Annotated in this window: 228 protein-coding genes, 10 pseudogenes and 1 other annotated feature (1 of these 239 cut by a window edge); of the genes and pseudogenes, 66 read left to right on the top strand and 172 right to left on the bottom strand. The window is 38.6% G+C overall.

The window, feature by feature from the left end; translation table 11 throughout:
• On the bottom strand, nt 1-494 hold the 5' portion of the coding sequence (gene fdhD, locus J2S74_RS01180) for a formate dehydrogenase accessory sulfurtransferase FdhD (protein ID WP_307320792.1). The gene continues 247 nt to the left of window position 1, outside the view; only the first 494 of its 741 coding nucleotides appear in the window; the start codon lies at nt 492-494; its stop codon lies off the left edge, out of view.
• Nucleotides 495-785: 291 nt separating this feature from the next.
• Between fdhD and J2S74_RS01175 the strand changes: the two genes are divergently transcribed.
• From J2S74_RS01175 to salA, 3 genes are read left to right on the top strand one after another with little or no spacing between them, the layout of a single operon-like run.
• Nucleotides 786-998, top strand: coding sequence for a twin-arginine translocase TatA/TatE family subunit (locus tag J2S74_RS01175; RefSeq protein WP_307320789.1), 213 nt, complete (start codon nt 786-788; stop codon nt 996-998).
• 31 nt (nt 999-1,029) lie between these two features.
• The gene (locus J2S74_RS01170; protein ID WP_307320787.1) at nt 1,030-1,599 is read left to right on the top strand and encodes a hypothetical protein; all 570 of its coding nucleotides are present in this window, start codon (nt 1,030-1,032) and stop codon (nt 1,597-1,599) included.
• 37 nt (nt 1,600-1,636) lie between these two features.
• Nucleotides 1,637-2,683 carry an iron-sulfur carrier protein/transcriptional regulator SalA gene (gene salA / locus J2S74_RS01165; protein ID WP_307320784.1) on the top strand — a complete coding sequence of 349 codons (1,047 nt, stop codon included), beginning with the start codon at nt 1,637-1,639 and terminating at the stop codon, nt 2,681-2,683.
• 359 nt (nt 2,684-3,042) lie between these two features.
• Here salA and J2S74_RS01160 read toward each other — a convergent pair whose 3' ends face one another.
• Nucleotides 3,043-3,879, bottom strand: coding sequence for an aldo/keto reductase (locus J2S74_RS01160; RefSeq protein ID WP_307320781.1), 837 nt, complete (start codon nt 3,877-3,879; stop codon nt 3,043-3,045).
• A 41-nt stretch (nt 3,880-3,920) separates the two neighbouring features.
• Nucleotides 3,921-4,769 carry an NAD-dependent epimerase/dehydratase family protein gene (locus tag J2S74_RS01155; RefSeq protein ID WP_307320778.1) on the bottom strand — a complete coding sequence of 283 codons (849 nt, stop codon included), beginning with the start codon at nt 4,767-4,769 and terminating at the stop codon, nt 3,921-3,923.
• Nucleotides 4,770-5,033: 264 nt separating this feature from the next.
• Between J2S74_RS01155 and J2S74_RS01150 the strand changes: the two genes are divergently transcribed.
• The 3 genes from J2S74_RS01150 (at nt 5,034) to J2S74_RS01140 (ending at nt 9,153) form a co-directional block, all read left to right on the top strand.
• Nucleotides 5,034-5,864, top strand: coding sequence for a zinc-binding metallopeptidase family protein (locus J2S74_RS01150; RefSeq protein WP_307320776.1), 831 nt, complete (start codon nt 5,034-5,036; stop codon nt 5,862-5,864).
• Nucleotides 5,865-6,570: 706 nt separating this feature from the next.
• On the top strand, nt 6,571-7,779 hold the full coding sequence (locus tag J2S74_RS01145) for a threonine synthase (RefSeq protein WP_307320774.1): 1,209 nt from the start codon (nt 6,571-6,573) through the stop codon (nt 7,777-7,779).
• Nucleotides 7,780-7,935: 156 nt separating this feature from the next.
• A complete protein-coding gene (locus J2S74_RS01140) occupies nt 7,936-9,153 on the top strand; it encodes a dicarboxylate/amino acid:cation symporter (protein WP_370875915.1) in 1,218 nt (405 codons plus the stop codon).
• 241 nt (nt 9,154-9,394) lie between these two features.
• Here J2S74_RS01140 and J2S74_RS01135 read toward each other — a convergent pair whose 3' ends face one another.
• The 9 genes from J2S74_RS01135 to J2S74_RS01095 all read right to left on the bottom strand — a co-directional run bounded on the left by J2S74_RS01135 (nt 9,395) and on the right by J2S74_RS01095 (nt 18,884).
• Nucleotides 9,395-11,134: a CocE/NonD family hydrolase gene (locus J2S74_RS01135; protein ID WP_307320768.1), complete on the bottom strand. Its 1,740-nt coding sequence runs from the start codon at nt 11,132-11,134 to the stop codon at nt 9,395-9,397.
• A gap of 73 nt (nt 11,135-11,207) precedes the next feature.
• Entirely contained in the window at nt 11,208-12,092 is an 885-nt protein-coding gene (locus J2S74_RS01130; RefSeq protein WP_307320765.1) for a glycine betaine ABC transporter substrate-binding protein, read from the bottom strand.
• A gap of 21 nt (nt 12,093-12,113) precedes the next feature.
• Complete coding sequence (locus J2S74_RS01125) at nt 12,114-12,944, bottom strand: ABC transporter permease (protein WP_307320761.1); 831 nt, start codon at nt 12,942-12,944, stop codon at nt 12,114-12,116.
• Nucleotides 12,941-14,140 (bottom strand): quaternary amine ABC transporter ATP-binding protein, encoded by a 1,200-nt coding sequence (locus J2S74_RS01120; RefSeq protein WP_307320760.1) that lies wholly within the window; start codon nt 14,138-14,140, stop codon nt 12,941-12,943. The genes J2S74_RS01125 and J2S74_RS01120 overlap by 4 nt, the downstream gene beginning before the upstream one ends.
• 36 nt (nt 14,141-14,176) lie before the next feature.
• Nucleotides 14,177-14,641, bottom strand: a complete 465-nt coding sequence (locus J2S74_RS01115; RefSeq protein ID WP_307320758.1) for a thioesterase family protein — start codon at nt 14,639-14,641, stop codon at nt 14,177-14,179.
• Nucleotides 14,642-14,659: 18 nt separating this feature from the next.
• A complete protein-coding gene (locus J2S74_RS01110) occupies nt 14,660-15,628 on the bottom strand; it encodes an L-carnitine dehydrogenase (protein WP_307320756.1) in 969 nt (322 codons plus the stop codon).
• The gene (locus J2S74_RS01105; RefSeq protein WP_307320754.1) at nt 15,625-16,521 is read right to left on the bottom strand and encodes a beta-keto acid cleavage family enzyme; all 897 of its coding nucleotides are present in this window, start codon (nt 16,519-16,521) and stop codon (nt 15,625-15,627) included. Before J2S74_RS01105 ends, J2S74_RS01110 begins: the two co-directional genes overlap by 4 nt.
• A gap of 259 nt (nt 16,522-16,780) precedes the next feature.
• Nucleotides 16,781-17,317, bottom strand: coding sequence for a TetR/AcrR family transcriptional regulator (locus J2S74_RS01100; protein WP_307320753.1), 537 nt, complete (start codon nt 17,315-17,317; stop codon nt 16,781-16,783).
• A gap of 394 nt (nt 17,318-17,711) precedes the next feature.
• Nucleotides 17,712-18,884, bottom strand: a complete 1,173-nt coding sequence (locus tag J2S74_RS01095; protein ID WP_307320751.1) for an ROK family protein — start codon at nt 18,882-18,884, stop codon at nt 17,712-17,714.
• A 329-nt stretch (nt 18,885-19,213) separates the two neighbouring features.
• Between J2S74_RS01095 and J2S74_RS01090 the strand changes: the two genes are divergently transcribed.
• The gene (locus J2S74_RS01090; protein ID WP_307320749.1) at nt 19,214-20,902 is read left to right on the top strand and encodes a SulP family inorganic anion transporter; all 1,689 of its coding nucleotides are present in this window, start codon (nt 19,214-19,216) and stop codon (nt 20,900-20,902) included.
• Between the two features lie 314 nt (nt 20,903-21,216).
• On the opposite strand, the gene J2S74_RS01085 is transcribed toward J2S74_RS01090, so the two are convergent.
• The 3 genes from J2S74_RS01085 to J2S74_RS01075 all read right to left on the bottom strand — a co-directional run bounded on the left by J2S74_RS01085 (nt 21,217) and on the right by J2S74_RS01075 (nt 24,989).
• Nucleotides 21,217-23,397 (bottom strand): TRAP transporter permease, encoded by a 2,181-nt coding sequence (locus J2S74_RS01085; RefSeq protein WP_307320746.1) that lies wholly within the window; start codon nt 23,395-23,397, stop codon nt 21,217-21,219.
• A 22-nt stretch (nt 23,398-23,419) separates the two neighbouring features.
• Nucleotides 23,420-23,953 (bottom strand): DUF1850 domain-containing protein, encoded by a 534-nt coding sequence (locus J2S74_RS01080; RefSeq protein WP_307320744.1) that lies wholly within the window; start codon nt 23,951-23,953, stop codon nt 23,420-23,422.
• Between the two features lie 67 nt (nt 23,954-24,020).
• Nucleotides 24,021-24,989 (bottom strand): TAXI family TRAP transporter solute-binding subunit, encoded by a 969-nt coding sequence (locus J2S74_RS01075; RefSeq protein ID WP_307320741.1) that lies wholly within the window; start codon nt 24,987-24,989, stop codon nt 24,021-24,023.
• A gap of 247 nt (nt 24,990-25,236) precedes the next feature.
• Here J2S74_RS01075 and J2S74_RS01070 point away from each other — a divergent pair, with 247 nt between their 5' ends.
• On the top strand, nt 25,237-26,499 hold the full coding sequence (locus J2S74_RS01070) for a sensor histidine kinase (RefSeq protein WP_307320739.1): 1,263 nt from the start codon (nt 25,237-25,239) through the stop codon (nt 26,497-26,499).
• A 969-nt stretch (nt 26,500-27,468) separates the two neighbouring features.
• Here the strand turns inward: J2S74_RS01070 and J2S74_RS01065 are convergent.
• Nucleotides 27,469-28,071, bottom strand: coding sequence for a DNA-binding response regulator (locus J2S74_RS01065; RefSeq protein WP_307320737.1), 603 nt, complete (start codon nt 28,069-28,071; stop codon nt 27,469-27,471).
• A 264-nt stretch (nt 28,072-28,335) separates the two neighbouring features.
• Nucleotides 28,336-32,859: a gamma-glutamyltransferase gene (locus tag J2S74_RS01060; RefSeq protein ID WP_307320735.1), complete on the bottom strand. Its 4,524-nt coding sequence runs from the start codon at nt 32,857-32,859 to the stop codon at nt 28,336-28,338.
• A gap of 264 nt (nt 32,860-33,123) precedes the next feature.
• On the opposite strand from J2S74_RS01060, the gene J2S74_RS01055 reads away from it, so the two are divergent.
• Nucleotides 33,124-34,092, top strand: coding sequence for a hypothetical protein (locus J2S74_RS01055; protein WP_307320733.1), 969 nt, complete (start codon nt 33,124-33,126; stop codon nt 34,090-34,092).
• Nucleotides 34,093-35,355: 1,263 nt separating this feature from the next.
• Here J2S74_RS01055 and J2S74_RS01050 read toward each other — a convergent pair.
• The 3 genes from J2S74_RS01050 to J2S74_RS01040 all read right to left on the bottom strand — a co-directional run bounded on the left by J2S74_RS01050 (nt 35,356) and on the right by J2S74_RS01040 (nt 37,546).
• A complete protein-coding gene (locus J2S74_RS01050; RefSeq protein WP_307320732.1) occupies nt 35,356-35,826 on the bottom strand; it encodes a hypothetical protein in 471 nt (156 codons plus the stop codon).
• Nucleotides 35,827-35,830: 4 nt separating this feature from the next.
• Complete coding sequence (locus J2S74_RS01045; RefSeq protein WP_307320730.1) at nt 35,831-36,901, bottom strand: DUF3231 family protein; 1,071 nt, start codon at nt 36,899-36,901, stop codon at nt 35,831-35,833.
• 204 nt (nt 36,902-37,105) lie between these two features.
• On the bottom strand, nt 37,106-37,546 hold the full coding sequence (locus J2S74_RS01040) for an NUDIX domain-containing protein (RefSeq protein ID WP_307320726.1): 441 nt from the start codon (nt 37,544-37,546) through the stop codon (nt 37,106-37,108).
• A gap of 814 nt (nt 37,547-38,360) precedes the next feature.
• Between J2S74_RS01040 and pxpB the strand changes: the two genes are divergently transcribed.
• The 4 genes and pseudogenes from pxpB to J2S74_RS01020 all read left to right on the top strand — a co-directional run.
• Nucleotides 38,361-39,116 (top strand): 5-oxoprolinase subunit PxpB, encoded by a 756-nt coding sequence (gene pxpB, locus J2S74_RS01035; RefSeq protein ID WP_307320723.1) that lies wholly within the window; start codon nt 38,361-38,363, stop codon nt 39,114-39,116.
• Nucleotides 39,113-40,108 carry a 5-oxoprolinase subunit C family protein gene (locus J2S74_RS01030; protein ID WP_307320720.1) on the top strand — a complete coding sequence of 332 codons (996 nt, stop codon included), beginning with the start codon at nt 39,113-39,115 and terminating at the stop codon, nt 40,106-40,108. The genes pxpB and J2S74_RS01030 overlap by 4 nt, the downstream gene beginning before the upstream one ends.
• A gap of 343 nt (nt 40,109-40,451) precedes the next feature.
• Complete coding sequence (locus tag J2S74_RS01025; RefSeq protein ID WP_370875928.1) at nt 40,452-41,639, top strand: NRAMP family divalent metal transporter; 1,188 nt, start codon at nt 40,452-40,454, stop codon at nt 41,637-41,639.
• A gap of 22 nt (nt 41,640-41,661) precedes the next feature.
• Nucleotides 41,662-42,066: pseudogene (locus J2S74_RS01020) on the top strand (LamB/YcsF family protein); the annotation flags it as partial.
• Nucleotides 42,067-42,154: 88 nt separating this feature from the next.
• On the opposite strand, the gene J2S74_RS01015 reads toward J2S74_RS01020, so the two are convergent.
• Entirely contained in the window at nt 42,155-43,687 is a 1,533-nt protein-coding gene (locus J2S74_RS01015; protein ID WP_307320716.1) for an MGH1-like glycoside hydrolase domain-containing protein, read from the bottom strand.
• A 233-nt stretch (nt 43,688-43,920) separates the two neighbouring features.
• Between J2S74_RS01015 and J2S74_RS01010 the strand changes: the two genes are divergently transcribed.
• Nucleotides 43,921-44,724 carry an AraC family transcriptional regulator gene (locus J2S74_RS01010; protein WP_307320714.1) on the top strand — a complete coding sequence of 268 codons (804 nt, stop codon included), beginning with the start codon at nt 43,921-43,923 and terminating at the stop codon, nt 44,722-44,724.
• A gap of 405 nt (nt 44,725-45,129) precedes the next feature.
• Here the strand turns inward: J2S74_RS01010 and J2S74_RS01005 are convergent, their stop codons facing one another.
• The 14 genes from J2S74_RS01005 to J2S74_RS00940 form a co-directional block, all read right to left on the bottom strand.
• Nucleotides 45,130-45,240: a DUF433 domain-containing protein gene (locus J2S74_RS01005; RefSeq protein WP_307321415.1), complete on the bottom strand. Its 111-nt coding sequence runs from the start codon at nt 45,238-45,240 to the stop codon at nt 45,130-45,132.
• Between the two features lie 522 nt (nt 45,241-45,762).
• Nucleotides 45,763-46,524: a transposase gene (locus J2S74_RS01000; protein ID WP_307320713.1), complete on the bottom strand. Its 762-nt coding sequence runs from the start codon at nt 46,522-46,524 to the stop codon at nt 45,763-45,765.
• Nucleotides 46,525-46,733: 209 nt separating this feature from the next.
• Nucleotides 46,734-46,985 carry a magnesium chelatase subunit ChlI family protein gene (locus J2S74_RS00995; RefSeq protein ID WP_307320712.1) on the bottom strand — a complete coding sequence of 84 codons (252 nt, stop codon included), beginning with the start codon at nt 46,983-46,985 and terminating at the stop codon, nt 46,734-46,736.
• Nucleotides 46,986-47,507: 522 nt separating this feature from the next.
• Nucleotides 47,508-48,290, bottom strand: a complete 783-nt coding sequence (locus J2S74_RS00990; RefSeq protein ID WP_307320710.1) for a Cof-type HAD-IIB family hydrolase — start codon at nt 48,288-48,290, stop codon at nt 47,508-47,510.
• A 216-nt stretch (nt 48,291-48,506) separates the two neighbouring features.
• The gene (locus J2S74_RS00985; RefSeq protein WP_307320708.1) at nt 48,507-49,583 is read right to left on the bottom strand and encodes an alcohol dehydrogenase catalytic domain-containing protein; all 1,077 of its coding nucleotides are present in this window, start codon (nt 49,581-49,583) and stop codon (nt 48,507-48,509) included.
• Nucleotides 49,584-49,648: 65 nt separating this feature from the next.
• Complete coding sequence (locus J2S74_RS00980) at nt 49,649-50,593, bottom strand: ABC transporter permease (RefSeq protein WP_307321411.1); 945 nt, start codon at nt 50,591-50,593, stop codon at nt 49,649-49,651.
• Nucleotides 50,594-50,637: 44 nt separating this feature from the next.
• Nucleotides 50,638-52,140 carry a sugar ABC transporter ATP-binding protein gene (locus J2S74_RS00975; RefSeq protein ID WP_370875914.1) on the bottom strand — a complete coding sequence of 501 codons (1,503 nt, stop codon included), beginning with the start codon at nt 52,138-52,140 and terminating at the stop codon, nt 50,638-50,640.
• A 76-nt stretch (nt 52,141-52,216) separates the two neighbouring features.
• Nucleotides 52,217-53,161 carry an ABC transporter substrate-binding protein gene (locus tag J2S74_RS00970; protein ID WP_307320703.1) on the bottom strand — a complete coding sequence of 315 codons (945 nt, stop codon included), beginning with the start codon at nt 53,159-53,161 and terminating at the stop codon, nt 52,217-52,219.
• Nucleotides 53,162-53,806: 645 nt separating this feature from the next.
• Complete coding sequence (locus tag J2S74_RS00965; RefSeq protein ID WP_307320700.1) at nt 53,807-54,394, bottom strand: ANTAR domain-containing response regulator; 588 nt, start codon at nt 54,392-54,394, stop codon at nt 53,807-53,809.
• Between the two features lie 62 nt (nt 54,395-54,456).
• Nucleotides 54,457-56,307, bottom strand: a complete 1,851-nt coding sequence (locus tag J2S74_RS00960; RefSeq protein WP_307320697.1) for a histidine kinase dimerization/phosphoacceptor domain -containing protein — start codon at nt 56,305-56,307, stop codon at nt 54,457-54,459.
• Nucleotides 56,308-56,761: 454 nt separating this feature from the next.
• Nucleotides 56,762-58,216, bottom strand: coding sequence for a hypothetical protein (locus tag J2S74_RS00955; RefSeq protein ID WP_307320694.1), 1,455 nt, complete (start codon nt 58,214-58,216; stop codon nt 56,762-56,764).
• A 38-nt stretch (nt 58,217-58,254) separates the two neighbouring features.
• A complete protein-coding gene (locus tag J2S74_RS00950; protein WP_307320691.1) occupies nt 58,255-59,370 on the bottom strand; it encodes a redoxin domain-containing protein in 1,116 nt (371 codons plus the stop codon).
• Between the two features lie 578 nt (nt 59,371-59,948).
• Entirely contained in the window at nt 59,949-60,491 is a 543-nt protein-coding gene (locus J2S74_RS00945; RefSeq protein WP_307320689.1) for a GNAT family N-acetyltransferase, read from the bottom strand.
• On the bottom strand, nt 60,475-60,825 hold the full coding sequence (locus J2S74_RS00940; protein WP_307320686.1) for a hypothetical protein: 351 nt from the start codon (nt 60,823-60,825) through the stop codon (nt 60,475-60,477). Before J2S74_RS00940 ends, J2S74_RS00945 begins: the two co-directional genes overlap by 17 nt.
• Before the next feature lie 306 nt (nt 60,826-61,131).
• Here J2S74_RS00940 and J2S74_RS00935 point away from each other — a divergent pair, with 306 nt between their 5' ends.
• Complete coding sequence (locus J2S74_RS00935) at nt 61,132-62,115, top strand: aldo/keto reductase (RefSeq protein WP_307320683.1); 984 nt, start codon at nt 61,132-61,134, stop codon at nt 62,113-62,115.
• Nucleotides 62,116-62,216: 101 nt separating this feature from the next.
• Here the strand turns inward: J2S74_RS00935 and J2S74_RS00930 are convergent, their stop codons facing one another.
• Nucleotides 62,217-62,588, bottom strand: a complete 372-nt coding sequence (locus J2S74_RS00930; protein ID WP_307320680.1) for a hypothetical protein — start codon at nt 62,586-62,588, stop codon at nt 62,217-62,219.
• A gap of 553 nt (nt 62,589-63,141) precedes the next feature.
• Entirely contained in the window at nt 63,142-63,333 is a 192-nt protein-coding gene (locus J2S74_RS00925) for a hypothetical protein (RefSeq protein WP_307320677.1), read from the bottom strand.
• Nucleotides 63,334-64,374: 1,041 nt separating this feature from the next.
• Here J2S74_RS00925 and J2S74_RS00920 point away from each other — a divergent pair.
• A complete protein-coding gene (locus J2S74_RS00920; RefSeq protein WP_307320674.1) occupies nt 64,375-66,177 on the top strand; it encodes an endo-1,4-beta-xylanase in 1,803 nt (600 codons plus the stop codon).
• Nucleotides 66,178-66,549: 372 nt separating this feature from the next.
• Here the strand turns inward: J2S74_RS00920 and J2S74_RS00915 are convergent, their stop codons facing one another.
• From J2S74_RS00915 to J2S74_RS00880, 8 genes are all read right to left on the bottom strand, one after another.
• The gene (locus J2S74_RS00915; protein WP_307320671.1) at nt 66,550-67,971 is read right to left on the bottom strand and encodes a sodium:solute symporter family protein; all 1,422 of its coding nucleotides are present in this window, start codon (nt 67,969-67,971) and stop codon (nt 66,550-66,552) included.
• A gap of 27 nt (nt 67,972-67,998) precedes the next feature.
• On the bottom strand, nt 67,999-68,205 hold the full coding sequence (locus tag J2S74_RS00910; protein WP_307320669.1) for a hypothetical protein: 207 nt from the start codon (nt 68,203-68,205) through the stop codon (nt 67,999-68,001).
• 217 nt (nt 68,206-68,422) lie between these two features.
• The gene (locus tag J2S74_RS00905) at nt 68,423-69,664 is read right to left on the bottom strand and encodes a Zn-dependent hydrolase (protein WP_307320667.1); all 1,242 of its coding nucleotides are present in this window, start codon (nt 69,662-69,664) and stop codon (nt 68,423-68,425) included.
• Between the two features lie 41 nt (nt 69,665-69,705).
• The gene (locus J2S74_RS00900) at nt 69,706-70,395 is read right to left on the bottom strand and encodes a DUF1028 domain-containing protein (protein WP_307320664.1); all 690 of its coding nucleotides are present in this window, start codon (nt 70,393-70,395) and stop codon (nt 69,706-69,708) included.
• An 81-nt stretch (nt 70,396-70,476) separates the two neighbouring features.
• Nucleotides 70,477-70,908 (bottom strand): RidA family protein, encoded by a 432-nt coding sequence (locus tag J2S74_RS00895; RefSeq protein WP_307320661.1) that lies wholly within the window; start codon nt 70,906-70,908, stop codon nt 70,477-70,479.
• Between the two features lie 69 nt (nt 70,909-70,977).
• Nucleotides 70,978-71,514 carry an FAD synthetase family protein gene (locus J2S74_RS00890; protein ID WP_307320659.1) on the bottom strand — a complete coding sequence of 179 codons (537 nt, stop codon included), beginning with the start codon at nt 71,512-71,514 and terminating at the stop codon, nt 70,978-70,980.
• Between the two features lie 20 nt (nt 71,515-71,534).
• Nucleotides 71,535-72,995 (bottom strand): 4-hydroxyphenylacetate 3-hydroxylase family protein, encoded by a 1,461-nt coding sequence (locus tag J2S74_RS00885; protein WP_307320657.1) that lies wholly within the window; start codon nt 72,993-72,995, stop codon nt 71,535-71,537.
• A gap of 48 nt (nt 72,996-73,043) precedes the next feature.
• Nucleotides 73,044-73,556: a flavin reductase family protein gene (locus J2S74_RS00880; protein WP_307320654.1), complete on the bottom strand. Its 513-nt coding sequence runs from the start codon at nt 73,554-73,556 to the stop codon at nt 73,044-73,046.
• A 232-nt stretch (nt 73,557-73,788) separates the two neighbouring features.
• Between J2S74_RS00880 and J2S74_RS00875 the strand changes: the two genes are divergently transcribed.
• On the top strand, nt 73,789-75,099 hold the full coding sequence (locus J2S74_RS00875; RefSeq protein ID WP_307320652.1) for a helix-turn-helix domain-containing protein: 1,311 nt from the start codon (nt 73,789-73,791) through the stop codon (nt 75,097-75,099).
• Between the two features lie 145 nt (nt 75,100-75,244).
• On the opposite strand, the gene J2S74_RS00870 is transcribed toward J2S74_RS00875, so the two are convergent.
• The 12 genes from J2S74_RS00870 to J2S74_RS00815 all read right to left on the bottom strand — a co-directional run bounded on the left by J2S74_RS00870 (nt 75,245) and on the right by J2S74_RS00815 (nt 86,385).
• Nucleotides 75,245-75,580, bottom strand: a complete 336-nt coding sequence (locus tag J2S74_RS00870; RefSeq protein WP_307320650.1) for a hypothetical protein — start codon at nt 75,578-75,580, stop codon at nt 75,245-75,247.
• A 485-nt stretch (nt 75,581-76,065) separates the two neighbouring features.
• Nucleotides 76,066-76,386, bottom strand: coding sequence for a DUF6092 family protein (locus J2S74_RS00865; protein ID WP_307320648.1), 321 nt, complete (start codon nt 76,384-76,386; stop codon nt 76,066-76,068).
• Nucleotides 76,358-76,879 (bottom strand): nitroreductase family protein, encoded by a 522-nt coding sequence (locus tag J2S74_RS00860; protein ID WP_307320646.1) that lies wholly within the window; start codon nt 76,877-76,879, stop codon nt 76,358-76,360. Before J2S74_RS00860 ends, J2S74_RS00865 begins: the two co-directional genes overlap by 29 nt.
• Nucleotides 76,880-76,971: 92 nt before the next feature.
• A complete protein-coding gene (locus J2S74_RS00855; RefSeq protein ID WP_307320644.1) occupies nt 76,972-77,745 on the bottom strand; it encodes an NADPH-dependent oxidoreductase in 774 nt (257 codons plus the stop codon).
• A 19-nt stretch (nt 77,746-77,764) separates the two neighbouring features.
• On the bottom strand, nt 77,765-78,721 hold the full coding sequence (locus J2S74_RS00850) for an aminopeptidase (protein WP_307320642.1): 957 nt from the start codon (nt 78,719-78,721) through the stop codon (nt 77,765-77,767).
• Nucleotides 78,708-79,571 (bottom strand): DMT family transporter, encoded by an 864-nt coding sequence (locus J2S74_RS00845; protein WP_307321408.1) that lies wholly within the window; start codon nt 79,569-79,571, stop codon nt 78,708-78,710. The genes J2S74_RS00850 and J2S74_RS00845 overlap by 14 nt, the downstream gene beginning before the upstream one ends.
• Nucleotides 79,572-79,656: 85 nt before the next feature.
• Nucleotides 79,657-80,313 (bottom strand): AroM family protein, encoded by a 657-nt coding sequence (locus J2S74_RS00840; RefSeq protein WP_307320640.1) that lies wholly within the window; start codon nt 80,311-80,313, stop codon nt 79,657-79,659.
• Nucleotides 80,303-81,253: a DUF1177 domain-containing protein gene (locus J2S74_RS00835; RefSeq protein ID WP_307320638.1), complete on the bottom strand. Its 951-nt coding sequence runs from the start codon at nt 81,251-81,253 to the stop codon at nt 80,303-80,305. Before J2S74_RS00835 ends, J2S74_RS00840 begins: the two co-directional genes overlap by 11 nt.
• 20 nt (nt 81,254-81,273) lie before the next feature.
• On the bottom strand, nt 81,274-82,329 hold the full coding sequence (locus tag J2S74_RS00830) for an S-methyl thiohydantoin desulfurase family protein (RefSeq protein WP_307320635.1): 1,056 nt from the start codon (nt 82,327-82,329) through the stop codon (nt 81,274-81,276).
• A gap of 50 nt (nt 82,330-82,379) precedes the next feature.
• Entirely contained in the window at nt 82,380-83,957 is a 1,578-nt protein-coding gene (locus tag J2S74_RS00825) for an OPT/YSL family transporter (RefSeq protein WP_307320633.1), read from the bottom strand.
• 15 nt (nt 83,958-83,972) lie between these two features.
• The gene (locus J2S74_RS00820) at nt 83,973-84,608 is read right to left on the bottom strand and encodes an aspartate/glutamate racemase family protein (RefSeq protein WP_307320630.1); all 636 of its coding nucleotides are present in this window, start codon (nt 84,606-84,608) and stop codon (nt 83,973-83,975) included.
• 166 nt (nt 84,609-84,774) lie between these two features.
• On the bottom strand, nt 84,775-86,385 hold the full coding sequence (locus J2S74_RS00815; RefSeq protein WP_307320629.1) for a PucR family transcriptional regulator: 1,611 nt from the start codon (nt 86,383-86,385) through the stop codon (nt 84,775-84,777).
• A 297-nt stretch (nt 86,386-86,682) separates the two neighbouring features.
• Between J2S74_RS00815 and J2S74_RS00810 the strand changes: the two genes are divergently transcribed.
• Genes J2S74_RS00810 through J2S74_RS00795 form a run of 4 tightly spaced genes read left to right on the top strand, consistent with a single transcriptional unit; the run spans nt 86,683 to nt 91,305 of the window.
• A complete protein-coding gene (locus J2S74_RS00810) occupies nt 86,683-87,264 on the top strand; it encodes a TetR/AcrR family transcriptional regulator (protein WP_307320626.1) in 582 nt (193 codons plus the stop codon).
• Nucleotides 87,265-87,314: 50 nt separating this feature from the next.
• A complete protein-coding gene (locus tag J2S74_RS00805; RefSeq protein WP_307320624.1) occupies nt 87,315-88,634 on the top strand; it encodes a cytosine permease in 1,320 nt (439 codons plus the stop codon).
• A 19-nt stretch (nt 88,635-88,653) separates the two neighbouring features.
• Nucleotides 88,654-89,745: an S-methyl thiohydantoin desulfurase family protein gene (locus J2S74_RS00800; protein WP_307320621.1), complete on the top strand. Its 1,092-nt coding sequence runs from the start codon at nt 88,654-88,656 to the stop codon at nt 89,743-89,745.
• Nucleotides 89,746-91,305 carry a hydantoinase/oxoprolinase N-terminal domain-containing protein gene (locus tag J2S74_RS00795; protein ID WP_307320618.1) on the top strand — a complete coding sequence of 520 codons (1,560 nt, stop codon included), beginning with the start codon at nt 89,746-89,748 and terminating at the stop codon, nt 91,303-91,305.
• Between the two features lie 58 nt (nt 91,306-91,363).
• Here the strand turns inward: J2S74_RS00795 and J2S74_RS00790 are convergent.
• The 10 genes and pseudogenes from J2S74_RS00790 to J2S74_RS00745 all read right to left on the bottom strand — a co-directional run.
• Nucleotides 91,364-91,617 (bottom strand): annotated as a pseudogene (locus tag J2S74_RS00790) (phosphocarrier protein HPr); the annotation flags it as partial.
• Nucleotides 91,618-91,773: 156 nt separating this feature from the next.
• Nucleotides 91,774-92,520: an SIS domain-containing protein gene (locus J2S74_RS00785; RefSeq protein WP_307320615.1), complete on the bottom strand. Its 747-nt coding sequence runs from the start codon at nt 92,518-92,520 to the stop codon at nt 91,774-91,776.
• Nucleotides 92,521-92,598: 78 nt separating this feature from the next.
• Complete coding sequence (locus tag J2S74_RS00780; RefSeq protein WP_307320612.1) at nt 92,599-93,330, bottom strand: creatininase family protein; 732 nt, start codon at nt 93,328-93,330, stop codon at nt 92,599-92,601.
• 18 nt (nt 93,331-93,348) lie between these two features.
• Nucleotides 93,349-94,341, bottom strand: a complete 993-nt coding sequence (locus J2S74_RS00775; RefSeq protein WP_307320609.1) for a phosphotriesterase family protein — start codon at nt 94,339-94,341, stop codon at nt 93,349-93,351.
• A 135-nt stretch (nt 94,342-94,476) separates the two neighbouring features.
• Complete coding sequence (gene ulaA / locus J2S74_RS00770; RefSeq protein ID WP_307320607.1) at nt 94,477-95,772, bottom strand: PTS ascorbate transporter subunit IIC; 1,296 nt, start codon at nt 95,770-95,772, stop codon at nt 94,477-94,479.
• A gap of 24 nt (nt 95,773-95,796) precedes the next feature.
• Nucleotides 95,797-96,066: a PTS sugar transporter subunit IIB gene (locus J2S74_RS00765; RefSeq protein ID WP_307320605.1), complete on the bottom strand. Its 270-nt coding sequence runs from the start codon at nt 96,064-96,066 to the stop codon at nt 95,797-95,799.
• Entirely contained in the window at nt 96,066-96,506 is a 441-nt protein-coding gene (locus J2S74_RS00760; protein ID WP_307320602.1) for a PTS sugar transporter subunit IIA, read from the bottom strand. The genes J2S74_RS00765 and J2S74_RS00760 overlap by 1 nt, the downstream gene beginning before the upstream one ends.
• 26 nt (nt 96,507-96,532) lie before the next feature.
• The gene (locus tag J2S74_RS00755; RefSeq protein WP_307320599.1) at nt 96,533-98,632 is read right to left on the bottom strand and encodes a BglG family transcription antiterminator; all 2,100 of its coding nucleotides are present in this window, start codon (nt 98,630-98,632) and stop codon (nt 96,533-96,535) included.
• A 360-nt stretch (nt 98,633-98,992) separates the two neighbouring features.
• A pseudogene (locus tag J2S74_RS27355) lies at nt 98,993-99,103 on the bottom strand (glucosamine-6-phosphate deaminase); the annotation flags it as partial.
• Between the two features lie 470 nt (nt 99,104-99,573).
• Nucleotides 99,574-99,845 (bottom strand): annotated as a pseudogene (locus tag J2S74_RS00745) (FAD-dependent oxidoreductase).
• Nucleotides 99,846-99,997: 152 nt separating this feature from the next.
• On the opposite strand from J2S74_RS00745, the gene J2S74_RS00740 reads away from it, so the two are divergent.
• Both J2S74_RS00740 and J2S74_RS00735 read left to right on the top strand, forming a co-directional pair.
• Complete coding sequence (locus J2S74_RS00740) at nt 99,998-100,939, top strand: LCP family glycopolymer transferase (protein ID WP_503128579.1); 942 nt, start codon at nt 99,998-100,000, stop codon at nt 100,937-100,939.
• 883 nt (nt 100,940-101,822) lie between these two features.
• The gene (locus J2S74_RS00735) at nt 101,823-102,389 is read left to right on the top strand and encodes a hypothetical protein (protein WP_307320593.1); all 567 of its coding nucleotides are present in this window, start codon (nt 101,823-101,825) and stop codon (nt 102,387-102,389) included.
• A 61-nt stretch (nt 102,390-102,450) separates the two neighbouring features.
• On the opposite strand, the gene J2S74_RS00730 is transcribed toward J2S74_RS00735, so the two are convergent.
• On the bottom strand, nt 102,451-102,633 hold the full coding sequence (locus J2S74_RS00730) for a hypothetical protein (protein ID WP_307320590.1): 183 nt from the start codon (nt 102,631-102,633) through the stop codon (nt 102,451-102,453).
• 469 nt (nt 102,634-103,102) lie between these two features.
• Here J2S74_RS00730 and J2S74_RS00725 point away from each other — a divergent pair, with 469 nt between their 5' ends.
• Both J2S74_RS00725 and J2S74_RS00720 read left to right on the top strand, forming a co-directional pair.
• Entirely contained in the window at nt 103,103-104,101 is a 999-nt protein-coding gene (locus J2S74_RS00725; RefSeq protein WP_307320587.1) for a C40 family peptidase, read from the top strand.
• Between the two features lie 447 nt (nt 104,102-104,548).
• Nucleotides 104,549-104,767 carry a hypothetical protein gene (locus J2S74_RS00720; RefSeq protein ID WP_307320584.1) on the top strand — a complete coding sequence of 73 codons (219 nt, stop codon included), beginning with the start codon at nt 104,549-104,551 and terminating at the stop codon, nt 104,765-104,767.
• A gap of 237 nt (nt 104,768-105,004) precedes the next feature.
• On the opposite strand, the gene J2S74_RS00715 is transcribed toward J2S74_RS00720, so the two are convergent.
• The 8 genes from J2S74_RS00715 to J2S74_RS00685 all read right to left on the bottom strand — a co-directional run bounded on the left by J2S74_RS00715 (nt 105,005) and on the right by J2S74_RS00685 (nt 108,607).
• Nucleotides 105,005-105,361 carry a DUF3231 family protein gene (locus J2S74_RS00715; RefSeq protein ID WP_307320581.1) on the bottom strand — a complete coding sequence of 119 codons (357 nt, stop codon included), beginning with the start codon at nt 105,359-105,361 and terminating at the stop codon, nt 105,005-105,007.
• Complete coding sequence (locus J2S74_RS00710; RefSeq protein WP_307320579.1) at nt 105,304-105,729, bottom strand: DUF3231 family protein; 426 nt, start codon at nt 105,727-105,729, stop codon at nt 105,304-105,306. Before J2S74_RS00710 ends, J2S74_RS00715 begins: the two co-directional genes overlap by 58 nt.
• Nucleotides 105,699-105,902 carry a DUF3231 family protein gene (locus J2S74_RS27350; RefSeq protein ID WP_370875926.1) on the bottom strand — a complete coding sequence of 68 codons (204 nt, stop codon included), beginning with the start codon at nt 105,900-105,902 and terminating at the stop codon, nt 105,699-105,701. Before J2S74_RS27350 ends, J2S74_RS00710 begins: the two co-directional genes overlap by 31 nt.
• A 120-nt stretch (nt 105,903-106,022) precedes the next feature.
• Nucleotides 106,023-106,502, bottom strand: coding sequence for a hypothetical protein (locus J2S74_RS00705; protein WP_307320577.1), 480 nt, complete (start codon nt 106,500-106,502; stop codon nt 106,023-106,025).
• Between the two features lie 166 nt (nt 106,503-106,668).
• The gene (locus J2S74_RS00700) at nt 106,669-106,860 is read right to left on the bottom strand and encodes a GNAT family N-acetyltransferase (RefSeq protein ID WP_307320574.1); all 192 of its coding nucleotides are present in this window, start codon (nt 106,858-106,860) and stop codon (nt 106,669-106,671) included.
• Between the two features lie 5 nt (nt 106,861-106,865).
• Nucleotides 106,866-107,255 (bottom strand): DUF418 domain-containing protein, encoded by a 390-nt coding sequence (locus tag J2S74_RS00695; RefSeq protein ID WP_307321405.1) that lies wholly within the window; start codon nt 107,253-107,255, stop codon nt 106,866-106,868.
• Nucleotides 107,245-108,000: a DUF418 domain-containing protein gene (locus J2S74_RS00690; protein WP_307320571.1), complete on the bottom strand. Its 756-nt coding sequence runs from the start codon at nt 107,998-108,000 to the stop codon at nt 107,245-107,247. Before J2S74_RS00690 ends, J2S74_RS00695 begins: the two co-directional genes overlap by 11 nt.
• A 178-nt stretch (nt 108,001-108,178) precedes the next feature.
• Nucleotides 108,179-108,607, bottom strand: coding sequence for an AhpC/TSA family protein (locus J2S74_RS00685; RefSeq protein WP_307320568.1), 429 nt, complete (start codon nt 108,605-108,607; stop codon nt 108,179-108,181).
• A 424-nt stretch (nt 108,608-109,031) separates the two neighbouring features.
• On the opposite strand from J2S74_RS00685, the gene J2S74_RS00680 reads away from it, so the two are divergent.
• Complete coding sequence (locus tag J2S74_RS00680) at nt 109,032-111,935, top strand: UvrD-helicase domain-containing protein (RefSeq protein WP_307320565.1); 2,904 nt, start codon at nt 109,032-109,034, stop codon at nt 111,933-111,935.
• Between the two features lie 260 nt (nt 111,936-112,195).
• Here J2S74_RS00680 and J2S74_RS00675 read toward each other — a convergent pair whose 3' ends face one another.
• On the bottom strand, nt 112,196-112,690 hold the full coding sequence (locus tag J2S74_RS00675; RefSeq protein ID WP_307320562.1) for a hypothetical protein: 495 nt from the start codon (nt 112,688-112,690) through the stop codon (nt 112,196-112,198).
• 940 nt (nt 112,691-113,630) lie between these two features.
• Between J2S74_RS00675 and J2S74_RS00670 the strand changes: the two genes are divergently transcribed.
• Entirely contained in the window at nt 113,631-114,584 is a 954-nt protein-coding gene (locus tag J2S74_RS00670; protein ID WP_307320559.1) for a DMT family transporter, read from the top strand.
• Between the two features lie 55 nt (nt 114,585-114,639).
• On the opposite strand, the gene J2S74_RS00665 is transcribed toward J2S74_RS00670, so the two are convergent.
• The 4 genes from J2S74_RS00665 to J2S74_RS00650 all read right to left on the bottom strand — a co-directional run bounded on the left by J2S74_RS00665 (nt 114,640) and on the right by J2S74_RS00650 (nt 118,048).
• Nucleotides 114,640-115,350 carry a class I SAM-dependent methyltransferase gene (locus J2S74_RS00665; protein WP_307320556.1) on the bottom strand — a complete coding sequence of 237 codons (711 nt, stop codon included), beginning with the start codon at nt 115,348-115,350 and terminating at the stop codon, nt 114,640-114,642.
• A gap of 56 nt (nt 115,351-115,406) precedes the next feature.
• Complete coding sequence (locus J2S74_RS00660) at nt 115,407-115,778, bottom strand: permease (protein ID WP_307320553.1); 372 nt, start codon at nt 115,776-115,778, stop codon at nt 115,407-115,409.
• Nucleotides 115,779-115,941: 163 nt separating this feature from the next.
• A complete protein-coding gene (locus J2S74_RS00655) occupies nt 115,942-116,472 on the bottom strand; it encodes a SurA N-terminal domain-containing protein (RefSeq protein WP_307320550.1) in 531 nt (176 codons plus the stop codon).
• Nucleotides 116,473-116,920: 448 nt separating this feature from the next.
• Nucleotides 116,921-118,048 (bottom strand): Fe(3+) ABC transporter substrate-binding protein, encoded by a 1,128-nt coding sequence (locus J2S74_RS00650; RefSeq protein WP_307320547.1) that lies wholly within the window; start codon nt 118,046-118,048, stop codon nt 116,921-116,923.
• A 274-nt stretch (nt 118,049-118,322) separates the two neighbouring features.
• Here J2S74_RS00650 and J2S74_RS00645 point away from each other — a divergent pair, with 274 nt between their 5' ends.
• Entirely contained in the window at nt 118,323-118,466 is a 144-nt protein-coding gene (locus J2S74_RS00645; protein WP_307320544.1) for a DUF1540 domain-containing protein, read from the top strand.
• A 4-nt stretch (nt 118,467-118,470) separates the two neighbouring features.
• Here the strand turns inward: J2S74_RS00645 and J2S74_RS00640 are convergent, their stop codons facing one another.
• The 3 genes from J2S74_RS00640 to J2S74_RS00630 form a co-directional block, all read right to left on the bottom strand.
• The gene (locus J2S74_RS00640) at nt 118,471-118,878 is read right to left on the bottom strand and encodes a hypothetical protein (RefSeq protein ID WP_307320541.1); all 408 of its coding nucleotides are present in this window, start codon (nt 118,876-118,878) and stop codon (nt 118,471-118,473) included.
• A gap of 571 nt (nt 118,879-119,449) precedes the next feature.
• A complete protein-coding gene (locus J2S74_RS00635) occupies nt 119,450-121,408 on the bottom strand; it encodes an iron ABC transporter permease (RefSeq protein ID WP_307320538.1) in 1,959 nt (652 codons plus the stop codon).
• Nucleotides 121,408-122,385, bottom strand: a complete 978-nt coding sequence (locus J2S74_RS00630) for an ABC transporter substrate-binding protein (RefSeq protein WP_307320535.1) — start codon at nt 122,383-122,385, stop codon at nt 121,408-121,410. The genes J2S74_RS00635 and J2S74_RS00630 overlap by 1 nt, the downstream gene beginning before the upstream one ends.
• A gap of 220 nt (nt 122,386-122,605) precedes the next feature.
• On the opposite strand from J2S74_RS00630, the gene J2S74_RS00625 reads away from it, so the two are divergent.
• On the top strand, nt 122,606-123,433 hold the full coding sequence (locus J2S74_RS00625; protein ID WP_307320533.1) for an ABC transporter ATP-binding protein: 828 nt from the start codon (nt 122,606-122,608) through the stop codon (nt 123,431-123,433).
• Nucleotides 123,426-124,082, top strand: coding sequence for a hypothetical protein (locus tag J2S74_RS00620; protein WP_307320531.1), 657 nt, complete (start codon nt 123,426-123,428; stop codon nt 124,080-124,082). Before J2S74_RS00625 ends, J2S74_RS00620 begins: the two co-directional genes overlap by 8 nt.
• 373 nt (nt 124,083-124,455) lie before the next feature.
• Here the strand turns inward: J2S74_RS00620 and J2S74_RS00615 are convergent, their stop codons facing one another.
• From J2S74_RS00615 to sufU, 9 genes and pseudogenes are all read right to left on the bottom strand, one after another.
• The gene (locus J2S74_RS00615) at nt 124,456-125,796 is read right to left on the bottom strand and encodes an MATE family efflux transporter (protein WP_307320528.1); all 1,341 of its coding nucleotides are present in this window, start codon (nt 125,794-125,796) and stop codon (nt 124,456-124,458) included.
• A gap of 35 nt (nt 125,797-125,831) precedes the next feature.
• On the bottom strand, nt 125,832-126,602 hold the full coding sequence (locus J2S74_RS00610; RefSeq protein ID WP_307320524.1) for an ABC transporter ATP-binding protein: 771 nt from the start codon (nt 126,600-126,602) through the stop codon (nt 125,832-125,834).
• Nucleotides 126,599-127,420, bottom strand: coding sequence for an ATP-binding cassette domain-containing protein (locus tag J2S74_RS00605; protein ID WP_307320521.1), 822 nt, complete (start codon nt 127,418-127,420; stop codon nt 126,599-126,601). The genes J2S74_RS00610 and J2S74_RS00605 overlap by 4 nt, the downstream gene beginning before the upstream one ends.
• Entirely contained in the window at nt 127,417-128,265 is an 849-nt protein-coding gene (gene nikC, locus J2S74_RS00600) for a nickel transporter permease (RefSeq protein WP_307320518.1), read from the bottom strand. The genes J2S74_RS00605 and nikC overlap by 4 nt, the downstream gene beginning before the upstream one ends.
• Entirely contained in the window at nt 128,265-129,197 is a 933-nt protein-coding gene (nikB, locus tag J2S74_RS00595) for a nickel ABC transporter permease (protein ID WP_307320515.1), read from the bottom strand. The genes nikC and nikB overlap by 1 nt, the downstream gene beginning before the upstream one ends.
• A 337-nt stretch (nt 129,198-129,534) precedes the next feature.
• Nucleotides 129,535-130,899: pseudogene (gene nikA, locus J2S74_RS00590) on the bottom strand (nickel ABC transporter substrate-binding protein).
• Between the two features lie 506 nt (nt 130,900-131,405).
• Entirely contained in the window at nt 131,406-131,798 is a 393-nt protein-coding gene (locus J2S74_RS00585) for a (2Fe-2S) ferredoxin domain-containing protein (protein WP_307320511.1), read from the bottom strand.
• Nucleotides 131,799-131,813: 15 nt separating this feature from the next.
• Nucleotides 131,814-132,809, bottom strand: coding sequence for a CobW family GTP-binding protein (locus J2S74_RS00580; RefSeq protein ID WP_307320508.1), 996 nt, complete (start codon nt 132,807-132,809; stop codon nt 131,814-131,816).
• A gap of 115 nt (nt 132,810-132,924) precedes the next feature.
• Nucleotides 132,925-133,374, bottom strand: coding sequence for a Fe-S cluster assembly sulfur transfer protein SufU (gene sufU / locus J2S74_RS00575; RefSeq protein ID WP_307320505.1), 450 nt, complete (start codon nt 133,372-133,374; stop codon nt 132,925-132,927).
• A gap of 248 nt (nt 133,375-133,622) precedes the next feature.
• Between sufU and J2S74_RS00570 the strand changes: the two genes are divergently transcribed.
• From J2S74_RS00570 to J2S74_RS00560, 3 genes are read left to right on the top strand one after another with little or no spacing between them, the layout of a single operon-like run.
• On the top strand, nt 133,623-133,856 hold the full coding sequence (locus J2S74_RS00570; protein WP_307320501.1) for a spore coat associated protein CotJA: 234 nt from the start codon (nt 133,623-133,625) through the stop codon (nt 133,854-133,856).
• A complete protein-coding gene (locus J2S74_RS00565; protein WP_307320499.1) occupies nt 133,849-134,115 on the top strand; it encodes a spore coat protein CotJB in 267 nt (88 codons plus the stop codon). Before J2S74_RS00570 ends, J2S74_RS00565 begins: the two co-directional genes overlap by 8 nt.
• 19 nt (nt 134,116-134,134) lie before the next feature.
• Nucleotides 134,135-134,704: a manganese catalase family protein gene (locus tag J2S74_RS00560; RefSeq protein ID WP_307320495.1), complete on the top strand. Its 570-nt coding sequence runs from the start codon at nt 134,135-134,137 to the stop codon at nt 134,702-134,704.
• A gap of 8 nt (nt 134,705-134,712) precedes the next feature.
• Here the strand turns inward: J2S74_RS00560 and J2S74_RS00555 are convergent, their stop codons facing one another.
• The gene (locus J2S74_RS00555) at nt 134,713-134,835 is read right to left on the bottom strand and encodes a hypothetical protein (protein WP_307320492.1); all 123 of its coding nucleotides are present in this window, start codon (nt 134,833-134,835) and stop codon (nt 134,713-134,715) included.
• 69 nt (nt 134,836-134,904) lie between these two features.
• Here J2S74_RS00555 and J2S74_RS00550 point away from each other — a divergent pair, with 69 nt between their 5' ends.
• Nucleotides 134,905-136,464, top strand: a complete 1,560-nt coding sequence (locus J2S74_RS00550) for a catalase (RefSeq protein ID WP_307320489.1) — start codon at nt 134,905-134,907, stop codon at nt 136,462-136,464.
• A 217-nt stretch (nt 136,465-136,681) separates the two neighbouring features.
• Here the strand turns inward: J2S74_RS00550 and J2S74_RS00545 are convergent, their stop codons facing one another.
• The 8 genes from J2S74_RS00545 to J2S74_RS00510 all read right to left on the bottom strand — a co-directional run bounded on the left by J2S74_RS00545 (nt 136,682) and on the right by J2S74_RS00510 (nt 147,778).
• Entirely contained in the window at nt 136,682-137,137 is a 456-nt protein-coding gene (locus J2S74_RS00545; RefSeq protein ID WP_307320486.1) for a hypothetical protein, read from the bottom strand.
• Nucleotides 137,138-137,221: 84 nt separating this feature from the next.
• Nucleotides 137,222-140,965, bottom strand: a complete 3,744-nt coding sequence (gene bchH, locus J2S74_RS00540; protein ID WP_307320484.1) for a magnesium chelatase subunit H — start codon at nt 140,963-140,965, stop codon at nt 137,222-137,224.
• Between the two features lie 21 nt (nt 140,966-140,986).
• Nucleotides 140,987-142,924, bottom strand: a complete 1,938-nt coding sequence (locus J2S74_RS00535; RefSeq protein ID WP_307320481.1) for an AAA family ATPase — start codon at nt 142,922-142,924, stop codon at nt 140,987-140,989.
• Nucleotides 142,925-142,941: 17 nt separating this feature from the next.
• Nucleotides 142,942-143,865, bottom strand: coding sequence for a magnesium chelatase ATPase subunit I (locus J2S74_RS00530; protein WP_307320478.1), 924 nt, complete (start codon nt 143,863-143,865; stop codon nt 142,942-142,944).
• Nucleotides 143,866-143,873: 8 nt separating this feature from the next.
• The gene (locus J2S74_RS00525) at nt 143,874-144,704 is read right to left on the bottom strand and encodes an ABC transporter ATP-binding protein (RefSeq protein WP_307320475.1); all 831 of its coding nucleotides are present in this window, start codon (nt 144,702-144,704) and stop codon (nt 143,874-143,876) included.
• On the bottom strand, nt 144,704-145,732 hold the full coding sequence (locus tag J2S74_RS00520) for a FecCD family ABC transporter permease (protein WP_307320472.1): 1,029 nt from the start codon (nt 145,730-145,732) through the stop codon (nt 144,704-144,706). Before J2S74_RS00520 ends, J2S74_RS00525 begins: the two co-directional genes overlap by 1 nt.
• The gene (locus J2S74_RS00515; RefSeq protein WP_307320470.1) at nt 145,722-146,756 is read right to left on the bottom strand and encodes an ABC transporter substrate-binding protein; all 1,035 of its coding nucleotides are present in this window, start codon (nt 146,754-146,756) and stop codon (nt 145,722-145,724) included. Before J2S74_RS00515 ends, J2S74_RS00520 begins: the two co-directional genes overlap by 11 nt.
• Nucleotides 146,757-146,941: 185 nt before the next feature.
• Nucleotides 146,942-147,778, bottom strand: coding sequence for a YitT family protein (locus J2S74_RS00510; protein WP_307320468.1), 837 nt, complete (start codon nt 147,776-147,778; stop codon nt 146,942-146,944).
• 287 nt (nt 147,779-148,065) lie between these two features.
• On the opposite strand from J2S74_RS00510, the gene J2S74_RS00505 reads away from it, so the two are divergent.
• A complete protein-coding gene (locus tag J2S74_RS00505; protein ID WP_307320466.1) occupies nt 148,066-148,224 on the top strand; it encodes a hypothetical protein in 159 nt (52 codons plus the stop codon).
• Between the two features lie 585 nt (nt 148,225-148,809).
• On the opposite strand, the gene J2S74_RS00500 is transcribed toward J2S74_RS00505, so the two are convergent.
• The 7 genes from J2S74_RS00500 to J2S74_RS00470 all read right to left on the bottom strand — a co-directional run bounded on the left by J2S74_RS00500 (nt 148,810) and on the right by J2S74_RS00470 (nt 156,503).
• Entirely contained in the window at nt 148,810-149,670 is an 861-nt protein-coding gene (locus J2S74_RS00500) for an EamA family transporter (RefSeq protein WP_307320464.1), read from the bottom strand.
• A 32-nt stretch (nt 149,671-149,702) separates the two neighbouring features.
• A complete protein-coding gene (locus J2S74_RS00495) occupies nt 149,703-150,668 on the bottom strand; it encodes a formylglycine-generating enzyme family protein (RefSeq protein ID WP_370875925.1) in 966 nt (321 codons plus the stop codon).
• Between the two features lie 214 nt (nt 150,669-150,882).
• Complete coding sequence (gene nagA, locus J2S74_RS00490; RefSeq protein ID WP_307320462.1) at nt 150,883-152,037, bottom strand: N-acetylglucosamine-6-phosphate deacetylase; 1,155 nt, start codon at nt 152,035-152,037, stop codon at nt 150,883-150,885.
• A gap of 51 nt (nt 152,038-152,088) precedes the next feature.
• Nucleotides 152,089-153,267, bottom strand: coding sequence for an SIS domain-containing protein (locus tag J2S74_RS00485; RefSeq protein ID WP_307320461.1), 1,179 nt, complete (start codon nt 153,265-153,267; stop codon nt 152,089-152,091).
• Nucleotides 153,268-153,475: 208 nt separating this feature from the next.
• Nucleotides 153,476-154,411 carry a 1-phosphofructokinase gene (gene pfkB, locus J2S74_RS00480; RefSeq protein ID WP_307320459.1) on the bottom strand — a complete coding sequence of 312 codons (936 nt, stop codon included), beginning with the start codon at nt 154,409-154,411 and terminating at the stop codon, nt 153,476-153,478.
• Complete coding sequence (locus tag J2S74_RS00475; RefSeq protein ID WP_307320457.1) at nt 154,408-155,265, bottom strand: class II fructose-bisphosphate aldolase; 858 nt, start codon at nt 155,263-155,265, stop codon at nt 154,408-154,410. The genes pfkB and J2S74_RS00475 overlap by 4 nt, the downstream gene beginning before the upstream one ends.
• Before the next feature lie 503 nt (nt 155,266-155,768).
• Nucleotides 155,769-156,503: a GntR family transcriptional regulator gene (locus J2S74_RS00470; protein WP_307320455.1), complete on the bottom strand. Its 735-nt coding sequence runs from the start codon at nt 156,501-156,503 to the stop codon at nt 155,769-155,771.
• Between the two features lie 167 nt (nt 156,504-156,670).
• On the opposite strand from J2S74_RS00470, the pseudogene J2S74_RS00465 reads away from it, so the two are divergent.
• Nucleotides 156,671-157,156: pseudogene (locus tag J2S74_RS00465) on the top strand (DDE-type integrase/transposase/recombinase); the annotation flags it as partial.
• A 635-nt stretch (nt 157,157-157,791) separates the two neighbouring features.
• Here the strand turns inward: J2S74_RS00465 and J2S74_RS00460 are convergent.
• From J2S74_RS00460 to J2S74_RS00450, 3 genes and pseudogenes are all read right to left on the bottom strand, one after another.
• Nucleotides 157,792-158,529 carry a YhcN/YlaJ family sporulation lipoprotein gene (locus J2S74_RS00460; RefSeq protein ID WP_307320451.1) on the bottom strand — a complete coding sequence of 246 codons (738 nt, stop codon included), beginning with the start codon at nt 158,527-158,529 and terminating at the stop codon, nt 157,792-157,794.
• 314 nt (nt 158,530-158,843) lie between these two features.
• Nucleotides 158,844-158,998 (bottom strand): annotated as a pseudogene (locus tag J2S74_RS00455) (type Z 30S ribosomal protein S14).
• A 458-nt stretch (nt 158,999-159,456) separates the two neighbouring features.
• Nucleotides 159,457-160,194 (bottom strand): SDR family NAD(P)-dependent oxidoreductase, encoded by a 738-nt coding sequence (locus J2S74_RS00450; RefSeq protein ID WP_307320448.1) that lies wholly within the window; start codon nt 160,192-160,194, stop codon nt 159,457-159,459.
• A gap of 192 nt (nt 160,195-160,386) precedes the next feature.
• Between J2S74_RS00450 and J2S74_RS00445 the strand changes: the two genes are divergently transcribed.
• Nucleotides 160,387-160,992, top strand: coding sequence for a TetR/AcrR family transcriptional regulator (locus J2S74_RS00445; RefSeq protein ID WP_307320445.1), 606 nt, complete (start codon nt 160,387-160,389; stop codon nt 160,990-160,992).
• Between the two features lie 94 nt (nt 160,993-161,086).
• On the opposite strand, the gene J2S74_RS00440 is transcribed toward J2S74_RS00445, so the two are convergent.
• From J2S74_RS00440 to J2S74_RS00405, 8 genes and pseudogenes are all read right to left on the bottom strand, one after another.
• Nucleotides 161,087-161,641 carry a DUF3231 family protein gene (locus J2S74_RS00440; RefSeq protein WP_307320442.1) on the bottom strand — a complete coding sequence of 185 codons (555 nt, stop codon included), beginning with the start codon at nt 161,639-161,641 and terminating at the stop codon, nt 161,087-161,089.
• Nucleotides 161,642-161,831: 190 nt separating this feature from the next.
• Nucleotides 161,832-162,445 (bottom strand): annotated as a pseudogene (locus tag J2S74_RS00435) (FMN-binding negative transcriptional regulator).
• A 133-nt stretch (nt 162,446-162,578) separates the two neighbouring features.
• A complete protein-coding gene (locus J2S74_RS00430; RefSeq protein ID WP_307321402.1) occupies nt 162,579-162,803 on the bottom strand; it encodes a DUF3953 domain-containing protein in 225 nt (74 codons plus the stop codon).
• Nucleotides 162,804-162,828: 25 nt separating this feature from the next.
• Nucleotides 162,829-163,029, bottom strand: coding sequence for a hypothetical protein (locus J2S74_RS00425; protein WP_307320439.1), 201 nt, complete (start codon nt 163,027-163,029; stop codon nt 162,829-162,831).
• Nucleotides 163,030-163,236: 207 nt separating this feature from the next.
• Complete coding sequence (locus tag J2S74_RS00420) at nt 163,237-163,749, bottom strand: GrpB family protein (RefSeq protein ID WP_307320437.1); 513 nt, start codon at nt 163,747-163,749, stop codon at nt 163,237-163,239.
• A 533-nt stretch (nt 163,750-164,282) separates the two neighbouring features.
• On the bottom strand, nt 164,283-165,146 hold the full coding sequence (locus tag J2S74_RS00415) for an SDR family oxidoreductase (protein ID WP_307320434.1): 864 nt from the start codon (nt 165,144-165,146) through the stop codon (nt 164,283-164,285).
• 66 nt (nt 165,147-165,212) lie between these two features.
• The gene (locus J2S74_RS00410) at nt 165,213-166,286 is read right to left on the bottom strand and encodes an LLM class flavin-dependent oxidoreductase (protein ID WP_307320431.1); all 1,074 of its coding nucleotides are present in this window, start codon (nt 166,284-166,286) and stop codon (nt 165,213-165,215) included.
• Nucleotides 166,287-166,309: 23 nt separating this feature from the next.
• Complete coding sequence (locus J2S74_RS00405) at nt 166,310-167,158, bottom strand: VOC family protein (RefSeq protein WP_307320429.1); 849 nt, start codon at nt 167,156-167,158, stop codon at nt 166,310-166,312.
• Between the two features lie 169 nt (nt 167,159-167,327).
• On the opposite strand from J2S74_RS00405, the gene J2S74_RS00400 reads away from it, so the two are divergent.
• On the top strand, nt 167,328-167,636 hold the full coding sequence (locus J2S74_RS00400) for a winged helix-turn-helix transcriptional regulator (RefSeq protein WP_307320426.1): 309 nt from the start codon (nt 167,328-167,330) through the stop codon (nt 167,634-167,636).
• Nucleotides 167,637-167,769: 133 nt separating this feature from the next.
• Here the strand turns inward: J2S74_RS00400 and J2S74_RS00395 are convergent, their stop codons facing one another.
• Nucleotides 167,770-168,066, bottom strand: a complete 297-nt coding sequence (locus J2S74_RS00395) for a hypothetical protein (RefSeq protein WP_307320423.1) — start codon at nt 168,064-168,066, stop codon at nt 167,770-167,772.
• Nucleotides 168,067-168,085: 19 nt separating this feature from the next.
• Nucleotides 168,086-168,655, bottom strand: a complete 570-nt coding sequence (locus J2S74_RS00390) for a DUF4367 domain-containing protein (RefSeq protein WP_307320420.1) — start codon at nt 168,653-168,655, stop codon at nt 168,086-168,088.
• 724 nt (nt 168,656-169,379) lie between these two features.
• Between J2S74_RS00390 and J2S74_RS00385 the strand changes: the two genes are divergently transcribed.
• Complete coding sequence (locus J2S74_RS00385) at nt 169,380-170,510, top strand: M20 peptidase aminoacylase family protein (protein WP_307320418.1); 1,131 nt, start codon at nt 169,380-169,382, stop codon at nt 170,508-170,510.
• A gap of 238 nt (nt 170,511-170,748) precedes the next feature.
• Here J2S74_RS00385 and yjcZ read toward each other — a convergent pair whose 3' ends face one another.
• Entirely contained in the window at nt 170,749-170,874 is a 126-nt protein-coding gene (yjcZ, locus tag J2S74_RS00380; protein WP_307320416.1) for a sporulation protein YjcZ, read from the bottom strand.
• Nucleotides 170,875-171,166: 292 nt separating this feature from the next.
• On the opposite strand from yjcZ, the gene J2S74_RS00375 reads away from it, so the two are divergent.
• The gene (locus J2S74_RS00375; RefSeq protein ID WP_307320413.1) at nt 171,167-171,634 is read left to right on the top strand and encodes a superoxide dismutase family protein; all 468 of its coding nucleotides are present in this window, start codon (nt 171,167-171,169) and stop codon (nt 171,632-171,634) included.
• Between the two features lie 355 nt (nt 171,635-171,989).
• Nucleotides 171,990-172,454, top strand: coding sequence for a hypothetical protein (locus tag J2S74_RS00370; RefSeq protein ID WP_307320411.1), 465 nt, complete (start codon nt 171,990-171,992; stop codon nt 172,452-172,454).
• 194 nt (nt 172,455-172,648) lie between these two features.
• Here J2S74_RS00370 and pdxR read toward each other — a convergent pair whose 3' ends face one another.
• On the bottom strand, nt 172,649-174,055 hold the full coding sequence (gene pdxR / locus J2S74_RS00365) for a MocR-like pyridoxine biosynthesis transcription factor PdxR (protein WP_307320410.1): 1,407 nt from the start codon (nt 174,053-174,055) through the stop codon (nt 172,649-172,651).
• Nucleotides 174,056-174,167: 112 nt separating this feature from the next.
• Between pdxR and J2S74_RS00360 the strand changes: the two genes are divergently transcribed.
• The 5 genes from J2S74_RS00360 (at nt 174,168) to J2S74_RS00340 (ending at nt 178,477) form a co-directional block, all read left to right on the top strand.
• The gene (locus tag J2S74_RS00360; protein WP_307320408.1) at nt 174,168-174,569 is read left to right on the top strand and encodes a GNAT family N-acetyltransferase; all 402 of its coding nucleotides are present in this window, start codon (nt 174,168-174,170) and stop codon (nt 174,567-174,569) included.
• A 226-nt stretch (nt 174,570-174,795) separates the two neighbouring features.
• The gene (locus J2S74_RS00355; protein WP_307320406.1) at nt 174,796-174,933 is read left to right on the top strand and encodes a hypothetical protein; all 138 of its coding nucleotides are present in this window, start codon (nt 174,796-174,798) and stop codon (nt 174,931-174,933) included.
• Between the two features lie 514 nt (nt 174,934-175,447).
• Nucleotides 175,448-176,182 (top strand): gluconate 2-dehydrogenase subunit 3 family protein, encoded by a 735-nt coding sequence (locus tag J2S74_RS00350; RefSeq protein WP_307320405.1) that lies wholly within the window; start codon nt 175,448-175,450, stop codon nt 176,180-176,182.
• Nucleotides 176,183-176,197: 15 nt separating this feature from the next.
• Nucleotides 176,198-177,907, top strand: a complete 1,710-nt coding sequence (locus tag J2S74_RS00345) for a GMC family oxidoreductase N-terminal domain-containing protein (RefSeq protein WP_307320404.1) — start codon at nt 176,198-176,200, stop codon at nt 177,905-177,907.
• Between the two features lie 42 nt (nt 177,908-177,949).
• Nucleotides 177,950-178,477: a CBO0543 family protein gene (locus J2S74_RS00340; RefSeq protein ID WP_307320402.1), complete on the top strand. Its 528-nt coding sequence runs from the start codon at nt 177,950-177,952 to the stop codon at nt 178,475-178,477.
• Between the two features lie 171 nt (nt 178,478-178,648).
• On the opposite strand, the gene J2S74_RS00335 is transcribed toward J2S74_RS00340, so the two are convergent.
• Nucleotides 178,649-179,302 carry an MIP/aquaporin family protein gene (locus J2S74_RS00335; RefSeq protein ID WP_307320400.1) on the bottom strand — a complete coding sequence of 218 codons (654 nt, stop codon included), beginning with the start codon at nt 179,300-179,302 and terminating at the stop codon, nt 178,649-178,651.
• 291 nt (nt 179,303-179,593) lie between these two features.
• On the opposite strand from J2S74_RS00335, the gene J2S74_RS00330 reads away from it, so the two are divergent.
• Entirely contained in the window at nt 179,594-179,935 is a 342-nt protein-coding gene (locus tag J2S74_RS00330) for an ArsR/SmtB family transcription factor (protein ID WP_307320398.1), read from the top strand.
• Nucleotides 179,936-179,963: 28 nt separating this feature from the next.
• Nucleotides 179,964-180,383, top strand: a complete 420-nt coding sequence (arsC, locus tag J2S74_RS00325) for an arsenate reductase (thioredoxin) (protein WP_307320397.1) — start codon at nt 179,964-179,966, stop codon at nt 180,381-180,383.
• A gap of 487 nt (nt 180,384-180,870) precedes the next feature.
• Here the strand turns inward: arsC and wrbA are convergent, their stop codons facing one another.
• From wrbA to J2S74_RS00295, 6 genes are all read right to left on the bottom strand, one after another.
• Nucleotides 180,871-181,482, bottom strand: a complete 612-nt coding sequence (gene wrbA / locus J2S74_RS00320) for an NAD(P)H:quinone oxidoreductase (protein WP_307320396.1) — start codon at nt 181,480-181,482, stop codon at nt 180,871-180,873.
• Between the two features lie 197 nt (nt 181,483-181,679).
• Nucleotides 181,680-182,096 carry a DoxX family protein gene (locus tag J2S74_RS00315; protein WP_307320393.1) on the bottom strand — a complete coding sequence of 139 codons (417 nt, stop codon included), beginning with the start codon at nt 182,094-182,096 and terminating at the stop codon, nt 181,680-181,682.
• A gap of 226 nt (nt 182,097-182,322) precedes the next feature.
• Nucleotides 182,323-182,784 (bottom strand): MarR family winged helix-turn-helix transcriptional regulator, encoded by a 462-nt coding sequence (locus J2S74_RS00310; protein ID WP_307320391.1) that lies wholly within the window; start codon nt 182,782-182,784, stop codon nt 182,323-182,325.
• 213 nt (nt 182,785-182,997) lie between these two features.
• Nucleotides 182,998-183,357: an ArsR/SmtB family transcription factor gene (locus J2S74_RS00305; RefSeq protein WP_307320389.1), complete on the bottom strand. Its 360-nt coding sequence runs from the start codon at nt 183,355-183,357 to the stop codon at nt 182,998-183,000.
• The gene (locus tag J2S74_RS00300) at nt 183,358-183,774 is read right to left on the bottom strand and encodes an SRPBCC family protein (RefSeq protein WP_307320387.1); all 417 of its coding nucleotides are present in this window, start codon (nt 183,772-183,774) and stop codon (nt 183,358-183,360) included.
• A gap of 163 nt (nt 183,775-183,937) precedes the next feature.
• The gene (locus J2S74_RS00295; RefSeq protein ID WP_307321400.1) at nt 183,938-184,342 is read right to left on the bottom strand and encodes a GNAT family N-acetyltransferase; all 405 of its coding nucleotides are present in this window, start codon (nt 184,340-184,342) and stop codon (nt 183,938-183,940) included.
• 203 nt (nt 184,343-184,545) lie between these two features.
• Here J2S74_RS00295 and J2S74_RS00290 point away from each other — a divergent pair, with 203 nt between their 5' ends.
• Nucleotides 184,546-184,989: a CHRD domain-containing protein gene (locus J2S74_RS00290; protein ID WP_307320385.1), complete on the top strand. Its 444-nt coding sequence runs from the start codon at nt 184,546-184,548 to the stop codon at nt 184,987-184,989.
• A gap of 115 nt (nt 184,990-185,104) precedes the next feature.
• Here J2S74_RS00290 and J2S74_RS00285 read toward each other — a convergent pair whose 3' ends face one another.
• Nucleotides 185,105-186,814 carry a DUF6612 family protein gene (locus J2S74_RS00285; RefSeq protein ID WP_307320380.1) on the bottom strand — a complete coding sequence of 570 codons (1,710 nt, stop codon included), beginning with the start codon at nt 186,812-186,814 and terminating at the stop codon, nt 185,105-185,107.
• Nucleotides 186,815-186,986: 172 nt separating this feature from the next.
• Between J2S74_RS00285 and J2S74_RS00280 the strand changes: the two genes are divergently transcribed.
• Nucleotides 186,987-187,184 carry a hypothetical protein gene (locus tag J2S74_RS00280; protein WP_307320377.1) on the top strand — a complete coding sequence of 66 codons (198 nt, stop codon included), beginning with the start codon at nt 186,987-186,989 and terminating at the stop codon, nt 187,182-187,184.
• A gap of 456 nt (nt 187,185-187,640) precedes the next feature.
• On the opposite strand, the gene J2S74_RS00275 is transcribed toward J2S74_RS00280, so the two are convergent.
• From J2S74_RS00275 to J2S74_RS00230, 10 genes are all read right to left on the bottom strand, one after another.
• Entirely contained in the window at nt 187,641-187,847 is a 207-nt protein-coding gene (locus J2S74_RS00275; protein WP_307320375.1) for a hypothetical protein, read from the bottom strand.
• A 143-nt stretch (nt 187,848-187,990) separates the two neighbouring features.
• Complete coding sequence (locus tag J2S74_RS00270; protein WP_307320372.1) at nt 187,991-188,191, bottom strand: hypothetical protein; 201 nt, start codon at nt 188,189-188,191, stop codon at nt 187,991-187,993.
• A gap of 24 nt (nt 188,192-188,215) precedes the next feature.
• Nucleotides 188,216-188,443 (bottom strand): DUF6199 family natural product biosynthesis protein, encoded by a 228-nt coding sequence (locus J2S74_RS00265; RefSeq protein WP_307320369.1) that lies wholly within the window; start codon nt 188,441-188,443, stop codon nt 188,216-188,218.
• A 96-nt stretch (nt 188,444-188,539) separates the two neighbouring features.
• Nucleotides 188,540-189,214, bottom strand: coding sequence for a hypothetical protein (locus J2S74_RS00260; RefSeq protein WP_307320365.1), 675 nt, complete (start codon nt 189,212-189,214; stop codon nt 188,540-188,542).
• A 4-nt stretch (nt 189,215-189,218) separates the two neighbouring features.
• Nucleotides 189,219-189,935: a hypothetical protein gene (locus tag J2S74_RS00255; RefSeq protein ID WP_307320362.1), complete on the bottom strand. Its 717-nt coding sequence runs from the start codon at nt 189,933-189,935 to the stop codon at nt 189,219-189,221.
• Between the two features lie 112 nt (nt 189,936-190,047).
• Nucleotides 190,048-190,254, bottom strand: coding sequence for a hypothetical protein (locus J2S74_RS00250; RefSeq protein ID WP_307320360.1), 207 nt, complete (start codon nt 190,252-190,254; stop codon nt 190,048-190,050).
• A 158-nt stretch (nt 190,255-190,412) separates the two neighbouring features.
• Nucleotides 190,413-190,673, bottom strand: a complete 261-nt coding sequence (locus J2S74_RS00245; protein ID WP_307320358.1) for a hypothetical protein — start codon at nt 190,671-190,673, stop codon at nt 190,413-190,415.
• 57 nt (nt 190,674-190,730) lie between these two features.
• Nucleotides 190,731-191,102: an iron chaperone gene (locus J2S74_RS00240; protein ID WP_307320355.1), complete on the bottom strand. Its 372-nt coding sequence runs from the start codon at nt 191,100-191,102 to the stop codon at nt 190,731-190,733.
• A gap of 65 nt (nt 191,103-191,167) precedes the next feature.
• Nucleotides 191,168-192,913, bottom strand: a complete 1,746-nt coding sequence (locus J2S74_RS00235; RefSeq protein ID WP_307320353.1) for a glutamine--tRNA ligase/YqeY domain fusion protein — start codon at nt 192,911-192,913, stop codon at nt 191,168-191,170.
• 318 nt (nt 192,914-193,231) lie between these two features.
• Nucleotides 193,232-193,490 (bottom strand) — a binding site (T-box leader).
• 102 nt (nt 193,491-193,592) lie between these two features.
• Nucleotides 193,593-194,033 (bottom strand): pyridoxamine 5'-phosphate oxidase family protein, encoded by a 441-nt coding sequence (locus J2S74_RS00230; protein WP_307320350.1) that lies wholly within the window; start codon nt 194,031-194,033, stop codon nt 193,593-193,595.
• Nucleotides 194,034-194,174: 141 nt separating this feature from the next.
• On the opposite strand from J2S74_RS00230, the gene J2S74_RS00225 reads away from it, so the two are divergent.
• Entirely contained in the window at nt 194,175-194,696 is a 522-nt protein-coding gene (locus J2S74_RS00225; protein WP_307320347.1) for a DinB family protein, read from the top strand.
• A gap of 212 nt (nt 194,697-194,908) precedes the next feature.
• Here the strand turns inward: J2S74_RS00225 and J2S74_RS00220 are convergent, their stop codons facing one another.
• Nucleotides 194,909-195,598 carry an ABC transporter ATP-binding protein gene (locus J2S74_RS00220; protein ID WP_307320344.1) on the bottom strand — a complete coding sequence of 230 codons (690 nt, stop codon included), beginning with the start codon at nt 195,596-195,598 and terminating at the stop codon, nt 194,909-194,911.
• Between J2S74_RS00220 and J2S74_RS27345 the strand changes: the two genes are divergently transcribed.
• Nucleotides 195,594-195,758 carry a sigma-70 factor domain-containing protein gene (locus J2S74_RS27345; protein ID WP_370875924.1) on the top strand — a complete coding sequence of 55 codons (165 nt, stop codon included), beginning with the start codon at nt 195,594-195,596 and terminating at the stop codon, nt 195,756-195,758. The genes J2S74_RS00220 and J2S74_RS27345 overlap by 5 nt on opposite strands.
• Before the next feature lie 10 nt (nt 195,759-195,768).
• Here the strand turns inward: J2S74_RS27345 and J2S74_RS27340 are convergent.
• The 7 genes and pseudogenes from J2S74_RS27340 to J2S74_RS00185 all read right to left on the bottom strand — a co-directional run.
• A pseudogene (locus J2S74_RS27340) lies at nt 195,769-195,978 on the bottom strand (GntR family transcriptional regulator); the annotation flags it as partial.
• A 3-nt stretch (nt 195,979-195,981) separates the two neighbouring features.
• Entirely contained in the window at nt 195,982-196,776 is a 795-nt protein-coding gene (locus tag J2S74_RS00210) for a hypothetical protein (protein WP_307320338.1), read from the bottom strand.
• Nucleotides 196,777-196,976: 200 nt separating this feature from the next.
• Nucleotides 196,977-198,758, bottom strand: coding sequence for a DUF2207 domain-containing protein (locus J2S74_RS00205; protein ID WP_307320335.1), 1,782 nt, complete (start codon nt 198,756-198,758; stop codon nt 196,977-196,979).
• A gap of 70 nt (nt 198,759-198,828) precedes the next feature.
• A complete protein-coding gene (locus J2S74_RS00200; RefSeq protein WP_307320332.1) occupies nt 198,829-199,056 on the bottom strand; it encodes a hypothetical protein in 228 nt (75 codons plus the stop codon).
• A 47-nt stretch (nt 199,057-199,103) separates the two neighbouring features.
• Entirely contained in the window at nt 199,104-199,970 is an 867-nt protein-coding gene (locus J2S74_RS00195; protein ID WP_307320330.1) for a hypothetical protein, read from the bottom strand.
• A 66-nt stretch (nt 199,971-200,036) separates the two neighbouring features.
• Complete coding sequence (locus J2S74_RS00190) at nt 200,037-200,504, bottom strand: hypothetical protein (RefSeq protein WP_307320328.1); 468 nt, start codon at nt 200,502-200,504, stop codon at nt 200,037-200,039.
• Between the two features lies 1 nt (nt 200,505).
• On the bottom strand, nt 200,506-201,294 hold the full coding sequence (locus J2S74_RS00185; protein ID WP_307320326.1) for a hypothetical protein: 789 nt from the start codon (nt 201,292-201,294) through the stop codon (nt 200,506-200,508).
• A 241-nt stretch (nt 201,295-201,535) separates the two neighbouring features.
• Here J2S74_RS00185 and J2S74_RS00180 point away from each other — a divergent pair, with 241 nt between their 5' ends.
• The 4 genes and pseudogenes from J2S74_RS00180 to J2S74_RS00165 all read left to right on the top strand — a co-directional run bounded on the left by J2S74_RS00180 (nt 201,536) and on the right by J2S74_RS00165 (nt 206,093).
• The gene (locus J2S74_RS00180) at nt 201,536-202,822 is read left to right on the top strand and encodes a Gfo/Idh/MocA family protein (protein ID WP_307320323.1); all 1,287 of its coding nucleotides are present in this window, start codon (nt 201,536-201,538) and stop codon (nt 202,820-202,822) included.
• Nucleotides 202,823-202,857: 35 nt separating this feature from the next.
• A pseudogene (locus J2S74_RS00175) lies at nt 202,858-204,153 on the top strand (ABC transporter substrate-binding protein).
• A 246-nt stretch (nt 204,154-204,399) separates the two neighbouring features.
• A complete protein-coding gene (locus J2S74_RS00170; RefSeq protein WP_307320321.1) occupies nt 204,400-205,278 on the top strand; it encodes a carbohydrate ABC transporter permease in 879 nt (292 codons plus the stop codon).
• Nucleotides 205,278-206,093 (top strand): carbohydrate ABC transporter permease, encoded by an 816-nt coding sequence (locus J2S74_RS00165; RefSeq protein ID WP_307320319.1) that lies wholly within the window; start codon nt 205,278-205,280, stop codon nt 206,091-206,093. Before J2S74_RS00170 ends, J2S74_RS00165 begins: the two co-directional genes overlap by 1 nt.
• 110 nt (nt 206,094-206,203) lie before the next feature.
• Here the strand turns inward: J2S74_RS00165 and J2S74_RS00160 are convergent, their stop codons facing one another.
• The 3 genes from J2S74_RS00160 to J2S74_RS00150 are packed head-to-tail and all read right to left on the bottom strand — an operon-like array spanning nt 206,204 to nt 207,306.
• The gene (locus J2S74_RS00160; RefSeq protein WP_307320316.1) at nt 206,204-206,494 is read right to left on the bottom strand and encodes a YkvA family protein; all 291 of its coding nucleotides are present in this window, start codon (nt 206,492-206,494) and stop codon (nt 206,204-206,206) included.
• Between the two features lie 40 nt (nt 206,495-206,534).
• Nucleotides 206,535-206,882, bottom strand: coding sequence for a hypothetical protein (locus J2S74_RS00155; protein ID WP_307320314.1), 348 nt, complete (start codon nt 206,880-206,882; stop codon nt 206,535-206,537).
• Nucleotides 206,869-207,306 (bottom strand): DUF6241 domain-containing protein, encoded by a 438-nt coding sequence (locus tag J2S74_RS00150; protein ID WP_307320310.1) that lies wholly within the window; start codon nt 207,304-207,306, stop codon nt 206,869-206,871. The genes J2S74_RS00155 and J2S74_RS00150 overlap by 14 nt, the downstream gene beginning before the upstream one ends.
• Nucleotides 207,307-207,678: 372 nt before the next feature.
• Here J2S74_RS00150 and J2S74_RS00145 point away from each other — a divergent pair, with 372 nt between their 5' ends.
• Nucleotides 207,679-208,767 carry a sensor domain-containing diguanylate cyclase gene (locus J2S74_RS00145; protein ID WP_307320307.1) on the top strand — a complete coding sequence of 363 codons (1,089 nt, stop codon included), beginning with the start codon at nt 207,679-207,681 and terminating at the stop codon, nt 208,765-208,767.
• A 411-nt stretch (nt 208,768-209,178) separates the two neighbouring features.
• Here J2S74_RS00145 and J2S74_RS00140 read toward each other — a convergent pair whose 3' ends face one another.
• The 3 genes from J2S74_RS00140 to J2S74_RS00130 all read right to left on the bottom strand — a co-directional run bounded on the left by J2S74_RS00140 (nt 209,179) and on the right by J2S74_RS00130 (nt 212,013).
• Complete coding sequence (locus J2S74_RS00140; protein WP_307320304.1) at nt 209,179-209,595, bottom strand: hypothetical protein; 417 nt, start codon at nt 209,593-209,595, stop codon at nt 209,179-209,181.
• Between the two features lie 191 nt (nt 209,596-209,786).
• On the bottom strand, nt 209,787-210,323 hold the full coding sequence (locus J2S74_RS00135) for a GNAT family N-acetyltransferase (protein WP_307320301.1): 537 nt from the start codon (nt 210,321-210,323) through the stop codon (nt 209,787-209,789).
• 118 nt (nt 210,324-210,441) lie between these two features.
• Nucleotides 210,442-212,013 carry a DHA2 family efflux MFS transporter permease subunit gene (locus tag J2S74_RS00130; protein ID WP_307320300.1) on the bottom strand — a complete coding sequence of 524 codons (1,572 nt, stop codon included), beginning with the start codon at nt 212,011-212,013 and terminating at the stop codon, nt 210,442-210,444.
• 438 nt (nt 212,014-212,451) lie between these two features.
• Between J2S74_RS00130 and J2S74_RS00125 the strand changes: the two genes are divergently transcribed.
• Nucleotides 212,452-213,357, top strand: a complete 906-nt coding sequence (locus J2S74_RS00125; RefSeq protein WP_307320298.1) for a TetR/AcrR family transcriptional regulator — start codon at nt 212,452-212,454, stop codon at nt 213,355-213,357.
• A gap of 59 nt (nt 213,358-213,416) precedes the next feature.
• Here J2S74_RS00125 and J2S74_RS00120 read toward each other — a convergent pair whose 3' ends face one another.
• The 3 genes from J2S74_RS00120 to J2S74_RS00110 all read right to left on the bottom strand — a co-directional run bounded on the left by J2S74_RS00120 (nt 213,417) and on the right by J2S74_RS00110 (nt 214,661).
• Nucleotides 213,417-213,605 (bottom strand): hypothetical protein, encoded by a 189-nt coding sequence (locus tag J2S74_RS00120; RefSeq protein WP_307320294.1) that lies wholly within the window; start codon nt 213,603-213,605, stop codon nt 213,417-213,419.
• Nucleotides 213,606-213,984: 379 nt separating this feature from the next.
• Entirely contained in the window at nt 213,985-214,446 is a 462-nt protein-coding gene (locus J2S74_RS00115; protein WP_307320291.1) for a hypothetical protein, read from the bottom strand.
• Nucleotides 214,446-214,661, bottom strand: coding sequence for a helix-turn-helix transcriptional regulator (locus J2S74_RS00110; protein WP_307320289.1), 216 nt, complete (start codon nt 214,659-214,661; stop codon nt 214,446-214,448). The genes J2S74_RS00115 and J2S74_RS00110 overlap by 1 nt, the downstream gene beginning before the upstream one ends.
• A 252-nt stretch (nt 214,662-214,913) precedes the next feature.
• Here J2S74_RS00110 and J2S74_RS00105 point away from each other — a divergent pair, with 252 nt between their 5' ends.
• Both J2S74_RS00105 and J2S74_RS00100 read left to right on the top strand, forming a co-directional pair.
• Complete coding sequence (locus tag J2S74_RS00105) at nt 214,914-215,153, top strand: hypothetical protein (protein ID WP_307320287.1); 240 nt, start codon at nt 214,914-214,916, stop codon at nt 215,151-215,153.
• Between the two features lie 40 nt (nt 215,154-215,193).
• Entirely contained in the window at nt 215,194-215,613 is a 420-nt protein-coding gene (locus J2S74_RS00100) for an RDD family protein (RefSeq protein ID WP_307320285.1), read from the top strand.
• A gap of 201 nt (nt 215,614-215,814) precedes the next feature.
• Here the strand turns inward: J2S74_RS00100 and J2S74_RS00095 are convergent, their stop codons facing one another.
• From J2S74_RS00095 to J2S74_RS00080, 4 genes are all read right to left on the bottom strand, one after another.
• Nucleotides 215,815-216,030 (bottom strand): hypothetical protein, encoded by a 216-nt coding sequence (locus tag J2S74_RS00095; RefSeq protein ID WP_307320282.1) that lies wholly within the window; start codon nt 216,028-216,030, stop codon nt 215,815-215,817.
• Nucleotides 216,031-216,225: 195 nt separating this feature from the next.
• Nucleotides 216,226-216,381 (bottom strand): aspartyl-phosphate phosphatase Spo0E family protein, encoded by a 156-nt coding sequence (locus tag J2S74_RS00090; protein ID WP_307320279.1) that lies wholly within the window; start codon nt 216,379-216,381, stop codon nt 216,226-216,228.
• A 181-nt stretch (nt 216,382-216,562) separates the two neighbouring features.
• Nucleotides 216,563-216,826 (bottom strand): DUF4871 domain-containing protein, encoded by a 264-nt coding sequence (locus tag J2S74_RS00085; protein ID WP_307320276.1) that lies wholly within the window; start codon nt 216,824-216,826, stop codon nt 216,563-216,565.
• Between the two features lie 221 nt (nt 216,827-217,047).
• On the bottom strand, nt 217,048-217,440 hold the full coding sequence (locus tag J2S74_RS00080; RefSeq protein WP_307320274.1) for a hypothetical protein: 393 nt from the start codon (nt 217,438-217,440) through the stop codon (nt 217,048-217,050).
• A 147-nt stretch (nt 217,441-217,587) separates the two neighbouring features.
• Here J2S74_RS00080 and J2S74_RS00075 point away from each other — a divergent pair, with 147 nt between their 5' ends.
• Nucleotides 217,588-217,971, top strand: coding sequence for a DUF1761 domain-containing protein (locus J2S74_RS00075; protein ID WP_307320272.1), 384 nt, complete (start codon nt 217,588-217,590; stop codon nt 217,969-217,971).
• A 214-nt stretch (nt 217,972-218,185) separates the two neighbouring features.
• Here J2S74_RS00075 and J2S74_RS00070 read toward each other — a convergent pair whose 3' ends face one another.
• The 8 genes from J2S74_RS00070 to J2S74_RS00035 all read right to left on the bottom strand — a co-directional run bounded on the left by J2S74_RS00070 (nt 218,186) and on the right by J2S74_RS00035 (nt 223,033).
• Complete coding sequence (locus J2S74_RS00070; RefSeq protein WP_307320271.1) at nt 218,186-218,602, bottom strand: GNAT family N-acetyltransferase; 417 nt, start codon at nt 218,600-218,602, stop codon at nt 218,186-218,188.
• A 17-nt stretch (nt 218,603-218,619) separates the two neighbouring features.
• Nucleotides 218,620-219,240, bottom strand: a complete 621-nt coding sequence (lepB, locus tag J2S74_RS00065) for a signal peptidase I (protein WP_307320268.1) — start codon at nt 219,238-219,240, stop codon at nt 218,620-218,622.
• Between the two features lie 33 nt (nt 219,241-219,273).
• Nucleotides 219,274-219,453 (bottom strand): hypothetical protein, encoded by a 180-nt coding sequence (locus tag J2S74_RS00060; protein ID WP_307320266.1) that lies wholly within the window; start codon nt 219,451-219,453, stop codon nt 219,274-219,276.
• 303 nt (nt 219,454-219,756) lie between these two features.
• Nucleotides 219,757-220,176, bottom strand: coding sequence for a hypothetical protein (locus tag J2S74_RS00055; protein WP_307320264.1), 420 nt, complete (start codon nt 220,174-220,176; stop codon nt 219,757-219,759).
• 306 nt (nt 220,177-220,482) lie between these two features.
• Complete coding sequence (locus tag J2S74_RS00050) at nt 220,483-220,656, bottom strand: hypothetical protein (protein ID WP_307320262.1); 174 nt, start codon at nt 220,654-220,656, stop codon at nt 220,483-220,485.
• Between the two features lie 174 nt (nt 220,657-220,830).
• The gene (locus tag J2S74_RS00045) at nt 220,831-221,292 is read right to left on the bottom strand and encodes an SMI1/KNR4 family protein (protein WP_307320259.1); all 462 of its coding nucleotides are present in this window, start codon (nt 221,290-221,292) and stop codon (nt 220,831-220,833) included.
• A gap of 109 nt (nt 221,293-221,401) precedes the next feature.
• A complete protein-coding gene (locus tag J2S74_RS00040; protein ID WP_307320256.1) occupies nt 221,402-222,217 on the bottom strand; it encodes a M55 family metallopeptidase in 816 nt (271 codons plus the stop codon).
• A gap of 246 nt (nt 222,218-222,463) precedes the next feature.
• Complete coding sequence (locus J2S74_RS00035; protein WP_307320253.1) at nt 222,464-223,033, bottom strand: hypothetical protein; 570 nt, start codon at nt 223,031-223,033, stop codon at nt 222,464-222,466.
• Between the two features lie 217 nt (nt 223,034-223,250).
• Between J2S74_RS00035 and J2S74_RS00030 the strand changes: the two genes are divergently transcribed.
• Both J2S74_RS00030 and J2S74_RS00025 read left to right on the top strand, forming a co-directional pair.
• Nucleotides 223,251-224,525: an ATP-binding protein gene (locus J2S74_RS00030; RefSeq protein ID WP_307320251.1), complete on the top strand. Its 1,275-nt coding sequence runs from the start codon at nt 223,251-223,253 to the stop codon at nt 224,523-224,525.
• A gap of 415 nt (nt 224,526-224,940) precedes the next feature.
• Entirely contained in the window at nt 224,941-226,146 is a 1,206-nt protein-coding gene (locus tag J2S74_RS00025) for an ATP-binding protein (RefSeq protein WP_307321398.1), read from the top strand.
• A 251-nt stretch (nt 226,147-226,397) separates the two neighbouring features.
• On the opposite strand, the gene J2S74_RS00020 is transcribed toward J2S74_RS00025, so the two are convergent.
• Nucleotides 226,398-227,279: a selenium metabolism-associated LysR family transcriptional regulator gene (locus tag J2S74_RS00020; protein WP_307320249.1), complete on the bottom strand. Its 882-nt coding sequence runs from the start codon at nt 227,277-227,279 to the stop codon at nt 226,398-226,400.
• A 200-nt stretch (nt 227,280-227,479) separates the two neighbouring features.
• Here J2S74_RS00020 and phnD point away from each other — a divergent pair, with 200 nt between their 5' ends.
• The 3 genes from phnD to phnC all read left to right on the top strand — a co-directional run bounded on the left by phnD (nt 227,480) and on the right by phnC (nt 230,096).
• Entirely contained in the window at nt 227,480-228,385 is a 906-nt protein-coding gene (gene phnD / locus J2S74_RS00015; RefSeq protein ID WP_307320246.1) for a phosphate/phosphite/phosphonate ABC transporter substrate-binding protein, read from the top strand.
• A gap of 180 nt (nt 228,386-228,565) precedes the next feature.
• On the top strand, nt 228,566-229,327 hold the full coding sequence (gene phnE / locus J2S74_RS00010; RefSeq protein WP_307320243.1) for a phosphonate ABC transporter, permease protein PhnE: 762 nt from the start codon (nt 228,566-228,568) through the stop codon (nt 229,325-229,327).
• 13 nt (nt 229,328-229,340) lie between these two features.
• On the top strand, nt 229,341-230,096 hold the full coding sequence (gene phnC / locus J2S74_RS00005; RefSeq protein ID WP_307320241.1) for a phosphonate ABC transporter ATP-binding protein: 756 nt from the start codon (nt 229,341-229,343) through the stop codon (nt 230,094-230,096).
• Nucleotides 230,097-230,686 lie beyond the last annotated feature (590 nt).

Here is a 230,686-nt window from a genome sequence, read left to right as displayed (position 1 = left end):
CCAATGGCTTTGTCAACAGCGTTATGTCTGCCAATATCTTCTCTGACAATCATTTCGCCTTGCTCATCAATAATACAGGCAGCATGCATTCCTCCTGTTTTATGATAAAGGGGTGTCAACTTATACATTTCTTTCATCTTCTGTCTTAAAAATACAGTGGAGATGCTTCTAGCTTCTTTTACTCTTTTAAAATTGCTCATTTCTTTCATAGAGCGGAATGTGGCACCTTTTCCACAACCAGCAGTAATCGTTTTCTTTTTTTGCAAAAACGTATCCATGTCGATCTTATTATCTAGATTGACGTGAATATTACCGCGGTATGGATCAATGGAAATAGACTTCACCTCATTTGGTGATTCTATTATTCCTTCCGCATACATATAACCAATAGCCCAATCTTCTAGATCAACTTCCGTTAATTGACTAGTTAATAGATTGCGAGAATTAATATACAAATTTATCGGATACTCTTCTGGGCACGTCTTATTAAACATAGTTCCCCCCATACTGTATGACATGTTTTTGCTTGGATCCACCACAGGCTATAAGCAACAAAATTTCGCGAAAACAACTTTATTAAAAAAACATTTTTATTAAGCGCTTTCAAAAAAATGTGTCTAAATTGTGAAAAATCATATATAATAAACTATATATCACTTACAAAAAGTATATTACCACCATCTTTATATTTAGTAAACCAAAATTTTGTAACTTTCTGAATAGGGTCTCGTTGGAAATTCAAGGTTTTATTTGTTTATCATACATAAATTAGGGGGTAGAGAAATATGTTGTCTAATATCGGTGTGCCAGGCCTTATTTTAATCATTGTAATAGCGTTAATTATTTTCGGCCCAAAGAAATTACCTGAACTAGGAAAGGCTGCTGGAACGACGTTAAGAGAGTTTAAGTCATCTGTAAATGGAATTATGGATGAGAAAGAAGAAGTAGAAAAAAAGCATAGTCAGGAAGAGTCACAATCAGATAAGAAAGATCTGTAATTGGAAGATATAGAAAAGGATGTGGTTATAGATGAATTATTATCATGAAAGAAATATACGACCGCCAAAGTACATGAAATTGGTTCATTTTGCTGATTATTATGGGAACAGCATTGCGTTATATACGTTACTATTGCTAATTGCCATTGGCGTCTGGTTAACATCGCCAATCCCTAGTCCGAGCTGGACGGTTGATGGAAAAATGATGGGATGGGCATCCGTCATCTTCATAAGTATTACGACACTTCACGGCATTTTATGGTTTGTTATTACAAGACAGTCGCTTCACTTAAGTTCCAATGTTAAGCAGTTCCTTTCCAATTCAATCAAAGTGGTTAAACCACTCCATATGATGACAGGTATGATTGGTTTAGGGTTAGCCTTTATTCATGGTTTTGCCTACATGCCTTATATGACTTTTGGTGTTTTTAATTCCGCATTAATTGTTTCTGGTTTTGTTGCTTTAGTTACATTACTTATTTTAGCGATTGATGGAATTGGTTTAATGGTTACACCATTTTTAAGTAGAAAAGTACATCGTTGGATTGCTGTTACTTTCCTACTCTCGTTAGCTATCCACTTAGTAATTATTTTCATATAATAATAGAAATGTAGATAACGTAAAAGGCGGTGTTTTAATGATTACAGAAGAACAAGTACTAAATGCCCTTAAGAGCGTAAATGAGCCTCACTTAAAGAAAAACCTTGTGGACTTAGATGCCATTGAAGAACTTAAGATTAAGGAGAATATGGTTAGTCTTAAGCTGACAATTGCACAGCCAGGGTCAGGAGAGCAAATGGCCCTTCAGCAACAAGTAGTAAATGCAATAAAGGGAGCAGGTGCTGAATCTGTAGGACTTCGTTTTGAAAAAATGTCTGATGAAGAATTAAAGAAACATGGCGGACAAGCTACAGAAGAGAAAAAATCTCTTTTAGAAAAAACAGATCAGACCACATTTATCGCTGTTACAAGTGGAAAAGGTGGAGTAGGAAAATCCACTGTATCCGTAAACCTTGCGACTGCGTTGTCCCGTAAAGGGAAGAAAGTAGGAATCATTGATGCCGATATTTACGGCTTCAGTGTGCCTGATATGATGGGAATTCAAGAATCGTTAAAGGTTTCTGGACAGCGGATTTATCCTGTCAAAAGGTTTGGTGTACAAGTCATTTCTATGGGCTTCTTTGTACACGATAATTCTCCAATTATTTGGCGTGGACCTATGCTTGGAAAAATGCTGAATAACTTCTTCTCAGAGGTGGAGTGGGATGATCTAGATTACCTCATCCTTGACTTGCCACCAGGAACAGGAGATGTGGCACTTGACGTTCACGACATGTTGCCAACGTCGAAAGAAATTGTTGTTACGACACCTCATCCTACTGCAGCATTTGTCGCTGCTCGTGCAGGTGCCATGGCAATTAGAACCGAACATGAAATACTTGGGGTCGTAGAAAATATGGCTTATTTTGAAAATAAGATTAGCGGCGAAAAGGAGTATATCTTTGGAAAAGGTGGCGGACATAAGCTGGCTCAAGATTTAAACAGTGAAGTATTAGCCCAAATCCCACTAGGACAACCAGAAATAGATGAAGATAACTTCGCCCCATCCATCTATGACGAAAATCATCCAATCGGAAGGATATACCTGGAATTGGCTGATAAGGTTATTGGGAAAACAGAGTAACGGTGCCACCACCGGAAAATTCTTGTTACACGAAATGTTTCACGGTAGCAGGAAAAGCGAAAGGCGCCTGGAAAATCGAGAGGCGATTCTATAAAGGCCAATCGGAAGTTTTACGCGAAAGAAGGCACAACTAGCGGATTTTCACTGCTTGTTGTGCCTTTATCTATTCTTGTATATTATGTTCACACGTAAAATTGATTCCCCCAGCAGAATGAAGTCACGATACTCCTCACCTCATCCCTGGGGAATTCAATGGCGGTACATTTCAGTGACCGTAATCACCGTTACCCCTTGATACGAGTTAGCTAAAAAGAGATGACTTGGGACTATGTGGGAATATTTAAGGAAATATACTAAACCTATACTCTATCAAAATCATCTGGATCCGCAAACATACGTTGGTCCTTATTCAAAGCATTAATTTTGTCCATATCCTCCTGTGAAATTTCAAAATCAAATACATCTGCATTTTCAGCAATACGGTGAGGTTTTACTGACTTCGGAATCGTCACTACTCCCGTTTGTATATCCCAGCGGATAATGATTTGGGCAGTTGATTTATTGTATTTTTTTGCAATTTCAATCAAGGTTGGTTCATTAAGCATTCCTCCTTGCATTAATGGAGACCATGCTTCAAGCTGGATGGCGTGCTTTTTGCAAAAATCATGTAATTCTCGTTGATTAAATCGCGGATGATATTCAACCTGATTGACCATCGGGGTAATTTCACAGTTTGCGATGATCTCTTCAAGGTGATGAATTTTAAAATTACTTACACCAATGGCGCGAACACGTCCATCCTTATACAGCTTCTCAAGCGCTTTCCATGTTTCTATATATTTGCCTTGAGAAGGAAGGGGCCAGTGAATTAAATATAGGTCTAAATAGTCTAAACCCAGCTTCTCCATACTCACATCAAAAGCTGCAAGAGTAGCTTCATAGCCATGATTTGCGTTCCAAACTTTTGTGGTGATAAATAGTTCTTCTCTAGGAACATTGGATTCAGTAATCGCTTTGCCGACGCCTTCTTCATTTCCATAAATGGCGGCAGTATCAATGCTTCTGTAGCCAACTTCAAGAGCCGTCTTTACTGAATTCACAACTTCCTCTCCATCTTTAACCTTAAAAACACCAAAGCCCAGCCATGGCATTTTTACACCATTATGTAATGTGGTTGTATCTTGTATATTAGCCATTTTGTTTGTCTCTCCTTTTATTAAAATTTATCAAAATAGAATTATAGATTTACATAATTTCTCCATTTGTGAATAGGCTTCCAATTTAAGAGCTTCTTAGCCTTTTCATTGTTTAACAGAGGGTCGAAGCCTGATAAATCTTTTCTAAAGTCTTTTACATCAAGGAAGCATGTTTCCATTAATTGTTTACTCTCAATATCCATACTTGTTTCATCCGCCCCAATATTAAGGGCAACAGAACCAAGTCCGTCTGCCTCAACGGCTAATCGATAAGCAGTCGCTGCATCTCGTGTATCAATATAACTCCACAAAATGGTTTTTCGCTGTTCAGGATCATGGATAAATCCAGGAAAATTCTTATACATTTCAGGAGATATGACATTTCCCAATCGGAATGATACTACCTGCATCCCCGTTCTGCGATGGATCATATCAGCTGTTTTTTCATTTACAATCTTAGATAAACCATAACTTTCTTCCGGCAATTGCGGGTGATCCTCATCTATTGGTACATATTGAGGATTTAAATTTTGCTTTGAAAAACAAATACCATAGGAAGACTCACTTGAAGATATTACCGCTTTTTTAATCCCTAAATTACCTGCAGCTTCTAAAATGTTATAAGTGGACATGACATTATTTTGAAAGGTTACTTCATTAGGATGTGAGTATGCTACCGGAATAGCTGCAAGATGAACAACTGCATCAGCACCTGCTAATACCCCATATACTTCACCCAGATTCGTTAAGTCTGTTATGACTGTCCTGCAAAGTGCTTCTTTTGGATACTTAATATCTGCGTTAATGACTTCATAACCATGTTCTAAAAATTCTTTTATAACCGCTGGACCAAGCAAACCACTTCCACCTGTTACTACAACCTTTTGCATTTTTTCAACCCTCCATATTCTAACTAATCATGACAAGAAGCCCTGCGATCCCTAAATTATGGGAATCAATTTTTTCATTCCACTTTGTTCGTTCAATGCCTAAACTAAGTATATGTAAATAATTTTTAATTTTCAAGTAATTCCTATTTGGCTTTGCCTAATAATTCATAGGTGGAAAAGTCCATCTATTCTTTAAACTCATAGAGACAGTCACCATGGGCCGTAGTTTAGGAACATATGCTTTCAAATAATATGGGTTGGTCCATGAATGAAACAATTTTAAACACCGGGCAAGCTACTGCAGATAATATTCCTTCCCAAATGTCTCAGATTTATTATTTTCTTCGTGTCCCTACTATTGAAATGGCAGAACAGGTTTTACATGTTCTTGATCAAAATGCGGAAAGTGCAGCAAGATCGGCTCATTGTAGTTGGAAACGTGACTGGATTACAAAATCAAGGATGGGATTAGCTAACCATACAATGGCTGAACTTACCTACGAAAACTTAAAAGAAGTTGGAGCTCCGAAGTTTAATGAGGAAGCTATCAAGGTTGCACAGAAGATACAAAAAAATCTAGGTTTAGAACCTATGAAAGAACCATTTTTGGAGGAGATTGAATCAGTAATCCATCCACAAGAAGCTGAAGCTAAGTTAAGAACTACTCTTCCTTCCTGGCAACAGCACTTTACCTCAGATGACTATACAGAGTACTGCTGGCACGCTCCAACTGTTAGGTTATATGTCGGAAGGCCTGCATTAAAGGCTCCGGAAGGTTTCCATTATCCAACATGGGTAATGAATACTTTAGGAGGAATACGAGAATGTATAGATCCAATGATAGTTAGTGCTTCTAGTACAGTTGGACTTACAATTATTGATCTATTAACAAAAAAGGATGTGTTAGAAAAAGCAAAACAGGAATTTATAGAAAGGACAGGAGGGGGAATTAACGGATCAAAATGGATTGATCCATTATGTGAATATGAGCCTCCAATCCACTTCCGTTGGCCAGAATATATTACAACAGAAAGACAAAAGTATGAATGGGTCATTCCAGCTTCCCCCAGGGAAAATCTGTTGATACCAAAGTAGTCTTTTTGTTATTACATCTATTACTATTTTGGTGCAATTGCTCCTTCGTTTGAAGGAGCAATTTTTTTCATTGTTTAAGAAACTATATTTTTTTTGAAAGTGGATAGCTGTGGCTGGAAAATCGCCTAGTTTCAGCGACGAGCAAAACTTCACTGAGTAAACTGCAAGTTGTCTTGCTTCAAGCTTCATTGGCCGAGTCAAATGTGCCTGTGGTTACTCGGCACAGGTAAAGAGTGCTCCAGCGTTTACTCGTCGCACATAAGAGTGTCGTTGATGGCGGGCGCCTTGCTCTTTTGTTCCGCTATTAAATGTTAGAATATAAGACAGCTATCTCCAAAAATCCCCTACCTTCCATACCGGAGTTGGAGCCCTTACTTCCACCTTCCATTTCACCGCTGCCCTGAAGGAATCCATACTCTCCCCATGTCGCATAAACCAATGCATCACATCGGCTTGGTTACTGGCAATCCCAATAGGAGCATTACTCGAGTAGTAACTGTCTCTTAATTCTTCTTGACAAACTATAATTTTCCATATAAATTTAAACCAAGTAAACTGATATGATTTATTATATTATAGGGAAGCGGATTAGCTTGGACATATGGTTGACACATGGGGACGGTTATTCTCTTATATTAGTGAAGCCCCCATGCAACGATTTCGAAAAAACCTGAGTGGTGACAGGCGCCAAGAAAGGATGTTGGTTATGAAGTACAGTTATATTGATCATCTTTATTGTCCTAAGTGTGAGAATACGTATTCTCATGAGGAGAAGAATAATTTGTGTGAGTGTGGCTCCCCTCTTCTAGTGAACTATGATTTGGACGACCTGAAAAACAACCTGAAAAAAGAAGATTTGATTGGTAGAGCCCCTACCCTTTGGCGTTATCATGAGCTTCTTCCGGTAACAAAGGAAGAGAATGTCGTTTCTTTAGGTGAGGGAATGACTCCACTTTTACATATGCCAGTATTGGAAAAGGAATATGATGTGACAACGGTTTGGATGAAGGATGAGGGGCTCCTTCCAACTGGTTCCTTTAAGGCTCGCGGTTCCGCTGTTGGTGTTTCGAAGGCAAAGGAAGTTGGCATTAAGGAGATAGCGATGCCAACGAATGGAAATGCAGGTGCTGCTTGGGCCCTTTACGCTACACGAGCAGGAATGAAGTCTCATATTATCATGCCGATCGATGCACCACTTATTACGAGAAAAGAAGTCTATATATCTGGTGCAGACCTTCATCTTGTGGATGGAGTAATCAGTGATGCTGGGAAAATCGTTGGACAGTCTGCCCATAAGCATGGATGGTTCGAGGCATCCACGTTAAAGGAGCCGTATCGAATTGAAGGAAAGAAAACGATGGGCTTAGAAATTTGTGAACAGTTAAATTGGGAGGTTCCCGATGTGATCCTCTACCCTACTGGTGGTGGCGTTGGAATTATCGGAATCTTCAAAGCTTTGAAAGAGTTAATGGCCCTCGGTTGGATTGAAAAAGGCAAATTGCCGAAACTCGTTGCTGTTCAAGCAGAGGAATGCGCACCCATTGTGAAAGCGTTCCAAGAGAAAAAAGCAGCTTCTGATTTTTGGCCAGATTCAAAAACGAAAGCATTTGGCATTAACGTACCGAAAGCCCTTGGTGATTTCCTAGTATTAGAGGCAATCTATGAAACAGAAGGCTACGCGATTGCCATTAGTGACGAGGATCTTCTTAAAGAGCAACAGCTTGTTGCGCAAAAGGAAGGTGCATTTATTTGTCCAGAAGGTGCCGCTACCTTTGCAGCCGTTCGCAAGTTAAAGGAACAAGGCTGGCTCAAGTCAGAAGACCGCGTCCTTTGCCTAAACACAGGAATGGGAATTAAATATCCCGAAACCGTACAAGAAGAAGCACCAATCCTTCCAAAGGATGCCACTATATAACCATTTGCTGTTTTCATAAACTTTGTTGTTTTTTCGCGATAGGCTTGGAGCAGCGGAAAGCGTCCGCCTGTAGTGTATCCAAGCCATATCATAATAGTTTAAAAACAACATTATTTAGAAAACAGACTAACTATTAAAACAGTGAGGATGATTTGCTTGAAAAAATTAAGTTTGCTGAATCAAATTTTGATCGCATTCGCTTTAGCTATTGTACTTGGTCTTCTTTTTCCAAACGCCATATCAGCAGTAAAGCCTTTAGGGGACTTATTCCTACGACTCATTCAGTTCATTATCGGGCCATTAATCGTAGCGACACTTATTGCTGGGGTTTCCAGCCTTGGGAATCCGAAAAAACTAGCGAAATTAGGATCGAAATCCATTCTTTATTTTTTAGGAACGACATTTTTCGCAGTAACCCTTGGATTACTAGCTGGATTTATTTTTTCACCAGGAGTGGGCTTAAATGTTGCTGTTCCTGAAGCAGGTTCTGTGGAAGTTCGGGAAACAGATGGCGTGATCGCCACATTACTGAACATTATTCCAACCAACCCATTCGCCGCTCTTGCGGAGCAAAACATTTTACAAATCATCTTTTTCGCCGTAGCCGTTGGGATTGCCATTACGGTTGTGGGGGAAAAAGCGAAGCCAGTTCAAGCCTTTTTTGACGGGTTCTCCACGATTATGTTCACCATCACGGGAGCCATCATGAAATTAGCTCCAATCGGGGTATTCGGGATCATGGCTCCGATCGTTGGTGATTACGGTTTAGCCATCTTAATGCCTTTAATGAAGGTTATTTTAGCAGTAGCGCTCGCATGTATTCTTCATGTTGCGGTGATTTACAGCTTGGCTGTGAAGACACTTGGAAAAATCAGTCCTTTGCAGTTTTTCAAAGGAATGGCGCCTGCAGCGGCGGTTGCCTTCTCCACATCCAGTAGTGCGGCAACCTTACCACTCACGATGAAAAATGCGACAGAAAACGTAGGGGTTTCTAAAGAAACGAGCAGCTTTGTTCTACCATTAGGTGCAACGATCAACATGGATGGTGGCGCGATCTACCAAGGGGTTGCAGTTATCTTCATCGCCCAATTCTTTGGACACAGCCTATCGTTCTTAGACATTGGTATTGTAATGCTAACGGCAACGCTCGCCTCCATTGGGGCTGCCGGTGTTCCAGGAGCTGGGTTGATTATGTTAACGATGGTGTTAACTTCCGTCGGATTGCCAATTGAAGGTGTTGCCCTCGTAGCAGCCATCGACCGTATTTTAGACATGTTCCGAACGGCAACGAACGTACTAGGGGACGCAACAGGCTCTGTCGTGGTGGAACGATCAGAAAATAAAGAAAAAGCATTTGTTGGGAAAACAGCTTAATATAGTTCGATGGGTATCGCTTCAGGGAATGGAGCGATGCCTTTTTTATTTTGAGCTGTGAAATAGGAGCAACTTTTAATTGTACCAATCCGTTACTTGACTACCGAACATCGGTACAGTTTGCTAATCCGACTTTAGATTATTCATTTTTTTTTACTTCTCATCTAACAACAGAACTTTACCATCACTTGTGATACGGTTCACCGAAGTTATTTAAGACCTCCTCTATCATAGAAATGGGCTATCGAATTACTGGAAGTAATAGATAAGAAGGATAATCCACTTGATGATAAATGGTCTGAGTAGCTTTTTTCGATTCTGTTGTTTCTATAAGGCTTTGGCCAGTATTGGGATTAACATCATACCGAGGAAAATTGCTGGAAGACACTTCGATTCTTATGGAATGCCCAGGTAAAAAGACATTGCTCGTCGCCCAAAGATCAATTTCATATTTCACGACTTCACCAGCTAACTCAGGTTTCACCTCATAACCATCGCGGTACTTCGCTCGAACAATTCCATCGGTCAAAATGTACGCTCTTCCATCAGGAAATACATCAACTAGTTTTACCGTAAAATCTGTATCAGGTGCGTCAGTCGCTGCCCAAAGAACCATTTTCACTCGACCCGTTACCTCTAGTTGCTGTTCCATTGGAGCTGAAGTATAGACAAGTACATCCTCTCTACTTTCAATCTCTCTTTGATCAAGTGGACCACTGTTTAACCCTAGATAGAATAATGGATTTCCTCCTTTAGTCGGAACCGGTTTTTTCGGGTCAAATATAAACTGATCCGTTGGCTCTTCCTTAGTAGGAGTCTCATCTAACCCTCCGGATGCTATGCCCTTCGCTGCATCTCCATTACTATGTAAGTAATAAGGGATATACTCTGTTCGTTGTATTGGCCATTCTTTTTCAAATCGCCACTCATTGATTCCCATCACAAAGATTTTGACTGGATCTTCTTCCATCACGGACGTGGGCTTTTCTTTTAACCATTCGTCAAACCATTTAAGATGAAGCAATGTGAGATCATTTTTTCCTTCAATGGAATGTCCTGAGCTATTGACCCCAAAAAAGCGTTCTCCATTCACAGATTCAAACATTCCATGTCCCCAAGGACCAATGATCAATTTTTGCTTTCTTTTCCCCTTCTCGTTCTTGCTCATTTCTTCGTAGTTCGTTAACGTAGGTCCTAAAAAGCAATCATACCAACCGGCTAAATGAAACGCCGGAAGATCTAATTTTTTTAAATCCTCTTTAAAGCTAGTTCTCTCAAAAAGGTCATTCGATAATTCTTGGTTTGTATATTGAGTAAACAGATCACCTATATCAGGATGCTTCGTTAATGGCGGCCAGTCTTTGATTGGAACATACTTGTACCATTCATCAATATGATTTAGATCATGATTGAGCTGTTTCATCGTTTCTTCATTATCTATGCCTTGCTTTCGTTTCAAATAATCAGGTGCTACCGAATCAAGCATCCACGTTTCAAATAATCCTAACTCAAATACGCCACTCCGATACAAAAGACCATCGCGCAGGTCATTCCCGGTCATCGCTGGAAAAATCGCTTTCAATGATGGTGGTTGTTCGATTGCGGCATACAACTGGGTGAAGCCATAATAAGAAAGACCAAACATGCCAACCTTTCCATTCGAATACGGCAACCTAGCTGCCCATTCAACCGTGTCGTACCCGTCTTCTGCCTCTTGAACAAAAGGCTCAAAGTTGCCTTCCGATGCAAAGCGCCCCCGGACATCTTGAATGATAACAACATAATCTGCTAGAACCGCTCGAATTGGATCAATGTAACGATGGGAAAAATCTGGGAGGTTTTTGTTGTATGGCAAACGAGTTAGCAACACAGGATACGTTCCAGCCTTATTAGGTCGATATATATTCGCATATAACTTCACGCCGTCTCTAACTGTACAAGGAACATCCCTCTCAATTAGAACTTCCGTATTTTCATTCATTTTTAGCACCTCACAATAGATAGTAAAAGGGTCTGTGCCTGACCGTTTATACAGCTAGACACAGACCTCTTTATTAGTTACCGATCATTTCATTGACTTTATCTTGGTTGTTATCGATCCACTCACGAGCAACTTCCTCTGGATCTTGTCCTTCTTCTTCAATCTTTACAATCAATTCTTCAACATCATCAATGGAGATATTCCAGTTGCTTAGAAATTCAAAAGCATCTGGTGCTCTATCTTGCAATTCATGGTTCGTAATGACATGAACAGATGAAGTCTCAAAGAAACCTGCATCGTTACTTAACACTTTGATGTCAAATTTGTTGAACATCGTATGTGGTCTCCAACCGAAGAAGATCACTGGTTCTTCTTGTTGCATCAGACGTTGAGCTTGAGCTAACATACCGCCTTCAGATGAGTTGATTTGTGTAATATCTAGACCTAACTCCTCAATCATTTCGTTAATTTCACCTTGAGCGCTTGTCCCTTCTTCTATTCCAAACATTTCATTATTGAACAAGTGTTCATTGCCAATGATATCTTCAACTGTATTAATATCTTCCATGTAATTAGGTACCACCCATCCCGTTTCCGCTTCAGGATAACTAACAGCTGTATCAACAAGAGTATCCCCGTAACGTTCCATATGAACATGGTGCATTGGGAACCATGCATCCATGAATACATCTAAGTCACCACGAGATAGCCCCATGAAAACACTACCAACATCCGCATTAGTTTCTTGGACTTCATATCCCATATCTTGTAAAATAAGACTAACAATTTGAGTTGGTGGAACTGTACTTGTCCATGGTGTTACACCAAATGTGATCGTTTCTCCATTTTCATTTCCACTTTCTTCTGCCGCTTCACTACTTGCTTGTTCTTCAGATGAACACCCAATGGATGCCGCTACTAACATAGCCATCATTGAACCTAGTAAAAACTTTTTCATTGATATTCTCTCCTTTTTCTTTTACGCTTTTTTCGCTAAACCTTGTGTAATACGATCTAAAATAATAGCTAACACAACAATCGCCAAACCACCTGTTAATCCAAGACCGACATTGACCCTTGAAATTCCTGATAAAACGGTTGAACCTAGTCCAGGTGCTCCAATCATCGAGGCGATAACAGCCATCGATAAAGCTAACATCATCGTTTGATTCACTCCTGCCATGATTGTTGGTAAAGCCAATGGCAGCTGGACTTTAAGCAGTAATTGACGAGAAGTTGAACCAAATGCTCTTGAAGCCTCTACTACATCACTTGGTACTTGTCGAATCCCCAAATTCGTCATGCGTACAGCTGGTGGTGTCGCAAACACAAATGTCGCAATGACAGCTGGTACCCCACCTAGACCAAATAACAAAATTGCAGGGATTAAATAAACAAAACTAGGCAATGTTTGCATAAAATCCAATATTGGTCGCATCATTCTTTCAATTACCTTATTCGTCGCACTAAGAATCCCTAGTGGTACTCCAATCAGAATTGATAAAAACGTTGACACAAGAACAATTGAAACAGTTTGCATGGCAGCTTCCCACAAGTTAACGGAACCAATAAAAATACAACCAATTAACGTGAACAAAGCTAGTCCTTTTCCTGCTATTTTCCAAGAAAGTAAGACTAATAGAATCATAATAATTTCTGGGGGGACGACGACTAATAGATTCGTTACTCCCTCAATAAACGCACGAAGCACTGTACTAATACTATTAAAGAACCCACTCATGACTGGGAGCAGCCATTCATTAACAAAGTGGTTCGTCCAATCCTCTAACGGGAAATAGAAGTAATTCATGATGATACCACCTCATCTTTTTCTTTACCAAGAACCAATCCTGATAGGATCGATACACGTGAAATAATACCTTTTAGCTTTCCATCCTCAACCACAACAATTGGATATTTTGTTTCAGCAGCAATACCAATTAAGTCATTCAGTGGTGTCGTCGGACTAGCGAAGTGCACCGTATCAAGAAGTACATCTTCCATCGGGATGTTCTCTTTATAAGCCTTAATCGCATCATCAATGGTTAACAAACCTTTGAAATTATTCTCTTTGTCAACAACGAAAATGCTAGATACTCCAGCTTCTTCCATTTTACGAACGGCCATTCGAGGACCATCTTTATAACTTAGTAGCACTCCTGGTTTTTTCATGACATGCGAAGCTTCTAAAACTTTTGAACGATCGACGTCTTTGACGAAGTTCGATACATATTCATTTGCTGGATTTTCTAAAATTTCTTCTGCTGTTCCAACTTGGACAATCTCGCCGTCTTTCATGATTGCAATTCGATCACCAAGTTTTAATGCTTCATCTAAATCATGGGTAATAAATAGAATCGTTTTCCCAAGCTTATTTTGAAGATCAAGAAGTTCATCTTGCATTTCCTTTCGAATAAGTGGGTCAAGCGCACTAAACGCTTCATCCATCAATAAAATATCAGAATCATTTGCTAAGGCCCGAGCTAGTCCTACCCTTTGCTGCATTCCACCACTTAATTGGTTTGGGTAACTTGCTTCATATCCTTTTAAGCCAACATCTTCAATTGATTTTAAAGCCTTTTTCTCTCGTTCGGCTTTATCAACCCCTTGAATTTCTAACCCATAGGCAACATTCGTTAATACTGTCCGATGGGGTAACAATCCAAATTGCTGGAATACCATGGCTAATTTTTTACGCCTCGTTTCAATGAGCGTATTTTTATCCATCTTCGTGATATCTTCTCCATCAATAAGAATCTCTCCATCCGTAGGTTCAATGAGACGATTGACTAGACGAATTAAAGTTGATTTTCCACTTCCAGAGAGACCCATGATTACGAAAATTTCACCAGCTTGTACTGAAAATGACGTTTGATTAACCCCAACAGTCATCCCAGTTTTTTTCAGAATATCAGCTTTTTGTTCACCATTCTTTAAACTTTTTAACCCTTGCTTTGGATGAGAACCAAAGATTTTCGTTAAATCAGTTACTTCAATCTTATTCATAAACATTCTCCTCTTTTATACGCACAAGTAACAGCCTTATCGCTTTTTGATTCCGATCTGTCTACCTACTTGTTTTGGGGGATCTAAATGTTCATGTGCGTTTCGTAACGTTTCAATATTGGCTGCCACTGATTCAGGGAAAGGAGCGGGTCTGCCCTCCGCAGTATCCATTCCCATTAACATTTGTTCACTAGTGGCAATTTCTATACCAGCACTATTTTTCATAACGAAGAATACATGCAAGCGCTTTGCATCATCATCAAGTAATTGCAACTCAACCGTTAACTCTTCCCCAACGTGTGCTTCTTGTAAGTAGCAAAGATGTGTTTCTAATGTAAAAATTGTATAGTTAAGACTATTGCGGCTCTTTTCATCTAAGCCGATATCATCCATAAATGAATCAACAGCTAGACTAAACACTTTTGCATATTCTGCATCATTCATATGACCGTTGTAGTCTACCCACTCAGGGCGTACGCGCTCTTGATATCGAAAAGACATCTAATCCCTCCCAACCTCTTATTTCGTAACTAGATTGTTAGATTCTGGCCAATATTTTTCGACTAGATCAAGTAATTCAACTAAAAATTCATTACGTTTCTGTTCAAGTTCTGCAATCGACACATCACCAGCATGACTTTCACAGCCTTCAATGACCTTTTCTTTTAACTCGTCTGTTAACTCAGGTGCATCTAATTTCGTCCATGGAAGTTTAAGGGCTGGACCAAATTGATCTAGCATGTGACGCATACCTTTTTCTCCGCCAGCTAAGTGGAACGTTAAAAATGGCCCCATTTGTGCCCAACGCAGTCCTGCACCATAAATAATAGCCGCATCAACTTCTTCTGTTGTAGCTACACCATCATTAACAAGATGTAAGGCTTCGCGCCACAGCGCCTCCATTAATCGATCTGCTAAGTGTCCTTCAATTTCCTTGTTAATAACTAACGGTTTCATCTGAATCGATTGATAGAAGTCGCTCGCTCTTTCAATCACATCCGCTTTCGTTGATTCTCCGCCAACAAGTTCAACAAGTGGTAAAATGTAGACCGGATTAAATGGGTGAGCAACGATAAACCGTTCTGGATGTTGCAAACCTTCCTGTAATACACTTGGCATTATTCCTGAAGTACTAGATCCAATTATTGCTTCTGACTTTGCGAATTGATCAATGCTTGCTAATACATTTTTCTTTAACTCTTCACGTTCAGGAACATTTTCTTGAATTAAATCCGCATTTGCTACTGCCTCTTCTATTGTTGAAGCAAAGCGTATACGATCTTGGGAAGCCCCTTCTGCCAAGCCTAACTTTTCTAATGATGGCCATGCATGGGATACTGCCTTACGCGTTCTCTCTTCCGCTCCATCTACTGGATCAAATGCAAGGACCTTGTACCCTTGAGCTAAAAAGCGCGCAATCCAACCGTTTCCGATTACACCTGTACCGATAACAGCAAGTTGTTTTACTCCATGACTTTTGTTATTCACTTGTTACCACCTCCGTGTGGATTTCTTAATCCAAATTGTTCACGTGCTTCTTTTGGAGTCATGACCCCAATTCCGTTGTTTTGCATGAGGCTCACTGCCTTTTCAACCAATTGGTCATTGCGAGCAAATACACCCTTATCAAGATATAAATTATCTTCTAAACCAACTCGTACGTTTCCACCTAACATGGCCGTTTGCAACATGATTGGCATTTGCATCCGACCAATCCCAAATGCGGACCAGTGCGCATTTTTTGGAAGTCGACTCTTCATATATAACATTGTCTCCACGTCTGCATCTGCTCCCCACGGAATACCGAGACAAAACTGGAACATTGGATCGCCATCAACCAAGCCTTCATCAATTAGTTGTTTAGCAAAACGAATGTGCCCTGTATCAAAACATTCCAACTCCGGCTTAACGCCACATTCTTGGACTAATTTCGCTTGTTGGCGCAGCCAATCCGTCGGACTTAGATAAACCATATCCCCAAAATTCACACTTCCGCAGTCAAGTGTACACATTTCAGGAAGTAATTCTCCAACAGGTTCATGACGCTCTTCTGGGGTTTGAATATCTGTTCCGTTCCCTCCAGCTGCTGGTGTAGCTAAACTTGGGATAAAGTCACCACCACCACCAGATGTAATATTAATAATGACATCTGTTTCCGATTCACGAATTCGATCAACGATTTCGCGATAATGATCAACGTTATGACTGATCCCTCCCGTTTTCGGGTCTCTCGCATGAACGTGAGCAACTGTTGCTCCAGCTTTTGCAGATTCAATCGCAGCTTCTGCTATTTCTTTTGGTGTAACAGGGACATGTGGGCTTTTCTTCGTTGTATCTCCTGCACCTGTCACTGCCGCTGTTAGTAAAACTTTTTGCATCATGTCTCCTCCTCTATCTTTACCTTACGTTTTCTTATACATAACACCGTTACTAAACCATCCAGACGGTTCACTAAATCACAAACGTAACTATACCATCCGGACGGTAATGTGTGCAAGTCGATTGCATACAAGAAAAAAACTTCATATCCCTAGTTGTACTTTTCTATTGCCTTTAACGTTTATGACATCAAGGTTTTTTGTTTAATCAAAAAAAATAAAAAAAAAATTAGTCACCCAGTTGGATGACTAATTTTCATATCTATTCATCTACCCATTCTTTTAACGTTTTATAAACCATGTCCTTCTTTTCGTCCCCTATATGATAGATATCAAAAAGCTCAGCCAGCCAAATCCCGTCAGTTGCTAGACGAATGATTGTCGCTTTAACTGGATCGATTCCATCATCTTCAATCGAGCTTTGCCATTCAGTATATAACTCACGAATCGGATCGAGCAAGTCAGAATTCACTGCTTTTGCAGCTAACAACCCAGAATGCATATCCTTATTTGCATATACTTGATTAAATGTTACATCAACATAAGCACGGATCCATTTACCTTTTTCAACTGGATCCATGCTTGCATTACCTGCTATCTTTTCCCTATAATTATTTGCTAAATGCTCAACCATTCCTTTAACCAATTCTTCTTTTGAAGGGAAATGATACAATAAACCACCCTTACTAATCCCCGCTTCTAAGGCAACAGCCTCTAAAGTTAAATTGAATATACCTTTTTGACTAACAATTTTAGATGCTGCATGAAGTATTTCGACTTTTCTAGAAGTTCTACTCACTCTATTCTCCTTTCAAAAAAATTCCGTCTTAACTATACCATCTGGACGGTATATTTTTCAATTGCATAGTATTAGTTTTAAAATATAAAAATAAGTGTATACATATTGGTATAGTTTTATAAGTTTAATTACCATTCAAGGATATATGTTATTTTAGCGAGTTACTGTTATTATAATTTAATAGCCTAATTGGTACTCTTTTACTTATTTAGTTTACTATTTATTTAGACTTAAATTATGCTTCCCCATTCAATTTGGCTTGAGTAGTGGTCGCAGACATTAATGATATAGTGGTGTTTACCTTTAACTACAAGGAACTTAATACTTACTCCATTTTATTATGATACTGTTTTGATCATAAATAATCTTGTAAATACTATTTTTTATCGGGTGATTAATTTTTAAATAAACTGAGAAATGCATGCATTGCAGCTCCGATAGCAGTAGAGTCCTCTCCCAGGCTTCCCTTCTTAATCATGATTTGGTTTCTCTTTGTGGAATAAATATGTTCTTTGGCAACACGAATAACTTCATTATAATATTCATTGGATTGATAAATTAATTTTCCATGTAAGACAACGGTAGTTGGATGTAATATATTAACCATATTGGCAATTGCAATCCCATAGTAATAAGCCGATTCTAACAATTTTTTTAAAATATAATCGTTGTTTAAAAGCCCCAACAGTTCATCAATCATATTAATTTTTAAAGGAGGCGAGATATTGGTTTCTTCTATAGCTTTAAAAATTGCATCAAATGATACATAAGCATTTAAACACCCTTTTCTACCGCAAATACATTTCCTTCCGTTTGGTTCAATAATGATGTGACCATAGGAACTTGTATCTCCTTCGCGAAGATTTAGAAAAGCTCCCTTACTAATAAAACCACAGCGAATGCCAAAACCACTTATACAATACAGAATATCTTCCTCCTCTAATCCCTGTATTTCATATTCTGCTAAAGCGGCCGTGTTTGCTCCATTATTTAAGAATATTGGAACTGAAAATTCCGACTGTAGCATAGAAACTATTTGAACATTTTCCCAACCATCTGCGAGAAATCCCTCTGGATTTAAGATAATGCCTTTTTCCCTATCCAACGGTCCAACAGCTCCAACTCCAATACCTAATAATAAATCAATTTTTATGGAATGCTCCTCTAATAAAGCGTTTATTTTATGTATTATTTTTTCAATAGTTATCTTAGGTGTATGGTCCTTTGTCAGTGTAAAACGTATCTGACCAAGTACATCAAACATAATATTTAGTAAAGTAATACTGACATGGGTTCTAGATATTTCAATACCTATAACATAACCGGTATCCGGCACAACTTCATATAGCACAGGCGGCCTTCCCCCACTTGATTCCCCATACCCTCTCGACCGGATTAGTCCCCTTTCCTCAAGTTCACTTACCATACGAGTTAATGTTGTTTGAGGTACATTGATTTCATTTAAAAAATCAATTTTCGATGTAATTCCTTTTTTGTGTATTAATTTATACAAGGATTTTTTTAGTTTATTTTTAGCATTTTGATCTTCAAGAAACTCCTTTAACACCTCACCGACACCTTCCTTTCCCCTTAAATTGAAAGCTAGATAAATTATGATGTAACTTTTAGTATTAATACAATTATATCTTCATTCCTTATATAAAACTTTATGAGAGTGTTCAAAAAGTGTCTTGCATTCAAGTCTGTTCAAACGGGGAAAAACAGCCCCTTCTTGAACAGACTCTTTAAACGTTTCCTAGTTAATTAAAATCTCATGGTGCCCTTATTTTTTAACATTTTATCTAAAGTCTAATAAAATAACAACACACTTTTAACCAAAATGGATAAAAGTGTGTTATGATGTGATTACTATTATTAGAAAGGGCGAAATTATCCATGTTAAATAGAATACTTCCCGCTGCAAACTGGATAAAGGATTATCAACGGAGGGATCTATATGACGACTTAAATGCAGGGATAATCGTTTTTATTATGTATGTTCCTCAAGGGATGGCCTATGCAATGTTAGCTGGTCTCCCTCCAGTTATGGGATTATACGCAGCAACTATACCAGTGATCATCTATACACTCTTTGCTTCTTCTAAGCACCTTGCAGTCGGTCCTGTAGCATTAATATCATTATTAGTTTTATCTGGGGTTTCCACAATAGCGGAACCAGGATCACCTGAATATGTTTCTTATGTCCTATTACTTTCCTTTATGATTGGGGTAATCCATTTTTTATTAGGAATTCTAAAGATGGGAGTACTACTTAATTTCCTTTCCCATGCTGTGATTAGTGGTTTTATCTCTGCTGCAGCCATTATTATCGCCTTTAGTCAGTTAAAAAATGTTTTAGGTATTGATTTACAATCTAGTATGTATTTTTATCTAGTTGCTTTTGAAGCAGCTCAAAATATAAATAATACAAATCTTTATACCCTTTCCTTAGCATTGGGAAGTATTTTCGCTTTAGTAATATTAAAAAAGTACTTTCCAAAATTTCCAACATCCATTATTGTTGTCGTTGTTTCCATGCTAACCGTTTATTGGTTTAACCTAGATCAACAAGGTGTAAAAATTGTTGGGTCCGTCCCTAGTGGTTTGCCTGGATTCTCAGCACCAGTCTTTACCTTAGAATCTATTAGATTACTCTTACCTACAGCTCTAACCATTGCATTTATTGCATTTATGGAATCCGTTGCCATAGCTAAATCTATCGCTGCTAAAGAGAATTATCGAATCTATGTAAATCAAGAGTTAAAAGGTATTGGCTTGGCTAATATCATTGGTTCATTCTTTTCTAGTTATCCAATTACAGGAAGCTTTACTCGTTCAGCTGTCAACTATCAATCAGGAGCTAAAACTCCGTTAGCTTCTATTTTTACTGTTGTATTCTTAATTATTACTTTATTATTTTTCACTCAATTCTTTTATTATCTACCTCACGCAACTTTATCAGCCATTATACTAGTTGCAGTCTATAAGCTTGTGGATTTTAAGGAAGCAAAGCACCTTTTTAAAATGAAAAAGACCGATGGGTGGATGTTAGTTGTCACTTTTATTTCCACCTTAATCATCGGCTTAGAGCTTGGTATCTTAGTTGGGATAATCTTTTCTTTAATAACAGTCCTTCACCGCACTGCGAATCCTGATCCTTTTATTGTGGAGTTGGGATACATAGAACAGAAGGATGCGTTTCAAAATATCCATCGAATTCCTAATGGAAAAACATATTCTGGAACTGTAATTTTGCGTATCGATTCGTCTTTATATTTCGCCAACATTTCACACTTTGAAAAAAAGTTGGAAGAAGTAATACAACAAAGGACGAACATTAAATCCATTATTTTTGATATGTCCGGCGTCAATTCTATCGATTCAGAAGCAGTTCATCGCTTTGAAGAAATTTTAAAAGATTTAAGTGATAAAAAAGGAATTCAGTTTGAATTTACCCATATGAAATATTCCGTAAGAGAAATTGTCACAAAATCACAGTGGGATACGAAATTCGGCTTAACCATTTCACATCAGTCTCTCAAAGCAGTTTTAACGAGACAAGGCCTCATGAAAAATACTGGATAAATCAATATATATTAAAGAGATCGTCATTATTTATTGACGATCTCTTTTTTATCAAGGGATATCATTACTCCAATAAAATATTGCAAAGTTATATGACCACTTTCTCCTTCTTCAATCCCCCTTTAGTTTTCCGTAAGCAGATATAACGTTATCGTTTGGTGCATATTTTTGCTGTAAATTCGCTGCTGCTTAACGTATTTCCAAGGACCCGTCTTCACAACCTTCTAACACTGTTTTCCACATAACCCAATGTAGCCGTGATCATCTGTAATACTGCAAGTACTCATCTAATAACTCGGGCGGTGACAGGCATCTCAAAGTGCGATTTGTGATTGTTGTTTGTTTTGTTTAGAGCTTAGGTATTGTGTTGTGATGATGACTGCGAATATGGTTATTCCGATGATATCCGTTATCCAGTGGAAGTGTACGAGCATGAGTGCCGTGATGAGTGCTCCGATTCGTTCTACTTTTGTGTAGTCTCGTAATAACCAGTTTTGGATAAAGGATGAGAATGCGATAATTCCCAGTAACGCTGTGATGATGCTTTTTACGACCATAAACCATGGGTCATCTGTTAAGAGTAAGATGGTTGGGTTCATGGCGAATGCAAATGGTAAAAGTAGTGCTCCGGAATCGTATTTGAAGCCTTGGATACCTGTTCGGACAGGTCCAGCTTTGGCAATCCCCGCGGTAGCATAGGCCGGCAAGTTTATTGGCGGTGTATCATCTGCCAACACTCCGTAATAGAGCACGAATAAGTGTGCTGCTAAAACGGGTAATCCTAACTGAACTAACACTGGTGCTACGATTGCAGCTAAAATAATGTACGTAGCTGTTGTCGGTAGTCCTAGACCTAATAACAAACATGCAAACAATGATAGGATTAACGCAAAGTATAATTGTGTATTATCTGTAACCAAGAATGATGGCATTAACGCCGTTAAATCCGCGGAAAAACCAGTTACGATACGTACGAACTTCGTTGATAAACCAGATAATTGAAGGACCCCGATTAAAATTCCCGCTGTGGCACAGGCAACGATTACCGATAAGGAATTACGTGCTGCTAATTCAAAGCCTTCCAGCAATTGTTTTATCCCAAACCGTACTGGCGCTGCCTCAATATTATATTTTTTCTGCATTAATGCAAAAACGAGAGCTAACACTGTTCCTAGTACTACCATCATCGCAATTTCCGAATGCCAACGAATAAAGTTTTGATCCATGCTTCCTAAAATAAACTCCATTCCAAATGCGATAGCAAAGAGCACTCCTGCGTAAATCAAGCTGCGGCCAATTCGCTCTTTAAATTTATGAGCGAAGAAGGCTAATACTAACAATAACATGATCGCGAAGAAGGCTGCGAAAAACACGGATCTTCCTTGGAAAACTAAAAAATAAATTAACACGAGGACTGGAACAATTAAGTAACCTTGCTGAACGAGTAGCTTCTTTCCAGAAACTAGCTCGCTTTTGTCCATCCCACGAATATTGTTTTTCGATGCTTCAAAATGCACCATAAATAAAATCGCTACATAACAGAGTATCGCTGGTATTAACGCACTTTTGATAATATCAACATACGGGATCCCCGTCATCTCTACCATGATAAAGGCTGCAGCCCCCATGATTGGCGGGAGGAACTGTCCACTGGAGGAAGCTGCCACCTCTACTCCACCGGCAACATGTGGCTTAAACCCAACCCGTTTCATTAATGGGATCGTAAATGTTCCTGTTGTAACCGCATTTGCCGTGGAGCTCCCCGAAATACTTCCGAGCATACCACTGGCAACAACACTGGCTTTCGCAGGGCCACCTTTGTACCGGCCGAATCCCCGTAGCGCGAGGTCAATGAACATTTTTCCCGCACCAGTCGATTCAAGTACTGCACCGAACAAGATAAAAATGAAAACATATAATGCAGACGCATAAATAGGTGTTCCAAAAATACCTGTTCGAGTATAGCCCATTTCGTGTAAAAATCTCGTTAGATCCCCACGACTATGATAAAACTGTCCTGGCATATATTCACCGAGGAAGAAATATAAAATAAAAATACCTGCAATGATTACTAATGGCTTCCCTACTACACGCCTCGTTGCTTCTAGTACTAATACGATAAGGGAAAAAGAAATAAATAAGTCAAAGTCGGTTGGATTTCTGTTTAAAATATGGGTTGCTGTTTGATTCGTCATAATATGGAACCCTATATAAACAGCGTACAAAGCAATCAAACAGTCATACCAAGGAATGGTAACTTGACCTAGCCCTCTTTTTATGGGAAAAATAAGAAAAACTAATACTAAACCTAATGTTAAATGGAGTACGAGAAACTCTCTTGACCCCATTCCTGGGAGGAAACCAAATCCTGCAATATAAAGGTGAAAGGATGCCATCAATACACTTACTACTAAAACAATTCCAGCCCAGCCTTTTCTAAGGTGTCGATCGCTTCCTTCAAGCTCTAATAGTGCTTTTTTTTGTTTGTCTTCCACCTTCCAATCACTCCCTTCAAAATTATTGCCTACCTATCATTAAGGATTTGAATCCACTACCTTCCATGAATGGATGTGAAACCACTTCAAACCATGTCATTGGAATTACTTTAATTTTTAGCCGTTTCCCTTTAAACGGGGCTTCGGATAAAAGTAGTTCCTCGTCCCGAAACTGAAATGTGTGAGGATACAAGGAAGATGGCTTCATTTGTAATAATCCACCATGTATCGGTCTATTTAAATCTTTTAATATATAAAACCCATCTTTCATTTCCACCGTTCCTTGTTGTTCGAACGGCATTCCTGCACCAAATGACTTCGTCCAGCTTTCCATTGTGACGATCTCCCCAGCTTCATTCACCTTAAATTTTTCAATTACCGGTGATTTTTCAACAGAGTGAGTGTATTGATGAGAAAACCATTCCTCTCGTTGAATATCTGTTTTCCATAAAACTTCTTCCCCTTGACCTGCGATAACTAAGGAAAGATAAGGGCTTGATACATGAAAAGAAGCAAATAATACAAGAAGGAAAAGTGTGATAGTAAGATATAACATAGCAACCCTTTTTCTTTTGAAAAGGACACTGCTTCGCAGCAATGTCCTTTTCGGATAAAACGTTGATTTATTGCTCATCATAGAAACGCTTAGCACCTGGGTGTAGCTCAATGGACATACCATCTTGAGCAGTTTCTACCGTAATATCATGACCTCTGTCATGTGTATCTTGTAGAACATTTAGGTTTTCAAAGATTGCTTTTGTCATTTCGTATACTTGATCTTCTGGTAAGTCGCTGCGTACGATTAACATCGCTTGAACCGCAACCGTTGTTACATCTGTAGGAAGATCATACGTGTCTGCACTAATTGTTACACCAGTATAGTAAGGATATTGACTAACAATCTCGTCAATCACACTTTGCTCGATACTAACGATACGTACATCTACCGTTGCACCTAATTGCTGAATGGAACCAGTTGGTGTACCCGCTGTTACGAATGCAGCATCGATGTTTCCATCTTGAAGTGCAGTAGAAGCGTCACCGAAGCCCATATATTCGACTGTAATATCGTCGTAAGAAATTCCGTGAGCTGCTAAAATTTGGTTTGCGTTCGCTTCTGTACCAGAACCAACGTCACCAATCGCAACACGTTTTCCTACTAAGTCTGCAACTGTTTCAATTCCAGTGTCAGCAGTCGTTACAATTTGTACTGTTTCAGGATAAAGAGTAGCTACTCCTTGGAAACCGGATAATGGACCATCTTCTTCAAACATTTGAGTACCTTCTATTGCAAAATACGCAATATCATTTTGAACTAATGCCATTTCTCCTTCGCCTTTGTTTAGCTCAGCTACGTTTACAAGAGAGGCACCACTTACAATACCGGAAGCACTAACTCCATCCACGTTTGCGTCAATAATATCTCCCATTGCAACACCTAGTGGGAAATATACACCCGCTTCTCCACCAGTTAAGATTGTAACATCACTTACCCAGTCATCTCCGCCACCAGTCGATTCGTCCGAACCACATGCAGCAAGAACCATAGCGAATGCAAATAAAACTCCTAATAAGAAACCAAACTTTTTCAAAATAATCCCCCCATATTTTTTTATTCTTAATAATAACGAAGGTTTAACCTTCGAAATGACCAAAATATAAAATATTACGAATATTGAAATACATTTACAGTTTTAATGATACAGAAGTCTCTTCTAGAGAGTAAGTCCAAAATATTTATAGTACCTTTCGTCAAAATACGACAAAATTCATTTCGTTTCTTTGCTATCTTAGTAATATAGTAACAATAGACTCTAATAGAAATGGGCATGATTCTCTATGAAACAACAAGTTCGTTTTCTTCTCATTGTTATGGTAGCTGTCGCAATATTAGGAGAATGGAGAATATTTTTGTTTGACCACGCTTTTCGTTTTAGTCTAGCGGTGATCTTTTTTGCCTTTATTTTACTTTGGAGAAAGGATATATCCCCTCTCCTAGTAGGTGTTTGTGTTGGGTCCTTTGTTGTATTTTTCCGGATTGGCTTGGATGTACTTGTGGGAAAAAATATGCTAGATTCCTTTTGTATCCATTTCCCAGCATTTTTCTTTTATATTACTTATTCCTTGTTATTTGTTATCTGTAAAGTAAGAAAGCATCGCAATTCCGTTTTTCTCGCTGCTGGTTTACTTATCATCATCGAAATTCTCTCCAATGTCGTTGAACTACAAGTAAGAGCAACGATCACTGACTTCTCTGTCCAATTTTCCGATTTACATATGATCATGTTTATTGCTTTCATTCGAAGCTCTGCTGCTGTTGGCTTTTTTACCTTTTTATTATTTCGCGAAGCAAAAGTGAATGAAGAAGCGACGAGAGCAAAGAATGAAAAAATGTTAGCTATCTTATCTGATTTATACGGTGAAACCATTCAATTGCAAAATTCCATAAAAGACATTGAGAAACTAACCATTTTTTGCAAGGAAACGGTTAGAAGGCTTGAGAACTCTCGTTTTCCAGAAAATCAAAAAATAGCTGGTGATGTTTTATGGATTACTTGTGAAGTTCATGAATTGCAGAAAAACTACCATCGCATCAATGCAGGCTTACAGCAAATAATTACGAATAAAATAGCTCATGATACGATGAATATCCAAGAATTAGTTCAATATGTTATCAATTCGAATAAAAAGTATAGTCTTCATTTACAAAAGGACATTGAGTTTACGAAGTATATTGAGCCAAATGACTATGATGTCCAAATTCTGAAGCTATTGCCAATTTTTCAAAACCTGCTTGTGAATGCTGTGGAAGCGATTGATTCTACAGGTAAAATTGAAGTGGAAGTATATCGAGTGGACGATACATTTTCGATTCATATGAAGGATAACGGCCCTGGAATCCCTGATCAGGAAAAGCCCTATATTTTCCAATTAGGGTATTCTACGAAATTTAAATCTGATGGAACGATGTCTACTGGGATTGGGCTATATTATGTTCATGAAATTGTGACAAAGCTAGGTGGAAGTATTCAAGTGAAGGATGGTGCCAAGGGTACTTATATGTATGTTCAATTGCCTTTTGAAAAAATAAAGGTAGAGTAGGAAATCATTGTGAAAATTTAAAGGTAGACCTCTATGCAAGTGAAAATTTGCACCATGGAGTATGAAAATTTTATTACTCAATCTAACATTCCAGTTTTATCGAAAAAGTTTCGCGGAAAGTATTATGTACTATTTGAATGAATTTCATAAATTTATGCCCTTATATACCAAGGCTTTTTAAGCATGAAAAAGGAGTACCTCCCAAAATGTCTATTTTACTCTTCTTCTATTTTGAAAAGAAAATGGAAGACTAGTTAGAAGTTTACTTGTCTCATAAACAAATTCATGGTACATGTATCGTACCAGAAGCATAGTTACCTGTCTCATAAAGCTTTCATGAAACGTGTAACGTAAAGGAAACGTACTTACCTGTCTCATAAAGCTTTCATAAAACGCGTAACGTAATGGAATCGTGACTTTCCTGTCTCATTAAAGCCTCCATGAAACGCGTAACGTAATGGAAACGCCACTTACCTGTCTCATAAAGCTTTCATGAAACGCGTAACGTAATGGAAGCGTTACTTACCTGTCTCATAAAGCTTTCATGAAACGCGTAACGTAATGGAAGCGTTACTTACCTGTCTCATAAAGCTTTCATGGAACGCGTAACGTAATGGTAACGCCACTTACCTGTCTCATAAAGCATTCATGAAACGCGATTCTTAATCCACACAATTTTGTGAAAACACGGAAAATATCATATGTAATATTAACAATAGTGGCTACCCTTGTTCCCCCGCCAGACTTTATTTCTGCGATCATTGTCATTGCACCGCTAATCCTATTATACGAACTAAGCATTACGTTGTCGAAAGTAGTTTATAAGAAAAAGCAACAAACCGTACTTAAACAAGCAAGCTAGTGGATGTTAATTAGGGACGGTTCTCATTCTCCCTAATTAGAATTACTACTAAATAAGGCGAATGAGAACCGTCCCTTTACGATCACTAATCGGAGTGTGATATTGTTTTAGATCAACTGCATTTCCTTCGCCTTTCGAGCTGCGTCTTTGCTATTAAACGAAGACGTTTTCTTAAGTATGTTTGTGATATGATTTTTTACAGTTTGAAGGGTGATGCAAAGCTGCTCTGCAATTTCTGTTTGAGTTAATCTTAGACTAATTAGTTTGAGGATTTTTAATTCCGTAGCTGTGAGAAGTGATTTAAATTTCTCCCTTTCATACTTTTCTACGAGTTGTTGGAGAGTTAGCTTTTCCCTCACTTTATTGAAAACGCTTACAACTTCAATTATGTTTATTGGTTTGTTAATAAAATAATCGATACCAAGAGTATATGCTTCTCCGATAAATTGTTTGTCTTTCACTTGAGAAAGCATGATAATACTGCCCTTATAGTCTTTCTTGTGTAAGTCCTTTATGCCATCAATCCCACTTTTTACTGGCATAATAAGATCGGTCATTATCACATTTATTTCTTTCTTATAAAATTCTACATCATCAACATAGGATCCATCTTCATATTCAAAAATAACCTTGCCAATCCCATTATCTTCCACAATGTTTTTTAATATTTTTCTAACAGCAGGATCGTCATCTATTATAGCAATATTCAACTACTCCACCCCCTATAACAATCGTATTTAGTATTCGATACAAACGACACTTTACGGATCGGACAATTATTTCCTATTACAGACATTATAAAAGAATGAATCAAATTTTATCAAGAATATTTGTAATATTATTGAAAGTTGTTTGTAATATAACGTAACAAAACCCATTCACTATAAAAGAAGCTAGGACAAAACGATGTCCCAGCCTCTCGTTGATTCTGTTAGAACCGTCCGTCTATTACATTTTTAATCTACTATTTGGTGCTAGTCTTGCCCTATTCTTTTCCCATTGTTCGTATTATTGTTGCGGTTTTCGTTATCTCTTCGGTTCTCGTCGTCTCTACGCTTTTCCCCATCCCTGCGATGCTCTCCATCCTTACGTTTGTCTTCTCCTGGAGGTCGGTGTTCTTCCGGGTCTGCGTCAAAGGCCATTGCACTTCCTCCACCTCGGCGTACCGCTTCGGCTACTGCTTGTTTTTCACCGTCCTCCGTGAAGGCAATACCATTGAAAGAGCCAATTCCTTGGACAAGGTTAGAGATTTCAAATTTATGTCCTAATGCTTTCAACTCTTTGTATTCTTGTGTTTCTGTAAAAAATCGTTCGATGACTGTTTCTCCAGAAATTTTGTTTTCTTGAGAAATTCGTGCTGATTCCACCGCATCTGGTAAGGACATGCCTCGATCAAGGTATTGTAGCAATATTTTTGACACGGTATTTGGAATGGTTAAGCCACCTGGGGCTCCTCCTGCAAAAACAGGCTTGCCGTCTTTAATTATAATCGTTGGAGACATGGTACTTAATGGTCTCATCCGAGGTGCTGCCGCATTTGGCTCGCCCTCTTCTGCAGAAATTGGTGTACGATTTCCAATTGCATTGTTTAATAGGAATCCGTAACGGGGAACAACAATTCCTGTTCCACCAATGTTCACAATCGTCGAAGTATGAACAACTACGTTTCCGTATTTATCGGCAACAGTAAGGTTGATCGTTTCCCCCTCTTCAGAAGTTCCCTCGGTTATTTCCATCGTAATCCCTGAATCGTCTACCTCAACAACCTGAATTTCACCTAAGCGAACTTCTGCACCAGTACTTCCGAATTCATAAGCACCAAAGAACAATGTTCCAGCATCACTCACAATGTTTTCCTCTGTCACATATGTCCACTCACTTGGCTCCGCTTCAGACGCGTTCCATATTTTCACAAAAAGTTGGTTGTCCACGATTCGGAGACGGAGCATTTGCTCTTCTTCGGTTCCAGCATTGGAAATATTATGGAACCATGTGTTACTTCCATTCACCGCTCGAATCAATCTTATGCGGTTTTCACTAGGACGAATGTCCACTCCTACACCATTCGATGGAGAAACCGTTGGGCTAGGATTTCCATCAGAGCGAAGCCAGATTCGTAGATGAGGATTGGAATTCTCCCCTAAATGGCTAAAGCGAAATGGTACGAGTAACTCTTTATTTCTCGCTGGCAACATGTTAGCCGCCCCGTTGGCATAAGAAGCGTTTCTCGGTAAATTCATAATACCGTAACCATCACCAGAAAGGGTTTGTGATGCATCCCTTGTTGTTAACGTGAAAAACTTGCTCGCATCCCATGGATCACCGGCATTCCCTGCAAAATCATAGGTAAAACCAGGCTCAAGCTCGCCAACAACGGTACGCTCGTTCGTTTCCATGATGTCGATCTTACCAATTCTGATGTCTGCACCAGCATTTCCAAATTCATAGGCACCAATCATAAAGCTTCCCAATCGATCCACAGACGGTTCTTCTGTTACAAATGTCCACTCATTCGGTTCCCCTTCCGATGCATTCCAAACCTTCACCGAAATTTGCTCATCTACCACCTTAAAGCGAAGCATTTGCTTTTCATCACCACCATCAAAGGAAATATCCTGGAACCATGTATTACTTCCATTTACCGCTCTAACAAGACGAATTCGGTTCTGATTCGGACGAATATCAACGCCAATCCCATTTCTTGGGGAAATGGTCGGACTCGGTTCATCCGCACGTAACCATAAACGTAAATGTGGATCTGAATCGGCAGCTAAATCATTGAATTGGAACGGAAGCACGACCTCTTTATTTTTTGCGAGCTTCATATTCGCAATCGCATTCCCATAAGAGGTATTGCCAAACAGATGTATCCTCCCATTCCCGTCTCCAGTAAGTGTCTGACTCGCATCCCTTGTCGTTAAGGTACTGAATTTCTCCCCTGACCACGAATCCCCTTCATTTCCTGCAAAGTCATAGGAAAAACCTGGCTCGGTTAACGTCAGCTTGTCTGTTTCCTCTACATGGATATCACCGATTGTAAAGGAACCTCCAGCTCCATTTGTAAACTCATAGGCACTGACTTTAAACGTTCCTTCTCCTAAAACTGGGTTGTCTTCGTCCACATACACGAAGTTCCAATCCCTTGGTTCAGGTTCAGAAGCATCCCAAACTTTCACAGAAATTTGGTTATCTACGAGCTTAAAGCGAAGCATTTGTTCTTCGGTTGATCGATCATAATGGAATCTAGCAATCTCCCCTTGGCTACCGTTTTGTGCCTTGTGGATACGGATATTGTTAAAACCAGATTTTATTTCCACACTATAGCCGTTTTCAGGGAAAGTGTTCGATGCCCAATCATCGGCACGTAGCCAAAAACGGAGTGTCCGACTGCTTCCAAGATCGTTAATTTTATACGGAACAGTGAGCTCCATATTTTTTGCCGGAAGCATCTTCGGCGCCGCTCTACCATAATCATGCTGAGAGTCTCCAAGTGTAATCCTTCCATAACCATCACCTGTTTGCTCGATGACGGTAGGTTCTCTTACCTCCACTGTGAAGACAGCTTCATCCCACGGATCACCGGCATTACCAGTAAATTGGTGGAAAAACCCTGGTGCCATGCTTAATTCATCTGTTTCTTCTAGTACAATCGGTCCTACCGTAAACGCGCCACCTTCCGTCGTATTGGCAAGCTCTACTGTACTAATTAGTAGACGCCCTGGTTCGGTGAGAGAGTTATCCTCGTGGACGAAATTCCATCTACTAGGCTCCTCTTCCCCATCATTCCATAGTTTTACAGACAATTGATTATCTACCACTTTAAAACGTAACCACTGTATATCTGTCGTACGTTCATGATCAAATCTAGCAATTGTTCCACCAGAACCATTGACTCGATCTAATAGGTGAATTTCATCACTGCCAGAGCGAATTTCCACTGCATAGCCATTATGTGGACTGGAGCTTAAATTCCACCCATCTGCTCTTAGCCAAAAACGGAGTCGGCGGTCTCCACCGAAATCATTGATTCGGAAAGGAACGAGAATCTCCATATCCTCTGTCCAAATCATATTCGATGCCGCTCTACCAGCAGAGTTCCTTCTCGCACCAATTTCCATACGGCCAAAACCATTTCCATCTAATTCATAGGTTGTATCATAAGATGTATCTACGTAAAACTTTGTTTTCTCCCAATCCTCCCCCGCCGCTCCTGCAAAGTCGTAGGAGAAGCCTGGCTCTAACTTAGGTAAAGGAATGGCAGGTCGATTAGGATCCTCGTCATACGGCCACACATTCCCTGGTGCTACTTGTCCAACTTTCGCTGTATCACCGATTTTTTGGCGAAGATACTCTGCGTAGGATTTGGACATCATTCCATCTACAGGTACATGGACGTGGTCCGGATCCCCGTGATAGTTTCGATAATCGGCAAAAACAAGTCGGGAAGCTTCTATATAATAATGTAAAAATTCTGTTTCGGACATGCTCGATAGATCATAACCTTCAAGAATATTAAGTAATCCACCAATAATCAATCCGCCACTTGACACAGGTGGCATTCCATAGACGTCATAGCCACGATAGGTTGTATGAATCGGACTACTATGGACCGTTGTATAGGATGCAAGATCCTCCATCGTCATGACACCAGGGATCGGCAACGGGAGATCTTGTCTCCATTGTGATTCTGGGTTGTCTACATATGGTGGGTTTGTCACAGCTTCTACAATCGCTTCCCCTATTTCGCCATAATAAAAAACAGTACTCCCATGCTCCGCAATTAGTTCAAAGGCATTAGCCAAATCAGGGTTTTTCATGATTGTACCTGGCTCTGGCACCTGCCCATCCTCCGTTAAAAATAATTCACGAGTCGGCTCATAGAGACGGAACCTGGAAGCATTTTCCCTAATCTCTCGAATTAAATTGTCATCTGCAGCAAAGCCTTCTCTTGCATAACGAATGGCAGGAGCTAACACCTCTGCAAACGTCATTGTTCCGTATTGTTCTAACGCTTCTTCCCACGCCTTCACTGCACCTGGAACCCCAACTGCCATCCCGCTGCTCATTCTTGATTCAGATGGTAGGATGTTTCCATCTTCATCAATGAAGGAGTCAATGTTGAACGCTTCTGGAGACATGGAGCGATGACCAATCGTCACGACCTCATCCAACTCCGCCAAGTAAATGTTCATCATACCTCCCCCACCAATTCCACCAGAGAAGGGGCGAGTTAAATTGTGAACCGCATGAGCTGCAATGGCGGCATCAATCGCATTTCCCCCTGCTTCCATGATGTCCATGGCCGCTTGAGACGCTAACGGATGCTCGGAAGCCACCGCTCCCCCCGTCCCCGTAGCAACAGGCTGCTGCTCAAAATATGGATTAGAGAATGTTTCATCATAGTCGAATCCTTGAGCAAATCCTACTACATTCACAGGGAGAAGTAACAATAAAACTAGAAATACACAAAATAACCGTCTACACTTTTTCCTACTCATGACATTCCTCCTAGTAAAAATAGTATTCTATTTAATAGTAAGATAATTAAGAATATTGAATAAGTCCTAAATTAGTATAGTACCTTTCGACAAAAGTCGAGGGGATTTGAGGATTGGTTGGGAGTTGGGTTGGGGAATCTCACATGGTTGGGTAGCTAAAAAAGGGAAATACACCCTTTTCAGCAGTCTCGAATCGTCCCCATATGTTCATCATGTGTTACACTCTAGGTATCACTCATGTATTCGCAATTCGGGAGGTTATCCATGTACCTTTTACTAGGAATCTTATCAAGCTTATTCATCGTTGTTACGATAATAGGTCTATTCCAACCTAACTGGGTTTTTCCATGGGGAGAAAGAACAAGAAAACAAGCTCTATTTACTTATTTGCCATTAACACTAATGACCCTCATACTATTTGGGATGATCGGTAAAGCAGAAGCAGAGATTGATATGGAGGCAAAAATACGTCATTTGCAAGGGGAATCACTACAGGGTATCGAATTAACACTAGAACAATTAGATACCAATTTCGCGTATTATGAAGAAACTTCCAAACTATTAAACGATCAATTTGATTGGTTACGTGAAACCGTTCTTCCTTATTATGAAACTGTGGAAGGGATTGTAGATATTACAGACTATACGAGGCACCTAAACAAATTCCAATGGTTACAAAGTATCCATGAAGCCAGCCAATTCGGTAACTTTACAAGCACAATCGGAATTAGTTCTAGAATCCTATCCGCAACACTCGGTGAAGTCGCTATTCATATGAGGAACCTAAATACTTTTACGGATTTGGATGAGGAGATTTCTACTTCCATAAGCAAGCTGAAGGCATTGCACGAAGAATATAAAGAAACAAAGGAATTAGACGTTCTAGTACAAATCGATAGAGAGTTAAATACGACCTATTTTCCGTTAATCAAAGAGCTAGAATCCTTCATTCAAGAATCAATAATTACATTCCATACGCTCGCAACATTTTTTTACCAACAACAAAATATAAAAATGTTCGCCTCCGATGCACTTGATGCATTCATGTTCTGGAAGGAACAAGAAGACGACATCGACGCTGATCAACGATTAACGGAATTAGCAGAAAACCTAGCCCTCATCGAAAATGCACCAGAAGAATTCCGATCAAGAATTCAATTAGACACGGAATCTATCATGAGTATTCATTCACACTTAGCAGTCATACAGGCATTGGAGGAACTGAACCACTAAATCCTCCCCTTCCTTATCCTCTTCGCGAGGTGCCTGGCATGAAATTCCATCGCTAATGAACATAGATGGGTTAGGAATCACTAAAACAGAAAGTGTTGAAACGTGGGTGATAACGACAAAACCCGAGCAGTGGCAGGCTCTTAATTTTAACGATCTTTTGTGCCACCTATTTTCACGGTAGACCCCAAAAAAATGAATAATTAAAAAAAGACACTCCCATACTATCCAATTCACAATTTTTAGCCAATTCGATTGCGTTTAAACCCATAGAATAATCTGATGTTAAGCAATTGGTGTCCAAATTATACCAAGGTTGTATTTAAAAAGTCACATGAGTTATAAATCTATCAAATATATTATTAGCCTTATCATAAAAAGGACATACACTAATCTCATTTCTCTTTAAATGTTTAATAAAGTTTGGAATTATAAGTTTTATAAACCCACGTCTAGTCCTCGGAAGGGTACTACCTCTACTATGTGTAAACCTCAAAGAGCAGCCCACGTCCTATGGGCATCGGCGTAATGTTACCGTCCTGGTTTCCGGACAATGCCTCAGTCTCCTCGGGATAAACCGACCTCCAGGGTCTTCATCTATTGCTTTTCCCGCTGGAGTCTCCGCCTTTCGCTACTCCAAGCTTTTTAAAAAACAACAAAGTTTACGAAAAGAGCCATTTTATAAGACAGGTAAGTGGCGTTTCCCTTTCGTTACGTGTTTCATAAACGCTTTATGAGACAGGTAAGCCGCGCTTCCAATACATTACGCGTTACATAATCGCTTTTTAAGAAAAAGTGGAGTTCCGTCGAGACAACTCGAAGCGTATTTGTTTAGTAACGCTCGTCCCTGGGGTGTCTTCAGCTGCTCCTGCGATTACTCGTCGCAAGAAAAGAATGTTGCTTTTCCTTGTGGAATAAATGTGATCTTACTTGCTATTATCATTACGGTAATCATGGATGTTACTAAAAGTCTTTAAGTGTATGTAGAGGTTAAGTTAGATAAAAATTGATGAAATCATATTTTTATTAAAAGGTGCTTGAGGCCAGTGCTTTAAAACGTTGGCTGCAGGTAACGGGTTCCGTATCCTATCGCAAAATTGTAAATTACAATTGAAAATGTAAGGCTAATTTGTATCTGTATTAGCAGTTTAATTTGTGGTAATTCAATTTAATAAAGGATTGGTTTTCAGATGTAAACCGATCCTTTTTACCAGGTTTTTCTAATTCACTTCTATAACTATCGCTTTCCCGTTTGTTAAAGAAGACTTACTCTTCATTTATAAAGGTAGTTGCAATGGATTTAATTATATAGCCAATCAGTAGTCCTGGAATTAAAAAAGTCATCGGTAGAAAAACTGGACCCAGCTTAATGCCAAACAATGTTAATTTGGTGGAGTATATTAAGCCAATTGTAATAAAAAATGCCCCAAATACAAATGGCAGATATGCCAATGCTGAAGTATCTCCTTCAGCGTCTCGGTAGGCATCCCAAATACTAAACATATATAAACAAGGATAAAACATTAGCCATTGATAATTAGGTGTCTCAATTGCTTTGTTTATTTCTCCCATAAAAGAAAGCATTATAGTCAAGTTAAAATTACTTTGGATGTTTACGATAAACTCTAAAAGGATGAGGACAATCCCCTTCACTATTTTACCGTTTAAAAACTGACCAAAACCAGGTAATGCTATACTCCATAATAAAGCCTCGTGTTTTTTAGGCTTCCTTTTCATAGCTTCATTCCGCCGATTGGTTTCCTGTTGAGTTCTTTGATAGCTTTTCTCTGTCAGCTGCTGTTGGCGGCTCTTCTAACCAACCTTTTTCAATCATCATATTCAATCCATCATTACCATACTTCCCAATGCTTGCTGTAAGCGTACCAAATTGAATATGTATATCGTGCCTCATTATTTTTGAAATTGCTGTTCCATAATTTTGTATTCCTATCCCATTAGAAAGAATACCGTGATAAAGCAATAGTTTATCCGAGAATGGAGAAACAGTTGAATCAGTAATATGTGCATCCATAAGCTTTGGAGTAGGAAGATTATCATTTATAAGAAGTTTTCCTAATTCAATAATTTGCTCCTCTGCTAGTTGAGCACCTCTTCGAAAATAACCCCTTAATTCTTCGGATGATGCAATCTGACTGAATGCTAGCATCATCGCTTTGCCTAACGTATTTGTATTAATATTGATTTGTAGGTGCTTAATTTCCAATGCGGTTAATGGTCTCGTTTTACCTGCTAAAACTGAAATAAAAGAATCCTTTTCCACAAAATCCACATTCTTAGGATAAGGAATTGTAGGTGGTGCAATATCCATCCCCTTCGATAATAACAAATGAATTCCTTTATTATAGGTTATTCTCGTATCTTCAAGACACATAGAAAAATAATCAATGATGTCTTGCCTGAAGGATGAGGTTAAAGTATTAGCGTAAGTTTGAAGACCAGCCCTCGCCATTTCCGTTATATAAAAAACCATAAAGATATCACTAAATAAGCGAGGGGCATCCTTTCTAATATCTTGCTCACCAAACCCAACTGGAATTGGTATATTTTCTTTTTCATATATTTCTTGGATTACTTGAATGTGTTTCTTTCCAGTATGTAATGCAAATTCCATAAATTCTTTTACTTCATTATCTTCCACCACTTGGAGATGATGTTCAAACACACAGCTAAATAAAGAGTCCCCTAAATAATTGGCAAATAAATCCCCTATTTCAGAAGCAACAAGCTTTTTGTTTTGTTGATGCTCTTTCATTTCTTCGAGTTGTATTTTACCTAATGGATTGTTTTCCACAAATATATTTCCCCCTCAAATATATACAATCTAAGTGGTATTATATGTAAAAAAGAAAAGACTATACAACTAGAATACATTTTTAATATGTATTGTTGTATAGCCTCTTTTTTATTTGAGAATTCTCCCCTTTTCTTGAACAAGGGAAGCGACAGCCTCTTGTACGATCGCTTTCCCGTTAGCTTAACAAGAATTTTACGTTGCTTAGCGAATAAAAGCTAAGTCCCTATTGGCAAGGGCATCATTTAACCATTGAGGGTGCATTTTCAACAAGTCTTTTGGTAAGTTCTGTTGTTTAAAAAAATGAATTTCCAGTGACTCAGGAGAATTACATCTTAATTCACCTCCAATAATTTCAGCTAAAAAGCAAGTTGTTATAAAGTGTACTGCTTTTCCATTTGGATAAGTAAATACTTGAGAATTAGGTTCAGAGTACACACCAATAAGCTTTTTAATTCTTATTTCTAAATTGGTTTCCTCTTTAACTTCTCTGATAGCTGCTTCAGAAACTGTTTCTCCTTTTTCTATGTGTCCTGAAGGAATACCCCAAAGTCCTACATCGGACCTCTTTTGTAACAAAACTTGATTCTTCTCATTCAAAATAATAACTGCGACACCTGCTTTTAAAGCATCAATTCTTTTCATAAAATATAGCCTCCCTTAAATTATAAATGTATAAAAAAAGGCCGAGGGGAAAGATTTCAACGCATAACAAATACGCTGAACCTTTCCCCTCGGACCTTTTATGTCAATAGGTGCCTTTTACATATTGTAAAAGATGTAGCCCTCGGTCACTGACCTACCTAGTAGCGGAACCCTAGCTACAATTTTCCAGTTCATATTAATTTTACAACTATTAATGACGTAATAAAAGTGCCTCTTTTATTAAATGCTTCGTTAGTCAAAGCGTTCCTGCTTGCTGTTGCAGAAACCTCCCCGTTTTTTCAAGAATATTACTTCACAAAGTTCTTATTTTCCTAAGTTAATACTAACATAAATACCAAATCTAAAATCCTTTTATTTACATTTATCGAATACAAACTTGTAATCAAATTTACATACTTACAATAGCTATTGTTACCTAAGATTTTTGTGTGCAAATAACCATACAATTTAAAAGCATAAAACTTATAAAAACTTTATATGGAACAAAAAAAGACTAACAAATCGGTTGCAATTTGCTAGTCAGTTTGAGTTACTTTTTTCATGTTTGCGATAGGTAATGGAACCCATTAGGCTGCAGCGGCCTTTTTTTAGTTTTTTTGTAAAAATAATTTTAAACAAGGAAATAACGTCTGCTGATCATGGGACTAGGAATTTAATTTCAGTTGATTCCATAACCTAATAAATGCTCGATAGAACTTGTCTTTTTATCTTCAAACAATTATAACAATTCCATTGCTGAAAATCGGAATAACTGTTTCGAAATTCAGCACGATGTATTAGGGAGGTGAAAAACTTGACTAGGATTGAAGAAAGTATACCATTTGACATTTATCCATTAAGTGAAACAGCAATTATCCTCCAGTTTGGAACACGTATTGATATTCATCTTCATCGAAGAGTGAAAACATTTACGGATTATCTAGAAAAATATCGGTTTGAAGGGTTCATTGAATGTGTCCCTGCATTTTCAAGTGTGACAGTCTATTATGATCCGATTCGAGTGCTGCAATCTGAAAAGAACGGAGGTCATTCGTTATCGAAAAACAGGTCAGCCTATGACATCGTTTGCTTACATATGAAAAAGATGGTGGGAGAGCTAACAGAAATGAAAGAGGATTCTCCTAGAGAAGTTGAGATACCGGTTTGTTATGGGGGGGAATTTGGTCCCGACTTAGAATTTGTCGGCAAGCATAACAATCTTACGCCTAATGAAGTGATCAAGATTCATTCAAGTGGAGAATACCTTGTTTACATGATTGGATTTGCTCCAGGGTTTCCTTATTTAGGTGGGATGTCGGAAAAGATTGCAGCCCCACGTCGCTCGAGTCCAAGGGAGTCTATTGCAAAAGGCTCAGTAGGAATAGCAGGGGGTCAAACGGGTGTTTACCCGATTTCAACCCCTGGTGGCTGGCAATTAATTGGACGAACTCCAGTAGAATTGTTTTGCCCTAATGATACAATCCCTTCTCTCTTACAGACAGGTGATGTCATTCGGTTTAAGCCGATTTCTCTAGAAGAGTACAACGAGTATAAGGAGGGTGTGAAATGAGTATAAAAATTAATCGCCCAGGTTTACTAACGACGATACAGGATTTAGGGAGAGTTGGGTTTCAAAAATATGGTGTAATTGTGAGTGGAGCAATGGACTCGTATGCCCTTCGAATTGCCAATTTGCTTATAGGCAATGAAGAAGGAGAAGCGGCTATCGAAATCACGTTAACAGGGCCAACTGTGGAGTTTGAACAGGATGCACTGATTGCGATTACTGGTGGGGACATGTCTCCGACCATTGAAAAGGTTCCCGTCCCATTATACAAGCCGGTATATGTAAGAAAAGGGAGTGTTCTTCAGTTCGGGCCATGTCTCTCTGGGTGCCGAGCGTATCTGGCTATCGCCGGTGGTTTGGATATAGAAGAAGTCATGGGAAGTCGAAGCACCTACCTCCGTGCCGGGATTGGTGGATACAAAGGACGCCCATTAAAAGCTGGAGATGAGCTAGCCATTAACACGCCCGGGCAGCAATCAGCACGGTTGATCGAGGATTTATCTACATCAAGCAATGGACCATTTTCGACCACTTCCTGGAGGGTCACAACAAACTTTCTTAAGCCAGTTTCAGTCAATACGATCCGGGTACTTTCAGGTTCTTATTATGAACGGTTTACCCCTGAGAGTAGACGTTCATTTTTTGGCCAAACATTTAAAGTGACCCCACAATCAGATCGCATGGGGTATCGTCTATCAGGTCCATCACTGCAACTCTCCGAATCCTTTGAAATGATTTCAGATGCGGTGGCTTTAGGTACGATACAAGTACCCTCTGATGGAAATCCAATTGTTTTATTAGCCGACAGACAAACGACAGGCGGGTACCCGCGGATTGGTCAAGTGGTGTCTGTTGATATTTCGCTCATGGCCCAATTAAAACCAGGTGATAGTTGCCGTTTTAAAGAGGTAACTGTACAGGAAGCGGAACAGCTTTATCTGAAACGAGAACATGAATTAAATGAGTTGCGTACAGGCGTAATGTTTAAATTTTAAGAAGTATCAGGTGTCGGTATGTCAAACGTACAAGAATACTTCTGATGGATACGGAAAAGTTCTAAGTGTTTCATAGAGTTGACAACGGTATTATTTTTGTTTTTGCACGAGTTTCACCTCTCCCCCCTGATGGAAAAATTGTTAATACAAAATAAAATTGACCTATTTCGCACAAAGTACAATTAAGAAGTATGATCCTTGAAAAATGTTTCCTTAATTTTTCCTAAAACAAGAGGTGATTTCTAGGTGAGTCCTTAAAGCTGTGGTACTAACAGGAAATCATATTGTATATTCGAAAGGGTGAAACAACATGAAAGAGAATACAATGGATGAGCGACAACGAATGACACCGAAGGAACGATTAAGTGCCATGACGGGTGCTGCCTTTTTGATGGCAACGTCCGCGATTGGACCAGGTTTCTTAACGCAAACGGCTGTTTTTACAGAACAACTCCTAGCTAGTTTCGCTTTTATTATCCTTGCATCCATCATTTTGGACATTGGGGCGCAAGTGAATATCTGGCGAATCATCGCCGTTTCAAAAATGAGAGGACAAGAAATCGCAAATGCTGTGTTTCCTGGATTAGGGTATGTGGTGGCGTTTTTCATTGTCCTTGGTGGACTAGCCTTTAATATTGGGAACGTTGCTGGTGGTGGTTTAGGGGTCAACGCATTACTCGGTTTCGATCCGAGAGTCGGTGCTGTCATGACCGGTATTATTTGTATTATCATTTTTTCCCTTAAAGAAGCGAATGCTGCGATGGACAAGATCGTTCGCTATTTAGGAGCATTAATGATTTTATTAACGACGTATGTGATGTTTGTCAGCAGGCCTCCTTATGGTGAAGCGGCTCTTCGTACGATTGTTCCACTGGAAATCGACTTTTTGGCAATTATCACGATTGTTGGTGGTACGGTTGGTGGATACATTACATTTGCAGGTGGACATAGATTATTAGATGCAGGTATTTCCGGAAAAGAAAGTGTACGTCAAGTCACCAATACGGCGGTATCTGGAATTATCGTTGCGTCAATCATGAGGTATATTTTATTTTTAGCAGTGTTAGGAGTTGTTTCAGCAGGGTTTGCCTTAAATGCTGATAACCCGACAGCTTCGGTGTTCCAAATTGCTGCTGGAGAAATTGGATATCGAATTTTTGGTTTAGTCCTATGGGCAGCTGGAATCACCTCTGTTATCGGGGCAGCTTATACGTCTGTTTCATTTTTAACAACGTTCCATTCAAGCATCCAAAAGCACCAACGTTATTGGGTGATTGGATTTATTGTCTTTTCCACGATTGTCTTTGCACTGATTGGCCGTCCGGTTACGTTATTAATTTTAGCAGGTGCCTTTAATGGACTTATTTTACCTTTAACATTGGGATGTATCTTATTAGCCGCTAATCGTGCAAAAATTGTTGGTGATTACAAGCATCCTGTTTGGATGACAGTGTTTGGAGCGATTGTTGTTTTGTTAACCGCCTATTTAGGCGTTCGTACACTACTTCAAATGATTCCACAATTATTCTAAGAAAAATGTGTAGGTGATAGGAATGAAATCCGTTGATTTGAATTGTGACTTAGGAGAAAGCTTTGGCTCGTTTGTTGTAGGACAGGATGAACTGATCTTAAAGCATATTACGTCAGCTAATATTGCGGGTGGTTATCATGCGGGTGATCATAATGTGATGGCAAAAACAGTTCATTTAGCAAAAGAAAATGGAGTAAGCATAGGGGCACACCCGGGGTTCCCTGATTTACTCGGGTTTGGAAGACGTAACATTCAAACCGACCCAGAGGATATTTACAACTTTGTGATCTATCAAATTAGTGCCCTGAAAGGATTTTGTGAGCTCAATGATGTTCCATTACATCATGTAAAACCTCATGGTGCATTGTTTAATATGTCGTCTCAGGATCCTGTGATGGCTGAAGCCATAGCTCAAGCCATTTATGATACGGTGTTAAGGAATATAAAAGAACCGCCCTCTTCAAATAGAAGGGCGGATTCTTTTTAGGTAATGAGGCTCATGGATGTTATTTATCCTAACTGCTATGAACCACAAGATGTCCTAATTCCTTCGAGCATGCAACTTTCACACCGTCAATATATACAGCTAACCCTGTTCCCATGTTGTACTGAAGGCCGTGCTTATCATAAATGATTGTGATGTCCTTACCATGGTAATACAAACGGTCTAAACAGAAATACTCCCATTCTTCAGGGACGAGTGGATTCACCTCAAAGTTACCATCTTCTTTTATACGGAACCCGATGAGGCCTGTAATGATTAGATCGTTAAATGTGGAATGGTTGTAATCCTTTCCTCGTTCAAGGCCTCCTTTGTTTTCTGGCCAACCCCATTCCTCCAATATCCGTCTGGACAGCCATTCTCCTGTAAAAGGATCAATGTTTTCATCCAACCAGGATACCGAACTACCGTCAGCTTTTATACGGTAATGACATTTGGCGTAAGTGCTTAATATGTTCCAGTAATCTTCCTTATTAATCACTTGCTGTTCGTAATCGTTTAATACGTTAGCCATTGCCGTTAACGTCTGAGATGTGGCGAATGGCCAAGATGGTCCATTCCACAGACATTCGTGTTCATAGGAAAACATGAAACGAGAATGACGTTGTTCTGCGGTTGTGGGACCGTATGGAGCATAGAAACCATTAGTATCCAATAACTGTGTCCAAGCTCGTTCGTAACCGGAGTCTGGAAGGTGAAAAGCCCAAGGAATATATCCAAGTTGCTCCCTGACGTTATAAGCTGGGTCAATCTTTTGGAAATCCCAATGTTTTACCATGTCCTTTGAGTTTTTCAGTGGAATGACCTTGAAAAACTGCGCCTGATCGTCCCATAGATGCTTTTGGACAAGCTGTTTTAACTGATTCGCTTTTTCCTTAAACCTTTTGCTCGACTCAACGTCGCCTACTAGGCGTGCAATGTTGGCAATCGCCATTGCATCGGCGTACATATAGGAATTCAGAGTTGGTCTTAGACCAGATCCGCTAATGGAAATCTCCATCGCATCGCGGTCGTCAATTGACCAAAATAACCCACTTTCGTTCCGATTGCTTTTCTCCCACTCTGTGTAGTTGTGGATCATATCTGGTAGTAAATCAATTGCTAGCTGGAAGTCACCATCTACTTTGCAATAATTCCACACCGCATCAGCTATCCAACAGCTATAAGAGCGAAGACTTCCGTTTCCTTTAAACCAAAACAGGATATAATCTCTTAAAATGTCTTGACGGTTTCGCAACCAGCGACCTTCATTTAGATGATGTCCTACAGCACAGTTGATTGTGTTATGCATGCCGGCCCAAGGTACGGAGGGATGAAACTCAGTAATCACAAATCCGTCAGGAGTTAGCTTAATATGTTTTCGATACACCCACCAGCGAAAATAATAAGTCTCTTCCAGGTAAGAATTAGGACAATGGAAAAGAGGAATCTGATCACGGAGCCAGTCCCAGGCTGTGGCATTATCAACATGCTGGATTACAGTTTCTTCGTCATGCCTGTTAAACGTTTCGAAATGTATTTTAAAAGTTTCTGGAGCTAACAACATTATACAATCTCTACCTTTCTGCGTATTCTTTCAATCAAAAACATCAAAATAATAACCTTACAAAATAGTATTATAACGTTTATAATAAGTAGAAAATATAAGGGAATACAACCTAATTATTATAAAATTTCACACTAATATATTTTGAACAGAGAGGGATGATCTACATCAGCACAACTAATCACCTTTCCATCTTTTCGCCACCGTTACCTTATTATTTGGAATGCGGCAAAGTGTCCTACTTTCCGGGAGAACAGCACCCGGATCGAAATCGTATTGGTGTCTTCGATTTGCTGGTAGTCGTGAGCGGTAAACTTTATATAGGAGAAGAAGATCAGAACTGGGAGGTTTCTCCGGGTCAAATGCTCATATTGTGTCCGGATAAGTATCATTATGGAGTAAATCCATGTGATGATGAGACTTGCTTTTATTGGCTACATTTTAAAGAGGCATCCCGGCCGGAGGAACACGACACTTCTTCTTCTGTATTGAATTTTAAAGAGAAGGTCCAGTGGAGCAGACCAGAATCATATCACATCATACTACCTAAATATGAGGATCTAATTGAATCAATGCAGGTATACGCTTTAATACAACGGTTAATCGAACTTTCTACTGAACATCGAAGTCAGGCGTTCTGGCAGGAACAACAGTTGTTTGTGGATTTAGTAAAAATTATTGAGAATATTCAGAAGGCCGAGGTTATTTCACCTGCCGTTCAGCTTGCAGAGAAGACTGAAGCTTATATCAAAAGGCACTATCGTTCGCAAATAAGTAACAGAGATCTATCAGAGGCTTTGCATTTTCACCCCAATTATATCACTCGGTGTATGCAGGAGGTTTTTAATTGCACCCCACTTGCCTACCTTCACCAATATCGACTGGACCAAGCTAAACTTCTTTTGATCAAGACAGATTGGACAATCTCCCGAATTGCAGATTATGTCGGATTTCAATACTCTCCGTATTTTTCAAGTTGCTTTAAGAAACAAGAGGGAATCTCACCATTACAGTTCCGTAATCAGTATGTAAAGTAAAGAAAATTTCAAGAGACAGGGGGACAGGTACCTTGTCCCTCTTGTCCCTTCAAAACCTAAAACAAATAAACGGCCTTAGCCCTATGGAATATGGAGCTAAAGCCGCTTAGGTCACTTTTTTATAATTCGGGAAGTGACAGTCATGCCATACGGGGCCGTATTTTTTTCCAAACAAGAATTCTTAATAACATACTAATTTCTTAGGCTCAGGGTAGTGCTTATTAATAATTATTCATTCTTCATTTTTAAGTCATTTTCCAAATGGCATCACTGATACATAATTCATTCTGTAAGGATATATGGAACTTTTAGGTGATATTTTTTCATCCAGAAAGTATCCTCATCAAATAGGTTATCTAAAACCTTTATTGCGTAATTAATAGCTTCTTCTACATCTTCATACTTTCAACCATAGTCCTCAATAATTTCATCCATTGTCATTCCATCTCTTAAACATGCTAGGATTAACGATACCTGAATTCGAGTACCTTTTACCATAGGCATACCTCCAAGGATAAAAGGACCATATTGACGAAAATATTATTTTCAGAAAATTTCTTCAAGTATTTTTTCCCAGCCATATTTACCATCTAATCAATTTCTGAATGTTGGCTCTATATTCTCATTTTACATGAGATTATTACATCGACTAATGACCTAAAGCTGGGCTACTTCTCCAAGAAACTTCCAATTCAGCTCTCCCCATTGGGTTAATTTATATATATGAATAATTTACCATCGTATTTTATTATTGTCATTACGTTTGAACCTAAACCATTATAAGATTTTCATTTTTTAGATTGAATTTACTAAAAATATATAGGCAATACAGAACAACGCATGTTCAATTATAAGTGAAAATCGCACAAAACTATAATTACTTATTGATGTAAAAATGTGTTTCTCCCCAAAACTAGTATCTGTTCCTTATACCCCAACAGCAGTCTTAACATTCGATTAGAGTAATTCATTTCTTGTCTCAACCCTTTTGTGGTCATACTTGGATTGAAAGCTAATAACCTTTGTATTCTGGTTGTCTCATTTAATACGATCAATAACACTTTTGGAAATCCCTGTTACTCTTGAAATCTGACGAATGGATACTCCCTTAAGTTTTTTAACTTGGGTTAGAATCTCATTCCGTTTTTCCTTGTTCATCTGCTGTAGCATACTATTGCTAGTAACGCCTAACTTTCGAAAATACTCTCTAACCTGATCATCAGAAAGCTTTACTCTTTGGGTTAAATCCAAACACTGATCCTCATTATCTTCTTGCATGTAGACGATGAATCTTTCTATTGCCGATTTTCTATCTTGAGAAAATAAATTCAATCCTCTATCAATATCGGTTATTTCTCCTTTATGCAAATACTCATAGATACTAGTCCACTTACTATCCCAAACGCTATTCACCAGTCCTGCCTTTAGGGGATTTTGATGAATATACCTCAGTGCTGTTATAAAATAAGCATCGCTTTCAACATTCTCACTCTTAAACCTCTCCTGAAACAAATGGCCACAACGATTATTTTTCCTATTGTACCAATACACATAACTGGAGCTAATTCTCTTCAAGGCCGTTGACAAAGGCTCTTGCCTTTCCTTCACTAGTAGATGAACATGATTATCCATTAAACAGTAACCGTACAGTTCAAAGCCACTTATTTTTTTATACTTTGCTAGAGCCTCTATAAATTTGTTCTTATCCTCATCATCCTCAAAAATAGTTTGTCTATTTATACCTCTAAGCATAATATGATAGACACCTGTATAGCTCTTTTTTCTTGCTTTTCTTGGCATATAATGTTCACCTCATCACAACTTTTTATACAAAACGGTAAATCAATGATTTACTATTAGAAAGTTATATTTGTAAGGGGATTATGTAGTAGCTAAATTAGCGAAAAGGCATATAGGTGAGGTGCCCGAGAATATAGACTTTGAATAGATAAAAACGGGTGTATAGGGGGAAAGAACAGGGACGTGGAATGAGCTGTCCCCCTGTTCCTTTAGTAATGTAATTGTCGCAATCCAAATGCTTCGGAGAGTGTTTCATTGGAAATTCTATCCTCTCCTTTTGAGTCTGCGATTGTTCGTGCTAGACGGATAATCTTAATTTGTACGCGATTACTATAACCCTTTTTAATGGATACACACTGCAATTGATGCTGCTGTTCACTCGTAAGAGGATGTTTCGCGATAAGTTGCTCAAATTGGAATCCTCCGCTCTTTAAACCAATACTAGTGATTTTTGCCGACATGGTACTGCTCCTCCATTTTATATTAATTTAAGGTATGAAAAGGAAAATTGATGTAGGGAGTAAGTTGTAAAGAAATGTTAAGTATTCCCACGTGGAGAAGAGATTCTTTTCATTATATTAATGAGGGAAAAAATCAAAATGAATAATGAGATATTTTAAAGTGGTTGTGAATGGTGTAATTTAGTAGTATGTACGAGGGTAGTAGATTTAAACAAACTTCTACTTTATTATAAACGGTTGATTTAGTATTGTCGACTTTTACATCGTCCTGTCTCTTTCATTACCAAAAGAACAATAAAAATAAATAACTACCAGGATGAGTTCCGTTAACCTTAATCACTTAAGAGATTCAAAATGAGATATAGAAAAGGAAAGATTATTAGGGATATACAATAGATAGATTACTATTCCTCACCATGAGCAACAACTTTGAAAAAACCAATACTCCCTTACCCTCTTACATAACAAGCAGGGACAAGGTACCTGTCCCCCTTGTCCCCCGTCCCTTCTCATTTAAATAATTTAAATAATTTTCTCTAAAGCAAAAGAAACCCCGTCTTCCAGATTGGATTTAGTAACAAAATGAGCTGCTTCTTTTACTGCTTGAGGAGAATTAGCCATGGCTATTGCAAGTCCTGCATTCTCAAACATCGTTAAATCATTAAAGCTATTTCCCATTACCATGACCTCATATGGGGCCAGGTCGAGCATGTCCATAATATATCGAAGTGCCTTTCCTTTGGAAACTTCTAGGTTCATTACGTCTAAAAAAATATCGTCAGAACGAGTTATATAGAGTTCATTCTCATATTTTTTTGCTAAGTGTTCAAACGCTCCATTTATCCTTTTAGGAAGATCAGAAAAAATTAATTTAGTTAGGCTCTTCTCTCCCACAAATGAATCAATAAGGGTTGCATTTACCTTTTCCAAATTCCAATGAAGTTTAACCATTTTTTCATCAAAGGTAAGTACTTCATTTTCCCCATAAAGACTTATGGAGTAATTCTCAGACCTGCCAAATTCTATAATTTCCCTTGACAACTCTAGTGGTAAAAAAGAGGTGAAATGAAGCTTTTCTGTGATTGGGCACTTAATGACGGCTCCATTTGCTGCTATAACAGGTAAAGTAAGCTTTAAATCTCTCACATATGGTAAGATAGATTCAAATGGCCTACCACTTGCTAAAATAAAATCTATCCCTTTTTTCTTGAAGGAATGAATGGATTCCTTATTCTTATCTGAAACGCTATGATCATTAGTTAAGAGGGTTCCATCCATATCTAGCACTACTAGCTTATAGCTCATAAATACATACCCCACAGTTCCTAACATAGTTACATGATTACCTTGATTAAAACGCTACAAAACCTAATGTAGCAATCAGAACACCTACTCCTCCACATATAACGGGAGTATTAACTAGAAGAGCTGTCTTATTAGCTACTTCCTCCGTAATCCCCCAACACCCCTGTATTACATTTTTTCACCCAACTTAGATTAATAAATATTATAGATCCACTTTTAGGGTGTTAGTAATACTTTAATAGACTCTATACTTTCAGCCCTTTTAAATGCTTCAGCAAAATCTTCTAATTTATAGCTATCGGTGACAATCCCTTCCGCCGTAACAAGTTTACGTTCAAATAAATCAATGGCAATTGGATACGTATATGGTCCTAAGTGCGATCCTCTTACATCTAATTCTTTCCTGTCTCCAATGACACTCCAATCGGTAGTAACATCTTGTCCGAATACACTAAACTCAACAAACCTACCTAACTTCCTAATCATTTCAAGTCCTTGTGTAACTCCAACTGGCGACCCTGTTGCTTCAATATACACATCGCAGCCATACCCATCTGTTAAATCCTTAACTAGCTTTACTGCATTTTCTTTTAAAGGATTAATACAAATATCGGCACCAAGCTTTTTTGATAATGCTAATCTGTTTTCATCTGTATCTAAGACAACCAACTTCTTCGGTGTTTTAAGAGCAATTAACTGGATCATACATAGCCCTAATGGACCTGCCCCTGCCATTACAACAACATCTTCAAATTCGATTGTTGCCCTTTGAACCGTATGAATGGCGCATGCCATAGGTTCTATTATACTAGCTTCCTCATGAGACAAGCTTTCAGATATTTTATGGATTTTAGATGTCTTGCTAAACTTCATATATTCTGCCATTCCACCTTCGGCAACATCTTTTTGGAATCCGTAAATATTATGAACCTCGCACATATAATAATTTCCAGTCTCACAAAACTTACATTTTCCACAAGGGTTAATCTGGTCTGCAGTTACTCTATCGCCAATCTTCAGGTCGAATTTCTCTGCAGCTCCCTCCCCTAATTCAGCCACAACACCGTAGAACTCATGTCCTGGAATAACAGGTGGTTTTAACCAAGGATCGTCTCCTCCCCAGTACATTTTTGACCCATAATATGCTTTCACATCACTTCCACAAATACCGCATGCTTCCACTTTAATAACCACTTCTTCTTTACCAGCCTTTGGTGTTGCCACTTCCTCAACTCGATAGTCTTCTGGACCATGACAAACAACCGCCTTCATACGTTCTGGTAACCTACTCATTCAAATCCTCTCCCTGTAATTTTTATATTTTTTAGTAGTAAACCTCAAAGTATTGAACAGTAAATCTAATCTTTTTGTCTCCAGCTACTATAGTAAATAGCTCCAATAATGATTACACCTTTTAATACTAGTTGGACATACGGTGATACCCCCATTAAGTTCAGGCCGTTACTTAATACACCAATGAGCATAGCGCCTAATAACGTACCAAAAATATGCCCCCTTCCTCCTGCTATGGCCGTACCACCTAGCACTACTGCTGCAATAGCATCTAATTCGAAACCAACCCCTGCCATCGGTTGACCAGAGGCTAGACGTGAAGTTAAGATCATTCCCGCAATAGCCGCAGTAACACCACTAATTAGATAGGCTAAAATTTTGTACCTTTTTACCTTCACTCCAGATAAGCGAGCTGCTTCTTCATTTCCACCAATAGCATATATATATCTTCCAATTGGCAAGTGGTTTAATATAATGTAAGCAAGAATATATACAATAATCATGATTAGTACAGGCATAGGAATAATTCCAAAAGCATAGCCTCTTCCAATAAACGTAAAAGACTGTGGTAATCCTGAAAGAGGGTAACCACCAGTATATAAAAGTGCTAACCCTCTCGATGCTTCCATCATTGCTAAGGTAACAATAATCGCTGGGATTTTAGCATACGCTACTAACATACCATTGATATATCCAATTACTGTTCCTAGTGCAATCCCAATTAACACCGCATAAACTGGTGGAATTCCTACTAAAAGCATCATCCCAGCCATAATAGTTCCCGTAAAAGCCATTACGGAACCTACTGATAAATCGATTCCTCCAGTTAAAATGACAAACGTCATACCTACGGCCAAAATAGCATTAATGGAGATCTGTCTAGCTACATTTGTTAAGTTGGAAGCCGTAAAAAATTGGTCATTAATAATTGTCATAATTACACATAGCAATAAAAAGGCTACAAGTATGAGGACTTCTTGATTTTCAAATAAATCCTTAATCTTTGCCATTGTCTTATTCTTCGTTGTTAAGGTAGTTTCTGTATTTAGATTACTCACTTGCCAACACCTCCTGTTGCATAATACATAACTTCCTCTGATGTTGTTTCTTTAACATCTAATTGAGAAATGACTTTCCCTTTGTGCATGACAAGAACTCTATCACTCATGCCTAATATCTCAGGAAGTTCAGAAGATATCATAATGATGGATAGCCCTTGTTCCGCTAAAACTCTCATTAATTTATAAATTTCTTCTTTAGCCCCAATATCGATTCCCCTAGTTGGCTCATCAAAAATTAAAATATTACATTCTGTGTTTAGCCATTTAGCAAGGACTACTTTTTGTTGATTACCGCCACTAAGATGCTTTACTTTTTGCCACATAGTAGGAGTTTTAATAAGGAGATCTTTTATTGATTTATTTACAAGGCTTTCCTCTTTTTTGCGACTCAAAAAGCCTGCTTTACTAGATATCTTATTTAATATGGGTAAGGTAATGTTGTTTTTTACGGTCATCCCTAGAATTAAACCTTGTGTCTTTCTACTTTCTGGAATTAAGCCTATACCATGTGTTAACGCTTCTGTTGGAGATTTAATCGTTGCTCTCTTTCCGTTTATATATACTTCCTTTTCATCTGTAGTATCTGCTCCAATTAATGCCCTAACCGTTTCTGTTCTCCCTGCACCAACTAATCCTGCTATACCTAGGATTTCTCCCTTTTTTAAAGAGAAACTTACGTCTTTGACAACGGAATTAGTTAATTTCTTTACATCTAATAGAATTTCTTCTTTCTTCTTCTCCCAACTTGTTCGATCGGGATAGGTATTCGTAATCTCTCTTCCTACCATCATTTTTACAATATCCTGCTTTGTACAACCTTCTACACTCCTTGTTCCTACCCATTCTCCGTCTCGCAAACAGGTAAAGCGGTCACACATAGCTAATATCTCTTCTAAATGGTGGGAAATATATATAATTGTTACTCCACTTTTTTTCAACATTTCGATTAACTCAAATAGTTTATCAATTTCTTTTCCAGTTAAACTTGCCGTAGGTTCATCAAATATCAATACTTTTGTATCGATAGCAATTGCCTTCGCAATTTCAATAAACTGCTGGTTAGCAACACTTAATAGAGTTATTGGTTTGCTAAGGTCAATGTTTGCATTTAACCTTTCCATTACTTTTTCTGCTTCTGTCTTCATCCGCTTTTTATCAAGTAATCCGTTTTTTTTTCGAAGCTCTCGTCCAAGAAAAATATTTTCAAATCCATTTAAATAGGGAATTAAACTAAATTCTTGGTGAATAATACTTATCCCTACTTCTTGTGCATCCTTTGGACTCTTGAATACAACTTCTTTTCCATTTAAGTAAATCTTTCCTTTACTAGGATCCTGTACTCCCGATAGGATCTTCATTAGAGTGGATTTACCTGCACCGTTTTCCCCAACTAAAGCGTGTATTTCTCCTCGCCGAATATTAAAGCTAACGTCATTTAGGGCTTTTACTCCTGGAAATTCTCTCGTAATATTTTTTATCTCTAATATATTTTCCACTAGCATCCCCTTCTTCCTGTTACTCTGTTGTATTTGTGATAGCGCTCCTTTTTTACTAGGAGCGCTCCGATGACGCTTACCAGCTAAAGTTTGCTGCGTTTTCAATTGTTTGTAATTCTACATCAATAGGTACAGTTTCTGGAACAACTTCTGCTCCCCATAGCTTAGCAAGGGCCATCCCTAAACCTATTCTTACTTGGTCTCTTGGAAATTGTGCTGTGGTTGCTTTAAATACTCCACCATCTAAAATAGCTTCGATTACTTCCGGGTGTCCATCCACACTGTATAACCAAACGTCACGGCCCGTAGCTTCAATCGCACCAAGTGCTCCTAATGCACCGCCGTCATTCACACTAAAAATTGCATCTAAATCTGCATTCGCTTGTAACATATTTTCTGTAACATCCATTGCAACACTTCTATCCTGTCTTCCATTTTGAATATCTACAATTTCAATTCCTGGATATTCTTCCACAGCATCTTTGAAGCCCTCAACTCTTTCTAGAATAGGTACTACCGGTATTCCATCTAAGATTGCAACCTTACCACTTCCACCTAAATCTTCCGCCATCTTCTTACCAGCTAAATATCCAGCATCGTAGTTTCTAGATCCTACAAAGGAGTCGATTGGCCCGCTCGCTTGAGCATCAACAGCAACTACAATGACACCAGCTTCTTTTGCTGCAAGAACCGCTGTTTCAATTCCATCACTATCTGCAGGGTTTACTAGTAAAATATCTATACCTTGTTGAACCATATCAGCAATATCATTTGTTTGTTTGTTTACATCATGTCTGGCATCTGTAACAATTGATCTTGCACCAATGGATTCTGCTGCTTCTTCAAATGCTTCCTTCATTGTAATAAAATATGGATTATTCATATCCTGAAAAGCCATTCCGATTACTAATTCCTTTTGTCCCTCTTCCTGTTGATTTGCGTTAGTTTCACTATCTTGGTTTCCGCAAGCAAATAAAATAGTAGACATTAAGACTAAAAGAAAAGCTAAGTATTTTTTCATGATAATTCCCCCAATTTGTAATTTTAGTTTTAAAATCTTTTAATACATATTGTTTTACTTCCCACAACCTAGTAATCGCTTTCAATCACTTCCTAAAAGAATATGGTTGGGAAACCAAACACACAGATGCTGTTCCGTTTTGCTTTTCCTCTTTCTTCCTGCTTTCCAATTTACCTTTTCAACATCTATGTTAATGTTTTTTTAACTTATACTCACCCCTTTCAGTAGCTTGTTGTTTTCTTACAGAAAAGTTGTCTGGTAGATACAAAAAATGAGTGCCTCATTTACGAAATTCATCATGTTTAAAATAAACATAATAAAATACGTAAACAAGGCACTCATAGCCATGAAGATTTCATACCAGCCATTAGTATAAAATCCCCTAATATTTAATTGATATTAGAAAATAAGTTTACATTTGTTCAAGATAATATGCTATTAAAAGCCTGCCATAAGCTTTCGTTAGCAGTTCTTTAAATTGAAATATTCTGTTAATTGTATTATAGTATCTTATTTTTTAAACGTCAAGCATAGATTTTAATTTTTTCGTTCCGTTCAACTTTTATGTTAATTACTGCTGCTTCTGACTGGTTGTTGCTGACAGTGCTTCCATCTAATCAACATTCTTTCCCATTCGTACCTTCCCTACTGTTGAAATAAAGAATCTGCTTTAATTAGATCTTTAGCTACATCTACTAGTTTTTGGTTATTATCCCTGCTCATTTTCTGCAGTCTTTTCATAGCTTCAGGTTCCTTCAGTTTCATCCTATCCATTAGTATTCCCTTTGCCTTTTCAATATGCTTTCTTGCATCAAGGGCTTTTTTAGTATCCTGTAACTCATCCTGTAATCTTTTAAATTCTTCAAACCTAGCTGAAGTAATCTCTATAGCAATTTTTATATCTTTAAAATCTATGGGTTTTACTAAATAATAAAGTACCCCTTCCTCTGTAGCCCTCTTAATTAAGTTTTCATCATAATATCCACTAACAATAATGCTAGGAATAAATAATGTTTCATTTATATTTTTTATAACTTCAAGCCCGTCAAGGATCGGCATATTAATATCTGTTATAACAATGTCTGGTTTTTTCTTTATTGCTAATTCAACAGCACTCTTACCATCTGTTGCTTCTGCTATAACCACATGCCCCAGCTCCTCAATATTAGCCCTTAAACCTAACAAGCATAAGTATTCATCTTCAGCAATTAAAACCCTTAATTTTTTTTTCATATTCTCCACTCCAATTTTCTTTGCTAAATACTATGCTCCAAAATCTCATTAATCACTTTAAATTAATAATGTAAAAAAATCTTATCTATATGAAAAGTAATAAATACACTTGTACCATCTTTATGGAAAAACTTCATTTCTCCTTTAAATTCATTTCTTACAATAGAATGTAAAATGGATAAACCAAGGCTATCCAATTTATTTACATCAAAATCTTCTGGAAGTCCATTTCCATTATCATTAACCGTTATACAAACCAATTCTTGTATGCGTTTACATTTTATGTGGATAACACCTTCCGTTAAATGATCAAAAGCATGTTTAAGGCAGTTGGTTACTAACTCATTGATTATCAAGGCAATGGAAGAAGCTTTACTATATGGAATAAAAATATCATCTAGATCTAAATAAATAGATATATCAGGATCCACATGGTTAAAGTTTACGATGGCTTCAATAATCTCTCTAACGTTTATGATACTTCTTCCTAACCTTTCTTTCGATAACAAGTCATGAACAGCAGCGATACTTTTAACTCTGCTAATAATATTGTCTAACGTGTCTGTAATGGATTTTTCTGAATTCTTTTTAACAAATTGTTTTTGTAAGGTCATCAATCCAACTATGGATTGGAGGTTATTTTTTATCCTATGATGGCTCTCTTGCAAAAGGGCTGACCTTCCCATCAGTCTAGTACTATCAATCGCTATAGCCGCATGACGGGCCAATGCAGATAAATATTTCACTTCCTCTTTAGAGTAAACATAAAAGTTTTCATAGTAAATTTGAATCAAACCTGTTACTTGCGATCGAATTAAAACTGGAACACATATAATCGTTTTTACATTATTGTTTTTTTCAAAGAGTGTGTTAAAATCTTTTTCATTTTGATTCACATAATAAATATCATTTTCATGCGCAATATTAATTATAGCATCTTTCTTTAACTGTGTTTGCAGATGTTTCTTTTTTTTGAATTCATAATTATCAATAATAGACCCTGTACTCTCGTCAATTAAATAAATGTTGGAACCATCTGAATTTAATATATTGGTGGCTTCTCTAGCAACAAGTAATAGTATATCCTTCAATTCATACTCCGAAGTTAAGAACTCTGAAGCTTTATAGACAGCTTCCAAAACATGCTGTAAATCGTCTTCCCTGTCCTTTTCTGCGCCTTTATGTTTATAGTTTCCCATTGCCTTTAAAAGTCGTTCAGGATCTTTTTGGGCCGTCGTTACCGACATTTCATCTGTTATTTTTCCTTTTGATAATATAGTAATTCGGTCTGCTAGTTTTAGCGCTTCTTCCCATTGCTTTGTAATATAAAGGATGCTGCATCCATCCTCTTTATATTGCTTGATTATTTTATACACCTTTGCGGCGTTCTTTGCTGATAATCCGTCCATTGGCTCATGCATAATAATCACTTCCGGTTTATTTAGAAGAACACCAGCTAAATAAACAATTCTTTTATTCTCATTCGATAAACTTTTCACCTTTGTTTTCCAATTAATCTGAAAGTCAAGCTCCTCTATAATTGATTTCGCATTTCTCTTTACCCTTCGCCAATTTATAAAAGGAAGAAACTTTATCTGAGGGATATTTGTTAATGATAAGTTCTCAGCAACGGAGAAGTTATTAATTAACAAAGGTTTTTGATGCAATAGAGCTATGTTATTTTCCGTAATTTTTCGTCTATCGAGCATTTTCCCTTTAAAAATAACTTTCCCCTTTATATTCCTTTTCTGTTCTAATAAATTAAAATACTCCATCAGGAGATTTTGCTCTGAACTGTTTTTGATAATCAATGCATGAATTTCTTGATATCCCAAATTTAAATGTAAATTATTAAATTTTCCATCTGTATTACTATAGGTTATATCATGAAATTCAAGAATATTCCCATACAATTGAATCCCCCCATCACACAGTAATTCTTTCTAATATCATAAACGAAATTAATTTAATATGAAATGTTTAATTTTTTTCAATAGTTCAATAGATGCTTTTTGAACCGATGAAAAAATTTCTATCTCATATTACTCAAGAAATAAAAAGAAACTTCTCTTAAGTTTGGTCAACTTAGGAGAAGCCTCCACTATTCAATGTTAGCATTTCACTCTCACCTTACTACCTAGCCCACTCATATCAAGGGTTTTAGGATCATTACATCATGCCGCCCCTAAGGTGAGAGTGTGTAATATCTTTAACGCTGTGTGTGAAAAGTGCGGTATATTAAGGTTTTGCTAATTTCTTAATGTACATCTCCACCTAAATTTTACCGTTTTTTGGTATTTAAAGCTCTAAGTCTATCGATAAAACCTATCTCAAAAATCGGGTGGTGACAGGGACTCAAACCCCATCCTAGTAGTTTAAATCTATTTCTTCAAAGTCCCTTATATCCAAATTCTCTACGTTAGCTATAAATATCTTTGTTCCTCTACTAAAGCTCACTAAAGGAAATGAGCCATCATAAGGGCTTTTGAGAAACTCAAAAGCTTTTACTTCATCTTCTGCTATATCTACTATTAATAATTTTGAATTAGGATTAGTTTTTCTTTGGTACCCTTTGACTTCGTTGTTTTTATAAACATCTATAACATCTTTTAAATCTGAGTTTGGTCGAACACCTGTCTCCGTTAAAATATACTCTTGTAATAAAGAATAACTATACCTCAGTCCTATAAGCTTTTCTTGTTTAAAGATAAAACGAATAGGATGATATTCTACACTACTGTCATAATACAAACGGTTATTAGTTGAATTAGCTTGCCAAACAGGTTCATCTGGCTCCCCAAGAGTATTTATAACCTCTTCTAGATGAACTCCTAATGATAACTCACTTGCTTTTCTTACGATTTCCTCATTACGTTTTAGTGTTCTAGAATATTCACTTTCTTCCACAACTAAAACTCGTTCTCCTGTTTCTTCATCAATTATAAAAGAAAATTCATCTTCCACAACTTCATCCGTTTGATTACTTTCTAAAGTTTCTTTATTGTTCATTTTTTGGTTTTCATTATTATTAGGAGGTTCAATAAAACGATTACTATCATTTTCAACTGATTCTCCATATTCTTTCTCTCCAATTTGACGAAGCACGTCTGCCATATCATCGTTACCATTTCTTAAAGCAATCTCTAATGCCTCCATCAAATAATGAGCAGCAATTTCATAACGTGTGATGTACTGAAAATGACTAACCTTATGTTGAATAACAGATTGAATAAGGGTTTCACCTAGCAAAAATGAACGATTGGATTCGTTAAGCTTGTGATAATCTAAGCCTAAATCCTGTGAAATTGCACCTAATAACGTTTCTGCAATGATTCCAATTGCTTGATTCGCTATATAAATTTCTTCTATATTACCTTTACTATTTACATAGAACATCAATGACTTATCTAACTGATTATCAAACAAAGCAATAGCTACCTCATCCATTTTCTCATCAAATGTAATTATTTCTATATCATTAACTTGCTCATATAACCGATAAATCTTATCTGCTGAATCTCCTACAGCAATATCTTTTTTTGTAGAAAAGGAAGGATCACTTGTTTTAATCACTCCTACAACCTGCTCTTGTATGTAGTAAATTGTATCCCCATATCGGTATAAGTCAAAAGTACCGAATGGAGTTAAACGATTACTTTGTATTTCCTTTGTTTCACCAAGCAGTTCAACCATTTGTTGCTTTGAATCCCCAACGGTTATTAATTTAGAGGTTGTTATATCACTACTGCTCTTCTTAGTTGATGTATCTCCACAACCAGCAAGAAAGATAACTAGTATTAACACTGTTAATAATATTTTCATAATTTAATTTCCCTCTTTAATTGTGTTTATTACTTCTTTCATTGACTATTTGCAACGAACTGTAATATTTTATTTTCCTCTTTATGTATTGGACCTATAAAGTCATTCACAATTTCTCCATTATGAATCAAAAATACTGCTGGAATTGGACTAACTCCATATAATTCAGTTATTTTTAAATTTTCATCTACTACGACTGTAAAATCTATTTGGTGTTCTCTTAAATAGTTATCTACTACCCTTTTCTCTTCATTAACATTAATGGCAATAATCTCTAACCCTTTATTTTTATAATCTTGATAGAGATTATTTAAAAATGGAAAATCCCTTTCATGTGTAGGATTATACGTGCCCCAAAAATATAAGATTATATTCTTATTTTGAAAATCTGCTAAATTAATATTATTCCCATACAAATCTTTCCCCTCAAAAAAAGTTGCTTTACTAATGCTAATGGACTCCTCCATTTCTTGAGGCTGAGATTCATTAATATAGAATTGATTGGTATTTGATATATTTGAGCCCAAATAGCTTGGGTTCTGATAATATTCGTTTATTTCTTTTTGCAAATGATAAAGACTTATTGCTGCAATCCCTAAAATAAGGATAGTACTTGCAATAATTCCACCGAAAAGGCCCCATAAGCTTGTACCACCCTTATATAATAGGGCATTTTGAATATCTCGAGGTGAATGATACCTCTTTTCAATCTCTGTAATCTTAACTTTTGCATGATTATAGTACAGGCGATTAGCAAATCCACCGACTATTAGAAGAATAATAGGGGTTGATAAGTACATCAATAAATTAATTAAAGCATGATCAACTGTAAATACAAAAGCTGTTACAGCAATTTCATAAAGAAACAAACAAAACATATAAAAATACATTTTTCGATAACCTAGCCAAAGAAAACCTAAAAACATTGCTGACCAGTTAAAACCCCATTTTACAATACGATCATCTTCAAATTGCCATTTATAAAAGTAATATTCCTGATTACTACCAACAAACCTTTCCAATTTTACCCGTTCTGTTAAATCATCTGAAGAAGTACTCTCCACTGTCGCAGCAACTATATTGAACTGTTCACCGCAAGATTGACAGAAGTTTGCTTTATCAGAATTTTGAGTACCACAATTTGTACAATACACTGTTGTTACACATCCTTATATAAAAAATTATATATTTATTGCGAGGGACAAGGGGACAGGAACCTTGTCCCTTTCTTTTTTGGATGGCTAGAGTATGAGCTGACCCCCTTCCACAGAACGCTTATCCCTTCAAACGGTTTTTAGGCGATGAACCTTTCCATTTCTAGTTTTCTATCAAGAGAAAATAAATTCAATGCTCTATCATTATCGGTTATTATTCCTTTAGCCTTCTAATCTAACCACAGAACATCAGAACCTAGTCGAGTTGTCAAATGCTCTCCTTGACTGGTCACCTAAGTTCCGAGATACTCCAAAATAATGAACAATAGAAAGGGAGTCTTGTCCCATCAGCACTAACTTCTTCATCAATATCCGGATTTAAAGTGTTAGATAATAAATCGCAGTGTACAGACACCTACACTATCTCACCGTCTTGCATAACAAGCAGGGACAAGGTACCTATCCCCACGTCCCTTTAAAAACGACTAATCATCTTCTATGTTTGCGTATATTCCTTTAAAATATCATTGCGTTGGTACGGCAGGACATATATATGTAATTCGTAACTTTAGGATTATTTACATAATGCTACGAAAATTCAGTTGCCCTCTTTCGTATTTTTCTATTGTCCTTTGAATATCCACAATAATAGGTTTCAACGTCTTTTCGTAGTCATAACTTCCCTTTAAACGACTTTCGACATTAACTAGAGGAATTCCCATTCTATCTTTTATGTATCGGTAAAACCTTTTATTGATTAAAGCAATGACGTACTCCTTTTTATTTTCAATAGCATATTTAATATAAAACTCTATCATTTTGGTCACAAAATTCCCTCCTCGATACGGACTGAGAATAGCAACTTTTTCAATTTCAAATACGTTTTTTTCGTTTGAGGAAATCTCTTCTAGTCTAGAAAAGGGGTAGATACTATCCAATGGACCATTCTTCTCAAAAGGGAAAATTTCAAAACATCCTACAACTTCTCCTTCAGGAGATAAAATTAGGAACTTTTCTCCTTCATCTGGGTATTCATCCACATAGTTTTTTTCCTCCCAAACCGTCTTATAAACCTCTTCATGTTTCACTAATTCCCTTTCTGTTTCAACCTTCTTTATCATTCTTACTACCTCCATTTAATTTCTGTGCATATTCGAACCCTTTAGCGTCGAGTTTTTTTAAGTGCTTTTTACCTACAGTAAATAAATAGACAAATAACAAAATAATGGTCCATTCATACCACCCCAAGAACCTTTCACCAGACGTATAACTCAAAAAGAAAAGGTAAATGTCCAAAACATAGCAAAGAAAAAGGGTAATAACCAAACTGAGCCAAAAGAGAATCTTTGATTCTAAGAAATATCGGGCATAAATCATAACAAATGTGAAGCCCCACCCCAATATTTCAGATAGAATGAGTAAGTGCCATTTATAATCTATTATCCAATCAGTCATTTAAGATTTCTTCTCCTTCTATTACACTCACATTAACCCTACTTTCTGATCGTTTTTGTAATTGTCAAAAAAAAGAGGTAAGAGACTACTTACCCAGGACTTTAACACTATGAAAATTGTTATAATATTAAATTATTAAAAAACTACCTGTTTCGTCAAGGAAAACATTCCCATTATTTAAAATAGGACACGGGGACTGGTACCTGTCCCCCTGTCCAAAATTTCTTTGTTGATTTAAAGGAATAATTCAATAAAGGATCAAATAAATAAAGAGATGGGGATATTAAAAATGATGGGAGAGAGAAGATGCAATATAAGACGTTAGGAAAAAGTGGTTTGTTAGTGTCTGAGCTTTGCTTAGGAGCAATGACCTTTGGTAATGAGATGAATGAAGCAGATTCCATTAATATGATTCATCACTTCCTTGACCGAGGAGGTAATTTTATCGATACTGCCGATGTATATGTTGGCGGGGAATCTGAGAAAATTGTTGGAAAAGCAATTAAAGACCGTCGTTCTGAGGTTGTAGTAGCAACCAAGGTGCGGATGCGAGTAGGTCCAAATCCGAATGATTTTGGTTATTCTCGTCGAAGGATCATGGAAGGAGTAGATCAAAGTTTAAAGCGATTGAATACAGATTATATTGACCTTTATCAATTGCATGTATGGGATAATATTACTCCTATTGAAGAAACGATCAGAACGTTAGACGACTTAGTCAGTTCCGGAAAAGTTCGATACATAGGCTGTTCTAACTTTTTAGCTTGGCAAATGATGAAAGCCTTATCATATAGCGATTATAATAATCTTGTTCGATTTATTTCGATTCAACCACAGTATAGTCTTATCACTCGTGATATGGACCGAGAAATTTTGCCACTTTGTAAAGAAGAAAACGTTGGGGTCATCCCTTGGGCTCCTATTGGTGGTGGATTTTTAACGGGGAAATATAAACAAGGGGAAACACCTACTGCTGGAAGATTATCTCATGGCGTAGGTGAATCCAGCTGGGAATATCGAGCAAATAATAAAAATTTCGAGATATTACGAGCTGTACAAGAAGTAGCTCAAGAGATCGGTAAAACCCCTGTTCAAGTCGCTCTAAATTGGCTACTAAACAAAGAAGAAATTACATCCCCTATTTTTGGTGCCAGTAGTCTAGAACAATTTGAAGAGAATATGGGAAGTGTTGGCTGGCGCTTAAGTGAAAGCCAATGGAATAAACTAGATGAAATAAGTAAACTTCCTAGTGAGTATCCAACAAGATTTCTTGAGAAGTTTAAGAGATAATAGGACAAAGGGATGAGACAAAGGGACAGGTACCTTGTCCCTTTTTTGTATGGCTATATTAGTAGCCCCCCTTCCACAGGACTCTTATTCCTTCAAATCACTTAATTACGACCAATAACACTTTTAGAAATCCCTGTTACTCTTGAGATCTGGCGAATGGATACTCCCTTAAGTTTTTTAACTTGGGTTAGAATCTCATCCCGTTTTTCCTTGTTCATCTGCTGTAGCATACTATTGCTTGTAACGCCTGCTGTTCGAAGATATTCTCTAACCTGATCATCAGACAGCTTCACTGTTGTGGTTAAATCCAAACACTGATCTTCATTATCTTCTTCCATGTAAGCAATGAATCTTTCCATTGCTAGTTTTCTATCAAGAGAAAATAAATTCAATACTCTATCAATATCGGTTTTTTTCCCTTTATGTAAATACTCATGGATGCTCGTCCACTTACTATCCCAAACACTATTCACCAGCCCTGCCTTTAGGTTTTTTTTGATAAATCTACCTCAGTGCTGTTATTTCAACATTCTCACTCTTAAACCTCTCCTGGAACAAATGGCCATAACAATTATATTTCCTATTGTACCAATACACGTAACTGGAACTGACTCTCTTCAAGGCCGTTGACAGAGACTCTTCCCTTTCTTTCACAAGTAAAAAAGTTATATTAATAACAAGATTATGTAATAGATAAATTAGCGAAAAGGCATATAGGTGAGGTGCCCGATAATATAGACTTTGAATAGATAAAAATGGATGTATAGGGGGAAAACAGGGACATCAGCCCTCTGTCTCGCGTGTCTCTCGCACGCTCCCCTTAACTCATAAGCATTGAGATACGATGTTTTTTCATGTTATCTAAACTAGCTAGGTCACTCTTTTCAACTCTACTATAAAACTTTAACTTTTTGTAATCTTCTTCTATCATAATACTATTCTCAGATAGAATAATTGGATGATACCTAGTGCCTATAAATAAGAAATCCCGTTCCATTTCTCTGGTTCTTAATTGGGCTTCCCCATTTAACCACACACTTTTACCGTCATTTTTGCTACTCCGTTATCATATTCACTTCTAGTAAAGTATCTATCCATAAACCAAGCAGCCTCTTCATACTTGGAATCACCTAAGTAAATACCGAATTTAGGCATTCCTGCACACTGTAAGAAAATGTACTGATGGTCTAGTGAGTTTGAATCTCTTTTAACCCACATTTCCTCGATTACTCTCTCTCCATAGTCAATTAACCAAGTTTTATGATCTAACTTGAATATATTTTTACCAATTGGTGAATCCCTCTCCCCTCAGTCCACCAAAATTGATTAGGCTTCTTCCTTTAATGATTGCTTGATCATTTATTCTTTGAATAACTATCTATTGGGACACAGGGAAAGGTTAATTATCCCTGTCCAATCGCAAAATCCTCTGGGACGAGGTACCTGTCCCTTCCTGTCCCCCTGTCACTCTCCCTATTATTTCGACTTATTGAAATATCGGTAGGCAGTATTCGAGATATTATTCGAGTTAACTAATACGAATGGATTATATTTTGGAGAAAATTCTATAAGCACGTGTCCTATCAGGGTACTATTTGTCTAAAAATTACTAATTTTCACTGTTTTTATTTAGTAAACATTTCTATACAATGATACTTACGAAATTAATTTATTGGAAAAGGAGGTTCCTAATTTTGTAGCTAGTTTAGTAGTGAACAATCTTTCTTTGAAGGAAAGCGTGGAATCAATGATGAAGAGGGCTCACTATGACAGTGTTGTAGATGCTCCTAGCAAATAACATAGCTACAGGAGTGGTTAATGCTTGAGTTTGCACGTATATATCGCGCTTACAATACCGATTAAAGAGATCCGCTTTATTGCATTTGGTTCAGGGGAAGGGGGCAATTAACGAGAATGATACTGATTATAAGCTGAGTTAAACTTTGATGGTTATAATGCAAGCTTTGTTACATACTCTGTAACTCCATATGTTACGTCTGATTTATAAACTCGGACTCAGCTTTCTGACCTTGATGTTGTTCAAGGGAAAGTAGCAGTAACAACATCTATCAAAGGGAACCTATCAGCTAAGGATTGATATAGGAGGCCATACTGTTAAGACAGTCCAAGTGAAAAATAGAATAGTGTAACGTAAGTCCAAACTATTTAAGCCGAATATTTAAAAGAGAGACTAACAGCTGAAAAAGTAGTGTGAGAGTCAAGAAGTATACAGCTATGTTAAAAGAAAGGATGAAATAGATGAAAAAGTTATTGTTTATTTGTTCGATGGTTGCTCTTCTGGCGGGGGCTTTTACAATGCAGGCCTTGGCTAATACCGATGATAACACTCTGCAGACGGTCATAGATGAGTTCGAAGCGCTTGATGAGAATGTTTATACCCCAGCCACGTATCGGTTGGCCAAAATGGAATACGATAGAGTAAAGGCTCTCATTGACGATCCAAACGCCACGGCGGACGAAATTAACGCTGCAATCGATGCTTTAAACAAACGTATCACAGCACTGAGGGTCCGAAACGGTTCTGAGTCACTTTGGAAAACCTATGAGAATTACTTCGAAATGGGTAACATTTATAGCGGCCCTGGCAACTTAGATCCGAGTAATACTCGCGGTTTGTTGACATCTACTCACTTTAACTCACTCACCGCAGAAAATCACATGAAACCCAGCCTCCTTTCTTTTGGAGGTGCCGGGGAGGAGGGTACTTTTAGAATTTACGAGGGGTCGGACCACGTCTCCGACCAGTTTGTTAGAGAAGCACAAGAAAACGGCATAACCGTGCACGGACACGTGCTGGTGTGGCACGGCCAGTCTCCTAACTGGCTCAACGGTGGTACTAATGGCGACTACACGAGAGAACAGGCCAGAGAAAACATGGAGCGCTATATCAAAACCGTAGTCGAGCACTTCGACACATATTATCCTGGTGTAGTCACAAGTTGGGACGTCGTCAACGAGGCATTCGTTGATGGAGTGTCAACCATTCCTGAAGACGCCAATTGGAAAGATTATCTTCGTCAAGGAAACCAGAGCGGCTGGTATAAGGCTTACAGCAACGGTATGGTAGAAGGCGAAGACCCGAGCGACTTCATCTATGATGCCTTCGTGTTTGCCCGTAAATATACTGACGCGAAGTTATTCTACAACGACTTTAATATGTACCAGGATGGCAAGTCGAAGCTGACCGCGATGATGGTTAAAGAACTTAACGAGCGCTACAAGAAAGAGTATCCAGAAGATCCTCGCCAGTTAATCGAGGGTGTGGGTATGCAGTCCCACAACTACATTATGGATACCCCGCCTTCCAGCGTGGAAAACGGCATCCTTAATCTCCTGGAAGCTGGAGTCGATCTTATCATTAGTGAGCTTGATCTGTTTGCCTGGTTTCCCTGGAACGCCCAGCCCACTGGCAATTCATTTGCAGGTTACATGGATTTGAGAGATCGTGGGATTGAACATATAATCGGTTCGCAAGGCACAGAGGAACAGAGAAATTACTGGATTGATCGCGGTATAACTAACGGCTCCGAGATTGAAGTAATCCAGGCCGAGATTTTCGCCGAATACTTCAGAATCTATAAGAATTACGCAGCTAGTATCGACCGCGTTACATTCTGGGGTCTGAATGACATGCAAAGTTGGAGAAGAGGTCACAATCCGCTACTGTGGAACAGTGATTTCTCCCCGAAGGACGCTTTCTACGCTGTGTCCGATCCCGAGGGTTACTTGGGCGTTGATCCTTATTATGTAAAACCAGTCCCTGCCTCCAAAGTTGCTGAGATAATCCTTGATTACAATGATATGAAGCCTGCTTATAGAAATGGAAGAAATGGCGGGAATTTTATCAGCGATGTTGCCAGGTTGATGGGTCCTAAGAAATATTTTAATAACGAGCCGCACTCCATTAAGGTGGGAGAATTGGAATTATCCAATCGTGCATACAGGAGAGCAGTATTTGATTTTCTTAAATCCCATCCAGTGATGGAAGATAAGATTATAATCATGCCTCCAGATACATTTTTTATTAATAGTATGAAATAACTCACATGCAGTTCTACTACAAAATTATAATGATAAGATTTTAGATAGATAAAGTAGTCCCCTTGGAGTTTTCTCTACGGGACTGCTTTATCCAAACGTAAATTACCAGTGTACACGACGAAAAGGCCCTCAAAGTTTCTTTTGAAGGCTTTTTGGGTTAATCTACGAGATTGTGAAGGAAAGGGAGGTGGAAGAAAACCGTCATCCTCCTCCCTTCCTAATACTAATCTACTTTAACATTTTAATAGTAACTTTCGACAAAATCCGAGCGGTGATAGGCACGGAAAACCAGAACTCCTAAAATTCAAATACTTCTTCATAACAAGGGACGAGGTACCTGTCCCCACTGTCCCCATTAGGTACCTGTCCCCATTATTTGGTTAAAACTTTTTTATTATCACTTTCATAGTCAATTCGATTACTTTTATCCATTAAGCTCACGGAAACCATGATAATAAGTGATACTATTGCACCTAATGGACCACCTAGAAATGGATTAGGCATTGGGATAAATTGAGTAATTAAAGCGATACCAAAACCGCCGAACATACCTGCTAAAGCACCATTGGCTGTAGCTTTTTTCCACCAAAGACCGAGAACTAACGGTACTAAGAATGCACCAATCATCATTGATTGAGCCAGAGCCATAACAAAAAGGATTAACTGAGGAGGATTTAAAGACACAATTATTGCTAAAGACCCTAATATAACCGCTATAACTCGGTTAATTAATACAACCTTGGAAGAGGATATAGGTTTTCCATAAATTACACTGTAAATATCATTTGTTATAGCCCCAGTCGCATTAAGTAATTGAGCATCTGTCGAGGACATCGCTGCAGCTAAAACAGCAGCAATAAATAAACCGACGATAACAGCTGGAAACACATCTAATGTATAAAAGTATCCCATGTCTGGATTTTCTATGGAAGGGAATTGTGACATAATATAGACTGCAACAAATAGAAGTGAAAAATAAAATAAACTTAAGTATGTTGTAGCTAAAGCTGTTGTTTTTTGAGCAACTTTCTCTGATTTTGTAACCATGTACATCATATAAACATGCGGTGAACTCATAACACCTAAGCTCATCATTAAACCAACACTTAAGGAATACAATACTCCCTGCGATCCCCATAAATTGAAAAATGCTGGTTCCGTTGCAAGGGCTTGTGTAGTTATTTCACCCCAAGGATTTGAGAAAATAGCAACCATTACAACGGAAAACATTGCTATTACCATCATTAAAAATTGAATAAAGCTTGCTTTAATAGAAGAGTGACTACCTCCTAATACGACATAGATAATGAAAATGGATCCAATTATTATTACACCTTGAGAAAAGGTAGTACCTAGAACAAACTGCATGGCATAGGCGCCACCTTGTAATTGAACCATAATATAAACAAACATCGTTGCTATCGTAATTAAAGCACCAACCCCACGAACTCTTTTATCATATCTACTTTCAAAGAACTGTGAGAAACTTACTAATCCGAATTTTCTGAATTTAGGAGCTAAAAATAAAGAAGATATTAGAAACCCTATTAATACTCCTGTGTTCTGCCAAAGTCCAAAGGAAATTCCGAATACATACATAGCTCCTAGGCTACCTAGAAAACTTGATGTACTTGCATAAGTTGATGCTAGCGCTCCACCACCAATAATTGGTCCCATGCTTCTATCTGCAACTAAATAACTTTCCATACCTTTTGACGCTTTTTTCCGGTATAAAAACCCGATAATTACCATGCAAATTAGATAGACTGAAATTACAATAATAGTAATATCCATAAAGTACTCCTCTCATATAATATTAGATTAATTAGTTTTTATCTTGCTAAACAAGAACCACATAAAAGGAATTACTAAGATCATAAATATCCAAAGAAAAAATAAGTCTAACGGAAGTCCCAAAATAGTTACATTATTGGAAGCTATCCCAATACCAATAAAAATAAACAGAGAAGCAACGAATAGTAGGATTAGTAGTAAAATTCTTTTATTACTATACTTTGTATTACTCATACTAACACCTCCCCTAAATATAAAATTGCCTAGCATTTAGTTTCTCACTTCTATTTAAGGAATACATAAAGTATTTTTCCTTATATACTTTATATAAAAATTCTCACGATGTGTCAATACTATTTCGAATATTGCAACAATTAGAATATTTAAAACAATGGCTATGTTGTTAAATCAGTATAAAAAAGACCTACCTGTAAGTTAAAGACTCTTTCTGCTAGAGTAGATTCTTATCTAAATTAATAATACTTTTTAACATAAGGTTCCCGGCCTTTCTAATATCTTCTTTCGCGCTGTATTCTTCCGGACAATGACTCTTTCCGTTTATGCTCTTCACAAAAAGCATTGCCGTTTGTGCAACAGATGCCATATGTACTGCATCGTGAATTGCCATACTTGACATGGTTATATTCTGTTCATTCATCTCCTCTGCTGTATTTTTAAGAATATCCACTACAGATGGATCTAAAAGGATTGGAGCTTGCTCCAAAAATACATCCTCATGAAAATCGACTCCCCTGTGTTCCGCAAGGATTTTCCATTTTTCTTTCACCTTTTCCACCACTTGATAGATTCGTTTTTCCTCGCCGCCTCTAACCTCAAAATGAAATTCTACTTGTCCTGGAATGATATTCGTAGCATTTGGGAAAACATTTAACTTCCCTACTGTTCCCACTAAGTCTGAATCATCCTCCTTACATTGACGTTCTACTTCTAGAACCATCTCAGCTGCAGCAGTTAAAGCATCTGCCCGATGTTCCATCATTGTTGTTCCGGAATGATTAGATTGTCCAACTACCCGAACATTGCTCCGATACATCCCAACAAACCTATCTACTATAGCAACGGAGCAATTACTGCTTTCTAATCTCTTTCCTTGCTCAATATGCAGTTCAATAAAAGCTTTTTTTTCCTTAGCCATGGTCCTCATCATAGGAAATTTATCTAAACCACCCCCCACCTTCTTAAGCTCGTCTTTAAGCATTTTCCCATTATGATCGCTTGCTTTTTCTAGCTCTTCAACAGTTAATTTGCCAGTAAACGAACGGCTTCCAAATGTCGCTAAGTTAAAATCATTGGATTCTTCTGCAGTAAATGAAACTATTTCTAGGTCATGATGTAACACAACCCCCTTTTCAAATAACGTTTTTATTAGCTCTTTAGCCATTAAAGTACCTAATGCACCATCATATTTGCCCCCATTTGGAACAGTATCCAAATGGGAACCGATGACAATGGACCCTTTTTTATTTCCTTTTCCTTTTTTCTTGCCCCAAATATTTGCAGCACCATCAACTGTAACAGCTAAACCCATCTCTTTTAATTCTTGTATGAATAAACAACGCACTTCTCGATCTGCCTCCGAAAAACTCGGCCGTGACACTCCGCCTACATCACTTGCTCCATATGCTGAATATCTTTCTATATCTTGAAGCAGCCGTTCTACATTTATCTCCATATTAAATAAGCCTTCTCCTTCTCCTAATTGATAGCAGAAAATTATTTATCCCCAATCACACCGTAAGAAGGGGCTCGTGCAGGGTTAAGTGCCCTCACCTTATAATCTTCCGCCTGAGGGCGATAGATTTCCCACACTTTTTTCAGATCTCCCAGGGGATCATCACTATAATCCACTCTAAGGTCTACCACTGGAAACGGAACATCCTTTTCATAAACTAATAGTGCAATGGAATGCTCATCATCCATTTCACCACCAAGCGCAAATCCATGTTCTAATGACAAGATTAGTCTCTCTGGAAAGGATAGAGAGGAATTTTCCTTAAATTTTTGTCCCATAGCTTCTGGAATCTTAGAATCAGATAACAAATTTCCAACACATGCTATATTCGTATCACAATATTCTCCGTGGACACCAAGAGCTTTTTCCCCTGTAAACACACTTGATTTTCCTGAAGCATCAACTACTGCTAACTGACGATATTCTTTAAAGTCAGATGCTGCCACCATAGTGCGTATCGCTGCGTTAGCATCATAACCATTTGCCAGAGTCGATAGACCTATCTCCCCTAACCTAGGATCTGTTACATTTTGTGATAAAACAACACCAACACCTGACTTAACCCACGGACATCTAGCACCAACTGCGGGACTGCTAGACGTAACAATTGCTCCTAAGGCACCTGTTTGATCACACCTGCCCGCTACTGAGAAAGTAGTGGTTACTTTCATGTTTCATTCCTCCTTCTAAAAACGAAGAGTACCAGTAAATAGATTGCTTTAAACACTATTTTCATTTATTTAATTTGCTATTTATTCTTCACCAGTAATAACTGCTTCCACATCGATCTCCACAAGCATTTCCGGTAATGCCAGCCCATCTACCACTAATCCTGTACTAACTGGATAAACGCCATCAAAATGTTTTGCTATAACACTATAAACATCTTTTCGGAAGGAACGGTCTGTAACATAGGTTGTAAGTTTACAAACATCCTCCATTCTCCCCCCTGCTTCTTCAAGGAGCTGTTTAATACACCGGCAAGCATTTTCTGTTTGTTCAATAACATCGTTTTCTCCGTGAAAGTTACCCTCTAAGTCAAAACCTGTTTGTCCCCTCATAAAAATATGGTTTCCAGCCCTGACTACCATGGAAAACTCATTTGAAACGTGATGCGAATCCTCTCCCATATGTGATGGGTAAAACTGTTCTGTTTTAAATTTGCGAAACCGTTCAATTTTCATTAGACCATACCCCTTTCAGGAAAATCATTGAAATAATAGATTTTTCTTGAGTTTACTTTCGTATTGGCATTATTTAAAGGTATAATCCCCTAAAAGCCTATCTGCTTCAATTATTTCGCCTTGTTTCAGAAGTTCCCGAATACGAGAGGAAGAAATCATTTTCCCCTGAGAACATATAAGCAGACTTACAATATTTACGTCGAAATGTTTTCGCAATACTTCAATTGTTCCTTCTCTGTTTTTTCCAAACAAAAAATTTGGTCCTTCCCAGATTTCTAACGGATTTAAGTCGTGTATCTCTTTGATAAATTCTGAAACTTCTTTTTGCATAAATGCTTTATTAAATTTAGCGATAATCACGTAGTCCACGCCTATTTCTTTCAGTCGTTCCAATTTATCATCCAATGGCATAAGTTGCTTACAGCCAGTCAAAAAAACTTTTGGAGGAGGATCAAATGTAAATACAACAAATGGAGCATTAAGACGATTTGCTCTTTCTTTAGCTTTTAATAGAAGTGTCTGATGTCCTTTATGAATTCCGTCAAAACTCCCTATCGTAAGAACAGAGGCTGGAAGATGTAAGTCCCCTGCGTCATAGATAATCATTTAACCCCCCCTTGCTTCCATTAATTTGTAATCGTTTGCCCAGACTTTAAATCTGCGGCTTTTCGTACCATTTCTCGCTGGGCCTCGGGATCAAAATTATTAAAAACTGCCATTTGTTGAGCAAAAGGCGGACTTTGTGCAAACAATTCAAAAGTTGTTCGATGGCCGGCATAGGATGAATTTAAAAGATCTCTTGCAAAATATAAGAGTTTTGCCCTTTCATCCGCATTCCATTCACTGACTGAATAGTATCTATCTATATATTTTGATATAGCAGGGTCTACCATTGTATCAGAATCTGGAGTTACTGCTAACTGCCCCCCTACAAGTTCTCTAGTTAAGTGTGCCATTGCAGGGAAATTAGATAATGCAAACACACGGCCGGTATACAGCAATGATTGATTTGGCATCATTAAACCACCTGCGCTTACTTCTGCATTAGCTACAGCAGCGGTTAAATGAGCATTAATTCCTTCCCGATAATTAATTAATTCGGAAATTTTTTCTTTTACAGCTTGCAGCTTTGTTAATCCAGTTTGTTCCACATTTAATAATGCCGTACCTAACAGATAATCCGCTCTGCGTAAAATTCGTAATACATAGTTAAAAGCAGAATAGCGGTGTAATGTGGAGCGAATATATGCTGCTGACTCGAGTGAGCGATGGAATAAAACGTTTTCCCATGGGATTAATACGTTATCAAAAATCAGGAGTGTATCAATCTCTTCAAATTTTGTAGAAATAGGATAGTCCTTTTCGTTTCGATTGGTACCTAATGAGGTTCTGCAAATATGTTTTAGACCAGGTGACCCCATATCCGCAATGAAGCCACATGCAAATGGCGCCATCGACTCTTCACCTGCTCCCCAATCCAATATTGTTGGTTTTACAAATGCTTGGTGAGCATAAGCTGCAGCTGTTTCGAATTTGGCTCCTTTTACAACGATTCCTCTGTCGTTTTCTTCTACGACATGCAATAAAGTGCCACCTTCTTTACCGCTAAATAATTTACTACGGTCCCCTTTCGGATCTGTGTTAGCTGATACATGGAATAAATCTTCCCTTGCCACTCGGTCAATGTGATAAGCGATATTTTTAGCATAGGTCGGGTCGATCTCATTTAATTTATCTTGCGCGTCAAATAGTGACCACATTTCTCCAATTGTTTCATCCCCAACCCTGTAAACTACTCCTCCCAGGTCATCCAAGACCGTCTCTACATACTTACGAATTCCACTTAAGTCTTCTTTCGTTTTCGGTGTTTTGTAGGCACGGCAAATAAGTTCCCCATCTTCTAAAGTTGTTGTTAATTGATCTTTATACTCAGCCATATGATTTAGATCATACATTCTAGCTCTTACATCTACAATTGGTTTAAATGAAGGATGTTCCGCTACATTCTTTACTTTTTCTCCGTCAATATAGACTTCCCGCCCATCATTTAATGATCTGCGATAATCATCACCTGTCATTAATGCCATTATTTTTTCTCCCCTTTACATTCCATAACATATTAATAACTGTTTAATCTAACACTTCTGAAACTGGCCAAACTGTCCTTTAAAGTAAACTAACGGATCTCCTTCAACTGCACTAGCATTATGCACTTCTGCAAGAAAGATGGAATGTGTTCCTCCAGTCACTTCTTCTACAACACGACATTCGAGTACTGCTAATTGATCTTTTAATACAGGATTCCCAAGTTCCCCAAAGGCAAAATCCACACCATTAAACTTTTCTGTATTTACCTTTGCAAATTGTAAAGCTAACTCCCCCTGGTTTTCCAAAAGAATATTGACAGTAAAGCTCCCCTTTTCTGAAATTGCGTTACATGTCCCCGTTTTTTTATTAACACAAACCAATAACATCGGGGGGTCTAGGGAAACAGAACTTACAGCACTTGCTGTAATACCGTAGTTTGTTTCATTATTCCTTACAGTAATAATAGAAACACCACTGGCAAAATTCCCAATTACGTTTCTAAATTTCTCTGAGTCAACCAGTCTGTTTTTAAAGTTCTTATCGGAAGATATTGAACTCAAAATTATTTCCTCCTTCCATTAAAGGAATTATTCCTTTTGTATTCCTTTAATAACAATATAAAGTGATTAGGTTAATAAGTCAACAGAATTTTCTAAATTTTTAATGTTATTTTCTATTTAAATAGTGATTAACTTATAAACAAATGTTTCCCTTTCATTTTTTTACAAATGTTATAATAAAAATGAACAAAATAGCAAGTATCTGAAAGACACATAAATGGTGGTGAAAGTAATGAAAGCGAGGGCTGGAATTGTAGGTCCTAAATACTCTGTTGAACTTATCATTGACATTGCGGAAGAATACACGGATAAACTGCAAACTGTTCCTTTTATTTATCAAAATACAGAAGAAACGATTCATATTTTGCAAACAAATCAAGAGAGCGCTGACCTCTGGGTTTTTGCAGGACCTGCTCTTTATAAGCCTTCCCAAAAAAGTGGCGCCAAACAACCTTTCTTTTACCTAAATCTAGATGGGGCAAGTTTGACCAAAACTTTAATGGAAATCAGCAATAATAATAAAAAGTCTGTAGAGCGGGTAAGTATCGATATGCTATTAGAACGGGATGTTTATGAAACATACGATGATCTTTATATTTCTCGTGAACAAGTATATGTTCATGAATATACTCATGATACACCACTAAACGACCTCCTTTCCTTTCATCAAAAATTGTATAGACAAGGAAAAGTTGATTGTTGTATAACTTGTTTACGCTCTATATATGAAACTTTACAATCTGAGGGAATTCCGGCTTACTGGGTTACTCCTACTAGAAGTAACATACGAGAAACCTTGAAGACAGCGATTCAACAATGGGAAACACTTCAGTTTAAGCAATCCCAAATTGCAGTGATATTAGTTAATACAGAAATTATGAATAAACATTCAGACAGGCATGTTTTATCCTATGATCAGCACCGTTTAAATTTAGACCTTCAATCAGCAGTCTTGAGCTTTTCTGAATCAATCTCAGGTTCTTTCATGCCTTTAGGAATTGGTTCATTTGTTATTTTTTCAACTCGAGGTTCGTTAGAGGATTCGAAACAACATATTCAATTACTAATCGATAAACTAATGCTAAAAACTGACCTTCCTTCCAATATTGGTATTGGGTATGGTGATACTGCACTAACAGCAGAGGAAAACGCACGTCTCGCACTAAATCATGCACAAAATTATGAGACTTTTTGTGCCTTCCTTGTCAATAACGAAGGAATGATTGAAGGCCCATTAAAAGAAGATAAGGAAATTTCATATAGCTATAGATCAGAGAACAAAATTTTAAATGAAAAACTAGCTAAATGCGGTGTCACTATAACAACCTATAACAAAATTTATTCTGTACAAAAAAGAATGGAGAATAATTCGATCACTGCAGCTGGTTTGGCAGATTGGTTAAAAATGACCCCCAGAAACGCTAGGCGAATTCTTAATGGATTGGCTGAACAAGGACTCGTGGAAATTATCGGTGAAGAAGCCCCGAAATCTAAAGGGCGTCCAAGTAAAATCTATAGGATAACTACAAGTAGAAAGATTTAATTTGAAGGGACAAGGGGACAGGTGCCTTGTCCCTTTCCTTTTTTGGGTTGGCTAGAGTATGAGCTGATACCCTTCGACAGGACGCTCATTCCTTCAAACATTTTTTATCATTTAATACGATCAATAACACTTTTTGAAATTCCTGTTACTCTTGAAATCTGACAATGGATACTCCCTTAAGTTTTTTAACTTTGGTTAGAATCTCATCCCGTTTTTCCTTGTTCATCTGCTGTAGTATACTATTGCTTGTAACGCCTGCTGTTCGAAGATATTCTCTAACCTGATCATCAGAAAGCTTTACTCTTTGGATTAAGTCCAAACACTGGTCCTCATTATCTTCTTGCATGTAGGCGATGAATCTTTCTATTGCCGATTTTCTATTAAGAGAAAATAAATTCAAACCTCTATCAATATCGGTTATTTTCCCTTTCTGTAAATACTCATGGAAACTAGTCCACTTACTATACCAAACACTATTCACCAGTCCTGCCTTTAGGGGATTTTGATGAATATACCTCAGTGCTGTTATAAACTTGTTTCAGATAAAGTTAAGAGGTATTATATAACAAATAAAAAGTTTAACGGTAAAATCTATTGTTTTGATCATCAAAAAAGTGCTCAGTAATATAGAAAATCCACTAAGTAGCTGTATACTATTTATACGCTCTCGAAGTGGATTTTCTTTATTTATTTAATAGGTTGTTTGTCCTTTTCGTTTACAGAGTATACATTGGCACTTTCCTTGAAAGAAGCTATTCGTTCTTGTCAAAGTCGATTACCTTTTTCCTTTTCAGTTTCAGTCATGATAAACTCTATAAGTTCGTTTCTTTAAGAAGATTATCACCTATACATAAACTCTAATAGAATACTATTCTCTTTTGCAAAATATCCCCTTTAAGCCACTGCTCAAGGGGAATAAACCAATTAATTTATCAACATAATCTAGCATATCTCAGGTGGTGACAGTCACTCCCCAAAGGTTATCTTAACTAACCGTTCCAACGCCGAATCTATAGCTTCGGCAAAGGCTTCGGGGTTAGATGTTGCTTGCCATCTATTTTCACGGACGACTTTCATGACATCATCTAGTGATTTGTGGTCTAGACCTTGCTCTTTTAATAAGTTAATTGCCTTTTCCAATGTATCTATCATTCTCATGGGGCCGTAGCTTTGGGGTTCGCGGTATAGCCCTCTTGTACTTGTTAATACATAGCCAACGAAATCCAAGAGACGTTCCTGTGACTCATCGTTCACAGCATTAATTTTCGCTGTAGTTGTATCTTTCATGAGATATTACCTCCGTCACTGACTTAATCGTTTTTGGTCTTGGTTTTTGATCTGTGTAACCGAGACTAATTAAAAGCTCTGGATCCACTTCCTCAGGTAATTCTAGTATTTGTTTAATAGATTGCTGATGGAAGGATCTGGCCGGACAGTTACCAACTCCATGTGATTGGGCTACTAGAATAATAAAGGAAGCCACAATACCTAAATTGACAAAACGTAGAACCTCCGCTGTATCCTGCCCTCCACGTATTAAGGCTTCCTGTTTGTTTGAGCACAAAACCACAATAGCCGCCGGGGTACCTGAAACTCCTTGGGCAAAACGTTTTAGTTTGAGAATTTGATTCTTATCTTGGACAATGACAAAATGAGATTCCTGTGCATTACTTCCGGACGGGCTGTGCATGATAGCATCTTTAATATCCGTAATAACATCCTCCGGTATAGGTCGATCTTCAAAGGACCTTGAACTCCTTCTCGTTTTAATTGCTTCCATTATTTCCAACTCTTTCACCTTCCTCCTCTTTATTTAAGGCAGTTTTCTAAAAGATTGTTGTTTTTAGAGTAATATTATATGGCTTGGATACACTACAGGCGGGCAGTATGCTCACACCAACCGTATTCCACTCCATCACGTTCTGGCTCCCCTGCTATGGAAACACGTCTGCCGTCATACGTTCTTCGGGAAATCATTTGTTGATCATAATCAGTTAACCCATCCTCCAAATGCTTTATGGAATACTCCTCGTGATGAACCGTTACTTTTTGCGGTAAACGTGGCTTAACTCCTCGGCGTACACCTTCCTTTTCAAAACCAACCGCAAGTCCCACAAGGGCAAATACCCCTCTCGGTAATTTTAGCTTTTCCATTACCTTTATCGGTTCATTTCGTAAAGAACCAACAGGCACGGCTCCTAAGCCTAATGCTTCTGCTGCAACAAGGGCATTTTGCATCGTAAGGGCAGCATCCATTGAGGCAAGGAGAAACATTTCCAAGGAATCCCCCTCGAATAGAAATCCTTGCCGCTTTGTAACATATTTTAAGCGGTAAATATCAGCGCAAAATACGAAGAAAACAGGTGCTTCCCTTATAAAATTTTGGTTTCCGGAGTAGGTTGCTAATTTGAATTTCCTCTCTTTATCTGAAACAACAACAATACTATACGCCTGCAGATTGGAAGAGGTTGGTGCTGATCTGGCAGATGTAATAATGGCATCTAGGTAACCATCAGGAAGTTCCTTTGCTTGAAACCCTCTAATAGATTCATGAGACGTTAAAACACCAATCGTTTTATTGGAAAAGTCCGCCAAAGAATCAACACCCTCTAGTTCCACCCTGCTGCGAATAATCTCTCTGTCCATATAAGTATCCTCCTATAGATTAAACCTTCCCCTTTTCCACTACTTTTTCGTCTCCGAACCAAACGGTCGGTTCCTTCGTGACACAATCTAAATGAACTCCGGCATCAATTGTTCCACCAAAGGTAACATTGGACCCGAAGGCAACATGAATCGTCCCAAATGCCTTTTCATCTTCTAATATATTTCCGGATACTCGGGCGGTATTATTCGTTCCAATACCAAATTCCGCAACACATCTTCCATCTTCATCTCCCAGCAACTGTAAAAGTCGCTCCCCATCTTTTCCAGTTGCTGAAACGAGCCTGCCATTCTCTACCTTTAGTAATACTGGAAATGATACCTTGCCTATTCCAGCAATAGATCCATCAATGAGAATTTCCCCGTATGAGTTTTCCAGTTGAGGAGCAATATAACTTTCCCCAGATGGTAGATTACCTGAGGCACCTTCCGTATTAAAAACACCTGTGCTGCTAATTCCATTTCTGTCTGCTACATTCAAAATTAAAACATACTTATTTTGTTCACCGGTATATATTGTTATCGTTTCACAACCATTTAACTTTTCCGTAAAGGTATGGGTGAGCTCCTGGACTTTCACGTAATCGGCTTTCATGGCCCCATCTGTAAACATATCCATTGTAATTCCGGGCATCGTTATTACTTTCGTTCCTGTTCGACTTGCTTCTTTTCTCGCTTTTGTATGTGTTAATGAATGCTGACAAATACAAAAACAAATGTCTGCAGTCTTCATTATGGCAGCTACGGTTGCCGGGGGCTCTTCCCCAGACTTGGAACGTGTCTGCATAACGACATAATCCCCTTTGAATCCTAACTCACATAAACTATCAAATACGCGTCGTCCAATCTCTTCTTTTACTAAATCCGTTAAAATAACAACATGTTCCTGTCCATTGGCGCAGACATTTTGCTCCATCATGTTTTTTACGATTGGTATAAAGGTATTAAGCTGACTCACTTTTCACCGACTCCCTTCTTTTTTGGTAATTCATTAAACCGATACTTATAAAAATAAAAACTAATCCAATAATCATACTAGCCGTTACACTCTCATCTAAGAAAAAATACCCTAACAGCAACGTTACGATAGGCATAAGGTAGGTGATAAAAAGTGCATACACTGGACCGCCATAGGCAACTAAATAATAAAATACAACAAAGCCTAATCCAGAGCTTAACATGCCTAAAATGAGGTATACAGTAAAATTGGAACTATCAAATAAGTATACATAACTATCCGGTTGGATAAACATCATCAAGATTCCACAAATAATGGTTGCAGTAAATAGTGTTGTAAAAGCTAAAATGTAAGGTGATGTTTGCTTTTGATATTTGCTTGATAAAATACTTGTAAAAGAATAGCTGAAGGTTGCACTCAGAAGGATGACAATTCCAAGAAACTCTGAAGCCTGAACACTTTTATTTTGAAGGATAAAAATAAACGCCACTCCAAAAAAGCCTAGAAATATACTTAAACTATCCAAGGCCTTTGCCCTTTGTTTTAGTACTAAAATACTTAGGAGCATTCCGAAAATAGGAGTGAGAGCGTTAATAATACCTGTTAAAGTCGTTTCTAAATATTGCACACTTACTGTCATGAATGTCCATGGGACGGTGGCTCCTAATAAGCTTATACAAACTAGGGAGGGGGAAAGTTTAATTCTTGAAAAAGCCCTTTGTTTTATAAGAAATGGGAGTAAAAAAAGAATTCCAAATAAGCAACGAAAAAATACGATTGATATAGGATGAAAATCCTCTAGTAATATTTTTGTCCAAAAAAAGGTTGAGCCCCATAGGGCACTCAACATTACTAAGGCAAATAAATATATGATATTCACCTTCTTCCTTCCTGCAAAGGAGTAGAAAGAGCGGTCAAGACCGCTCTTTCTATTTCTAAGCCATTTCTGCTGCAATTCTTGCGACAATGCTTCTTGATAGAATGGTAGGAAGACCTGTCGCAGACTTTACCTTTTCTTTATGTGCCTCTGTGTATCCCATACAGTCGAGAACAAAGATAGTGGCGCCCTTTTTCTTTAATTCTTTAGCTGGTGCTTCAAAATCCGCTTCCTCATAAGGTGAAACAGCTGCAGCAACGACAGGAACATTTCCCCACTTTTCCATCAATTGATTCTTTTGCTCTTCTAAGGGGACGATTAAACCTAATGTTCCATCCCCTATCACTGCTTGCACCACGCTTTTCAAGATTTGATCCGGAAATAGTAATGGTTTCTTATACGTTAAAGTAGGGAAGCTCCCAGTACAAACCACAATGGAGCTTGCTACCTGCTCTTCTACCTTATTTAATTGGTCTTGTAAATAAGGTAACAGTTTCGCTTTGGAAAGCTTCACGCTTTTCCCACTTCTTAATCTTGAAATATAGGTAACCTCATTGGCACTAGGTGCAAGATGTTCAATTTCTTTTTCCGATAAATCATCTAATGCTCCCACTTCCATAAAGGAAACGGCCGATCCTAGTAACGGCTTCATTTCCGGTGTCATATCGGAACGGGGAGATTGACCAATGGTAATTAAGCCAATCTTAGCTACCATGGTACGCTTCCTTCCCCATTGTCTGTAACACCTTCATGGAACCATACAAGTTGACTAAATGATTAAATTCTTTTTCGTCATAGAAAGAGACTGTTCCAGCTGTGAATTCCTTTGCTACTTCAATAGCGAAACGAACGGCTTGAGCGATATCTACCTCATGACTAGCCCCAGTTCCACACCCTGGAACAGCGGAAGCGGCTGTAATAGCTAACCCCACAACCGGTACATTAGTAGCAACAGAAGGCTGCAGAATAGAGTTTATATGGTAGACATCGTTACCATAAGGAGTAATATCCTGTGTTGTTACTGTAAAGGTAGCTGGTAATTCTCCAGTCGTCATTTCTAAAATACGCAATAAATCCTCACTAAACCGTAAAACATACCCCTCTTTGACAGTTGGTGATAGGGCAATACCTTTATGGTTAATCACCCGATTCCCCTTGGTAGTATCAATGGAAACAACCGCTTCCATTTCAGGTAATACCTCGTGTTTATTCATCGTTAAAATATCTACTGGAGATCCCATGAAGTCCACAGGTTCATGAGGTTGAGTCGGCGCATCAGGGCAGATATGGGTTGTGATATACACATCTCCCTCCAGGCGATCCCCCTTTTTAGACATATCGGCAAGCTTAGCCGCTGCAGCTACAGCAGCTACTGCTCCATCAGCATCAGAGACAATCCCAATTCTGGAAGGGCGAGCCCCTATTCCACCTAATCTACCAACGAGCCCGAAGGTTTTAGCAGTTCCACCGGTAGATTTTCCGTTGTATCCTTTAACTAAAATTTTTATGAAATCTGTAGAACCTTTGTCACCTTGTACGGTGACACTCGATGCTTCCACATGGTCATATCCTTCAAATTGTTCAATGACTTTTTCTCCTGTTATGGATGGATCATCTAATAGTTCAATAGCCTGCATTGCATAATGTAATGACATACATCCTCACCCTTTCTCTCTTAGTTGAATAAAATCTGTTTATTTACGACGGATTCTACTGTTTTCAACAACTTATTATTAGACATAGTTGTACTCAGTAGAAGATGCTCCTTCGGTACGGAAATAACAGCGATCTTTCGGTCATTCTCTATCTCAGCACTTACAACAGGTAACCCTGTCTCCGTATCAAAGGTCATTAGCAAATCTGGAAATGTTCCTTTACGATTCCCATTTTCCTCTGCTGTCATATACTCATTCCAAAATGTGAGTTCTAAATCATCTACATAAAGCTTTCCAACATCAAATCCACCCTTTGTTTCAATGGAATAGCCATGTGTTTGACCTACCTTGATAACACGCCCTTGAAGCTTCGTAGCCACAGCTTCAATTTTGTTAAGGGGATCTTTTTCTTGAAGAAATACTTCTCCTAAGGCAATTGCTTGGCTAATGCCACCAACAGCTGCATTTTCTTTAATATATCCTGTTTGTACAGGGTTTCTTGCTACCCCTACCATTCCACCAGCTTCCACAGACATTTGACGTATTAGGTTGGAAGTATGTTGGATGGAACCTGTCACATACCCAGAAATTTCGTAAGTCCCTTTCCCTCCAGCAGCCGCTTGGTAAGAAATAAAGTTCTCTAATTCTGATAGATTCATAGACCCCATGGAGGCAGTCGGATGTGCTCTTCCATTACATGGAGCATCTATTACTGGAAGCCCTGTTAAAGCTGCTTGAATCCAACCATTAACAGTAGTTGCTGCCCCATTTTCATTCGTCATTAACGCTTTAATAGTACTATGAAAATTTTGCTGAAGTAAGTTTACTGTAGAATATAGTTGTTTCGCGCTTACGTATTGATTTTTAGCGGCTGGTGCCCCTACGAGGGACACGCATGTAACAAAGTCTTCATCCGCTAATTGGTCGACGGTAATCAGGTTCACTTCGCCTATTTCAAGGGCAAGCTTTCCCTTCTGTAAACCATCTTGAATCCATCCACCACCGCCGCCACCTAAAATAGCGCCTCCATATACTGCTTGTTCCATTAGCTCCACTGTCATTGTTGTTCCTGCCATTTATTGCACTCCTTTAATTGAACTAATTCGTATGTCAGTTATAGTAGCTATTATCGTGCTCTCCATAAGGAGTTAAAGAAGCTGAATAGTGCGTCCCCTGCAATGAAACCAGCTGCTGTTGTATACATCGTCGCTTCCGCTTGTGGTCCACGTACTTTAAGTATAATTAAGCGAATAGTAATACCAGCAATAACTGCCCAACCAGCTAATGGGAATGTAATTAATAAGCCTGTTGCAAACAAGATACCCATTTGTCGCTTCGGTCCACCAATTAGCTGTACTAGTGCACCAGGAATAGCCCAAAGAAGTAAATACATCCCCGTGCTTCCTGTGATACCACCCTCAATAGTTGCTGCATAAACATGGTTTACAGGTGGAACTAAATCTTGTGAGAAGAAAACATTATGGAAAAGAGCAACCATGACAATGGCCACACCGAAACCAATCATTGCTGATTTCAGCTGCATCTTTCGTCCATAAAGCTCCATTTGCATATTCTTCGTATTTCGAATAAGTGTACCGCTCTTAAAGTCATATCCTAAGTCTGCAAATGCTGGACCTGTTGCAGCCGTATAACCTACTAAGAAGGCTAATGCAATTGGAGGGAAGCCCATAAGCAAACCAATGATTAAAGAAATTAATGTAACTGCAAACGCCGGGAACCAACCAGAGTGCATCGCTGCAACACCAACGATAATTTGAGTAACAAGTGCTGCGAATGCTGCAAAAACTAAGAATAAGACTAATTGTCCTAGGGATAATTCTGTGATAAGTCCACCAATTAGAGCAACGATCAACGCACCACCAATGAAGGCCACATATCCAAATCCAAACGCCTTCGTTACATCTTTTTCTGTTCGAGTATTTACCCATTCATCTTCTGTTGTTGCTGCTGCTTCTGAATTAACTCTAGCTTTACGGTCTTTAGTAATAGTTATGATAAATTGGACAAGTGCTACTATACCAGCACCAATCATCATCCCATGAGGAATGTAGTACTGATCCAAGTTAATGTTAAAAACAGGAACAGAGTATCCTTTAATTAATAATCCAATACCAAACATAGATAATGCCCAAATGTTACCGATAAAAGCTACACCAAAGGCTGACATAGGAATCCCTGCCCAGGCACCTGCAATACCTCCAGCAATACCGAGCCCAAGATATTTCGCTTTTTTACCACCTTGATCCCCTGCTTTTAATGCTTCTGCTGTTGCCACACCAGGAGGCCACGTCTCATTTGCTCCAAATAGCTTAGAATCAAAAACTTTATAAAGAATAAGTGCATCAATAATTAATGCTATACCTGCACCAATTAACATTGGAATAATAAGATCGGGTCTTCCTAATACAAACGGTAAACCAATAGGAATAAGTAAACTGTTGGCTGCACCAAAGGTTGCAGAAGAGATGGTTGTCTGTATGAGATTTTGATTCTCTAAAGCCCTGTAACGATAGAAGATTTGCATAGGTATGCGAGCAATAAGCATGGCAACTAATGCACCAATAATGGATGTATTAGGGGTAATCCCTAACGTTGTGATAATCTGCATTCCAATAATAGCACCGACGATGGCAATTAAAATGGAAAATATCACAAAAGAAAAGTCAAACTTTTGTTGGTTCAAGGTAATTCCTCCTTTTTATTTTCGAGTTAATGAATAGGCTATCCCTTGCGCTTCGACTAGGTCGATGATTGGAACATGAATATGTTTCGCAAGCTCCATTTTCAATCCAATCGTTGAAAAACCAGTACATGCAAATAAAATACTTGTTGCACCTTTGTTGACAAGGTTTTGGCAGGCATCAATAGCTCTTTTCTTTGCATCCTCTTCTAATAAATCTACCGTTGTGGAAACTCCCTCTGGCCAAGTGTAATCTAAAAGATGATCACCAAGTATTTTTGCAATGTTAGGAGGTACATCCGGTGTAATTCCAAGAACACCAACTTTCCTACTAATCATAAGGGCTGCATGTGCACCAACCTCTCCTGCACCATATACAGGTACATTTACAAGCTTTCTGCTAGATTCCACCGCAGGATCCGCTGCACAGCTAATAGTTACTGCTGTTACCCCATCGTTTTCTACCATACTTTTTACTAATGCTTCAATTTTAGGCTCGGCTAACCTCTGTGTTGCCTCACTGTGTATTCCATTCCATTGATCTGGAATACATCGTGATATGGACTCAATATTAAACTCCCGCTTCATGACTCGCGAATGTTCTTGAAGAATATTTTCGTCATCCGTCGTCAAAACACGAATAATACCTAACATATTGTCTTGTACCCCCTTCCTTTTGATTTATTATAAATTTTCAGAAAAAATATTGTAATGCCCATTTTGAACAATCATTTATCTAAATATTTGTTCAAATTGGACATTCTAAGAAAATTAGACAAGATATTATTAGAACAAAAAAAAGATATAACAAAAATAGCCGCTAATTGCGGCTATTTTCATGAATTTTTCTCATTTTTAATAATAAGAAAAGTAAGAAACGTGTTTCACTATCATCCAAATTTATATTTAGGGTCGATTCTATTTTTGTTAATCTATACTTTAAAGTACGTCGATGAATATATAACTTTTCTGAAGTCTTTGAATGATTACCATTTTCTTGTAAGAAAACCTCAAGTGTACGAATGAGCTCCCCATTCTCCTTATCGTCAAATTTTATAGTTTCCAGCATCGCCTCAATAAAGTGAAGTACATCCCTATCATTCTTTAGCTTTAATAGTATCTTATTAACACCCATACTTTCATAAACAATAATTTTATCGTTTAAGTTCATATCGTTTCTTGTTTGAATTGAGACCTTTACTTCATCCAACGCTTTATATAAATCATGGAAAGATTCATGGGCGAGACTCACACCACAATAAATGTTACTATTAAACTCTTTGTCAAATTGTTTAACAATGTGTTGGAGTTTTTCTATTAAAGCAGGACGACTTTGTTGATTCTTACATATATAAAGTCCACCAAAGAAATGTCCCTCGTTAAATAAATATGTGTTTGGAAGTGCCCGGTCTACTATTTCATATATCTTTTTAAAAAGGAAGTAATTAGTGACCAGATCCTTCTCTTGTATAGACAGTAGAGTCTCATTCATAAATGAAAAATCGAAAGCAAATAAACCATATAAATGATTTTCTTCTAGAGAGATATATTTTTTTATATAGGATGGACTAATTTGCTCCTTTTCTTCTAATAAATAATGAATAAATTTATTATCTTGAAGGTAACGTTTTTCTATTTCATACCTTTCTTTCAACAACAGTAATTTTGTTTGTTCTTTTATGCTTGCACTGCAATTTTGAAGTACATTTAATAAGGATTTTGATTTAATTAATAATACATGTAAGTAACCAACACATTCTCCTGATTCGTCAATGGGTATCACCAATCGATCCTCTTCAAAAACACAGTCTTCTGTATAATCAATCTGTGGGGAAGTAAGCTCTTCTGGTTTACTTAGGAAGGAGAAGATTCTACGCTTTTTATCCCTCTCTTTTTTGGCATATACTAATAACCGGTTATCACCTGATTCAAAATACACATTATCCCCAGTTATAGACGACAGTTCTATTACAAAATCCTGTAGACTCTTAACCTCTGTATTAATTAACTGGTTCATTAGCTGCAGTTGTTCTTGTCTATATGCTTTCTTTTCTTCATAGATTTTCTCAAATAGAGCAGTCAATACATTAACAAAGGAAACTTCAACAGGTATCGAAATAATTGGCATATTATGTTTATTTGCTAAATCATACATTTCCTTTGGGAGGTCATTAACATATCTCCCTAATTTTATGATAAGGGCTGCACCGTTAACATTAATCAAGGTTTTAAACATTTCTATTTGTGACTGGGGGGAATCTTTTATAGAGTAAAAGGTGGAAATAATTACGATTCCTTCCGTTAACCACCCACTTATATCGGGAACCTCCATGACCTCAGCTGCTTTAATTTCACGATTTATACCATTAACCCCAGCTAAAACAGTGGCCTTTTGTAAATCTCCTAATTTCAATGCAGCTGATACATTCATGTTAATCCCCCTAACAAATTTTTAAATTGTTTTTAATATTCAATATTCTATTATAACCCTATCATAAATTCAACTTTGCTATGAAGAATACGGACACGAATTTAACCATAAAAAAACGAATTTTTCAGAAAAATTGTTGTATTCAATAAAATGCTGTGATAGTATATCTTTTATATTTACTTTAAAGGGGCAAAGCGTTAAAAGACTTATCTTTTCAGAAATTTATTGAAGATTTTTCTTCTTTTTTTTCTAACACTTACCTAACTAACATTCGTTAGGTAAGAAAGGAGGGGTTAGATGTCAACAAAGGAAAAAATTATGGAAGCAGCGACGAAGTTATTTGCTGAAAAAGGATATTTAGGGATGACAATGAAGGAAATTGCCAATGAAGTTGGGATTAAGCCTCCTTCCGTTTATGCTTTTTTTGATGGGAAGGAAGATATATTTTTGGCTATTTACCGAGAAGCGCTCGATGGTCATTTATCGACGGTGGAGTCACAGTTCAAAAGTAAGCCTTCTGCCAAAAGTCAGCTCTACTCTATTTTAAAATCAGCAGTTGATTTTCAATTTCAAGAGGAACTAAAGACGAAAATACTAATACGCCTTATGGCATTTCCACCAGACTTTCTTAAGGAGGATATTGCAGAGCGATTTAGTTTCCTGGAGCAAAATGAGTATGAAATTATTTACGCCATTTTTGATCACGGGATAGAAAATGACGAAATTAAGGAAGCCGATTCTCATGTTTTAGCCCTCTCCTTCCAATGTTTAATGGACGGGTTATTTTGGCAAATGCAGCGTCACACCGAGGAAGAAGTTTATAAACGGTTAGATATGATGTTTCATCAATTTTGGAATGGTATTTCGAAAGAAGTCTAGTTATTCTGACCGTTCAATATAAAAATATGAGTTTAAGGAGAGGAAATATAATGGCAAATGCATCAAGAGAAAACTTAGTAAAAGATTATGAACGGGAACCAGTACCCCAAGAGAAGAGAAAAGGTTGGTTAAGGTTATCCATTGTATGGATGGGGGGAATTGTTGCTCTCTCTGCCATTATCTTAGGAGGAACATTGGCAGGTGGCTTGACGATGCCTCAAGCAATTGTAGCAACGTTTATTGGAACCTTCCTACTGGCATGTTTAAGCGCACTTTGCAGCTTAGTAGGTGCTAAGACAAATTTGTCAACGGCTTTAGTCTCTACTTTTGCCTTAGGAAGATATGGTTCCTATGCAGTATCCACCGTTATAGCTATAGCCTTATTTGGATGGTTTGGAGTCCAACTAGACTTGTTTGGAGCAAGTTTGGCTCAAGTCATTTATAACTCATTTGGTATGGAATTAAATACAAGATTACTCATCGTCATTGGTGGAATTTTGATGACGGCAACAGCAGTAATTGGTTTTAAAGCAATTGAAAAACTAAGCTTGCTGGCCGTTCCATTGTTAGGGATTTTAATTATCGCCTCACTAGTAAGAGTTGTTTCAGGTTCAGGTGAAAGTCAAGTAGCAGACAATATGTTTGGAGAACCATTAACAATAGGTGTTTCTATTTCCCTTATCATCGGCTCACTTGCAGTTGGTGCCATTATTGGTCCAGATATTTCCCGTTACGCCAAAACACCTAAAGATGCTGTCATTTCTTCTTTTGTTGGTTTCTTTGCTGGGTTTAGCTTAGTACTTATTGCTGCGGCAGTAATTGCAAAGGCTACCTCTCAGGTAGACATCGTTGCTATCATGTTAGGTCTTGGATGGGGATCTGGTGCCTTATTGGTACTCATTTTGGCTCAATGGACGACAAATGACAATAACTTGTATTCTTCCGCTTTAGGATTCTCGGTTATTTTTAAAAAGATACCAAAGTATGTTTTGACCATTATTGCTGGAACTATCGGAACGGCTTTAGCTGTTGGCGGTATATATGATAACTTCATTCCATTTCTGATCTTCTTAAGCGCACTTATTCCGCCAATTGGAGGAATTTATGTGGCAGATTATCTAGTAAATAAAACAAAATATACTTTTGAAAACTTAAATAATATGTCTGCCGTTAATATACCCGCTATTAGTGTCTGGGTTGCAGCATCACTCGTAGCATTTATGACAACACCTGCACCTAACGGCTTTGGATTATTTTCTTTAACAGGTGCCTCTGGATTTGATGCCTTTTTGATTGCACTCGTTTTGCAGGCTGTTGTTTCTAAAGTGACTCAGAAAAACGCAGCGAATACAAAATCTCTAGCTGCGTAATAAAATTGGAGGGACATTCATGAGATTACTAGGAAAGCAAGAAATAGAAGACATCGCTGTAGGGGCAGCTTTATTAGGAACAGGTGGAGGAGGCGACCCTTATATTGGAAAACTAATGGCGCTCCAAGCAATTGAAGAGCATGGTCCCATCAAATTAATTGATCCAGAAGAAGTACCTGACGAAGCAGTTATTGTTCCTTCAGCAATGATGGGAGCTCCGACAGTCATGGTCGAAAAAATTCCAAGTGGTGAAGAGGCTATTACAGCTTTTCATTCGTTACAGGAGTATTTAGGGGAAGAAATTTATGCAACCATGCCAATAGAGGCTGGAGGAGTTAATTCCTTGCTCCCATTCGCTTTAGCGGCTCGACAAGGTCTGCCAGTTATTGACGCTGACGGTATGGGGCGTGCTTTTCCAGAGTTGCAAATGGTTACTTTTTACTTAGACGGCTTAGAAGCAACGCCAATGGTGTTATCCGATGAAAAAGGAAACAGCATGGTATTGAATACAATCAACAGCGTTTGGGCGGAACGGTTAGCACGGGGGGCAACGATCGAGATGGGTGGATCTGTCATGTTGGCCATTTACCCTATGAAAGGGAAAGATGTGAAACGTTCGGCTATTCAAAAAACGTTAAGCCTTGAAGAAGAAATTGGACGTAGTATTCGTGAAGCAAAAGAAAAAAATTATGATCCAATTGATGCGGTTCTAAAGATCACAAATGGTTATCGTCTCTTTGAAGGAAAGGTAAAAGATATTAATCGTAAAACAGAGACTGGCTTTGCAAGAGGAACAGCTACCATTGAAGGAATAAATGATAATAAAAATGAAGAATTGGAATTAAACTTCCAGAATGAGCATTTAATTGCAAAAACAAAGGATAAATTACTATGTGTCACTCCTGACTTAATCGCAGTCCTAGATGCTGAGACAGGGATGCCAATTACAACAGAAGGGTTAAGATACGGCGCACGTTGTATAGTAATTGGGATGCCATGTGATCCAAAGTGGCGAACAGAAAAAGGAATAGCAACTGCTGGCCCTGGTTACTTTGGATACGATGTGGATTTCACACCTGTCGAAGAGCTTGTGGGAAAGGGGGAGAAATAATTGGGTAACTATAGAATTGGAATAGATGTTGGTGGAACACATACAGATGCAGTAATTTTAGATGACCAATATAACGTTATTTCAGAGACGAAAGAGCCAACAACAGAAGATGTAAGTACTGGTATTTATAAGGCAGTAAAGAAAATTATTGATGCTGCCAATGTTCCAAAAGAAGAAATTAAGTATGCCATGTTAGGAACGACTCATTGTACGAATGCGATTGTAGAACGTAAAAGATTAAATAAAGTTGCCGTTATCCGGATTGGTGCCCCTGCGACGTTAGGGATTAAGCCACTTGTTGGTGTTCCTAATGATTTAAGAGAAATACTTGGCAAATACGTTTATATCGTCCGTGGTGGTAATGAGTTTGACGGAAGGGAAATTGCTGAACTAGATAAAAAGCGTTTATCTGAAATTGCGAACGAATTAAAAGGAAAAGTGGACTCCATCGCTATTACTTCTGTTTTTTCACCTGTATCAACAGATCATGAGCATGAAGCACAAAAGATTTTTCAAGAAGTATTAGGCGATGAAGTAGCCATCTCCCTCTCAAGTGAAATTGGAAGTGTTGGCCTTCTTGAACGGGAAAATGCGACGATTCTAAATGCTGCCGTTGTCAATGTTGCCCGCAGTACAGCAAACGGTTTTGTGAATGCATTGAAAGAAGAAGGTGTGAATGCAAAAGTCTTCTTTGGACAAAACGACGGAACGCTTATGTCTGTTGAGTACACGGTTAAGTATCCGATCCTCACCATTGCATGTGGTCCGACAAATAGTATTCGCGGTGCTTCATATTTAACCAATCAATCCAATGCTCTTGTGGTAGATGTTGGTGGAACAACGACAGATATCGGTGTGCTTGTGAACTCGTTCCCACGTCAATCTTCCCTTGCTGTAGAAATTGGCGGAGTTCGCACAAATTTTAGAATGCCAGATATCACTTCCGTTGGTATTGGCGGTGGAACGATTGTACGAGTGAAAGAGGACGGTACAGTAACGCTCGGTCCTGACAGTGTTGGCTACCGACTTCAACAAGAAGCATATGTTTTCGGCGGCAACACTTTAACAACAACGGATATAATCGTAGCTAAAGGTATGGCGGAAATCGGTGATGTTACTAAAGTTGTAGAATTAGACAAGGATTTAGTAGAGAAGGCTTATCATATATTAGTAGAAAAAGTAGAAGAAGCGATTGATCGAATGAAAACAAGCGCTGAACCTATTCCGGTAATTCTAGTAGGTGGAGGAAGTGTACTACTACCCGAAAAACTAAAGGGCGCTTCTATCGTTCACCGTCCAGACCACTTTGGCGTTGCTAATGCAATCGGATCAGCAATTTCCCAAGTAAGTGGACAAGTTGAACGGGTATTCGCATTAGATGAATTAGGAAGAACAGAAACGTTAGAATTAGCAAAGCAAATGGCAAAAGAAGAAGCTGTTGTTGCAGGAGCAGATGCGAACAAAGTAGAAATCGTAGATTTCGAAGATGTACCACTAGCTTACCTCCCTGGAAATGCAACCAGAATTCGGGCAAAAGCCGCTGGACCATTGGCGGAATAAAACGGGACAAAGGGACAGGTATGATGTGATGTGCACCTGTCCCTATACATTGTCTCCCTAAACCACCTTTAATCACTTCTGTAATGCTCTCTAATGCCGCTTCTTCATCAGAACTTTCCGCTTGAATCGTTATCTCTGCTCCTTGACCGACTCCTAAAGACATGGCACCCATAATCGATTTTAGATTTACAGACTTTTCTTTGTAGACTAGTATAATTTCGGAACTGAATTGACTTGCTGTATTAACGAGCTGAGTTGCTGGTTTGCATAAATTCCTGCAGCGTCTGTGATCTTGAATTTCTTTTCGAACATGTCTAATCCTCCAGATTTTTATCATTTAGTTTCTAAACTCCTTAACTATAATTGTCCTAGTGTAAACAGGATACTTGCTTGTTTTAACCAAAAGAAAAAGGAAGCTACTATTCTGTAAGCTCCCAGTCCCGTTAATTAATTTTCAGCAAATTTTATTTATTCCGCATTTAATGATAGTAAAGGAATACGCTGATGATACTTTTGAATCAATGCTTCATTGTGACTGTCAGACCCTTCAATATTTCCACTTAAAAATACCGGTGGCTCAAATTCATTATCAGCCATCAACTTAATCGACTCCGCTAAGATACTATTGAGAATTGTCGCACCAACTACGGTGGAGGTAGGCGCAAATGGCTCTTTTACTTTTTCGTAGGAAAGGACAGCATCTCCTTTCACAGAGAAGTTGTTGATTACTACGTCTACAGAGTTATATAAGTGTTTTCCACTTTTATGTCTTGAAGGCTGACTTTGTGAATACTCAAGAGAGGTAATTCCAACGACAAAAGCACCTTTTTCTTTTGCGTAAAGAGCCACATCAACTGGAACAGGATTTCTGCCAGAAGTTGATAAAACAAAGACGACATCATTTGATTGAATATCCTGTTCTTCCATAAAAGATTTTGCATAATCATTCTTTCTTTCTAATTGGGAGGAGCGGAGTGCACCTTCATGGAGCATTAAGGGTTCAATTAGAATTGGCTTTATTGGTACTAATCCTCCTGCCCGGTAAAAAACTTCTTCTGTTAAAATATGTGAATGGCCACAACCAAATAATTGCACGATTCCACCATTCTGAATGCTTTCTGCCACTTTTTCGGCAGCTAATTGTAAATTAGCTTCTTCTTCACTTAATACTTCCTTTAACTTTTCTTCTATCTTTTCAAAATACGTTGTCAACATATGTTACCCTCCGTGGAAAAATAGTTCCTGTACTGCATCATCATGGTGTTGGATCAGTTCAGATTTAGAAAGAGGCAATTACTTTATTGTCCCTTTTACTTCTTCAATCAATTTCACGATATTATCAAGGGATGTTTCAATTATTTTTTCCCCTTTTTCTTTTGTTGCCAGAGTTGCATCCCCTAAAACAGCTGACTGCGTAAACTCCTCCCATGGGGTTGGAGTAACATCCGCGCTAAGGGGAATAACTGGGATATCACAGATGGCTTTGCCCATTTCCACGTATTCTAGAGCAAGATACAGCATAAATGATGTTTCTATTTCACACGCATGGAAATAAGTTCCGTGACTCGAAGGGGTTTCCCTTACTTCGTTCACCACTTTATTTATCCCTGGATAAAACAAGTACATGACTTTTAACTTTGGACACGTCTCGTAAAGCTTTCTTGCTGCTTCTTTCAGGGCAACAGCATTTCCAAGATGTCCATTTACTAAGGCAAAAATTTGGAACCCTTGTCTAAAAAGACTTTCCCCAATATCGACGAGAATATTTGTTAAAGATTCGTTGGAAACATTAATACTCCCCGGAAAATTCTTCAAGCTCCAAACTTGTCCATACGGTAAAGTTGGTAAAACAAAGGCATCAACACGTTCTGCAACCTTTTCACTTAGACGCTCTGCCAAGAAGTTATCGGTCCCTAACGGTAGATGGGGACCATGAGCTTCTACAGCACCGACTGGCAATATGGCAACTTTTTTCTCTTTAATTTTCTCAGCTACTTCATATGAATTTTCATGTTGGAATTTCAACTAAAGTCCTCCAAAAAACTACTTTTTAAACGTGAAGCATCGTGCAGGATTTTCAACAAAGAATTTTTGTATGAGTTTTTCCCCGTCAAATCCATTTTGATTTGCTTCATCGATAAATCTAGGTACCCATTTAGCAATGATGTATTCAAAGCCTAGCCCATGATCATAATGCTTTAAATATGTTTTGCGAGCAGTGTCACCAGAAACTAATATTTGATCTTCGTAACCCTTTCTCACTAGATCTAATATACAGTGAATTCTCGTTGATTCAGGGGCATACTTAATTTTTGCAATACCGTCAAAACTTAAATACGCTCCTGTTTTCGCAATTTGCTCATGATAATATGGGTCTGGATTACGGTCCATATGACCGATACTTAAACATTCTAAGTTCACATTTTCAGATTTCAATAGTTCAATTTGTTCTAAAGCCATGGTTCCCACTTCCGTATGGGAATGAACGGGAGCTTTGGTTTCGTGATGGGCACGTGCTACAGCACGTAACGTCTTTTCTTCCAATGGAGAAATCCGATTATATCCAGTTCCAAACTTCACTTGGCCTGCTCTAAACGGTGTTCCTTCTAAACCTTCCTCCACCTCACGAATAACAAATTCTGTTATCCCGTTAATAGACGCTTGCTCAATCCAGTTTTCATACGTGTCATAGTTTCCAATAATCGGTTTTAACTCCTCTTTTATTTTCGCATCCCATAGAAAACTTTTGTTAAAACCAGCTGTTCCAATAATATGAATATCTAGTTCATCTGAGATCTCTTTTACGGCTGGTACATCACGACCATAATCCACTGCTGTCGCATCAACGATGGATCTCCCACCATGAGATTTAAAGTCTTGGACGTCTAACTTTGACTTATCTTTATCATCGAGAAGTAAGTCATCCTCCCCCCGTTGCACCCAATAATCTGGTCGACAAACAATATGTTCATGGGAATAGGTGAAACCTAATTCACTTGGGGATATGTCCCCTCTTAATGTACGGATAAAACTCATGAGAAACCTCCTTAAAAATAGATACAACAGATATTTTTATTGTGCATAAATAATTTAAATGAAACCAACATGATATTTTCACCATGTTGGTTTCATCGTATTTACTAATGAAGTCAATATCAAAAATTGATGCTATTAAAATACTAACTGAGCTAAAAATCTAACAATTGGTCCAAGGATAAACATATCTGAGTCCGCTGCCCACATGGCTGTATCTGGGTTCGTGGAAGAAATCAAGAATTTAACCATGATAAACTGTCCCCAAGCAACCACCGTAGATGTAACGAAGCCTCCTAAAAGAGCTCCTCGTACACCACCAGTAGCGTTACCGAATACACCTGCTGTTGCTGAGTGGAAGAACAATACAATCATTGTTGGAACGAAAATGTACGCTACTGTATTTCCAATGACTACTAACCAGATTAAGGAACCAACAAATGCCCCTAAGAAACCTAAGATAACTGCATTTGGAGCCATCGGGAAGACAACCGGGCAGTCTAATGCTGGGCGAGCCCCTGGTACAAGCTTCGTTGAAATACCATTAAAAGCAGGTACGATTTCTCCAATAAACATTTTTACCCCTAGTAAAACGACTGCAATACCAGCTGCAAATGTAAAAGATTGAATGATAGCATAAACGAAAAAGCTTTGATCTCCAGCTTGAGCCATTAATTCTTGTGCCCCTGGTGTATCTTTTGTAGCAAGAATAAACGCTCCTACTAAGAAAAGAATTCCCATTGTTAATGCTGTAATTACATTTGAATCTCGCAAAAATTCTAATCCTTTTGGAAGTTTAATTTTTTCTGTATCATTTTCTTTATTTCCAAAAGCTTTTCCTAAGAATGAAGCAAGCAAGGCAACGGACGCAGAAGTATGACCTAATGCAATATTGTCATGCCCCATTACTTTTTTCATAAATGGTTGAACGATTGCAGGTTGAACTGTCCAATAAATACCTAAGAAGATAGCAAGAAACGTTACTAGTTTCCAACCTGGTACATCGCCAACTGTATGAACAATAATCCCAGCGAAAATTGTCGCCGTCCAGAACATCATGTGCCCTGTTAAATAAATAAATTTCATTTTTGTGAATTTAGCAAGTAATACGTTAATAAGAAACCCAAGGAAGAATGCTAACGTAACGGCACTACCGTATTTCGCATTAAAGCTTTCTTGTCCCATGAATTCCCCAAGCGGCTGATCTTGAAGATTAAATACTTCTTTCCACATCGGTTCAAAAACGAGCAAGGCGTTAACAATAACCCCTGCCCCTACACCAATAATTAAAAATCCAATAACCGCCTTAAATGTTCCGCTGATTGTTTTGCTAAAGCCTTTCTTTTGCAGTAGTAAACCTAATAACACAATTAAACCAAGTAAAATTGCGGGCTGACCAAAAATGTTCATTGCAAACCATTGTACTATTTCCATGATTCTTCCCCCTTAATGTGTTTTTTAAGAATTCATATTTTCTTGCAATGCTTCCTTTATTTCATTCATATCAAAGTAGTTGTTTACAATGATAACCTTCGCTGGATGGTTTTCTAATGACTGAGCAAGCTCGTTGCTAGTAATAATGTAATCAGGATTTTCACTGGAAGCACTGGATACATCAGTATTTTCCACATCTGCTTCAATGTCTAACTGATTTAATACCGTTTCCACATTCATTTTTAAAATTAAGCTTGTCCCTTGTCCTAAACCACATACACATAAAATTTTCATTACCCATTCCCTCCAATTAGTTGATTAATTTCTTGATAACTTTTTGCTGATAATAGCTTTGAAACATTGTTCTCATCACCTAGTAATTGCATTAGCTTTTGCAGTACTTGTAAATGCTCTTCACTAGAAGAGGCAGCTAACGCAAAAACAAGTTGAACAGGATCATTTGAAGCATGACCAAACCGAACAGGTTCATTCAGACGAATGAGCGAGACTGCCGCCTCCGCCACCCCATCTTCAGGTCTAGCGTGGGGAAGTGCTATTTTTGGTGCAAGAACAAAATAAGGCCCATTTTTTTGAAAAGAAGCTACCATTGCCTCGATATATTGTTGTTCGATTAATTCTAAATTAAGTAGAAGTTTGCCCGCTTCACGAATGGCTTCTTCTGGTTGAGAAACCTCTATATCTAAAGCGACTAACGACTCTTCTAAAAATTTCATTACGATTTCCTCCAACATTTTTTAATTTAACGAGAAGCTACTAATTTTAGTATCTCTTCTTTCGAATTCGACGCTATGAGTTTATCCATTACTGTGGATTGACTCAACATATTAGTCAGTTGAGTTAATGCTTTTAAGTGAGTTTCACTATCAATTGCGGCTAAAATCACAATAATGTTTACATCATGTTTTGAGTTTGCAGAAAATGGCACCGCATTTTTTACACGTAACAAACTCATGCCTAATCTATTGACCCCATCTTCTGGTTTAGCATGGGGAATCGCGAATTGAGGTGAAATGACAATATAAGGACCTAGTTTTTCAATGTTGCCTATCATTGCTTCTACATAATTGTTTGTAATCCAGTTTCTTTCTAAGAGCGGCACGGAGGCTAATTTAATCGCTTCTTGCCAGTTGGGAACATGTTCCACCAACTGAATCATCTCTTCCGTTATTAAATTGGCTAAATTAGGCTTTTTCACGGTCACCTTTTGTACTGATGCCTTATTTAAAAACAGTTTCAGTTCCTTCATTAAAGATGATTCATCAAAAATATCTGCATGACGTTTAATAAGGTCCATAAGCCCTTCAATGGATTTATTTTCTTGCGATGTTTGAAACAGTGAGTTAACTTTTTTTAATAAGCTTTCTTTTTCTGCTTCTGTAAGAATCGGATTGACAATAAAAACTGGTTGGTCATCCTTGGCTACTTGTGTAGTGGAAATAACAAAATCTACGTCATAATCTTTACTCTCAAACTCTCTTATAGAAGCAACCCCAACAATATCAATTGTTGAAAACAACCCCTCTAACTGTTGCTTTAGCATCTGCGAAGTACCTAATCCACTAGCACAAACAATTAACGCTTTTCTTCGTACGGCTGGAGTTGTTCCTTCCCTTTTCATCCACCCACCAAAGTGCATGGCGATAAAGGCAATTTCATTATCATGAACTGGTTTATTAATAAACCGTTCTAAATGGTGGATGATTTTTTTCGTTAACAGGAAAATCTCGGTGTATTTTTCTTTTATAGACTCAGCAATTTCATTTTCAATTTCAAGTTCATACTTTATCCGATAAAACGCCGGTTTAATATGCATAAATAAGTTCTTTTCCAGTAAGTCTCGATTTTGAAATAATACACAGGCATATTTTTGGAAATCATCGACCATTGCTGAAATGATTCCAGCCAAATCTTGAAAGTTAGAAGTATCGGATAGAGCAACTTCGGAATATTGTATCTTTGCACTTAATAAATGGGTCGTAAGATACAATATTTCATCCTCTGGAAAAGCTACTTTAAAAATGTTTGTTAGCTTTTCACAAACAAATTGGGCAACTTTATACTCTTTTGTTTCAATCAAAACTTCTTTTTCTACTGGCTCTATATCAACGATTTTCCCTTTAGAGATTCTTTTCGCAAAGAGAAGGAAACGTAAACTCAAACTGTGTAATACATCATCCGCAAAGTGAATTTGCAATATCTTTTCACTTTCTGAAATGATTGCATATATTGCTTTTAGTTGTTCTACATTAAAAAGGGTAGTTTCCGCTTCCTTATTGGAAGTAATCAGCAATTGAAAAGCGGATACTAACGATTGCCACGTTTGATCTGGTAATGCTAACGATAAATAGTAAACAATTGCTTTTCTCTTGCTTCTTTCATCACCAATAATGGTATATCCTGACTTTCGATCAAATTCAAGTTTCAATTGGAACTTAACTAACTCTTCTTTTAAAACTTTTAAATCTTCAATGGTAGTATTACGACTAACCCTTATTAGATCCATAAGATTATCTAAATAAAGCTCCGTATCTCTCCCTAACAAATGAATCGCCAGCCAAGATTTTCGTTCTTTTGCAGAATACTCATAGTGCCATGGCTCAAGCTTTTTTATTTTTTTTGGAATGATGATTTTTGTCTCGTTATCAATGATTAAACCAGCCGAGCGTACTTGTTGCACGGGTGAGAGACCTTGCTCTTTTAACCAGTTATTTATTTTTTCTAGATCGTTGTAAATGGTTCTTCTTGAAACATTAAACCGTTCCGTTAGTACTTTCACTGGTAAATAGGAGGTAGCATTTACTAATTGAGTCAGGATTGCAGTACTGCGTTGATCTAACATATATAATTCCTCCTTGCACAGGGATCGGTGCAAAAAAGTTTTTGTGCAATTGCTTAACTTTATATTAAATAATTTATATAAGAACTGTAAGACCGAATCACTTACGGCTAGTTTGTGCAAATTTGTACCTAACTATAAAAATAGTATTTTGGAATAATAATTAGAGGACTGTACCCACCACGTTAAAGTTTTATCGCAGTGGGAACAGTCCGCAATATTTCTTATAAAGTTTGTTTTTTTTGTTCTACTAAGCTTAATGCCGCTCTGTCTGCAACAATTGTTTTTCCCATGGATAAGCTCATTCAGCGCCTTTGTTTTCAAACAAACAGGCATTGGCCTCTCGAGTGGAGTCAGCCATTTAAAGGGTGTACCTGGTTCATTAAAGCCAAAATGCCCATTGCTTCTAACACCTAAAAGCTGAATATCAATCCCACCTAAACCATCAATAAGTTGTTCATAACGGACACATTCCTTCTCTAGGTCACTCGCTTCTCCGTTCGACAAATGGGTTTGGTTCATCGGAACATTAATATGATTAAATAGTTGATTATTCATAAATTAATGATAGCTGTGTGGATGATCAACAGGAATTCCAATATATTCATCTAAGTTCACTGTATGTTCAGTGGTCTCGTCACTAAACACTAATAGTTAATAGCACCTCTTAAAAGTAACTAAAAATTGATGTATAATCCTTCGAATAAAGCCGTTATTTCTATGAATCATTGAAAAGCCACATAATCCTTTAATAGAATCTATAAAATAAATTAACACACACTAAAAAAGACCGAGTTCGACAATACTCGGTCAGGGCAACTACATGCCGCTTTAATAATCTCTTTCCTCAGTTCCCTTCTCGCTCGGGTGATGGTCAACTGGGGAAGCACCGGAACCAGTGAAAAATTCCTATAACTTTGTCCCTGCCCTTCCCCCGATTTCCCTTAACCCAACACGGCTCCATCCTCTATCAATATCTCCTGCAAGACTTTCACATCCACTTCTATAGGAGTAACATTTGTGTCAATAGCAATGGATACTGCTGTACCAACCGCTTGCCCAGTTGCCATGGCACTTGGCGTAATCGTGTCGTTGCTAAAGCTTCGTGTGAAGTAGAAATACAGCGACCCGTTACTAGTAAATTCTTTACTTTCTGTGGTACCAAGGAACGATACGGAATATCAAAAGCACCGTCTCCGGACACCCACGCTTTCATTCATTGTTCCATCCTATTCCCTAGTAAACTGGAATCTAGTGACGAATTTTGGAAGAATTTAAAATTTTATTGCTAGAAACATAAAATCAAACTATAATTATATCGATTCACCCAATTAAAAATTTTATATTAGGGAGAAATGAAAAATGACAATGAAGAAAGTTCTTATGATAGCAGGGATTTCCGTGCTTACTATGTTGGTTGCTATTGGTGGGTATGGTTTCTATATGTATAAGAATGTTCAAGATACAGTAAGTACAATGCACTTTACTCTGGAGCGTGAGAAATCGGAGAGACGTGACATTGCAGCAGATATTGGGGATCCACTTTCCTTCTTATTAGTGGGAATTGATTCAGAGGAATCGGCCCGTGGAAGAGCGGATACACTCATGGTGATCACTGTGAATCCGATGGATAATTCCATGAAGACAGTAAGTATCCCACGTGACACGTATACGGAAATTGTTGGTCGTGGTATGAATGATAAGATTAACCACTCCTACGCTTTTGGTGGAGCAGAAATGACGATCAATACGGTGGAGAATTTTTTAGATATTCCCATTGATTATTTTATTTCCGTCAATATGGCTGGCTTTAAGGATATTGTTGATGCCATTGGTGGTGTTACAGTGAATAATGCTTTTTCCTTTACACAAGGAAGACACCAGTTTGAGGAAGGGGAAATCTTCTTAAATGGAGAGGAAGCCCTTGCTTACTCAAGAATGCGTATGCAGGACAGCCGCGGTGACTTAGGTCGTAACGATCGTCAGCGTCAAGTTGTTGCTGGAATCATCGAAGAAGGTGCACAAATTTCAAGTATTACTAAAGTCGGGGACATCCTTGATACGTTAGGAACGAACGTGAAGACAAACCTTGAATTCGATAAAATGATGAAAATCACGCAAAACTACCATAGTACAAGACATAATTCAGAAACACTAGAATTCTCCGGACAAGGTGGAGGAAGGAAAAATGGTGTATGGTACTTATTCGTACCGGAAGAAGAAAGACTACACGTATCCAATACCCTTCGCGCACACCTTGGTTTAGATACGAATGGAGAATCTGTCGTGAAAGCCGATGACGAAGATTAATAATAGGCTGGTCCTTGAGGATCAGCCTTTTTTGTGCTTTATTATTATTTTTGCGGGCCTTTAGGTAATGATTGGGGCAATATTATTTCTCCTACATACATTGGATTAAACTTATATATTGGAGGTTTTCATTATCATGTTTCCAAGACCGAGACCGACCTTCCCACCTGTGGGTCCTAGACCAGCCGTTTATCCGCCACCATTCTGGTTTTACCCACCCTACTGGGGAATTCCAGCAAGACCGCCCTTTTGGCCACCGCCGTTTCCAATTATTCAACAGAGAAGGTTTTAGTGCAAAATAAACCCGCAATCCTTTGGATGTAATTGCGGGCTTTATCATGTATTATTGCTATTTCCTCTATTTATTTATAATTTCCATATAAAGTTTTCTACTTAATTTTTTACTACTAAGTCGTAAAGCATTTCCAAAAACTCGTTTACATCCTCAGGAAGTTCTTCTGGCAATACAACCTCTGTATTCGTAGCATTCATTGGACTCAGCTCCTTAAGAATTTATTTCCTTTCTAGTAAGCTATTTTTGACATATGGAACTAGATTTAAACGTGTTGATGGTGATTTTTTAATAGATCATGGTCAAAAATATCCTATCTTTATTTACACCACAAAAAATTTTTTGCTGTGCTAAATTGGAATGTTGATTTACGTTCCAGGTACTCCCTTTCGCTTCCATCAACTTCGTTTGAAAATAACAAGGTATTAAAACATGTTTCCGCATACCAAAACCGACCTTTTTGACAGATTCTAATAGAATTTTTCTTGCTATGGTCCTGTAGATTGGAAAATTTAGCTCAAATGGGAATAGTTTGGGGAGGTTTTGGTTATATTACTTGCGTATGCAATTATTGGTAAGGTGGGAAATGAAATGAATGAGGAGCAACGATCGCAGTTAAATGAAATAAGATCGATGGCAGAAGATTTAACTAAACGGCAAATTGAATATTGGCAAACGTACTCTGATTTTGGGTCCTGGGAATTCTGGGTTGTCGTACTGATGCTCATTGTTCCCCTTATTGTTTTATTTATATTCATGGATAAGAGCAGAGCCCTGTTGTTAGGATTCTTCGGGCTCAATTATCATGTATGGTTTCACTATACGAACGCCATTGGTATTAGCTTAGGACTGTGGGAATACCCCTATTCCTTACTTTCCTTTTTACCGAGCTTTGCATTGGATGCCGCGCTCGTACCCGTTTGTTTTATGCTTTTGTATCAATGGACGTTGAATCGGGGGAAAAATATATACTTATGGGCTGTGATCTTGTCCGCCTTTTTCGCCTTTATTATGAAGCCGGTTATGGTGTGGTTGCATCTGTTCCATATGCATTATTGGGTCAATTATTTCGGATTGTTTGTCTTTTATGTGTTGTTTTTCTTAGTGTCGAAAGGGGTCGCGAGTTTGTTTTTGTGGCTGCAGCATAAGGGGACCTAACAAAAACACCGAGGTCTGGTTTGCCAGACTTCGGTGTTTTTTTGTGTGATACTTTTATGTATTATTGTTTTGTAAACCAAGGTTCAATTAAATGGAAGAGCTTTAATCTTTTAGCTTCTTTAACTAAATAATCTATTACCTCACTTTGTTTTCGAGTCCGAGATTTTTTACGACGTTTAGAAGAGGAATTTGTTTTACGAATCATATCATTGGCCTGTCTGATTTTCTTAAATATTATCATCAATATCCTTTAACGTTATTTTCCTCATTTTTCATCCCCTTCTGGTGAACCGATTTTGTAACAGTTACTTTGAAAAGGATATCCGTTCTAGAATGTTTTGTGTATTAATATAACATGTTTTATTGCTTTCCTACGTTTATAAATTTGGATTTTCATTTTCATTATTCACTTATCTTGTATCATTTAATCTGCGGCTTTTTCCTATCATTTTACGGTAAATGTTTAAAACGGTTCCAGAAACAGGTTATTGTCATCGGTTTGGGCTTCTAATAATTACTCGTTTTATGAGGTTAGCTACTTTGTTTTTCCCAGAATTATGTTGGGTTTCCAGTGGTGTTATCATATCTCCAATACTTACTAGTATAATTTCTAAGTTGTTATTCTGTTGTAATCTTTCTGAAATATATTACGTGCTAGAATGGGATATCTAGTTCACGAGAGTTATAGACAACTTAGAAAAGGGAGTATTTGTATGAGAAAGTTTACGGTGGTTAGTTTGGCATTTGTGATGCTGTTTACGAGTCTATTGTTTTCGCCTAGTGAGGTGAAGGCTAATAGTTTGCGGGATGAGGTTATTCGGATTGCGAAGCAGTATCAGGGGGTTCCTTATCAATGGGGTGGTACGACGCCGGCGGGATTTGATTGTTCTGGGTTTGTGCAGTTTGTTTTCCGTGAGGCTGGGATGTCGTTGACTCGTACTACTAGGACTCAGATTACGGAGGGTACAAGTGTTAGTAGAAGTAATTTGCTTCCGGGGGATTTAGTGTTTTTTAATGAGACGGGAACTGGGTCGACTCCTTCTCATAATGGGATTTACATTGGGAATAACCGGATGATTCATTCTGGATCTTCTAGGGGTGTAGAGATTGTTTCTATTGGTAGTGGTTCGTATTGGGGACCTAAGTACATAGGTGCGAGAAGGGTTATTTCGGATGCTCCGTTACCTGCTGGTCAGTTCCATGATGTTCCAAGGGGATTTTGGGCACATAGTGAGATTTCTGCTATGAGTTCTCAAGGGTATATTGTTGGATTTGAAAATAGCTTTTTCCGTCCGAATGAGCAAATTACTCGTGCGAGTGTAGCTGCGATTATTGCTAGAGTGGAAGGTTTAAATGGTTCTAGTAACAATCATTTTAGTGATGTTCCTTCTGGTCACTGGGCTGCGAGGTCTATTGCTGCGACAGTGGATGCTGGTTTTATGGGTGGTAATGGGGATGGAACGTTCCGTCCGAATGCTCCTATGACGCGTGCGGAGGTTGCTTCTGTGTTTGATCGTGTGTTTGATTTGAGGAGTGGGGCTCAGAGTCGCCAGTTCTCGGATGTTAGCAGTAATCACTGGGCTAGAGTTCCAATTCAACGGATGGCTGCAAGTGGTATAACGGTAGGCTATTCTGACGGAACCTTCCGTCCAAACTCGCCGATTAGCCGTGCGGAGTTTGCGGTGTTCTTGCATCGGGCGATGAATCAGTAATCTGGTTGGCAGGTAAGTGCCAATTAAATATAGTCAATGGAAACAGACACTGGTGTGTCTGTTTTTTTTTATTATCTGTTAATGATTTTCGCTACAGATACTCGAATTTACGCCTAAAGGTATAAATGTTAGGCATTTTTGATTATTGATGACTGTACAAAATTACTCTTCCTTCTGCGATAATAGCATTTATTTAATTTCGGAGGACATGGTTTTCTGGTTCTTTCGAGTCTTGTACTCACATCGGGATTCTGAGGACATGTTTTTTCTTTTCCTTCAAGTCTTGTCCTCACATCAGGCTTCGGAAGACGTGATTTTCTGGTTCTTTCGAATAGTAGTTTTATAGAATTTTTCAACCGAATAAAAGAAGAACAACGATATTTAGCATACGGAGAGCATTCCTTTGAAGAGTTATTAAGACTAAGCTTAAGGATCGTCGGGTACGGAATGCATTTGTTTTTTTATGTATTATCTGAACCAGAGTACTATCAAAAGTTTATAACATTAGCAGAACATAAGCACACCGTTCGTAAACTGCAAACTTCTTTATATAAGACCCTATGGGAGGCGGAAAAAGGACATTTATATCGGCCAGATGTACGACAACTTGCAAAGAAATTGCGTAATAAATACCTTCCTCAATCTCAAGTAATGCATGCCACTTAGCAAAAGGCAAAATACGACGAGTCAAAAGAAATGGAAAAGTTCTTTGTAACGGTTGTAAACTTCCTTCTTAATCAAAAAGAGGTAAGCCCTGATAGAGATTTTTTAACCAAATAAAAACACATCCTCTAGAACAGAAAGGGGATGTGTTTTTGAGTATTACTACGGTTACAGGCACCACAACCTTTTTTCTCTCCGTCCAAGCCTCCCCCCTTTCAAGGGAGATCCGCCGCCACCTGCTTACTTCTTCACTTTTTTCCTGTTGTCAGGTACTTGTGGTGGTTCTTCTAGCCATCCATTTTTAATTGTTATATTTGCCCCATCTTCACCGTATTGAAGGCTTTCTGTTAATACTCGTATGTAATTAGTACCTAGATCTCGTCTTTGTACTGAAGCTATTGAACGTCCATAGTACCCAATACCAGCTTGTGCTGCTGTAGCAGAAACTTCAAACATTAATAATTTATCCGAATAAGGAGAAATGGTTGTATCTTCAATTTTAGCAGACCAAAACATAGGAGCTTGAATATCCTCTTCCATTAAAGTTGAACTAAAGATATCGATAAATTTTTTTGCAATATCAGCACCCCATCGCATATGTTCCCGTACTTCTTTGGATTTTGCAACTCTGTATAACCCAGTAATAATGCATGACCTAAAGCATTACGGCTTATATCGAAGAACAATTGGTCAATTTCAATTGCTGTTAATGGCCTTCTGTCTCCAAACCACCCAGTTAAGAAACTTTGCCTTTCAACCGTATCCACTGTTTTTGGAGTTGGAATAAATGGTGATCTTACATACGTTCCTTTCGATAACATTAATTCCGTTGCCTCGTTAAAAATTTGTATAATAGTTGTTAAATAATGATTAAAAAAATTACGTATATCCGTACGTGTAGAATGAGATAAACACATGGAATAGGCACTTAAGTTCATATCCATTTTATGTTGAAGAAAGGCCAAAAATATGTATCTGCAAATAATCGAGGTGCAGTTACATCCACATCTTCATCTGTAAACCCCATTGGAATAGTATGATTTTCTTTTACATAAATTTGTTTAATCTGTTCTATATTTTGCTTAGAGAATTGATAAAGTTTTTCAGCAATTGGTTTGATATCTTCATCTTCTAAAATAAAATATAATTTAATTTTGTAACTAAAGCGGTATTATCAATATAAGCAGTCCAAAGGTTAGCAATTTCTGATGAAGTTAAGTCAACTTTTACCGTCATAAAAATCTCCTTCTAAATTATTTTAGGGGTTTGCTATCTTAAATTTCTCTTTATTTTCCACAAAGTATTGTACGCCGTATAATAAGAAGGTCTTATAAAATAAATAGATAAAAAATTGAAATTCGCTTAATTTACCCAACCTTGCTATTTTTATCTTGTTAAGAATTTTGGTTAATATAAACGCAAAGAGCCCATCTGCAACAATATTAAGCAAAAGAAATTTTTTAAAGTTTCCATATGTCAATTTCAATATCCACATGGATAGAGGTATATATGGACCTGCACTAAATGGCAATTCATTTGTAATAAACGAATTTGTTTTATTGTTAAAAATCCACCATTTACGCTTTTGCCCAATTTTAGCGTTGATTAATTCAAAAATTACAGTGACAAAGCTTGCTAAGAAATAACGTTTTATATTTCGCTTTCCTAAAAAAAATAGTGTTAACCAAGGAAAGATTATCATTACAATATTAAAAGCCAAGTGTCGTTTTGAAAGCATAATAAACCACCCTTTTCTTATTAATAATTTGTTGATTATCTGTAAAATATACTCCGAAAAACATAACCTTTCTTATTCTAATCAATCGGAATATTCCAATAAATCTATTCAAAAAGAAAAAGCGATTACCTGATTGTAATCGCAATATTCATTGTCATTATCAATTTTAATTTTTGTTAAAATCAATTTGATCGTCGTCTTTCTTAATCGCCACTAAAGATAGCTTAGGAATAAACGCTGCGGATTTTCTCATACGATCCACCAATGGATGTTCTTTCTTATCACTGTATTCTGCATCTGCAAATGCACACTGCAAAGTATAATCCTTCCCTTGTTCTTTCCTTATAGTTATATTCATTATGGTTACAGTTCCTTGGGGTTAGTCCGATATTTTATGGGCTGAAATCTGCCGTATGTTGCTGTTCTCCATAACCATTCTAGTGGTCCATAGCGATATTTTTTTAGCCATAGGTAGCTGAAAAGGATTTGGGCTGGGAAGAAAATAAGGCTGACGAGGACTGTTAATCCTAGATTTATCTGTCCGTACAAGCCTAGCCCCGTAAATATGGTGACCCCTACTACCGTTTGCATGATATAATTCGTTAATGCCATTCGCCCTACGTAGCTTAAGGGATTCAGAAGCTTTTTCCACGTTTCCTTTTGCAGTAAGAACAAGAGGCTGGTTATATAGAACAACGACATGCTGAGTCCACTTACGGTAGTTAAGGATTGAATGGCAATTTCATTTACTATTCCAAAATCTACTATGTGTAGATGGAGAAGAATGATTAGAATACATAAAGGAATGCTTTATGGTTAAGGTCATCCACCATACACGTTTAGCAAGTTTCTGATGGGTAGTGAAATGGCTAATTAATTGGCGTTTTCCCACGTAGAGTCCCACAAGAAACATATACAGGGCTGCGAGGATGGAAAATGGCATGTGCTGTAAGATTGGGATTACTTCATTATGGAAGCGATAGGATAGCCATTCAGAATAGCTACTATGGTTGTAATGATAGATGGCTTCTTCTACCTTTCCTGCCCCTTCTGTTTGCAATGTGTTGATTTCTTGTTCTAGCATCTCCGTAGGGACTAGGAAGTTGATTGCTAGTAAGGCAATTAATGTGACTGTAAAAAAGAGAATGAATGTTAGAATGGTTTTGGATTTTCTTTTGTAAAATAAAATTAATAGGAAGCCTGCTAATGCATAAGTTAGAAGGATATCCCCATACCACAACAGAACCAGGTGAAGGGCGCCGAACAAGGCGAGGGTTAGTAATCTGCGAATATATAAAGAATAATAGCTATCCCCTCTTTTTTCAGCCCGATCCATGAAAATATAAAAGCCTAGTCCAAATAAGAAAGAAAAGATGGAGAAGAACTTATTTTCGACCAATACGTCCATGAGAATTTTTATCCAAAGATCACTTCCCGTTAATTGCTGGGGCAACACATACAAGTCGAATATTAACTGTGGTGATTGAAATAATGGCATGTTCACTAGTAAAATGCCGAACAATGCAAATCCTCTAATGATATCCAATGACTCGATACGTTCCTGGGCTAAGTGTGCGTGGGGTGGTGTTTTTATTTTGGTATCTATCTTTGTTCTTCCTCTCTTCCCTCGACTTTACTAGTTATATAGTAACATTCTTGTTGACAAAATTACCCATTTATTTTTGATCTAGGAATTCATCTATTTTGGATAAAATCGTCTGGATGGTGGCGTGGTCAGAGGGTTCCGAGTCAATATGCTCCCAAAGGATCTCCCCTGTTGTGTCCATTAACCACGTTCCCCCAAGCTGGTAGACATCCTGATTGAACATTGCTTCTTTTACAATTTTCATTTGTTCTTGGTCTTTCGGGAAGATTTCCCGTACTTTTCCAGAAAAAAGATACTGTGAGATGATTTTAGCTGATTTCGCCATGGATACCCTTTGAAGCTGAAGGCCTTTATAAGCATGGAGCTTTGGATCCCCTACGATTTTAAAGGGGTAAGGGCCATAAACATTTAGGAATTCTTTCATAGGATTGGAATCCGCTGGGATAACAGCAACGATGGATACTCCCTTGTTTTGAATGGTGTCTGCATGCTCACGCAACTGCGCGAGGAAACTTCGGCAGATGGGTCAACCTGTATGCCTTAATAGGACTAATAAAATCGGTTTTTCCGCATGTAAATCAGACAAGGAAACTTGCACATTTTCGTCTTCCGTTTCAAACAAATAATTCATCCCTTGCTCTCCTTTTTATTTTCAATTTTATTCAACGGCAACTTGTCAGGATTCATGATTAGAAAGTTTTCTAATTAATTCTTCGAGAATGGCCTTCGCATTTCCTTTTTTTAGGGGCGTGCAGTTCGCCCGCCAACCTTACTCGATGAGTCAGGTTCGATTTTTGTGACAAAAAAACAGACAAAAGACATAGGGACATTTACCTAAATGCTAGGTTATAATGGATACTGGTAAATTTAACTATATTTCTTAGAGTTAGGAAATGCCTGCCAATACGGAAAGGATGTTCAACATGATTATTTCCAAACAGTTTTTAAAGAGTATTCCACAGCAGTCTAAAGATACTGTATTGAAAAAGCTTGAAAGCTTTCAGCAAGTATTAATGGAATCGGAAGGTATGATTCGCGAGATTCCTGCTGGCTATTGGATTCGTAAGGTGAAGAATACGGACGTTTATAAATTTCGACTGAACAACAGTGATCGAATTCTATTTACATTTTTACCAAATAGAGATAATGCCAAAGGCTCTTCTAATCTACTATTTTTGAAGTATGTCACACACGACAAGCAAATTAGGGATGCCCATAATCTATCGCTACCGGATCCATATGGCGCTTACTTTGAATTGGATCAATCCCCTTTCAAGGAAGAAAGGATTGATGAAGAAATTAATAAGGGAGCAGGGGAAGAATATTACGGCAATTTGAACGATATCCCAGCCATCGTTGTGGAAGATGATTATTTAGCCATTATTGGCGGAGAAAACAACGAAGACTATTTATACTATTTATCCGATGAGCAGTATGCGCCGTTGCAATCCTTCGGCAAACCGATGATTATTTCCGGTGCAGGTGGTACTGGCAAAACTGCCGTTCTCCTGAATAAGCTATTTTCATTGGCAAAGGAAGATATCCATACTGCCTACTTTTCCTACACGGATTTACTTGTTGATGATACGAAACGACTATTCCAAAAATATTCTCATTCAAGGAGTTCCACCGACTTTTTTTCCATTAAAAGATTTTACGCGGAGCATTGTCATATCCAAGTGGAGCAAATAGTAACCTACTTCGACTTCCTTGAATGGCTAAAGGAAGTGCGGTATAAGCATAGAAGCATTAAACATTTGGATGAATTATCGATCTGGACGGAAATCAAGGGAATTATTAAAGGGTATTTGGGGTTGGAATACACGGAGGCCTTATCCCTTACAGAGGAGAGTTTCACGCGATTACTCCCTTTTGACCAATATTTGCAGCTTCCGAAAGGCTACTCCCCTTTTTCACCGAAGGAAAAGGAAGGGATCTACAAGCTTACTTTGGAATATCAGAAATGGTTAATGGAAAATAGTATGTATGACGAAAACGATTTAGCTGTCGCCATTATTCAGCGAATCCATGGAAACAAAATAAAACCGTATGATTTTCTTATTGTAGATGAAGTTCAGGATTTAAGTGAAACACAATTATATATGGTTAGTAAACTAGTGAAGAATCAGGCCAATATTATCTTCGGCGGTGACGTTCATCAGACGATTAATCCTACCTTCTTTCATTTCGGCCGTGTAAAAAACTTATATTTTACTTTTAACTTAGATGTACAAGATTTTATTCTGACAAAAAACTACCGAAATACAAAGGAAATTATTGATTTAACGAATAAGCTTTCTTCTTATCGTCAACGTTTAATAGGAAAAACACCTTACGACTACGATGCTAAAGGGGTTCGAACTGGTCCTACCCCATCTATCATGGATACGTCAAAGGAAAATCTCATGCAAATTCTCGAAGTAATTAAAGATAAGCATTATGCTGCGATCATTGTCGCCGATGAAGAGGATAAAAATGATTTAGTGAAGAAATGTAAAGAGGCTGAAGGACGGATTTTTACCGTTTATGAGATAAAGGGTTTAGAATACGAAACAATTTTTTGCTATAACATCATTTCTAAACATTATGCTTGGTGGGAAAAAATGTTCAAGGGAGAAGGAAAAAGGAAGGATCAGTTCCGCTATTATATCAACCTTTTTTACGTTGCCATCAGCAGAGCGAAGGACTCTCTTTTTATTCTAGAGCCTAAATGGAAGGAATTACCCGAGGATTTACTCAAGGAATGCACATTTAGACAGAAGGCGGATAAGGAAGCCCTTCCTATTTTTAAAGCCTCTACGACCAAGGATTGGGAGAAAGAGGCAGAACGTTTGGAGAAAACAGGAAACAAAGAAAAGAGCCGAGTTGCTCGTGATTTCAGTAAGGAACAGAAGATTCTGCAATTAAATCAGCTTATTGATGGCCGCTATATGGATCCGGGGATGAACCACCCTAAAGTAGATTTAAATATTGGTAGAAAAAACAAGTATCTGAAGGATGGTATCAAGTACCTTCGTCTTCAAAGATACACGCAATCTATTCAATCCTTAAATACCTTTATCGAGGAGTTCCCTGACCATCCTGATGGATACTACTATTTAGGATTGGTATATTCCTACGCTGCCTCGGGGACCGACTACGCCATTTCATTTTTCAATGAAGCTCTGAAATTAAAACCAAGCTGGTATGAGGCGTACCTAGACAAAGCTGCCTCTCTCCGGTTTTTGGCTGAGCCGAAAGAAGCTTTGGAAACTTTGGGCCTCGCCATAAGAGTAAACCCTAAAATCGGAAATGCCTATTTCATCAAAGGAATGATCCTGTTTGATGACGGGAGGGTAAAAGAAGCAGAAACTTGTTTTAAGAAAGCATTAAAATTGCCGTGCTACTCCTTTGACAGCGTGAATAAAGTGTGGAATCCAAATCCACCATCGAAAGAAGAACAGGCTTTCAAAAACAACATTAAAATGCATTTAAACCGCTGCCTGACAGCCAAACAATCTGAGCCTCCCCCTGTAAAGGAATTACAGGACTTGGTTGCTTTCCTTCATAAGTCCTATGAGGAAATTAGCTCCACCATTGAAAATACCAAGAATATGGATGTAGTTGATTATTCCCTATTGGTGTTGGATGAAGACCAACGCTCCATTATTTCTTGCCGGGAAGGAGAAACCCCTTTAAATACTGCCTACAGTTCTTCCACAAAAAAATTTGTCGTGCAGTTTGCAGTAGACGTATGTAAACAGTGTGAGAAATATCCGGTTTGTCCTATGAATGGAGCCAATTCCAAAGGGGAGCTAAAAATCAAAAAGAAGCAGTTGTTTAGTTAAATGGGAAATCCCCCTAGGCGTAGCGTTTGAGCCCAAGGGGGATTCTTTATTCCCCCATTGTCTTTGTGCCGTTTTTATTTTTATTTAAAGTTCTGTTAGTGGATAGTGTTGATTTTGTATATGCGTTGATTTTGCGAAAGGAGCGAGACTCCAGTGGGAAAAGCAACTGCGGAAGACCCCGCAGGGACGAGGAGGCTGAGGCGTTGCCCGCGGAAAGCGAGCTCCTGTAGCATAAATCAACAACAAAGACTAACAGAGCTTTATTTAAAGAATAAATTAAAAAACACATTTTCTTTATAATGCATTTGGGTGTTCCAATCCGTATAAAGTTCAATGAGGTATTTATTTGGTAATCCAATGGAATCACCAGGTGCTTGTTGAATAAAATTTAAAACATTAAGCTCCATTACGTTGATGACCAAATTAGAACGGATTACGATATCCACCAGTTGATCATTTTCCATTGTCTTAGGTCCATTATCAGGCTGCGAAGAATTATAGAGTTTCTCCCGAAGAACGCGGTCATAGACATCTACAATTCCATGAATGAAAGGCTTATCCTCATAAGTAATCAGGGACAAATTTTCCACATCCCGAATCACAAGGGTATGGTTAACAAATAAAGTATAAAGATGCTCGTCTACCTCTGTTTCTATTAAATCCTGTAAATCAAGGCTTCCCTTTTCAGAAACGGTGTTTAAAAGCTTTTCGAAACTGTATTTTTTCTTTTCTAGTAATGGTTGTGGTTGCTCCAACGCGACTCTCACCCTTTTTTTATTTAGTATTTTTATATTAAACTATATTTGAATCAATTTCATAATTCAGTTTCATATAAAGAGAACAAATTTAGAATAATATTTATATCTTTTTAAAAATTAATTAAATTTACCCGTTTCATAAAGTTTTATGAGACACGTAAGTGGAGTTTCCATTTCGTTACGCGTTTCATGAATGCTTTTTGAGACAGGTAAGTGACGTTTCCAGTTCGTTACGCGTTTCATGAATGCTTTTATGAGACAGGTAAGTCACGCTTCCAGTTCGTTTCGCGTTTCATGAACGCTTTTTGAGACAGGTAAGTCACGTTTCCTTTACGTTACGTGTTTCATGAACGCTTTTTGAGACAGGTAAGTCACGCTTCCAGTTCGTTACGTGTTTCATGAACGCTTTTTGAGACAGGTAAGTCACGCTTCCAGTTCGTTACGCGTTTCATGGACGCTTTTTGAGACAGGTAAGTCACGCTTCCATTTGGTTACGCGTTTCATGGAGGCTTTTATGAGACAGGTAAGTGGCGTTTCCATTTCGTTACGCGTTTCATGAACGCTTTTTGAGACAGGTAAGTCACGCTTCCATTACGTTACGCGTTTCATGGAGGCTTTAAGAAACAGGTAACTATACTTCTGGTACGATACATGTTCCATGAATTTATTTATAAGACAAGTAAACTTCTAACTAGTCTTCCATTTTCTTTTCAAAATAGAAGAGGAGTAAATTAGACATTTGGGGAGGCACTCCTTTTTCATGCTTAAAAAGCCTTGGTATATGAGGGCATAAATTTGTTAAATTCATTCATTTAAGGAAAAAAATAGATAAGACACGGTTTGCTTTTCAGGACAAATCAAAGATAATGGCTATATATGAGAAGCAAGTTTTCAGTTATGATTAGACTATTAACATAGTTAAAGGTGGAGTAGGGACATGGTTGGATCAAGTAGGAAAACGGGGTTTTTTCTTGTTATAACAGGAGCTACTTTATGGGGTGTTGGGGGCACTGTTGCCCAGAAGCTCTTTCAACAATATGGGGTGGATGTGAATTGGCTCGTGACGACTCGATTGCTCATTGCCGGCTTGTTACTGCTGGGGATACAATTTTTTCTAAAGGATCGTTCTCAAATTGTTGGGGTTTGGAGAAGTAAACGGACGGCTGTTTCGTTGGTGGTGTTCGGGTTGTTTGGGATGCTGGCCGTTCAGTATACGTATATGGCATCCATTAACCACGGGAACGCGGCAGTGGCAACACTGTTGCAATATTTAGCGCCTGCGATGATTATTATTTATTTGGTTTTACGGAGATTGGCCGTTTTAACGAGGCGGGATGCGGTGTCCGTTTCCTTGGCCTTAATTGGCTGCTTCTTCCTGTTAACGAATGGTTCGTTGTCTGAACTGTCTGTTCCGACACCTGCCATCGTTTGGGGTGTGTTGTCTGGGGTGGCGCTGGCATTTTATACGTTGTATGCTATACCACTGCTGAAGCAGTTTGACTCCCTGGTGATTGTGGGCTGGGCAATGGTGATCGGCGGGTTTGCTTTAAGCTTCATCCACCCACCTTGGAAGATGGATTTTGCAGGATTGCCGTTGGAAGGGTACTTGTATTTAGTGTTTGTCATTGTGTTTGGGACGATGATCGCCTTTTGGTTTTATATCGAGAGTTTGCAGAGTCTATCGCCTCAGGAAACTAGTTTGCTAGGAAGTTTGGAGCCATTGGCCGCCGTGATGACAACAGTGTTCTGGTTAAGGGAGCCTTTTGGTTCGTTTCAATGGGTAGGAACCGCTTGTATTATTGGGATGATACTATTGTTGGCTTTGCAGAAAAAAGCTGCCGATACGGACGGGAATGACACTGGCGAGGCAAAGCCCCTTAGAGTTAGCTGACTGTGAGGGGGACTCTAAGAACGCGTTTGCTCCTTCCTCAAGATCAATTGCGTTCCTAGTTTGCCTCTTTTCTAACTACGTAGGTGATGGCATTTGTTTTTAATAGAATTGGCTTTTCGTTACGGGTAATTTCGTACTCTAATGGCTTTACTATGTGCTTGATGACTTCCCAACCTTTATAGATGGTTTGTAATTTTGTAATCATCTGCTTTGTTGGCATGTTAATTTCCATTAGTGCATCTAGCTTTTGGTTCGTTTTCAAATCTATTTCTTCCACTTCAGAATTGACGATAATACAGTTTATGCCTTGGGGGTTCGTCCCTTCCGCCATTCGGTGGAGGATTTTTTCAAAGTCTGCTTCTGTGGCAACGTGCTCCAAGCTGGAAACAGCTACAATCAAATCATATGTATTTTTGGGGATTGGATAGTTTCCTATGTCGGCCTTGATCGTCCGAATTACATCCCCTACTCCAAATTCTTTACTGTATGTATTTAGTTTTTCAATAGCTGAATCTAGTAGATCCACACAGACTACTTTCCCACCGCTCCCTTTGATTTTTTCCGCAATGGGAATACTGTTTCTCCCTACCCCAGAGCCTAGGTCCAGAACGCTTGGCTTCTCTATATTTCCAAGTGAGGGAAGCAGATCCATTACTGTTTTCACTGGCTTATATAACCATGAACCCTCCTCAAATAACTTGTAATTATCATAGCAAAAATCATGGTACATCTTTTCTTCATCACGAATGAACTCTAGCTTGTTCATAGCTTCCTCCTTCTGTTTCACATGAATGGAATTTTCACACAAATTTAATTTGGGTTCTAATGTAGTTTGGTTGCACAAACTAGTGAAATAAATAATGTAATCACGATCAAGGAAGATATCATTGTTAACATCTCTGGGATTGATAACGCAATAAAATCAAGGACTAACCCTAAGGAAAAAAATATCAAGTAAAGGAAAATGACTAAAAAGGAGTAAAATATAGCTTTTTGTCTTATAAATTTTGCACGTACTTTATCCTTAAAATGGGGGTGAAGAGAATACATACAAAAAGACATCACGGAAAGAGCAACTGCAGAATAGGTTTGATATAGCAGTGGAGTCTGCTCTATTATTGCTCCTATAAGAAAAACTAACGATAAAATAGTCATCATTATACCTATTGCAAGATAAATAATTCGAGTGTTCATTTTCCATCCCCTCCCCCATTCAATACAAAAATTTCTTCACTGCCTTTCTAAGAACGCGTTTGTTCCTTCCTCTGGTTATTGCGTTCCAAGTTTGCCTCTTTTCTTACTACGTAGGTAATGGCATTTGTTTTTAATAGAATTGGGTCATCAATCGTTTTACTAGTTACTTTATTATTAATCTTCCATCTTCTTTATAGTTTTTGAGGAGTTTATCAAGGTGATCGTCAATTTTTTGCCCCCACTCATCAACGTCCTCGCCTTTATCTGGGTAGCCAAATTTCGCATCGATATACTTTTCCACGTATGCCTGTATTTGATATGTCCTTTCCTCCCATGCTTCAAAAAATTCTTCAGGTGATACACCGAGTAATGATGCTTGTTGCTCGTAAAACTCATATAACTCTTTATTTTCAATCATTTTATACCTTTCACTTGCATCCGAGCCAGGAAAAATAGCTTTTTTACTTTCTTCAACTTCTTCGTCGGAAACAGTTATCCCCATTTCTCTTGCTTCTAAAATAACAATCTCTTGTTTCAAATAGTTAATAACCGTTTCTTCTCTGTTTTCGTCTACAGAAAATTGCACCATTATATCTTCGTATTTCATTTCTTCACCATTTAGAATTGCAGCCGTATCTTCTTTTTCAAAACCTTGGTCTGAACAAGCCGCTATAAAAACGAAAAGTATGGACATAATTAAAACTTTTGACTTGATTTTTATCACCTCTGCATTAAATTCAAAGTATTCGTACATGAACCTAAAAATGTCTGTTATCAAATTAAAAACAATCATTTGATAAATAACAAAGAGACATATAAGAAAGAGATATTCTTTCCATTTCGAGTTCCCACCTCATTTTTATTTAACGCTTATTAATATTTCTCCCCCCAAGTGTAACACTTTTTTTCCAATTAGTTGGCAGAAAAGATAAGTTGTGTAGTTGAAAATTAACAAAAGCTTTCTCGCCAGTAGAGTAATAATTACTTGTTGACTATTGAAAAAGCTTTTTGCTTGTAATTTAGTATATATTTCGACAAAACTCGAGCGGTGATAGGCACCCACAAAAAGAGCGCTGACCCTTTTTTGGATCAACGCTCTAAGTACTTTACTATAATTAAAATATATTGATAGTGTTAGGTGATTATTTCCAGCCAGATCGGTCAAAGATTCTGATTGCTTCTTGTTGGTTTTCACCTAAGATTGTTAAGTTAATATCTTGTGCTTTAAACTCGCCCCAAGCAGCAACTGTATCAGACCAAGGAACGTTTGGATTAGCTGGATACTCATTGTTACCTTCAGCAAATACTTGTTGTGCATGTTCACCAGACAAGAACTCCAAGAACTTAATAGCATTTTCTACGTTTTTAGAATGCTTTGTAATTCCGGCTCCACTAATGTTTACATGAGTTCCAGTTGTGTCTTGGTTAGGGAAGAATACTCCTACTGCTTCTCCAACTTCTACATCACCTGGATCTTCTGAGTTTAGTAAACGTCCAATGTAGTACGTGTTCATTAGTGCTACGTCACCTTCACCAGCAACTACTGCTCTTGCTTGGTCCGTGTCTCCACCTTGAGGATCTCTTGCCATATTGTTTGCGAACCCATTAGCCCACTCTTCTGCAGCCTCTGCACCCCACAATTCAATGAAAGAAGCCATAATAGAGATGTTGTACATGTTCTCAGATGTACGTGCTAATAATCTACCTTCCCATTCAGGTCCTGTGATTGCTTCGTAAGTAGAAAGTTCAGATGGATCAACGCGGTCTTTTGCGTAAACAAATACACGGGCTCTTTGTGTTAATCCGAACCATTGATTGTCTGCATCACGTAAGTTTTCAGGAATGTTGTTAAATAAAACTTCACTTTCGATTGTTTGGAATAAGTCATCCATTTTCGCAACATGGAGGTTACCTGCGTCAGCTGTAATAAATACGTCCGCTTCTGTAGCTTCGCCTTCGATGTTCATACGCTCGATTAGTTCCGGACCACTACCTTCGATTACGTTAACTACGATTCCAGTTTCTTCTGTAAATAAATCGTAAAGCTCACGATCTGTATCATAGTGACGGCTAGTATAAAGGTTTACAACACCTGCATCTTCAGCTGTTGCTTCGTCTTCTTCCGTAACATCATCTTCTGGTGTCTCTTCTACTTGTGCATCCTCTTGATCTTGTTCATTCGATTCTGCAGCATCACTATCACCGTTTCCGCAAGCTACTGCTACAAGAAGTAATAATGCCATCATTGCAAAAAATAATATCTTCTTCATTTGTGACTCCCCCTATGTAAGTTTTTCATTTGTAGTTTTTAATTGAGAATGATTATCATCCCCAACTCACAATTCTAAGTATAGTGGTAATGAGAATCATTGTCAACTAGGTTAGGAGAGTTTTTTTTAAAGAAAGGTTAATTATGAACAAAGTTTGAACAAAGATAGTTTTCCAGACTTCCATTCATTAACAAGACCACATAATCATTAGTTTCAACAATAGAAAATGTCTACCACATTTATTTGATAGACATTAATCCAAACTCCTATTTAAATGTGCGAAGTAAACAACTGTAAATTTTGGGCGGACGGAAATAGATGTGCTGCAGATCGAATTTATGTAGTCAACCATACAGGAAAAAGAGCAAAAACAGACTGTAAAGCTTTCGATACTGAAGCTTTTTCAGTAAAAATTTAAAAGTTCAAATGTTAAATAACATGGAACTTGATTTTTCCTTTAGGATAGTAAAATCCTTGTACCTTTTTATCACGTTCATAAATAATTCTTTATTCTTAGATTCCAGTGCCCGATCTATCTGATACTTCAAATAACAGTGTTCTAATTCCAGGTCAACTAATGGTTGAATTTTCTTTGATTCCATCGCTTCTTCCAAATCTCTTATGGAAGCAAAAACACTTTGCTTATTATTTATTGTTACTAAAATATACCAACCCATTCCTACTATAAACTTTCCTACATCCATGATCTCAAAAATGTCACCCTGCTTTGTTTCTTCTATATTACGAATAGCATTATCTTTTTTATTTCCGTAATATAGACAAGCCAATTTTAAACCATCAGCATTAAAAACGATGAAATAAGTACTCATAAAACCCTAGAATTCACCTCCAAATCTTTTTACTTCATTTGTATGCCCCCCCTTTTGTCCAACTTTCATACTTCTAAAATTTGATGAAACTTTAATCATACGTCATCATTCTCTTAACTCCTGGACAAATGTAGAACATTTACTTCAATTCTTCTCAGGTATAGGAGCCAGTTTTATGAATGCTTCTATGAGACAGGTAAGTGGCGTTTCCTTTTCGTTTCGCGTTTCATGAATGCTTCATGAGACGGGTAAGTCACTCTTCCTTTTCGTTTTCGCGTTTCATAAACGCACTAACAAACAGGTAACTAATGCTTCTGTTCTGGTACGATACATGTTCCATGAATTTGTTTATGAGACTTCTAACTATCTTCCATATTCTTATCAAAATAGAAAAAGAGTAAATTAGACAGATGGTACTGCTTTTTCATGCTTAAAAAGCCTTGGTATATAAGGGCATAAATTTATGAAATTCCTATATTATAAACATATAAAAAGATAGCTAAGCTATTAATGAACTATCTTTCTGAAATTTAAGGAACTATACTACAAAATTCCCCAATCCCTTGTTATTCTATTTGATTTTTCGTAATAAATATAATAGATAAGGTGTGCCAATCAACGCTACTACTAGTCCACTTGGTATATCATTTGGTACAATAATTGTTCTTCCAATGAAATCGGCTACTACTAATAGTAAGCCACCGAGAAGCCCTGATACGATTATCAAAGGCAAATGGTGGAATCCCACTAATCTTCTTGCAATATGAGGTGCGACAAGTCCGATAAAGCCAATGGTACCAACTAGTGATACGGCAGCTGTACTTAAGGAAACCCCGATAACTAATGCCCAAACTCTAGTAGATCGAACGGATAATCCTAGCCCTGCAGCAACATCATCACCAAAGGTTAAGGTATCTAATTTACGAGTCAAATAAATAGCAGGTCCTATAAAAGTTAGAAATAGAAGGAACGCAAACTGAACGTCTTTCCACCCCAGGGCATATGTGCTTCCCGATAACCATACAAGGGCACCTGCCACTGCGAGTTTCGCTTTTACAACGAAAACTTGAGTCGCAGCAGAACCAAAGGCAGCAATAGCGATACCCATTAGTGCTACAAGCATTGGCTGAAAATTATTTTTCCAAGCTGTTACTAGTATAATCATTAATGCTGTTGCCGCACCTATAGCAGCCCCTAACGTCATAAACGAAGGTGGCAATCCTGGGAACATGACGAGGAATAACATAGCTCCTGCTCCACCCATGGAGGTAATTCCAATGACACTAGCATCTGCTAAAGGGTTTCGAAGTACCCCTTGCAGTAAAACACCACAAACAGCAAGCATCATACCTACTATGAATGCCGTTAATACTCGTGGTATACGGAAGGTCCATACGGCAGGATTCGTCCATTCGAAACTCCATGCTACCCCGTTATAAGAAAATGCAACTACCATACTCACCGCGATGAATAAAGAGAGTATTGGTAGAATAACTCTTAGCTTAATAGGTTTCGTCGTTCCGCCCATTTGTCGATCGGAGCTTTTCATCGAACGAGCGGTTCGCCAGGCTAAGTAAAGTAACCACGGTCCCCCAATCAAAGCAGTCATTGCCCCTACGGGTACTTCTTGTCCAGGTTGTATTAACCTTCCTAACACATCTGCGCCAACAATCATGATGGCTCCCCAAAGGAAAGAATGAATAAAGATCATAAGGTGACCTTTAATCCCTAACATCCGAACAATATGTGGTGCCATCAAACCAATAAATCCAATTGGTCCCACAACACTTACGGTTACAGCTGCTAAAACAATCGCTACAGACCAAGTGGCTAGCTTGATGGAAGTTACCTTTTGCCCCAGTGATGTGGCAATGTCCTCTCCAAGGGATAAGGTATCCAATGGTTTAGCTAAAAGTAACGCCCCTAGAAATCCTACTATAATGACCGGTAAGGCAAAGGTGACTCCATTCCAATTTAGTTGGACAAGTGTACCTGATCCCCATAAGAATAGCCCATTTGTTTTGTTCTCAAATAAAAGTTGAAGTGTCCCAGTAATGGAGGCAAATAATAAAGATATAATCATTCCTGTTAATGCCACACGTACAGGCTCCATTTGCCGCCCTGCTAAGGTAACTACCATGATGGAGGAGACGATTGCCCCTAGTAAAGCCGTAACAAAAGGAAAACTACTGATGAAACTTGGAAAAAATATCGTGGATGCTACGACAAAGAAAAAAGCACCGGCGTTAATACCAAGTGTTCCTGGAGCAGCTAAAGGGTTTTTTGTTAACGTTTGTAATGCTGCACCGGAGACGGCTAAGGCACCTCCCGCTACTATTCCAATAACAAGCCTGGGAAGACGAAGGGATAAAACGATATCTTGGACACGGCCCTCTACCCATACTTGATCTAACAGTTCAGAAATGGAATAGTCCGCTTGACCTTGTGTTAAATGAATAATGGATAAAATAACTAGTAGAAAAAAGCCCCCTGTCAGTAGGACAGGAGACTTTATTTTTTGCTTAACCATTAGTTATTCACCATGGTATCGATAATTTGGTCAAGTAAGGTACCGGCTGACAGTGGTCCCCCGTATAACCACGTATCTGCACCAAGATCAAACAGTCTATTTTCTTGTACGAAGGTTAAATTTCCCCAAACTTTATTCCCTTTTAACTGATTTTCATAAATATTGTCCGTGTCTGGTACCGTAAATAAATAGTTTGCATCTTCATATTTCACTAATCCTTCCACGTTAAACGTGCTGGACCCAAATATTTCAAATTGCTCTGGCTCGTGAATGTTGTTCAGACCGATTTTTTCTAAAATAATCGAAGCCATTGAATTCGGTGTAAATACGCGAATTTCTGGCGCTTGTGGACCTGAATAAGCAAGAGTTAAAATTACATCATTCGTTGCAAGGTCCGCTCCCTCTATTTTAGCTGCCGCCTCTTCATATTTCTTGTCTAGATCTAATAGGACCTGCTCCGCCTCTGCTTCTTTCCCTACTGCTTTTGCCATTTCCTTAAACGTCATTTCCATTTCCTCATATAAATCAATACTTTCGTCATCTGGATAAGGATTAAAAATAACCGTAGGTGCAATGGATTCTAACTCTGCAAGCATTGTATCATGGCGGAAGCTTACACCAATGATTAAGTCTGGTTCAATCGAAGCAATAACTTCTAAATTTGGTTCTTGTCTTCCTCCAACATCTACCACACTTCCATCCAGTTGTGGTTCAATATTGACATATTCTCCGTATCCCTCTATATCTGCCATTCCAGCAGGCTGCATGCCAAGAGCTAATAAATTCTCTGCATATGTCCATTCCAAAACAACAACTTTCTGTGCAGGAAAATCTAATGTAACCTCCCCATTCACACCTTCTATCGTTATTTCATTACTATTTATTGAATCAGATTCCGTTGCTACTGCTTCTTCCTTTGTTGACGAACAAGCTGCTAACAATACTATTGCAAGTAAGATGAATAATTTCTTCTTCATTAAGATCCCTCCAAAGTTATCCTATTGTCCTATAGGCGGCTGCAATTGACTTTGATAATCATTCTCAACACAATCATTAGTCTAAATACTTTTTAGCCTTTTGTAAAGGGGTTTTAGAAAATAAATGAAAATGATTCTCACTGTCATTTATTTTGTGTTACACTATATTCATTGAGAAATCTTATCATTTAGTCTCAAAGGAACATGGAGGGATTTTGTAATGAGGACACCTATTGAAGCGAATAAATTGTCTATAGGTTATCATGACCATTTACTATTTGAAGATTTAAACTTATCGATCCCACGAGGTGAAATATCTGTATTTGTGGGAAGTAATGGTTGTGGGAAATCCACACTACTTCGTTCCATGGCACGTTTGTTAAAACCTGCAGATGGTTCTGTTTTATTAGAAGGAAAAGACATCACTCGTTTGTCTTCAAGAGAAGTGGCAAAAAAATTAGGTATTTTACCACAGTCCCCTATCTCTCCCGAAGGACTAACTGTACAGGACTTAGTAAAACAAGGGCGATATCCACACCAGTCATGGTTAAAGCGCTGGACGGAGGAAGATACGGAAAAAGTGGAAGAGGCAATGAAAGCAACGCGTGTCTTTGAACTCCGTGACAAACCAGTAGATGAACTATCAGGTGGTCAACGTCAACGAGCTTGGATTGCCATGACCCTTGCACAAGATACGGAAATTATTTTGCTTGATGAACCGACAACGTATTTAGATATGACACATCAAATAGAAATATTGGACCTTTTATTTGAACTAAACGAAAAACAAAATCGAACCATTATTATGGTTTTACATGATATTAATTTAGCCTCTCGCTACGGGCACAATATCATTGCCATCAAAGACGGAGCTGTATTTAACCAAGGAACACCTGAGTCTATCATTAATTGCGAGCTGGTAAGAAGTGTATTTGGAATGGAGTGTCAGGTAGCTACGGACCCTATTTTCGGAACTCCCCATTGTATTCCTTATGGTAAAGGCCGATGTATTCTCCCCACTATGAATGAGGCGAAAAAAAGTGTTTAACTATGAAGAACTTAAACTTTACCAGGTTCATGTGGAGAATAAAGCCACTGGGTTTATGACTGTTCATGACATCATTCACGGGAAATTTAAACAGTTGATAACCTATGTTAAACAGTCATTTGACACTCCAAATGACTCCGTAGCCACTTCTATCTTCATGCGGCGGTATGGTTTTTTCATAGCAGCCCAGCTTTTTTTAAAAGCACATCACAAAATATGGGACGGCCCTCTAGAAAATATATATTTAGTAGAAAATGAAGGTGGAATCACTTTTAACCTTGATGGAAAGTATGTAAGAGCTGCTCAGGAAAACGACTTAGAGATGATAGTGGAGAAATATGGACATAACGTCGTTCAAAGGATGTCTATGCTTGGCCATCTATCCAAAATTACCCTATGGGAAAACATATGGGGATATGTTCAGTGGATGTATAGTCAACTGGAATTAGAACAAGGTAAAAAGGACTTAAAGACACTGTTAGATGATGCCGTTTGGCACCCCCATACCCGCACATCCATGTTTCGAAAGTTCCTTGCTGGTCAAAAGTTCGAAGAAGCGGCTAAAAATTACAAACGGATAACATGCTGTTTATTAAAAGAATTACCAGCTACAACTAAATGTCCCTACTGCCCACATCTGAAGAAATAATAGTAATTTGGTTATTTCATAATTGGCTCTTTTCTCATAGATTGTTGTTTTTAAAATTATAGCATGGCTTGGAGTCGCTACAGGCGGACGCTTTCCGCGGGCAACGCTTCAGCCTCCTCGGGAAAACCGCCCTGCGGGGTCTTCAGTTGTTGCTTTTCCCGCTGGAGTCGCCGCCTTTCACTTCTCCAAGCTTTTTTTAAAAATCAATTGCCTAAACAGCTATATAATTTAAATAACCTATGATGAAACCAATGTGAAAGTGTTTGTTGATGGGTTAAAAAATAGAATAGAGAAACCACGAATTCTAGCATAATATTAGAATTCGTTAGAACGAAAGATTTTCATTCCAACTTTTCTCTACTAGTAGTCAATATCAATAGTGAAACACCGTTTTTTGAAGTCGGGGCAAATACACCCAAAGGGAAAGGGATCTTGAAAGACTAAATAACGTAAAAGCTAACCATAATCCATGGTTCCCCCATATGGGAATGAAAAGCCATACACTCACTAAGAAAACGACCATCGATATAATTAAGGAATCTCTAATCGGAGCTGCTTTCGTTGCTCCTGAAAAAATTCCATTTAATTGAATTCCCCAAAAAATAGTTAAAGGAAAGAGTAACATCCATATCAAATAGACATGTGTTTGTAACTGAACGGAGGTAATACTAGTAAATAGCGGGATAACCAAATCCTTTCCGATAAATAACAGAATCATTAAACTAATGGAAGCGACAAATGCCCAAATCGCTGATAGCTGGATCGAACGTGTATAGAGTCTTTTATTCTTTTCACCGACTGCTCTTCCAACTAGAATGCTTGTTGCATTTGAAATTCCATCAAAAAAATAAGCCATCAAAAACTGAATTTGCAGTAAAATAGCATTTACTGCTAGTGTAAGCTCCCCCATTTTTGCCCCTTGAGCCGTAAATACAGTAAACACGGTTAATAAGCAAGCTGTACGAATGAATAAATCTCGATTCATCTTTAACATGTTAATGAAAGGAGCTTTCGTAAAAATCCCTTCACTTTGACGAAGATCACGTAATTTATAAATACCTAAGAAAATCCCTACACCAATTAAAGCACCTGAAATCTCAGAAATTAAACTAGCAGCTGCTACCCCAGCAACTCCGTAACTAAAAACAAGTACAAATAACACATCTAGAATAATATTTAATACATTCATAAAAACTTGTAAAATTAAAGCTAATTTTACTTTTGACGTACCAATTAACCAGCCTAAAATAACATAATTGACAAGGGCAAACGGGGCTCCCCAAATACGAATGTCAAAATAAAGCTCAGATAAAACAGCAACTTGTGCAGATGGACTAATGATGGATATAGCTGCCGTTTTTATCGGTACTTGTAAAAGGATAAATACTATCCCTACCACTAATGCAATAACGAAGGGACGTAAAAATGTGGTTTGGATTTCGTTTTCACTTTTCATACCGTGAGCTTGCGAAGAAAAAACCGTTGTGCTAACTCGTAAAAAACCTAGCAGCCAATATAATGTATTAAATATTAATGCACCGACAGCCACCCCACCAATATATGACGGATTATTTAGATGCCCAACCACTGCCGTATCAACAGCTCCTAACAGTGGTGTTGTTAGGGTAGATACGATTAATGGAATAGCTAGCATTAAAAAAGCTTTATGACTAACTATTTCTTGCTGTATCATCGGTTTCGTTTCCGTTATCATACAACCGCCTTGATTTTTTATATGTTGAAAAGCTCTCACTCAAGAGTTGCCGCTTGAACTAAAGCTTTTGTATAGGGGTGACGATGGATATCATAAAGATCTCCCAGTCTAAATTGGTCCACAATAGAACCATTTTTCAGAACTAATACGTTATCACAAAGATGTGCTACTGCTCGTATATCATGTGAAATAAAAAGAATTGCCATATTTGTTGTCTTTTGAATGTCTTTCAGGAGGTGTAATATTTGAACTTGAATCGTCACATCTAAACTTGCTGTCGGTTCATCACAAACAAGTAACGATGGTTCAATGCTTAACGCCCTAGCAATACTGACTCGCTGCTTTTGTCCACCACTTAGTTCCCATGGATACCGATCGGCCATTTCTTTATCTAACCCCACCATTTCTAAAAGCCTTTCTGCAGTTTCTTTTTGTGAGAAACTACCTTTTAAAAAGGAAGGAGTGAAATCCTTGAAATTGTTTAAAGGTTCAAGGAGGCTTTTCCATATCGGCAATTTTGGATTCAATGTACTTGTCGAGTCTTGGAAGATCATTTGAACATCTTTTCGGTACTGTCGAAATAGGGACCGTTTTTTCGGTGGGATTTCCTCGCCATTAAACGTGATACGCCCTTCCTTATAAATTTCGAGTCCTAATAAGAGTTTAGCCAATGTACTTTTTCCACTTCCACTTTCCCCAACAATTCCAATGCTTTCCCCTTCACAAACCTGGAAGGATATATGATCTAATGCTTGAAAACTTTTGTTGTATTGTTTAGATAATTTATCTACTACTAATAAACTCATATAGAATTCACTCTTTCATTTACGACTAAATTGTTTTCCCCTGGAAGGGAAAGCAAGCAAGAACATAGTTTCTTTGTATAAGGATGTTGATGATAACAACGAATTTGTTCTGGATCACCTTCTTCTACGATTTTACCTTGATGCATAACGTATATGTGATCCGTACGCTTGTAGGCCTGCATTAAATCATGTGTAATCATTAATACCGCACAACCTGTTTCTTTACGAATATGGTCGATGTAATCTAGTACTTTTTCACCACTCATCACATCCAAGGCAGTCGTTACCTCATCACATATTAGTAAAGAAGGTTTTAATGCTAGGGCAATGGCAATGGCCGCTCGTTGAACCTGTCCGCCACTTAATTGAAACGGATAACTTGAATAAACACGTTTAGAATCCAATCCCATTTCCTCAAGAACTTGTAAAGAGATGTTTTTTGCTTCTTTTTTACTGACGACATGATGCGTACGAATCGTTTCTGCCATCTGCTTTCCTATTTTAATAAACGGAGTGAAGCTTCCACGATAATCTTGAAAAATGACCCCTATCTCTTTTCCAAGTAGTTTTCTATGCTCTTTTGCAGACATGGTTAATAGATTTTCATTTTGAAAAAAGATTTGACCTCGAACGTTCATACCAGACGGGAGTAAGCCTAATAGGACCCTCGCAGTTATACTTTTTCCACTTCCACTCTCTCCAATTAAGCCAACAATCTCACCTTTGGCTACTTCTAAGTTCACCTTATTTAAAATCGTTTTCTGTCCAATGCTACTTTCAATCAATAAATTTTGTATGGAAATTACGGGTTCTCTCACAAATAATCCCTTCCTTTCCGAATATCAAAGTAACTTTTTAAGCCATCTCCGAGTAAGTTGCAACAGAGAACCGTTAACATAATGGCAAGTCCAGGGTAAATCATAAGGGAAGGTACCACTTGAAAATAGGCACGCCCATCATTAAGCATTGCACCCCATTCTGGTATAGGTGGCTGCGCACCAAGACCAATATAGGAGAATGCCGAAATAAGTAAAATTACTTTTCCAATATCAATCGCAGCCATTACAATAATGTCTGGCATCACTTGAGGTAATAAATGCATTCGAATAGTTTTGAAGGTGCTAGAATACGAGACCTTTGAAACTAACACGTATTCTTTTTCCTTTTCAGCTAGGACTAATCCCCGAACAACACGAGCATAAACAATCCACCTAACTAAAACTATCGCAATAATGAGGTTTGTTAAACTGGGTCCTAACATCCCCGCAATTGCAATCGCTAAAATAAAATCAGGAAACGCTAAAACCCCATCAATCATTCTCATGAAAAACGCATCGATTTTCCCACCAATATAACCAGAAAGAAGACCGATTGGAACACCAATGCATAATGCCATAACGATGGCAAACACCCCTAGACCGATCGTTAACTGAGCACCATATACCATTCGTGCAAACACATCACGCCCTAATTGATCTGTTCCAAACCAATGAACAGATGAAGCACCTTGGAGTCTGTTTCCCATATTAATTTCAAAGGGACTATATGGAACGAAAGCCCCCCCAACAAAAATAATACCAGCAAGAAAAATAGTAAGGATCATCCCAAAAACCATACTTGGATTATGAAGGAGTCTTGCTTTTTTGATAACTGTTACTTCCACTAGACAACTTCCTTTCCTTGTTTGATTTGAGGATTAATCACTAGGTACAGTAAGTCTACGATAAGATTTGTAATGACAACGAGGAAACCTACAATCAGGATGTAACCTTGAATGACAGGGTAGTCACGCTGCATTACCCCTTGAACGATCAGTTCCCCCATCCCTGGCCAAGAAAAAAGGATTTCAATCACCGTTATTCCACCGAGTAGACTACCGATACTTAATCCGAACATCGTAATTAACGGAACGAGACTCCCTCTTAACGCGTGAAAAATGAGGATTCGCTCTTTTCTTAGCCCTCTTGCCTTCGCTGCTTCAATATAGGAGCTTTGTAGCGTAGAAATAAGTCGTTCTCTTAAAAGCCTAATATATAGTGGTGCCATAGCAACCCCCAAAGTAATAGAGGGTAAAATAAAATGGGCTAACGTTCCATTCCCCATAACGGGAAGCAGGTTAAGCTTTAATGAAAAGAAATAAATTAATAAAAGTCCAAGCCAAAATCTAGGAATGGAAGCACCAACTAACGCAAACCAACGACTTATATAGTCTGGCCACCTACCTTCATAAACAGCTCCTAATACGCCAAGGGGAACGGAAATCAAAAAGAGCACCACTAAACCTCCTGTTGCCAAAGCTATGGAAGCTGGCAGACGTCCCATAATCATGTCTAAAACCGGTTTATTTGCTATGAGTGATTCACCCAGATCAAATTGTACTATCCCCAGTAACCATCGACTATATTGGATCAAAATTGGTTGATCGAATCCATACTCTTCCCTTAATTTCTCCTCTTCCGCTGTTGTCGTTATCACATCGTCTACCTTTAAAATTGCTCGAATGGGATCTCCTGGTGTGATTTTCATCAACAAAAACGTTACAAAAGATAAAACCAATACCATTACAACTAACTGAATGAGTCTTGATCCTATCATTGATAAAACTATACGCACATTAGTCACCTGCTATATTATTAACTAAGACCGAAAAACTAAAAGTGGCCTTTTGTTTTACAAGAAAAGAGGCTAGGACAAAAGTGTTTTATCAATGAGAAATCCGAACGAAACAGAAAAAATTGTGGTGCATATAAATCACTTCGGAAATATACTTCGCTTTCCGCGGGCGGCTGGTGAGCCTCCTCGCGCTTACGCACTGTGGGGTCTCACCTTTGCCTTTGCTCCCGCAGGAGTCTACGTATATTTCCTCCGCTATAGTGATACATTGTTCGTATTTTCATTTAAAAACTTAAGTTATTTCCCAGCCTCCATTCCATTACTGAACATCCATTTTATTGGTAATTAGATAGTACTCCTCTGATCCTGGGCTCCAGTTTTTAACACGTTCATTTACTCCTACAATGATATGAGGATGTAAAATTAACGATTGTGGAACCTCTTCCTGGATAATATCTACAGCTTTTTTCTGTAAATCAATTCGCTCATTAAAGTCGGAAGTCATATTTAATTTTTCGATTATTTCATTTAATTCTGGAATGTTAATTTGCCCTGGATTTAATGACCCATCTGGTAAATACGCTACATTTAAAAAGTATCCACCATCACCACGTGGTGCACTCAGAAGAGTGTATGTAACTAAATCCCATTCATCTTGTTGATCCCATAAATAGCTATCAATATTCTCAACCGTTACAATATTAAGCTGAATTCCTATATTAGCTGCTTCTGCTTGTAAGTATTGCGCCATTAATGGGAGCTCCGGTCGCCCTTGGAAAGTTGTTAACGTTAACTCTAGGATCTCTCCATCTTTTTCAAGCTTCCCATCTTGATTTTTTTCATAGCCAGCCTTTTTTAATAACTCCTCTGCCTGTGCAGGATCATAGCTTTCAGGAACCCCTTCTTTAGCAAAAGGAAAATCGGAATGAAACGGACCATTTGCAACTGTAGCATGCCCATTCATAATCTCATTTACTGAAATTGGCCGATTGACTAGTAGATCCAGCGCTTTTCGAACGTTTACATCTTGTAATGCTGGCGTTGCGTTATTATAAAGAATGAAATGAACACGTAAACTAGATACAGATTCTACACGAAGGTCTTCCTAACGCTCGATTGGTTCTAACGCCTCTGGTGGTAAATGATAAGCAATATCTGCTTCACCCGATTGAAGAGCAAGAGCCCTGACATTTCCATCAGAATTAAACTTTATCGTCACGTCGTCTATATTTGCAGCACCATCCCAGTAGGCCTCATATCTTTCTAGGTTAATCTCTGTTTCAGATGTAAAGTTAACCACTTGAAAAGGACCTGTTGCGATTGGTTTTTCACTGACATTGTCAGAGTCTGCCTTAATAATAGAAGCATTTACATGGACCAGTTCAGAAGGAAATACAGGGTATTCCTCTAATGTGATAAAGGTAATCTCTTGACCATTTGCTTCCATAGATTCAATTTTTAACGTAGATGCCATTGCCTGATTTACATCAAGTAGACGTTCAAACGAAGCCTTTACAGCTTGGGCATCTACTAACGTGCCATCGTGGAATGTAATGCCATCTCTGATCTTAAATGTCCATGTTTTTTCATCCGTTTGCTCCCATGATTCTGCTAACCAAGGTTGAATTTCTAATTCCTCATCAATTTTCACTAACGTTTCTGCTATACCTGCTCGAACCCCCATCCAGTCCTGATGAGGATCAATGGTTGCAGAGGGAAAACTAAATAGTAGTGTTAAAGATTTACTCCCTTTTTCAGAAGATTCACTTGTACCTTCTTCCTGTGCTTGAGAAACACTATTCTCGCTTTTACTTCCACATCCCGCAGCAAAAGCAAGAAGGGCAATCAAAATTAAACCAAAAAAAGCATATTTGTTAAACATTCTTTCATTCTCTCCTTCTGTTATAGTGTTTTAAAATGAAACTTAAAAACCGTAAATAGTAATGATTCCGATTTACCTATATTAAACTAGCTAATTTAATATGTAAAGTGAATAAATTCCCAATTAATCTCTTACAAACTTTTATTTTTGTTGTCCTATTTTTCCTATGTTTATCCTTCCCTTTAGGTTAAATGTTACGGATCCTAATACAACTAGAAAAAGGCACGCAGAACCGAAGTTCTTTGTGCCTTTGATGATTTTTTACCTATTCAACTACCCATAATTTAAAAATGAAAGTGTTAGTGTTTTTATAACTTCTTCGAGACTTTCTCCACAGTTTCTCGTTGTTTGTCTATACCTACAAAAGTACCTTCTGTAGGTTGAAACCCACTACCATCAAATGAAAGACTTAATTTCTCTTCCATTATTTCACCTGTTAATAATGATTCAACAAACGGAGGGGCATCTTCACTTGTCATTTCCTTATACCAGTATCCCTCTGGGTAGGAGATTAAAACACATTTATCTTGACATCGCCCATTACAAAGTGTTCTTGACGTATGTATTCTACCATCCAAGCCTCTTTCTCCAATTTCCTTTCTGACGGCTTGAACTAATTGTTCCGCCCCTGCCTTTGTACAGCTTCCCCCGTTACAAATAAATACGTGATGCGTGGTTTCCCTTAAAACCCATGTTGCCATTTCATTTCCCCCTTTTTAAGCCGATGTACACTTTTCAAATTGCTCTTGGAACCACTTTCCATCTAAATCTTTCCCAATGACAACCATTTCACTCATCCGTTTTTCATTTCGCTCCCAAGGTCGATCTGCGTGACCTGCGAATAACATATGAACACCCTGAAACACTACTCTATTATCTAAATTTTCAATGTTAAAAATTCCTTTGTAACGGTACATACTAGGTCCAAGTATTTCAATAACTGTATCCATCCACATTTCTACTTTTTTTAGGTTTAATGGCCTATCCGTTCTTAATACAATTGCTTTTACATGGTCATCGTGATGATGGTGGTGATGTTCACTTAGAAAATTAGGTGCTATTTCAAGCTTTTTATCTAAATCAAAGGAATATAAATCTAAGATTTTATCTAATTCCACATGACTATGCTCTCCATATTGAATAGCAGCAGATGGATTGATTCTCCTTAACCTGTTTTCCAATGTAGTTAATTCTTCTTCACTCACTAAATCTACCTTGTTAAGGAGGAGCACATCTGCGAAAGCAACCTGTTCTTGTGCTTCATGTGATCTGTCTAACTGATCATGAGCATGATAGGAATCAACTACGGTAACGATGGAATCTAAATGATAGTATTCGGATATAGAAGGATCTACGAAAAAGGTTTGAGCAACAGGACCTGGATCTGCAAGACCTGTTGTTTCAATAACGATGCGGTCAAATTCTAACTTCTTCTTTTCATCACTACTACTTCTTTTTTCTTTTAATTCATGAAGAATACGAATCAAATCTCCTCGTACAGTACAGCAAATACACCCATTATTCATTTCAAAAATTTCTTCATCAGCACCAACTACTAATTGGTTATCAATGCCAACTTCCCCAAACTCGTTAACAATAACGGCAATCTTTTTCCCATGATTGGCACTTAAAATATAATTTAGTAGCGTGGTTTTCCCAGCTCCTAAAAATCCAGTTAAAACTGTAACAGGAACTTTATTACTTTTATTCATTTTTACTTCCTCCAATTTATAGTATTGCCATCGATAAATCGTAATGATCACGATTTATACCTTAAAAAAATTTTATCACTAAGTTTTACTTTAAAGTTTTTTCATAAAAGTGCTGCTATTTTTCAACACCTTTATAAGCACTTACATCAGCCAATAGTTTATCCAATGCTTGCCACGCCATTAAAGCACAGTTGTGACGCGCTCGTAGTCTGTATACCCCCCGTAACGACATTGCATCCCCAAGATCAATATCGTCATTGGACTGTTTACCCTTACGAATTAATTGTTCAAACTCATTCCTTACTATGGAGACATTATTTAAATCCTTATTTTTAATGAGCTCTGTCATCATAGAGGAGGAAGCCATACTAATACTGCATCCCTCCCCTTCAAAGGCAACATCGTTAATTCTTTCCCCTTCTAATTGAATGTATAAGGTTATTACATCCCCGCAAGTAGGGTTTTTATAATGGACCTTCCGTACATTCTCCCCTTCTAATCGCTTGTGATTGCGCCTATATTTCGCATGCTCCATGACTAACTTTCGATATAGATCATTAAGCATTTAATCCCTCCCCTATCTCTGTATGTAAATCGTAATAATTACGATTTACATACAGTTTAATGGATTTAATACTCACGGTCAAATTCATTTATATAATGGTCAAAATAAAAAAAACATCGTATCTGTTTAATTAAATCTCTCTGGATGAATCTACCCTCAGTTGTGGTTTATCTATGGTGCTAAGACAATCACTGTTCCTCATATACTAATTGAGATTGATTTCAATTAAATGGAAGGAGGAGTGATGTGTGAAGAACTTTACCCTTAGGAAAACGTACCATCCTTATATTAGTCCTTTCGATCCCTGTCCACCAGTTCGCGAGAAGACATATTATACTCCGGCCCAACTTTATTTAGGTTATCAACCCCAGAACTTAGAACAATTTTCACCAAAAGAAGCACTGAAGGCTGGAACTCTATGGAAAGTATTTTATGATCCTTATTACGGACCCAATGAGAAAAGGAGAGGTCCTTATGAGTAATAAGCAGCTGCCTCAAGAGTTTTATACGATGATGGAAGAGCTTCAAACGTTAGACTTCGTTCTAGTTGAGTTAACTTTATACTTAGATACTCACCCTGATGACTATAATGCAATAACACAATTTAATGAATTCTCTCACGCAAGAAGAATCTTAAAGAATCAATTTGAAGAAAAGTTCGGTCCGCTCCAACAATTTGGTAACAGCTATAGTGATTATCCATGGAATTGGAACGATCCACCTTGGCCATGGCAGATATAAATAAGAAGGGGGAGAAAATATGTGGATTTATGAGAAAAAGCTGCAATATCCAGTAAGGGTAAGCGAATGTAATCCTAGACTAGCTAAATATTTGATTGAACAATATGGCGGAGCCGATGGTGAACTTGCCGCTGCACTCCGTTATTTAAACCAACGTTATACGATTCCAGATAAAGTCATTGGTTTACTCACGGATATTGGAACGGAAGAATTTGCCCATTTAGAAATGATCGCAACGATGATTTATAAGTTGACGAAGGATGCCACCCCAGAGATGTTGAAGGCGGCAGGAATTGAGGATCATTACGTGAATCATGATAATGCGTTATTTTATCAAAATGCTAGTGGTGTTCCTTTCACAGCATCCTATATTCAAGCAAAAGGAGATCCAATCACAGATTTATACGAAGATATTGCTGCAGAAGAAAAGGCACGGGCAACCTATCAATGGATTATTGATATGAGTGATGATCCAGATTTAAATGACGGCCTTCGTTTTCTTAGAGAAAGAGAAATCGTTCATTCGCAACGTTTCCGTGAAGCAGTAGAAATGCTTAAGGAAGAAAGGGACAGAAAGAAAATATTCTAAATAAACACTTAAAGTCCCCCAGCATCAAGTCTCCTTAAAAGATAAATAGATACAGGGGAAATCCAAGATGAACCGATTTCCCCTGTAATATCAACTTCCTTTTGATTTTTAACAAAATGTAAAAATTTCACTTCGTTACTTACATATTTCCATTTCATTTCAGGGAATAGTAATACAGTTAAAAAAAGGAGGTTACATACATGACTCATGAACAACATAATGAAGACGATATGTTAACGAATCGTCAGGGACATCCAATTACAAATAACCAAAGTGTCCGAACGGTAGGTAATAGAGGTCCCACAACATTAGAGAATTATGATTTCTTAGAAAAAGTGACCCACTTTGATCGTGAAAGGATTCCTGAACGTGTCGTACATGCCCGTGGAGCTGGTGCGCACGGGTATTTTCAGTCATACGGTAAAGTTGGAGATGAACCTATCTCTAAATATACTCGTGCTAAAGTGTTTACGAATACGGAAAATCAAACTCCAGTATTTGTTCGTTTTTCCACAGTAGTGCATGGAGGGCATTCCCCTGAAACATTGCGTGACCCAAGGGGATTTGCTGTAAAATTTTATACGGAAGATGGGAATTGGGACTTAGTCGGAAATAATTTGAAGATTTTTTTCATTAGAGATCCGTTAAAATTTCCAGATATGGTACACTCCTTTAAACCAGACCCAGTTACAAACATACAAGACCCTGAAAGGATGTTTGACTTCCTATGCCAAACTCCTGAGTCCATGCATATGATTACCTTTTTATTTTCACCATGGGGCATACCTGCCAATTATCGAGAGATGCAAGGCTCAGGTGTGCACGCGTATAAGTGGGTAAACGAAGAAGGGAAAGCAGTATTAGTAAAGTACCACTGGGAACCTGTTCAAGGAATTAAAAACTTGACCCAAAAGGAAGCAGACCAAATACAAGCCAAAAACTTTAATCATGCTACTCAAGACCTTTATGAAGCAATTGAACAAGGAGATTATCCAGAATGGGAGCTTTATGTTCAAATTATGGAAGATGGGGAGCATCCAGAGTTAGACTTCGATCCATTAGACCCTACAAAGCTTTGGTATAAAGAAGACTTCCCTTGGTATAAGGTCGGTAAAATGGTCCTTAATAAAAACCCGGAAAACTATTTTGCAGAAGTGGAACAAGCTGCATTTGGAACAGGTGTCTTAGTGGATGGGCTTGATTTCTCAGATGATAAATTACTCCAAGGGAGAACATTCTCGTACTCTGATACACAACGCTACCGTGTGGGATCTAACTATTTACAACTGCCAATTAATAAGGCCAAAAAGCATGTTGCAACCAACCAAGAAGGAGGACAAATGGATTTTAGAACGGATTTTGGAAAATATCAAAATCCACATGTAAATTATGAACCTTCTATTATTGGTGGTTTAAAAGAAGCGGAGAATCCAGGTAAAGAACATGAACCTTATGTTGAAGGAAATTTGAAGAGAGAGAAAATATCAAGGGAAAATAACTTTGGACAAGCTGGTGAAACATATCGAAGATTTAGTGATTGGGAGCGTGAAGAATTAATATCTAACCTCTCTAGTGCTCTCGCTGCTTGTAGAAAAGAAATTCAAGACCGCATGGTAGACATGCTCACTCAATGTGATGAAGACTACGGAAGAAGAATTAAAGAAGGAATAGAAAAAGCAGGTAATGATAATCTTGATACAAAAATGGATGAAGCTGTTAGAGAAGCAGAGGAAATGGGACACCCATCTGACCCATATTAAAAATGAGGACTGGGACAAAAGTGTTTAATTAATGAGAAATCGGAACGGAGCATATAAATCGCTTCGGAAATATACTTCGCTATGGTATTGCATTGTTCGTATTTTCATTTAAACACTTTAGTTATGTCCCAGCCTCATTTCTATAATTTCTTAACCGCATCCATGGAGCCTCTCGGTGCATTGTCCATATTATCTTTAATAACTATTCATCTGAACTTTACTGAAGGTTGTAACCCTTTCTTTTTACAATATTCGTTAGGGCAATGATAAAATCATAGGAGTCGGTAGGAATCTCTGTTCTTATAAATTCTAAGCCCCACTTTTTACATAATGGCTGGCAATCATATCCGATATCATATAAGACTTCAATATTAGAAGTAACAGATAACAAATCACATGCTACATCTTCCACAAAAGGGGCAGTATGTTTATAAGCGGTATACCCTTTCACTTTAGCTTCAAAATAGGGTTTCAGCGAGTGTATTAAAGCCTCCCCTTGGCGTTCTGTGATCGAGCATAGAAGGTCTGTTTTTCCAATATTATAGATATTGTTCTTTAACAGCCTCCATTCCTCCTCACTTGGTGCATTGCCATGGCGTATATGCGTATAGTATTCTTTCAGATTGTCCATAGAACCAGGTGCTCCATAGGCAAAAATTATCACACTAGACATCACTTCCACTCACTTTCATCATTTAATTGGCTACTTTCAAAGCTATTAAGCATCCCTGTTTTTCGTACGTGGTCTACTGATTTATTAAACAGTCGTTTCCTCCATACTTCCTTCTAAATCTAAATACGTATTTCTTAGCTCATTTAACTGCTCTTCTGTCGCTTCCCAATACCCTCGCTGGTTGCTTTCTAATAAGGTTTCTACCATGTGAAGATAAGCCCATCGGTTATTTTCCGTACATCTTTTTTTCAACTCTTCATTTTCAATATAAGTAGAGTGGAGACGATTAAAAATCCAGTTATCCACTTTATTTGTAGTGGCTGCTAATCCTAAAATATTTTCAAACCTTTCCGCAATCTTTTGTACACCGTGATAATCATGCTCTAGCATGGCATCGATCCATTTCGGATTCGTTATTCTTGTTCTTACCCCTCTTGCAATGGCATGCTCCACGTCTTCCGTTTCAATTTGACTTGTGGTTGTATCACTTATATAGACTTCTGCCTTTGCCCCTTTGGCATTCTCTACCGATTTAGACATTCCACCGAAGTACTCATAATAGTGGTCTAAATCTACTACTTCATGTTCAGGCGTACTGCGAATTTGCGAGATGATTTCAACCTTCTTTAAATGGGTAGTTAGTAGTTCTTTCATCGGTTTACCGTAGTGATTTTTCGTATACACATGCTGTAAGCTGTTAAGGTAGGATTGACCAATTTGAGCTTCCTCTTCCCAATTTTTCGTTTCAATTAAACTTGTAACATTGGTACCGTATTCCTCTTCCGAAGGACCAAAAATACGGGCGGAGGCTAGCTCCATAGCCTCTTCATTACCTAACCCCTCCGATTTTAACTGCTCTAAAATTTGATTTGTATTTCTTTTCATAAAGTTTTCTTCTTCTGTTTCCTTACGTTCACTTATTTGGATGAATAAGTCACTAAGATCCTCTATCATATTAGGGAACATGGCTCTAAACATGCCGCTTATATTTAATACCACATCGATTCTTGGCCGTCCTAATTCTTCGATTGGAACTATTTCATACGTCTGCCTAATCATTCCTGGCCGATGGATCACTTTAATACCTAAATAATGCAGGATTTGTCCTAACGTTTCCCCTTGTGTACGAGATGTCTCTAAGCCCCAAAGAACAACCCCTACCTTATCTGGATAATTACCCGTTTTATTTAAATATTTCTCTATCGTCTGATCGGCTACTTTCTTCCCTCTTTCATAAGCACTTTCGCTAGGAACGAGCCGCGGATCAAATTGATATAAATTACAGCCTGTTGGAAAAACGGAAGGATCCCGTACCATATCTCCTCCTAATCGAGCAGGGATGAACTCACCGTTTAGAGCTTTTATTAACCCTTCTAATTCATTGTTTTGCTGACTAGCTGTATAAGCTTCCATACCGAACTGGAGTGTGTCTGTAATCTGCTGCTTTAACTCTTCTTTACCAAATACATGATGGCAAAGTTTACCTTCTGTCACATACTCTTTAATAAGTTGATCTACTTCTTCATTAATCATTGCAATCTCTTTTGTGTTATTCTCCCCTGTTAAAACATCATAATTTAATTGTTTGGATTCCGCTATGAGCTTAGGGAGTGACTTGATACTGCCCCGATCAAACTTCAACACGAATTTCATATAATCCGCTGCTTCCTTCTCCGAATAGGCTGTACCAAACACATGTAGCCCAGTCGGAATTAAGGAACTCTTTATACGGTAAAGCTCTTTTTCTAATTCCTCTATATCTTCCACAGCAAAATGTAATTCTTTTGATTTTTCCATTAGCTTTTGTTCTAATTCTTTCCCTTGCTCTGGATTGGTTCTTTCCACTTCATGATATTCATTAAACAGCGTCTCTAATGGCAGCAGCTCCCCATATAATTCACTTTCTTGGAATGGCGGAGACTGATAGCTAATAAGAGCGGCATGAGAGCGGCGTTTGGCTATCATGGCTTCCGCTGGGTTTCCAGTATAGTAAAGATATAAATGAGGAATATCATTAACTAATAGGTCAGGGTAGCAGTCACCTGACATGCCACACTCTTTTCCAGATAGAAATTCTAATGTGCCGTGTGTACCTACATGGATAATGACATCCCCTTTGAACTCTTCCTTTAACCACTGGTAATACGCAATATACTGGTGATGCGGCGGCAGGCTTTTATCATGGTATGACTTCTCAGGGTTCTCGTGAATACCGCGAGTTGGCTGCAAACCGATAAATGTCTGACCTTCCATAACCCCAGGGATTAAAAATTCACCTTCATCCGTCATCATGGTTTGTGTTCGTCCCCATTCTTTTTCTACATCGTTTAGGATCTTGTCATTAAGCACAGTCTCATATTTATCTCTTTTATAGCGAATATAATCAATTTGTTCATCACCGCTTACCCATTCAGGTGAATTTACGATTTTCCCTTCAACAAACTTTTTTTGTAATTGTTCTTTCGTTAAAACAGGGATCTCGTATCCTTCCTTATGAAGGCGTTTTATTATTGTTTCTAAGGAAGCCAACGTATCAAGGAAAGATCCACCAAAGACGTTCCCTTCTCCTGGAGGATAATTATATCCAATAATCGCTACCTTCTTTTGATGATTTGGTTTTCTCCTAAGATTCAGCCATTGTTCTACTCGAGAAACTAATTTCTCTGCACGGTCTTCAATTAAATGGAGTTGCTTAATTTCCACATCGAACGCTTCATTTCGTTCTACTGAATCCATGACACCTACTGGTATCGTTTCAATATTCCCGTCCAGCTCCGGAAGCATAACAGAAACGGAAAATTCTGAAGAAGTTACCCCTTGTGAAGATGCTTCCCAATCTTCTCTTTTTCGTCTTGTAATAAAAAATGGATGTAAGACTGGTACATTTAATTCTTCCAAAAATTGCTTGCCAATTTCAGGGTTTCCCCCTACAGGACCTGCCCCTAAACGGAATGGTACAAAGTTCAATAGGAGATCAATTCTTGATCCATTACTGTCTATTAAAAATTTCCGTAGTTTCTCTATTTCCTGCACACTTCCCCTTGAATAGGAAATAGGTACAACATTTGCAAACTTCTGCAGTCTTCGCATCATTTCTGAAATGGCGTCTGTTGTACGAACAGGGTAGCTGTAATTCGTAAATACAATCCCAACAGATGGTTTCTTTTCATCGAATTCACTATGTTGAACGAGTTCTTCATAAGAGCTAAAAATCTGATCCGTTATTGGATTATAGATAGCTGTTTCCTGTACGCCTTTTGGAACATCGAAGGAGGGAATCGCTGCTTTTTCCGTACTGGATAAACCGAAATAGCTTCCATATCCTTTTAAAAGGAAGAAAAGAAGACTTTTCATATTTGTTTCTCCAGCTAATCTCCAATATTCTACGATTTTTATGTAATTCTTAAAATCCTGTAGTTTTTCCTTTGATAACTTCTCACTAAGTCTTTGCTTTTTTTCTATTAAGCTTAATGGACGACCGTGTTGCTTCTCCCCTTCTAAATCTTGAGCAGATAAACTTCCTAGCTTAAAATAGTTTTGAAGCTCACCTCTTTCACCATTGATGGGAACTACAAACTGGGTCGATAATGATAAACTACTTATTACTTCCTGATTTAGTTGTTGTGGCGTACCATGTAAATCTAGTAACACTATTTGAGAATCTATAATTCGAGCTTTCATTTTTGGTATTTGAGCTTCTACATAATTTTCCACATCAAATAATTGTAAATCAATTAATTCCCCGACCGTTTTCGGAATTCTACTCTCATACGTATGAATAAGGTCACTAATTGCCGCTGTCGATGTAGTTAATACCGTTATCTTCATTAATCTTGCCTCCTCCTTGAATCAGATGTTCTTTTTAACTGCTTCGTAAATACTGGATGATTTCATTTCATCAAGTTTAACGTACATTCCACCGAGGTGTTCGGCCAGCTTTTTCGCCAACCCTAAAGGAACCCTGCTTTGTTCTGTATCAATGATAAGAGAAGGAACATTTTCATTTCTGATTTCTTTCGCGATTATCAGGGCTTCATCTAATGGTGGGTACTTACCACTATAGGCTTCGTTTGCCCTTCCATCTGTAACAAGAATTAGAAAAGGAATTATATTAGATCCCTGTTGGTTTACATGATTTAATTTCTCATAACCTTTTACTAGTGCTAAAGCTAAAGGGGTTTTTCCTCCCGTAGGTAATTCCTTCAATTGTTTATGTGCCATATCAACACTGCCAGTAATATCTAAAACGACATCGGCACGGTTGTTACGAAAAGCTATCATTCCAACTTCGTCTCGCTTTTGGTACGCATCTTGCAACAAAGAAAGGATGGCTCCCTTTACTGCCTCCATTCGCTTCTTTACTCCCATAGACCCACTAGCATCTACTAAAAATAACAACGTATTACCAATTGTTTTTTCTCTTACCTTTTGACGCAAATCTTGTTGTTCAATGGTAAAAAATATTCCTTCTCGTTTTGTACGATTTTTTTGGTAAGGTGCAGCTGCACGTAGCGTAGGAGCTAATGCTAAATCTGTTACTTTGCCACGTGGTATAGTCGCTTTAACATAACGTCCCTGTTTCGTTTCTGTCCTTGCAACGGAACGCTTCCCGCTACCTTCTCGTACCTTCTGGTCGCTAATAAAGGCTTTAAGATCCTTTAAAGCCTTTATATCCATTTCTTCACCGATCTCTGCTATACCCTCTTGTTCGTTCGGAATAGGGTGGTTCGGTTTTTTTTCGTTTGGATCACTATCTTTTTCCTGTGAGTCCCCTTCATTAACGATTCTATTTAAAGGAGAAGAATTTGTATGCTCTGAATTCGTGCTTTCTTCTTCCGCCTGTTCATTCTGTTGCTCATCTAGATCATTTGCCATCTCTTCTGCCTTGTTGGATGGATTTTCATTATTTTTCTCCGACTGTGGTGTAGAAGAGTTTTCTTCTTTCTGTCGGTGAGGAAGGACATATTTAGCAGCCTCATAGAAGTCCTCTGTTTTAACTTCTTCTCTTCCATCTAAAGCAGCCATCGCCTTCGCCGTTTCAATTAAAACTAAATCACTACGATGCCCTTCACAGTTTGCCTCCTTAGCAATTACAGCAGCATCGCTCATCATTTTTTCCGTAACATTCATCGAGGCTAAACGTACTCTACTCTCTTCGACTTTCTTTTGAATTGCATGGGATTCATCTTTAAACTGTTCCATAAAGGTTTCCTTATTTGTTTCAAACGCTAACCTTCTTTTCATTACTTCTACCCTTGTATTGACATCTTCTTCCCCTTCTACATGGACATATAATCCGAAGCGGTCAAGAATTTGCGGTGATACATTACCTTCCTCAGGGTTCATGGAGCCAATTAAAATAAATTGTGATTCATAGGAAGCAGAAATTCCTTCTCTTTCTACAACGGTAATTCCTGATGAGTTGGAATCAACGAGCATTTTTATAATATGCTGGTTCAATAGATTCACTTCATCAATATATAAAATCTGCTCGTGCGCTCGATGTAATACACCAGGCTTAAACTGCTTTATTCCCGTTTGAATTGTTTTTTCTAAATCAACATCTCCCACTAATTGATCTTCTGTAATGCTAAGGGGTAATTCGATCACCTTTTTTTCGGAATCAATATGTGATATACCGCGAATAATTGTAGATTTAGCCGTTCCTTTTTGACCAGATAAAAGAATTCCCCCGATTTTTGGATTTATTAAGTTTAATAGAATCGCCTTTTTCACAGAGGTTTGACCGACGATTGCTGAGAATGGATAGGTACTGATACGTTCCACGCTTATTTGACCCTCCCTTACACGACCTCAAGTTCATTAATGAGAGCATCCACTTGTGTCATATCTACACCTTTGTCTTGGAAAGGGGTTCTCCTCATACGATGCGGGTAAACAAATTTTGCAACAGTTTGAACATCTGCTGGTAGGATTTCGGTTCTTCCTTCAAAGACAGCCAAGGCTGCTGCCGCTTTTAGAACGGTCAAATCTGCTCGATGTCCGTCCACTTTTAACTGGATCGATAGCTTTGCAATCAGTTCATAAATATAATCTGGTACCTTTACGTCCCTCAAAAGTTCTTTAGCCAGTTTAATCTTATTGGCTAATTTCTCTTGCTCCTTCCTATATTTTTGTTGGAACTTCCCTTTGTCTTCTTCAAATTCCATTCTTCTTCGGATAACATCTACTCGATCCTCTAAATGCTGCTCTCCAATTACTTCTACAGAGAGACCAAAGCGGTCAAGGAGTTGAGGACGCAAATCACCTTCTTCTGGGTTCATTGTCCCCACTAACATAAACTGGGATGGGTGTGAGTAAGAAATCCCTTCTCTTTCAATCGTATTTACACCCATTGCTGCCACATCTAGTAAAACATCGACAAGATGGTCATCTAATAAATTAATTTCATCTATGTATAAGATTTGCTCATGGGCTTCCGATAAAATACCAGGTTCGAACTTTTTTTCTCCATGTTTAATCGCTTGTTCAATGTCTAACGTTCCAATGACACGATCTTCTGTCGCATTCAATGGTAATTCTACAACCTTACTATCTTTTAATAAATCGGCTAAAGAACGAACAGCTGTAGACTTCGCCGTGCCCTTTTCTCCTTTTATAAGAACCCCGCCAATGTTTGGGTTAATACTATTTAAAATAAGGGCAAGCTTCATTTTCTCCTGACCCACAATGGCAGTGAGTGGATAACAAATTCTATCTGCTTTCATGATGTGTTTTAACCTCCAATTAACGTTTTATTTTTTCTATCATTCAATTCAGCATGGTGTGCTAACTCTTGTGCGATACAAACTGGTTTACCATGTTTTTTATCAATCCAAATATCTGCTTCTACTCCAAAAACACTTTTTAAGGTATGCTCATTCATGACTTTAATTGGAGATCCTTGTGCAAAAATCTTTCCATCCTTTAATACGATTAGTTCGTCTGAATATCTCGAAGCATGGTTCATATCGTGCAATACCATCACGATAGTAATTCCATATTCCTTGTTAATCGATGTGACAAGTTCCATTACTTCTAGCTGATGAGCGATATCTAAAAATGTTGTCGGTTCATCTAGAAGAAGAATGGATGGTTTTTGAACAAGAGCCATTGCAATCCAAGCTCTTTGCCTTTCTCCCCCTGATAACGTATTTACTAATCTGTCGGTAAAAGAAGTTAAGCCTGTTTTTTCTATTGCCCAACTGACTATCTCTTTATCCTCCGAGGATAACCTCTCCCAGAATCGTTGGTGGGGGAAACGGCCATATTCCACTAAGTCCTTTACGGTTAAATAAGGAGGGGATTGAGGGGACTGAGATAAGACTGCCATGATTTTAGCAACCTCTTTTGTGTTCATTTTATGGATAGCGCTTCCATCTAAATAAACCGTACCTTTTTGTGTCTTTAAATTCCGTGATAATGCTTTTAAGATAGTACTTTTCCCTGAACCGTTTGGCCCTAAAAGGGAATATATTCTTCCTTCCTTAATAGAAAGATCGAGAGATTCCACAATTAATTTTTCTTCATAGCTTAAGTCAATCTGTTTCGCTTCTAAGATATCCATTATGTCTCCCTCCTTAGTAAATAAAGAAAGAATGGTGCCCCTACAACTCCCATAATAATTCCAACCGGAATCTCTACTGGGGCAAATACTAAGCGCCCAATGGTGTCACTAAAAGTAACAACGGCAATACCTAAAAAGCACGATGCTGGCACAAGGAAGCGATAGTCATTACCAATGAGCAGCCTGGCTGCATGGGGAACGATTAGCCCAACAAATCCTAACAAGCCAACAACACTTACAGCACTTGCAGCAAGTAAAGAAGCCACTGCTGTCATCAAAATTCTCGTTCGCTCTACATTTAATCCTAACCCTCTCGCTGTTTCATCTCCTAATAGTAAAATGTTCATCCATCTGGTACCAATAATGGCTAATGCAATGCCGATTAAACTGTAGATAATGATCATATCTACGTGGTTCCAACTTCTCGCTGATAACCCACCTACCATAAACATAAGTGCACCATGTACCCGGTCACTGTAAAAAATCATTAAGGCAGAAATCCATGATCCTAAAAATGCAGAAACAGCTACACCAGCCAAAATGATACGAATAGGTTGTATTCCTCGCTTCCATGCAAGAATATAAATCATAACCGCTGCGAACATAGCACCTAGAAATGCACCTATTGGGACAAGGTTTTCATATTGAGGAAATAATACGAGGATAATAACACCTGTTAAGCCAGCCCCAGCACTAATACCGATTATGCCTGGATCAGCTAACGGATTACGCATAACACCTTGTAAAATAGCTCCAGCTAAAGCTAAATTGATACCAACTAAGGCACCGACAATGACTCTAGGAAGACGAATATTCCATAAAACCTGTTGCTCCGCATCCGTAGGCGAAGTCAAAAATGTCTTCCAAATGGTTGACCATGATATATCCATTACTCCCTTTGACAGACTAAAAAAGATACTTAAAATGGATAATAGGATAAAGCTTGAAATAACAAAGAGACGCCATGTTCGGCGTTCTCTTAAGTTACTCCAAAAAGATTTTTTTTCAGTGACTGTATTACTCAACATTTCCAAAAACCTCTGGATATACAATTTCAGCTAAGTAGCGAATAGATTGATGATACTCAATTCCAGGATTAGATAAAAATAAGTTTCCTGGCAAGAAATGTACATTATCCTCTTGAACAGCTTTTAATGTTGACCAAGCGGGACTGTTTTTCATATCTTGATCCATTCTATCCTCTGCAACAGTTCTTTCACCATGATGCACAATAAAGATGAAATCAGGATCCTCTTCCACGATCTTTTCTAAACTAAACGGTGTCTGCGTTGGTCTGCCCTCAATAGGTGACGCTCCTTCTGCAATATTAGTAAGCCCTAACATATTTGAAATTTCACCGGAAATCGTATTTTCCATTTTTACAGAAACACTGCTTGGGGTAATATTAAAAATAACTACCTTTTTCTCTTCACCTTCAGGAATCTCTCCCTGAATAGCAGCTATTTCTTGTTCAAGATTGGCAATATGCTGTTCCACCATCTCGCTGTCACCAAGGAACTTTCCATACAATCTAGCATTTCTTTTTACATCATCTATTAATTTCATATCTAAGTTAATAAACGAAATATTACTATCTGCAAGAATTGGGATTAACTTTTCATGTAACACCGTATTCCCAATAACTAAATCTGGAGCCAAAGCGACTATAGCTTCCACATTCACATTCGTATGGTGACCAACATCTTCAATTTCCTCTGCTCCTTGTGGGATACTATGAGGGCTTAACGTCGTTCTGGCAATTGCTTCTCCACCAAGATCATATAAGAGAGTTAAATGAGATGGTGATAACACAACAATCCTCTCTGGCTTTTCCTCTAAAACTACTTCATTTCCTAAATCATCCATTAAAGTTATGTATGTTTCAGCTTCTTCTGTCGTGCTTTCTTCTGCTTCTTCGTTATCTGCTTGTGTAGTTTGTTCTTCTTCGTTCTCTAATTCACTAGATTCTACTACTTCTGTACCTTCTGCAGAACAAGCAACTAACATAATGACAAACAATAAACTAAAGAATAAAAATTTAATATTAATCATTTTTATTTTCCTCCAATTTTTATAAATCGTAATAATTCCGATCGTAACGATTACGATTTACATTGTAATTCCTTTGTTTTAAAATTGTCAACAAAAATTACTTTCGAAGAGTGCTATTACTTTTTAAAAAGAGTTTCAACATAACAAAAAACCAAAGAGTAACCGAATCTCAGTTTACTCTTTGGCTAAAATTGATTATATCTTTTGTGCTTAATACCTGCCGTTTCCGTTACCATAGAGGCTTCTAATACGGCATTAGGGTCAATGGATAACACTCTCTCTTTTAACTTTGGATACATAAATCTGTTAGTGATGCAGTAAATAATCTTTCTCTTTTCTTTTAAATATCCACCTTCACCGTGCAAATAAGTGAGTTGGACATCTAGTTCCTCGATTAATACCTTTCCAATTTCATCTGGTTTATCCGATATTATAGTAATCGACTTTTCCTGATTTAATCCATCCAGCACAAAATCAATGGTTTTAGAAACAATAAAGAAGATTGCAATAGAAAACATAGCTTGTTCCAGTGAAAATACAAAAGCAGCTATTGCTAGGATGATTGCATTAATACCAAATAAAAAAGTACTAAAGGGAATGTGGTATTTCTTATTAACCCAAATTCCTATCATTTCCGTACCATCGACGGCTCCACCCATTTTTACAACCAATCCAATACCCACTCCAAGGAGTAAGCCACCATATAAAACAATTAATACTTCTGAGGTAGTTATTGGAAGCATTGGTGCCATCCACATTAGACCAATACTCGTTACTACGTTTGCATATAAAGTTCGTATTACAAATTTCCTTCCCATGTACTTCCCTGCAAAAAGGAGTGTAGGAATATTAAGGGTTATAAATACAATCCAAATTGGGAAATTCCAAACAGCGTTTGACATAATGGCAATTGCCGTTACCCCACCGTCAACAAGTTCATTCGGAGCAAGAATGAGTTCAAGTCCAGCCGCAACGATAAGTGAACCACAAGTTAAAGTAAGATATTCCAAGAACTTTGACATAGATTCCCCCCTTAGACATTTACTATTTATATTTATAATTATACCAACTAATAGGGAGAATCATAATTAATAACACCTATGTAAACCCTCTGATAGAGTATTCTGTCGCAGTTAATATAACCCTCCATGATTTTCTAGTTTACTATATTTCATTTAGGGTCGCCATCTGACCATCACCAACTTGGAGCGAAATATTCCATCTTTATTTTTTATTTATTGGAATAAAAGATGTAAAAATTTAGGATGATATACTTTGTTAAGTAATTTACAGATATTAGGAGGATAAAATGATTACCAATTATTCCGAATTCGTTCCAATCAAAAAAAACTACAAGCAAGAAAAAGTCAACCTAGAGGATCTCTTTAAAAAACCATTAATTCATCGGCAAATTAAGGGCGATGAAATATATACTCCGTTAGATCCCAAAAGACTATGGGGTTTCTAATGATTAAACTAAATCAAGACCCCCGTTAAGTGAAGCTTTATTAAAAATCAGGTTATTAAAGGAATCTTTAATAACCTAATCACTATTCCATAAAGTAACCTCTTTTGTATTTACTGTCTTAATCCTTTGGCACTTCAGCACGATTCGATCGACGAAGTGTCAATACTTCTCTTATGCTTTGACACTTCAGCACGATTTGAGCAGCGAACTGTCAATACTTCTCTTATGCTTTGACACTTCAGTGCGATTTGAGCAGCGAACTGTCAATACTTCCTTTAAGCTTTGACACTTCAGCACGATTTGAGCAGCGAACTGTCAATACTTCCTTTAAGCTTTGACACTTCAACACGATTACATCATCGAACTGTCAATACTTCTCTTATGCTTTGACACTTCAGCACGGTTTGATCAGCGCACTGTCAATACTTCTCTTATGCTTTGACACTTCAACACGATTCGATCGACGAAGTGTCAATACTTCCTTTAAGCTTTGACACTTCAGCACGATTCCATCATCGAACTGTCAATACTTCCTTTAAGCTTTGACACTTCAACACGATTACATCAACGTACTGACAATCCCCATTAAACCCGCAATAAAACAATACCTACAAAGACGCCAACCAAGGTGGTCGTTTGCATTAGTGTCAATTTTTCCTTGAGATATAGAATGGATAATAACGCCACAACTAAGCTGTTCGTGGCGAAAATGGGAGAAATGATGCTTGCAGGACCCGTTTGCAGCGCCACCGCGTATAACTGCATACCGCCGTAAGAGAAAAGTCCGGTGACAAGGCCAAGGGCAAAGCCCTTACCTTGCTTGGCCCCCTCCTCCATCTTTGTTTCCTTCGACATAAGGTAGGCATAGACAGACCACACTGCTCCCACGAAATAGCCGACCATTAAGATTGTCGTGTTTGGCAAGGCCATTTCTTCTGTCACTTTCAGTCCCCCGTTCCGCAAGAAAAACAGGACAGTTGCCACTAAAGCATATACGTACCAGATTCTGTTTGGGATACTCAATTTTTCCTGGGGGTCAAGGGGAAGGATGCTGATGGCTACAATAATCAGGAGAATACCTATATATTCTAATATCCCAAGACGCTCTCCGTAAAATAACACGGACATAATGACAATGAGAAGAATGTTTGTATTGACGATAGGGGAGGTGAGACTCGCAGGGCCGTGCTGGAAGGCTCTCATCAATAGTAGATTCCCGAACGTGGAGCCAATGCCCACGACGATACCACTGAGGATGATCATTGGGGTGAGATAAAGTACACCTTCCAAATTTGCCGTAACGATAAATGCCAACGTGCCACTTCCATAAACGCCACCGAAGAAAGGGAGCAGTGGCCAGTTTTTGAAAGAATTTATTTTAAAAAAGAATGTGGAAATTCCAAAAACAACAGCGCTCGCAACGGCGAGAACAAACCAAGTGGACATAGACAATACCTTCTTTTACTTTGAAATTATTATTACACATCTGTTACACAGCGAAATCCGAGGTGCCCAGCTGAGCTATCTGGAGTGTTTGAGGTACGTGCAGCGACTCGATAACGGTTACAGTAAGATTTATGACACATATAGGATCCGCCTCGCATCACCTTTGTTTTTCCTGTTGAAGGCCCCTGAGGATTTTCCCGTCCCCCCCGATTATGAATACTTTTGCTAAACCAATCAGAACACCATTCCCACACATTTCCCGAAACATTATAAAGTCCATATCCATTCTCAGGGAAAGATTTTGCAGGGGCAGTTCCTGCATATCCATCTTCCTCCGTATTCTTATGAGGAAAATCCCCTTGCCAAATATTGCAATGATGGACGCCATTTGGAGTCAGCTCATCTCCCCATGGGTACTTTTTCCGTTCTAGACCTCCACGTGCAGCATATTCCCATTCAGCCTCTGTTGGCAAACGTTTCCCTGCCCACTTACAAAACGCAATCCCGTCGTTCCAGGTGACATGGACAACAGGATGATCCATTCGGTGTTCAATCGTTGAGTTCGGCCCTTCCGGTTGGTACCAGAAAGCTCCTGTAACAGCATACCACCAAGGTGTACTAACTACTCGTTTTACCTGTCTCGTATCCTCTTTGGATAAAAATCCATAATAAACATACGACCACCCAAACTTTTCTGTCTCTGTTATATACCCTGTATCGTCGACAAACTCCTTAAATTCCTTGTTAGTAACTGCATAACTATCCATTAGAAAGGAGTTTATCTTCACCTTCCTAACAGGTCCCTCCCCATCGGCGATAAAGCCATCTTTATCAGTCGTGCCCATTAAAAATTCTCCACCAGGAATATACACCATCTTTTCTTTAAATAAGATTTGGTTGGGTGCATTTTCTTGAAAAGTTTCTATTTCTGTTGTTTTTAATTCTATCTCAGGGCTCATTCTACTTACACCACAACACGAATTATCTTTATTCCCCATTATTTTATACACCCTTTCCTTAGGAGAGGAAGAGGCAATTCTCGTATCTTCCTCTACATGACGCAACTATAAGATTCTGTTCAAAACTCCCATGTCTTTATAGACACCGTGATATAGGAAAACTATTTTTGGCTGTGCTAGATTTGAAGGTTGATTTACACAACTACTTTTTTCACAGTATTTTCATTCCTATTGCCAACATTTCTATCCATCATTATTCCTTTTTATAGACTGTTTCCCCATTGATTACTGTTCTTTTTATCTGTAAGTTAGGATCCATTATAACAAAATCAGCACATTTTCCCGAACGAATACTACCGATCTTATCTTGAAGTCTGACGCTCTTCGCTGGGCTTAAGGAAGCGTGATGCCATGCTTCATATAATGACATTCCCGTCCACTCAGCTACTTTTTTTACACCGTCTTTTAAGATAAGGGTGCTACCAGCAAGTGATCCAAATGATGTCTCTGCTTTACCATTTGAAATGTGTACATCATACTCTCCTAACTTATACGTTCCATCCGGTAACAAGCCTGCTCTCATGCAATCTGTTATAAGTACCATTCGATCTTTTAACATACGACTCGTAATCACCACAACATTCGGGTCAACATGATAGCCGTCACAAATAATCTCACTATAGGTTCCCTCTAATCGCAAGGCAGCCCCAACAACACCTGGAGCTCGGTGATGTAATCCGCTCATACCATTATATAAATGGACAAAAACAGATGCACCTTTTTCGACAGCTTGCTGACATATACTAAAATCAGCATCGGTGTGTGCAAGTGAGATGGTAATTCCTCTTTTTACTGCTGCTTCTATAAATGCTATTGCCCCTTTTCTTTCTGGAGCTAGGGCAATTTTCTTGATTTTATCATCCGATAACGTAAGCCACTTTTCCAACTCTTCAACACTTGGATCACAAAAATAATATGAATTTTGTGCCCCCTTATGCTTCTCCGTAAAATATGGCCCTTCTAAAAAAATTCCCTCTATAACAGCACCTGCTCCCCCCTCCTTTGAGGCTAGACTGATGCTCTGTATTACTTTATTTATCGTATCCATATTTCCTGACAAGGTTGTTGGTAGAAAACGTGTTACTCCTAAAGATGGTAGGATCTTCGATATTTTCTGAATGGACTGAGATGTTCCATCCATTACGTCATACCCTGCAATACCATGAATATGTGTATCGAACAAACCAGGTGCCACTATATAATTAGACACATCAACGACTGGAAGCTGCTCTCCTGGTAAACTTGTAAAATATTCTCCAAATACACCATTCTTCACTTCCAAATAGCCACCATGGGCAATCTTATCTTCTAACCAAAATTCTCCTGCTTTAACGTAAAATCCCCTCATATTTAAGCAATTTCCCTTCGTACTATTCTACTTCTTCCGATGAAAGACATTTTATTCGTCATTAAAGCTGTGAATCACTACACCTTTTACTACTCGGTTAATTTGACCTGTTATACTTGGTGTATCTGGTGTGATATTTAATTGTAAAGATTTTTTTAAAGCTAGGATCTGAGCAAATACTATATATAATAATGCTAACTGTATATCACTAGTAAAACTACTATTTTTATTACTACCTACAGGAATTACCCAATCAGCTAAGTTCTCTATCTCTTCCAATCCTTTTTCGGTTAAAACCACAATTTTGGCCCCTAACTTTTCATGAGCTAATTCTCGTAACATATCCAAATCATATTTTCTTGTGTATTCGTCCTGTGACATCAATATAATAACCATTGTCTTATTATTTACAATAGATTTTGGCCCATGACGAAAACCTAGTGAGGATTCGTGAATAGATACCACTTTCCCAGCTGTTAGTTCAAGCATTTTTAAGGATGCTTCATGAGAAGCTTCTCCTAATAAACCAGACCCTATATATACAGCACGATCAAAATCATAGGATAATATATCATCAACATTTTCGGACAGTTTATCTAGCAATTGATTGCCCGCTTCTATTAGACTGGTTTTCCACTCCTCCAATAAACTCCCTTTGGAAAAAAGCATATATGCTATTAATAACATACTAGTAAAACTACTTGTCATTGCAAGTGCTTTATCATGTGCTCGCTCCGGTGTAAGTATTGTGATAGCTTTCGCATCATTTTTTACATTCTGTGCTAATTGTCCATCTTTATTACAAGTGATAATAACCTGGTAAAATTCTGAAATCATCCTCTTACCAAGGTTTACTGTTGCAACACTTTCTGGGCTATTCCCTGATCTAGCGAAAGATACCATAACCGTAGGCACATTAGTTAAGTATTCTTTTGGATTGGAAACAATATTAGTAGTGGCAATTGCTTCAAATTGAATCGTTGGTCGTTGTTGTTTATTTAGTTCTGGCACAATTGTATTTCCTATAAAAGCAGAAGATCCAGCGCCTGTAAAGATAACTCTAACATGATCATATTTCTTATATATATTTTCTATAAACTCTATGAATGTACCTTTTTCTTTGTCAAAACTTTCTATTAATTCCTTCCAAACTTCTGGTTGTTGGTAGATTTCTGTAGCTGTAAAAATTGCTTTCCTTTCTTTCATGTTCTCAAGTATTGCTTTTTGCATATTTATCCTCCTCAAGTTGTAATAAAGATTTGTACTTACTTTTTTAGATTTTCAAAAGTCGACGGATGCAGCTCCGAAGCGAAGCTAGCAAACGTTTTTACGACGAGTAATCGAAAGAGCAGAGGAAGAGACACAGTTTTTTTCCCGAGGGGGCTGAAGAGTTGCCCACGGAAAGGGAGTGCCTGAAGCGTAAATCAACTTCCAAATGTTAGCGTATGTGATTTACAACTACTTCTTCCTTCAACCTTTCCACATCGTTTACTTTTACAAGACCAGCAAAAGGCTGTAATGCATTTGCACTGCCACATGCGACAGCAAGTGATAACGTTTCAGAGATCGTAAGGTTATCGTAGAAACCTTTTACAAGGCCTGCAACCATTGCATCTCCGCAACCAATCGTATTGATTACCTCTATTTGTGGCGGAATAGCATGATACACTTTTTCCTTTGTGCTGAACATTGCCCCGTCTTTTCCTAAGGAGATACAAATATTCTTTATCCCTTTACTATGAAGGAATTGGCATGCTTCTATTATATCTTCTTTTGTTACTTTCTCCTTTCCTAACAACTCTTTTATTTCGTGTTCATTCGGTTTAATGAGGAATGGAGAAGAATTGTTGATTGCCTGTTTCAAAGGAGCGCCACTCGTATCAAGGATTGCCCTTGAATCATATTTATTTATTATATTTATTAGTTGGGCATAACCATCCTCAGGACAGTTTACCGGTAGGCTTCCTGATAAAACGACATATTTACTTGTCTTGGAAATTTCCTCTACGTAAACACATATTTCATCCCAATCTTGAGGAGAGATGACGGGGCCCGTTTCTAATATTTCTGTTTCTTCGTTTGAACTTTCGTCCATGAGCGTTAAACATACCCTTGATTCTCCTTCTACTTCCACAAAATGATGAGGAATATTTTTGGAGGATAGGAGATGTTTAATTTTCTTTCCATTGTAGCCAGCTGCATAGCCGCTAACAGTGATTTCCTGTCCAAGAATATGCAGTATCTTTGCTACATTCACCCCCTTCCCTCCAGGCTCTACGAAACTTTTATTTACCCGATTCGTACAACCAAATTTAACGTGAGACAGGTAATATGTAGTATCAAGTGCTGTATTTAAAGTAATAGTCGTAATCATTTTGCATACACCTTTTTTTGTAATAGCCCAATTTTATTCATTACTAAATTCTTCACTGCTTCCTGTGCAGGTAAAAAATATTTTCTTGGATCATCTTGCCCAGGGTTATCAAAAAGGTAATTTCTAAGCTCTTTTGCAAAAACGACTTTTAATTCAGTAGAAAAATTTACTTTTGCAATTCCGAATTTGAGAGCATTTTGTAAGCTTGAATCTGGAATACCAGAAGCACCATGCATAACTAATGGACAATTTGTTCGATTATAGATTTCTTCCAGTATGTCTAGTCTTAACTTTGGCTCTCTCTTATACATACCATGAGCAGTCCCAAATGCAGGAGCAAAGGAATCTACTTTTGTTTCTGAAATAAACATTTCAGCAGCAACTGGGTCAGTATACGTAGCAAGTGATTCATCTACAGTTAGATCATCTTCTACCCCACCGATCGTTCCTAACTCAGCTTCTACAGGAACTCCGATTGGATTAGCTGCATCAACAACGCGTTTTACAAGTGCAACATTATCATTGAAAGAAAGATGTGAACCATCAATCATTACTGACGTATAACCTGATCGTAAACATTTCATTACAATATCAAAGGAATTACCATGATCTAAGTGAAGAGCAACAGGCACTTTAGAAACAGCCGCCATTTCTTCTGCAATTGCTCGAAGGAACCTAATACCGACATAGTTAATTGTTCCAGGAGTGGTTTGTAGTATCACAGGGGTGTCCATCATTTCTGCACCTGATATAATTCCTTTCATTATCTCCAAGTTATGTGCACCAAAAGCACCAATAGCATAATGATTTTCATAAGCATCTTTCAAGATTTCTTTTGTAGATACGAGTGCCATATCTATCACCCTCCATTTGATGGGTTGTTGGTACAACCCTTTCTAAAATTTAAACTCATAGGTAAAACTATGAGTCTTTATTTCTACTTTCATATTTGAAAATATCATAACACCCTAATATTGTCACGTCAACCCAACAACTAGGTTTATGTACTTTCAATACATTGACCAAAGCCTAGAAATGTTTACTGATTACTTCCCAGACTCTAGCAGTATTGATTCCAAATATAAACCGATAGATATTGAATGGACGACTAGAATTTGGACTGGAATGCTATGATGAGTCATGTATTTTGGGTGACTACTATTACTTTGAAGCATTAATACGCCTTGCTAAAGATTGGGAATTATACTGGTAAACGAAAGCGTACTAAAAATAGTAGGGGTTACGATTTCCCTACTATTTTTTAGTACGCTTTTAACTTGTTTCTTTAAGGAGATAAAGGGGGGCTGGGAAAAAAGTGTTTTTATAAATGACAAATTATGTCCCAATCTCATCCTATTTATTTTGTGAGTTCAGTGTAAAAACGACACCGATCCCCTCTAACTATCGACTTACAAAACTCTATAGGTACTCCTTTATCCGTATATGCAATTCTTTCTATCAACAGAGCTGGTTTACCTACTTCCGTTTCGAGGTAGTTACTTTCATTATCCCTTATTAATACTGGTTCAAATGCTTCCTTTGCACGTGAAACCGTGATATTGAATTCTTCATCCAGTAAATCATACAGAGAAATAGTTCCTATTCTGTTTAAGACATGTATATCTTTAATAAATTTACTTGGTAAAAAAGATGATTCTAAGATAAAAGGTTCCTTATTTGCACTCCGCAAACGTTTTATTTCTATTACCGATTCCCCATCGGATAATTCTAAAGCTTCCTTCATTTTTGAAGTTGGGAATACATTTTCTATGTTAAGCAAAGTATCACTTGGGTTCATCCCCTTTTCCTTTAATACTTTACTAAAGCTATAAAAATTTGTTAATGATTGCTCTAATTTAGGTTTAGAAACAAAAGTCCCCTTTCCTTGTACACGGTATAAAATTCCATCCTGCACTAATTCTTCAATAGCCTTTTTGGCTGTATTTCTACTAACTTCATATTGACTCATCAATTCATTTTCAGAAGGTATTTTATCACCCGGATTCCAAATACCATTATCAATGGAAGCTTTTAGTATTTCCTTTAACTGATGGTAAAGCGGAATAACACTATTATGCTGTAGCTGCATCATAACCTCCCCCTCCCTTTATATTGCGTATTGTCAAAACTTTTTATAGAAAATAGGTTATAAAATCTTATATATTGAGGGTTTTTGAGCAAAAAAATTGCCACCCCCTAAATTCTGTAGATAATTGAGGTTACCACACACCCAATTCCCAGAATAGGAAGTGACAAAAGTTGTACCCTCAAATTATAACCTATTTACTTACATTTATAAAATATCAAGACCAAATAATTAGAACTTTACTTACACTACTTATTGGTAAAAGTATGTTCGAAAAGCCAAAGTCTACGGAAACTCCTATAAATAAACCTTATCGAAAACTACAGGTAGACGATCTTCCGATCGTGGAAACCTACGAAAAGTTAGACTATAAGGAACTCTTACAGGATCATTTAGTAGCTAAAGGTAAGCCTCTCAAACTAGTGAAAAGACATGCAAAATCTACGCCTGTTCCTACAACAACAAAATGTCCAAAGTGTGGTGCTCCGTCTGAGTATTTATACGCTAATAACGGAGCTAAAGGACAATACCAATGTAAAGTGTGTACGTGTCTTTTCAGCGAAAAGAACCGTTATCTTAAAGAAGCTATTCTCAAGTGTCCTCACTGTTCCAAATCATTAGAAAAAGTGAAGAAAAGAAAAGACTTTGACGTCTACAAGTGGGTCCCCTTCGCCCTTGTTAAACAACTGTTAAACCATTGGCGTGTTTGTCAAGAGCGATTGCGGCAGCCTTCCACTTACCTGAGAGTAAAGCAACTACAGTTTACCGTGTTTTTTTCATAGAACTTTTGACACTACCTTATATTGTTTTTTAATACAATTAGTCTATATATCAAGTGAATTATAGCTACTCCAATTAGACGTGTCAACCCAACAACTTAAATATAGCTTTATTACTTTGTTTAACTTCTTCATCGGAAACTGTTATCCCCAAAAGAAAAAGTGTATAAGTCGGTAAAACTTAATTCTTCTCTCCGTTTGAATATTTGTTTTTACATAGTTAACATATTTTCCATTTGGTGATATTTGGGGGTGTTCCAACACATGAAGGCTAAATAAATTATTCCAGATCAATACCCACGCTTCCTCTTCGAATGGATGAAATAAAAAGGAGCTGGGACAAAAGTATTTTTACTAATAAGAAATCCGAACAAACTAGATGAAGGTGCAATCTACCCGCTTCGGAAATATACTTCGCTAAGGGAGTGTATTGTTCGTATTTCCGTTTAAACACTTTAGTTATGTCCCAGCCTCTTTAATTTAAGGATGTTTTATAAAATTTTTACAGCCCGAACTTATCGGTTTCGGTCAGTAGCATTCCGTGTTTCTCTGTTCAAGTCATTCATAATTTCTGAAAAACCGGTACCAATCTGATCGAATGGTGTGCCTCCACGAAGTTGGTTATCCATTGAGCGAATACGTCTTATCGTTTCCTTGTCTGTTACAACAATGACATTATTGCCATTTGCTAAACCACTTGCTGTACGTTCAATTTCATCTCTTATATCGACATTATTCTCTTCTGTGGTTACAGCAACTATTACATCATCACCATGTATGAGTGCTCGTGCTTCTTCCACTCCATCTATACTTTCAATTCGGTCAACTAGTCTTTGAACAGTTTGTCCATCATAGTCAGCATGGTAATTCATCCTGGATTGATCTTGATTATTACCGGTTCTGTTCCCTAAGTTGCGTCCAGATTGACCTTGTCCACTTCGACCCAACCCTTGTGTTCCAAAGGCTCCATTTCCACCTCGACCATTTTGGTCAATTCCTTGCCCACTTAAAGCTCCGTTTCCACCTTGACCTGTTTGATCAGCTCTTTGGCCATAAAACATGCCCGTTCGAGTTTCTCTTGATTGATCGATAACTGCACCCCCGAATGGACGTGTTTGACCTACTGCTCCTTGTTCTGTTTCTGGCCCTCGAAAATTATTAGCTCCTACATCGGCTGGGTCATTGTTACCACAGCCAGTCACCCCTGCTAAAAGCAATGTTGCAATTGAAATCGAAACAGCATATTTTTTCATTTTTTAACCTCCTTTCCCTTATATCATGGCTTGTTGTTCACAATATACGCAGGGTAGTTGTTGGAATCTTACTAATCCACTTCGAGAAAACTATGTAGCGGTTATCAATTCTTAGTAAAAACAAATAGAGAATAAGTTGAAATGCAACTATAAAAAATAGCTGAAACGGAAAAAAATTGCTCCAATAAAAAAGAGAGTATACATTATTATCGTATCCCCCCTTTCTTTGAACATAGTGTAATATTAAACATCTGATTGGTTAAAAATATATATTAAATACACCTGAAAAAACTGTATCAGATCCATTGTATAAATTAGCCTTTATAAGCCATTTCTCTTACACAAATTCGGCAAAGCTCAAATTTCCCTAATACAGAATGGGGCCGCCACATTTTTCGCAGCGACTATACTTTTGAACCTAAAATTTCGGAACTCGTTTTGCTTTTTCTATCATTGATTTCTTAGCCATATACTTAACTCCATTTCTATTAGCATTTTTTAGTTAACCCTTTATTTATTTTGCTGTTTCATTTGTAACTCCACGGAAATATAGGATTTTTATGCTATAAATGCGGAATGTCGCGATAACTTTCGGGTACCGACAAGTTGCTTGATGACGGAAGAACTACTTATAACTTTATCTTCCAAATACAAAGCCACCCACAAATTCTTATGTTATCACTACCGTTAAATAACTGTTTAAAGTAAAACACACAAAATGCTTGGTTTTTTTAAACCAAGCATTTGTAGATACAAGGACCGTTCAAGCAAACGACATATATAATGAAGCAGCGGAGCCGTCCGAAACCAGTGAAAAAGCGTATAAACTTTGTGGCAACGGCTTAGCTCATTGCCATTCGGACTGGTAAAAAAGGGGAAAGCACTCTTCTCACCAGCCGCGAACCGGCCCTATGCTTCTTTCTTCTTTTATTGTGCTGTGTACCCACCATCAATGATTAAGGAATTACCCGTCATGAAAGTAGAGTCATCGCTAGCCATAAATAATACCGCTTTTGCCATTTCTTCTGGTTTACCTAAACGTTTCATTGGTGTTGCATTTGTTAGGAATTCTCTATCTGCATCACCTAGAATTGGCGTTTCAATAAATCCTGGACATAAGGCATTGATACGAATATTACGTTCTGCAAATTCTAAGGCAAGTGAACGAGTTAAGTTCACGACACCAGCTTTTGCTGCATTATATGCAGCACTTCCAGGTGCGCCAACCCATCCATACATAGATGCCGTATTAACGATAACACCACTACCAGCTTTTAAGAACTCTTTAATCGCAGCTTGTGCCACTAAAAATACACCATCTAAATCAACTTCTACTGTTTTTCTCCATTCTGCATATGTTAATTCTTCTGTAGGTTTTACTGCACCAATTCCAGCATTATTAAATAGAATATCAACTTTACCAAAAGTAGATAATGTTGTACTAAAAATATTCTTCACTTCTTCTTCACTTGTTACATCTGCTTTTACAAAAAGAGCTTCAGCCCCTTGAGATTTTAGCTCTGCTTCAAAAGCAGCACCTTTTTCTTCATTCATATCTACTAATATTAATTTTGCCCCTTCAGATGCAAATAAACGTGCTGTTGCTGCACCAATACCAGATACGCCACCAGTGATAACTGCTACTTTATCTTGTAATTTACCCATTTTAAATCCCCCTGTTATAATATTTATATGCTATTTTCATTAGTATAACGCTTACAATTTTATTGTATGAGCATTTTGGTTATAGTCCAACCAGCAATATTTTTTTAATTGTCTACTAGATAGACATAGTTTGGGCAATTGTCTATTTACTATACTTTTGTTTTAAAAAAGTCGATTATTGGAGGGGCACACATGGAGGAACAATTTATAACACCACGCAAAAACAGAACAAAAGAACACTTTCAATTAGCACTCATTCAATTAATTAAAGAGAAAGGTTTCCGTACTGTCACAGTCAAAGATATTGTCGAATATTCCAAATATAACCGAAGTACGTTCTATACACACTACCATGATAAGTTCTATTTAGCAGAAGAATTACTTTATTCTATGTTCAAAGGGCTAGAAGAGGCTGTCGGAAAACCATATCAACACAATAAAGAAGTAAATACAGAGTACCTGAACACTAGATCTTTTGAAATTATTACTTATGTCTATAGGAATCGTAACTTTTTCGAATTAATAAACTTTCAAGATACCATTCCTGAAATACATATAATATTTCCAGAAACCATATTAAAAATCTACCAGGAAAATTTTGAATTTAAAACCATTAACAACTTACCTGTTAATATGGATTACTTCAAACGTTACACAGCATATGGCTTTTATGGTCTTTTAACTAATTGGATAAACACGGGTTTTAAAACTTCTCAGGAAGAATTTATTAAGGAAGTTATTAAATTGTCGCAGACCCATATGGCTTCGGTTCGCTACATTGGAGAGAGAGAGTTTTAAAAAGGGTGCCTGATCTTCAACTATTGCACCCATTTTGTTTAAATACTATAAACTCTCTTATTATATACTAATAAAAAAAGATGAATATTTTTAATTATTTATTATTACTTGGGGAACCTGGGGGATGGTAACGTGGTGGCTCTTTTAACCAACCTCTTGATTTCATAAGGCTTTTCAAAGATGCAGCATAATTCATTAGATTTACCATCATTTGTATAAAGAGGATACCAACATCACTTCTTATGGTTTGACTCATTGCTTGTGCACAAAAAGTTATAGAAGATGCTACTTTAACTGAAATTAAATTTGCTATTTCTTCATCAGTTAACCTAACTCCTTCTGGAACCTCGTTAGGGTTAGATTTTGTTTTTTCACCTTGACTTGTTGGAATTGGGATACCTTCATCCTTCATAAAGGTTAGAATTCGTTGAGTATCAGCAGTTGACCCCTGTAATGCTTTCTCTAATGCGTGCTTTAAATCAGTATCAACGGTCATATTTAAGCCTATTTGATAGAGTGCTTGCGCTTCATGAAAGGCAGTCATGGTTGCCCATAAATCCATAACTTCTCCAACATGTAGGGCAGGTTTTGGCTCCTCATCCACAAAAGTTTTTAATACATTGGTTATTGCTTCAATAGGACTTGTCATTATTTAAACCTCCAACAAAAATAATTTCGGCAAAAAAATATAATGTTTAACTTAAGAATTTTCACTTTTATAAAGCTTAATAACCAAAGTTTTTTACTTTGTTATTATCTGTATAAAAAAAGTAAATAATACAATAAATTCCCTTGTAACTAATTTTATGTACTCATAATCCCTATCATTATAATTATTCCTATACCTCTTTTAGATTTGCCTTCATTAAGGAGGAAATCTGTTGCTCATCTGTATTTGAAATTAGTTCTAGTTGATTAATAACTAGCTCTTGTCGTTGTAATGAATGGTTTTGACTTAATTAGCTTTTCCTTCTATCTTATTAATTTTTATTTTAAAACCTTGGACTCCTTTGTTCATACCAGCAAGAAACTCAGCATCTACTTCTTGTAATCTGTATGAACTGTTAGGAGCTTCATACTTCAATACCATATCCTGTAAAGAGTCAGTTAACTCATGTTCATCCTCTAAAAGCTCGACTTCTCCGTAAACATGAACAGTTACATAATTCCATGTTGGTACAGCTTTATTCGTCTCATACCAAGATGGAGAGATATAACAATGAGGACCATGAAATATCACTAAGACCGTTTGATTTAAGATATCTTTCCACTGAGGGTTTGAACGAGCAAAATGGCCATATAAGTATGTATTCTCCTTGTTCAAAATTAACGGTAAATGAGTAGCAAATGGTACTCCATTGTGTTGAGAAAAAAGTGTTGCAAAGCTATGTTCATTTATAATGTTGTAAATCATTGTTTCATCTTTAATTTTAAAGTGGGAAGGAATATACATGAGGTTTTCCCCTCTCAAAATTTTCTAATTTATACTGTATAAATTCTCAATGAAATACCAAATAACATTTCTAAAAGTGTTCTCCCCAATACTTCATTAGTAGCAGTGGCAGCTTCTTGTGCTACTGCATCCGTTAGCTTAACAACATCGTTATAGAAACAAAAAATACAAACAAAGAAGCAATAGTACTTGAATACCCCGAAAATGCCTTTTTATCTTTTTTTAGTTCAATTACTCCTGTCAGTAATACAGAAAAACTTAATATCAGCATTAAATAAGGCATAAACTCAAAATTCTGAGTGAAAAGACTATAACCTGCTAAAACAATTACGATAACCGATAAGATATTTCTTAACATTTTCACAACATTTCTCCCCCAATACTTATAAGATGAGCACTGCTCTGCTATCGCACTCGGAATGGCTATAAAAGTGTTGTCCTCTAGCCCCAGCAGCATAATTCATATTAACGGCTTCACCCGTTTTTCCTGATAATTCCTCTACCCACCAGTGAAAACTATAGTTTCCAACACCATAGTTTTCATAGCCAGAATTATTCTTAAAAGAAGTTGTAGATCGGACCACCCCAATTTTCTTTTTTTATTCGAGGCTATATATTGTCCTAGCTATCAATGGCAACTGAACATTAAATTTCCTAATTCAGACTCTTTTAGAAATAAGTTTTTAACTTCTTCAAACCTTTGTAAATCTGGCTTTGGTATTCTATCTATTTCTCCCATTTCACATGCCATTCTGTACCAATAAATCTGCCATTTGATGAGAAAACGTATATCATATGTTCTTTCTATTTAAGATAGCCTTAACGAAATCCGTTTTATCTTGAGCGTATTTATGTTTATTTCCTTGGCTTGCTGATATTAGTTCTTGTTTTAGTTTTTCATATTGATTTCTTGCCGTTTCATTTTCTCTCAAATAATCCCTAAAAAATAACTGCTCCAGTAAATACCTATTTCCACTTTGATACATATGTATTTGATGTGTTCTTGGATCACCTTTAGTAAAGTAATGTCTATCTGGCAATACCCTTGTCCCTTTATACGAGTAACCAAGTTCTTCTAGTGGGGTTCTACATTTGTCCCCATCCTCAAAATCTTTTAGTTCAACTGCAATATCTATAATTGGCTTGGCACTTAAATTTTTAATTGCTGTACTTCCTATATGGTGAACAGCAACTATATACTTACCTATTTTATTTTGCATTCTCTCTTTCTCTACTATAAACTCCTTTTCCCATTTATTAGTCCAAGGTATTAAAAAAACCTCTCCTTTAGGTAAACCTAGCATTTTATCACCTCCAAAAACACCCTAACACTTTAGTTTAATTTATAAAAAAAATATATAAAAACTCCAATAGCAACAACTAAAATTGTTAAAAATCTACTAAGACATCCTCCTCTTTTTAATTATTACGAATAATTAGGAAGTAAGTTTCACATTTAAGTCATATTCTATTAATTTCCCCTTCGTTTTAATGGCATTTCCTCATGATTAAAGGCATGAAAAAAAGGGCTACATCTATTACAGCCCGTGATTTTACTTTAGTTTAAAATAGTTTTTCATAAATGTAATTGGTATTTTCATGATAAAAGATATACAATGGCTTATTCATCTAAGAAACGTATCCATTCATTTGAATCCTACGTTTTCAGTGCTAACCCGGGGAAACAGCCAAATTTTTAACTGAAAATACGAACAATTATTACAATAGGGAAGTATATTTCCGAAGCGATTTATATGTACCATTTCTATTTCGTTCGGATTTCGCATTGATAAAAACACTTTTGTCCCATCTTCTAGACTACGTTTACTTTTTCTGTTTAAGAGATCCCTTTCACAATTTGAGTGAGCCCATCACTGATTGGTGTAGCTGGACGACCAAGAAGTTTTTCAAAATCGTTGCTTTCTATTTCAAGTGCACCTTCTCTTATACCTTCTTGAATTTTGACAAGAAAAGGAATGAGAACATCAGGTACCCCCGCCCCTTTCATTATGTCAGCATAAGTTTCGTCATTAACTTGTTTTACAGGCACTTCTTTGCCAAGGACTGTTCCAAGTACCTTTGCAAATTCTTCTTGAGTTAAGATTTTTCCAGAAAGCTCGTAAATGGTATTTTCGTGTCCTTCACCAGATAGTACATTTGCGGCAGCATCTGCATAATCTTGTTGTAATGCCCAACCTACTTTGCCGCTTCCAGCTGATGTTACCCAAGGTGCTCCTGCTAGAACACCTTGTATGCTTGGTATTTCATTTTCCAAGTACCAATTGTTCCGTAGGAAAGAATAAGGAATACCTGTTTTTATGATTGCTTCTTCTGTTGCCTTATGAGGAGGAGCAAGGAATAATTTACTTTCCATTGCGTTTGCAACGCTAGTATAAGCAATGAAATTTACACCTGCTCGTTCAGCTGCTGCAACTGCATTTGTATGCTGAAGAATTCTTGTTTCATTATCCCCATCCGCAGAATTGATAAGCAAGCGATCAACTCCAGAAAAAGCCTCGTCAAGTGTTTCCGGATGATCAAAATCACCTTGTCGAACATCTACTCCTCGAGCCCGCAATCCTTCTGCTTTTTCTGGATTACGAACACTAACAGCTAATTGGTTTACTGGTACCTTTTTTAATAAACTCTCCACAATTTTAGAACCTAATTTTCCTGTTGCTCCTGTAACTAACATTTTCATATATTATTCCCCCAGCATATTTTTTATTTTAATAATCTAACTAGGTTGAACCTTCAATCCAATACTTCACTTAGCTGTTTCTTTACGGACAATGGGAGCTACTTTTGTAGCAAATAGCTCAATACTTTCTGCCACTTTCTTAAATGGCAATCCTCCTATATCCATTTGTGCCATGAATCGTTGATGACCAAAATGTTCGTATTGTTGGAGAATTTTTTCAACAATCTGTTGAGGACTTCCTACGAATAAGCCTGTATTTGGAGCTGTCATGTATTCAAAATCTGCCCGTGATATCGTTCTTCCTGTCATTCCTCGCTGTCTATTTACATATGACCAATAATTTGAATAGTAAGGATAGAACTCATCTTTTGCTTGTTGAGTTGTTTTCGAAATATATCCATGTGCTGTTACACCAATCTTAAGATTTTCCGAGTTATGTCCAGCCTCGATGCCAGCTTTACGGTATAGATCGACCAGTCGTTTAAATCGCACTGGATCCCCGCCCAAGATAGCCATAGCCATTCCTACTCCGACTCTCCCAGCACGTTCTGCACTTTCTGGCGTTCCTCCAACACCAACCCATAAAGGTAAGCTGTTTTGTAATGGACGAGGAGCAATTTCAGCATTCCTCAATGATGATCGGAATTGACCATCCCAAGTAACTCTTTTGTTTTCATTTAACTTTAAGAATAAATGAAGATTCTCACTAAACAATTCATCATAGTTATTTATGTCAAAACCAAAAAGTGGAAAAGATTCGATAAAAGCTCCTCGACCTGTGATAATTTCTGCACGTCCATTAGACAGTAAGTCCAAAGTCGCAAAATCTTCAAACAATCGAACAGGATCAACGGTGCTTAACACAGTAGTTGAACTTGTTAATTTAATTCGATTTGTAATTTGAGCAATAGCTGCCAACACAACAGGAACCGCTGACGTGGCATAGTCTAATCGGTGGTGCTCCCCCACCCCAAACACATCTAGTCCTGCCTCATCAGCGAGTTGGGCTGCTTTTATAATCTCCTTTATTCTTAACCCAGCACTAATTGTTTCACCAGTCAATGGATCTTGTCCTATATCACCAAGTGTATATAGACCTATTTCCATTCCTGTTTTTTTAAACTCATCTTTTTCCCGCATAAATAATGCATCCCCTAACTTTTTTAGGCAATTAAGCGTATTCGATTCCCTGAAGGATCTGTCACCACAGCAGAACCATTTTCTTCTGATACATGAGCACCAATTTCTTTTAATTGGGTAATAATTTTATTTTTCTTTTCCTCACTTGAAAGGATTAGAGAAAAGGATTCAAGTCCGACACTATGAAGGGGTGGTGTAGGTGCCCCCACGCCATTCCAAGTATTTAAGCCAATATGGTGATGGTATTTGCCATCGGAAATAAAGAGTGCTTGAGGACCGAAACGGTTTACGACTTCAAATCCAAGTCCCTTCGTATAAAACTCTTCTGTGTTTTTCATATCCGATACATGCAAATGGATATGCCCCATAACCGTTTCAGCCGGTAGACCTTTCCATGACTGTTGTTTCCCAACAGATAGGAGGTCAGGGAAATTCAGTGGATCCACTGCCATTTCTACTTTACCGTTACTCCAATTCCATTCGGAAGGGTCCCGGTCTACATAGATTTCAATTCCATTTCCATCTGGGTCAGATAAATAAAGAGCTTCGCTTACAAGATGATCAGAGGAACCGAACTGTAAGCCAATATCCACAAAATGCTGCACAATTTCAGCTAAATCCGTTCGCTTAGGCAGAAGTAGTGCAAAGTGATATAATCCCGTCGTTCTTCCTTGTTTTGGAGTCACATTATCTGGTTGTTCTACTGATAATAAAGCTGTTTTTCCATCGGCACTAAATGTAGCGGACCTTGACGTTTGTTCCAACACCTTAAAGCCAATGACTTCTTTATAAAAAGCGATAGAACGTTCTAAATTTTGTATCTTTAGGTTTACTAAGCCTACAAATGTAATAGGTTCACGATGAAAATTCATTTTAGTTACCTCCTTGATAATTTATGAGACTTCAATACAATCCACTAGTTAGTTACTTTATGTAAGTAAGTATATTATTATAAATTAAATTAGTCAAGTTACTTTCTTACAAAAAGTAATTTATTTATTTTTAGAAACAGTCTATAATATAAGTAAGGAGTTGATTTAATTGGATAAGTCGATTTGCCCCAGATTTGAAAAAGGTATGGGTTTTTTGAGCCAAAGATGGACAGGGTTGATTATCTACCAGCTTCTATCTGGTCCACAGCGTTTTTGCAGTATAGAATCATCCATCGGTGTTAGTGGCAGGGTTCTATCAGAAAGGTTAAAGGATCTTGAAAACGAGGGTATAGTAAAACGAGAAGTTTTCCCAGAAACTCCCGTTAGAATCGAGTATTCATTGACTGAAAAAGGAATTGCCCTTGAACCTCTCATGCAAGAGATAGAAAAGTGGTCACAAAATTGGTTAAAAGCATAATAGTGACAACTATAGGTGATATATTTTCATAGGATACAATTAAGAGAAATTACTCCCCTTTGCATCCTTTTTATTTTTAAAATTCTTTTCATCAAAACAAGCCGAGTAGGTGTCCTAACCTACTCGGCTTCTGTTAGAGATGGATTAAAAGGGTTTCTGAATTTAATAAGAAATAGGCTAACAAAACCCCAACCATTCCGTATACAAGTGTAAATGGCATGTTATTAAGTGTGATGCGATATGGATTCTGGTTTATATTTATGGAAGTAATTGTAACCGTAACACCGTATGTACTCACACTAGCAGTCGCTAGTGCACCAGTAATTAATACAATTCCTACACTTAACGGAGTCATTATGTCATAGAGTGGTGTAACAACCTCCATTAATACACCAATTGTTGCAATCGGGTGAATTCCAAACATACTCATCGATAAAATCCATTCCCCTTCAATGCTTTCCTTCCCTGTACTCCCGGAATGACTCTGCTATTTTAATTATTTCTTCTTTGGGCATAGGTTCTGCATTACGATGCATGGGCTCCACTACATATATTCCGTTATCTATAGTCCAAACAAGAAATTGGTCTCCATAATCACTGGCAGAATAATACCCTACTTTCCCGCCAGCCAATTCTATTTTTTCATCATAAGGAATTTCCTCCGATTCTAGAATTACGGAGCTATCAGCATTAACCACCCTTATTCCCGAACCAAGATCCTCTTTGGAAAAATAAATTAATTCTATGCTCCAGTATTTTTCCTCCTCTTCATGAAGGTTCAAAAGTGTATCGCCCCTAACCTCCCTTGGACCCACATAATATGTCCCAAATGTAACTTCCGCTATTTCGAAAGGGACATAAGTTGGAAGGTAAATCCCCCTTTCCAACGTTTCCAGTTCCGTAAACTCCCTCATTTCTTCTTCCCCTGCAATTTCCCGATCCTCTCGACTATCACTAAAAAAATACATTGCCCCCATGACAATAAGGGCAATTAATACAAATGGAAAAGATTTAGTCATCATAACCTCCGAATAAGTACTTAAAGAGCGTGCTCAAAAAGTGTATTGCAATGGCTCCGCTCATTGTTTCAAGTCTGTTCAAACGGGGAAAAACAGCCCCTTTTTGAACAGACTCTTAAAAACATTTATTATATAATAACATTATATCTTGGTTATTTTAGGATAATTGTTCCATCTTTTAGAAAGGCTTTTTTTTAAAATTGCTTTTTTGTTATATATAATATGGCTTGGATATGCTACAGGCGGACGCTTTCCGCGGGCAACGCTTCAGTCTCCTCGGGAAAACCGCCCTGCGGGGTCTTCAGCTGTTGCTTTTCCCGCTGGAGTCGCCACCTTTCGCTCCTCCAAGCTTTTTTAAAAAAGCAACAAAGTTTGTGAAAAGAGCCTTTTAAAAATTGCTTTTTTGTTATATATAATATGGCTTGGATATGCTACAGGCGGACGCTTTCCGCGGGCAACGCTTCAGTCTCCTCGGGAAAACCGCCCTGCGGGGTCTTCAGCTGTTGCTTTTCCCGCTGGAGTCGCCGCCTTTCGCTCCTCCAAGCTTTTTTAAAAAAGCAACAAAGTTTGCGAAAAGAGCCTTTTAAAAATTGCTTTTTTGTTATATATAATGTGGCTTGGATATGCTACAGGCGGACGCTTTCCAGTTTTACAAGCTTTTACAAAGAAACTTTGAATATATAAGATTGCATAATACTATTTTTTAAGAAAGGTGTTAGTAGACATGAAAGAACTTATGGAACAAATCAAAACTGATTTAATGGATATCTTTACCCATTTGCATGAAAATCCAGAAGTAAGTTGGAAGGAATTCGAAACGACAAAATATCTTGCTAGTTTTTTAGAAAAACAGGGGGCCAAAGTTCGTACCTTCTCCGAGTGCACCGGAGTCATTGCAGATATTGGTGAAGGCTTCCCTGTCGTTGCTGTTCGCGCTGACATCGATGCCCTTTGGCAAGAGGTAGATGGCCAATTCCAAGCAAACCATTCGTGTGGACACGATGCCCACATGACGATAGCAATAGGGGTTTTGATGACCTTAAAAAGGCTTTCTTCTCTTCCTAAAGGGACAATCCGCTTTATTTTTCAGCCGGCAGAAGAAAAAGGTGATGGTGCTTTAACAATGGTAGATAAAGGGGTTGTAGATGATGTGGATTATTTATACGGCGTCCACCTTCGCCCGGAAATGGAGTTAAGTGACGGCTATGCCAGTCCTGCAATTATTCATGGGGGTGCCCGTTTTCTCAAAGGGACTATTCAAAGCGATGATGCCCATGGAGCAAGGCCTCATCTTGGAAAAAATGCTATTGAAGTGGGTGCTAGCTTCGTCTCCATGCTAAACGGAATTCACCTGGATCCTTTGGTACCTTATTCGGTGAAAATGACGTCCTTTCATGCTGGGGGCGAAAGTGCCAATATTATACCTGGTTCCGCCACGTTCAGCCTTGACCTAAGGGCACAGCAAAACGATACGATGGAGCAGCTAGTAACAAAGGTAAAGGATATTGCTGCATCCCTCGAAAAACTTTATAACACTTCCATTCAATTAGAAACGGCAGCAAATGTTGCTGCTGCTGAGGTTAACAGGGAAGCACAAGCTTTCATGGAGCGAGGAATAATCGAAGCATTAAGAAACGAGAAGCTCCATGCCCCTCTCGTTTCTACAGGTGGAGATGACTTTCACTTTTATACGATAAAACGCCCTCATCTAAAGGCAACGATGCTCGGTCTTGGGTGCGGTTTAACACCTGGCCTGCACCACCCGAAAATGACATTTAATAGAGAGGCAATGCTAGACGCGGTGCATATTTTGACCATCACCGTACTTGAAACGTTAAAAGAAGGAAAAAAATGAGCAAAGGCAAAGGTGAGACCACACGTGCGTAAGCACGGGGGCTCACCAGCCGCCTGCGGAAAGGGAAGTATATTTCCGAAGCGATTCATATGCTTCGTTCGGAATTCTCATTGACAAAATGCTTTTGTTCCTGCCTCATTTTTATCATTCGGGCTTACATTGTAAGGGCGATTAAGCCATTAACAGTCAGGAATAATATACACCCTATAATATAAACAAGCAGTTTCCTAAAGAACTTCTACCAAGCTACTATTACTGCTCCAATAATAACTAAAAGAATAAACACTACAAGAATAAACGCGAAGCCTGCCACAGGTCTTGTAGGTGGCGGGGCAGGGTGAACCGGTTTGAAATGATCAGTCATTGTTTATTTACCTCCTCTTATTGTATTCGATACCTATACTATGCTTAATTTACATTTGTGACTGGACAAATTATATAGATATAAAGTATAAATCTAATTTAGTTAAATCATGTAGTACAAGAAGCTTTCCAAGCTGAAAGGAGAATTTGGTGATTTTCAGGAATTTCCATTTAACGCATAAAGGTTTTCTATAACCTTCTTTTGCTTCTCACATACAATATAAAAGTATTCCCTTTGAGAATGTCATTTCTGAAACATTTATATAATTAAAAGGATGTGTTTAAACTTGTTCATGTTTAACAGAGGTGCTGTTGCTATCGTTAAAGGAGGACCATTAGCTCCTGAGATTAGTGGTGCAGTATATTTTAAAGATGTTCCAGGAGGATGTTGCGTATGTGCAGAAGTACATGGATTACCTGCTTATCAACCTACGACAAATGATGAATCTCCTATAGGTCCTCATGGTTTTCACTTACATGAAAAGGGAACGTGCGAGATCGGGAATCCAAATGAACCATTTTTAGCTGCTGGCGACCATTGGAATCCAGCCAATCAACCACATGGAAACCATGCCGGTGATTTTCCTGTTCTCTTCTCTAATAATGGATATTCTCATTTGAGCTTTTTTACAAATCGATTTAAAGTAGCTGATGTTATTGGAAAAACCGTAATTATTCATGAAAATCCAGATGATTATCGTACCCAGCCTTGTGGAAATGCTGGTAGGCGATTGGCTTGTGGTGTTATTGAATACCGATAAATAACTATTTAACTGAAAACACAGTTTGGAATATATTTTGTGAACAGCTGCCCTTTATTTTGTGGCGGCTTTTTTATAAGAAAGAAATTATTAAACAAATCAACCCTGATTTAATAGATATCTTTACCCATTTGCATGAAAATACAGAAGTGATCTGGAAGGAATTCGAAACGACAAAGTACCTTTGCTACTCCCCTCTCAAACTCTTCCCCATTGCTAAGACTTGAACACCCAATGACTGTTATCATTTCATAATTTTTACTGTAAATATATATGTGTATACCTGTCACCCTATTGGATAAAATAAGTCAAGTTCAAAATTTTAAAAAAGTGTAGATGCGAGGAGGCAAAATGGATGGAACAAATCCTTCCTTGGGTATTAATTGTAGCACCTTGGTTTTTACTATTACCTTTAGACTCCATAAGGGTTAGGCGTTTTATGTCAGTAGCTTTTTTAATCGTAGTAATAACGACCATCACTCACCAATTGGCCGAAATATATAATTGGTGGACTGTTACTAGTGATTTCCCTTTTCTTACGAATGTTTCTACCTTTGCATATGGATTGCTCCCTGTAGTAACCATTCTCATGTTTTATTTCACTTACCCAAATATTTGGTTGTTTTTTGGTGTAAACATTGTATTTGATGCGTTTCAAGCATTTGTCATTAGTCCATTTGTTTTTGAACGATTCGGCTTATATAGAATGGAGGAAATGAGCAATTTCGGACTCTTTATATTGATTATCATTCTTGTACCTGTTATTTATTTTTACCAAAGATGGTATGACAAAAAATTGAACAGTGACCATTTTTCTTAAAGGCTGTATTATAAACAATTGTTGTTTTTCGTTACATATAAAATAGTTTGGATACGCTGCGAAACTAAGCTATCAAATGTTTTTTCGACAAGTAATCGCAGGAATAGAAAAAGAGAAAGCCCACACAGGTTCCTGCAGCCTTCTTAAAAGAATGTTTTTCAAATAGAACTTATTTTTGCCATTATTTACTTAGGTTAGCTAAACCAAGCATCCTTTAACAGCATAATCCCCTCTTCGATCTCCTTTTCCGTCAATCCTCCAAATCCAAGTAGAACATGGGGCACACTCTTAGCATCATACTCTTCATAATAAACCGATGTTGGATAGACCTTTACTTTTTTGGACTGGGCGCTTTCTATTATTTCTGACTCAGTCATCCCATTCTTAACCTTCAATAAGATGTGCAGCCCCGATTCTTCTCCTATTATTACAGCTTTATCCCCTAGGTACTTTTCGATGGCGTCGATTAAAGCTTTATGTTTTCGACGATAACTCGTTCTCATTTTATTGAGGTGTCTTTCCCAATGCCCGTTTTTCATAAATAAGTAGAGTGTGTGTTGGTGCAGCCTTGAAACGGTTTGTTTATAGAGCCTGAAATGACAATTATATTTTTCTACTAAATCATTCGGCAAAATTATGTAGCTTATTCGAATGGAAGGTATCAAAGATTTCGAAAAGGTTCCTAAATAGATTACCCTGTTTTTATTATCAAGCCCCTGCAAAGATGGGATTGGCTTCCCTTTATAACGAAATTCACCATCATAATCATCCTCAATAACGTACCCCTCCGTTTCCTCCGCCCACTTCAGTAGCTCCATCCTTCGAGCGATTGGCATCACCATGCCGTTAGGAAATTGGTGGGAAGGTGTCACGTAAGTAACATTGGCTCCACTTTCCTTTAAGTGGCTGATATGAATCCCCTCCTTATCGAGGGTTATTGGCTTTATAGAAACACCTTGGTCTTGAAAAACTTGTCTCGTGCGGTGAAAACCAGGATCCTCCATGGAAAAAACATTACCTCTGCCGATAAGCATGGTCAGTAATCCTAATAAATATTGTGTTCCCGCTCCTATAACGATTTGTTCCGGTAAGCACCTTACTCCCCTTGATTGAAATAAGTAGCTGGCGATTTCCTTGCGGAGCCCTAATTCCCCTTGCCGTTCCCCGTTAAAAAATAGTAAGTTCTCTTCATCTTGAAGGGACTGAATTGTTAACTTCCGCCATATGGAGTTAGGAAAACCGTCCAAATCTGTTTTTCCATGGCTAAAATCTACTTTATATGAAATAGGTTGGTTCAAACTTTCCTCTTTACTTGGAAGGGTGACTGACTCGTTCCTATGGAATAAATCTTCATCCAGTTGATTAACGAAAATCCCTTTTCTCGGTTTACTTTGCACATACCCCTCTGCTTGCAGCTGCTCATAAGCCGTCTCGATTGTATTTTGGCTAATCCTTAAATGGGTCGATAATTTACGCTTGGATGGCAGCTTGTCCCCTGCTTTCAAATTACCTTTCTGAATTTCCTCTTTTATAAAAGTATAAAGCTGTATATATAACGGAACGCCCTTTTCTATTTCGAACATAGGGGTTATTTCTAACATGCGAATATCCTCCTAACCGGCATCTGACACCATAAATTATAACAGAACTGACACTTACAACAATGCCAGTCTTTTTTTATAATCAAATTATTCTTTTTTAGGAGGCATAGGAATGAAGAATATTACGTATGAGGTAAATGCACCTGTAGACGAAAGGGACCTCTCCACCTTGTTTAAGGCGTCAGGCATAAAGAGACCCTCGGATGACTTACCGCGATTAAGAAGCATGCTCGATCATGCCGATATTACACTTACAGCTTGGGATAACAATCAATTAGTTGGCATCGCACGGGCCATTACGGACTATAGCTATTGCTGCTATTTATCCGATTTAGCCGTTGATAGTATATACCAACAGGAGGGGATTGGGAAAAGACTTGTTGACATGCTGCGGGAACAGATTGGAGAGGAAGTAACCCTCATATTACTGGCCTCCCCCACCGCCATGGAATATTACCCAAAACTAGGGTTCGAAAAAATTGACAATGGCTTTAGGGTATTACGAAGACGGTGATTTGTTCAAAAGAAGCGTTCCATAAGGATATTGTCAGTGAAGGTGACTCAAAAGGTAAAAACAACTTTGTTTTAATACATTGCTTATTTTCAAACGAAGTTGATTGAAGCGTAAGGTGCTTTTTCATTAATCGTGGTGTCTGTAAAAACATAGAGTTTGAGTCTCCTTTTTTTGTGGATAATCATTATTTAATTACATAACTTATACGTATTGGAGGTGAAGGACCATGACAAAACAATCACATTCATCCAACGATGAATTTAAGAAGTCCATAGAGAAGGCTGGAAATTATGCTGCTAAAAATACGCCCCACGAATTGCGTGATATCGCAGTCAATCAAACGGAACGTACAACTAAAAAATAAAAATGAAGCGCCAGACATTGGCGTTTTATTTATGTACAGACTTTTTTCTTATTTTTTACTCCTTCCACCAATAATTCCATCTTTTTTCCTTAATAATGTATAAAAGTAACAATATATACAAACTTTCTATATATACACATTTATTCGGTCATTATACTTCCACTTATTACCAAGAAAATAAAACAAACTAGTTCTGAATGTTTTTTTGAATAAGGTTTAAGGAAGAAACTAACTATAATACCAGTGTACAGCCTATTTTATGTCTTTTAGCCTACTAGGAGTGGGTTTCTCCTAGTAGGTGCACCCAGTGCGTGAAGCCATTGCAATCCACTTTATATGAAAACTATGTTTTAATGCATTGATTATTTTCAAACGAAGTTAATGGAAGGGGAAGGTCGAGGAGGCTGAAGCGTAAATCAACTTCCAAATTTAACACTGTCAAAAATAGTTTCCATTTATTGTGGTGTCTATAACACGCACTTAACCTATTAAACCTAAAGAGAGGACTTCTAAGATGAACAATTTTGAAGAAACGCCTAATTCCACTCAAGACAAAAAAGGAACATTTTTAAAGGAGATTAAAGACACGCTGACAAATTTCGTTTCCCATAATCAGCCTGCTTCATCTTCGTCCAATAGACAACAGTTACCCATGCAGATGGGTAAACCAAGTATCCCCCATACTAAAGCTACTTTTATGGCTTTCGTGGATGTCATGATTCCATCTACCTTTGGGGCATTGGATTTAAGATTGGATGATTACGTTATTTGGTCTTTAGATCATTATATTTCTGTCCAGGGAAATTTTGGGATGGAGAACATACAGTTGTCGTCAGCAACGGCTGGAATGCTCGATGCGGCAGCAAAGCAACTTATTTTTTCCGGTAACCTTAAAGAGATTCCAAATTATTCAATACATCCTGAGGGAGGAGCCTTTGCTGCCCTTTCCTTCCCAGACAGGTTGGAAGTCATACATTTATTAGAAAATGGACAAGTGGATATGGAGAGCTTGCCTCTCCCCTATCGAAATAATATTGGTTTCGTCAAAAACATTTTAACTAACCTTCATCAAATGGTGATGATCGGGTACTATTCCGAGTGGTTTTCTCACGGGGCAACACGAATAGCTCCTCCTGAAAATCGACGTTTAGAAAGGCCTTTCCTGACATGGTATCTCGTTAACTACCCTGGGCCATCTTTGGGTTATCGTGACCTACGTGGTTTTCTAGTAAAAGAATTTAAGGAGTAGAAGGGAGAAGATTATATGCATACAGATGCGGATGTTATTATCATTGGGGCCGGTGGAGGAGGTGCAGTTGCTGCCAAGGAATTAGGAGAGTTAGGTATTAAAGTACTTATTCTTGAAGCGGGCCCCTGGTATGGAAATAAAAAATGGAGTCATCCTAACCAGGAGCGTGGAGCTACCACCAGCTCCAGCCCAGATGACTTAGATATCAATCTATTACGGCAACAATATACGAAAATGGAACATACGATGAATGATATAATATCCGGCCGTTTTCGCTGGGGGCCTGCTGATCGCCGTCGGTCACCATGGCAACGGATTATTCCTAACCATGGACAGCTTTGGCAATCCACTGGTGTAGGCGGAACAACACAACATTATTGGGCAAACTCACCACGTGCCTATGCTATGGCTATCGACGACGTATGGCCTATCTCCTATGGGGAGTTGGCTCCGTACTACGAAAAAGTAGAGGCAACCTTACCTGTTCGCCCTGCCCCAACCACGGCTAAGGAGGAAATGTTTTATTACGGAGCAAAAAAAGACGGCTGGTCCTTCATTGATACGAAAAATCCAACATCGCCTGGATACCGGCCACAACCGAATGCTATTTTACATCCTAATGAACATTTGATGGACACGGACGTTAGTTTAGAGGAATTATCCAAAATGGAAGGATGTACCCTTTGTGGTCATTGCGTTAACGGTTGCCCACACGGACCTTCCGTTGATAAAGTAGCAAAACGGCCAACAAATATCAGTTATGTCCCCCTTGCCCTTAGGACTGGAAATGTAGAGATCAGACCAAACACTTATACGACAAAAATATTAACGGATAGCGATTCACCGGATGAACGTCAAGCCATTGGCGTGGAATACAGAGATACATGGACTGGCGAAACTGGAGAATTATATGGAAAAGTAATTGTAATGGCAGCAGGTTGTATTGAAACACCAAGGCTTTGGCTTAATTCACAACTCCCGTACAACTCTTGGGTTGGGAGGGGATTGACAAATCATTATTGGGATTGGGTCACTGGCGTATTCGAGGAAAAGGATATTATGGGGATATTAGGGCAAAACCATATCAATCCATTTACGGGGCCGACTTCAGGTGGCAGATTGGATTACCCTGGATTAGGCTGCATCCAACCATCGGGGGTCAGCCCAGGTTTATTTTCCTCTTTAACCTTTGGATTTAGTGATAGCGGCTATTCTATAAAACAGGAAATTTCGACGGATGATCCTTGGGATTTACGTGGGCGAGTGGTTGGAAATGAGTTGCATGAGTGGATGCACAATTACCAAAACACCCTTAGCATCATGATCCTTACAGATGATCAACCCCATAAAAGAAATGGTGTAACGGTTGACCCTATTTTAAAGGATGAGCATGGGCCAATCCCTGTCGTCCGTTATACACCTAGCAAAGAGGATAAGAAGAAAAGAGATCAGTTAGTCAAAATTTCGGCAAATATCTTACGGAAAGCTGGAGCTAAAAAGATTATCCGTACAGATTGGCCTGCTCATTTGTTTGCCCATATTGAATCTACCATGCGAATGGGGCTAGTTGTCGATGATATTTGTGAGGCTTACCAAGTAAAAAGGCTTTTTATCGCTGACAATAGTGTTCACTATAACGGCATTGGCGGACCGAATCCAACTCTCACTACTCAAGCTTTAGCTACCAGAACAGCAGAAAAATTAGCAATGAAATATTTTCATTGATGGAAACTATACAATCGTTTTTAGAAAAAAGGAGAAGTTAATATGAGAGACAAAACCATATTAAATATCATTACCATATTAGGAATTGGAGGATGGGCATTTTTATTCCGGCGAAAAGGAGAACTTAAAGACTGGTTTCTCATTTATTTATTTAAAACATTAGTTTCTACTTTAATCGATGGCCCAGTAATAAAGAAAAAGTATGTTCAATATCCAAAGCGATATTTTCCTACCCTTTTTGACTCAAATATTGTATTTCTTTATGTATTGTTTCCTTTGTCCTGTGTCCTTTACAATCAATTCACGTATAAAATGAAACCATTAAAAACAATATTAAGTGTTTTCCTCTTTAGTGGGCCGATGGCCATAGGAGAGCATATAATTGAAAGATACACAAATCTAGTGAAATTCAATAAAGGGTGGAATGGCTTTTATACCTTCACTGTTCTTTCGAGTACGTTTTGGGTTGTTCGTTTATTTATTGAATTTATTCGTTTTATAGATAAAAGAAGGCAGCGGGCAAAAGATGATAAGACAACCAATGCTACATATAACAGCTTTAACCAATAAAAAAACTTCTAGCTTTGCTAATTACATTTAAAAAGAGGCTTGGACTAAGTGTTTAACTGGAAATACGAACAATGTACTACCATAGGGAAGTATATTTTCGAAGCGATTTATTTTTCTCCGTTCGGATCACTCATTGATAAAACGCTTTTGTCCCAGCCTCATTTTTTCATTCTACTCATGAAGGGTTTTATAGACAAGGGCTGCAGCGATGGCTCCTAAGATTGTCGCTACGATATAGATCCATAGATACTCCATATTTCCAGATACTATTGCTGGGCCGATGGAACGGGCGGGGTTCATGGATGCTCCGCTAATAGGTCCTGCAAACATCGCCTCCAATCCAACAGTTGCCCCAATGGCAACACCTGCAAAGGATTTGACCGCTTTTCCGTGAATAGCTGAACCAAAAATCACCATCATTAATATAAAGGTTAAAATAAATTCCAAGACAAAGGACTGTTCCCAAGAAAATCTAGGTAATGTAGCCCCTAAGTAAGCAACATTTCCAAACAACATAAGCAAGGTTGCACTTGCTGCAATACCAGCTACCACCTGAGTCAGGATGTATGGAACCGCTTCCTTCTTATGAATATCCCCGTTAACGAAAAATCCAATCGTTACTGCTGGATTGAAGTGTGCACCTGAAATATGACCAAATGTATAAATTAAAGCCATCACAACAAGCCCAGAAGTTAAGGCAATGCCAACATGTGTAATACTTTCCGTCAATGCATTAATCACAATTGCCCCAGTTACCGCGAATATTAAAAAATATGTACCGATAAATTCAGCAATTAATTTTTTCTTTATCATGCCTTTTTTCATAGTAACTCCTCTTTCCCCTGGTTAATTGAGCATTTACTTTTGTTCTCCTCATGTATAAGTTTAGACTTATATAAGCAATATCTTATATGATAATATAGATAAAGAAATGGGACAATCCCTTCTCTTAGTTTGGAGAAGTTGTTTTCTAAAAGGTTGTTGTTTTAGGTTGAAATTATTTAGCTTAGATACGCTATAGGCGGCCGCCTTCCGCTTCTCTAAGCTTTTTTATAAAAGTAACAACCCTTTTTTAAAATATCCTAAAAAGGAGATTGGTTACTAGGGGGAGGAGAAATGGTAGTAGAAAGGAATATAGATAATGTTGCAATACTATTAAAGCTACTTGGGGATAAAACAAAGCTAACTATGGTTAAAATTCTTGACTCTCATGATTGTTGTGTATGTGAATTTGTCGGGATTTTTAAAATTAGTCAGCCTGCTATTAGTCAACACCTCCGTAAACTAAAAGACATTGGCTTAGTGAAGGAAACGAGAAAAAGACAATGGATCTTTTATTCCTTAAATAAAGAAAGTGATCTATATCCTATTGTTCGGAGTTTACTCTTACACATTCCAAGTCAAGATGACAAATTAAAGGAACTGGAAAAGGAAGGCTTACGGATTTCGTGTGAGTAGCAACATCTTATATGAGGAGAGTGCCAAAATGAGTAAAAAAACAATTTATTTTTTATGTACGGGAAATTCCTGTCGGAGTCAAATGGCTGAAGGATGGGCTAAGAAGTTTTTAGGTGATGAATGGGAAGTAAAAAGTGCCGGTCTTGAAGCACATGGTTTAAATCCAAATGCTGTAAAAGCTATGCAAGAAGCAGGAGTCGATATTTCAGAACAAACATCCGATATTATTGATCCAGATATTCTAAATAATGCTGATTTAATTGTTACATTATGTGGTCATGCAGCTGACCACTGCCCTGTCACTCCTCCAGGCATCAAACGAGTTCATTGGGGATTTGATGACCCAGCAAAAGCGGAAGGTACGGAAGAAGAAAAATGGGCTTTCTTTCAACGAGTTCGCGATGAAATACGGGACCGCATTCAAAGGTTTGCAGAAGAAGGAAAGTAAAAACAAGTGACTTGTACTAACCTCCGAATGAACAAAAGCGCAATGCGCCTGCCAATCGAAGCGGCAACGCGCGCGTTGCCTATTCGAACGGAAAATGGTCTTACCGATAAAAAGCGCTTTCTGCTTTTTATTCAGGCAGAAATTTTCTCGAGCCGATGGCGTATGAAACCTAGACAATTATTCAGCTACTGTTATCCACATTCAGAAAAAATATAATTTCTTAAACAAAAAATTAAAAGAGGCTAGGACATAACTAAAGTGTTTAAATGAAAATAGGAACAATACAATACCTTAGCGGAGGAAATATACGTAGACTCCTGCGGGAGCAGAGGCAGAGGTGAGACCCCACAGTGCGTTAGCACGAGGAGGCTCACCAGCCGCCCGCGGAAAGCGAAGTATATTTCCGAAGCGGGTAGATTGCACCTACATCAAGTTTATTCGGATTTCTTATTAGTAAAAATACTTTTGTCCCAGCCTCACATTTCCATTATTGATTACCTTTTTTCACCCATCCCGCTACGGTAACCGTACGCTTTGCTTGATGTTTAACTGCTGCTTCTACGTCTTCAATCATTTTTCCATCTTGCCCCACTGTTACACTTACACCATATGGGTTTCCGCCTGATGTAAATTGAACAGGGTCGGTGTAACCAGGTGATGCAATTAAAGCACCCCAGTGATGCATTGTCGTGTAAAGACTTAAGATTGTAGCTTCCTGACCACCATGAGAATTTTGAGCGGAAGTCATGGCACTTACTACTTTATTGACAAGCTTTCCGTTAAACCATAAACCACCTGTTGTATCTAAGAATTGCTTCATTTGTGCTGGTATGTTTCCAAAACGTGTTGGTACACTGAAAATAATTGCATCTGCCCATTCAAGGTCATCTAATGTAACCTCAGGAACATCTTTCGTTGCTTCCACATGTGCTTTCCAACCTTCATTTTCATCGATGACATGTTGTGGAGCAAGTTCAGGTACCTTTACTACTTTCACTTCAGCACCTAGTTCTTTTGCGCCTTCTTCTGCCCACTTGGATAGTTGATAGTTTGTTCCACCCATGCTGTAATAGATCACTGCTAATTTTACGTTTGACATATTATTCGTCTCCTTTGTTTTTCCAAATAAATTTGCTAAGATTCCCATATTTATTCACCTTTCTCCTTAACCTTATCTACTTTCTCTAATAAGAACCACCTCCATTGAAAATGACTCATTTTCAATGTATTCAAGTTCTTTTGCTTCCCATAATCCTAACTTATACTTCCATTTCATTCTTCTCTAATTCAAGATAATTACGCTGATTTTCCCAAGGCATCGTTGTTTTCCTGACCTTTAAAGAAAAGTTGAGCCACAGATAACATTTGACTACCATTCAATACTAAGTAAATAGCCATGATCAGTAAAACAAGATCATAAGCGTACCCGCCTAAAAATCCTACTGCAAATTGCACCGTAAAAATGGCCCCAATCATAATAAGCCCTATTAATGCAGAAACAATTCTTGTTCCAATACCTAAGATTAATGCAATTCCTCCAACTAATTCAATCGTTGCTACTACATAAGCCAGCCCACCTGGTAAACCGATACTATCAAACCAGCCTACTATATTTTCAATTCCACCTTGGAACTTCGCCGCACCATGTGCTAAAAACACAATCCCTAACACTACACGTAATAAAAATGCTCCAATTTCATTTTTGTTTGACATACTTTTCTCCTCCAATTTTTTTAATTGATTGAATTTATTTTTAATTCAATTATCTCTACTCGATATACTACCATTTAATATATTATGAATTCAAGATATTTTTTTAAAAAAATAAATTTCTTACAACGATCTTCTAATGCGGTCCATGTGGATCTGCCTACATCTAATCACCTCACAATACTTTTAAATAATATATTATGAATTCGAGATATTTATCTAAAAAAAGTTAAAGCTCTATACCTTGAGCATAATAACCTAACTTTTTTAACTGTTGGATCAAATTCTTTTTTTCATTCAAGTCTAAACCAGCACATATTTCTTGAATTGCATGTTTATGTTTTGGAAAGATCTCATTCATTAATTCTGTTCCCTCTGTTGTCATTACAGCATAGGTGATACGCCTGTCTTTTGGACAAGGTTTTCTCTCTAGAAACTTCTTCTTTTCTAACTTGTCGACCACATACGTTATACTACTACTTGCAATCAATACTTTATCACCGATTTTTTGAATTGGCTGAGCCCCTTTGCTATATAGCAACTCAAGAACTGCAAATTCCGTTGGATTTAGCCCAAAGCTCTTTATGTCTTCTTCCACACGTTTTTTAATTGATTGCAAAGCACGGGATAATACAACAAATAACTTTAATGAAATATCCTCTTCCAATAGTTTATTGTCTTGAGTATCCATGTTAACCATTCCCTTTGCACATTATCTCGAATTCGAGATAATTATATAACATTTTATTTTCTAGTGTCAACTTTATTTCAAAAAATATAAAAGCATTATAATATAAATATTTTTACCAGAAGAAAGTTTCTTTATGAATTTCATCGACACTTTTGAGTTAAAAATTATTTTTTAACAGGTTTAGGCAAAATAGAGCTGGTCCATTACCAGCTCTCACTGTTTGTCGGTTTTAATCATTTTTATACTCTCTTCGTTGTCGTCTTCCTTTTCGACTACATGCTTAAGGATGGACAGTTTGTTATTCCAAAATTGTTCGTAATAGGAAAGCCATTGTTTTACCTCTCCTAACGGTTCGGGCTGCAGTCGATATATTTTTTCCCGACCAACCTTCTGTCCTTTCACCAAATTCGCTTCTGAGAGGACACGAAGATGCTTGGCAACGGCTGTGCGACTTATTGGAAAATGAGCTGAGATTTCGGAGATGGGCAACTCTTTTTTTGACAAAAGACGAATGACCTCTCGTCTGGTCGGATCAGCAATGGCCTGGAAAACATCATGCTTTGCCGCCGTCACTTATCCCTCCACAACCTTACGAAATGTCTCTACAATGCCACCCCAGCCATGTTCCATTCTTTCGCGAACAACGGAGCTTTTCTCGTTTGCCTTCGGAGTGATGGCATCGGGTGCTCCCCAACCTCCATGGATCAGCGTAAACTCCGTTTTGTCACCTAGGTCCTTTAAAAGAAAGGTAACCACCCAGCCATCTGTGTCCCATGCAAAAGAGATTTTCGTTGGCTCTTCCACCTGTAAAACTTTGCAAGGGGATGGGCCGAATGGAGATTGAATGTGAAATTGGTGCCCTTCTATTGGTTGAAAGTCATTTGGCATGAACCATGATTCAATACCCTCCGCAGTGGATATCTTGTCCCACACTTTTTGGATCGGTGCGTTGAATGTTACTGTTTGCTTAATATCTTGTAATGTTTCCATTTTACCATCTCCTTTAGGTTAGTATGTACTTTGGTTTGGCCCCGAAAGCGAAACCATTTGGTTTTGCTTTTAGATTATATAACACCTTTTGGTTTCGTGTCTATGGGGCTTCTTCAGAATGTTGATACTTCGCTCTCCGTATTGTGTTGCTTTCTAGATAAAACTACACGTTTTTTGCCATGATAATATAGGATTTGCCGCCTCTTTCAAATCTTTGATTAGTTTCTTCTAAACCAAATTTTTTATAAAAGATTGATTTGTTTTCTCTTGCATTGCACCATATGCGCTTGACGCCTCTGTACTTTGCTTCCGCCATTACATAGTTTAGGAGCATGCTTCCGTAGCCCTTTCCCTGCTCCTCCTGAAGGGTGGCGAATTTCCTGAACTGGGCTTCACCATCGTTTATAAAAAGGGAAATGACAGAGACGGGAACTTTATTTTTAAAAAGGCCGTAATGAATTCCCTGGTCGTCATCCGCTAATTTAACATACTCCAAATCCTTGTCCGGCCACATGACAATGTGACGCAGCTCCCATGCAATTTCCTTATTAACTGGTTTAATCTCGATTTCCACGATCCCTTCCCCACCTTATAAAATCTATGAATTAATTTATAGTACACCGGCTAGTCAAAGTCAATTCTACGTTCAATCTTTTGACTATCTACTCTTCCTATCCTATGTCCAATTTGATAATTAGTAGTTGTCCAACCTATACAAATAGAAAATACCACACATAAACTGTATTAATTGCGTAAAAGGAGGTGATTAACATGTTAAAATTCTTTACTGCTAGGTTAAGAGGTGAAAACGAAGTTCCTCCTGTTGACACGGATGCTTTTGGCTTTGCAAAATTTGTGGTTAATAGAAGTAGAACAAAGATAAAATTTGCACTAGAAGTTAGGAACATCCGAAACTTCGTACAAGCACACATTCATTATGGCGAACGGGGAGTAAATGGACCTGTGATAGCCTTTCTTTTTGGAGCCGATTTAGCAACGCTAGAGGAACAAAATGGGATAACAACGAGAAGAGGCCTTATTACGGGAACCATTACAGATGACGATATTGTAGAAAATGATGTGGGGATTGAAACTGTAAGAGATTTAGTAAGATTCATGGAACAAGAATTGACATATGCGAATGTTCACACGGAACAGAACCCTGCGCCAGGTGAAATAAGAGGACAAATAGTGCCTGTTAGATTACCACGCTAATACTCAATAAAAGAGTATGACTCCAAGATCTTGTTGAACCTTAACGTCATACTCTTTCACTTTTTTCTATTTTTTATAGTGCTAGTAGAATCACGTAGCTTCTAGGCATGCCCCCTCATAACTCTACTTCTTCTACCTCTGTCCCATCTATCGGAATTCGGTACCATTGGACTCTCACGCGGGTAGCGGCTTTTCCGTAATAGACATAGTCACCGACGATATGGATATTGTACACCTCCCCATCATCCAGCTTGGTAGTTTCTTCTGTGTCGATATTATACCGGTAAAGGCTGCGGTCATCGTCTATATTTCGGTAAAAAACATCGTCACCGGCAACGTTAAGGCCTTGGCTTGCCTCTTCCGTGAGGGCATCGGTTTGTAGATTGTCCAGACTTTGCCTAAAGATACGATCATCCTCATCTGCATTTTCAAAATAAAGCCAGCCATCGGCAACGAAAAAGTTTTTTGCATTAGTGCCTCCAAGCATCACCGGGCCAGCGTCAATATCATCTAAATCAAGGTAATGTATGGTCCCTGGATAATCATTTTGATAAAGGAGATAACCTTGGGCCACCGTGAATTGAAAGGCATTCTCCAACAACTGTTCAAGATGGGTGAGGTCCGTTTTCACCCAGTAAACCCTCGTTTTTCCATCGGGTGAATATACAAGTGGCTTATAATACAGCCAATCATCCACGACCATTATGTTTTCCGTGTAAACGTCGGTAATTTGCCGTCTCTCTGAGCCATCCTTCTTCATCCGATAAGCCTGATTCCCCCGTGTTACATCAATGTAAAAAATCCAGTCACCAACGATATTAATCTCGGCTGCTTCGTTTTCCGAAAGCTGCTGCCTTTCGAAACCATGGATCTTCTTTCTGTAAAAGCCTTCATTGAAGTTGGAGAAGTAAAGCCACTCCCCATCCGTTGCCAAGCGGCCACCATTCTGCAGGTTACCACCGGAATTACCGAGATCCTCCTCGATGACCTCTGGCACATGGGCTTTGCGTCTCGCTTCCCTTTCCTCGTTGATGATTTCGATGTGCTCTCGAAAGGTAACTGCCGACTCTATTTCATCCGCCGGAATGGCCACATCGTCGAGTTCATTGTGATGATGGAGGACCACTTCTATTTTTTCAGAAGAGGGAATAGGCTCCCCCGTTTCAAGAAAATCGTAATCAAATACATATTGCATCGTGAACCCACTGATAAGGTGAGAGTCCTTGTCCACATCGATGGTCACGTGAAAATCCACAACATCACTATGATCTAGATAAAAATTATTTAGGATCGTTTCTAGGGGATCTGCCGAAAGGAAAAACGGATATAAGTCCGTGAAAAACTCCTTATCCTCCTCCTGTTCGACGGCGTAATCGAATTGGTAATACTGTTTGTCTTCGTCATCCGTAAATTGTAGTCGTTCAAAGCGAGCTTGAAGCCCCTTTAACCCCTTGATGAAGTGGTCCGGCTCCTGATTGTTCTCAGCTTTGAAAAGGAGATCTGGAGCCGTGAAGTCTTCATAATAAACCGTTTCCTCCATATGATAAACGTTCAAATCAAAGGAGTTACCAAAGAATTCAAGGTGCTTCTCTATATTGGCTTCGAAAGGAGCTACGATGGTGTCCCCTTTGAGTTGAAGGAGCGTTTCATTGCCGCCCCCATCCATATGCTCGGATTTCAAGTCGAAGGAATAGCTTTGCAAATTTTCCATATTATTGACCGTCCGCTCCAGAATTTCCTCCGGAGTTAGATTTTCTATATTGGTGCAGCCCGTAATGATAAGGATAAGGGTGCTCAACCCTAAAATAGCTAATTTCAGTCTCATTTCCGTTCATCTCCACATCTGTCGTATCTTGGTATTCTAACATAAACGGAAATGACGATGAAATGTGGGTGAACCGCTGTTGGTTTATAGAAGCAGGATATCGAAACCTCCTTAGGAGCATCTCTTCGAAAACAAAATGTGATATTATTGGAATATATTGTGTAGGTGTAAGATGAACACTGATTTTGACCTTATTCAGCTTATTGATCAGAGTTTGGAATCGAAGCCGATTTTTAATAGAGAAAGTGTTATTTTTGTTAACCAGGCTTGTTTAGATTTACTAGGTTTCTCTGCCAAAGAGGAGATTATCAGATGGCTAAAGGAATTACCATTTCCGGTGACAAAACTCATTGGAAGCAGGTGTTCCTGAATGTTCTTTATTCTCAGCTTATACCATTAGTCATTTTCAACTGGTTTTTCCGTTGGATCGTTATGTGTTTATCGTCGTCCTGTTCCTACTGCTAATCACACATAATTATATCTATTATCGTGAGATTCGTAAATTTGTAAACGGAGCATTTACCGACAATGGGGAAAACTCCAAGCTTACTAGGTTCTTCAAGACCATGGAAAAGCATATGTTGAATTGGCAGCTCTCCTTCTCATTTTTACTGTTACGGCGGTGAGTATGTGGCAGATTAATAGTAATCACAGGGCTAACACGGAAAAAATGGAGAATTGTTTGAGTGATGGCGGGACCGTAGTTGTTGAAACGAGTGGTATCTTCGGGCAGAACACAGTGAAATGTAAATAAACACGATCCCGGTGCATCCATCCCCATTCCGATTCTGGGATGACAGGCGCACCGGGATCGTCCCCTTAAAAATTATTTTAAAGTTGCATCACCTATTACATTTCCCATCAGCTGATTGGATAGCTTTAATCCTTCCTTCCTGTCACCTGCTGGTGCGGAAATCATCATTCCATCTGCGCTGTTCCAACCTGAACCGCCGTTTTTTTGTTCATGGACGCCGATGGTTAATTCACTGAAGTTCTCGCCCCCGTAAATAAAGCCGTATGTAATTATTTCCATATAATATTCACCATCATCTGAGTATTAGATATATTGAATGAGTCCTCGGTCAAGGGTCTTTTGGAAGGGCACCGATAGTACTTCCTCGAGGCTTCTGGTGGTGGGTGTACATCCCCATCAATAGTAATCGTTCCGCGAAAGATTCATTCCCCCAGGAGATTTCTCTGCACTTTGCCGAAAATATCAATGGTCATCTGTTCTTCAAAGTTGGCATTTTCAGAGCCTAATTGGTATTTCACTCCGTGGAGCGTTTGGTCAATTTCCTTTGGATACGTATACCAAACAGCAAAGATACCCCCCACTGCAATGATCGGCAAAAAAATGAACAGCAGCTTTCTTTTCATAGTAAGATTCCCCTTTTTATAGGCTTATAGAAAATGGGGTAAAAGTGAAATAACGATAATGACGCTTAGGACAATGATTCCAATAAGGGAACCCGTTTTTGTAACGGTAATCGCCAAATCGGAAACCTCGGGTTCGTCGTCATACTTCCACCTTTGCCCCCAGAGGATGCTTTCCTCAGGGAAAAGGTAGGCGTATATCAAGGCCCAATAGACAGGGATCATCAAAATAATTAACAAAATAGTTCCAGCCAAGCTTAACGCCTCCAACATAGGTTCTTATCATTATCTTAACATTAATCTACCCAAAATTGGGTTTAAAAGGAAAAAAGGTGACGCAAATAGCATCACCTAGTACTGCCTATCCACCTTGATCGTAAACATTCTTTGTTCGTGGGAGTTCAATGTTTGTCTTCCAATGTGGTCCACCAATTGGCTGGTTTTTTCCGGCGTAAGTTCATGTACTTCGTGTTGCTTGAAAGCCTCTTCTAGATTGTTGTGGAACCTATCTATTAATATTTCATTCAGGTAAGAGGCGTTGGAGAAGTATGTTGGAAAACTGGTAGAACGATAGTCCACTTCTTCTACGTAAATGCGAAACAGTGATCTTATTGTTTCCGTGTCCACTTCCTCTGCAGTAAATTGGATGTTTACCTCGGCCAGCTGGCCATCCTCCGTCTCCAGTTCATAGGCTATCACATCATCCAATGGGTAATTACCGTAGAAAAACAAGTCTTTGTCGGTGGTCATCAACGTGTAGTCATAGCCCTTAATCTCTACAACTTCTCCCTTTCCATCGATGACAATATCCCCTTGCCTCGGGTAGCCAACTTTGATTTGCGTTTCCAATAGTAGCAGTGTGGCAATAGAAATAATAATCCCCCAAACATACATCGTCCTTTCCGTAATTTTCGTTCCGATCCATTTATTAATGGTGAAAACGATGATCCCGAACAGAAGGACAACGAATATGACGGAAAAAACATTGAAAATGCTCTGAAACCAGCTTGGGACTAAAATCGTCACATATTCACCGCCTTTTTTTTGCAAAAAATAGGACCGCTACAGTTAAAACAATGATTCCCGCTGCGTACGGCAGCCATGGTCTAGACTCCGAGCTTGGAGTTTGCCGCTCACCAGTAGGGGAGTATTTCGGAGTTGTCTCCATGAATTCCTTTAAAAACTCCAGTTCTTTAAAGGACTCATCTTCAAAATCGATCTCCTCGTCACCGATAATTTCTGGGGTTAGATACTCCTCCCAATCTAAAAGTACAAGAGGTACAACGGCCTTTGGGGTGATCGGCACGTAGTCCCCCTCCCTCTCTTCTAGGAAAAATAAAATTTCATTCGCTTCCACCTGGAGCTCTTGTTCCATGCCTTGGATAATGCTATCTATTCGATAGGCATTGGAGCGCATACGAACCTCACCTTCCCTCTCTGGAACAGTCTCCGTTGCCCCAGGAGTGGTGACGAGGATGGTATTTCCGACTGGCTCTCCTTTTAAATAGCTGGAAACATGAATTTTCCAATCGGTAAACCCGATATAGTAATCAGATTCCGGATCGGAATGTTGTTCGATTCTCTCTACGGCCTCCCCCTCATACGTGCCAATGACAACGAGGTCTGCCCTTTCCACCATTTCCTCAAAGGGAATCTGCTCCCAAAGGGCACCATAGGAAGTTTGAGGTACAAGGAAAAATATAGTACAAGTAATTAATGTGATTAAGCATTTCTGTAATAATTTCATCCGTGGAATCACCCTTCTATAAATCTTATTTCAGTATAGTCGAATAATCCCACTAAAAGGTTACAAATTTAGAGAAAAAAATACCGTGGGCCGTTGTGGACCACAGCAGACACTAATCATCTTTCCTTTTCTCTTTTAATAGTTTTGTCATTTGGTTCAATTTCATGATAATTATCGTTGCCAAAATGATTAAGACGATGATTCCAAAGGTGTTGATAGCGTGCCATGGTGGTGGCCCTGAATGAATTAAGTAATAGATGAAGTAAACTGCTAGGACGAACAGCGAAATGGTAATGGTCAGCCTTTTATTCCCTTCCACCTACTAAACCACCTGCCTCTATTTTTTGAGGGACTTTTCGTAACCTTCCTTATCAATCACTGTAAAACTATCCTTTTCCTTTTCTATTAACTCCGCGAATGCCAATGAATTATCCTCCGCGGACAAAAACGCTTCGAAGAATGAGGTAATAAGTCCGCTTATAACTTCATGCAGCTTCCCGTCATTTCCTTCTCCGAAAAAATCACCGGTACATCGGAAAAGGACAGATTGTCAGCTCCGTTTACCTTTATAAAAGATTTATATGCTGTTAGGGCATTAAATAATGATTTTTGCCCTTCGGAATAGGCTGCTACATCCGGTGAAATGGGGGCATCATCACGGCAATGTATTGATAGATTCCTTAGATGCCCCTCCTTCACCCCCATGCTGGAAAGTATCTTTTCGGCCTCTTCTTGCATGGGGGCAAATGTCTCCTTTAATCTTTATCTAAGTCATCAGTGAGGAAGGACATTTCTCTATTTCCGCCAAAAAGTTGAACAGTCTGCCTTATCCATAATATTAAACTCGATCATTTTCTCGAGTAATTCGAAGTTAACAGGACTATCCCATTTGATACGAACCAACTCCTTCGTGTGATTATAGCCTGCTTGTATAATTTCATCAGAAAAATGATCAATCCCTACCCTTTCAGGGGCAACAGCCAAATGATGTTTGGCTACACTAAAAGCGATAATAAATGTGCCGTGATCCGTAAACATAGGCTGCTTCCACTTCATTTCTGGCACTAATTTTGGAAATTTCTTCGTTACCCAAGCCAAAACTTCTTCCGTTCGGTCCCGATGTTGTTGGTTATCAATACTCCCTAAATAATCTGCAAAAACTTCCATGGTGTTCCCTCCTAAAATAAATTCCTTGTCCCTACTTTACACACTATGGAAAACTGTTACTACACTTAAGATAAACGATTTTGCGAAGGATGTGTAGGTTTTGATCCAAGTGTTGGAAAAGGGGGAAGATTACCCCTTTTCCACGAATCTTTTAGATGAACAATTCTATTAAAAATGAACTTTTGACCATCCCCGCTCTTTCTATCTACACAAAAGTACCCGTGGCGGATAAATTGATATTTAGTTCCCACTTCTGCACCTTTTACAGATGGCTCCACCATACCGTTCCCACAAACGACTAAGGAATCTGGATTCAGCTTTTCCTCCCATATTTTTTCCGGATCCTTCACGATCTCGTCGTTGTCAAACAACCGGTCATACAAACGAACCTCCGCTGGAACGGCTTGGGCCGCCGATACCCAATGAATCGTTCCCTTTACCTTCCGTCCCGAAAAGCCCGTTCCACTTTTCGTTTGAGGATCATACGTGCACCGCAGCTCCACAATCTCCCTCGTGTCTTCATCCTTAATCACTTCGTTGCACTTGATGAAGTAGGCCCCCTTTAAGCGAACTTCGGAGTTCAAGGACAGCCTTTTGAAACCTTTCGCCGGGGTTTCCATAAAGTCTTCCTTTTCTATATAAATCACTCTTGAAAATGGCACATCTCTTCTTCCTAATTCAGCATTTTCCACGTTGTTCTCCACTGATATGAGCTCCGTCACACCCTCATCGTAGTTGGTAATGGTAACCTTCAAAGGGTCTAAGACAGCCATGAAACATGGGACCTTTGCCTTCAATTCATCCCGGACAATACTTTCTAGTAATGGAAAATCGACAGTGCTTTGGTGCCTCACATAGCCAATTTCATTGACAAACCTTCTTATACTGCCTGGTGTCATTCCCCGACGCCTTAATCCGCGAATCGTTGGCAGCCTTGGATCGTCCCAGCCATCCACATATCCCCCTTCCACAAGCTCCCGTAAATAACGCTTACTGGTGACCACTCCCGATAAATGGACCCTGCCAAATTCCCTCTGCTTCGGCGGTGTTTCGGCCATATCCAATTCCATCAAAATCCATTCGTATAGTGGACGATGGTCTTTGAATTCGATGGAACAGAAGGAGTGGGTCACCCCTTCGATTGCGTCCTGGATCGGATGGGCAAAGTCATACATGGGATAAATACACCACTCGTTCCCCGTTCGGTAATGGTCTGCGTGGATGATGCGGTACAAGACCGGGTCCCTCAAGTTGATGTTCGGTGATGCCATATCCATTTTTGCCCGCAGCACCTTGGATCCTGTTGGAAATTCCCCCTTTTTCATTTGTAAAAACAAGGTTAGGTTCTCTTCTATTGACCTGTTTCTATAAGGGCTGTTTCTTCCTGGCTCCGTTAAAGTCCCCCGGTATTCTGTCATTTTCTCTGGGGATAATTCACACACATAGGCTTTGCCCTTTTTTATTAGGGTTAACGCTTTGTCATAAATTTCATTGGAGTAGTCGGAACCGTAAAATATTCGCTCACCTGGCTCGTAGCCCAACCAGTTCATGTCCTCTATAATAGCTTCCACATATTCCCTGTCTTCCTTCAAAGGATTTGTATCATCAAAGCGCAGGTTGAAATTCCCATCAAACTTTCGGGCCAGCATGTAATTTAAATGAATGGCATAAGCACTGCCAATATGCAGATAGCCGTTCGGTTCCGGTGGAAATCTCGTACAAATGGGCCGGTTATATACTTTGTTCTTCACATCCTCCTCTATTAAACGCACTAAATCGTTATTGGAAAGAATACTGTTTTCCTCCCTCATTTTTAACCCTCCCTTTATTTTGTTGAGCAGTTTTTTACGTCGTTGTGCGAGTCTAACTCGTAATACTTGCACTTTCATTTTTTTCCCGCAATATTTTTTCCAAGAACAAAAGGGCAAGGCACCTGCTTATCAGCGACACTCTTATGTGCGACAAGTAAACGAAGAGGCGTAGGTATCTGTTCCGAGTAATCGCAGCACATTTGACCTCGGCCAACGACACTTGAAGCTAGACGATTATCCAACCACAGTGATCCACATTAAGAAAAAATATAATTTCTTAAACAATAAAAAAATCCCACCCCCAAGACCTTGTTAAGTCTTGGGGGCGAGATTGTATGATCGCGGTACCACCCCAGTTTGCTAATACGTCACCATATCAGCCTCTTCGGGTACGGTATCGAATAATGGACACTTATACCCTAGCTCTATAACAGGAGCACCTGTCACACCATCCCCGAGGTCGGTTCCGATGTGATGCTCAGAGGCTTGGTTCAATAAAGCATTCTTACTCCTTTCCAGCAGCTGGAGCTCTCTGTAAAGAATGACTTTTATCTACTCTTCTCATCATCGCAATTGGAATTTTTTTGATTTTTTCTATAATAACAAGGGGAAAAAGTTTTGTAAAGACGTTTTCAACGTGCAATTATCATCCCCAAAGCTTATCTTTTTATTATTATTGCTAGAATTTTTTATAAGACTGATCCCGTACGACTACCGTCTTTGGAACAAAGCAGATTAACACGTTACTATTATCTAAATTTCGAAAACGGGGGTCCCAGTTTTTCTCATCAGGTCCTAGATATTTGGATAGTAAACGATTGGTGATGGCCGTGTTGAACGGCTCCACTGTGGCCACTCCCCTGAATCCTACATGTAAAACGAGCCCAGTTTCCACATTAAAATCAATAATGCCAATGGCACATTTAGGGTTATTTTTGATCCTCTTTGGAAAGGTGTCTGTTGCGGTTCCTATGATCCAAAGTTTCTCCTCTTCCCAGTGAAACCAAACAGGGGAATCCCTTGGGTAATCACCAACAGCTGTAGCTAAATGGGCGAACAGCGGCTTTTTTAGAAATTCTTCTAAATCCATATCCCATCTCTTATTCTTAATAATTTTCACGATTATCACCTCTCTATTAACTTAACACGGTAAGTGAGTCCATGTATTTTTTATGCTTACTCCAAAACCTTCTGTAAAGACCGATGGAATTTTCATATAATTATAAATAATAGCATAGGAACAAGAGAAGGAGAGGTTGGCATGAACTTTCAATTGGATGAAGCTATTGAAGTGTTAGGGAATACACCGAATACCTTGGAGTATTTTTTATCTAATTTATCCCCTGGGTGGTTAGAATGTAACGAAGGGGAGGGGACATGGAATGCTGAAGAAGTCATTGAACACTTAATTGAATGTGAAAAAACAAATTGGCTACCTAGGATCAAATCGATTCTTGAAGAAGGCGGTAGGAAGCCGTTCCCCCCCTTTGATCGATTTGCACACTTAAAGGAAAAGCCTGAAGGGGCCATGCAAGAAAAGCTGCAACAATTTAAATCACTTCGTTCACAAAACATAAAAACCATTAAAGCTATAATTATTCCTAATCTGCACCTTGAATTAACGGGTCAGCACCCTGCTTTTGGTGAAGTAAAGTTAAGGGAATTACTGTCTACTTGGGTTGTTCATGATTTAACTCACATTTCTCAAATTGTACGTGTAATGGCCGCACGATACGGAGAGGACGTTGGACCATGGAGGGAATATGTAAGTATTTTAAAATGAGGCTAGGACATAACTAAAGTGTTTAACTGGAAATACGAACAATGTACTGCCTTAGCGAAGTATATTTCCGAAGCGATTTTTATATGCACCAACTATAATCACTATTTCGTTCGGATTTCTTATTGATAAAAACACTTTTGTCCCAGCCCCCCTATTGCAATTTATGTCCCGGCGGATGTTGAAAAAGGCTGCTGAGACATCCCAAAGTTTATTTATTGGTAACTATTCGTCATCCATTCTACGATGCTCATGTTTTGCTCTGTACGAAGCTGTTCCACGTTATGGTGCCCGATGATTTCACCATCTTTGATGGCAATGAATTCGTCTAAAATAAACTCGATTTCTTTAATTTCATGGGTGGTTATGAGAACCACTTGGTTTTCCAGGTCGATATAAGAGATCAGCCCTTTGACGATGGAATCTCGCACCATTGGGTCGAGACCTGAAAGTGGTTCATCCATGAGGATAACTGGAACTTCACGGGCAAGGGTTAAGACAATTTTCAGGCGGCCGCGGTTCCCTTTAGAAAGGTGCTTTAGCTTTGCATTGGGGTCAAGCTTCATGAAGGCGCGGATCTCCTCAGCCTTTTCTTTATTAAAATCAGGGAATTGGGATGCGTAAAAATCGATTGTCTGCCCGACATTATAAAAGCCATAATATTCATCAAGTTCAGACAGGTACGACACTTGGCTGGCTATCCGATGGTCCACCTCTACGCCATTAACGGTAATATGGCCCTTGGTTGGATGAATGAGCCCCGCAATTAACTTCAATGTTGTGGATTTTCCGCTTCCGTTTGGCCCCACAAGACCAACGATCTTCCCCTTTGTCAGCTGTAAATCCACATCACGGAGGGCTACTTTCCCCATGTACTTTTTCGTAACTTGATTTAACTCAATCATTGCTCGCTATCCCCTTTCTTCTCCTGTAAAAATTTATTCAAGCCCACTTCTATCTCCTCATCTGCATAGCCCATATCGTACATACCTTTCACAAATTGGGAGATTTCCTCTTCTTTCAGCCGCTCTCTCATTTCGGTTAAAATTTCTTGATTTTCCGTAACAAAGGTCCCTTGCCCTCGCTTTGTTTCCACAATGTTCATCCCCTCTAACTCTCTGTATGTTCGCTGTACCGTATTAGGATTGACGTTAGACTGTATAGCCATCTCACGAACGGATGGAAGCTTATCACCTGGTTGCAGCTCCCCGCGCAGGATTTTTCGATTAATCCGGTCTGCAAGTTGGCTGTATATGGGGCTTGATGATTGGAATGTGTCTGTCATTCCCTACACCTCCACTTTCCTATCGAGCATCCAAGCCGCTGCAAAGAATAGGATGAGAGTGACAACAGCTTCAAAGAAATATTGACCAAAATAGATTGTTAATGGGCCTGCTTGAGCGGTGAATTCTCCCACGGGAAGATCCATTGACATAAATACTTCCGTGACAAAAACTTCGATGTTAATGGCTCCCCACATCGTTAGTGCGTCGTAGATGGCAGATTCCGTAAACCAACCGTAAGCACCCGTAGCGGTGATAAAGAATATAAAGGTGAAAACAAAACTGATAAAGGTGCCAAATGTTCGGTTTAATAATAGGAAAACCATCCAAAGAAAGAGAAACCACGCTGCAAAGCTAATGGCGACTAAGAAAAGATGTAATCCTCCTAGCATTCCGACCTGCGCCATGGTCGACCACGAAATTTCAAATGGAATATTTTCCGCCATGCCTATAGCAACGGCCAATGTTACTGCCGTGATCATGAAGGTCAAGGCCATGGAAATAAGTGCGGCAGCCACCTTTGCCAATAGTAATGCGGATCCTGAAATGGGGTTATGGAGCCACAGATGCATTTTCCTCTTTTCTGCTCCTAAGCTAAAAAGCAAATAATAAGCAAGATAAAAGACCTGGATACCAATAACCGTAAAACTTAAAATTGCCACCGCTTCACTAGCAAAATCAAACCGACTTCCAATGTAAGCAACTAGTGCAACGAGGAGGAAGAAAGCAATAATGGGAATAATAAACGGAGTCGTTCCAAGACGGAGTTCCTTCTTTGTCAAACTTAACCAAGCATTCATAAATCAAACCTCCATTTTCTCATATTGTTGTATTAGTGTTCTAGTTAAATAGTACACCAATACAAAAATGGAAGTCAATGGGTATTCGACTTGAAATTACTTTCTAACGGTTTTTATAATTAAAAAGGCTTGATTGGAGGTGCGGTTTCGGTGTACGGAATTTTTCCGAATTTGTACACCGAAGCCCTCCAACCAAACCATTAAAATGCGCCTGATCCTCCGCCACCGCCACCAGTTCCAGCACCGCCGCCTCCGAAAGAACCTCCTGAAGCGTCTCCGCCAGTTGCTGGAGCCGTTGTCCTTTCTGCTGTCTTAAAGTTAGATGATGCTGCGCCCGCAACAAAAATCCACGTTGGGTCAAAGCCGTAAACCGTTGCCGACTGCCCCGGTTGCCAAGACTGCCCCAGCTGGCCTGGATAACTGGCTCCCCCATCGCTGACTCTCCCAAACCTGTTCCCCGAACCTAACTTAAACCCTTTCACCAACGATTCATTTTTCTTCTTCAGGCTCTTTTCATTCGTCCCTAATCCATAGATAAAGGCCCGCATTTTATCGTCCTCGGACAACCGTTGCCACTCGTCTGCCCCCATCTTTGGGAACTGCTCCTTAAACTTCCGCCACTCCAAAGCAATTTTTGCCCCATCCCACGTCCGTGGATGATAACCAAGGGCAAATCCAAGCAACGCAACTAACAATCCTAATGCCCCCAAAAACAACCCGATTAAATCATTCACCACAAAGGATATGGAAAAAGGAATCAAGATTACACTGAACAAACCTGCCGTCCAGCGCATGCCAGCCCTTTTCTCAGACAACTCCGCTGCCTTCACTTCCGCCCGCACCGCCTTGTTCCAATCGGCCTGGAGCAACTGATATTTCTCATGATTCCCTTTATCCATCGTGTATTCTGTCAACCCTTCGAAGCTAAACTCACCCTCGCTACCAATTTCATCGAACAGCCAGCGGACCAACGCTTCCTCCGATTCCAGTAGCCCCGAACGGTTCACCAGCTGGAAGCGGTCCTCATCGATTTTTTTCACATGGCCTTTACGAACCAAGTCCAACAGCGCAGCTGCCACCGTCTCCGGCAAAAGCTGTCCATAATTAGTGAAGAAAATCGTCCCAACCATGGAAAGCCTCTCCTCAGGCACCCCATGGAATTCTGCCAATTCCCGCCGTAACGCCTGCTTCCTCCCCACAGCCGCGCCCCACGCCCGGAGCAGGAAGACCAGCAGCACTAGACCAGCAACAGCAAGGACAACTCCTCCAACGGTAGCCACCGACTCCCGCCTCTCAGCCTGAGCAATCACCTCATCCATCAACTGCTGCTGCGCCCCCAAGATTTCCCCTCTCATCAACTCATCAGACTTTATTGGAGCTGCCGGAAATAAAGCCGCATCATACGCCACCCGGATATCCCCATTCGATTTCGCCGGCACCATTCCCATCTGGAATTGCACCTGTCCCCCCTCAAGAACTACTTCCTTTTCGAACGCCTCATCATACCCGAAAGCGATGACCTCCCCTACCGTCTCTTCTGGTGGAAAAACATGGATGGTCATGTTTTCATAGGTCGATTCATTACTTTTGTCAAAAAACGGCCAATAAAACTCCGCCACATCGGCATAAACCTCAACACCGTTATAGATGTCGTAAACAAGGTCCACCGTAATTGTTTCATCTGCACCAGGCCGGTAAATCCGGTACTCTGTTTCATTTGCCTCCACATTTAGGACCGCACTCCCCTCAAAGGCCTCGAGGTTCGCAATCTGGGAACCCTCCTTCGGAATCAGTACCCGAATAATTCCACCAAATTCTCCGCTGAAGGAATACGTATGCCGCTCCTCCACCCGAACATTGCCATCCTCCTGCAAGTATGCATTAATTTCCACATCGGTAATCTTGTAATCAACGGCCAACACCTGCATGGGAATAAAGAAAAATAACACAAATATAAAAACAAAAATGGATCGCTTTAACATGATTTTTTAACCCCTTTCTTATTGGTAACTCCCTCATGCATGGACTGCACCGATACTCTTGCTACTATTACTACGGTTGTAATTCTATAAAAGTTTCATAGTATTCCATATTATGATTCACTAGTATTAAATTTAAAGCTATTATTCTTAAGACAAGATTGCCCTGCCTCCATACACTTCGAACCGCTTCTCCTTTCCACTTGTCACGATCCGGCGTTCTTCCGACGATTGCCCATCCTTCCTCTTTATTCACGTCCGCACTTTGATCTACTTCCGACAAGTTTGCCAACCTTTCCATGTGGATACCCAGTTACATTATTTTTTCCAGCTTCATCTAGAAAGGATTTACGAGCTGTTTCCTCCTGTCCAGCCACCTTTGGGCATGCCGTCACATAGTTTGTCATCATAAATTAATTTTTTATAGAAGCTTGCTGTAAGTATGGTTGTTAAATAGATAATTGGAAGTACATACAAGGATTTGACGTTTACTATGCGTTTTTTCAACGAGAATAAATCAATGGACATCATGAAGAGTAGTGATTTAAGCTTTGAAAGGAAGCTACCCTCTTTTGCCCACTTTGCTAACAGAAGTGAACCGGGAAGGATGAAAAGAGGTGGTATTTTTATATGTTCTTTCCACGTTCCTGATCCGTACTTCACTTGCTTAAGAAAGGTCATTAGGGCTATCATGTTCATCCATGTAACTAATATCATGTTATATAATGAAAAGAATAAAATGGTGCCATTTCCCTGCTTAATTTTACGGTACCATTGATTATTTGCAAGGAAAGAAACCCAGATCAAAACGAAGGTGAACTTTGTTTTCCACCATCTGTGGTTAAAAATTCTTAAGGTTACAAACAACTTTTCTATCAATGAATACAAAAGACTAAATAACAATTTCACTTTCCAATTCAACTGAAAGACAGTGAGGAACAACGCCGTAACGGGAACATAGAATAACTGGGATAATATTGCACCAAACAGATTATCCAGTACCCTATGTTTGAAAAATGTTGGTTTATAAACATAGGCATCCAATAGAACAACTACTATGTACTCAAAAATATAGGCGAAACCAGCGTAGGTAGAGAGGAGGATAAAATGCTTTTTTCGGTCCTTACTTTTATAAAAAGCGTAAATAAGCATGACTAAATGAAGGATTCCTAAAATGATATATGGATACTTGTTTGCATTTCTGCATTGCCTCATTTACACTCACTTCCAGTTTCCATTCGCGCGACCACTCCCAACCCTATAAGGTTAGGACTGTCCCACTTAAGTTTTTTCCCCAACACGCCCTACCCCTAGTGCATTATGTTCCCAAAGAATCGACTCAATGACTTTCCTTTCGTTATTATGGCACTTTATGGTCATAATTACTTCCGATGTCTTTTCCTTTGTTACTTTCCCCATCTTATTCCGTTTTCTTGTATAGAAAAAATCGATGAAGAAGCCCAATAAAGCACCTGCCAGTAAGCCAATTAGACCCCAAATGATCGGTCCCCATTCTAGAATAAAGCCGTAGATCGTACCGAGAAGCATAAAAATGGTACCTAAAATGGCGGCGATATCTATCAAGCTTTTCCCATCGGAATGGTGTAAAGTATCTAAAACCATGCTTTCCTCTTCCCGTTTATCTAGTGGGATAACCACAATATCCCCCTTCTTAATTCCGTTTTCTTCCAGCTTATTGAGGGCTAATTCCAAAGTGGTTGAGTATTCAAATGAAGCGACAATATGCATCTTAGTTTGCTCCTTGCTTATATTTATATAGGTCGTTTAAACAACCTTCCTGATAGTTCTCTTTAAAAAATCTAGACTGTGCAAGTTCAAACAATTTATTATTTTCAACAGTGTATTGGTAGGAATTAAACATACAAAACCCAAGAATGGATGGGATATAGAGAAGCCATTGGGGGTCTAAAACTGCTTTCGCCTGCTGAAAGTCTCCTATGAACGTATAAATAACCCCATCGAGTAAACTTGAAAAATATAAGATGATGCTCCACCAAAAAAAGCCAAATACAACGGCTGGAAGGCGCTGCGAATAGATAAATGGGGTAACAGGCATAAGAAAAGCCCATATAAGGGATAACAAAGGCTTTTTCTTCCCTAATGGGTTAATTTCGAAAGTGGAAACATGCATAGGTTTAATATTTTCTTTTTGTCTATAGGCTAGTTGATAAGTCTTGTTCAAACTGACACAGCGCTGGTAACTGTCCCACACAGCATAAATATAAACGGTGATATAAACGAGAATACAACCATCTAACACTTCTCTAGCCTTGTCAAATTCCCCCAGCATGGAGTAATAAATGGACAGATTTAAATTCGCCATTGTATTCGTTAAGTATTCAAAGCTCATTAAAATAAAGCCAAAAAGGTAGCTTTGAACTATAAAATGCCCAAAGCCCGGGAGTGCCAATGACCACCATATAACAATCCATGGGTTGCGATAATGTAACATGCTTGATGAATATGAATTAGATTTAGAAAGTTGCCACCTTTGACTCTTCATTAATTGAAATTCCATCCCCTCGTACCCCATCCTATGTAATATTAGATTTTATCCATGTTCGACCATCGGTGACGCAAACAGACCAAGCACCTAACTTTTTTGTATTTGTATCATTTGTAAAATGATCACATATATACCATTTATTTTCCAATTAATTTTATTGTGATTTTTATTATAGTAATTTTTTGGTTATTCATTTATAATAACTAATTGTTATTAATATCATTCTAAAAAGTTATCCAAATGAGGTGAGAATATGCCCACAATATCTCTAGCCGTTATCGGCGCTGGGAATAGAGGAAACATTTATAGTGATTTTGCAATCCTTTATCCTCATAAATTCAAGGTAATTGCTGTTGCTGAACCAAATCAAGAACGACGAGAAGCCTTTGTAGCCAAACATAATATTGACAGAAAAATGGTCTTCGAATCCTATGAAACTTTTTTTGCAAAAGAAAGGGTATGTGATGCGGTGGTTGTTGCTACGCAAGATGATGATCATTTCCAACCTGTCGTCCAAGCCTTAGACAGTGGTTATCATGTACTCGTTGAAAAACCAATGAGCCCTAACCTGGATGAGTGCTTTGAAATGGTTTCTAAAGCAGTAGAGCAAAAAAAATTGTTACTTCTCGGCTACGTCCTTCGATATACGCCATTCTTTCAAAAGATGAAGGAGTTACTAGTGGAAGGAGCTATCGGAAATGCCCGCCACATTTCTATTGATATGAACGTTGGTTATTGGCACCAGGCTCACAGCTTTGTTCGAGGTAACTGGCGCAACGCTGAAAAATCGTCGCCGATGATCTTAGCAAAGTCTTGTCATGACTTTGATATTATTCAGTACCTACTAGAAAGTACTAGTAGGAAGATTTCCTCCTTTGGAGATTTACTTTATTTCACAAAAGACAATGCTCCTTTAGGGTCGACGGAACGTTGCCTAGACTGTCTCGTTGAGGAAGATTGTCCCTATTCTGCAAAAAAAATTTACCTACAGGACAATATTGGTTGGCCAGTAAATACCATCTCCACAGACCTATCCTACGAAGGGAGAAAAGTAGCCCTTGAACAAGGTCCTTACGGGCGCTGTGTGTATCAGTGTGACAACGATGTGGTTGACCATCAAGTGGTTACGATGGAATTTGCTAATAAATCCACAGCAACCCTTACCATGAGTGGTTTTACCAATAAGCTGGAACGGCACATAAGCGTGTTAGGGACTCGTGGTGAGATGTATGGAGAACTTAGCTCTAACAATCTAGTAGTAAAGGAGTTTGGCAAGAAGGAAGAAATCTATCAGGTGACCCCTTCTACTTTCGGGGGGCATGCTGGTGGAGATTTCGGTATAATGGAACATTTTTGGAAAACATTATCATTACCTTCTTCAGAAATTCCCTCCAATGGGGAGGACACTATTTTTAGTCATATATATGCACACATGGCGGAAGCATCGAGGTTAAAGGGGGTCACCATTGACACAGAGCATTTTTTAACGCAGCTAAACAGAGGTTCTAGGGAAAAGAAACTAACTTCCCTATCTCAATAAATAACAGATACATAGTCAATGAAGGGGTGGAGAAAATGAAAAAATTGTTTACGTTATTAACCTGTTTTTTTACAGCAATCGCATTACTTGCGGCATGTGGTGAAACTCCAGAATCAACGGAAGCCAGCAAAACTAAAGACGAGAACGAATCAGAGGGGGTAACCTCAAGTGAGGAGGAGGTAACCATTCGTGCTTGGGTCATGGGAACGGATGAGTATTGGCGAAGCTACCATGACGATTTAGTCGAACGATTTATGGAGGAATACCCTGGGATCAAAGTGGAATTGGATTACATACCTTGGGGCGAAGGGGAAAATCAGCTAATCACCTCCGCTGCCAATAATACGTTGCCCGATGTTTCTACTATCGCTGGGCGTTGGACCGCTCAAATGGTGGCCATGAATGCCGTGGAACCATTAGACGGCTACTTTGACCAGGAATTTGCCGTGGAGTTTGTCGAGGCTGCCTGAAATACAACGCAATACCAGGAACAAACATGGGGGCTCCCAGTTGGGTTTACGACAACAGGATTATTCTATCGTGTGGATTGGTTAGAAGAAGCAGGATATAGTGCTCCCCCAGCAACATGGGACGAATTCCTGGCTATAGCAAAATCGTTCACCAAAGATGGAACATACGGTTTTGGTTTAGTTGGTGACAACAGCATGGAAACAACCCTGTTTTGGGCACCATTCTTATGGGGCAACGGCGGAGATTTTCTAACGGAAGATATGTCCGAAGCTATCTTTAACTCTTCAGAAGGAGTGGAAGCATTGGAATTTTATGTGCAGTTGTACCGCGAGGCATCTCCTGAAGGCAGTGTTAATAACAAACGGGGGGATTCCCAGAACTTATTCTTATCCGGTTCTGTGGGAATGACCACGGTTGGACCTTGGTTTCCAAAGTTTATTGAAAATGATGCACCAGATATGGACTATGCCATTGCCCCTTACCCAGTGAAGGAACGTCCAATCAGTTTAGGAACGGCAGACCATATTGTCATGTTCAACTCCTCTGAACACAAAGAAGAAGCATGGACGTTTATGGAGTACTTTACTAATGAAGAGAACGATCTGAAGTGGGCGAAATACCAAGGCTTTATACCGTATCGACAAGCTAATTTAACAGATTCCGAGATTATTAACAATGAAGACATGGCCTTTTTCTTAAATGTTGCAGAAGATGCCGTCTCTTATCCGACTCTCCCTGAATGGCCACAAATCGACCAAGCGGTGGCAGACGCCATTCAACAAGCCCTTATTGGGGTAAAAACACCAGAAGAAGCATTAAACGAAGCCGCTGAAAAAGTCAATCAATTACTTGGAAATTAAGTACCATAAGCGGAAGATCGTCCTCCGTCCCTTAGAGTGTACGATCTTCTTTTTAAAAAGCTCTTTTAAACTATGTTGTTTATTTTCACTTCAGATAATCGACGGATAATGCTCCAGAGCAACGCTGGTAGAGGAAGAGACAGTTCTCGTATCTTACGTTTCAATCAACAAAGTTTATAAATCAACACTATGATGTAACACAGCCTTGTAAAAACTATTATCCATACTGATAGCGGGTGTGAAAAAATGAAAAAAAGAGAAAGTTTGACCGGGGTCTTTTTTATACTTCCAGCGTTACTTGTTTTATTTATCGTCGTTTTTTACCCATTAGCCTGGACCTTTTGGTTGAGTTTGCAGCAAAAAATTTTAATCGCACCACATCGAGATCAATTCCTAGGATTAGGTCATTTTCAAACCATATTTAGTAGTGGTGAAATCTGGGATTTTCTAGTAATTACCTTGATTTTCACCATTAGTTCTGTGCTCTTAAAAATTATTTTCGGAATGATTGGCGCCTTACTTTTGCATCAAAGTTACCCTGGAACGAAGGTGTATTGGTCCCTCTTTACGATTCCTTGGTTAATTCCATCAGTTGTTGCTGCATTAATCTGGCGGTGGATGTTACACGAACAATTTGGGATTGTGAATCAAGTATTGATTTCCGTCGGTGTGCTAGAAACCCCCATCCCTTGGCTAAGTCGGGAACTACTAGCATTAGTAGCGGTGATCCTTGTGGACGCTTGGGTAGGCCTTCCGTTCATGATTATCGTCTGTCTTGCTGGGTTAAAAACCATTCCGGAGCAGTGGTACGAAGCGTCCAGGGTTGACGGAGCCAACGCCTTTCAGCAATTTGTTTATATTACCCTTCCAGGGATGAAAGCTATTTTACTCGTGATGGGCACACTCAGTTTTATTGGCACCTTCAATAGCTTTAATATCATTTATACGATGACGGGCGGTGGTCCAGTCAATGCTACGAATACGTTAGTGATACATATTTATCGTACCGCCTTTACGGAATATAACTTTGGAATGGCCTCGGCGCTAGCAGTGGTTACGTTCATTTTCATTTCGTTCTTTGTCCTTTATTATCGAAGATTACTAGATAAAGAAGGTGAATTTTAATGAAGCGCATCCTTTGGTATGTGGCCATTTCCAGCTATGCATTACTAATGATTTTTCCGTTACTATGGATGATTTCAACGGCACTCAAGCCATCCAATGAAATATTTACCCTAACACCGACATTCATCCCGGAAAACGTAACGTTACAGGCATTTATCGATGTTTTATCGATGGAATCCTATCGGAGGTACTTAACCAATAGTTTACTAGTGGCGTCCTGTTCCACCGTGATTTCGGTAACCTTATCTAGCTTGGCTGGCTATGGATTTTCGAGGTTTTATTTTAAAGGACGAAAACGGATTTTACATATCTTCTTAAGTGCCCAAATGATCCCTGGCGTCATCTTGCTTATGCCAATTTTCTTCATTATGACAAACTTAAGGCTCATCGATAGTTATGTGGGGCTCATTCTCGCCTATGTGACGTTTTCTTTACCTTTTTCTACATGGATTATGACTGGATTTTACAAGAGTATCCCCCGTGAATTGGACGAGGCTGCCATGATCGACGGGGCCACAAGACTGCAAGCTTTTATAAAAATTATTGTCCCGTTAGCCATACCAGGAATGATTTCAACGGCGATATTTTCCTTCCTTGTTGCATGGGATGAATTCCTGTTCACTCTAACACTCACATCATCAGAAGCAAAACGAACATTACCATATGGACTCTACAGTTTCATGACACAATATGGGGTGGAATGGAATAACTTAATGGCCGCTTCCATCATGGCGATCATCCCTCCATTACTTATATTCTTGTTCCTACACAAATACTTCCTCCGGGGATTTACAAGCGGCGCCTTAAAAGAATAAGAAGCAGGAGAACGCATTCGGGACGAGTGATAAAGTCTATAAATTTTGAATACGGACCGCTGATTAAGGGGAAAACTCCCTTTTTCAGCAGTCTCGGACGCATGCACGTGTCACTTGTCTACTTTGTCGAGGAGTCCGTACTTTTTCTTTAATGCCGGCGGAGCAATTTTCACGAATCTCTCTAAAACAAACGCTGCCAGCATTACATCGTCTAGTATTCCTATTACCCCTAAAAAGTCAGGAATCAAATCAAAGGGAAAAAGGAAATAAGCAATAATTAAGACAACGCCGAAAATCTTTTTGGAATGATTGACCTCTGGGGTCCGAAAGAACTCCAATAAGAACGGAAAGAATTTCCAAAACATTAACATAAATTTTAATCTTCGCAGTATCCTTTTCAAATGGAAATCCCTCCTTAAATAACATTTTGTTCCAGTTTTCCTATAGACAGCATTTACCCCAAAACTTGGCTCTATCTTCTTGTTCTTTAGGTTTGCCTTCCTCATCTATAATAGCATCTGGGATTTCCCTTTCCATATGCCTCACTCTCGGGTTCATATAGATGGCAATGGCAAATAAAACTCCTACCATATTAACGTAAACATTTTGAAGCTTTTCATTTATCCCGTCTCCTTCATTTAAAACGAACTGTTTGTAAGTCCATTTTAAAGTCTGGAAGTAATTGCCGAAACCACCCTCCGATTGCTTTTCCCCTCCGCCTTGAGACCGATAATAAAACAGACCACAGATGGGATGGCCTGTTTTTTGGGGGCTTTTATGGCTCCCCATTTTCCTCCTCTTCCGTTACGGCATCTCGCCGAAAATGGTAATTAATGTAGGCTTGTTCTTCTTCCGGAGTGAGGAGCCTTGTTGCCTTTCCTACGGTACCACCTTGGAGGGTCCAAATACGGTTATGGTCCTCTACTGCCTGACTGAAGTCCCCTCCCCCCCACCGTTGGAGTATATCTAAATAGATATCCTGATGTTCGTAATCATTTATTTTCACCACTTCAAGCAATCTCTCAACCCGTTCCTGGGTTATTTCAAAATGCCCCCACTTCGTATCTGCGGCTATCTTTTGATGGGACATCCAATGAATGAGATTTTGAACACCTGCTTCCGACAGGTCCATCGGAATATCCCTTTCAAGACTATCAATATAGCTTTCTTGAATTTCTTCCACCACTTCCGGTTCAATTTCTATCTCCTCCATCCCCTCCCTCGTGAAAAATTGTTTTGGACAAGATGCACTATCCGTTTAATTACAAAATTTCTCCCTACTCATTAGACAAATGAAAAAAGGGGTACTTTTTTGCTGTGCGGAGTAGTTCCCATTTCCTATCCTACTCTTCCAATGATTTCCGTTTTCTTTTATAATAATAGAATCGCTCCTTAATTTCTATGAAGAGTTGACTCCAGTCTTAGGAAGTAATAACCATTTTATAGGAGAGGTGGTAATAAACAGACGAAAAACCATAAACGTTAGAACTAGATGAGTATTTCTTACTATCCTTCGTACTACTTATAGGTATTTTAGTCTATAAATAGTAATATATATTTATTCTGGTATACGGGAGTCGTGTCTATGACCTGGATTGGTAGGCTTAGTACGTTATCATTAGCCCTTTTATGGTTAACAATTGAAAGCTTTGTCGCAAGTGAAGTCCTTATTTTCCAGTTTCTTCTTGGGTTGCCTATTGCGTATTTTTTTGGCCTGCAATACGATAAATCTAATTTTTTGCAAAAGAAGCTGGAAATAGCCCAAGTTCAGTTAAATAATCAGCTGAATGATAATGAAGAGAAATATAAAATGCTTTTTGAAAACGCAAATGATTTAGTTTTACTGTTTGAAGTGAGGAATGGCCGTCCTTCTCAGTTTGTGGATGTCAATAAGACTGCCCGCGAGAGGCTTGGATACTCGTTAGAGGAGTTCCGCTCCATGACTCCCCTCCATATTACCCCTGAAAAAAATCTGAGTCGTGTCCCAATTTTAATGGACAAGCTTTACAAAGGGAGTAACGGGGGCGTTACATTTGAAGGGGCATACATTGCTAAAAACGGAGTAACCCTTCCCTTTGAATTTAATGTGCGGTTGATGAAATTAAGGGGGAAGGATTTTATTTTTTCCATTGGCAGGGACATCGCGGAGCGGAAAAGGCTGGAGGACAAAATGCGCCAGATGGCTTATTACGACACCTTGACAGACCTACCAAACCGTAACCTTCTTTTTGATTTTATTGAAAAAAATATTAGCAGAGTCCGCAGGAAAGGTAACGATGGCACATTTTCCGTGTTGTTCCTAGATTTGGATGGCTTTAAAGAAGTAAATGATGAACTGGGGCATGCAAACGGCGACCGACTTTTGAAGGAATTAGCCAGTCGGTTGGACACAACGGTGAGGCGACATGATTTAGTCTCGCGGCTCGGAGGCGATGAATTCATATTTGTCCTCCATGATGCCAATGAGAAAGAAACTATGCAAACTGCCCGCCGGATCATTTCCACTATCGGCGAGGATTACAAATTAGATGGGCACACCCCTGTTATTACCGCAAGTATTGGTGTGAGCATGTATCCAAAGGATGGTCAAACCGCCGAAGAACTCATTAAAAAAGCCGATAAAGCCATGTACGAAGCTAAAAACCAAGGTAAAAATACGTATAAATTTTGTTAGAACAAGGACGGCGCGGGTTTCCGCACCCGTCCTTTTGTTTATTATTTGTAACTAGTCAGATCAGATTAGAATCATTCTAGTTCGATAGATTATACCCTGATTTCGATAGATTATTGTTGCATTTCGATAAATTATCTATCCATTTCGATAGATTAGCCATTTCGCTGGAAACCTCAACCTTCCATCCACCTGCTTACAGATTAGAATCATTCTAGTTCGATAGATTATACCCTGATTTCGATAGATTATTGTTGCATTTCGATAAATTATCTACCCATTTCGATAGATTAGCCATTTCGCTGGAAACCTCAACCATGGAAAAACCTCAATTACCTATTTTTAAACAACAAAAAAACATGATAATCCCTCCATACTACAGGTGGTCCTTCATGTTTTTCATAAAAATCATTTTTAATTTGTCCGAATCTGACGGCCAAGCAGGTATCCTAGGCAGCAGATGGCATAAGAAGTAATGATAATGTACATAACCAAACCGATTGATGGCTGCGAACCGAAGAAATAGCGTACTCCACCGTATACTGGCACGGAGTAAATAAATTCAGCAGGATAATAGATTGGGGCTATAAATCCGTAGAATCCAAGGAGGCATAGAAAGGCTCCGGCGCCCCAATAGGCCGTTAAAAATTTTATGAAATCGGCTCCCCTTCGCCAACCAACAAATCCGCAGTAAGTAAATAAAAAGAGTAGGAAGAGGATGGAAGCTGCTCCGTGCAGCTGCTCTGGATACGTCTTCATCACTTTGACATTGTAATTCACGAGACTAAAAGGAACCGTAATTAACAAGAGTATGGTTAAATGCCTTTTCATAAATGCCTCCAGACCAAGTCGTTCAAGTGCTCCAATATTTTAAAATTCTCCCTATTCCTCTCACAATCAATTTAAGTGGGACTAATATTAATTCCGGTATAAATAAAATGAGATCTATAAAAGTTTCCCATCTACTTCGTTTTTTCTTCCTCACCAAATCACCTCGTCACCTCAAACATGACGTCCTTCCATTAAAAACTTGAGTTATCAAAGCGGAATACTAATTTATTTCCGTCAATCGTATCCTCATATTCCTCTGTAAAGTTCCCATTACTATACCTAGAGACTGTTTTTCTCCAGAATTTCTCCCCCGTTACATCTGGGGAAGGGCATGTGAAGAGACCCCATTTCCCTTTAAACCGATCGAAAACGTTGGTTACGGCTTCTTCCGCGATCCCCTTTCCTCTATATGGTCGAAGTAAAAAGATTTCGTTTAAGAAATAGTCGTTTCCTTTTAAGCAATAGGGCGGCGTGGCGACGAATATAAATCCTGCTGGGTTATCATCCACTAAAATTAAGAATGGAAATAGAGCGTTAGGCTTCGTCCACCAGATGTTCAGCACTTCACATTGATCGTTTAATGTAACGTATTCATCACTTTCTTCATAGATGCCATGTTTGTTAGGTAAAGTTCCATTCTGTTCAGATAAATCATGTAAATACAGTGGATATAGGTTTTTTATTATATATGCATCTTTTTCAGTAGATAATCGTATTGCGATGTCCATCCGTTCGTTCTCCTTTTTAAACCGCTATTCTATTTTATTAATAGTAACATAATCAAGAGGTTCCTTTACAATTTTGCAATAAAAAAAAGGGGGGTTCCTGTAAAATGGAACATCCCCATTAATCTCCCGCAACTTTCGCATCTGTTCGTTTCGGAATAGATTTCCCTTCTTCCGGACTCCTAGCATCAGACTCTGGATCACCGCTGGCGCCCGGTGCCGGTTCCTCCGACTGCTTCGCCCGTTTAATGAAAAAGGCCAGCACTAGTGCCACCACCACAATATAGGCAGATACGCGAAAAGCATCGTTTATACCACCAAGCATGGCGTCCATCTGGATTTGCATCATTACTGCCTCCGAAAGCTGCCCAGCCCCAACACCGGCACTCGTTTCCGCTTCCCGAGTCATCGCTGCAGCATGGAAAGACTCCCTTGTAGACATCACCGTTATTAACAAGGCTGTCCCAATGGCACCGGACACTTGGTTTAGTGTATTATTCATGGCCGTTCCATGGGGGTAAAAGCTCGGCGGCAACTGATTCAAGCCATTGGTGGAAACAGGCATCATGACCATGGACATACCAACCATCCGCACCGCATGCAAGACTACCAAATAACCATACGTCGTTTCCGCCGTCAACTGACTGAACATAAAGGTCGTCACGGTCATAATACTCAAACCGATAACCGCCAGCACCCGGCCCCCAAATTTATCAAACAACCTCCCAGTAATCGGGGACATAATCGCCATGGCAATCGCCCCAGGCATGAGCATCAAACCAGCATCAATCGGAGAAATACCCCGGATCGTCTGCACATAAATAGGCAGAAGTATCATCCCCGAAAATAGCGCCATATTAATCACCATCGTAATAACCGAAGCCAACGAAAACATAGGATACATGTAAACCCTAAAGTTAAGCATCGGCACCTTCAGCATCGACTGACGAAGAATAAAGGTTACTATAGAAGCCACCCCAACCGTAATCGTCAAATAAACCAGCGGACTACTCCAGCCCATTTCCCCCGCGGAACTAAACCCGTAAAGGAGCCCCCCGAAACCAACACTCGATAAAATCACCGACAACACATCGAGACGAATATCCACTTTCCCCTTCTTGTCTTTTAATAGGAAAAAACCTATTAGCAGCACTGCCACTGCGATTGGAGCAACAAAATAAAATAGCATTCTCCAATGGGAATACTCGATGATGACACCAGATAACGTAGGGCCAATTGCTGGTGCCGCCATTAAAATAAACCCAAGCATCCCCATGGCAGTACCGCGTTTTTCCACAGGAAAGCTCCTTAGCATCACAGTCATCAACAGAGGCATCATAATGGCCGTTCCTGCCGCTTGAACCATCCGTCCAGAAACTAACATAGTAAAGACTGGAGCAATTCCCGCAATTAACGTTCCCACTGTGAACAGCCCCATAGCCACTAGGAATAGCCGTCTTACGGAATATTTTTGAATTAAAAACGCAGTAGTCGGAATGAGAATTCCGTTTACGAGCATGAAGCCTGTAGTGAGCCATTGTACGGTCGCTGCTCCCACATCAAACTCCGTCATGATCGTAGGTAAAGCAATATTTAACAATGTATTATTTAAAAACGCAATAAAAGCACCAATCATAAGGACTGCAATTATCCCGTATGGCGGGCGTTCCGATTGATTTAATGGTTTATCCATTATTTTTCTCCTTTCATGGGAACCTTTCCGGCTGTCCCACGGGCAGTGGTGTCACATTTTTTTGACTAAGTGTTCAACATTTTATACCACCGTTATATTTACCTACTATATTATACCATCGGTCCAATTTTTTCAATTATAAAAACTTCCCAACACATAAAGGTTTGTACAAACTTTAGGAATCAGGTATTATGTTTTTTAGACAGTAAGTTCATTTTTCAAAAGCTATTTTCGTAAACTCTGTTGCTTTTATAAAAGCTTGGAGAAGCGGAAGGCGGCGACTCCAGCGTTGCCCGCGGAATCAGGACGGTGACATTACGCCTGCAGTGGATCCAAGCCACATTGTATTTTCTAAAAAAACAACATGGGCTTGTGCGACGAGTAATCGCAATAGTTATCTTATAGAAAACAACTTTTCAAAAAAAGGGGGGAATATTGATGAATGATCGGAAGCAGCATGTCATTCGAGTGGCCCATGAGCTATTTATTGAAAAGGGGTTTCAGGCCACATCGATTCAAGATATATTAGATGCTAGCAAAATTTCCAAGGGGACCTTTTATAATTATTTCTCTTCGAAGAATGAGCTGTTTATTGCCTTGTTCACCTCCCTTTTCCAGCAGGTGGAGCAGGAACGGAACGAGCTCCTCATCGGACATGATCGTGAGGATGTGGCTGTATTTATTAAGCAGATTGAGCTACAGCTCACCATGAACCGGAAGAATAAGCTGATCCCTTTGTTTGAGGAAGTGATTGTGTCCCATGATGAGGAGTTGAAACGGTTTATTCAGAAGGGGCAGTTGAAGATACTCCGCTGGTATTACGGACGATTTCTCGATTTGTTCGGACCAGAAAAGGAGCCCTATTTACTCGATTGCGCCATCATGTTCATGGGAATTCTCCATCAAAATTTGAAGTTCTATTCCATGGCCCACAATGCCCGCGTGGATATTCATGAGGTGGTACAGTACTCAGTGGGACGCCTCGTGAAGATGGTGGAAGAGGTTGCTTCGGCCGGGGACCAGCTCTTGGACCCAGCGTATTTAAAGCGCTGGCTACCGGAAAAAAATAGTACGGGTTCCCCTAACTTTGGGAAAAAGCTCGCTCAAGTCATTACCGCATTAAAAGCTCCCCTTTCCCAGAAGGTTGTGGACGACCGTAAGCGGGAGGGGTTGAATGAGCTCCTGGACTTTATCCAAGAAGAACTGCAGCAGCCAAAGAAACCCAGAAGGTTCTTAATTCAAAGCGCATTAACTACATTGCACGAGAAGGAAGGAATTTTCGAGTTGGAACAATTAGAGGAACTGGAAAAGTTAGTTGAAAATAGAAATAAGTTAGAGTCCTAAAAAAAGTAAAAGCCCTTGAGTCGGGCCCTCTCCACTTGTCCATTGACCTTAAGCATCGTCTAAAGAATGAAAAGCCCAATAATAATTAGTACAATGGCAGCTATAATTTTAGCAAGGCACCCGCTGGTCATTAAAGCCTTCGGGTCGCCAAACATAGCGCGATTCACGGCATCTGAATGAATGGTAGTTGGGGGTTGAGATTCCTCCCCCATTTTCATTCGTTTATTTTCCCTATTTTGTTTTTCCATGAAAGCCCCCTTATTCCCATCTAAATCTTTCATCATACGTTATAAGTTATATTTATTAATACGATCTCGATAACGGCATTTCCTTTATTACACTACACATTTTCCTTTTATTATTGCTAGTAGATGAAAGAAACTAATTGGGGTTTCGCCAATTAGTTATTTAGTAGGGTAATTTGCTTCACCATCTACTAATTCTTACATATTATGAAGTATCACTGTATAGTAGAAGTTACAGTGAAAGAAAATTGGGCCAATATGTAATTCCTCCTAAATAAGAGCGTCCAGTCCGTTTACTGGGCGCTCCATTTCTTCCACTATATCGATGTGTGTGTGGCGTATCTTCGTCTCATGCATTTATTTGTTATACTAACTTCCATTACTAATAATTCCACTTCCAAGATATAAGGTAAGTGATAGATTGTGTGATTGGAAATAGAAGAAATACGAATATAGGATAGTATGGGACTGTTTCGTAGATGAATGGATAGAAGAGCAGCAGCGCGGTTATAAATGGGAAGGAATACCACATGCTGATATACGCTGCTCTGCATGCTTGGGCAGTGATTTGTTTTTCCCGTTCATCACTTTCCTCAAATTCGTCGGGAAGCAGCAAAGACTTCGCCCAAGGCTTATTCTTCTTTTTATTTAAATTAATGAAATACACTATTCCCCCTAAAAAACCTAAAATAATAATAGGAAGAATATTTAATTCAAACATCAAAGTCCTTTCTGGATCTTGAAAATACGCTACAATATCCATGGAAGCACTATAGAAAGATGACATTCCCCAGCCAAATAAAATTAAAAAACTAACAGTTATTAGTAGATTACGAAAAACCATTATTTCTTCTCCTCCTCTTTTTCGAAAAAGAAAATCTCTTCGATTGGCAAATGGAACGTGCTAGCAATGTTCATGGCAAGGAGCAGGGATGGTATATAACTTCCCTTCTCCAGCGCTGCAATTGTTTGTCTCGTTACATTTGTTTTTTGGGCAAGATCACTTTGAGTCAAGTTGTGTTTCGCCCTTAATTCCTTCACGCGATTTTTTAACGGCATACGAACCACCCTCTGAATAATATGACAATTATATTGTAAAGTTGGTTTTACTTTTTGTAAAGTTCGTTTTACATTTTATTTAAAAATGGGCAAATTAAAATTTACAAAAAAACGGAAATATTGTACAGAAGCTTCCGCGTGTAACTTCTTATTCATTTTCAATGGTTTTGAAAATATAATATAGGGAATCGAAATAATTAATGTTGATGAAGTAAAAATTCAAGTTTACATAAGGGGGGTTCACAGGAAACTATGGTCTATAAAGGAAGTATCGTCATTTTATCAAGCATTATAGTAGTTATGGCTAGCTATAGTCTTTTTTCAAAAAAGCCTGAATTGACACCTTTGATCATGGGATTTTTCGGCACCCTTGTGTTAGTATCGGGAATATATGAAGCCTTCCGTGGAAAAAATAGGATTTCTGGGTATACTTATATTCTGTTAGCTTTTATTATTTTCTTTATACTAGCTTTAGATTTCTTTGTGAAGTAATTAGGATAAATGGAAATTTGAAAGGAGTGTATTTCCGTATATGGAAGCACAGAATTCAGCGGGTTTTTGGGTTAGACTCGGGGCCGCTATTTTGGATGGCATATTTATTAGTTTAGTATTAGGGGTTATCTCACTTATTGTTTATGGGCAGATTTTCGTGGATGCTTCTCCCCTTGACCTTCTCGCTCTCTTATATTACTTGATTTTACCTGTTGTCTGGTACGGGTACACACTTGGAAAAAGGGCTCTTGGGATACGTATTGCAAGAATAGACGGCGAAAAAGTTACGATTGGTACAATGCTGTTACGGGATATTGTTGGCGGTCTCGTTTATGCCGTTACACTTGGAATTGGGTTAATAGTTAGTGCCTTTATGGTCGGATTAAGGGAAGATAATCGGGCCATTCATGATTTTATAGCAGGTACGTATGTAACTTACGATCCTCCAGAATATGATTAGTATTTAGTATGAGGGGCTTGTCCAGTTGGGGCAGCCCTTCTTTTTTAACGAAAAAATTAATTATGCTACATTTTTGGTCGAATTTGATGCGATTCAACTGCTTTCCCGACACTTCGTATTGCTTTTCCTTTCAACTTGTCGCGATTCTAACGCTCTCCCGACACTTCTAATCACTTCTACTTTCAACTTGTCGCAATACACTTAAATACCTTCCAAAAAATCCGCAATTTCATCTGACAGAATTTCCGTTTCCCATGGGTGCCAGAAGTGGGTAATGCCGTCGTATTGTAAGCTGTATTTATAGGCAATGGCCTCTCCTGTATAGAAGACCATTTCATAGTAGTCGCCTTGACCCCAGTCTGGCTGAAAGTTCCTTTGTTCTTCACCGTCTTGCAACAGCTGCAGGAACGAATGCACATCGAAATCTATTTTTTACAAAACCATCACACCAGCCCCCTTACAGAAACTATTTCCAAAGGATGGGAAAAGTTGCAATTATTAGGAATAAATAAAATCCCTTTCTTAAATAAGCGAGGGATTGTGGAAGTGAATTAAGCTACTGTGTTATCTATGTATGTAATCTTACTGTTCTCCAAATTAGCGATATGGCATCTAGCATGCCGCTACTTTTAATAAGGAGCTTTGGTATTCAATAATAAGCTCGTCCAAATCTTGGCTACATTGAATTGTTATCTTTGAATCCAAACCATGCATATAAACCGTCTGAACTAGTTCCTCTTGTTTTCTCGTAATTTCCTCTAGCAGCATCGCCTCTCTTAATCCCCCCCAACTATTAAAAACATAAATCAATAATAGAACAAAATTTCGCATTATTAAATAACTTCGACAAAAGAACAAGGGAAAACCACAAATTAGTAGTATCTCGACACAAAAAGACGTCACAATGTATCCCAAAAGTGGAACTCCCCCCTTTTGGGATACCCTATTCCTACTCATTACCTTCTATCAGTTCTACGACAATTTCTCCGAATAATTCCTCTGCTAGATAAACCTCCAGCTTCCACAGACCTGGTGCTGGGAATTCCATTGATGAGGGGAATTGGGACTGTATAACAGCATGATATTCCCAAACCTTTTGTACATTCGATAATCCGGAACCCTGTACTAACACCTTATGTTCTTCACCCTTTTCATTTATACCAACTATCCTTAAGGGACCATCTATTGTGCCAATTTCCTCCCCATTCTCCATCAGTTGCCTTTACGAAGGTTTCGTGGGTAAGATCTTCCGCCTGCTGAAAATCCTACACCGTTAGGAGGATGAATTTGAAAAAGGCATAACTGTGTTCCCTATACCATTCTGTTACCTTTGCTTTTTTAGCATTGGGATTGGGCAAAACTCACGCACCTCCGTTCCATTGGGTTGTCATTCAATATTTAGACGGATACGCCGAAAAACGTCGCACTTTATTTTTATAAGAGGTAGTAAATAAGAAATGATACTATGAAAATAGTATCTGCAATGGTGTGATATAGCTTCAGCTTTGATTTTTTCACATGGGCTAAGCTGTACTGGAATAAAGCTTGGTACAAATCTACCACAAAGAGAATCGCTGAGATGATAATGACAACGATATTCCCTGTAATTAAAATAGCTAAAATATAAAACAACCAGCTTCTTAGAAAACGAAATAATAAATTAAATAACAGGAAGGAAAGGTGGTCAGGATCGATCTCCAATTCCTCATCTGTTGAGATGTCTTCCAGGGCCTTTTTTATATTTTTATAATCTAATAAGTAGCTAATATTGATCCAAAGAAGCAAGATGCAATATATTATTATGTAAATTTCATTCGTAATCTCCATTTCCATCCCCCTTAAATTTCCATTTCCAAAGACTATTCTATCATTTCAAAATATTAAATGTATAAAAGAAAAAGCATTAAGGACAAAATGTCTATTAGGTGATATTATAAGTTGGAGGTTTTCATAGAAGAAAGGTGGAAAAATTCGATGTTATTCGCTATTATAACTGGGGTCATTTTATACATGGCTATTGGGATGCTTTATTATTCTCCGATGCTATTCGGGAATCGCTGGGTGGAAATATTGAACATCAAGGATCCGAAGCAGCCAAATTACGGGTTGCTGTCATTAGTCACTATATTTACAGTTATTTTACTGTATGGGATACTGCTCATCTCCCAAGCGGAGACTGTATTTGATGGATTAATGGTTGGGGGAGCTGTAGGGATTATCATCGCCCTCGCCTACGCAAAGGATTTCATTTTTGGATTAGGCTCAGCTAGCAAAAACCAAGTAATTTTATACTTCATTGCCATCGGGTATCATTTCATTGCCTTAACGATTATTGGGGCAGTGATGATGCTGTTTTAAATGAGGAGAAGAGGCTGGGTGAGACCACACATGCGTAAGCACGAGGGGGCTCACCAGCCGCCCGCGGAAAGGGAAGTATATTTCCGAAGCGATTTATATGCTTCGTTCGGAAATCTCATTGACAAAACACTTTTGTCCCACCCTCATTTTTTGTTTCAAAACTAATTGGATTGTTCCTGCAAAATTTCTGCGAACCCGCCAACCGTCCTCGTTACTAACCTAATGACTTATTTTTTGTCATACCAATAGAGAATTTCTTAAAACCTAGTTTTTCATAATAGGGTTCTAAACTTTCTACACACATAAGTTGGGGGATCACTCTGTTTGTTTCACAGTGATCAATCATTTTTTCCATAAGGGCCTTACCTATCCCACTAGACTGGTAGCTTGGGAGTACACAGACTCCACAAATAATTCCAGTTATAACACCATCTGAGATAATTCGTCCCATTCCAACCAGTTGTTCTTCGTCATAGGCGTAGATGGCGTACCAGCTTTGAGTGCACATTTTCGCCAGCTCATTTACGGTTAACCCCAGTGAATTCCAGCCTAACAATTCATATATCCGGAGCAGTTGTAGAAAATCTACAGGCGGCTTAGTCGTATAATGAATAGTCATTGCATTTGCCATTAACACACCGCCCTCCATTAAAACAAGAAGTTTTCTATTCTATCAAATGGGTAGTATCTGAGGATGACTTTGCCAATAACGTTGTCGATTGGGATAGGTCCCACATCCCGGCTGTCGGTGCTGCCGTTCCGATTATCCCCCATGACAAAAACGGCGTCTTCAGGTACAGTAAATGGTGGGAAATCTTCCTTAATTTGTTCCTTAATGTACTCTTCTTCTAGGGCAGTGCCGTTGCGATGCAGCACCCCATTTTTCACCTCTAAAACATCACCGGGCTCTCCAATCACCCGCTTGATCCAATTATGGGTCGCCTCGTTGTTACCTGCCAAGTCTAGAAATTGTACAATTGGACTTTCAAGAATGATGTCCATCCATCCCCTGCCATTTCTGACCCGACTGTCCACGACGACAATATCACCGAATTCTGGAGTCCCCCCCAATAAAAATGGTGTTTTAAAAACAAGAACGTGGTCGCCCCCCTGTTCCGTTTCCTGGTTGTAGCCTTCTAAGGTTGGTTCCATGGATCTTCCATCTACCTTGTAAGGTTGAATGACAAAAATAGAAATTAACACTGCCAAAACAAGGGCGATAATAATCGCTTCTATTAGACTAAAAAACTCGGATATTAATTTAAACACTCTGTACTAGCCTCCAGTTGAAAAAATTAAGTATTATTGTTTGTTTTCCCGCTGTTTCCTTAATTCATCCCGAATTTCCTTAAGAACAGCAAGGATTGTATTCAGGCTCATTAAGATGAGTCCCAGTAATACAAAGGTAACAATTTCACCAGTAGCAATGGCCACAAGGGCTAGAATAATAGCGTATATTACATAAAACAATTTATTCATCATTTGGTAGAACTCCTTTCTAGAAATGATGTTACAGGAAACCCGCAACCGATATAAACCGACTGCGGGATGAAGTATAAGATAGATGCATTATACCATATATGTATAGTGTTTTTCCCCTGCCCTGTTCATCGTTACATAAATTGTCATTCTACGCTTTTGGAAAACTAATCTGGGGCAGTGGTCAGTTAACATCTCCTAAATAAATGGTAGAATTGCTTTTTTGACCTATGTACTTTATTTGCTCGCTGGGACAAAGTCTGTACTCTGACAATTCATTCCTATGTATCCATTCCACTCCCACATTTAGTTTCCTCGATTCAAAGAATAGGTCATCCCTTTTTTCGTAGAAAAACCACCAATTATTTCCTTCCCATCCATAATAACAGATACATGTGTATGCCCCAATCTATTCAGCGGATGATTGGCAACAAAGAAAAACTTGTGATGCAGTTCCCTTCCTAGGAAAGCGTCTGCTGGCTGATCTTGAACTGCTAAAATATCACTATGGGGCTTTTCGTGAATGGAGATTTCCGTTAAAGAATAAGGACCATAATTACCACTGTAATAAAGGACAAAGAAACCCATCTCTTCCAGGTGAGACTTAGCCATAATGCTTGAGTCTGTGAGCTTAGTAAAATGATAGGAGCGGAGACCTATTAAACTCATGGAGATGATTAAGAAACTGCAGCAGAGAATAGTAATGAATTTTAGTTTTGAATTCATTAGGAGCCTCCTTAATCATAGTAATACTATTTAGTACGAAGAAGTTTACTAGAGTAGCTAAGAATTTGGTCTCATAGTGACCTTTATAGTGTTCGCAATTTGGATTCAGGCTCCAAAAAGCTCCATTGGCGCTGCATTTTACAGCGTGAATACCATGAGGTCTTCGTCATAATATATTCCGCCTACTTTCAGTGCCTCTAATCTTAGCTTCTTATAAACAGCCGCATCCTTCGGGCCTAGCATCCTTATTTCCACCAACAACACTCCTTCATTTTTCCCTCACCAACAACTGACATAAACTTCCCCCTAGACCCCTTGGTGAAAACCAGCAATTCCTATAACTACGAAGTAGGCTATAATCATTAATCCAACAATTAGTATCTTTGTTAATTTGCTGAAACCTTGGGCTTTAATGATAAAAGAAGCGATCACTAGTACTAAAATGAACAAAACTAGCGGTGGCAATATAATTTCTAACATTCCCCTTCATCCCCTCTTTTTTTGTATGAAAAAAGAACCTGGGACATAACTAAAGTCTTTAGATAAAAATACAAACAATGTATTATCGTAGCGAAGTATATTTCCGAAGCGATTTATATGCTTCGTTCGGAATTCTCATTGACAAAACGCTTTTGTCCCAGCCTCTTCATCATTTCACTGCCAGTAGGTTAGTCCTTTTAAAAATGTTTCAAAGTTTGGTGCTAATGGAATGATTCCTGCAACATCTGGATCCACATAGATTACTGGAGGATCTTCTTTTTTATTTCTGTAATCAAGGGCAATCCATGTGTGTCCGTCTCCAGAGATTAGGACGATGTTTTCCGGTAAATCCCATTCTTTAATTAAATAGGGACTTTGTAAAATCCCCTCGTTCCCTGCTAAATCACCGATTCCAAAAAAATGATCAATATGCACATGATCCTCTGCCCAAGAGTTAGGTTCACTGCAAGGGTGAGAATTATAATTGATGTAGCCCCCATTTTGCTCTTTAAGAATATTTATGTAGGTTTTCGGCAATTTTACCTTTAATTTTTCCTCAGCCTTCTCGACTATTTCATCCGTTAAATCTTGTAACCTCTCGTAATCATTGTCTGTTTGCCAAATACTCCCCATCACCCATACCACCTTTTATAAAATTGTTAGATTATTCCTATTTTAATTTTCAAACAATTCGTTGTAAATAGGTAGCAGGACCTTGCTTAGGACCTGCTACTGCGTTTAACTATTAAATAGATGATGCTAGGCTGATGAGACTTCTTATGTAACGGAAGGTGGTGATAAAATCATCGGACTGGAAACGATGGGTGTCTGGACTTATTTTTTCTACGATAGGCAGTACTTCTGCTGCATCGGCAAAGCCTGCGTGAACGTAGCTTAATTCTACTGTGTAAGGCCCCTCTATCTTAAATGGCTTTATTTCTCCTCGTTTTTCTAAGGCAGAGATGACCCTTCCCTTAATGAGAGCCTGTGATTTTGCTGGGGATAGGTTCTGGGCTGTGATGCGGTTTACTGTTTTTTTCACAATAGCTGTTTCAATAGAAGGAATAAGCTCCGCTGCCTCTGCACCTGCGTACTGGCACCCTGTCACAAGAATCGTTGGTACATCAAAGGCTCCGGCGATGGCAGCATTGATGCCAATCTCTCCGTAATCTACACCATTGATCTTAATGTTCCGGACTACTCTGCCGCTGAAGGAATGATTTAAAATCCCAGGCTGGCCCATTCTTGCATGGTGACCTAGGAGTATTGCCGCGTCAAAGCTTTCATCCACCCCCTGCATCATGGCTAGGAGCTTCGGCGAGCCGATGATGTACTCCGCTTCCGAATGTAAAAGCTCGGGAATAAGGTTTCTCATGGTGCCGTGGGAGTCATTGACGAGAATTTCTGTTGCCCCAGCTTCCAGTGCACCTTCCACAGCAGCGTTCACTTCTTCTGTCATGAGTCTTCTGGCCCGGTCATGTTCTCTTCCGTCCCTTCCTGTGTGCTCCTGGTGAACAACACCGGCTACCCCTTCCATATCTGCAGAAATAAACACTTTCATTATGTATCTCCCCCTATTTTATTGATACGTACCTATGTAATGTATTGGCTGTCCATTACTTAAACCCTTCTTTTAAATAGATTCCGTTATAAGCTAAAAAATATAACTCAGAGGCAGAATCACATGTCATTGACCAAACTTTTCCCAATCGTATTATGGATAAATTTATTGAAAAATAGGACGTCTCTTCTTATGATAGACGCCCTACTTAAGTTCTTCTGCCCCTACCTACTCTTTCGTAACAAATTATTTTAAAGGTTGCGTTTCCTTTATTATATTTATGAAATACTCGTAACTACTTGATTCTATTTCCGAACTATCATTATCCCCTTTCAAATGAATGAAATAAGGGGTGTTGTTTGATTCTATAATGGCGAATATACTTATTACCTCTCCCAAGTCGAAAGAAAAGACTGGGATGTGGCCATCAACTTCATCAATTTTCTCAAATGAACTCCCTACGATATTGCTGTAGCGATCAATAAAGCGGTCCACAAAGTCATCATAAGAATCACTTTCTCTATAGCTCTCTTTTAAAATGTTAGTTGTTTTAGAATCATTTGTTGTTATAAAGTAAATGGATTGATTTATATTAATAGAAGTATTCTCTGATGATTGAAACACTACAGCATTTTCATCAGTAGCCTCTGGATAGTCAATGCGTTCCCAATTTTCAGGCTTAACAGTTGAAATGTTAGCTTCATCATCAACAAACTTTTCCATCCCCTCTGGAATAAGAGTCTCCCTATCATTGCAAGCACCCAATGTAAATAGGAAAACAAACGCAATGGCAATACTCATCATTCTTTGCATCATAAGAATTTCCTCCTTTTAATAATTTCTACGTTATAACTAAGATAAAGTTCCACTGCTGAGTTGGTATTTTTTCTTCCAATTACGACAAAAATTTAGAATTATATGTATATTCTATAGTTTTTTTGTATAAAATTTGTTAATTTTTTGTTATTATTTTGTTATAGTCTATCATTTGAACGATAATCCTCAATTTTTTTAGAAGGAGGGGTGGAGTCAAGTGGAATCTGTGCAAACATTGTTAAATAATGTACTATTTCTGTTGCTTCCTATTTTGGTTTATCGGATGTTTTGGCTTGATCGAGATAATCTATTATTCAAACAAAAAAGATTGATAACGTTTGTCGTAATTCCCATTACTATTCTATTATGTATGAGTTTTCCATTAAACTTTAACTCAGAGTTTATTTTTGACTTAAGATACGTTCCTTTTATTTTAGGAGGATTATATATTGGTTTTCCAGCAGCTATTGCTGCTGTAGTTACGATCATTCCTTACCGGATGTTCATAGGTGGCGAAGGTGCTTATTGGACGACTCTTGGAACTAGTTTATTTTTGCTGACTATTCCTTTTTTCAAGGTGTATTTCCTAAGTATGAATCGTAAAGGAAAGAATTTACTTGCTATGGGTATCGCACTAATTATAAGTCTGCTTACCATTTTCGTTTTAATTATAAATGGTGTTACCTTCCCTTCTATTCTATTTCCTGCTATTGCAATCGCTTTCTCACAAGTGTTGGCTACTTGGCTCATTCTCTTTTTAATTGAAGACATGTTTCATTACAAAGCACTTCGGGAAAGGGTTTACCTGCAAACGGATAAACTCAGTACCATAAGTGAACTGTCTGCAAGTGTTTCTCATGAGGTGCGGAATCCCTTGACAGTGACGAAGGGATTTCTGCAGCTACTATATAGTAACGATCTTCCGGATGGAAAAAGAAGAAGTTATATTGATTTAGCCCTAAGTGAGCTTTACAGGGGGGAAGCCATCATTAGCGATTTCTTGTCTTTAACGAAATCGAACCAAGAAACAATTCCATTAGATGTGGTTAAGGAGCTAAATTACGTACATAATATCATTTCCCCCTATGCCCTCATGTATAAAGTAAATGTAGAAACGTCCTTTGAGCACGATAATGTAGTGGTAGACGGAGTTGCCAGCCATTTTCGTCAATGCCTAATTAATATCGCAAAAAATGGGATCGAGGCGATGCCAGATGGAGGAACCCTTGAGTTAAATATAACCTCCAGTAATACACATGTGTTTATAGAAATTAAAGATACAGGAATTGGTATGTCACCGAAGGAAGTCGCAAAATTAGGGACACAATACTACACAACAAAAGAAAAGGGAACCGGTCTCGGAACTCCCCTCATTTTTAGAATCGTAGAGTCTATGAATGGTTGCATTAATATCCAAAGCCAGAAGGGAAAAGGGACGAAATTTATTGTAAAACTCCCAACCGCTCCCCAAGTTCATTATGAAACAGCGTAATCGCTTACATAGAAACAGAGAAGCAGGTTTATTTAATAGGCTATGTTAAAGGATAATGTTAATTTTTTACACTGTTGATTTGAGCGGAAGATACGAGACTCCTGCGGGAAAAGCAACGGCTGAAGACCCCGCGGGAACGAGGAGGCTGAAGCGTTGCCCGCGGAACCAGGACGGTGACATTTTGCCTGTAGCCTACCTCTAAAAGACAGCAAGATAAATGTCCATAAATTGTACTATTTATTTTTAATTTTATGTACAAAGTGATTTTGTTTTTTGATATTATTTTTTCATAATCTATCACTTTCTATGGGTATTTACCTTAAATTTGGGGATCGGAGGATCGAGTTGTGTGGCATCCATACAGTCGCTTTTAAACAATCTGCTTTTTCTATTAGTTCCTATACTTGTTTATCGGATGTTTTGGCTGGACCGAGATTATTTCATGTTTAAACAAAAAAGTATCATAACGTTTCTTGTCATCCCTGTTACTATCCTCTTATGTATGAGCTTTCCATTACCATTCAGCTCTGAATTTATAATGGATTTGAGGTACATCCCTTTCTTGCTCGGTGCACTCTACATAGGTTTTCCGTCGGCAATAGTAGCTATGCTTACTATTATTCCTTACCGCTATATCATTGGTGGCGATGGGATTTATCTTACTTTGGTGATATCAACTTTATTGTTTATTATTCCATTTTTAAAGGGATATTTCTTTAAGTTAAACAGTCGGAAAAAAATTCTTTTTATCAGTAGCATTGCATTCAGTGAAAGTTTGTTAACTTTAATTTCCATTCGTATATTGGATGATGTTCCTACTAGCCATATGATTTTACCTGGAGCAGCTTATATTTTAATAACGGTTCTAGGGGCATGTCTTGTCACTTTCCTAATAGAGGATATGTTCCATTATAAAGCGCTGAGGGAAAAAATTTATCTGGAAACGGATAAGCTCAGTACCATAAGCCAGTTATCGGCCAGTGTTTCCCATGAGGTTCGCAATCCTTTAACTGTTACAAAAGGGTTTTTACAATTGTTGTATAACGATAATGTTCCTGAGGAGAAAAGGAAAAGCTATATTGACCTTGCCCTTAGTGAGCTCTACCGCGGGGAAGCCATCATCACTGATTTTTTATCGTTGACAAAATCCAACCAGGAAACGGTTCCCTTAGATGTGGTGAAAGAGTTAAACTATGTAACAAATATTATTTACCCTTACGCTTTGATGAATAAAGTGGATGTGCAGACTTCCATTGAGAAGGAGCATGTCTTTGTGGATGGGGTTGCAAGCTATTTTCGACAATGCTTTATTAATATTGCTAAGAATGGTATTGAAGCCATTCCTAATGGTGGGGCGCTTCAGCTGACCGTTAAAGGAAATAACACCCATGTTTTCATCATTATTAAAGACTCGGGCATCGGTATGACACCTAAGGAAGTAGAAAAACTTGGGACCAGGTACTTTACAACGAAGGATAAAGGGACAGGACTCGGAACCCCATTGATCTTCCGAATTGTCCAGTCCATGAACGGATCAATTGACATTAAAAGCCAACCGGGAGATGGGACTGAATTTAAGGTCACCTTTCCCGTTTCTAGCTTTCACTCAGAATCGGCTTGAAAATGGTTTGAGGCTGGGACAAAACTAAAGTGTTTAATCGGAAATACGAACAATGCACTACCTTAGGGAAGTATATTTCCGAAGGGGGTAGATTGCACCTACATCTAGTTTGTTCGGATTTCTTATTAGTAAAAATACTTTTGTCCCAGCCTCTTTACTTTTGTTGGACCCTATTGGCGAACCCAGTTTAATTTATGATTTTATGAACACAATTGAGCGTGTGAAAGGGGCAATTGCGTTGTTACAACGTTTTAAGTATTAAATCCCCAACCCAAATACCCTTCTCCGTGCATGAGCGGGGATATCGCTTTATTATGCTCTTTATTAGCTAGACAGATAGCGTAAAAAGTCCGTTCCACTGGCAGTTCCGCTACAATGCTAATATTCCCATGCTTCATAGCTTTCTTCGCTGCAATATCGGAAACGACTGTATAGCCGAGGCCTGCTTCCACCATGGAGATGGCCCCTTCTGTATTGTGGACCGTGGACACACATTTCAGTTCATCCACGGAGTGCCCCCATAAGCGAAATCCTTCTATCACAGCCTTCCATGTACCTGAACGACTGCTGCGAAATATGAAAGGATGCTCTTTTAACTCATGGAAACTTCCCGCTTCCTCACTTCCGGCTGGTCCTATAACTAAAAGTTTATCCTTCGCCACCGTTTGACTGGCTAAACGGCTGTCGCTTACTTGACTACCCACATAACCAATATCTAGTTTCCCTTCCAACACTTGCTGGACCACTTCTTCCGATTCAAAAATAGACAGTTGAATTTCCATCCGCGGAAAATTGTCTAAGTAATTTCGCAAAATGGCAGGGACAAAGTACGTTCCAGGTATAGAGCTTGCCCCCACTCGCAGCTGACCGGACAGTTCCCCCTGAAACTGGCGGCATTCCTCCACTAGCTCCTCCCAGGAGGAAATAAACTCCGTTCCTTTGCGATACACAATTCGCCCCGCTTCCGTTGGCTCCAACGAATCACGGTATACTAGGGGAACTCCAAGTGTTTTCTCTAAATTCTTGATTTGTTTACTTACACCAGGCTGCGTAATATCCAATAATTCCGCCACTGTAGAAAAACTTTTATGGTCAACTACCATCATGAAAGTCTTAATTTTTTTTAAGTCCATCGCCCAACTTCCCCCCGTCCCTCTTCTTATTTGTAGTTTATGATAAATACAGTCCAAAGAAAAGGAAACAATTTTAACAAGTTTTTATTATAATTATAACTTTAAGTTATATACCTATTATTATATAATCTCTTTTGTAAGGTTAAATCTTTCATAGGAAAGCATACTAACAAACAACAAATAAAAAGGGGAAAAGGAAAATGAGAAAACTTTTACTTTTATTTTCAGCAGCAGCACTTATTTTTTTAGCAGCCTGCACAAACGAAGGTCCAGCAACGGAAGCTGGAGAAGGAGGTACCTTTACCGTAGCAGCAATTCCAGCCCAATCTACCGGGGTTGTGGAAGAGGGTTACAGGAAGCTAGAAGCTGAGCTTGCTGAAGGACTAGGCAAAGAAGTTGAATTAGAAATCTATCCGAACTACAATGCAGTAGTGGAAGCTATTAACTATAATCACGTGGATTTAGCGTTTTTAGGGCCAACTACGTACTTAATTGCCCACGAGCAGAGCGGTGCGGAAGCCATTCTATCACCGTTAATCAACGGGGAACCATATTACTATTCTTACATTGTTACCCATGCCGACAGCCCTTGGGACTCATTAGATGAATTACTTGCGAATGTGGAAGAAGTCGATTTTGCCTTTGGAAGCATTAGCTCCACATCCGGATCGATTATTCCTTCTTACGAATTGATGCGGCGTGGTGTGTTCCAATCAGAGGACGATCACTCCTTTAAATCCGTTGTCTATACTGGATCCCATGACATTACAGGACAACAAGTGCAAAACCAATTGGTAGATGCAGGTGCCATTGACAGTGCCATCTTCCACTCGTTAGTTGACAAAGGTGAGTTAGACGAATCCCAATTCAAAATCATATGGCAGTCGGAACAGCTGTATCAATATCCTTGGGTAGTTCCTGGTGGTACAGATCCAGAACTAATCGAACAAATTCAAGAAGTGTTTTTAAATATTACAGATGATGAAATTTTACGTGTTTTTGGTGGAGCATCAGGCTTTGTTGTAACGGACCCATCACAATATGAAAATGTTCTCAACGCCATTTACGCCGTCCGCCCACAAATGCTTAACCCACAGGAAGATTAAGAAATTTTATCAAACTCGTTGTTAAACTTGGATGTTGATTTTCGCTTTCAGGTTACTCCAATTATATCTAAAGGCAGCCCACGTCCTGGTTTCGCGAGCAACGCTTCCGCTTCAATCAACTCTGTTAAAAATTAATACATCTTTTAACAGAATTTATTAAAAAGGAAAGGTCTACAGCTTATGGCTTGGTTTAAACCGAAATATCTCATTTATTTGCTTATTGTCATCGCGTTAACGTGGTGGAGCATGAATATAACCGGATTCGATTTCCGAAACTTCTACCGTTTTGGGGACGCCATTCAGTTCGTTGCCACACGATTTTTTCCCATTGAATGGTCGTTATTCCCGAGGCTCCTTGAAGCCAGTCTAGTGACTCTGGCGGTGGCGTTTCTCGGATCCTTCTTTGCCCTGCTCGTCGCCCTGCCCATAAGCTTTATGGCGGCTCACAACACGAGCCGTCATCCCTTTTTGTATGGACTCACGCGAACGAGCCTTAGCGGACTACGCTCCGTTCCAGAAATTGTATTCGGACTCATTCTCGTAGTCGCCCTAGGTTTAGGCCCCTTCCCAGCGGTCCTTGCCATTTTATTACATAACATCGGAGTCCTTGGAAAACTCATATCCGAGCTCATTGAAGCAGCGGATCCTGGACCACAGGAAGCCATGAAAACTGTTGGGGCAACGCGCTGGGTAGCCGTGTTATTTTCTATCCTGCCGCAAATTTGGCCAAATGTCTTATCCCATTATTTTTACCGATTTGAAGTAGCCATCCGGACCTCGTTAATTCTTGGATTTATCGGCGGCGGCGGACTGGGACAATTGTTATTCAACCACTTTAACAGCTTTTACTACACGGCCGTTGCCTTAGACATCATCATGATTATGGCGCTCGTCATCATCGTTGACTTCATTGGCAGCTACGTCCGCAAGCGCGTTATTTAAGGAGGAAATTGTAATGATCGTTTTAGAAGATGTATCCGTTAGATATAAAAAAGCAGAAGACGAAGCCATCAAAAGCTTGTCTACCTCCTTTCGCAAAGGGGAATTTATTTGCGTGCTCGGCAAAAGCGGCGCAGGAAAATCCACCTTCATCCGCTGCGTCAACGGTCTGCAACAACCATCCTCCGGGGAAGTAGTCGTCAACGACGTTTCTTTAACAACGTTGAAAGAAGAGGAACTGCGAAAAATCCGCCGGAACATCGGCATGATCTTTCAACACTACTATCTAATTCCAAGACTCACCGTCATGCAAAACGTACTGACAGGAACCTTCGGAAAACGCAAGCCTTGGAAAAACCTCATGGGAATCTTCTCATCAGAGGAAAAGGAGAAAGCTATTGCTGCATTAAAAGCGGTGGAACTGGAGCAGTTTGCAGACCGTCGCGTAGAGGCACTGAGCGGCGGCCAAAAGCAACGGGTAGGAATTGCCAGAGCATTAGTGCAGGATCCCTATATTTTTCTCGGAGACGAACCAGTAGCAAGTCTCGATCCAAGCACCGCCATCAAAATATTTAAGCTGTTAAAACAGATCCACGAGGAAAAAGAATTGGTGACCATCATTAATGTGCACGACGTACAGCTGGCCAAGCGATTTGCAACAAGAATTATTGCCTTGAAGAATGGGGAATTGATTTTCGACGGAGCACCTGAACTGTTAACGGAAGAAGTAATGACGGAAATCTACGGCGAAGGCTACGAAGAACAGAAATAATTTGCTATGGGGGCGGTTCCCTGAACCGCCCCCTTTCTATTTTTCCGAAAAAATATTCATTTTGTAGCTTTCTATCTGATTTTTTAAACAAAACAGCAGTTTATTTAAGTAGTTGTTTCCAGATAAATGGTTAATCTATCGTAATACGAAGAAAATCTATCGAATTGCCACCATAATTTATCGAAATTGGGCATTAATCTATCGAACTAGAATAATTTTAATCTAAATAAGGGTAGCCTGTAAGGTTTGATTTCCAGGTAAATGGATAATCTATCGAATTGGACCGATATTCTATCGAATTTCAGCTATAATCTATCGATTTCAACCATTAATCTATCGAACTAGAATTATTCTAATCTAAATAAGGGTTACCTGCAAGATTCAATTTCCAGCTAAATGGATAATCTATCGAATTGGGCCGATATTCTATCGAATTTCAGCTATAATCTATCGATTTCAACCATTAATCTATCGAACTAGAAAGATTCTAATCTGAATAAGGGTTACCTGCAAGATTCAATTTCCAGCTAAATGGATAATCTATCGAATTGGGCCGATATTCTATCGAATTTCAGCTATAATCTATCGAT

This window comes from Evansella vedderi, assembly GCF_030813435.1.
In the GTDB taxonomy this organism is placed as follows: Bacteria; Bacillota; Bacilli; order Bacillales; family Salisediminibacteriaceae; genus Evansella; species Evansella vedderi.
Note: the sequence above shows the minus strand (reverse complement) of the source record. Positions and strands in the feature narration are given on the sequence as shown.

Bases quoted from the DNA above. Each gene is read 5' to 3' on its own strand.
- J2S74_RS00310 (WP_307320391.1), bottom strand. From the start codon at position 182,784: ATGGATACTCAAGACAATAAACTATTGGAAGAGGATATTTCATTAAAG.
- J2S74_RS00670 (WP_307320559.1), top strand. From the start codon at position 113,631: ATGGTTGGATCAAGTAGGAAAACGGGGTTTTTTCTTGTTATAACAGGA.
- J2S74_RS00130 (WP_307320300.1), bottom strand. From the start codon at position 212,013: ATGGATAAACCATTAAATCAATCGGAACGCCCGCCATACGGGATAATT.
- J2S74_RS00180 (WP_307320323.1), top strand. From the start codon at position 201,536: ATGCCCACAATATCTCTAGCCGTTATCGGCGCTGGGAATAGAGGAAAC.
- J2S74_RS00580 (WP_307320508.1), bottom strand. From the start codon at position 132,809: ATGAATAAAAGTAATAAAGTTCCTGTTACAGTTTTAACTGGATTTTTA.
- J2S74_RS01015 (WP_307320716.1), bottom strand. From the start codon at position 43,687: ATGTTGTTAGCTCCAGAAACTTTTAAAATACATTTCGAAACGTTTAAC.
- J2S74_RS00035 (WP_307320253.1), bottom strand. From the start codon at position 223,033: ATGATGCAAAGAATGATGAGTATTGCCATTGCGTTTGTTTTCCTATTT.
- J2S74_RS00485 (WP_307320461.1), bottom strand. From the start codon at position 153,267: ATGCAAAAAGCAATACTTGAGAACATGAAAGAAAGGAAAGCAATTTTT.
- J2S74_RS00155 (WP_307320314.1), bottom strand. From the start codon at position 206,882: ATGGGGAGCCATAAAAGCCCCCAAAAAACAGGCCATCCCATCTGTGGT.
- J2S74_RS00510 (WP_307320468.1), bottom strand. From the start codon at position 147,778: ATGTCAAAGTTCTTGGAATATCTTACTTTAACTTGTGGTTCACTTATC.
- J2S74_RS00145 (WP_307320307.1), top strand. From the start codon at position 207,679: ATGACCTGGATTGGTAGGCTTAGTACGTTATCATTAGCCCTTTTATGG.
- J2S74_RS00450 (WP_307320448.1), bottom strand. From the start codon at position 160,194: ATGGGTAAATTACAAGATAAAGTAGCAGTTATCACTGGTGGCGTATCT.
- J2S74_RS00245 (WP_307320358.1), bottom strand. From the start codon at position 190,673: ATGCAAGAAGAGGCCGAAAAGATACTTTCCAGCATGGGGGTGAAGGAG.
- J2S74_RS00210 (WP_307320338.1), bottom strand. From the start codon at position 196,776: ATGAATGCTTGGTTAAGTTTGACAAAGAAGGAACTCCGTCTTGGAACG.
- J2S74_RS01160 (WP_307320781.1), bottom strand. From the start codon at position 3,879: ATGGCTAATATACAAGATACAACCACATTACATAATGGTGTAAAAATG.
- J2S74_RS00415 (WP_307320434.1), bottom strand. From the start codon at position 165,146: ATGAAAATGTTAGTTACAGGAGCAACAGGAAAATTAGGTTCTAAAATT.
- J2S74_RS00330 (WP_307320398.1), top strand. From the start codon at position 179,594: ATGGTAGTAGAAAGGAATATAGATAATGTTGCAATACTATTAAAGCTA.
- J2S74_RS00955 (WP_307320694.1), bottom strand. From the start codon at position 58,216: ATGAAAATATTATTAACAGTGTTAATACTAGTTATCTTTCTTGCTGGT.
- J2S74_RS00110 (WP_307320289.1), bottom strand. From the start codon at position 214,661: ATGCCGTTAAAAAATCGCGTGAAGGAATTAAGGGCGAAACACAACTTG.
- J2S74_RS00655 (WP_307320550.1), bottom strand. From the start codon at position 116,472: ATGTCCATACTTTTCGTTTTTATAGCGGCTTGTTCAGACCAAGGTTTT.
- J2S74_RS00020 (WP_307320249.1), bottom strand. From the start codon at position 227,279: ATGGACTTAAAAAAAATTAAGACTTTCATGATGGTAGTTGACCATAAA.
- sufU (WP_307320505.1), bottom strand. From the start codon at position 133,374: ATGCTTAATGATCTATATCGAAAGTTAGTCATGGAGCATGCGAAATAT.
- J2S74_RS00495 (WP_370875925.1), bottom strand. From the start codon at position 150,668: ATGGGGAATAAAGATAATTCGTGTTGTGGTGTAAGTAGAATGAGCCCT.
- J2S74_RS00855 (WP_307320644.1), bottom strand. From the start codon at position 77,745: ATGGACAGAGAGATTATTCGCAGCAGGGTGGAACTAGAGGGTGTTGAT.
- J2S74_RS00390 (WP_307320420.1), bottom strand. From the start codon at position 168,655: ATGACTAAATCTTTTCCATTTGTATTAATTGCCCTTATTGTCATGGGG.
- J2S74_RS00765 (WP_307320605.1), bottom strand. From the start codon at position 96,066: ATGAAAATTTTATGTGTATGTGGTTTAGGACAAGGGACAAGCTTAATT.
- J2S74_RS00615 (WP_307320528.1), bottom strand. From the start codon at position 125,796: ATGATAACGGAAACGAAACCGATGATACAGCAAGAAATAGTTAGTCAT.
- J2S74_RS00700 (WP_307320574.1), bottom strand. From the start codon at position 106,860: ATGAATATAACTATAAGGAAAGAACAAGGGAAGGATTATACTTTGCAG.
- yjcZ (WP_307320416.1), bottom strand. From the start codon at position 170,874: ATGACTGATCATTTCAAACCGGTTCACCCTGCCCCGCCACCTACAAGA.
- J2S74_RS01055 (WP_307320733.1), top strand. From the start codon at position 33,124: ATGTACCTTTTACTAGGAATCTTATCAAGCTTATTCATCGTTGTTACG.
- J2S74_RS00150 (WP_307320310.1), bottom strand. From the start codon at position 207,306: ATGGAGGAGATAGAAATTGAACCGGAAGTGGTGGAAGAAATTCAAGAA.
- J2S74_RS01130 (WP_307320765.1), bottom strand. From the start codon at position 12,092: ATGAAAAAGTTTTTACTAGGTTCAATGATGGCTATGTTAGTAGCGGCA.
- J2S74_RS00475 (WP_307320457.1), bottom strand. From the start codon at position 155,265: ATGGCACTCGTATCTACAAAAGAAATCTTGAAAGATGCTTATGAAAAT.
- J2S74_RS00815 (WP_307320629.1), bottom strand. From the start codon at position 86,385: ATGAATGTATCAGCTGCATTGAAATTAGGAGATTTACAAAAGGCCACT.
- J2S74_RS01125 (WP_307320761.1), bottom strand. From the start codon at position 12,944: ATGAATTACTTCTATTTCCCGTTAGAGGATTGGACGAACCACTTTGTT.
- salA (WP_307320784.1), top strand. From the start codon at position 1,637: ATGATTACAGAAGAACAAGTACTAAATGCCCTTAAGAGCGTAAATGAG.
- J2S74_RS00840 (WP_307320640.1), bottom strand. From the start codon at position 80,313: ATGGTAGCTAAGATTGGCTTAATTACCATTGGTCAATCTCCCCGTTCC.
- J2S74_RS00370 (WP_307320411.1), top strand. From the start codon at position 171,990: ATGGAACAAATCCTTCCTTGGGTATTAATTGTAGCACCTTGGTTTTTA.
- J2S74_RS01120 (WP_307320760.1), bottom strand. From the start codon at position 14,140: ATGAATAAGATTGAAGTAACTGATTTAACGAAAATCTTTGGTTCTCAT.
- J2S74_RS00335 (WP_307320400.1), bottom strand. From the start codon at position 179,302: ATGAAAAAAGGCATGATAAAGAAAAAATTAATTGCTGAATTTATCGGT.
- J2S74_RS00610 (WP_307320524.1), bottom strand. From the start codon at position 126,602: ATGAGTTTATTAGTAGTAGATAAATTATCTAAACAATACAACAAAAGT.
- J2S74_RS00255 (WP_307320362.1), bottom strand. From the start codon at position 189,935: ATGAAATTATTACAGAAATGCTTAATCACATTAATTACTTGTACTATA.
- J2S74_RS00080 (WP_307320274.1), bottom strand. From the start codon at position 217,440: ATGGAGATTACGAATGAAATTTACATAATAATATATTGCATCTTGCTT.
- J2S74_RS00660 (WP_307320553.1), bottom strand. From the start codon at position 115,778: ATGAACACTCGAATTATTTATCTTGCAATAGGTATAATGATGACTATT.
- J2S74_RS00785 (WP_307320615.1), bottom strand. From the start codon at position 92,520: ATGTTGACAACGTATTTTGAAAAGATAGAAGAAAAGTTAAAGGAAGTA.
- phnD (WP_307320246.1), top strand. From the start codon at position 227,480: ATGAGAAAACTTTTACTTTTATTTTCAGCAGCAGCACTTATTTTTTTA.
- J2S74_RS00340 (WP_307320402.1), top strand. From the start codon at position 177,950: ATGAGAGACAAAACCATATTAAATATCATTACCATATTAGGAATTGGA.
- J2S74_RS00990 (WP_307320710.1), bottom strand. From the start codon at position 48,290: ATGAGCTATAAGCTAGTAGTGCTAGATATGGATGGAACCCTCTTAACT.
- J2S74_RS00945 (WP_307320689.1), bottom strand. From the start codon at position 60,491: ATGATAAAGAAGGTTGAAACAGAAAGGGAATTAGTGAAACATGAAGAG.
- pfkB (WP_307320459.1), bottom strand. From the start codon at position 154,411: ATGATTACGACTATTACTTTAAATACAGCACTTGATACTACATATTAC.
- J2S74_RS00895 (WP_307320661.1), bottom strand. From the start codon at position 70,908: ATGAAAATTGAACGGTTTCGCAAATTTAAAACAGAACAGTTTTACCCA.
- J2S74_RS00760 (WP_307320602.1), bottom strand. From the start codon at position 96,506: ATGAAATTTTTAGAAGAGTCGTTAGTCGCTTTAGATATAGAGGTTTCT.
- J2S74_RS00345 (WP_307320404.1), top strand. From the start codon at position 176,198: ATGCATACAGATGCGGATGTTATTATCATTGGGGCCGGTGGAGGAGGT.
- phnC (WP_307320241.1), top strand. From the start codon at position 229,341: ATGATCGTTTTAGAAGATGTATCCGTTAGATATAAAAAAGCAGAAGAC.
- J2S74_RS00625 (WP_307320533.1), top strand. From the start codon at position 122,606: ATGAGGACACCTATTGAAGCGAATAAATTGTCTATAGGTTATCATGAC.
- J2S74_RS00470 (WP_307320455.1), bottom strand. From the start codon at position 156,503: ATGATGCAGCTACAGCATAATAGTGTTATTCCGCTTTACCATCAGTTA.
- J2S74_RS00115 (WP_307320291.1), bottom strand. From the start codon at position 214,446: ATGGTTTTTCGTAATCTACTAATAACTGTTAGTTTTTTAATTTTATTT.
- J2S74_RS01105 (WP_307320754.1), bottom strand. From the start codon at position 16,521: ATGATGCAAAAAGTTTTACTAACAGCGGCAGTGACAGGTGCAGGAGAT.
- J2S74_RS00835 (WP_307320638.1), bottom strand. From the start codon at position 81,253: ATGTCATTACATTATGCAATGCAGGCTATTGAACTATTAGATGATCCA.
- nagA (WP_307320462.1), bottom strand. From the start codon at position 152,037: ATGAGGGGATTTTACGTTAAAGCAGGAGAATTTTGGTTAGAAGATAAG.
- J2S74_RS00040 (WP_307320256.1), bottom strand. From the start codon at position 222,217: ATGAAAGTGTTTATTTCTGCAGATATGGAAGGGGTAGCCGGTGTTGTT.
- J2S74_RS01090 (WP_307320749.1), top strand. From the start codon at position 19,214: ATGTTAAATAGAATACTTCCCGCTGCAAACTGGATAAAGGATTATCAA.
- J2S74_RS00875 (WP_307320652.1), top strand. From the start codon at position 73,789: ATGAAAGCGAGGGCTGGAATTGTAGGTCCTAAATACTCTGTTGAACTT.
- J2S74_RS00905 (WP_307320667.1), bottom strand. From the start codon at position 69,664: ATGGAGATAAATGTAGAACGGCTGCTTCAAGATATAGAAAGATATTCA.
- J2S74_RS00810 (WP_307320626.1), top strand. From the start codon at position 86,683: ATGTCAACAAAGGAAAAAATTATGGAAGCAGCGACGAAGTTATTTGCT.
- J2S74_RS00940 (WP_307320686.1), bottom strand. From the start codon at position 60,825: ATGACTGATTGGATAATAGATTATAAATGGCACTTACTCATTCTATCT.
- J2S74_RS00375 (WP_307320413.1), top strand. From the start codon at position 171,167: ATGTTTAACAGAGGTGCTGTTGCTATCGTTAAAGGAGGACCATTAGCT.
- J2S74_RS00630 (WP_307320535.1), bottom strand. From the start codon at position 122,385: ATGAAGAAGAAATTATTCATCTTACTTGCAATAGTATTGTTAGCAGCT.
- J2S74_RS00965 (WP_307320700.1), bottom strand. From the start codon at position 54,394: ATGAAAAAAAAATTAAGGGTTTTAATTGCTGAAGATGAATACTTATGC.
- J2S74_RS00925 (WP_307320677.1), bottom strand. From the start codon at position 63,333: ATGTGGGTTAAAAGAGATTCAAACTCACTAGACCATCAGTACATTTTC.
- J2S74_RS00100 (WP_307320285.1), top strand. From the start codon at position 215,194: ATGGAAGCACAGAATTCAGCGGGTTTTTGGGTTAGACTCGGGGCCGCT.
- J2S74_RS00920 (WP_307320674.1), top strand. From the start codon at position 64,375: ATGAAAAAGTTATTGTTTATTTGTTCGATGGTTGCTCTTCTGGCGGGG.
- J2S74_RS00350 (WP_307320405.1), top strand. From the start codon at position 175,448: ATGAACAATTTTGAAGAAACGCCTAATTCCACTCAAGACAAAAAAGGA.
- J2S74_RS00515 (WP_307320470.1), bottom strand. From the start codon at position 146,756: ATGATTAATATTAAATTTTTATTCTTTAGTTTATTGTTTGTCATTATG.
- J2S74_RS00385 (WP_307320418.1), top strand. From the start codon at position 169,380: ATGAAAGAACTTATGGAACAAATCAAAACTGATTTAATGGATATCTTT.
- J2S74_RS00985 (WP_307320708.1), bottom strand. From the start codon at position 49,583: ATGAGTAGGTTACCAGAACGTATGAAGGCGGTTGTTTGTCATGGTCCA.
- J2S74_RS01080 (WP_307320744.1), bottom strand. From the start codon at position 23,953: ATGTTATATCTTACTATCACACTTTTCCTTCTTGTATTATTTGCTTCT.
- J2S74_RS00775 (WP_307320609.1), bottom strand. From the start codon at position 94,341: ATGAGTTTTATCCGTACATTAAGAGGGGACATATCCCCAAGTGAATTA.
- J2S74_RS00090 (WP_307320279.1), bottom strand. From the start codon at position 216,381: ATGCTGCTAGAGGAAATTACGAGAAAACAAGAGGAACTAGTTCAGACG.
- J2S74_RS00885 (WP_307320657.1), bottom strand. From the start codon at position 72,995: ATGGCATTAATGACAGGTGATGATTATCGCAGATCATTAAATGATGGG.
- J2S74_RS00395 (WP_307320423.1), bottom strand. From the start codon at position 168,066: ATGAGTATGTTTGGAATTCACCCGATTGCAACAATTGGTGTATTAATG.
- J2S74_RS01070 (WP_307320739.1), top strand. From the start codon at position 25,237: ATGAAACAACAAGTTCGTTTTCTTCTCATTGTTATGGTAGCTGTCGCA.
- J2S74_RS00820 (WP_307320630.1), bottom strand. From the start codon at position 84,608: ATGTTAGGTATTATTCGTGTTTTGACGACGGATGACGAAAATATTCTT.
- pdxR (WP_307320410.1), bottom strand. From the start codon at position 174,055: ATGTTAGAAATAACCCCTATGTTCGAAATAGAAAAGGGCGTTCCGTTA.
- J2S74_RS01115 (WP_307320758.1), bottom strand. From the start codon at position 14,641: ATGTCTTTTCGATATCAAGAGCGCGTACGCCCTGAGTGGGTAGACTAC.
- J2S74_RS00225 (WP_307320347.1), top strand. From the start codon at position 194,175: ATGAACTTTCAATTGGATGAAGCTATTGAAGTGTTAGGGAATACACCG.
- J2S74_RS00205 (WP_307320335.1), bottom strand. From the start codon at position 198,758: ATGTTAAAGCGATCCATTTTTGTTTTTATATTTGTGTTATTTTTCTTT.
- J2S74_RS00800 (WP_307320621.1), top strand. From the start codon at position 88,654: ATGAGATTACTAGGAAAGCAAGAAATAGAAGACATCGCTGTAGGGGCA.
- J2S74_RS00120 (WP_307320294.1), bottom strand. From the start codon at position 213,605: ATGGAAAAACAAAATAGGGAAAATAAACGAATGAAAATGGGGGAGGAA.
- J2S74_RS01170 (WP_307320787.1), top strand. From the start codon at position 1,030: ATGAATTATTATCATGAAAGAAATATACGACCGCCAAAGTACATGAAA.
- J2S74_RS01040 (WP_307320726.1), bottom strand. From the start codon at position 37,546: ATGAAAAGAATTGATGCTTTAAAAGCAGGTGTCGCAGTTATTATTTTG.
- J2S74_RS00280 (WP_307320377.1), top strand. From the start codon at position 186,987: ATGAACACTGATTTTGACCTTATTCAGCTTATTGATCAGAGTTTGGAA.
- J2S74_RS01030 (WP_307320720.1), top strand. From the start codon at position 39,113: ATGAGTATAAAAATTAATCGCCCAGGTTTACTAACGACGATACAGGAT.
- J2S74_RS00140 (WP_307320304.1), bottom strand. From the start codon at position 209,595: ATGAAAAGGCATTTAACCATACTCTTGTTAATTACGGTTCCTTTTAGT.
- J2S74_RS01155 (WP_307320778.1), bottom strand. From the start codon at position 4,769: ATGCAAAAGGTTGTAGTAACAGGTGGAAGTGGTTTGCTTGGTCCAGCG.
- J2S74_RS00890 (WP_307320659.1), bottom strand. From the start codon at position 71,514: ATGATTATCTATGACGCAGGGGACTTACATCTTCCAGCCTCTGTTCTT.
- J2S74_RS00550 (WP_307320489.1), top strand. From the start codon at position 134,905: ATGACTCATGAACAACATAATGAAGACGATATGTTAACGAATCGTCAG.
- J2S74_RS01025 (WP_370875928.1), top strand. From the start codon at position 40,452: ATGACACCGAAGGAACGATTAAGTGCCATGACGGGTGCTGCCTTTTTG.
- J2S74_RS00915 (WP_307320671.1), bottom strand. From the start codon at position 67,971: ATGGATATTACTATTATTGTAATTTCAGTCTATCTAATTTGCATGGTA.
- J2S74_RS00405 (WP_307320429.1), bottom strand. From the start codon at position 167,158: ATGAATTTTCATCGTGAACCTATTACATTTGTAGGCTTAGTAAACCTA.
- J2S74_RS00200 (WP_307320332.1), bottom strand. From the start codon at position 199,056: ATGGAAAGGTTGGCAAACTTGTCGGAAGTAGATCAAAGTGCGGACGTG.
- J2S74_RS00290 (WP_307320385.1), top strand. From the start codon at position 184,546: ATGTTAAAATTCTTTACTGCTAGGTTAAGAGGTGAAAACGAAGTTCCT.
- J2S74_RS00970 (WP_307320703.1), bottom strand. From the start codon at position 53,161: ATGAAAAAATACTTAGCTTTTCTTTTAGTCTTAATGTCTACTATTTTA.
- wrbA (WP_307320396.1), bottom strand. From the start codon at position 181,482: ATGTCAAACGTAAAATTAGCAGTGATCTATTACAGCATGGGTGGAACA.
- arsC (WP_307320397.1), top strand. From the start codon at position 179,964: ATGAGTAAAAAAACAATTTATTTTTTATGTACGGGAAATTCCTGTCGG.
- J2S74_RS01000 (WP_307320713.1), bottom strand. From the start codon at position 46,524: ATGCCAAGAAAAGCAAGAAAAAAGAGCTATACAGGTGTCTATCATATT.
- J2S74_RS00500 (WP_307320464.1), bottom strand. From the start codon at position 149,670: ATGTCCACTTGGTTTGTTCTCGCCGTTGCGAGCGCTGTTGTTTTTGGA.
- J2S74_RS00270 (WP_307320372.1), bottom strand. From the start codon at position 188,191: ATGAAAAGAAAGCTGCTGTTCATTTTTTTGCCGATCATTGCAGTGGGG.
- phnE (WP_307320243.1), top strand. From the start codon at position 228,566: ATGGCTTGGTTTAAACCGAAATATCTCATTTATTTGCTTATTGTCATC.
- J2S74_RS00665 (WP_307320556.1), bottom strand. From the start codon at position 115,350: ATGAACAAGCTAGAGTTCATTCGTGATGAAGAAAAGATGTACCATGAT.
- J2S74_RS00105 (WP_307320287.1), top strand. From the start codon at position 214,914: ATGGTCTATAAAGGAAGTATCGTCATTTTATCAAGCATTATAGTAGTT.
- bchH (WP_307320484.1), bottom strand. From the start codon at position 140,965: ATGAAGATAACGGTATTAACTACATCGACAGCGGCAATTAGTGACCTT.
- J2S74_RS00520 (WP_307320472.1), bottom strand. From the start codon at position 145,732: ATGTTGAGTAATACAGTCACTGAAAAAAAATCTTTTTGGAGTAACTTA.
- J2S74_RS00420 (WP_307320437.1), bottom strand. From the start codon at position 163,749: ATGCTAGGTTTACCTAAAGGAGAGGTTTTTTTAATACCTTGGACTAAT.
- J2S74_RS00505 (WP_307320466.1), top strand. From the start codon at position 148,066: ATGATTACCAATTATTCCGAATTCGTTCCAATCAAAAAAAACTACAAG.
- J2S74_RS01135 (WP_307320768.1), bottom strand. From the start codon at position 11,134: ATGAATGAAAATACGGAAGTTCTAATTGAGAGGGATGTTCCTTGTACA.
- J2S74_RS00235 (WP_307320353.1), bottom strand. From the start codon at position 192,913: ATGAGGGAGGAAAACAGTATTCTTTCCAATAACGATTTAGTGCGTTTA.
- J2S74_RS00075 (WP_307320272.1), top strand. From the start codon at position 217,588: ATGTTATTCGCTATTATAACTGGGGTCATTTTATACATGGCTATTGGG.
- J2S74_RS01050 (WP_307320732.1), bottom strand. From the start codon at position 35,826: ATGAAAAGGAAGCCTAAAAAACACGAGGCTTTATTATGGAGTATAGCA.
- J2S74_RS00725 (WP_307320587.1), top strand. From the start codon at position 103,103: ATGAGAAAGTTTACGGTGGTTAGTTTGGCATTTGTGATGCTGTTTACG.
- J2S74_RS00315 (WP_307320393.1), bottom strand. From the start codon at position 182,096: ATGTCAAACAAAAATGAAATTGGAGCATTTTTATTACGTGTAGTGTTA.
- J2S74_RS01175 (WP_307320789.1), top strand. From the start codon at position 786: ATGTTGTCTAATATCGGTGTGCCAGGCCTTATTTTAATCATTGTAATA.
- J2S74_RS00935 (WP_307320683.1), top strand. From the start codon at position 61,132: ATGCAATATAAGACGTTAGGAAAAAGTGGTTTGTTAGTGTCTGAGCTT.
- J2S74_RS00300 (WP_307320387.1), bottom strand. From the start codon at position 183,774: ATGGAAACATTACAAGATATTAAGCAAACAGTAACATTCAACGCACCG.
- J2S74_RS00430 (WP_307321402.1), bottom strand. From the start codon at position 162,803: ATGTTAAGAAATATCTTATCGGTTATCGTAATTGTTTTAGCAGGTTAT.
- J2S74_RS00275 (WP_307320375.1), bottom strand. From the start codon at position 187,847: ATGGAAATAATTACATACGGCTTTATTTACGGGGGCGAGAACTTCAGT.
- J2S74_RS00285 (WP_307320380.1), bottom strand. From the start codon at position 186,814: ATGAGACTGAAATTAGCTATTTTAGGGTTGAGCACCCTTATCCTTATC.
- J2S74_RS00195 (WP_307320330.1), bottom strand. From the start codon at position 199,970: ATGAGGCAATGCAGAAATGCAAACAAGTATCCATATATCATTTTAGGA.
- J2S74_RS00900 (WP_307320664.1), bottom strand. From the start codon at position 70,395: ATGAAAGTAACCACTACTTTCTCAGTAGCGGGCAGGTGTGATCAAACA.
- J2S74_RS00645 (WP_307320544.1), top strand. From the start codon at position 118,323: ATGTGCGAAGTAAACAACTGTAAATTTTGGGCGGACGGAAATAGATGT.
- J2S74_RS00565 (WP_307320499.1), top strand. From the start codon at position 133,849: ATGAGTAATAAGCAGCTGCCTCAAGAGTTTTATACGATGATGGAAGAG.
- J2S74_RS00170 (WP_307320321.1), top strand. From the start codon at position 204,400: ATGAAAAAAAGAGAAAGTTTGACCGGGGTCTTTTTTATACTTCCAGCG.
- J2S74_RS00735 (WP_307320593.1), top strand. From the start codon at position 101,823: ATGAATGAGGAGCAACGATCGCAGTTAAATGAAATAAGATCGATGGCA.
- J2S74_RS00185 (WP_307320326.1), bottom strand. From the start codon at position 201,294: ATGGAATTTCAATTAATGAAGAGTCAAAGGTGGCAACTTTCTAAATCT.
- J2S74_RS00980 (WP_307321411.1), bottom strand. From the start codon at position 50,593: ATGGCAAAGATTAAGGATTTATTTGAAAATCAAGAAGTCCTCATACTT.
- J2S74_RS00740 (WP_503128579.1), top strand. From the start codon at position 99,998: ATGAAGAAAGTTCTTATGATAGCAGGGATTTCCGTGCTTACTATGTTG.
- J2S74_RS01060 (WP_307320735.1), bottom strand. From the start codon at position 32,859: ATGAGTAGGAAAAAGTGTAGACGGTTATTTTGTGTATTTCTAGTTTTA.
- J2S74_RS00560 (WP_307320495.1), top strand. From the start codon at position 134,135: ATGTGGATTTATGAGAAAAAGCTGCAATATCCAGTAAGGGTAAGCGAA.
- J2S74_RS00805 (WP_307320624.1), top strand. From the start codon at position 87,315: ATGGCAAATGCATCAAGAGAAAACTTAGTAAAAGATTATGAACGGGAA.
- J2S74_RS00545 (WP_307320486.1), bottom strand. From the start codon at position 137,137: ATGTCTAGTGTGATAATTTTTGCCTATGGAGCACCTGGTTCTATGGAC.
- J2S74_RS00025 (WP_307321398.1), top strand. From the start codon at position 224,941: ATGTTTTGGCTGGACCGAGATTATTTCATGTTTAAACAAAAAAGTATC.
- ulaA (WP_307320607.1), bottom strand. From the start codon at position 95,772: ATGGAAATAGTACAATGGTTTGCAATGAACATTTTTGGTCAGCCCGCA.
- J2S74_RS00525 (WP_307320475.1), bottom strand. From the start codon at position 144,704: ATGGATATCTTAGAAGCGAAACAGATTGACTTAAGCTATGAAGAAAAA.
- J2S74_RS00165 (WP_307320319.1), top strand. From the start codon at position 205,278: ATGAAGCGCATCCTTTGGTATGTGGCCATTTCCAGCTATGCATTACTA.
- J2S74_RS00705 (WP_307320577.1), bottom strand. From the start codon at position 106,502: ATGCTTTCAAAACGACACTTGGCTTTTAATATTGTAATGATAATCTTT.
- J2S74_RS00220 (WP_307320344.1), bottom strand. From the start codon at position 195,598: ATGATTGAGTTAAATCAAGTTACGAAAAAGTACATGGGGAAAGTAGCC.
- J2S74_RS00690 (WP_307320571.1), bottom strand. From the start codon at position 108,000: ATGCCATTATTTCAATCACCACAGTTAATATTCGACTTGTATGTGTTG.
- J2S74_RS00650 (WP_307320547.1), bottom strand. From the start codon at position 118,048: ATGAAGAAGATATTATTTTTTGCAATGATGGCATTATTACTTCTTGTA.
- J2S74_RS01150 (WP_307320776.1), top strand. From the start codon at position 5,034: ATGAATGAAACAATTTTAAACACCGGGCAAGCTACTGCAGATAATATT.
- J2S74_RS00355 (WP_307320406.1), top strand. From the start codon at position 174,796: ATGACAAAACAATCACATTCATCCAACGATGAATTTAAGAAGTCCATA.
- J2S74_RS00640 (WP_307320541.1), bottom strand. From the start codon at position 118,878: ATGAGTACTTATTTCATCGTTTTTAATGCTGATGGTTTAAAATTGGCT.
- J2S74_RS00125 (WP_307320298.1), top strand. From the start codon at position 212,452: ATGAATGATCGGAAGCAGCATGTCATTCGAGTGGCCCATGAGCTATTT.
- J2S74_RS00845 (WP_307321408.1), bottom strand. From the start codon at position 79,571: ATGTTGAGTGCCCTATGGGGCTCAACCTTTTTTTGGACAAAAATATTA.
- J2S74_RS00070 (WP_307320271.1), bottom strand. From the start codon at position 218,602: ATGGCAAATGCAATGACTATTCATTATACGACTAAGCCGCCTGTAGAT.
- J2S74_RS00995 (WP_307320712.1), bottom strand. From the start codon at position 46,985: ATGTCGGCAAAAATCACTAGTATTGGTTTAAAGAGCGGAGGATTCCAA.
- J2S74_RS00865 (WP_307320648.1), bottom strand. From the start codon at position 76,386: ATGAAAGATACAACTACAGCGAAAATTAATGCTGTGAACGATGAGTCA.
- J2S74_RS00755 (WP_307320599.1), bottom strand. From the start codon at position 98,632: ATGTTAGATCAACGCAGTACTGCAATCCTGACTCAATTAGTAAATGCT.
- J2S74_RS00530 (WP_307320478.1), bottom strand. From the start codon at position 143,865: ATGAAAGCAGATAGAATTTGTTATCCACTCACTGCCATTGTGGGTCAG.
- J2S74_RS00085 (WP_307320276.1), bottom strand. From the start codon at position 216,826: ATGGAGAATGGGGAGGAAATTGGCACAATAGATGGTCCCTTAAGGATA.
- J2S74_RS00715 (WP_307320581.1), bottom strand. From the start codon at position 105,361: ATGCGATGGGGTGCTGATATTGCAAAAAAATTTATCGATATCTTTAGT.
- J2S74_RS00135 (WP_307320301.1), bottom strand. From the start codon at position 210,323: ATGGACATCGCAATACGATTATCTACTGAAAAAGATGCATATATAATA.
- J2S74_RS00460 (WP_307320451.1), bottom strand. From the start codon at position 158,529: ATGAAAAAATATGCTGTTTCGATTTCAATTGCAACATTGCTTTTAGCA.
- J2S74_RS01145 (WP_307320774.1), top strand. From the start codon at position 6,571: ATGAAGTACAGTTATATTGATCATCTTTATTGTCCTAAGTGTGAGAAT.
- J2S74_RS00680 (WP_307320565.1), top strand. From the start codon at position 109,032: ATGATTATTTCCAAACAGTTTTTAAAGAGTATTCCACAGCAGTCTAAA.
- J2S74_RS00240 (WP_307320355.1), bottom strand. From the start codon at position 191,102: ATGGAAGTTTTTGCAGATTATTTAGGGAGTATTGATAACCAACAACAT.
- J2S74_RS00860 (WP_307320646.1), bottom strand. From the start codon at position 76,879: ATGGAAGCAATTAAAACGAGAAGGAGTTCAAGGTCCTTTGAAGATCGA.
- J2S74_RS00190 (WP_307320328.1), bottom strand. From the start codon at position 200,504: ATGCATATTGTCGCTTCATTTGAATACTCAACCACTTTGGAATTAGCC.
- J2S74_RS00445 (WP_307320445.1), top strand. From the start codon at position 160,387: ATGGAGGAACAATTTATAACACCACGCAAAAACAGAACAAAAGAACAC.
- J2S74_RS00360 (WP_307320408.1), top strand. From the start codon at position 174,168: ATGAAGAATATTACGTATGAGGTAAATGCACCTGTAGACGAAAGGGAC.
- J2S74_RS00585 (WP_307320511.1), bottom strand. From the start codon at position 131,798: ATGGCAACATGGGTTTTAAGGGAAACCACGCATCACGTATTTATTTGT.
- J2S74_RS00060 (WP_307320266.1), bottom strand. From the start codon at position 219,453: ATGATGAATAAATTGTTTTATGTAATATACGCTATTATTCTAGCCCTT.
- J2S74_RS00440 (WP_307320442.1), bottom strand. From the start codon at position 161,641: ATGACAAGTCCTATTGAAGCAATAACCAATGTATTAAAAACTTTTGTG.
- J2S74_RS00720 (WP_307320584.1), top strand. From the start codon at position 104,549: ATGCATTTGTTTTTTTATGTATTATCTGAACCAGAGTACTATCAAAAG.
- J2S74_RS00050 (WP_307320262.1), bottom strand. From the start codon at position 220,656: ATGTTAGAAATTATATTGCCACCGCTAGTTTTGTTCATTTTAGTACTA.
- J2S74_RS00910 (WP_307320669.1), bottom strand. From the start codon at position 68,205: ATGAGTAATACAAAGTATAGTAATAAAAGAATTTTACTACTAATCCTA.
- J2S74_RS00055 (WP_307320264.1), bottom strand. From the start codon at position 220,176: ATGAATTCAAAACTAAAATTCATTACTATTCTCTGCTGCAGTTTCTTA.
- nikB (WP_307320515.1), bottom strand. From the start codon at position 129,197: ATGATAGGATCAAGACTCATTCAGTTAGTTGTAATGGTATTGGTTTTA.
- J2S74_RS00830 (WP_307320635.1), bottom strand. From the start codon at position 82,329: ATGGCAGGAACAACAATGACAGTGGAGCTAATGGAACAAGCAGTATAT.
- J2S74_RS00410 (WP_307320431.1), bottom strand. From the start codon at position 166,286: ATGCGGGAAAAAGATGAGTTTAAAAAAACAGGAATGGAAATAGGTCTA.
- J2S74_RS00635 (WP_307320538.1), bottom strand. From the start codon at position 121,408: ATGGTTAAGCAAAAAATAAAGTCTCCTGTCCTACTGACAGGGGGCTTT.